Source organism: Vibrio profundi (assembly GCF_005281835.1).
Classification (GTDB): domain Bacteria; phylum Pseudomonadota; class Gammaproteobacteria; order Enterobacterales; family Vibrionaceae; genus Vibrio; species Vibrio profundi.
Map to the genome: position 1 here is coordinate 346,028 of NZ_RZIS01000001.1, position 192,313 is coordinate 538,340.

A 192,313-nucleotide genomic window follows, 5' to 3' on the forward strand; every position below is an offset into this window, starting at 1 on the left:
GGCGTGTAACGCCAAGTGATACATTACTAGACGAATTAAAACAGCTGCTTGGTAATGGCCAAGTAGAACTCGAATTTAACTAAATTTAGCTCCACTTACTTGAGAGCTGAATCAACAAGGATTCATAGATGAGCCTGAACTTTCTAGAATTTGAAAAGCCTATCGCTGAACTTGAAGCAAAAATTGAAGCGTTACGTGACGTTTCTCGTCATGGTGGTGACACTGCGGTAGATCTAGACAAAGAAATTGAACAACTAGAGAAAAAAAGCTTAGAGCTTAAACAAAAAATCTTTAGTGATTTAGGTGCATGGCAGGTAGCTCAACTTGCTCGTCACCCACAGCGTCCATACACAAAAGATTACCTAGCAAACGTATTCACTGAATTTGAAGAGCTAGCCGGTGATCGTGCATACGCTGACGATAAAGCAATCGTTGGTGGTATGGCTCGTTTAAATGGCCGTCCAGTGATGGTTATTGGCCACCAAAAAGGCCGCGAAACTAAAGAAAAAGTGATCCGCAACTTTGGCATGCCAAAGCCTGAAGGTTACCGTAAAGCGCTACGTCTAATGGAGACTGCTGAGCGTTTCAACATGCCTATTATTACTTTCATCGATACTGCGGGTGCCTACCCTGGTGTTGGTGCAGAGGAACGTGGTCAATCTGAAGCGATCGCGAAAAACCTAAAAGTGATGGCTGGCCTAAAAGTACCAGTAATCTGTAACGTTGTTGGTGAAGGTGGTTCAGGCGGTGCACTAGCGATTGGTGTTGGCGACTACGTGAACATGCTTCAGTACTCAACGTACTCAGTAATTTCTCCAGAAGGTTGTGCTTCAATCTTATGGCGTGATTCAGATAAAGCACCTCAAGCGGCTGAAGCTATGGGTCTTGTGGCTCCTCGTCTAAAAGAGCTAGAGCTTATTGATGAGATCATTCCTGAGCCTCTAGGTGGTGCACACCGTGATCCAGTTCAGATGGCTGCGAACATGAAAGAAACACTGGTTAAGCAGCTTGAAGAGCTTGAGCAATTTGATAATGACACGCTTCTTGAGCGTCGTTACCAGCGCCTAATGAGCTACGGTTACTGCTAATCAGTTGATTTTGCTTTCACGCAAATTGATTTGATTGAAAGGGTTGGACGTTGGTCCAGCCCTTTTTTATTATTGGTCTATTCAAATTTACCTTGGAACTCGCATGTCATCTCTTTTTGAGACCTTTACTCAGTCTATTCAACAGTTACCTGAACAGCCTTGCAGGCTCGTTTTGGCGTATAGCGGAGGTGTGGACTCGCGAGTTCTACTCGAACTTATGGCTGAATATCGAAAGCAGCTCCCAGATTTAGAATGCCTTGCCGTTCATGTGCATCATGGTTTAAGTGAAAACGCAGATCAGTGGGTAGAGCATTGCCAACAAACTTGTGAGCAGCTAAATATTCTTGTTCATATTGAAAGAGTGTCTCTGGATTTGACCTGTGGTGAGAGCATAGAAAAACTGGCTCGTGATGCCCGTTATCATGCGCTAAACAAGCACCTTAACCCTGGGGATGTACTGTTAACGGGTCAACATAGTGATGATCAAGTGGAAACCTTTTTGTTAGCACTTAAGCGAGGTAGTGGGCCGAAAGGTTTGTCTTCAATGGCTGCAGTGAAGCAGTTTGGTCATGCTTTGATTTTAAGGCCATTGCTGGATGCTAGCCGTGAGCAGGTGGTGCAATACGCCCAATCAAAATCGCTAGCATGGGTAGAAGATGAAAGTAATACCGATCAACGATTTGAGCGCAACTTTATTCGTCATGAAGTGACTCCGGTACTTTCCGAGCGTTGGCCTAGTTTTCGCCAGTCGGTGCAGCGAAGCGCACAATTATGCGCCGAGCAAGAAACATTACTTGATGAACTGCTTACACTACCCTTAGAGCAAGCCATTCAGAAAGATCAAAGCTTATCGATTGCTGAGCTTAGTCAGCACTCTCCACTCTTGAGAGCGCGCTTGATTCGTATGTGGTTAGAGGTATTAGGTTCCCCCATGCCAAGCCAGAAGCAGTTACAGCTGATCTGGCAGGAAGTCGCGAATGCGCAAAATGATGCGAACCCAGAGCTAAAATTAGCTGGTGGAACCATTCGTCGCTTTGCTAATCGATTGTATTTGGTAGGTACGCAAGCTGATGTATCGGGCTGGTCATGTAAAGTAACTTTAAATCAAGAGCTTGATCTGCCTGATAGTCTAGGCAAGCTGCTTTTTACAAGTGATGACGGGAACGGTCGTATCTCATTACCAACTGATTCCAATGAGCTCTGGGGAAGCTTTAATCCTGAGGGGCTTAGTGCTCATCCAGTTGGCCGAGGCCATAGCCGTAAATTGAAAAAACTCTTTCAAGAATATCAGGTTCCGAGCTGGTTAAGACGACGCACACCGATTCTGATGTACCAAAATCAAGTTGTCGCTGTGGCAGATTTGTTTGTTGATAAATCATTCGAAGGCCAAGATTGTGACCTTATCTGGAGCAAGGGCTAATAATTTATGTCACAATCCTATTTATCTTTACATAAAAATAAATATGGAAATAGCAATGAAAAAAGTCGCTTTAGGATTAGTTCTTGGTTTGGGTTTATTAAGTGGTAATGCATTGGCTGCAGGTGATGTTGCAGCTGGTCAAGCAAAAGCGGCAGTTTGTGCTGCTTGTCACGGTGCTGACGGCATTGCGATGATCCCTGGTTACCCGCACTTAAAAGGCCAAAATGAGCAATACATCATTTCATCTCTGAATGCATATAAGAATAAAGAGCGAAATGGCGGTCTAGCTGCAGTTATGCAAGCTCAAGCTGCAATGCTAAACGATGCTGACATTGCTAACTTAGCGGCTTACTACTCAAGCCTTAAGTAATTTAAGCGATTAGAATTTTTAAAAGCCAGAGCCTATTTGCTCTGGCTTTTTTGATTGAATGTTTAGAATAGCTAACCGATAATGGTGCAATTCGTTGAGTTTAAGGGATGAACATGAAAAAAATAGAAGCCATTATCAAGCCATTTAAGCTTGATGACGTGCGTGAAGCACTAGCAGAAGTGGGTATTACTGGTATGACGGTATCTGAAGTTAAAGGCTTTGGTCGTCAAAAAGGGCACACTGAATTGTACCGTGGTGCAGAATACATGGTTGATTTTCTGCCTAAGGTAAAGCTAGAGATTGTGGTTACTGACGAAGTAGCCGATCAATGTGTCGATACTATTATCGAAACGGCTCAAACCGGTAAGATTGGTGACGGAAAAATATTCATCACTGATGTTGAGCGCGTCGTCCGAATTCGTACGGGCGAAGAAGACGAAGACGCCGTTTAAATTGAATTCAAAAAAGGAGCGATTATCGCTCCTTTTTCATTTAGTGCATTTGTAATTATGTTCAAAAAGCTTTTTCTATTTATCGTGATTTTGTCGATTGGCGCTGTAGCCAGTCATCACCTTATCTTTACGATTCCCAATCAAACTGAGCTAGTGACGGCTTCGAGCCTATCGGAGCAAAAGCAATATACGTGCTATCAGAATACCTTGGCTGAGCCTTTAGACACGAGTGCAGGCTTAGGTGTACTAGTCTGGAACATATACAAACAAAACCGACCTAATTGGGCGCAGTCACTTGAGCGTTTTTCCAAGCACAGCCAAATTGTGCTGCTGCAAGAGGCTAGTATGACTAAAGAGCTCAAAGGATGGATTAAACAAGCGGAGTGGGGAAGTAATCAAGTCAACGCATTTGAAGCGTTTAATACCAGCGCTGGCGTCTTGAGCTTAGCCAAAACATTGCCAACGCAAGCCTGCGGCTTTACGTATACCGAACCTTGGTTACAGTTACCTAAATCAGCACTATGGACGCTCTATTCTTTGGACAATGGTGAAACATTGGCGGTTGTTAATATCCATGCTGTGAACTTCACTCTAGGCACGGAAGACTACCAATCTCAATTGAGTGTATTAACGCAGAAACTGTCGAGCCATCAGGGACCAATGATTTTCGCAGGGGACTTTAATAGTTGGAGCGAAGCTAGGATGGACGTACTGAAAGCGGAATTGACCAATGTTGGGCTAAAAGAGGTAGCGTTTAATCCAGATAATCGCACTCAATTTGTATCTGGCTTACCACTAGATCATGTCTTTTATCGTGATTTAGCGTTAGATACAGCAGAGGCGTCAATCACTGACGCCTCTGATCATAATCCATTATTGGTACGATTTAGATTATTAGAAAATCAGTAAGTAAATCGCCCAAATCAGATAATAGCCAAGCCAAGGTAGTGCAGAAATGACCAACGCTTGGCCTCTTTCGAATTCAGTCCAGGTCAAAACGGCCGCGTAGCCAAGAACAATGTACCAAGGCAGTAGCAGTGGTAAAGAGCTCGCAAATTGTGACCAGTCGCTAGTCAGAGGCAATTTGATCAAACCATTTAAACTGTTTAAATCTGCCGCGTAACTCATCACTTGTCCGTGTTTGAGTAATAGGCTAGCGTAGCTCGCAATATCACCGAGTACAGCAGGGAACATTACAACAGAAGATGCAGCAAACCATTTCCAGTAACCATGTTGGTGTTGGCTAGGTTTAGCGGCTAAATTGAACCAAAAAGCCAACATTAAGATTGCCAAGGTGCGCCCAAAGACATCACTGATGATCTCACTGGCCATTAGAGTATTGCTGTCTAAAAGCTCGAGTTGCTGAGGGTTAGATACCGCGAGCTGCTGCGATAACTCTGCACTTAGCCAATTGAAATCGACATTGGAAAAGTAAGCGCCCCAGAACAAGAATGGACTTAGCATTAGAATGACATATGGCTGCCAACCCCATGCTCCGCGCTGGTAGAGCGCGAGAAAGCAAGCCGTTGGAGAGCGGAATATATCCAATACCATTACGAGTGGGTTTTTCGACGGGGTCATACGCTCACCTTAGTTACGTCTACATACAGTTTTAGCTTTTGACCTGGCTGTAAGTATTTTTTCTTCTGCAGAGTATTCCACTTAACAATATCTGAGCTTTTTACTTTGAACTTACTTGCAATACCGCTGATGGTATCGCCAGAACGTACGCTGTAGAAAACGGTACGAATAATGGCTCCATCACTGCTGTTTTTCCAAATCACGAGCTCTTGACCAACACGTAATGTATCTCGTGGGCCCATGCCATTCCATTTTGCTAGGGACTGATGAGAGACTTTGTTAGCGCGTGCAATGTCCCATAAGCTGTCGCCACTTTTCACTGTATGTGTCAGTTTGTATTGACCGCGAGACTTAGACTGAGTATTGGCTAAGCGGTTATTGGCGCTTAGCGTATATACCGTGTCGTCTTTCGTTGAGGTAGGGATCATCAAGTGCTGGCCAATACGGATATTGTTATTGCTCAGGCCGTTGGCAGAGCGAATGACTTTACTGGTCGTATTGTATTTGTTCGCAAGCACGCTCAAGCTATCGCCTGACTGCACTTTATAGCGAACTAGCTTCATGCCTTTACCGCGGTTTTGCTCTACTTGTTGGTTAAAGCGCTCTACGGACTCGATAGGCAGTAACAATTGGTGAGGGCCATCAGGAGCCGTTGCCCATTGATTGTAAGCCGGGTTGTAGCTTTGAAGTTCTTTTACGCTGATGTTGGCGTAGTTAGCTGCGATGGCAAGATCGAGTTGTTCTTTAGGGTTAACAAGCTCTAAAACTGGCTCATTGGCAATCGCAGGGATGGTCAGCCCATACTTCTCTTGGTTAGCAACAATATCGGCTAACGCAAGCAGTTTTGGCACATAGCTACTGGTCTCTTTCGGCAGATCTAACGAGAAAAAGTCGATAGGTTTACCAAGTTTCTTGTTTTTACGAATTGCGCTGGAGACTCGACCGCCACCACTGTTGTAAGCCGCAATGGCGTGATTCCAGTTACCTTCAAAGCGTTTGTTTAGGTAAGTGAGGTAATCCAGTGCTGCATCGGTAGAAGCGGCCACATCACGGCGTCCGTCGTACCAAAAATCTTGTTTTAGTCCGAACCATTCAGCGGTACCCGGCACAAATTGCCATAGGCCCGCGGCACTACCATGAGAATACGCAAAAGCGTCAAATGAGCTTTCAACCACTGGAAGCAGGGCTAGCTCCATTGGCATGTCGCGTTCTTCAATTTTTTCAGTAATGAGGAAAAGGAAAGGCTCGGCTCGTTTAGACACAGTTCTCAAGTGAGCGGGGTGTTTGAGATACCAGGTACGGTAGTAATCGACTTTTTTATGATCAGGAACCGTCATCTCGAGTTGCATTGCAATGCGTTGCCAAACGTCTTGCTGATTTTGTGGGGTTACGACAGGCGCTTTAACCTTCACCGGTTCTTCTGTTTGAGTCGTTGTGGAAACAACTTCCGAAGCCACCTTATTGTCAGGTGTAGGTTGGTTGGTTGACTCTGACGCTTGGTCTTGATTGTCGGACTGAGTTAATTGGCACCCGGAAAGCAGTAGTGCCAATGCCCAGCTGTACTTAACTCGCATGATACAGCCTTTTAAATAAACGGCTGCTGATAATACTTGTCACCCTATACGAGTGACAAGCAGCAAATCGTTAAAATTCGTTCTTCCACTCACGTAAAGCGGTAAAAATTGACAAAGGATCGGTTTGTTGAGTTCGGTTTGAAACTGACTTAACAACACTTGGTTGCGTATAGCGTAGGAAAGGGTTGATCCACTTTTCTTGGCGTAACGTAGTCGGAATTGTCGGTTTATTTTGCGCACGAAGTCGATTTACTTCATCTCGGTATTGGTGCAATAAATCGTTATCCGGCTCAACGGCTAAAGCAAAAGCAACATTGCTCGCGGTGTATTCATGGGCACAGTAAACTTCTGTTTCTTGAGGTAGGGCTACAATCTTATTTAAAGAATCGAACATCTGCTTCGGAGTTCCTTCAAAAATTCGGCCACAACCCGCTGAGAATAAGACGTCGCCACAGAAGAGTTTGGCATCACCGACATAACCGATATGCCCTTTAGTATGGCCTCCAAGACCTAACACTAAAAAGATCTCGTCAAAGAGTTCAATTTGGTCACCGTCATCTACAGGGTGTGTGAGCGTTGGAATGGGCTCATTTTTTGGTCCGACGACATCGACACTTGGGTATTGCCTAACCAGTTCTGAAACGCCACCAATGTGATCGTGGTGGTGGTGGGTAATTAAGATTGCATCTAAAGTTAGCTCATGTTGCTGCAAATATTTTAATACTGGAGCGGCATCCCCTGGATCGACAACAGCACAACGGCGATCGCTATTTTGTATCAGCCAGATGTAATTGTCGTTAAATGCGGGTATGCTTTTGATATATAACATTATTGGTTCTCCAGTCACCATAAGTGAGACAGATTGTTGATAAAGCCTGCGCGTAGCCGTAAAAAAATCGAACATCCTTACACTTGGTCCCAATTACATAACGGGGATTGGGTATGTGAGTCGATTCAAACTCGTCTTGATGAATGGTGCCCGAAGCTGTTCGGTTACCATATGCTCAAACTTGGCGGGTTAAGCTGTGAGCTAACGAGCTGTACTTGTAACATTCAACATCAAGTAAATTTAGATATCCAGAACCCATTACACAATGTCGCGGCGGATGGTTACAATTTACCCTTTCTTGAAAAAAGCTTTGATGCAGTAGTACTTAGCCATCAATTAGATTATAGCAATGACCCCCATCGCTTATTAAGAGAAGTCGACAGAGTAATGATGGACGACGGCTATCTGATTATCACAGGTTTCAACCCATTTAGCTTTACTGGATTGGCGAGTTTGATGCCTTGGCGCAAGAATAATTTGCCTTGGAGCGGGCGTATGTATAGCCCTAATCGGATTAAAGATTGGTTGGGTGTATTAAATTATCAGGTAGTACATTGCGACACGTATGCATTGTTTCCGATGAAGAAATATCAAACCATGTGGACTTGGCTGGAAAATAGCTTAGGTGATTGGGCATCAGGGGCGGGCAGTCAGTATTTTGTGGTTGCTCGAAAACGTACTTATCCTTTAAAGCCAATCAAGCCTCATTGGCACTTGAAGCGTCGTTGGTCTCCGGTAAGCGCAAGCTTTAATACTAATGTTAGGCGTGAGATTCGTGATTCTTTGAAGCCTAAAAAAGCCGCTTCATCGACTCTGGATAAGTAGCGGCTTTTTAAACATTGCTAGAAAGGATACGTCAGCTTGGTTGGTAACCCGTGTCTTCTTCTGTTGGGTTTTCTGCCGCGTTGCGGGCTAACTCGTCACACATTTCATTCTCTCTGTGCCCAGCATGGCCTTTTACCCAGCGCCAATCTACATCGTGTCTCGCTGTTTCTTTGTCGAGCTCTTGCCATAGGTCTGCATTCTTTACTGGTTTCTTATCAGCTGTTTTCCAGCCGCGTTTCTTCCAGTTATGGATCCACTGAGTGATGCCTTGACGAACGTATTGGCTATCGGTAGTCAGGATTACCGAGCATGGCTCTTTAAGCGTTTTGAGTGCGACCACAGCCGCCAGCATTTCCATACGGTTATTGGTTGTTAAGGTGAAACCTTTAGCGAGTGTTTTTTCTACGTCTTTGTAACGCAACACAATACCGTAGCCACCTGGACCTGGGTTGCCTAAACAGGAACCGTCAGTGAAAATTTCAACTTGTTTCGTCATGATTTGATACTATTACCTCAAGCGCATTATCTGCATAGTCTGACACAGTTATCCTTATGAATACCAGTAACAACTCTGAACACAAACGTATTGTCGTACTCGATACCGAAACAACCGGTATGAACACTGAAAGTGGCCCTCACTATTTAGGCCACCGAATTATTGAAATCGGTGCGGTTGAAATCATCAACCGTAAGCTCACTGGTAGACACTTTCACGTTTATCTTAAACCGGATCGTGCGATTCAAGAAGAAGCGGTGGAAGTACACGGTATTACCGATGAGTTTTTGATTGATAAGCCTCTTTATCAAGACGTTCACGCAGAGTTCTTAGACTTTATTAAAGGCGCTGAGCTGGTGGCGCATAATGCTCCGTTCGATACGGGTTTTATGGACTACGAGTTTGAAAAACTTGACCCTTCTATTGGCAAAACTGACGATTTTTGTCAGGTGACCGATACCTTGGCGATGGCCAAGAAGATCTTCCCTGGTAAACGGAATAACCTTGATATTTTATGTGAACGTTACGGTATTGATAACTCACACCGTACTCTCCACGGGGCTTTGCTCGATGCGGAGATCTTAGCCGACGTTTACTTATTGATGACGGGTGGTCAAACGTCTTTACAGTTCAGTAGCGGCCAGCAAGGCGGGATAGAAGAAATTCGCCGTGTCGAAAGTGGTCGAAAATCGCTAAAGGTTTTAAGGGCTACGGCCGATGAAGTAAGTGCACACCAAGAACGGTTAGATATCGTCGAGAAGAGCGGAAGCTGCCTCTGGCGTCAGTAGGAGATACTATGTTGAGGGTAATCATTACCTGTTGTTTGTTATTGATTAGTTTAAGTTCACACTCTGCGACTGAGTCTACGATGACTTTGTTGGATAACCGATTTCGAATTGATCCAACAATAGAACAGATAACTTTTGTAATTTACCGCGCTGAAAGCTCTCAACCTGTTGTCCTTGTTCGCCCTGATGGTAAGAAATATTACGCTTGGCGCAATGAAGAAAATGTCCGTTGGTATCAAGAGTCGTCAATGGACATCATTTCAATTGAAAACCCTATGCCTGGCCCATGGCAGGCGGTGGGCAAAGTTACCCCGAAGAACAACATCAAGCTTTTGTCTCATTTAGTGCTTACAACGGATACCTTTCCAAATAGGCTTTATCAAAGTGAAAACTTAAAGTTTACAGCTCGTTTAACCTCTGAAAATAAGCCATTAGTGCTGCGAGATTTTTTAGAAAGAGTGAAGCTTAAAGTTACTTTTACTAAATATGTCGAAAATGAGGATACGCTGGTTAAGGAAGCTCGCCCTGTTCCTGTCGTAATGGGTGAATTCGCTGACGATGGACAAGGGCTAGATGAGTTACCCGGTGATGGCGTCTTTACCGTTGATTTACCGATAGATATCGAGCCAGGCAAATACCGAGTACGAATTACTTCTGGCAATGGAGTCTTTTTACGCGCTCAAGAGCAAGAGGTCTTGGTATACCCGTCGCCAGTTTCAACGACTTTTATTCAGTCTCGTAAGGAAGGCAAAGCGCACACCTTTGTGACTTCGGCTGAGCAGGGCATGGTTGCGCCAGGCACTTTAAGTGTTCATTTGGAACACAAAGCGCCCGATGAGTTTATTACATATGCTCAAGGCCAAGCGAAAGATGAAGAGATGAAAGTGCCGCTATCGGTTGATTACAATGGTGATATTGGTATTTATTCTTGGTCAGGCCGAGTATATGCGACTGATGCTTCTAATCAACGAGACTTGATGTTTGCGATTAAAGATCAAACGTACAGTGTGGTTGAAGAAGTAGATTTGGCCGAGTCTAGAAGGCTTCAAGAAGAAATGCTGGCCGAGCAGAGACGTATAGAAGCTGAAAAGATGCTGCTCGAGAAGCGCGAGTCTGACCGAATACGTAGCATGATCATTATTGGCGTTGGTAACGTAGTCGCCATCATTTTAGGTTTGTTGATTTGGTTTGTGATGAAAAAGCTTAGAGCCAAAAAGCAGATGATTCCAGAGATGCAATTGCAGGCACCTAAGTAGTCATAATCGAATAGTCAGGGGGCGAATTACTCAGTAATTCGCCCTTTTTTGTACAGTGGCTTTATGGATATGGGTTCACCATTGTTCGCTAAGCAGTTTGTGGTTCCTAGCTTGATGACAGCCATCACTTCATTAACCGCCAAGGAAAGCGTTCTGACGGAATTCCAATCGATAGTGAAGTGTTGAGCAGGAGGAATGGTTATCGCCCTATTAGTGATGCTGAGACGTGAGGGCGGGAAGGTTATCTCCTCTTATCTCTATGCCCTTAGAGGAATGCGATAGGCGTTTTAGGATACGAATATGTTAGCGGAGGAGAGCGGGCTTTAGAAATAGGTGGCTTCCACAGGCTCAATACTTGTGAAGTTTTAATCTGGTAAGAAAAAGGGCGAATCACTGAGTAATTCGCCCTTTGGTCATGATGTTATTGTGGTTCGTTTCACGCTACGTTATCCATTGTGGAATATTTAGACTTTGCTGCCAGCTCCTCTGGTTCAAAGTCATCAACGTTGATGGTGTACAAACGATGCTCTTCTGCTTCAATAAGTAGATTTGCTTCTTCTTGTGAGATTAAGTTTTTCTCTAGGCCTAGTTCTGCAATTAAATCTAAGCGTAAGAATGGGCGACGCTGGTGCGTCTCTTTACAAACTTTGTCGAACAAAGGTTCAGCTTTAAGGATGATATCAAGCGCTTGCTCGATTTTACCCGCAGCGTTGTGCTCGGTCGGCTGTAAGTATTGGCCGCGACCAATGCGAGAGCGCGTTGCACTTGGTGTCTGGATAATATTCGCTACTTGGCTATCTAGTTTGTCGTTAGGCGCACGGCGAACACGGCCAAATGGCATGATGATAAGACGAAGTAATCGACCAACAACTGGGTTAGGGAAGTTCGCTAGGAACTCATCAATCGCCACTTCTGCTTGTTGTAGGCTATCTTGCATACCCCAATGCACTAACGGTAAATCTTCTACCTGACGACCATCATCTTCAAAGCGCTTAAGCGTTGCTGAACTTAGGTATAACTGGCTTAAAATGTCGCCCAGTCGTGCAGACAAGCGTTCTTTACGTTTTAATGACCCACCTAGAACAGCCATCGAGATATCAGAAAGCAGAGCCATATTCGCGCTGTAACGGTTCAATTGTTGATAGTAACGTTTAGTGACGTCTGTGGTTGGTGAGTTAGAGCCATAACCGTCAGTCAAACCAAACCAAAGGCTGCGTACCAAGTTACTCATAGTAAAGCTAACGTGACCCGCAAGTGCCGCGTCGAATTTATCAACCGCATCTGAACTCTCAGAGTACGCCGCTTCCATTTCCGCTAGCACATATGGATGACAGCGAATTGCCCCTTGACCGTAAATGATCATTGAACGGGTAAGAATGTTAGCGCCTTCCACCGTTACTGCGATTGGAGAGCCTTGGTAGCCACGAGCAAGGAAGTTTGAAGGACCTAAGCAAATCCCTTTACCGCCGACAATGTCCATCGCATCGATAATGCTGCGCTGACCACGGTGAGTACAGTGGTATTTTACAATCGCAGAAATGACGGAAGGCTTTTCACCTAAATCGATACCGGCTACGGTTAAGTTGCTGGCAGCGTCCATCACGTAGGCGTTACCCGCTAGGCGTGCAAGTGGCTCTTCTACCCCTTCCATTTGGCCAATTGGTTGTTTGAACTGGCGACGGATTCGAGCATAAGCGCCTGTTGCTAACGCTGCCGTTTTAATACCACCGGTTGAGTTAGATGGAAGGGTGATACCACGACCGACAGATAAACATTCAACCAACATTCTCCAGCCTTGGCCTGCCATTTTCTGACCACCAATGATGAAATCCATCGGGACAAAAATATCTTTGCCTTGAGTTGGACCATTTTGGAACGGTACGTTTAGTGGGAAGTGGCGATTACCAATTTCAACGCCTTTAAGATCGGTAGGGATAAGCGCACATGTAATACCTAGATCTTGCTTATCACCTAATAAACCTTCCGGATCGCGAAGTTTGAAGGCCAAACCAAGAACAGTCGCAACAGGGGCAAGAGTGATGTAACGCTTATTCCATGTTAAACGCATACCTAGTACTTCTTCGCCATTCCATTGGCCTTTACACACCACGCCAAAATCTGGAATAGAACCTGCGTCAGAACCCGCTTCTGGGCTCGTTAGAGCGAAACAAGGGATCTCTTTACCTGCTGCTAAGCGAGGTAAGTAGTGATCTTTTTGTTCTTCAGTTCCGTAGTGCTGCAATAATTCACCAGGCCCTAATGAGTTAGGTACGCCAACAGTTGACGATAATACGCTAGACACACCGGTTAATCTTTGTAGAACGAGTGATTGTGCGTAAGCTGAAAATTCTAAACCACCGTATTTCTTCTTGATGATCATCGCGAAGAACTTGTGGTCTTTTAAGTATTGCCATACTTCAGGTGGTAAGTCCGCTAATTCGTGGGTAACTTGGTAGTCGTTTACCATAGCGCACACTTCGTTTACAGGACCATCGAGGAAATCTTGTTCTTCTTTTGACAGGGATGGGGCTGAGATTTTGTGTAGTTTATTCCACTGTGGTTTTCCTTTGAATAGCTCGGCTTCCCACCACACTGTTCCCGCATCTAGTGCCTCTTTTTCAGTTTGAGACATCGCAGGCAGCACTTTTTTAAACACTTTCAGCGCTTTTTGGCTAATGAGGGTTTGACGAATACTTGGTACGGCAAGAATGGCCACAGCCAATACATAGCATAACCAACCAGTGGTACCCACGTAGCCGAAAATCGATAGTGCTAGCATCGTTGCTGTTAGCAATAGTAAAGAACGCGTTAAGCTAACACGATGGTATAAGCACAAACCTAAAGCCGTGGTCACGCTAAGTAGAGAGAGCAATATGTCCATATTTGAGTTCCTTTTCAGACATCACTTATAGTTAGTTTAGTATGGTAAGAGGTCGAACCAGTTAATTGTAATCAAAATATTAAATATTTGTAAAACACCTAACTGCACAAAAAGTGATCTTAGTAGAGCTAAAGTTCTAAACTTGAGAGGTCAGTGATGAATTTATGTGCAGAAATTTCACTCTTACTCAATAAAGGTGGCAATCTTTCGGCTTAAGTGTCGACACTATGAAATGTTTGTGGGTAAACTCAGGTAAAAGGGAGAAAGAACCCCGATTCTCAATCTGCAAGCAACAAGCTGCTTGAATAAAAATAAGAGATAAGCCTTATGTACCAAGACCTAATCAAGAGTGAATTGAACGAAGCTGCTGAAGTTCTGAATAAGTTTTTAAGTGATGACCATAACATTGCGCAAATCGAAGCAGCAGCGAAAATGATTGCAGATTCTTTCAAGCAAGAAGGCAAAGTATTGTCATGTGGTAACGGTGGTTCACACTGTGACGCGATGCACTTTGCTGAAGAGCTGACTGGTCGTTACCGTGAAAACCGTCCGGGTTTTGCTGGCATTGCGATTTCAGATCCAAGTCACTTGTCTTGTGTAAGTAATGACTTCGGTTATAACTTCGTATTTTCTCGCTATGTAGAAGCGGTTGGCCGTAAAGGCGATGTACTATTTGGCCTTTCTACATCAGGTAACTCTGAAAATATCTTGAATGCTATTGAAGCGGCTCAAGCGAAAGGAATGAAGACGATCGCATTAACTGGTAAAGATGGCGGTAAAATGGCGGGCTGTGCGGATATCGAAATCCGAGTTCCACATTTTGGTTATGCTGATCGTATTCAAGAGATCCACATTAAAATTATTCACATCATTATCCAGCTTGTTGAGAAAGAGATGGAATAAACTCAGCTAACATTGATAGAAGTTGAAGCCCTTGTCGGCTTCAATAATGGTTTAGAGCAGGGAGTAAATTAGACCATGTGTGAATTGCTCGGTATGAGCGCTAACGTGCCAACTGATATTTGTTTTAGCTTCACTGGCTTAATGCAGCGTGGCGGTAATACTGGCCCACACCGTGATGGTTGGGGTATCACCTTCTATGAAGGTAAAGGTTTTCGTACTTTTAAAGATCCTAACCCGAGTTGTGAATCTAAGATCGCTGAGCTAGTACAAAACTACCCGATCAAAAGCTGCGCTGTGGTGAGTCATATTCGCCAGGCCAATCGTGGTGGTGTGAATCTCGAAAATACTCACCCATTTACTCGTGAGTTGTGGGGGCGCTATTGGACCTTTGCTCACAACGGGCAGTTGTCTGATTATGAAGAACTGTCAGGAGGGCGTTTTCGTCCGGTCGGGCAAACGGATAGTGAGCTATCTTTCTGTTGGCTGATTAAGCAATTGGAAGACCGATATCCAGAGCCTCCTCAGGATCTTGAAGGCATGTTTAACTTTGTCGCTGAGTGCTGTGATAAGTTAAAAGAGAAAGGTGTGTTTAACATGCTGCTCAGTGACGGTGAATATGTCATGACATATTGTACAAACCACCTTTATTGGATCACCCGTCGCGCCCCATTTGGGAAGGCAAGCCTTATTGATGAAGATGTTGAGATTAATTTCCAAGAAGAAACAACACCTAACGATGTGGTGACTGTTGTCGCGACGCAGCCGCTAACTGACAACGAACAATGGTCTAGAATGAAACCTGGAGAGTTTGCTTTGTTCCATTTTGGGGAATTGATTGCGAGCAACCAAGCTGCACTAGCAGATGTTGAGTTTGCACCAAAGAAAGTGGCGAGCCAAGCACCAACAGAACCGCTCTAAATAAAGAATGACGGAATGAAAAGAGGCTGATCAATATCAGCCTCTTTTTTTATTCTTCTGCGTAGCCGTGTAAGCCTAACTCTTTGCCATCGAGTATCGCTTTACCATCTTGCATGCTCAGTCGGCCTTCGATGAACCACTTACTGACTAAAGGATAGATTTGATGTTCTTGAGTGAGAACGCGGCTCGCTAATGACTGCGCATCGTCGTCACTGAATACAGGTACTTTAGCTTGTAAAACGACAGGGCCGCCATCCAGTTCTTCTGTTACAAAGTGTACGCTAGTACCGTGTTCGCTATCTTTGGCATCAATAGCACGCTGGTGGGTGTGTAATCCAGGATACTTTGGAAGTAGAGAAGGATGAATGTTGATCATTTTACCAAGGTAATGGTTAACGAAGTCTGAGCTCAGAATGCGCATGTAACCAGCCAAAATAATAAGGTCAGGCTTGTAGGCGTCGATTTGATTCATTAACTCTTGGTCAAATGCTTCACGCGACTCAAACTCTTTTGGGTTTACAAAGAGAGCATCAACATTGGCTGATTTGGCTCTTTCTAGGCCATAGGCATCGGCTTTATTTGAAAAGACCGCTTTCACTGAAGCTTTGACTAATTGTTTGTCACAAGCGTCTAGAATTGCCTGTAGGTTGCTTCCGCTACCAGAGATTAAAACAACAATATTTTTCATGCAGAGGTTCAAACTCAATTGATTGAAAGTCGAGGTAACCAATGTACCTACATAGATTATGGTTTTCTGCGGGCTAAATAGCAGAATGAGGACCCAAGGGTCCTCATTCTTTAATTAACAGCAGCAAAAGTCGCTTAGTTAATTTCTACTTGTTCTTCGCCTTCAACAGCATTTGCGATTTCGCCGATAACCCAAGCGTTTTCGCCTTCAGCTTTTAGAAGCTCTACTGCTGCATCAGCTTGCTCTTTAGGAAGAGCAACGACAAGGCCTACACCACAGTTGAAAGTGCGGTACATTTCAAATGTTTCCACGTTACCTTTCTCTTGCAGCCAGTTGAAGATTGCAGGCCATTCCCAGCTCTTACCATCGATGACTGCTTTAGTGCCTTCAGGTAGTACGCGAGGAATGTTTTCCCAGAAGCCGCCGCCAGTGATGTGCGAAATAGCATGGATGTCATGCTCAGCAATCATCTTAAGCGCCGACTTGATGTAAATTTTAGTTGGTTCTAAAAGGTGCTCGCCAATAGTGCGGCCCTCAAGCTCTTCATTCTTATCTGCACCAGATACTTCTAGCACTTTACGAATCAGAGAGTAGCCGTTTGAGTGTGGACCACTTGAACCTACAGCGATTAGAGCGTCACCTGCTGCTACTTTAGTGCCGTCGATGATGTCAGCTTTTTCGACTACGCCAACACAAAAGCCTGCAACGTCGTAGTCTTCACCTTCATACATACCTGGCATTTCAGCAGTTTCACCACCGATAAGCGCACAGCCAGATTGAACACAACCTTCAGCGATGCCAGAAACAACATCAGCTGCCGTATCAACGTCTAGTTTGCCTGTTGCGTAGTAATCTAGGAAGAATAGTGGTTCTGCACCTTGAACGATTAAGTCGTTCACACACATCGCTACCAAGTCGATACCAATGGTGTCATGTTTTTTCATATCCAAAGCAAGGCGAAGTTTAGTACCTACACCATCTGTACCAGAAACCAGTACAGGCTCTTTGTATTTAGTTGGAAGTTCACAAAGGGCACCGAAGCCACCAATGCCACCCATAACTTCAGGGCGACGAGTGCGTTTTACAGCACCTTTAATACGATCTACTAGTGCGTTACCTGCATCGATATCAACACCAGCGTCTTTGTAGCTTAGAGAAGAATTATTACCGCTCACGGGATAGTCCTCAGTCTTAAGTTGGATGTGAAAACGGCGCTATTCTAACAGGGGTTAAAACAAAAAGGAAAACGTTTGCGTCAGTTTTTTTATGCAGTGAAACATTCTGAAAAAATGCTCAAAAGTGTGTATAATTGCAAGGTTTGATTAATTTTGCCGGAGTTGGACATGAAAGTTGTTGAAGTGAAACACCCACTAGTAAAACATAAAATTGGCCTGATGCGTGAGGGTGATATCAGCACCAAGCGTTTTCGTGAGCTAGCGACAGAAGTGGGTAGCCTTCTAACATATGAAGCGACAGCTGACTTTGAAACAGAGCGCGTGACTATTGATGGCTGGAATGGCCCAGTAGAAGTAGACCAAATTAAAGGTAAAAAAGTAACGGTTGTTCCAATTCTTCGTGCTGGTCTAGGCATGATGGATGGTGTACTAGAGCACATGCCAAGCGCGCGTATCAGCGTTGTTGGTATTTACCGTGACGAAGAAACGTTAGAGCCAGTACCATACTTTAACAAGCTTGCATCAAATATCGATGAGCGTATTGCATTAGTTGTTGACCCAATGTTAGCAACGGGTGGTTCTATGATCGCAACTATCGATCTGATGAAAGAGCAAGGCTGTAAAGTATTTAAAGTACTAGTACTTGTAGCGGCACCAGAAGGTATCGCAGCACTAGAAAAAGCGCACCCAGACGTTGAACTGTACACTGCAGCGATTGACGAGAAACTTAATGATAAAGGCTACATCGTTCCTGGCTTAGGTGATGCAGGTGACAAGATTTTCGGTACTAAGTAATTAGTCGAAAACAGTGATAAATAAAAGGAGAGCTTAGGCTCTCCTTTTTTGTTGTTGCTAAGTCATTATGATTCGTCGATCTGCGCTTTATCGACCACTTGGTTATCACCTAAATCTTGAGGTAATACTAAGTTAAGAAGAATTGCGACAATACCGCAAAGGCTCACACCCTGCAGGCTGAACTCACCCACGCCAAATGCCATACCACCGATACCAAAGACTAAAGTAACCGCGACAATCACTAAGTTACGAGATTTATGTAAGTCAACATTGTTCTTGATAAGAGTGTTTAGGCCAACAGTCGCGATAGAACCAAACAATAGGATCATGATTCCACCCATGACTGGAACTGGAATCGTTTGTAGCAACGCGCCTAACTTACCTACAAGAGCAAGAACAATTGCAGTGACTGCTGCCCAAGTCATGATCACCGGATTAAATGCTTTCGTCAGCATTACCGCTCCTGTGACTTCACTGTAAGTCGTGTTTGGTGGAGCACCCAACATAGAAGCAGCAATTGTAGCGACACCATCACCGGTAATTGTGCGGTGTAAGCCTGGCTTTTTGAGGTAGTCCCTACCAGTAACGTTTGATATTGCGAGCATATCGCCAACGTGCTCAACCGCTGGCGCAATTGCAACGAATACCATGAAGAAAATCGCATTGATATTAAATTCAGGCGCAACGAAATTCGGTAATGCTAGCCAAGACGCTTGCGCCACAGGAGAAAAATCTACCACGCCATACGCTAAGCTCGTAGCGTAACCCGCAACAATACCGCCGAAAATTGGCAATAGTTTTAGAAAACCCTTCGCAAATACACTGATAGCAATGGTCACCAGTAACGAAATCGAAGAAATCCATAACGCAGCATCGCCATCAATTAACTGAACCGCGCCATCACCAGTCTTGCCTAATGCCATATTGACCGCGACAGGTGCCAGCCCAAGGCCAATTACCATAATCACAGGGCCAACGACTACTGGTGGTAACAGCTTATGGATGAAGCCAACCCCACGTACCTTGATGACAGCGCCCATTAGTACGTACACCACACCAGCGGCCATTAATCCGCCCATCGTGGCGCCGATGCCCCAAGTTTGAACGCCAAACATGATAGGTGCGATAAACGCAAAAGAGGAGGCGAGGAAAATGGGAACAGAACGACGGGTGATGACTTGGAATAGGAGAGTACCGATACCGGCACCAAATAAAGCAACGTTTGGATCAAGACCTGTCAGTAGTGGAACTAACACCAGAGCACCGAATGCAACAAATAACATTTGTGCACCCTGTAAGGCGTTTTTCATAAAGATTCCTTTTGAGGGTTAAATAAAATTCGCAGGATTTTATCATCTCGCAATCGATTGCTATGTTGTATAGATCAAACTTATATCTCTTAATTACCAATAGATTGGCAATTTTTTCATGGAAATAGGGAATTATCCTTAATTGCTGAACGAATGTTCACCGAGACCGCTCTAATTATGACCTATACATTACTTAGTTAACTTGCTCAGCCATTCATAGTTGCTTATCATCCCATTTAACGCTTAATTTTTTAGGATCGATATGCGCTACTTAGCATTGTTATTTATGAGCTTTCTAGCTTTACCTAGTTATGCTTTAACTCAGGTTAATATCTTTACTTCAGAAGTTGCTATTAATGAAGAAGATAAGAACCCCGAAGCCAATGCCAGAAGAGTTGGTATGGAGCAAGTACTAGTACGTGCTACGGGAAACACTGAGGTCGTCAATAATGAGACCGTGCAAAAAGCATTACGTCAAAGCGCTCAATACTTGTCGCAGCTAAGTTATGGGGAAGAAGGTGAGTCAGCAACGTTGAAGATGACGTTTAATGCTGCTCAGGTACGCACTTTACTGACCCAAGCTCAGCTTCCTTACTGGCCTGACACACGTGCAAACATCTTAGTTTGGCTTGTCGAAGAACAAAACTATGATCGTAGTATCGCTTGGGAACATTCCGGAACCGAACTTGCTCAAAGTATTCAGCAAAACGCTCAGCGCCGTGGTTTACCACTGACAATACCCGTTGGTGACTTTGATGATATTACTGGTATCGCAGTATCGGATTTATGGGGCACCTTTGTTGGCCCAATCAGCGCTTCGAGCCAGCGTTATCCTGTAGATGCTGTTTTAGTGATTCGAGCTCAACGTCAAGGTTTACGTTGGACGCTATACGATCAAAAGCCTAACTTCATGGTTGATTCACCAAAAACACCGATTAGCGGCTCGGCATCAGGAAATACAGCAGTTGTGGCGCAGCAATTGATCGATGAAGTAAGTAATTACTACGCGGCTAAAAGTGCAGTGACCGTTGCAAGCGAATCTTCAGAGTCTCAATTAGTTCAGTTTACCAAGGTAAATAATGCCAAAGACTTCTTTGAGCTAGAGAATGCGATCAAGGCGCTAAATTCAGTTGCTAGCTTAGATATTTTGAAGATCCAAAACAATGAAGTGACTTTCCGTATTCACTTGTTATCCTCGCCTGAGGAATTCGCCGTTGAGTTGAACCGTATTCGTCAGCTGTCTCAAGTTGAGTCTGAGCTCATAGAAGAAGAGATCACACCTGAGTTTGTGCAGCAAGAGAATACTGTTTCGGTAGACGCTGAAACGGAAGAAGTAAAAACTACCAATGAAGAATCGGCGTCTCCGTTGATCAATGAAACTTCAACTACAGAAGATAAAGAGCAAAATAACTCAGAAAGTGATATTGCAGAGGAGCCTATGGTAACAGAGGTGATTTCATCGCAATCAGTCATGACTTATGAGTGGAACTAACGCGTAGCACCGAATGCGTTATAGATATTAAAAAGCCGCGCTGTTAAGCGCGGCTTTTTGTATGTATTAATCTAGTCTTTAAACGTGTCTATGCAATGAAGACTAATTGTCGAATTTAGACTTTTCTTGTTTTTCTACTTCAGATAAACGCTTTAGTTTAAGCCCTAACTCTTTACCTCGAGAGCGAGCAAATAAGATATTTCCGGCAAATCCTAAAGAAGTCAAAATAAGCTCTACCAAAGCTAGCATGCGTTCGCCACCATCAATATAAAGGATGGTTAGAGCGTGTAGGAAGTACAGCATTAAAACAAAATTTGCCCATGCATGTGTATATGGCTTCCCTGCTAAAATTCCCGGTAAAGGTAATAACAATGGTATTGCCCAAACCAGAGCAATCGCATAGCTGCTTAAATGTGGGTGAGGGGATAAAGCCAGTTGCCAGATGAGTACCCAAGCCAACAAAGACAAGTTACCAAACAAGGCCAATAGGCGAAATTGCTTGGTAGTCGAAGACATGTCCATTACAGTTTTATTTCCTTTTGATTTAGAGCAATACGAGCTAAACGACGGCCTAATTGCTGCGCTAGTTCGCTTTCTTCTTTGCTTAGTGTTGCGCTATGGCCAGTACTACTCGCACCGTAGGGTGTCCCGCCGGTTTGAGTGTTATGCAATGCTGGTTCTGAATAGGGGATCCCTAAAATCAGCATGCCGTGATGCAATAAAGGCGTCATCATGCTTTGCTGGGTAGTTTCTTGCCCACCATGCAGTGAAGAGGACGAGGTGAATACGCAAGCTGGTTTGTCTATCAAATCGCCATTTAGCCATAAGGCTGTCGTTGAGTCCCAAAAGTGCTTCATTGGCCCTGCCATATTGCCGAACCAAACAGGACTACCTAATGCTAGGCCATCACATTGTTTCAGCTCTTCAAGGCGGACAATCGCTTCTTCGGGTTCTTCAGTGTTTGGAGTGATTTCTTCTACTGTGCGCAGTATAGCTTCACAATGAGGCGTCGCTTCCACGCCTCGGGCGATTTGTCTTGCTAATGCTCTGGTACTACCATGGCGGCTGTAATAGAGCACAAGTATCTTAATGCTCATATTGAGTTATAGAATCTCTAGCACTTGCTCTGGTGGGCGGCCAATTTTGGCTTTGCCGTTTGCGACCACAACAGGACGCTCGAATAACTTTGGATTGTCGGCCATCGCTGCAAATAATTGCTCGTCAGTAACAGACGCGTCGCCTAGGTTTGCCTCTTTGTAATCAGCTTCTTTGGTACGCATCATATCGCGTACGCTGTCAAAGCCTAGCTGGGAGTACAATGTTTTTAACTCATCTACCGTAAGTGGCGTTTCCAGGTATTTTACAACTTCTGGGGTAACACCATTCTCTTCAAGTACTGCGAGAGTTTGGCGGCTTTTTGAACATCTTGGGTTGTGATAAATCACGACTGACATGGCTATTCTCCTAAATGTGAGCGGACTATTTCTTTCGTTATTTTGATTATTATTGTAGAGACATAAATCGATCGCGTTGAATCATCAACTGATCGATTCGAGCATCATACCTTGCTTGCTTTAGACTGCCTAATTCAGCGATTTGGCTGGCTTGGGTATAGTATTGAATCGCTTTATTCCAATTTGCCTGCAGGGCTAAGATCTCGGCACGGGCAGCCAAGTCTTCGTCGCTGTGCGCTAAGCTAATATTAGCTTTAGATAGTAAGTGCCAACCATTGGTATCTTGAGGGTTGTCATGAGTATAGCGCTGCAGTACACGAATACTTTCTTCAAACTGTTCGTCTTCTAATAACGCATTTGCGTAATTGATGGTGAGTACTGTGTTATTTGGCTTTCTCGTTAATGCCGACTTCATTTCTTTTATCGCAATTTCAGGTTGCTTCTGTGCGATATGCAAATCGGAAATCGCATCCAAGTAAAACGTGTTTAATGGATCACTCTGGATGAGTTTATTTAAGATAGGCTCAGCTTTATCGAGTTGTTTTGAATCTAAATATACGAGCGCTCTACCGTACTCAAAAGAAGGGGCTAATGTTGCCGATGCTTTTTTGCTACGACGGTCAAACCAATCCATTGCTGCATCATTCTCGATACCGGCATAACGAGCAACAATTCGTGCTCTTGCTAGGTGATAGTCGAGAGATGGAGCAACACGCAGTGGTGGGTAACTGCGCGCCCTTTGACGTGAGTCGGTGATACGGTCTTCAGGCAAGGGGTGAGTCAGTAGCATTGGTGGTGGTGTGCTCGCATAGCGATATTCGTCAGCCAAACGGCCAAAGAAACGAGGCATGGCATTCACATCGAAACCAGCTTTTGCCAAGGTGTTGATGCCAAAGCGATCCGCTTCTTTCTCATTACTTCGGGTATAGTTGATTTGGCTTTGCATATTACCTGCAGTGGTTGCGGTAATTGCTGCAATGCCAGCTTCTGGAGCGGCGATGGCGAGCAATAGACCGCCAACAAGCGCTGCCATAGTCGCAGGTGAGCGCCTAGCCTGATCTTCCATGCTACGAGCTAAATGACGCTGTGTTACGTGAGCGATTTCGTGAGCAACGACGGAGGCCAACTCACTTTCTGATTGTGCATGCAAAAATAGGCCAGAGTGTAATGCGACGTAGCCACCAAAAAACGCAAAAGCGTTAATGTTTCGGTCTCGAATCATGAAAAATTGAAAAGGCGTTTTTACGTCATTCGCATTCGCAACCAATTTGTGTCCCAAATTGGTGATGTATTCGTTCAGCACAGGATCATTAACGATAGGCTGGCTGCCTCGAAGAATGCGCATGTACGCATCACCGTAGATAAGTTCTTGATCTATTGTAAGAGTGCCGCCGGCAGCCGTGCCAATATCTGGAAGGGCAGGGCTATTTGCGCTAGCTGGTAAAGGGGTACTTAAAGCGGCTGCGATACAAAGGCAAACAATTGAGCGTGTGCGTTTTAACATATTGGTCAGTGGGTACTCCGTTTCTTCTGACTTTAAGACAAGAGCAATGCGAATTGGTTTCTTTTATCTAATTAGAGATTGTTATTGACGCTCATTATCTTGATTGTAAATTTGATAGAAAGGTGTCACGCTTTCAAAAAACAAATTACAATGATTCCTTATAATAAGCATCGAGCTCAAGAATGAAACCAAATATTCTAGATTTACGCCAGGAGCGGTGCCCAATGGCATTATTATTAGCCAAACGTCACACTGCTAAGTTAGAAGCTGGTCAATCATTATCTATTTTCATTTCCGATCAAAGCTCTATGAAAGACACTGTAAATTTCCTATCTCGACACTCATTCAGTGTTGAAAATGAAGTTTATCCTGATTATTACCACATCAAAGTTATGAAGAAGGAAGCGCAGTCAAATGCTTGAAATGGTCAGTCGTTGGTATAAACGACGTTTTTCCGATCCCCACGCTGTCAGTTTGGTTGCCATCATTCTATTCGGCTTTATTACGATTTATTTCTTTGGTCACTTAATCGCACCGCTGTTAGTAGCGATCGTTTTAGCTTACTTGTTGGAATGGCCGGTTGCACAAATGCAGCGGGTAGGAATACCGAGAACACCAGCGGTGATGCTGGTTATCTTAATGTTCTTCAGCTTGATGCTTTTAGCGCTCTTTGGACTTGTGCCGACGATATGGAACCAAGTCGGAAACTTAATCAATGATATTCCGAGCATGTACGTTGGACTGCAGAAGTTCATTGCTACCATTCCAGAGCGCTACCCAGAATTAGCAAACCTACAAATTGTTGAGTCGGTAGTGTCTAATGCGAAGAATAAAGTGGTGGGCATGGGCGAAAGTGTGGTTAAAGGTTCACTTGCGTCTCTTGTCAGTATCGCGACTCTAGCGGTTTACCTCATCCTAGTACCGTTATTAATCTTCTTCTTATTGAAAGACAAAGAAGAAATGATCCGAATGGCGAGTGGTGTGTTACCGCAAAACCGCCGTCTAGCCACGAAAGTATGGGTCGAAATGAACCAACAAATATCGAATTACATTCGAGGAAAAGTGGTTGAGATCCTGATTGTTGGTAGTGTGAGTTACATTACGTTTGCGATTCTAGACCTACGTTACTCAGCATTATTGGCGGTAGCCGTGGGTTTGTCAGTGTTGATTCCGTATATCGGCGCAGCAGCGGTGACAGTACCAGTTGCGATTGTTGGCTTATTCCAGTGGGGGTTAACCCCACCTTTCTACTGGCTGCTACTCGCTTACGGTATTATCCAAGCGTTGGACGGCAATGTGCTGGTTCCAGTTCTCTTTTCTGAAGCGGTAAACTTACACCCAGTGGCGATCATCGTTGCGGTATTGGTGTTTGGTGGTTTGTGGGGTTTTTGGGGAGTCTTCTTCGCGATCCCATTGGCAACGCTAGTGAAAGCGGTTTGGAATGCTTTACCAAGCAATGAAGAATATGAACTGCCCGAAAAATAGCAAAGACTTGGATTCACAATAAAAAGGGCGACCCATAATGCATGGGTCGCCCTTTTTGTATCGAACTCGTTGAATTACTCGGCGTTTTTCTGGTTAAAGTAATCTAAAACCACTTCGTGGTGAGTCTTGGTTTTGAACTTGTTAAATACGTGCTCGATGATGCCTTCTTCGTTGATTAAGAAGCTGATTCTGTGCAGGCCATCGTACACTTTACCCATGAATTTTTTCTCGCCCCACACACCAAATTGTTCAGCAACTTGATGGTCTTCATCAGACAGTAAATCGAAGTTTAATGATTTCTTCTCGATGAAGTTAGGTAGGCGTTTTACTGGATCAATGCTTACGCCTAATACCACAACGTTAAGCGCATCAAGTTCAGCTTTGATGTCACGCAGACCTTCAGCTTGAACAATACAGCCTGGAGTCATGGCTTTAGGGTAAAAGTAAAACAATACCTTTTTGCCTGCAAAATCGGCAAGTGATACGGTTTCACCGTTTTGGTTGAGCAGAGAAAAAGCTGGTGCTGGGGTTCCGGCTGTCAGCGTATTCATGAGATTTCCTTTTATTGACTGTTCTTGATGAAATTTAATGAGCCTTGAACGGCGAGTTCCTGACACAACGAATTGAATTCTTCTTGTAGTTGCATCAGGTTGCAATCTGAATGAACAGAAGCAGTGATTGAAATATGGAACTGGTCGTTATCCAATTGCACTTTTGACTTATTGATCGTTTGTGCGCTTAAAGAAGCTAAGCCTATGTCTCTGTCGGCGAAGAACTGAGTGAATTTCTCTGTGAGTCCTACTTTGTCGTCCGACTCAACAAACACTTCAAGTGTGTACGAGTTGTCTAATTGCGTGTGTGGAGAAGTGCGCTTCATGATAGTAATTAAATCATGAGCTTGGCCCAGCAATGGCAAGGTTGTTTCGACACGGGTAATGCTATTAGCTTTACCAGAAAGCAACATGATGAGGGTGAACTCTTCACCGAATAAAGCAATGCGGCTATCAACGATATTACAGCCTGATTGAGTTACCAATTGGACGACTTCATTGCAGATTCCTGGGCGATCTGTGCCCACTGCTGTGATTACTAGATGTTGAGTCATAAAATCACTTCTTTATTTTTTCCATAATTCCATGCATGGTAGCACAGATATTGTGAACAATAAGTGCATCAAATTGGCTTTTTGTGGTATTCCTATTACCAACAATGTTCAGTTTTTTAAATTACCTAGAATTGACACGATTGTGGCGAGCGCTTTTAAAATAAGGCGTTGGCCAGTCGCTGGTCACATTTTTAATGCCTAGAGGCGTTAGGTCTCTAACATCCGGTAGTATTTCATTCACTTGTACTATGTAAGCCGCTTTATTCTCTTGTGTTTATCAATCGCCTTACAGTACCATGCAAAAAGAATCAATTTAGGGAGATAGACATGTTTTCAGGAAGTATCGTTGCGTTAGTTACGCCATTTAATCCAGACGGTGAAGTGGATTTCGACAGCTTGAAAAAGCTGGTTGATCATCACGTAGCTGCAGGTAGCGATGGCTTGGTTGCAGTGGGTACAACTGGCGAGTCGGCCACATTAACCGTAGAAGAGCATGTCAAGGTCGTCAATAAGATGGTGGAATTCGCGGACGGCCGCATTCCAATTATCGCAGGCACAGGCGCTAATGCGACTCATGAATCAGTAACGTTCAGCCGTTTACTTAACGGTTCTGGCATTGCCGGCTGCCTAAGCGTGACTCCTTATTACAACAAACCGACGCAAGAAGGTTTGTACCAACATTACAAAGCCATTGCTGAAGTCAGCGATGTGCCGCAAATCCTATACAATGTACCGGGCCGTACTGCGGTAGACTTACTGCCAGAAACGGTTGCTCGTTTATCGAAAATTGAAAATATTGTTGCATTAAAAGATGCGACAGGTGATTTAGAAAGAATTGCCATTCACCGTGAACTTTGTGGCGAAGATTTTATCTTACTAAGTGGTGATGACTTAACTGGTCTGGAATTCGTTAAACGTGGCGGTGATGGTGTGATTTCTGTAACGAATAACGTTGCAGCTGCAGATATGGCGACAATGTTCCGTCTTGCGAAAGAAGGGCGCTATGATGAAGCTGAAGAAATTAACCAGAAGTTGATGCCGTTACATAAAAATCTGTTTGTTGAATCTAACCCAATTCCTGTGAAGTGGGCGGTTCATAAGCTTGGACTGATTGCTGACGGTGGTTTGCGTTTACCTTTGACTGAATTGTCGGAGTCTGCACGTCCTACCGTTGCTCAAGCAATGACCGAAGCTTGTATCTACTAATTAGTTTGAAAGTAATGCCGGAGTAACTCTTCGGCATTTAGGAGTATAAATGAAGTATTCTCACCAGCTAGTGATCGGTTCACTGGCTGTTTTTGTTCTTACCGCTTGCTCTGGTAATGCGTCTCAGCGTCGTCAGGCAAAAGATGATTTCGAATACTTAGAAACCCCTGAGTTTTCTCAGTGGCAACTGCCTGAAGATGCGACCCCGCAGTTCTATCCAAATTATAATATCCCAGAAGGTGAGTTTTCTGGCGGCATCGGTAAAGAAGTCGATATCCGCCCACCGCAGCAAGTACTCGAGTTAATCCCTGGTGCGCGTGCTGAACGTCGTGATGGCGAGGTGACTTTGTGGCTACTTCGTGAAGAAGAAGCGAAGAAAGTGTGGCAAACCGCATTAGATATGTTAGCGAATCGCAAGATAGAGATTCGTGAGCAAACGGATCTCGAGGTCGAAACAGGGTGGGTTTCGTGGGAATCTGAAGATGAAGAAGTGACGATCGGTAGTCGCTATTTGATCTCACGCTTTGAAGCGAATAATCGCCATGGTTTTAAAATCAGCCTTATTGACTGGCGCGAAGGCTCTGAAGTGAAGCCTGTTACTGCAACGAATAAAGAGCGATACAACGCCTTTATGACTAACTTAGTAACGGCGAAGTACGACCAAGATTTACGTGAAGAGGCAGCACTTAAAGCTCAAGAGTTGGTTAAGCAAATTCCAATTTCTATGGGTTCAGACCGCAGTGGCTTCCCTGTGATTATTGCTCGTGCACCTTATAACGTGCTGTGGCAACGTCTACCCGATCTATTGCCGACGATGGGCTTCACTCTTGAAGAGCGAAACCAATCACAAGGTACGATAAAGGCTAAATATGCTTCTCCAGATGATGAGTTCTGGGAAACGATTGGTGTTAAACCTATTGACCTAAAGGGTGGCACTTATACCTTCCTATTTGGTGACTTGGGTAACCGAACTTCGATTAACGTTACGGACGCTGCTGGTAAGCCTGTTGAAGAGGAACTGCTGAAGTCTCTTGTACCGGTACTCGCGGCAGTCGTTGATGAAAGCAAAAAATAGAAACTAAAAAGAGGACGTAATGTCCTCTTTTTTATTGCTCTTCGCTGTCTTTTTTCGCTTCTTCTGCTCGTCTTTTTTTATCGAGCTCAGTGAGCTTGTCTAGATCACTTTTGTGCTTATGCTTTTCAACTTGCTTGAACTTCATATTGGCAGTGTATTTGAGCGCGGCAATGTTACCGATCACTACACTGACCAAAATGATGCTGATGACCCACGGGTTCGTTAGAAATTCCATAGCTCCCTCTTAATTGCTTATGTTCGTTACGAAACGTTCATAGATATTTGAAAGGTTCTTCATAATTACATCTTGGCCTAAAATCGAGCTACGAGCCAATTGAGTGCTAAGAAGTTGAACAGAGAGTTCGGAAAGGCACATTTCCGAGACACTTCGATGGCTAATATGCCAAGGTTCAATTGCAACTCCTCCAAGCTCTTCGCTGTATGGGAAATAAAACCCAAAAGACTCTAAATTGTCAGTTAGCCAGCGATAAAACTCAGATTGATGGCCCGATAGGTATTCCCAAGGCTCTAGCTGTAAGCTAACACCACCCGGCACATCGCTTCTGGAATAAACATCGAAGTCACAACCCCAGTGGTGGCGGCTTGCACCTGGCAATGCCGACCAGCGCAGTATTGCAAATAGCTTCTCTTCATCGGTGAGTGAATTTGCATCGAGTGGTTGGCTATCGGAATCAACAATTACTCGCTTTCCTGAAAATTTATTGTTCCAAATCGCTTCTTGTCGAGCAAACCCCCGAAACCCGCTAGCGATTTCAAGTTTGAAGCCAGCGACAAGAGCAGCGTTAACCAGTGCCTGCAAGTCTTCCTCTACTTGAGGATGAACAAGAAAGTGTTTGTTACCTACCAAGGTTTCGATGAGGTGGGTTTCAACTTGGCCAGTGAGCTGCTCTGGAGTCATGGAGTTACTTACCAAATAAGTTTTGAAGCGTTTGCTGATACATTTCGGTCAGCTTCTCAAGGTCGTGTACATTCACACATTCGTTTACTTTATGGATTGTCGCGTTCACCGGGCCAAGCTCAACAACTTGACCGCCCATACGCGCAATGAAACGTCCGTCAGAAGTACCACCTGTGGTTAGAAGTGCAGGCTTAACGTTATTCACACTATCTACAGCATCAACAACAGCATCGAGTAGCGCTCCAGTATCTGTTAGGAACGGGTCGCCATTAAATGTCCATTTAAGGTCGTATTCGAAGTCGTACTTATCAAGCGTAGCGGTCACGCGTTCTACGATCTTGTCGTTACATAGTTCAGTGCTGAATCTTAGGTTAAATTGAACATTAAACTCGCCCGGAATGACATTAGACGCACCAGTACCAGCGCTGACATTCGGGATTTGGAAGCTTGTTGGTGGGAAGTAATCGTTCCCTTGGTCCCATTCTGTGGTGGCCAGTTCGTTGATTGCCAGTAAAGAGCTATGTACCGGGTTGTTAGCTAGGTGCGGGTAAGCAACATGCCCTTGAGTACCTTTGATGGTTAGATCGCCAGTAATAGAGCCTCTGCGACCGTTCTTAACTACATCGCCAACATGTTCAGTGCTTGAAGGTTCGCCAACGATGCACATATCAATATTTTCGCCACGTGCCATCAGTGCTTCTACCACACGGACAGTACCATTGATGAATGGGCCTTCTTCATCTGACGTGATTAAGAATCCGATTGAACCTTCATGATCTGGGTTTTCAGCGACAAACTGTTCAACCGCAACAATCATACTCGCCAGCGAGCCTTTCATATCCGCTGCGCCACGGCCATGCAAATAATCGCCAATCATAGTTGGCTCAAAAGGTGGGGTATCCCATTGTTCTACAGGGCCAGCAGGAACCACATCAGTATGCCCTGCAAACGCAAATAGTGGACCTTGTGTACCACGGCGAGCCCAGAAGTTCGTTGTATCTTCGAACACCATGACTTCGATTTCAAAGCCAATTGCCTTTAATCGTTCAATCATTAAATCTTGGCAGCCTGCGTCTTCTGGTGTTACCGACTGACGACTAATTAAATCTTTTGCCAGAGCCAAAGTTGGGCTATCTGTCATCCTTGAATTCCTTACCTGTATATCTTTAATTATGAGAATATTGCTGAGTATTGGTCTGCTTTGAAGCCGATGTGGTACTGGCCGTCTACTTTAAGTATTGGGCGCTTGATCATAGCTGGTTGCTCAACCAGTAATGTGATCGCAGTTTGTTCGTTGAGAGAATCTTTTTGCTCTTGAGTCAATTGACGGTAGGTTGTCCCACGTTTGTTCAGTACGGTTTCCCAGCCTAGCTCAGAGCAGAAAGTTTTAACTAAGGTTTCGTCGATACCTTGTTTGCGGTAGTCGTGAAAATCAAATTCAACGTTTTCTACTTGAAGCCATTTCTTGGCTTTTTTAATGGTGTCGCAATTTGGGATGCCGAACATAGTGATCGTCATGATGATTCCTTTTGATGATACTTTTCTTTGTTATCGCTAAATCCTAACAGGAAGCCCAATGACAACCAACTTCCATCTATTATTCTTTCCATTTATTAGTCAGATTGGTTTGTTGATATTTACTAACTGATTATTTTTATTGATATAATCCTGTCGATTTAATGATTGTAAAAGTATTTTTCATGAAAAAACGCACAGCGATGATGCTGATTTTGGCCCTACTAATGCTTCGGTTCTTGGGGTACATGGTGACATCCAACCCATTAGGCTTTGAGCTTAGCGATTTGAAAGACTTGGTCATCAAGACTTTTCCTATCTTATTGACTGCAATTGTCGCAGGTTACGGTTATTACTGGACCCAACTTAAGCACGATAGGCGACATGATCGTGAGGTTCGCGAAGAGAGAAGAAATAAGACATTAGATATACAAAGGGATGCATTATTGGAGATGCATGAGTGTTTTTTTGGCTTTCAGTCCGTGTATTGGAAGTTTGTAGAGGATGGTCAATCTCAATTAGATGGTAGTCATTTATCTGAGCTTGTAAGTAAATCGACTAAACTGCAGTCGATTGCTTCACTGCATTTTTATAAAAGCACGCTACAGAATAATGCGCTTTTACTTAATCAAGCAACCATGAAGCTAGAACGGCACTTTATCGTTTTAAGTGAAGACTCAGCTTGCTACGAAGTCGGGGGAAATAGGCTCAGATTTCAGGTAGGGAAGTCGGTAACGAAAGAGCGTCTTCAAGGCGATTTGACAACTATCGATAGAAGGTTGGCGAATGTTGAAACTAGTTTGGTTAAATTTGCACAAACCGACATTATGAAAAGAGATAGCACAGGTTGATTAGTGAGTAGTGTATGCGTGTAGTTAGTTTATCGCTGTGTCGTCATCTATTTATATTTTAGTCAGCGAAATGTCCCTGAATTTTAGATACGTCATGTAATAAAAGCGTAAGAAAATGTCACTTTCGGAGAGTTATTGATCCGCCTCAACATCTTTTGGCCCAAAAAAGAAATAATGATTTGGCACAGATATAGGAGGTGTCAATGGAGTTGAGTCCTGTTTTTGCAAGGCGGCTATATTTAGCTTTGTTAGTGGAAAGCCTTGAACGGCCAAATGTGCCGAAACTCATCGAGAAAACGGGGTGGCCTCGACGTACGATTCAAGATGTACTTAAGGCACTACCGGGGATTGGTATTGAACTCATGTTTGTTCAAGATGGGCGACGTCACAATGATGGTTACTATCAATTATCGGATTGGGGGCCTTTTGACAGCCAATGGGTTATCGAACGAAAAACTGATATAGCAATCAGTCTTGGATTTAGTGCATAAGCCAGCGAAAGCTGGCTTTTTTCATACCATTGTTTAGCGAGAGCACTGATAGGCGACACCAAGTATGGTTACCGATGTAGCAAAGTCTTGAGGAATAGAAAACACTACAGTATCGGCACCTAACGAAAGAGCGTTGTTTTTGAGTTCATTTACCGCTCCTTGTACCAAAGTATCATTCGGGTAAAACAAATAACTGTACCAATGGCCTTCGCTACCGGTGACTTCACCTAAGAATTGGCATTGGTTAATATCCAGAGAACCGTGTAAGTCCAACTCAATATTTTTCGCGTCTTCGCGTATGACTTTAGTTGGGGTCGTACACCCGATTAATAAAACGCTAGTTAGGATAGAGAAAAGAATTTTACCCATTGCGGTGTCCTTACATTAAAGTGATATAAGCGCCAAAGCCTATCCAGCTGACAGCCAGTAAAATCCATGGTAAGTAATGAGGTTGGCTAGTTTCAGCAGAAGTTTGCTCGACGGTTTCTACTTCAGGCTCTGTGGTTTTGATCTTCGCTTTTTGTTGCTTCTTTTTTGCTTTATCTGCTTGTCGGTTTTTTTCTTTTTGCTGCTTTTTGTACAGAGCGATGCCTTTTTCAATACCCTGTGCAATTAACTTGGTTTGTTCTTTGGTTTGGCTTGGTTTTTGTGTCGCTTTGGCTATTTTCATTGCTTCTTGTTGTGACTCGACTGACGGTGTATTGGGTTTGTTTTTCATACTTGTATCGTAAACTAGTGACGGTATGTCTTTAAGATACCGTAAATTTTATCCTAATTTGAATAAATTGCGCTAAAGTGCAGTCTTTATAATATTGAAGTGAAAGTTTTGTGCGTTATTCCATAGAGCAGTATGACAAAAATGGCTTTTTAAAGGCCCCGTTAACGCTTTGGCTAGGTTGGTTGTTTTTAGCTAAGGCATGGGTGGTGTTTATTGTTGCTGGTGCAAGCCGCGATTCTGGAGCAAAAATACTGGAAATCGTTTACCCAGATCACTCTATGCTCTATTTGGGAATCGCGATGGGGTTGCCCAGCATTTTATTAATGTGGCTGATTGGGTTGAGAAATGCCGATCGTAAGTGGATCAATATGGCAGCTGCATACGGAAGAGAAGTCAGCTTATTGGTGACCACGTTGCAGATTGCTCAGACCGTCTATCATGTTTATTTAGATCATGGGCTATTCCGTTGGTCGAATGCCGTCACATTAGTTATCTTATTATGGTTAGCGATATATCTTTATAAGAGCCGAACGGTCAAAGCGTGTTTTGCGATCCCCGAATTTAATAACGAAGAATCTAAAAGTGGATGATCGCTGTCAAAGCACTTAAATTTCAAACAATTACACTGAAATAAAAAAGTAGAGGATTTTGTATGTCACACGCTCAATCTGCGATCTTGCCTGAAGCTGGGCCTTTTGCGCTGTACACTCAACTGAAAGTCTTAAAAAATGAATCAGAAGTACTAGCAAAGTTGCAGTCATTGCCTCAATTAGTCGATGAGTTAAACAGTAATCAGCCAGATGCGGAGCTTACCGTTTCAATCGCGTTTACTAAACGGTTTTGGGACCAATTCTCACAAGATGTCCCATCTGAATTGATTGAGTTTCCAGAACTTGGAGAGGGTGACACTCACGCTCCTAGTACGGAAGTCGATGTATTACTTCACTGTCACTCTAATCGTCATGATCTACATTTTTATGTGCTAAGAAAGTTACTGTCTGATATTGCTGACTCGGTTGATGTTGTGGATGAAACTTATGGGTATCGTTACTTAGACTCAAGAGATATGACCGACTTTGTCGATGGCACAGAAAACCCGAAAGAGGCACAGCGCGAAGAAGTGGCAATCGTCGCTGATGGTGAATTTGCTGGTGGTAGCTATGTTATGGTGCAACGTTTTATTCATAACCTTCCAGCATGGAATCGTTTGAATGTTTCTGCACAAGAAAAGGTCGTTGGCCGAACTAAGCCAGATTCGATTGAACTCGAAAATGTACCAGCTGCGTCTCATGTAGGCCGTGTAGATATCAAAGAAGAAGGCAAAGGGCTGAAGATTGTACGCCATAGTCTACCGTACGGCTCTGCGTCTGGAGAGCATGGCTTATTGTTCATCGCTTACTGTAACAACCGTCATAACTTTGATGCGATGCTAGAAAGTATGTATGGGGTTACGGATGGAAAAACGGACCAATTACTGCGGTTTACTAAAGCGGTGACTGGCGCTTACTTCTTCGCGCCTTCGCAAGCTATGCTGCAAGCTTTGTCGTTTAAGTAGTCAAATTAAACTGAAAAAAGGAGCACTAAGTGCTCCTTTTTTATTCAAGGATTTCAAAGCTTGGCCGATAAAGAATCAACCTTTCCATCTAAGTGGCGCTTTTGAATGGCGATAACGGTAAATACGAACGTTTCTGCATTAGTCGCACAGAGAAATCTGTCGAGTGCGACGGACATGCTTAATCAATCTTTGGAGCGTCTTGCTTCAGGGAGTCGTATTAACAGCGCAAAAGATGATGCTGCAGGATTGCAGATTTCGAATCGACTTGAAGCGCAGATGAGTGGTTTAGATGTCGCAGTCAGAAATGCCAATGATGGGATTTCAATCATGCAAACTGCGGAAGGGGCGATGAATGAAACCACTAATATTATGCAGCGCATGCGTGATCTGGCTTTGCAATCAGCTAATGGCTCCAATAGCCAAGCAGAAAGGACAGCTTTACAAGAAGAAATATCCGCTTTAAATGATGAATTAAACCGAATCGCTGAAACGACCTCTTTTGGTGGTAAAAAGCTGCTAAACGGTGCTTTTGGCAGTACCGCATTTCAAATTGGAGCTTCTTCAGGGGAAGCAGTACAAGTACAGCTAAAGAACATGCGTACTGACAGTTTAGAGATGGGGGGCTTTAGTTATGTCGCCAATGGTATGGCTGATAGCAATTGGTCAGTATCAGCTGGCAACAACGATTTTGCTATGTCATTTGTCGATCGGTTTGGCCAAGAGCAGAATATCGAGATTGAAGCGAAAGCGGGTGATGATATCGAAGAACTTGCCACTTATATCAATGGTCAGACTGATTTGGTTTCAGCATCGGTCAATGATAGTGGGCAACTTCAGATATTCATGGCAGGGGAAAAAACCTCAGGCACTATTTCATTTTCGGGAAGTCTAGCCAGTGAGCTTTCTATGTCCTCGGGGGCTTATGAATCAGTCGATAACCTAGATGTGACCAATGTTGGAGGGGCGCAGCGTGCTGTCTCTATATTGGATACGGCAATGAAATATGTCGATAGTCACCGAGCTGAACTTGGGGCATATCAAAACCGTTTTGGCCACGCCATTAACAACCTTGAGAATGTCCACGAAAACTTGGCGTCTTCCAATAGTCGAATCAAAGATACCGATTACGCGAAAGAAACCACGCAAATGATCAAGCAGCAAATCTTACAGCAAGTGAGTACATCCATTCTGGCGCAAGCCAAGCAAGCCCCTAATTTAGCCCTGACGCTACTCGGCTAGTTTCTGTTAGTCATGCACTTTCGACAGCTAAAAGATAAACTTTAGTATTCATTTAAATTATTTTTCTATTATCTGCCTCTTCTCACACAAATACCTCCAACATTCTATTTTCTTATCTTTTTTAAATAAACCATTAAAGATTTTCGAAATTGCGCCGTTATAAAAAGTAACTTTGAGAGAACTACTTGGTTTTCCGAGACGTCGGAAACCGTAACATCGGAAAATCAATTGGAGAAATCACCATGGCAGTGAATGTAAATACAAACGTATCAGCAATGACAGCGCAACGTTACTTAAACAATGCGAACAATGCTCAGCAAACATCTATGGAACGTCTGTCTTCAGGCTTTAAGATCAACAGCGCAAAGGACGACGCGGCAGGGCTACAAATCTCTAACCGTTTGAACGTTCAAAGTCGTGGTCTTGATGTTGCAGTACGTAACGCAAACGACGGTATCTCAATTGCACAAACCGCAGAAGGTGCAATGAATGAGACAACGAACATCCTGCAACGTATGCGTGACTTGTCACTACAGTCTGCAAACGGTTCTAACTCAAAATCAGAACGTGTTGCGATTCAAGAAGAAGTAACAGCACTGAATGACGAACTAAATCGTATCGCTGAAACAACTTCCTTCGGTGGTAACAAGCTACTGAATGGTACACACGGTACTAAAGCATTCCAAATCGGTGCAGACAACGGGGAAGCGGTAATGCTTTCACTAAAAGATATGCGCTCTGATAACATGCAAATGGGTGGAGTAAGCTATCAAGCGGAAGAAGGCAAAGGCAAAGATTGGAGTGTTCAATCGGGTTCAAATGACCTAACCATTGCCCTTACTGACACTTATGGTAATGAACAAGAGATTCAGGTTAACGCCAAAGCAGGCGATGATATTGAAGAACTTGCGACTTACATTAACGGTCAACAAGATCTTGTGAAAGCGTCGGTAAACGAAGATGGTCAGCTGCAAATGTTCGCAGGCAATAACAAAGTAGAAGGCGAAGTGTCTTTCTCTGGTAGCCTTGCGGGTGAGTTAAGCATGCAGGATGGCAAGCAAGTTACAGTTTCTAATATTGATGTAACGTCGGTCGGCGGTGCTCAAGAATCGGTAGCTATTATCGATACTGCACTTAAGTATGTAGATAGCCATCGTGCAGAACTGGGTGCATTCCAGAACCGTTTCGACCATGCAATCAGCAACTTGGACAACATTAACGAGAACGTAAACGCATCGAAGAGCCGTATCAAAGATACCGACTTCGCGAAAGAAACGACTCAAATGACCAAGTCACAAATCCTGTCTCAAGCGTCAAGCTCAATTCTTGCGCAAGCGAAACAGGCACCAAACTCAGCGCTAAGCCTATTAGGCTAATAGAGCTAAACTAAACGAATAAAGCCAGGTGGTTAAACACCTGGCTTTATTTATATCTGGAAGAGCCCACGCTCACTTAGCGTTTACTTTGTACCTAAGATCTTATCCCTCCAAGTATGTTGGGAGAATAGTTAGACGTCGTGGTGCGATTGGGCAATATCTAATAAGGAGATAGGTATCAAATAGATGGTGTCAATCAAGACAAATGTGCCCGCCACTATTGCTCAAAGGCATATGGGGAATGCACAAACGGAGGTTGTCGACGCCCATAATAAACTTCTTTCAGGCTCTAGAATTGTAACTGCAAGTGATGATGCAGCAGGAATGCAAATTGCTAATAGGTTGCATGTCCAAACGCGTGGAATTGATACCGCACATCGCAACGCGACAAATGCTTATTCGGTGGCGCAAACAGCAGAAGGTGCTTTACATGAAAGTACTAACTTGTTGCAAAAGCTTAGGGAGTTAGCATTACAGTCAGCAAACGGTTCAAATTCCTCATCGGATAGAGATAGCATTAATATCGAAAGTGAAATGTTGAAAGACGAGCTCGATAGAATCGCTCTTACAACGACTTTTGCAGGTGAAGAACTGTTCGATGGGTATTTGGATAAAAAGAGCTTTTATCTAGGCCCAAACGCCAACGCAGTCACACTAAATTTGAAGAGCATGCGGACAAATATCCCAGAGATGGGAGGGAATGTTGTTCGGGCTGCCGACTCTAGTGATGAAGGCTGGATAGTGGACCACGGTAATCACGAACTGAAGTTTACCTACATAGATGAGCTAGGGAAAACACAGGAGACGGATATCGAACTCAAAGTGGGAGACGATATCTTGCAAGCAGCAACCTATATCAACGGACAACAAGATGTATTTAAAGCGTCTGTGACCGATGATTATGAATTGCAGTTTTTTGCATCTTTTAAACAAGCGCCCAAAGGTTTTGAATTATCTGGAAGCTTAGCCGATACCCTAAGTTTAGAGAGCAGTGAACCTGTGACGCTTGATGACCTGGATTTATCGAATGTAGGGAATGCTCAACTAGGTATTGCGATCGTTGATGCATCGCTCAAGTATGTTGATGCCCATCGTGGTGAAATAGGCGGTTTTCAAAACGGTGTTAGTCGAACTATGGATAACTTAACGAGCATGGACAGCAATATAACCTCCGCAAAAGGTCTAATTCAGGATGCTGACTATGCTAGGGAATCAACGCGATTGGTCAAATCTCAAGTGCTCGAACAAGCTACATCGGCACTCTATGCTCAAGCAAACCAGCAAGCAGGCGCTGCGATTGGGTTACTAGGTTAAGTTGGCTCGACACAAATAAAAAAACGCTGCCCTAGAGCAGCGTTTTTAATGTTTGGAAAGAAACTAAATTACTTAGTTACTTTTAGAACTGCAGTTTCACCAACAGTTACAGAACCAGCAAGTTTGTTCAGCTCTTTGATTTCGTCCATGTTAGAAATAACAACTGGAGTTAGAGTTGATTTTGCTTTTTCTTCTAGAAGAGCTAGATCGAAAGTGATGATAGTGTCACCAGCTTTAACAGTTTGACCTTCTTCTGCTACGCGAGTGAAACCTTCACCTTTAAGTTCAACTGTGTCGATACCGAAGTGAACAAAAAGCTCAACGCCGTCGTCAGACTCGATAGAGAATGCGTGGTTAGTCTCGAAGATCTTACCGATAGTACCGTTAACAGGAGCTACCATTTTGTCGCCAGCTGGTTTGATTGCGATACCGTCGCCAACAATTTTCTCTGCGAAAACTACATCTGGCACATCTTCGATGTTTACGATTTCGCCAGATAGAGGTGCGATAATTTCGATTGCACCAGCATCAGCGCTGTCATCAGATACAAGCTTTTTAAGTTTGTCAAACAGACCCATTGTGTCATGCTCCTAACGTTTTGTTTTATTCTGTCGAATATAGTATACCAATCTCACAAAATAGACGACATTTTTTAGCCGTCTATTTAATCAGTTACTGGCTATTATTGAGATTTCTCAGCGATGAATTTGTCTACACAAGCTTGAATTTCTTCAGCTGTTGGTAGAGAAAGTGCTTCATCTGCCATTGCCTTAACTTCAGCGAAGTTAGAGTTGCGGATTACTTTCTTAACTTTAGGGATAGAGATACCGCTCATTGAGAACTCATCTAGACCCATACCTAGAAGAAGTAAAGTAGCACGCTCATCACCCGCTAGCTCACCACACATACCTGTCCATTTACCTTCTTTATGAGAAGCGTCGATCACTTGCTTAATTACAAGCAGTACCGCTGGAGATAGTGGGTTATATAGGTGAGAAATCATTTCGTTACCACGGTCAACTGCAAGCGTGTATTGCGTTAGGTCGTTAGTACCGATTGAGAAGAAAGAAACTTCTTTTGCTAGGTGGTGCGCAATTGCTGCCGCAGCAGGAGTTTCAACCATTACACCAATTTCGATTTCTTCATCGAAAGCAAGGCCTTCAGCACGAAGTTCTGCTTTGTATTCTTCGATCGCTTTTTTCAGCTCACGAATTTCTTCAACAGAAATGATCATTGGGAACATGATACGTAGTTTACCGTGTGCTGAAGCACGTAGGATGCCACGTAGTTGGTCACGTAGGATTTCACGACGATCTAAGCTGATACGAACTGCACGCCAGCCTAGGAACGGGTTCATTTCTTGTGGAAGATCCATGTACGGTAGATCTTTATCACCACCGATATCCATTGTACGGATGATCACTGGCTCGCCGTGCATTGCTTCAGCTACTTCTTTGTAAGCAATGTATTGCTCTTCTTCAGTAGGTAGCGCGTCACGGTCCATAAATAGGAATTCAGTACGGTACAGACCAACGCCTTCACCACCGTTACGGATGATACCGTCACAATCTTTAACAGTACCGATGTTACCGCATACTTCTACTTGATGGTCATCAAGAGTGATAGCTGGTAAGTCTTTTAGTTTTGCTAGTTCAGCCGCTTCTGCTTCGAAATCAGATTTGATTTTCTTCGCTGCTTCTAGTTCAGCTTCAGAAGGGTTGATGATGATCTTGTTGTTCATCGCGTCTAGCACAAGCATGTCGCCGTTTTTAACTTGCTTAGTGATATCGTTAGTACCAACGATAGCAGGAAGCTCAAGTGAACGTGCCATGATTGATGTATGAGATGTACGACCGCCGATATCACATGCGAAACCTAGAACGTAGTCAAGGTTGATTTGTGCAGTTTCTGATGGCGTTAGATCGTAAGCGACTAGGATAACTTCTTCATCGATATCGCTGAGTGAAACGATGTTGATACCTAGTGCGTTTTTAACGAAGCGGTTACCGATATCACGGATATCTGTAGCACGCTCTTTTAGGTACTCATCATCAAGAGATTCAAGTGCTGTCGCTTGCTCTTCGATCACTGTGTAGATCGCGTTGTCTGCGTGCATCTTGTCGTTCTTAATGAGTGCTAAAATCTCTTCTTCTAGCTCTTCATCTTCAAGCAACATGATGTGGCCTTCAAAGATTGCTTCTTTTTCTTCGCCAAAAGTTTCAAGTGCTTTTTGCTTAACAACTTCAAGCTGCTGAGAAGATTTGTTACGAGCGTCAAAGAAACGCTGAACTTCTGCTTCAACTTGGTCGTCTGAGATAGATTGAGTGTTTAGGACAATTTCATCTTCTTGAAGTAGTAGTGCTTTACCGAAAGCAATACCAGGAGATGCTAGGATGCCTGAAATCATAGCCTTACCTTAAGTTGGTCAACTGTAAACGGGAGAATGGTGACTTAGTCGCTGACAAAGTGTCGAGCTTATTCATATCTATTTCGAACAAAGCCACTTTGCGGGGCAAAATGGCTTTGAAAGAAGGAGACCGAATTAGTGTAGCTGATCCATTAGAGCAACTAGGTGGTCTACAGCTTGCTGAGCTTGAGGGCCTTCAGCTGAAATAGTTACGTTAGTACCTTTTACTAGGCCTAAAGTTTGTAGTTTGAATAGGCTCTTTGCGCTAGCGCTTTTGCCGTTAGAAGTCACAGTGATGTCAGCGTCGAAAGATTTTGCTTCTTTAACGAACTGTGCAGCTGGACGAGTGTGAAGACCGTTTTCTGCTGTGATTTCTACTTGCTTCTCGTACATGTTATATACCCCAATTAATTTATTTTTTGTAAGTTTGTAACCAGATTAGCTTAACCGCTTTAACTTGATTCCGCTAGGGCACCAAAGTTTTGTTCGTGTCAGAACTGAAACTGATTTAAATTTTTTCCAATCATGAGGCAATGTTTCATCGCGGCTCACAACCTTCCAGAATTCTGTTTATTGCTTCTTTTATTTTGAAGCTAAAAATAAAACAGGTGTGATATTACCAAAGGTGAGGCAGGGATCAACAAAAAAGCCCCTAAACGGGGCTTTTTTGGACGAAAAATTGATTTGACCACATATTACTGTTGGTTCTCTTTCTCCGTAAAGATGCCTGCAAACAGGGCTGTACTAAGGTAACGTTCACCTGAGCTTGGTAGTACTGTTACGATAGTTTTTCCTTCAAATTCAGGAAGTTCCGCAAGACGGTTAGCTGCTACTACCGCTGCACCAGAAGAGATACCAGCTAGAATGCCTTCTTCTTCCATTAGGCGGCGAGCCATTTCAATCGCTTCATCAGATGTTACAGATTCAACGCGGTCAACAACCTCCAAATCTAGGTTACCTGGGATGAAACCAGCGCCGATACCTTGAATTTTGTGAGGAGCTGGTTGAATTTCTTCACCAGCTAATGCTTGAGCTATGACTGGAGATTCAGCAGGTTCAACGGCAACTGAAGTGATTGCTTTGCCTTTTTCGCCTTTAATATAGCGACTTGTACCTGTGATTGTACCGCCTGTACCTACACCAGCGACGAATACGTCAATTTCACCATCTGTTGCTTCCCAGATTTCAGGGCCCGTTGTTTTCTCGTGAATTTGCGGGTTAGCTGGGTTGTTGAATTGTTGTAGCAATAAGTATTTGTCTGGGTTTGATGCCACGATTTCTTCAGCTTTAGCAATTGCACCTTTCATGCCTTTTGCTGCTTCAGTCAACTCGAGGTTAGCACCTAGGGCTTTAAGTAGCTTACGACGCTCTAAGCTCATCGATTCAGGCATAGTAAGCGTTAGTTTGTAGCCACGAGCCGCAGCAACGAATGCTAACGCGACACCTGTGTTACCACTAGTTGGTTCAACTAGTTCAACGCCTGGCTTAAGAGTGCCTGCTTTTTCTGCTTCCCAAATCATGTTGGAGCCGATACGACATTTCACACTGAAACTTGGGTTACGCGCTTCAACTTTTGCAAGTACTTTACCTTTACTTACCTTATTCAAACGTACTAGCGGCGTATTACCAATTGTTAGTGAATTGTCTTCGTAGATTTTGCTCATTTGATATTCCTTCATTTAATGACGGACTAAACGTAGTATGTCATTCACTATACCGTCTAGTATCTCGTATGTTTTTTGTGAACTTAGTTGAGCTTAAGGTAGATAAAAAAAAGGTAAAAGGATTAAAAAGTTATATCTTATTAGAGTGATGAGGGGCTAACAGGGGGGATTTCCTAGAGCATTGCACTCTAGGAAAGGAAGTAACGTGCTTATTGTTTGTTTTTGAACTCTTCGACCCACATCGCTGTCGCACCGCACACCGCGACAGGCATGATAAACAAATTCAAAAATGGAATGGTGGTGAATAAAGCCACACAAGAACCAAAACCGTAGGCCTTAGTTTGTTTTTGTTTCAAATTGTTTCTCATGTCGCTGAAACTGATTTTGTGGTTATCAAATGCGTAGTCAGAATATTGAATTGCAAACATCCAAGAGGTGAAGGCGAACCATAGGAAAGGCGCCACGGTTTGGCCGAGTGCAGGAATCAGCAGTAATAAAAAGAGGCCAATCGCTTTAGGTAGTAGGTAAACCAGTTTGCGCCATTCTCGAGCAAGAATTCTTGGAGTGTCTTTAAGGACGTCTAGCAAACCATCGTCATTTGGTTTCTGCCCACATAGCGATTCTTCTACTTTTTCGGCAAGTAAGCCATTAAATGGGGCAGCAATGAAATTAGCGAGTGTGCTAAAGAAATACGAAAAGGTCGCTAGGATAGTTAATGCTAGTAGTGGCCAAAGAATATAAGTTAGCCACGAAAGGAAATCTGGCATTTGCCCAAGCCAACTTTCAATCCAGATATTCAGATTTGAAAAGATATAAAAGAGGGCACCGCCAACGAGTAATATATTGGCAAGTAAAGGCAGTAATACAAATTTACGGATAGCCGGAGACATAGCTATCTCTAGTCCGTAAAAAAAATAGCCAAAGCCTGTACGTTTTTTTGATACTAAGTTCATATTCAATTTTATTCGGTTAAATTGCAGACACTTCTATTGTACTGAACTGATTCAAGAAAAAAAGCGTGGCGAAAATCACACCATCTGCGGAAGTTCTTGCATTAAGTTGTTCTAAAACTATATCTAGTTTTGGTAGAGTAGATGGAATAGCCGAATTAACCCACCTTAATCGGCGTGGTTTTCATAGAGAATCACGGTGATTAAGAAGCTGAGAGCGTAGAATGCAGGAATTGCGATTTGTACTCATTATTGTTGGCGCGCTAGCGATCGCCGCATTATTGTTTCATGGTTTATGGACGAGTAAAAAAGAAGGGAAAGCCAAGTTTGGTGATAAGCCTCTCGGTAAGTTAGATACTAGTGAAGCAGATACCGAGGATGACTTACCTCAACGCTCTTTCGCGCCCGAAGATGATTTTGAAATTATTAGAAAAGAGCGAAAAGAGCCTGATTTTTCCATTCAAGCTCCTATTGCTGATCCATTAATTGATGCTGATAGCGTGCAATCAGACAAGCAAGAAGTGAATGTTGAAGTCAACGATATTCCTTCATTCAGTGTTTCAGATGATGAGAATAAATTTGGTCAAGAATCAGAGAAGCTCTTAGAAACAGAACCTAGTTTTGAATCTGAGCCTGAAATTATTGAGGCGCCTGCTGCTACCGAAGAATTGGTTACTGCGTTTGAACCTGAGCCAAAGGTAGAAAAAGCAGAACCAGAGCCTATCGCCGAAGAGGTTGCGGAGCTAGAAGTGATTGTTCTGAATGTCCATTGTGCGGGCGATACTCCGTTTGTAGGTACTCAACTGTTCAGAAGCATGGAAGATAATGGCTTGTCATACGGTGAAATGTCTATTTTCCACTGTTATGCGCAATCGGCGACAACACCAAAAGTTATCTTTAGTGTAGCGAACATGATGCAGCCTGGAACGTTAGAGCATGATGACCCTGCAGACTTTTCAACTAAAGGTATTTCTTTCTTCATGACATTACCGTGTTATGGTGAAGCCGAGCAAAACTTCAATATTATGCTTCAAACAGCTCAAAGAATTGCTGACGACATGGGCGGAAATGTTTTGGACGAAGCTCGAAATTTGATGACCCCAAATCGCTTATCAGATTACCGTAAGCAAATTCGAGATTTTAAAGAAGCTCAAAGCGCCTAATGAGCTATAATGCTGACTATTAACGTAATGCCGAAAGGGCTCCTCAGGGAGCCCTTTTTGATGCTTAGATTTGTACAGAGACAGATATGACAGAATCAATTCGCACAACATTAGAAAAATTAAAGGAAACTCTGCATTACCATGCAGTTAAATACTATGTAGAGGACAATCCAGAAGTTCCCGATGCTGAATATGATCGATTGATGCAGCAGCTGTTAAAGATCGAGCTGGAACATCCAGAGCTAGTTGATATCGATTCCCCTAGTCAAAGGGTGGGCGGCAAGCCATTAGATGGATTTTCCCAAGTCGCTCATGAAATCCCAATGCTATCTCTTGATAATGCATTTAATGATGAAGATTTAGATGCATTTCATAAGCGAATGGCTGACCGTGCTCCAGTGGCTGATCTTTCGACATTCTGTTGTGAGCCTAAGCTAGATGGCTTGGCGGTAAGTCTGCTGTATGAAAATGGTATTTTAGTTCAAGCGGCAACACGCGGTGACGGTACTACCGGTGAAAACATCACTGAAAACGTAAGAACGATCAGCGCTATCCCGCTAAAACTGCAAGGCGAAGGCTGGCCTTACCGTATTGAAGTACGCGGTGAGGTATTTATGCCAAAAGCGGGTTTCGATAAGTTGAATGAACAAGCGTTGAAAAAAGGGGAGAAAGTCTTTGTTAACCCTAGAAACGCGGCTGCAGGAAGCTTGAGGCAGTTAGACTCCCGAATTACTGCGACTAGACCATTGAGCTTCTATGCCTATAGTGTCGGTGTGGTTGAAGGAGCAACTTTGTCGGATAGCCATTACCAGCGATTCTTACAATTAAAGGGTTGGGGGCTACCTATGTGCCCGGAAACACGTCAATTGGACTCACTTTCTGACGTCAAAGCATATTATCAAGACATTATGCAACGCCGAGATCAATTGTCGTATGAGATTGATGGGGTCGTGATTAAGATCGATGATATTGCAGCGCAAGAGGTACTGGGATTTGTCGCTAGAGCTCCAAGATGGGCCATTGCTTATAAGTTCCCAGCGCAAGAAGAGATTACTTTATTAAACGATGTGGAATTCCAAGTAGGACGAACGGGAGCGATTACGCCAGTTGCAAAGCTTGAGCCTGTGTTTGTCGGTGGGGTAACTGTCAGCAATGCAACCTTGCATAATGCAGATGAAATAGATCGGTTAGGAGTGAAAATTGGTGATAGCGTCATAATCCGCCGAGCCGGGGATGTGATTCCTCAAATTGTTTCTGTTATACAGGAGCGACGTCCGGAAAGTGCGCAATCTATTACTTTTCCGGAGAACTGCCCAGTTTGTTCATCTTCGGTTGAACGCGTAGAAGGCGAAGCTGTAGCACGTTGTACTGGTGGATTGGTTTGTCAAGCTCAACGTAAAGAAGCGCTTAAACACTTTGTCTCTCGTAAAGCTTTAGATGTTGATGGGCTTGGTGAGAAAGTCATTGAGCAGCTGGTTGATCGTGAAATGGTCGAAACGCCCGCTGACTTATTTAAACTAAGCGCTGGTGTTATTACCGTTCTAGATCGTATGGGGCCTAAATCAGCTCAAAATGTTGTGAATGCATTAGCAGCATCTAAGGAAACGACTTTGTCTCGTTTCATTTACTCGCTTGGGATCAGGGAAGTAGGTGAAGCAACAGCTATGAACCTCGCTCAGCATTACAAAACACTAGACAATGTTGCCGAAGCTACTCATGAATCTCTACTTGAAGTCTCAGATATCGGTGAAATAGTTGCGAGTCATATCACTTCATTTTTCTCTCAAGAAAAGAACCAGCAAGTTGTAAGTGAACTCATAGAAATGGGGTTACATTGGCCTGAGATCATCGCACCGGCTGAAGATGTAGAGTTACCATTGGAAGGAAAGACGGTAGTACTAACCGGTTCTTTATCTCAGCTAGGTCGTAGTGAAGCGAAGGCTGCTCTTCAAGCCTTAGGGGCGAAGGTGACAGGAAGTGTATCTAAGAAAACAGACATATTATTTGCTGGAGAAGCTGCGGGTTCTAAGTTAGCCAAAGCGCAAGATTTAGGCATTGAAATCAGAACCGAACAAGATTTACTGAATATGCTTTAGGAAAGGATTCTTCTGTTTTATTTAAGCACCCAATAGGGTGCTTTTTTTTGTTTTAAAATGAAAATCATAGCGTTTATTTTTCACCGGGAATTAACTCATATAATAGCTAGGGTATTAGTTACGTGATCAAGTTCAATTATAAGAAATCTATGTAATTTAGTTGAAATAAATGCGACTCACTTCAATGTGTTTTTTGTTTGATTTATATTTATGTGGTTGTTTTCAAGGGTTTTTTGTGTTTAATGGATCCTTGTTCTGTATATTGAGGATCTTGATCACTAACTTGATAAAAATTTGTACCTGCTCATATTTTTTTAGATGGAAATTAAGTTGCTGTTGATATTTTTTCTCGCAAAGTTAGTCTTAATTTCATGGATGCACGAGGTGTATGCAGCAAGAGAATCGAGAATTTAATTAACGAGTAAACAAGTTCTCAAACTAAGAAGAATATTTCTCGCTTCGGCGGCCAACTTAAGACGAGAAATATAAAAACAGCTATATCCATTTTTAGGAGTTTTTCCATGGAAAAAATGATCAAACGCACTCTAATCGGTGCAGCAGTGGCAGCAGCATCAACAGGTGCATTCGCTTCAGGCGCAGAATCTTCTCAAGTAGGTGTTATTTCTGACTTCAACGTTCAAGCTTACGGTGTAGCAGCAATTTCAGCATTCTATCAAGAAGATGGTACGGGTTACGATTACGAGAATGAATCTCGAATTGGTTTCCGCGCTAGCAAAGATATGTTTGATAACGTAAATGTTTTCATGCAGATTGAATCTGGTTATGTAGGTGAAGATGGTACTGGTTCTACTTTAGGTGCACGTGACACTTTCCTTGGTCTTCAAGGTGATTGGGGTAAAGTTCGTTTCGGTCGTATGCTTACTCCTCTATACGAAATTGTCGATTGGCCATACTCTAACCCAGGTCTAGGTCGTGTATTTGACTGGGGTGGTGATGTTAAAGCGCACTACGATCGTAAAGGTGATATCGCTCGTTACGATTCTCCAGCATTTGGTGGCTTCACATACAGTGTTTCAATCGGGCGTGGCGACAAAGGTGTGGATGATTCAAACCATGTTGGCGCAGCGGCACACTACAACTTCTCTGATGTAGTAACTGTACACGGTGGTTATGAAAATAACTCGAGATATGATGGCGGGACCGTTGACACTACAGCTTATGTTGTTGGTTTTGAATTACCACTACCAGCAGGTTTCGGCCTAGCAGGTGCATATAAATACAATGATGGTGAAGCAAAAACTGTTGCTGGCGCAAGTGCAGAGCAGGGGCAGTTCTCTCTTATTGGTCAATACTGGTCTGGCCCATGGGGCTTCAAATTGGGCTACGCGGCTAACCAAGACTCTGAAATTGAAGGCGTTAAGCAAGACGATGCTGATGAAGTGCTTTCAGGTCAGCTAATGTATGTACATAATGGCTTCGTACCTTACGTACGTGTTGGTCAACATGATGCATACAATGCAGCAGATAAGACTATGTTTGTACGTGTAGGTCTAGAATACGGTTTCTAAGCCTAGTACGATAGTAAACTGCCTTCATAGAAACGCTGGCATGCTTTGCCAGCGTTTTTCCGTTTAATATAGATAAGGAAGTTAATATGTATAAAATCGCGATGTTATTTTCTTCAGTGCTTGTTGCATCAGGCTGTACTACTTTAGATTCTTCTAGCCAGTTTGATGATGTAGCAAAGAGTGTTAAGGAGCGCAGCTCATATGTACAAATTGAAGCTAAGTCTTATGCTCCGGAAGCAAAAGCTAGAGTCGGCCAAGATCTAGTTAAATCTTCTTTATCTTTTGTGGGTATTTACCCGAAATCAGAAAAAACAGTTGCTTCTTCTTATATAACAATGGATGCAACATTCTTTAAAAACTACGGAAAATTTGAATCAATTAGTTATAACGGGCAAGAGATCAAACTTGATACTTACCGTCCATTGGCTGAGAGTTGTACTGAGCACTGCACAATCACCCAGTCCTTCAAGTTTCCATTTAGTAATGCTCAGGTTGAACAATTATCAGAAAATCAGGCTGTTTTCGTCTTAACCTCAGATACTAAACGTCAGCAAATTGAATTTGGCGTACCAAAGGCTTATTTTGATGCAGTGAAACATGAAGCGACTCCATTACTTGGTTCTGGCGAGCTAAAAACGGCAAGTACGGTTGTGGTTGCTGAGCCTCAACAACCAGTGGATCGCTCTCAAGCGCAAGACATGGTGAGCTATTGGTTTGAACAGTCTTCTGAAAAAGAGAAGGCTTCGATTACAGATTGGGCATTCCAAAATAGAAAGAACCCGTCTCCTCAATCACTTACGGGATCTAAAGAAATAGAAATGGTTTCTTACTGGTTTGAAAAATTAGACAGTAAAGAGAAGTCAGAAACCATTATATGGTTACTTGAGCAAGAGTAATCTTTAAAGCGTTATATTTTCTAGCCGCAGTGTTGTATAACAACACTGCGGCTTTTTGCACTTTTGAGGGAAACACGTGAATATTGGCGAAGTAGCAAAAGAGACAGGTATTACTGCTAAGTCCATTCGACTCTATGAAGATAAGGGGATTATTAGCCCACCCCTGCGACTCGGAAATGGGTATAGAGACTATTCCGCACATCATATAGAACAACTTCATTTTATTGCGCGTGCGAAGAGCGTTGGTTTTACTTTAGAAGAGTGCAAATCTCTAGTCCAGCTTGCAGAAAATCCTCAGCGAGCAAGTGCTGATGTGAAAAGTAAGGCAAAGTTAAAATTGGCTGAAATAGAAATCAAGCTTTTGGAGTTAGAACAGATGAAGAGCCAATTGGAGAGTTGGGTAAGAGACTGCCCCGGAGATGAAAACAATAATTGTCCAATCATCGAACAGCTATCAGGCCGCAGTTAGTAAAGGCTACGACCTGACAGCGATATTGCTAAAGTACATCCCCGTTGGAGTGTTTACAAATAAGCAGCGGCATTTGTTCTACCACTCCATTATAAGAGCACGTCACAATTGGCCCCATATTTCCGTTTCCTTCAGATTGAGTTTGGGCTGACACGCTGCCAATGAATAAACCTAAAATACATGTAATCGCTAAAGTAAGATTTCTCATAATATCCTCACTCGATAATTTCAAATGATCTTTATATCTCGACAGTATCAGTATGGACAAAAAATAGGCATCATCAACTTTTTGTATAATAAATCAAATTTTCTAATAAACATTAAGTTCATATTGTGGATACGAATGGTGAGCTAAGTCTTTGAATTGATCTAAAGTGAGAGTGAGTTATGGAAATCTAAGAATGTTTAATGGGTTGGATCACTCTTATTTTGGCAGCTAAATTTTCACCAAATATTTATGGCGGGTTATTAACTAGCTGAATTAAATGGTTAAATTCAGCTAGTAATGAAAGGAAGATTGATTATTAAGTGTTAGGTTCGATAAATAGTACAATCCCGTCCACTTTTACTATTTTCACTTCAGTTCCGGACTCCAGTTGTGTGGCACTTCGCGCTGACCAAGTGGTGTCACCAAGCTTAATTCGACAATGTCCCGGACCGACACTTTCGGTTAAGAATAGCGTTTGACCAACTAATTGTTTTTGGCGTTGGTTGAGCTCTCGGGAGTCGTCAGACTGAGAGTCGGAAGCAAGCTGTCTTCTCCACCATAGCCATGTAGTGATGAGTGAAAAACTGCCGAAAGATATCCACTGCATTTGCCATCCGATAGGGACAATCGATAGTACGATTCCGACCAATATCGCTGAAATCCCTAGCCATAAAAAATAGCCAGCGGTTCCTAGTAACTCAGTTGCCAGAAGTAGTAAGCCAAAAGCGAACCAATGCCAAATGTTCACTTGTTCGAGAAGTTCAACCATAGTTAGTCCTTGTTGTTTGAACTTTTAGAAGTATTAAACATTTCAGCAACACCTGCAATGGAGCCCATTAGGCCAGTTGCTTCTAAAGGAAGCATGATGACTTTACCGTTATCGGCTTGGCCAATAGATTTCAGAGCGTCGGTATAGCCCTGAGCGATGAAGTAGTTAACAGCCTGCATGTCACCTTGAGCGATCGCTGTTGATACCATTTCAGTTGCTTTCGCTTCTGCTTCCGCAGCCCGTTCACGAGCTTCAGCTTGTAAAATTGCGGCCTGTTTTTCACCTTCAGCTTTTAGTATCTCGGATTGTTTATGGCCTTCGGCTTTTAGTATTTCAGCCTGTCTTACCCCTTCAGCTTCGAGTATGTCAGCACGCTTATTACGTTCAGCTTTCATTTGAGCATTCATGGCTGCGGTGAGATCAGCGGGCGGCTGAACGTCTTTTATTTCGATACGTGTAACTTTCACACCCCATGGGTTGGTTGCTTCATCCACGATTGTCAGCAGCTTGGTATTGATCATATCGCGCTGGCTAAGCATTTCGTCCAGTTCCATTGAGCCAAGTACAGTACGTATGTTAGTGAGTGTAAGATTACGAATCGCATGTTCTAGGTCATTAACTTCGTACGCTGCTTTCGGAGCATCGATGACTTGTACAAAACACACTGCATCGATCACCACGTTAGCATTATCTTTTGAGATAACTTCTTGGGCCGGTATATCTAATACTCGCTCCATCATACTGATTTTTTGCCCAATCCCATCGATAAACGGAATGATCAGATTGAGTCCTGGTTTTAACGTGAGCGTGTAGCGACCAAAACGTTCTACCGTCCAGTTATGGCCTTGAGGGACCGTTTTAACACCAGCAAAAATAAAAATAACAGCGACGAGAATAAACCCGCCAATTGTAATAAGTACATCAATAGCCATAGAACATCCTTACAGTGGGAAGTGATTGATATGTAATTGATTTTATACTGGCTTATTTGATGTTAATCGGCAAGTTTATAAATGAGATATGTGTTTCGTAATTTGAGTTGGGGACAAAAAAGGCCGAACATTCGGCCTTAAGTGATGGTGAGTTAGTAAAGCAGAGAATACAGTTGGCGTCGGTATTTTGCTGCCACTGGGTTACCTTGGCCTAGAGCACTTAAAATATCCATAAAGGACTTTTTAAGTTCTCCATCGAGTGCGTTTAAGTCTTTAGAGACAAATGACCACAGTAACTCTAGAGCTTCTTCAGAACGGTTAACTTGGTGATATTGAAGACCTAAATCTGCGGCAATCTGTACATCGCTAGGTGCGTTTTTAAATGCTGCCTCTAACGCTTGAATTTCCGGGCTATCGGCTGCTTGTTTATGCAGTTCCAATTTGGCTATTAACGTTTTGTAGTAATTATCTTGGTATTCTAGAGGAATTGTTTGTAACTGATTTTCGGCAAGCTCAAATTGTTGAGTCTCAAGTAAACACTCGGCAATTGCGAGTTTTACTTCGCCTTTTGACGTTAGTACTTCAGGAAGTTGTTGCATTGCGGTTAGCGCTTGTAAGTGCTCGCTAGCTTGCATTTGCTCTAGCGCCTTTTGCAGTGCAAGTTCATCTTGGCTAGGCAGGTGTTTTCCGAGCATTTCGGTGATTGCATCGATGGTTTGTGGTCCACCAAGGCCATCAACAGGCTGACCGTTTACAAACAGTGCTATCGTCGGTAATGCCTGAACACCGAACTGGCTGGCGATGGCTTGTTCTTGCTCGCAGTTTAATAGCGCTAGTGTAAACGTTCCATTATATTGCTGCGCTAAGTTTTGTAGCTCAGGAATTACTTGAGCACTTTCTTGGCTCATGGGTGCCCAGAAATGAATAAGAACGGGTGTTTGCATCGAGCCTTCTAAGACTTGACGGAAATTTTGTTCTGTTAGCTCAACAATGTATGGGGACTGCATTGAAATTCCTTTCTAATTCATTGGATATAGAAGAAATATGGGGGGATTAGGCTATAACTTCAAGCCCTATAAACAAAAACGCTATGAATCAAAAGATGCATAGCGTTGTATTTCGTGGTTTGGTTTACAGTCACTGGAGGAATTCAAAACAGTAGAAACAAAGTTAATACAACACCCACACTGACCCAATTTATTCGATTTAATGTCAATTATCTCACCTTTAGGGCTCAAATTATTCGAAAGAGCAGTATCTATGCTCTGAATAATGACATCTTAATGTTACGAATAAATTACATTGTTGCAGAAAATTTTATGCCGCTTTTCGCAATATTGAATCTAATATTCTACCCGGTAGTAATCTTTTCAATACAGCAAATACTTTGGTTGGCGTGGTTACTCGATAGCGCAACTTAGGCTTAGGCGCTGTCAGTGCGTGAACGAGTGGGCTAATGCAACTTTCAGGGGGGAGGACGAAGCTATTATTCGACGAGTCTTTGCCAAGGCGTTGCATTTGCAGCTCATATTGTTCTTTATGCGGGCTATTAGTGACATTTATCCATTTTTGGAAAGCGGTCAAGGCGTTCGCTCGAAACTGAGTCTCTATTGGACCTGGCTCGATCAGTGAGATGTGAATGTTGGTATTGTGGAGCTCTAGTCGGATTGTGTCTGTCCACCCTTCCAGCGCAAATTTAGATGCGTTGTATGCGCCTCGATATTTCATCGCAGCAAAGCCAAGTACTGAGCTGTTTTGTATGATCCTACCTTCGCCTTGAGCACGAAAGTGCGGCATGACTTGACGAATTAATTGGTGCCATCCAAAAAAATTACTTTCAAATTGTTCTCTCAGTGCGTCGGTTGGTAGATCTTCCAGCGCTCCTGGTTGCCCGTATGCACCGTTATTGAATACCGCTGACAATTTCCCTCCAGCAAGTTGAATGGCTTTTTCAACCCCATTATTGATGCTATCTGTGTCGGTGAGGTCAAGGTGAATGCAGGTTAACCCTTCAGACTCTAAACGCTTCACGTCATCTTGGGAACGGCAAGATGCAATGACTTTGAAACCTTGTTTATTAAGCGCATGAGCGCACGTGTAACCGATGCCTGTGGAACAACCAGTAATAAGAATGGACTGTGTCATATGAGAATTACAATTAAAATTCAGAGGGTGCTACTAGGTTAATCAATTAGTTCTTGTGTTGTAAGAGGTTTTTTAACGCAGGTTCGATTCGGGAATAACTAAAGATGAACCCAAGCTCGGTCAGCTTTTTGGGTTTAGAACGAATGCTATCGAAAATTAAGCAAGAGGCTTCACCCATTAGTAGCTTAATCATCCATTTTGGAGTAAATAATAAATGAGGACGACGAAGTGCCTTCGCCAGTGATTTGCTGAATAGTTTGTTCGGTACGGGATGAGGGGCACACAGATTAAACTCTCCATGAGCGTGAGGTGTTTTTAGTAAGTAGGAAATCGCCCTAACCATGTCAAGTATGTGTATCCAAGGCATATATTGCTTCCCTGAACCTATTGGGCCGCCTAAGCCTAGCTTATAGGGGAGTAACATTTTTTGCATCGCACCACCATGGTTGCCAAGTACGATGCCGGTTCTTAATAAGATGACTCTAGTGCGATCTGATTTGGCTCTATTGGCAATCTGTTCCCAATGAGAACACACTTGGTGTGGGAAGCTCATATGATAAACCTGAAGGCTTTCGTCAAATGGGTGTTCTTGCTGATCGCCGTAATAGCCTACGGCTGAACCACTGATGAACACTTCAGGGGGAATAGTGCTGGCGTGGATAAGTGCCACGAGTTTTTCAGTAATTTTCCAGCGGCTGTGACAAATTTTCTCTTTTTGATGAGTCGACCAACGCTTGTCGGCAATAGGTTCGCCAGCAAGATTAATAACCGCATCAAAGTGATTTAGATCTTTTAGGTCATCGAGCGTTTGGATGTAGTTGATGTTGCCGTGATCAGCGTGCGCGAGTGTTTTTTTTGCTTTGCTAGGGGAACGAGTAAGTAAAGTTACATGCGATGTTTTGAATGTTTTGATTAGCTCTGAACCAATGAAACCAGTGCCACCTGTCAGTAATATCTTCATACTTTCCCCCCAAGTGATTTCATTATAGTCATGGTTAACCGATTGAGGGAATTATAAAAAGTAATTGTCTCAGCTATATGACTCAAAATAGTAATTCTTTGCTGTGAGTCTAGTTTCGTCACACTTTTGCTAAAAGTACACCATATGTTACAAAGTGCTTAGCTTTGGTCACATCACCATCAAAATCTATTTGTCATTATTTGAGTATAGTCACTAACAATATTTTCAGCATAAGGAGCTCAATGACGAATAAGAATGGAGTGTCCGCATTACTTGCATTGTTCAAGGCTATGCTCGGTAGTTTAAGAGACTTATTGCCCATTGTCGCTGTGATCGCTTTTTTCCAATTAGCCGTACTTCAAGAGCCTCTTCCTAATTTATTGTCTATCTTATTTGGCTTAGTGCTGGTGGTGTTAGGCCTAACTTTCTTTATCTTTGGATTAGAAATGGGATTGTTTCCCATTGGTGAGTCCATGGCTCAAGCATTTGCTCGAAAAGGGAGCGTCGTATGGTTGTTGATTTTCTCTTTTTGCTTAGGTTTTGGCACTACCATTGCCGAGCCAGCCCTCACTGCGGTAGCTGCAGAAGCAGCAGAAGTGGCTGCGGAAGGGGGAGTTATCCCGCATAGTATTGCGGAAATGGAAGACTACGCGGATGGTCTAAGGTTAACGGTTGCACTTTCAGTGGGCGTTGCCATTTTGCTAGGTGTTTTGCGAATTTTAAAAGGTTGGCCAATCCAATACATGATAATTGGCGGCTACATCGGTGTCGTGATTTTAACGGGTTTTGCACCAGAGAATATTATAGGTATTGCTTACGATTCGGGCGGTGTCACGACTTCTACGATTACAGTCCCGCTCGTTACCGCGCTTGGCGTTGGCTTAGCGTCTGCCATCAAAGGACGAAATCCTATGGTTGACGGCTTTGGTTTGATTGCGTTCGCTTCTTTACTGCCCATGATGTTTGTAATGGTGTATGGGATGGTGGTGACATGATTAGTCTAAGCCAATTCACTGGTACTTTTCTTAGTACAGTCAGCGATGTTATTCCCATAGCAGCCATTATATTTGGATTCCAAGTGGCTGTGCTTCGCAAACCGGTGACTAACTTGGCGACGGTTTTACTTGGATTTTTCTACGTTATTGTGGGTTTGTCGCTATTTCTGCTTGGATTAGAAATGGCCCTGTTTCCTTTAGGTGAAACGATGGCTGAGCAACTCACTGCTCCGGATTTTTTAAGTGAATTTAAAGTTAGTGAAGGAGTAGCGCTTACACGCATCGATTATTACTGGGTGTATTTGTTCGCATTTTGTATTGGTTTTAGTACCACTATTGCTGAACCTTCATTGATAGCGGTTGCGATCAAAGCGAATCAGGTGTCTGGTGGCAGTATTCGTGTGAATGGATTGCGAATTGCTGTTGCGCTCGGTGTGGCGATAGGTATTTCTTTAGGTAGTTATCGTATTGTCGCTGGAGACCCCATTCATTACTACATTATTGCTGGATATATCGTGGTAGTGATTCAAACCTTCTTTGCACCTAAGCTAATAGTGCCGCTGGCTTATGATTCTGGCGGCGTGACCACATCGACAGTGACAGTACCTCTCGTTACTGCTTTGGGATTAGGGCTGGCTTCAACGGTACCGGGAAGAAACCCTGTCATTGATGGCTTTGGCTTGATTGCCTTTGCGAGCTTATTTCCCATCATTTCTGTCATGGCTTATGCACAAATCACACAGCGATTAAACGACATATGCACCGCTAAGGAGAATAAGGATGCGCTTTAAACTTATCTTGGCATTTGTTGAAGACAGCAAAACAGATGTTGTATTGGATGCCGCTCGAAATGCGGGCGCAACAGGGGCCACCGTGATTAATAATGCTCGCGGTCAAGGCCTAAATAAGAAGCGAACTTTTTTTGGCTTAACGCTTGAAGTTCAAAAAGACGTTCTGCTGTTTGTTGTCGAAGAGCACCTGTCGCGGCACATTTTAGAAACGATCAGTGAGGTTGGCGAATTTGACCAAGAGTCTGGACAAGGTATCGCGGTGCAGATAGACGTTGAAGATGCAGTCGGAGTCGCACATCAAGTGGAAACCTTAACCAAGGTTGTAGAGGATGAGATATGAGCAATCGAGAGAAAGTGAGAGTGCGAGACGTAATGGCCAACAGTTATGTGATGATTGACGGGTTGAAGACGGTACATGAAGGAATCGAGTTGGCCAGGCAACAGCAAGTCAAAGCACTAATAGTGAATAAACGTCATGACGACGATGAGTATGGCATCGTACTCATGAATGATATTGCCAAAAAAGTACTCGCTCAAAACCGTTCATCTAAACGCACCAACATCTATGAGATCATGACAAAGCCAGCCTTGTCCGTTGATCCTGAAATGAACGTTAAATACTGCGCTCGCCTGTTTGAGCGATTTGGGATCAGTCGTGCTCCGGTAATCGAAAGTGGGAAGGTCATTGGTATGGTGAGTTATAACAATATTGTGATAAACGGTATGGCTAAAGAGGAAAGCTGAGTGTTGATGACGAACTAGCAAGGTTTCAGTACAATAGCCATGATAATTTTATGGAGAAGTACGCATTGAAACTATTTTTCGCCTCTGATTTACATGGCTCATTACCAGCAACGGAAACTGTACTGGAGTTGTACAAACAATCTGGAGCTCAGCATTTAATTATATTGGGTGATATTCTCAATCATGGCCCTAGAAACCCGGTTCCGGAAGGTTATAACCCTCCAGCCGTCGCCGAGTTGTTAAATCAGTACGCAGATCAAATTATCGCGGTGCGTGGGAATTGTGATAGTGAAGTCGATCAAATGCTGTTGTCATTCCCAATGATGATGGATTATGCATGGGTATTGCTCGATTCTGGTCGTCGTTTATTTCTTACGCATGGGCACTTATTCAATGCATCCAAAAGACCATCGCTAAAAGTTGGTGACGCCATCGCACATGGGCACACACATATCCCTGTTGCGGAATATCAACAGCAGCAATTTATTTTTAACCCGGGTTCCATTACATTCCCGCGTAATGAACACGCTGCTAGCTACGGGGTGTTTGAAGACGGCACATTTAGTGTTATCAGCTTAGGCGGTGATGTTATTGTATCTGGTGATTTATAACTTTAGTTTCACTCGTCAATGCGACTTGTTGAGTGAGCTATTTGGAATCAACATGGCCTAAATCTTTTTCTGGAGCAATTACATCTCGGACACGTTTTTTGAGTTCTTTTGCTTCAGGGAATCCGCCATCCTTTTTACGTTCCCAAATTTGTACGCCATTGCAGGTAATTTCGAAATGGCCACCTGTATCTGGGTGCAAATTGACGCTTTCAATTTCCTCACTGAAGGTATGAAGAAGTTCTTGGCATAACCAACTCGCCCTTAACATCCAATTGCATTGACGGCAGTAGTAAATTTCGATGGTAGCTTTCATGGTTTCCCTTATTAGATTAATAATTTGATTCCAACCGCAAAGGTTAGTAACTCAAATGCGATCTTGATTACTTTATTACTTGAACGGTTAGCCAGCATAGCCCCCAAACTGCCCCCAATGAAGGAACTGAGTAATAAGATAGGCAACCATAGCCAATGGACTGGCGCGCCTGCTTGAACAATGGCGATACCACCAATACCATTCCAGAATAAGCCAACGCAAATCATGGTCAAGGCTACGGCTTGTTTGTAGCTGTAGCCAAACCATCTAACTAGAAACAAAGTAACTAAAAGGCCTGAACCAGCGGTCAATGAACCGTTAATAATACCGATGATGGCGAGACCTATGCCACCGATAATCCAACCTAATGTAGTTCGATTGATGGGATCTTCTTGTTGCCCTAATTGCTTTTTGAATCGTGAGTAAATGCCGAGCAGTAGGATCATTGCCCCGAGAAGCTTTTGAGCGACTTCATCAGGAATCATTAAAACGATATTTGCACCAATTACAACACCAATGCTTCCGGTGAAAATCAAATATATGCAGGCTTTAACGCTTAACTGGCCTTGCTTTATATGGGTGTACGCAGCGCCCAAGCCGAGTGCAACGCTTGCAACCTTGTGAGTTGCTAATGCTATAGAAAAGGGGAGCCCTAAAAAGATGAGTAAAGGAAACTGAAGTAGACCTGCACCACCGCCTGATAATGAGGCGAGAGTATTGGCGATGAGGGAGCCAATAAATAGGGTTAGCGAATCGATAATATCCATATAATACAACTAGGGGGCGTCATGCCCCCTAAATACCTAACAGAAAGAATTAGTTAGAAAAGAGTACTGTAGAGCCGTGATTTAAGCTAGTCAGAAGTAGCGTCTTAGGGTTAACGATATCAATACGGCGGCTTTGCTCAGCATCCATCTTAATGACTTGTGTGATCAGATTTAGCTGCTCTTGAGTAAAGTCTTTGCTTTGCGTTGATGTTACGTCTTTGAACTCAGTTGGTGAGATCAACAGATAGTTATCGTTAATGTCCCACTGGCCAGTTTCAGAAATGTTGATTATGTTCTGGCTGTTCGCTTCGTTACTGAACAAGCGAACTACTGACATACGAATATAGGTACCATTCGGTAGATATTTAGCATTTACCGTAAGCTCAACTTTACTCAGGGGACCAATCGCTTCTTCTTGACGATGGTTGGTGATGAGAGTCACCATCTTAGATTGCCATTCCTGAGACGTCAGTAATTGCTCAACTTTAGCGTCGCTGCCCCAGTATAGCCATGAGCTAAAAAAGGCAGAAGCAACAAGGATGGCGATTGAAGCTTTAAGTTTCATATTAGTTATCACCCTTACAAATTGAGCTGAGATCCGATTGTTCAGTAAAGATTCGTAGCGTGACATTTTCGCTAGCGTGTTCTTGATTATGAATGTAATTCAATACTACTTGGTTGTTTTGGCCACCAGTAGCGATAACTTGGTCCGGTTTACGCTCGTTCGGGTGATCTTCGTTGTACTGAGCAACACATGTCTCAATAGAATTAAGCCAAGAGTCCAGGCTTGGGTGGCTCACCGGAGAAAGAATCTGCACGCCGTCTACTTCAGATAAGGTTCTGAACTTCGATTCTGCAGGGTTAGTAAATGCAAGCACTAACAGTGGAAGCAGTAACGCTGCCAAGATCACCAGACGTGGCGTCCATTTATTCGTTTTTAGATCTGACGTTTCAGTTTGAGCGGTTACAGAAGGTTTAGTCGCCTCAGGCTCGGTAGATTCAGATTGTGTTACTTCAACCGTTGGCTCTTGCTCTGAAGTTGGCTGAACATCATCGACTGACTCGAAAGGTTCTGACGTTTCTACAGCCACTTGAGTTTGATCATTCGAAGAAAGTGGGGCTGAACGTTCCACACTGGCAATAAATTGGTAACCACGTTTTGGTACGGTTTTGACAAATTCTGGAGACTTAGTCGAATCCTTTAGCATTTTACGTAATGTAGAAACGGCTTGAGTTAGGCTTGAGTCGTCTACTTCAAAGCCTTGATCACGCCAAACGTATTCATGAAGTTCATTTCGGGTGATGACTTCGTTTGGTCTCTCTGAAAGCATTAACAAAATACGACTTTCATTACTCCCAAGGCGAACGATTTCACTGTCATTAGTTTGATCAATCAGTGAATTGCTATTCGGGTCAAAGACAAACCTTTGCGCTAGGATAAACTTGGTGCCTATATTGCTCATTGAATTCTTCTATATTGAAATGGTTCTAATTCGATATACCTGTGAAAATGACGACTAAATTACACTTCACTTAAGGCTGTTTTATGTTCTTTTATAATTTGAAGCCTTAGCATAATCAAAACAAATCAAAAAAACAGTGTTTTTATGATTTTTGACCTTGAATTTACAATTGTCATCCTCATGTTAATGAACATATCAAGACCAACTATTTGTAGGGCTTTCCCTCAAGTGTTTAACAGTATAGATGTTTTGGAGTAAAAATGAGCGAGACAGCAACGCACAATAAAGAAACTCGTGGCTTTCAATCTGAAGTAAAACAACTACTTCATCTGATGATTCATTCACTATATTCAAACAAAGAGATCTTCTTACGTGAGCTGATTTCAAACGCGTCGGATGCGGCAGATAAACTACGTTTCCAAGCGCTATCAAATGCAGACTTATACCAAGGTGATGCAGATTTAGGTGTGAAGTTGTCGTTTAACGCAGAAGCGAACACGCTAACCATTTCCGATAATGGTATCGGTATGAGCCGTGAAGACGTTATTGAACACTTAGGTACGATTGCAAAATCAGGTACAGCTGACTTTTTCTCTAAGCTTTCTGAAGATCAATCTAAAGACTCACAATTGATTGGTCAGTTTGGTGTTGGTTTTTACTCAGCATTCATCGTAGCAGATGCCGTAACTGTACGTACTCGTGCAGCAGGCTCTTCATCTGATCAAGCTGTTCAATGGCATTCTGCGGGTGAAGGTGAGTACACGATTGAAGATATTACGAAAGAATCTCGTGGTACTGATATCGTTCTTCATATGCGTGAAGAAGGTAAAGAGTTCCTTAATGAGTACCGTTTACGTGAAGTGATCGGGAAATACTCTGATCATATCGGCATTCCTGTTTCAATTTTAACTGCTGTTAAAGACGAAGAAGGCAAAGAAACCGATGAGAAAAAGTGGGAGCAAATCAACAAAGCTCAAGCACTTTGGACTCGCAATAAATCGGATATCGAAAAAGAAGAGTACCAAGAGTTCTATAAGCACGTGTCGCATGACTTTGCGGATCCATTAACATGGAGCCACAACAAGGTTGAAGGTAAAAACGATTACACGAGTTTGTTGTACATCCCTGCAAAAGCACCTTGGGATATGATGAACCGCGATCATAAGAGCGGCCTAAAGCTGTACGTGCAGCGCGTATTTATCATGGACGATGCTGAGCAATTCATGCCTTCTTACATGCGTTTTGTTCGTGGCTTAATTGATTCGAACGATCTGCCGCTAAACGTATCGCGTGAAATTCTTCAAGATAACAAAGTGACTCAGTCTTTACGTGGCGCATGTACTAAGCGTGTATTGACTATGCTTGAGCGTTTATCAAAAAATGATGAAGAAAAGTACCAAGCGTTTTGGAACGAGTTTGGCCTTGTAATGAAAGAAGGCCCAGCAGAAGACATGGCAAACAAAGAGAAGATCGCTGGTCTACTTCGTTTTGCATCTACGGAAGTGGACTCTGCTGATCAAACCATCAGCCTAGCGTCTTACGTTGAGCGTATGAAAGAAGGCCAAGATAAGATCTACTACTTAACAGCAGATAGCTACGCTGCTGCGAAGAACAGCCCGCACCTTGAGCAATTCAAAGCAAAAGGTATCGAAGTTGTGCTTATGTACGATCGTATTGATGAGTTCTTGATGAACTACTTGAATGAATTCGACGGTAAGCAATTCCAATCGATCAGTAAAGCAGGCTTAGATTTAAGCAAGTTTGAAGGTGAAGAAGAGAAAGAAAAGCAGAAAGAAACTGAAGAAGAATTTAAGTCAGTGGTAGAGCGCACTCAAGCTTACCTTGGTGACCGAGTAAAAGAAGTGCGTACTACATTCAAACTAGCGACTACGCCAGCGGTTGTGGTAACGGACGACTTCGAAATGGGTACACAGATGGCTAAGCTTCTTGAAGCGGCTGGCCAAGCTGCGCCTGAAGTGAAATACATTTTCGAAATCAATCCTGAGCACGCATTAGTTAAGCAAATGGCAGATGAAGCTGATGAAGAAGCCTTCGGCCGCTGGGTTGAAGTGCTATTAGGCCAAGCGATGCTTGCTGAGAAAGGCTCGATGGAAGATCCTTCGCAATTCTTAGGTGCTATAAATAACCTTTTGACTAAGGGCTAATAGAAAAAATATGTAGATAAAAGCTCGCTTCTGCGAGCTTTTTTGTTGTAAATGACGCGAATGTGCGTCATTTGTAAATAATTAGAAAATGGGATTGTAAGACAGGATATCAATCATATTCTTTAGTCTTAAATTCAGCCATATTGAATATTAATGTGGTAGAATGCCCGACCTAAATACGGCAAAGATTACGCGAACATGCGTAATTGTTTCGCTCAGTATTAATTTTAAACGTTATACCGAAACTTACCGTGTGGTGCATTATGCTGTTTTACAGTCAGTGTGTTAGCGAATAAATGTTAAGTTTTGAGCTAAATAGTGAGCTTCGGTATAAATCATAATTTCAAAAGAGGATTCAACATGCGCATCATTCTTCTAGGTGCTCCAGGCGCGGGTAAAGGCACTCAGGCTAACTTCATCATGGGTAAATTTGGTATCCCTCAAATTTCTACAGGTGACATGCTACGTGCTGCTATCAAAGCTGGTACTGAGCTTGGTAAACAAGCGAAATCAGTTATCGATGCTGGTCAACTAGTTTCTGATGAAATCATTCTTGGCCTAATCAAAGAGCGTATCGCTCAAGATGATTGTGAAAAAGGTTTCTTGCTGGATGGTTTCCCTCGCACAATTCCTCAAGCTGATGGCCTAAAAGAAATGGGTATCGCTGTCGATTACGTTGTTGAATTTGACGTAGCGGATGACGTGATTGTTGAGCGTATGGCTGGTCGTCGTGCTCACCTTCCTTCTGGTCGTACTTACCACGTTGTATTTAACCCGCCTAAAGAAGAAGGCAAAGATGACGTAACTGGTGAAGAACTAGTAGTTCGTGATGACGACAAAGAAGAGACAGTTCGCGCTCGTTTAGGTGTATACCATGAGCAAACTGCGCCGTTAATTTCTTACTACGGTAACGAAGCGGAAGCGGGTAACACTAAGTACCTGAAGTTCGATGGTACTAAGCAAGTTGCTGAAGTTAGTGCAGAACTTGAGAAAGCACTAGCATAATTGGCTAACAGGCCGATTTATAATTTGATATATTGGAAGCGGCCTTAAAGGTCGCTTTTTTTATCTCTGTATTTCTTCAATATTGTCGATAGACGTATTCGCTACTGATTGTTTTAGGTTCGTATGGAAAACAAAAAGAAACAAGGTGTGCTGCTGGTTAACTTAGGCACACCTGATGAAGCAACCGCTCCTGCTGTAAAACGCTTTTTAAGTGAATTCTTACTTGATAAACGTGTGGTGAGCTTAAATCGCTTAATCTGGTATCCGCTTCTAAAAGGCGCAATTTTACCAGTGAGATCACCTAAGGTTGCAAAACTCTATCAATCAGTGTGGATGGACGAAGGTTCACCTTTGCTCGTGTACTCTAAAGCTCAAGTACGTAAACTTAAAACAGCGTTGGATATGCCTGTGGAGCTAGGAATGACTTATGGTAATCCTAGTCTTAAGTCGGGAGTTCAGGCGTTACTAGACCAAGGTGTTGAAGACATCATAGTGTTACCTTTATATCCACAATATTCAGGGACGACGACTGCAGCGGTGTCTGATGGTTTGACTAAAGCGTTCAAAACTATGCCTGTCGTGCCTAGCTATCGATTTATTAATGATTACTATCAGCACCCTTTGTACATTAAAGCATTGGCTGAAAGTGTAAGAGAGCAATGGCAAGAACATGGCAAAGGCGACTACTTGTTATGTTCTTATCATGGTATTCCGAAACGTTTAGCTGATCAGGGAGATATCTACCCGTTACATTGCCAAAAAACGACTGAATTGTTAGCTCAAGAATTAGGGTTATCTAGCAATGAAATAGGGATGACTTATCAATCTCGCTTTGGTCGTGAAGAATGGTTAAAACCTTATACTGATGAGACCTTGGAAGCTTTACCGAGCAAAGGTGTTAAAAAGCTTGATATCATGGCGCCTGCATTTTCGGTAGATTGTTTGGAAACGCTTGAAGAGATATCTGACCAGTGCAAGGAAACATTCATCGACGCTGGTGGTACAGATTTTAGCTATATCATGTGCCTTAACGACAGAGATTCGCACATCGATATGATGGCTCAATTGGTGGCGCATTACCGCTAATGGCGCGAAATTAGACAACTGTCAAAAGGGCTGCTCATTGAGCAGCCCTTTTTGAACTCGTTGTTTTGAGATCAATTGAGTTCGGTGTTAAACAATAGATGTTTCCGCAGTACCGTCTTCTTTTGGGTCAGACTCTAGCGTTAAATTACTTTCTACACCATGCATCCAAGATACAAGCTTACCCGCGCAAAGCAGCAGTAGTATGCCACTGATTGTTGCAGTAATTGCTATACCGCTGAAGATAGCCATAGCACCAAGTTCACCAACGTGTGAGCCCACTAGACCAGCTACGTAGTTTGCAATGGCGTTGAAGCCAAACCATGCCCCCATCATCAAGGATGCTAAACGTAGCGGTGCTAACTTAGTCACTAGCGACAGCCCGATAGGTGACAAGCACAGCTCCCCTAGAGTGTGAAAGAAGAACGCACCAACGAGCCACAGCATAGAAGTTTTAACCGTGAGGTCACCACCTTGCTGCATTACAGCACCCATCATGCATACAAAACCTAGGGCCAAGAAGAACAAAGCCAACGCAAATTTTACTGGCGAGTTTGGCTCGCGCTTACCGAGCTTCACCCAAAATGCAGCGATGAGTGGTGCAAGTGTAATGATGAAGAATGGGTTTAAAGATTGGAACCAAGCAGCAGGAACTTCAAAGTCACCGATCATGCGATCTGTATACTGTTGAGTATAGATATTCATTAGGCCGCCAGCTTGTTCAAAACCAGCCCAGAAAACAATCACGAACAGACCCATGATCAAGATGACTTTTAGTCTGTCGAACTCTTCTTTGGTTAGTGGCGTTTTCTCTTTCGATTTGTTCAGAGCTTTGGCGCGAGTCGCTGCAGGTACAGAACCAATGTTACCTAACCAAGATTGGGCCATTGTTATTTGCATGATCAAGCTAATCACCATACCGATGCCGGCGGCCAGGAAACCAGCTTTCCATCCGTATGAATCAACGGCTGCACCAGAAATTAAGCCACCGAGAAGTGCACCTAAGTTGATACCCATGTAGAAAATAGTAAACGCACCATCACGGCGGTTGTCGCCTTCTTTGTATAGGTCTCCAACCATAGTCGAGATGTTTGGTTTGAACATTCCGTTACCGCTGATAAGCAGCGCTAAACCTAAATATAACGCGCTCACTTGGTCTAAACCTATCGAGCCAGTCGGCAGAGCCAGTGTGAATTGACCTAATGCCATCAATACGCCACCAATTAGGATCGATTTGCGCTGCCCTAGGTAGTTATCGGCAATCCATCCACCGATTAATGGTGTAATGTAGACCAAACCAGTGTAAATACCGTAAAGGTCGAGCGCGTCTTTTGTCGACCAACCAAGCCCACCGTTAATGGTTGTATCTGTCAGGAATAATACGAGAATGGCGCGCATTGCGTAGTAGGAGAAACGCTCCCATAGCTCTGTGCTAAAAAGTAGAAATAGGCCTCTAGGGTGGCCAAAGATGTTGTGTTGGTTTGGCATAAGTTTTACTAATTTTAGTTATTAAAGAATTTTATAGTGGCTTATGTATACCGATTGGTATTAATGACTGCAACTGCATTGTTGGATAGTCGTGATGAATGGTTTGACTTAACGTTTTGAAATTAAATGATTTTTATGAGCTTGTGGTGCGTATTTTCTGTGCTGCAAACTAATTTTCCAAATATGAAGGCTTGGAATTCAATAAGGTTGGTGCCATTTTGTACAGTTAAAATGCTGGTGGTTGATAGTTAAATAGAAAGGAATGATAGTTTTTTTGGTTATGATAAAATGTCGCCAGAATTTTTATAAAAACGTAGCTAGAAAAGTATGAAGCGTTGGTATTTATTATATTGTAAGCGCGGCGAGCAAAATCGCGCGAGACTGCATTTAGAAAATCAAAATATTGAGTGCTTCTACCCACAAATTGAAGTGGAAAAGATAGTTCGAGGAAAGCGCAAAGTTGTAGAAGAGCCTTTGTTTCCTTCTTACATGTTTGTACGCTTTGACTATGAAAATGGGCCAAGTTTCACGACGGTACGCTCGACCCGTGGAGTCGTGGATTTTATTCGATTTGGCGCATTACCTCATGAAATCCAAGGTGATTTAGTCTATGAATTGAAGTTGGTCGAGCAAGAAGTAGTGGAAACAGTAAAAGAGTATTTACCCGAAGAAGGGCAGATGATCCGAGTCAAGTCTGGCCAATTTTCGGGTATCGATGCTATATACATGGAGCAAGATGGCGAAGCTCGGTCAATTATGTTGGTGAAGATGATTAATCAAGTGGTCCCAGTCAGTATTGACAATAAAGACTTAGACTTGCAAATAGTTGAGTGAAATAATAAAAAGGCACCGAACGGTGCCTTTTTTTGAATGTTATTAGTACGAGTCGTTGTGAACCGCCTGCACCGCTCGACCTGATGGGTCGACACAGTTTTGGAAAGACTCATCCCACTCGATTGCTTTCGCTGACGAACAAGCGACAGAAGGGCCCCCAGGAACACATTCAGCAGCAGACTCTAGCGGGAACAGCTCTTCAAAAATCTCACGATACGCATAGCCTTCTTTTGTTGAAGGTGTGTTGTAAGGGAAGCGGAACTTAGCCGTCTCCATTTGTTGATCTGTTACTTTCGCTTCGGCTGTCGCTTTCAGCGTATCAATCCAGTCGTAGCCTACGCCATCTGAGAATTGCTCTTTTTGACGCCATGCGATGGACTCAGGAAGGTAATGCTCGAAACATTCACGTAAGATGTGTTTTTCCATCTTGCCGTTACCGCACATCTTGTCCTCTGGGTTTAAACGCATTGCGACATCGATAAATTCTTTGTCTAAGAAAGGTACACGGCCTTCTACGCCCCACGCTGCTAATGATTTATTAGCGCGAGCACAGTCAAACATGTTCAATGCAAGTAGCTTACGAACCGTTTCTTCGTGGAACTCTTGTGCATTTGGCGCTTTGTGGAAATATAAGTAGCCACCAAAAATTTCGTCAGCACCTTCGCCGGACAGTACCATTTTAATGCCCATTGCCTTGATCTTACGAGCTAACAAGTACATAGGCGTAGACGCACGAATAGTCGTTACATCATAAGTCTCGATGTGGTAAATCACATCACGAATTGCATCAAGGCCTTCTTGAATGGTGTATGTCATTTCGTGGTGAACAGTACCGATTTGATCCGCAACTTCACGAGCAGCTTTCAAATCTGGAGCACCTTCAAGGCCAACAGCAAATGAGTGTAGTTGTGGCCACCAGGCTTCAGATTGCTCGTCATCTTCAATACGCATTGCTGCAAAACGCTTTGCTACTGCTGAAGTAATAGAGGAGTCTAGACCACCAGAAAGTAGCACACCGTATGGTACATCTGTCATTAGCTGGCGCTTTACTGCAGCCTCTAATGCTTCTGTAAGGTCGGCTTTACTGGTTGAGTTGCCTTGTACTGCGGCGTATTCGTTCCAGTCGCGAACATAATAACGTTGCGGCTCCGCGTCTTTTGAACCGTAAAAACACCCCGGTGGGAACTCGCTAACCGTTTTACATACAGGAACCAGCGCTTTCATTTCAGAAGCAACATAGTAGTTACCATGCTCATCGTACCCTTGATAAAGCGGGATGATACCAATGTGATCACGACCCACTAAGTACTGATCTTTTTCTTCATCATACAGAACGAAAGCAAAGATACCGTTGAGCTCTTCGAGCAGATCCTCACCAAGCTCTTGGTATAAAGCTAAGATTACTTCACAATCTGAGTCTGTTTGAAAATCAAACTTATCTTCATAGCGAGCGCGAAGTTCTTTGTGGTTGTATATCTCACCGTTCACTGCCAGGATGTGTTTTTTGTCTTGGCTGTAAAGTGGCTGTGCACCACTGTTTAAGCCAACGATGGCTAAACGTTCATGCGCAAGAATTGCGTTGTCACTTGCGTAAATGCCAGACCAATCAGGGCCACGGTGGCGTAGCTTTTTCGACATTTCTAGGGCAACAGGGCGGAGTGCGGCAGCATCAGTTTTAATATCAAGAATGCCAAATACAGAACACATACAACTTCCTTTTAAATAATTTCCAAATCTTCTGCCTTCAATTTGCCACTTTGGCTAAAAAAAGCAACTGGATATCAATAAAAAAATCACACATGCAGGGTATGATTAGAAATTATCTATTAAAAGATTGTTTTTGGTGAATGAAATCAAGGTTTAGATGGAAAGGTGAGCAATACACCGTTATAGAGCGCTATGAACAGCACTCTATAACGGCTTAACAGGTCTAAGGTTTAATGATCTGCGGTTGAAGCTGATCGCAAACATGGCGAGCAAAGCCGCTACCCGCTTCACTGTAGATATTAAAAGCAGCGTCTACACCACTATCTCGAAGAATATCAAGCTGATCTTGATATTCAGCAATCGCAGCTATTTGACCTTGGTAATTACGAGATTTCAGCTGCTCTAAGGCGGTTTGGTTACCTTGGTGGTGTGGCATAGCGAGCAGAACAAGTTTGACGTTAGCTGTATCCAGTATACGCTCCCAAAAATCTGGGTCAGTTGCGTCTCCACTAATCACATTGCGGCCGTGGTTTCGATGAGTATGTGCCGCTTCTTCACGGACTTCGACCCCTAAACTCACTTTGCCGTAGCGATTGCGTATTTCGTCGTATGCTCCAGTACCAATGCGGCCCATGCCTAAGATCAGTACTTGAGCATGACCTGGATTAATAAGTTGATCGCGTTGGTTGAGTTTTTCTGCAGCATGTTCTTTTAACCATTTGCCCGATTGTTGGTAAAGTTTATGTCCAATACGATTCAATGGTGCAGCGATTAAGAAGGAGAGGGAAACCGCAATAGCTAGCGCAACCAATATATCGCCGGACATCCAGCCCATTTTTAACGCTAAACCACCAACGATCAGGCCGAATTCACTAAAGTTGAAAAGTGAAAGTGAGGTTAATAGCGATGTACGGACTCTAAATTTAAAACGGTTAAGTACCAAGAAGTAGAAAATCCCTTTTACAGGCAGCAACAGTAAGAAGAGAAGTGCAAGAACAAAGCCCTGGATTGTTGGCTGATCGGATAAACCGATGTTTAAGAAGAAGCAAACAAGGAACAGTTCTTTTAAATTAAATAGGGATTTTGAGAGTTCAGACGCTTTTCTGTGTCCAGCGAGTAGCATACCTAAGATTAACGCACCTAAATCTGCTTTAACCCCAACGAGTTCAAACAGTCCTGCGCCTACAACAAGCGCAAAAAATATGCCGAATAAGACTAACATCTCACCATGGCCAACCCAATCGAGCACTTTATAGAAGGCAGGGCGAAGCAAAGGTAAGGCAAAGAGTACAATAGCGTACCATTCCGGTAACTTTCCAGTTGAAGCAGTTAAGAAGATTACGGCGAAGATATCTTGCATGACCAAAATGCCAATCGCTAGCGTTCCGTACGTTGCATTCATTTCCCCTTTCTCTTGGAGGGACTTGACCGCAAATACTGTACTAGAGAAAGATAGAGCAAAGCCGAGAAGTATGATTTGCTCGGTGGACATCGCGGCTAAAGAAGATACGCCAAGAATTTTGAACCCAAATAGTGCCAATCCAAAAAAGACGGTCGACATCAAATTGTGGATAGTTGCACCAGCCCAAATTTCTTTCGAGAGCAGGGTTTTAATATCAAGCTTCAGGCCGATAGTGAATAACAGTAATGTTACGCCTAAGTCAGCTAACGTGACTATGGTGTCGTTGGACTCGAAGCCTGCGGCATAAAGTCCAAAACCGGCGAGAAGGAAGCCGACGAGAGGGGGGAGATTACATTTAAGCGCGATAAATCCAGCGATAAATGCTGTAGATATTAGTATGAGTTCCATAGATTTTTTATTGAATCCCTAGCTGTAAAAAACGGGCCGTGTTCATACAAACACGGCCCGTCACTCGTTCTGAAATTGACGTTAGTCTTCGAGGAGTTTCTGCAGTAATACACCATTAAGCATTGCGCGCTTAATCATTGCAAAAGCACCCATAGTAGGATGTTTGTCGATCTGAGATGCTACAATAGGCAAGCCACTATGAAAAGTTGTTAACGACTGATTTTCAACGTTTCGTCTAATAGCGGGGAATACGATATCTTGAGCGCTTGTGATGTCACCTGCTATAATGACTTTTTGCGGGTTAAACAAGTTGATTGTCATCGCTATCGCTTTGCCAAGTTGGTTACCTACTCGGACTAGGCTTTGTTTCGCTAGTTCGTCACCGTTGATTGCGTGGTCACAAACGTCGTTAATCGTGATTGTGTCTAATTCGGTTAATGACGACTCATAACCTTGTTTAATGAGTTTTTTGACTCGCTCAATAATCGCTGGGTTGGCTGCGACTGTTTCGAGGCAACCAAAATTGCCACACTGGCATTGCTCGCCTAGTGGGTCGATTTGAATATGACCAATCTCACCAACATTACGATTGTGCCCTAAGAACACTTGGCCGTTTACGATTATCCCCGCCCCTGTACCACGGTGAACACTGACAAGAATTGAATCTTGGCAATCTTTGCTTGCGCCGAAGTAGTGTTCAGCCAGAGCCATGCCTCGTACATCGTTGCCAACAAAACAAGCTACATTGAACGTATCACGTATGATGTCGCTAAGTGCCAGGTTATCAATATCGGTATTTGGCATATACTCAACAACGCCAGTCGTTGGGTTAACAAGGCCAGGTAAAGTGATACCGATAGCAATCAGTTGATCGATAGAAGGTTGGTTTTGCTCAACAAACGCTTTGAGGTGGTCAATCAAGCCACGCGTAAGGTCTGATTGATTGGTGTAGAGCAATTCTTTGTGGGCGAACGCAAGTTCTTTGCCGCCTAAATTGTAAAGGCTGAACTGAACGTAGTCTCGCCCTAACCGTACTGCAATAGAGTGAAAAGGCTCGACTTCTGTAGTGAGAGATATTGCACGCCTACCGCCAGTAGACGCTTGTTGCGCGACCTCTTTAATCAGGCCGCGCTCTAGAAGTTGGCGGGTAATTTTTGTAACACTTGCTGGAGCGAGTTGGCTCACATCCGCAACCTGTATTCGAGAAATCGGTCCTTGTTGATCGATCAGTCGATATACAGCTGCACTATTTAGTTGTTTAACTAAATCTACGTTACCTATTTGTCCGCCATTCATTATTAATTTTGCTCGTATTGTCCGTTAACAACAGTCGCTTGAACATTAAAGTCACGATCAAATACAGCGAGGTTTGCAACCATACCTTTCTTAATTCGGCCTAGTTTGTTTTCCACACCAATTGATGTCGCAGGGTAAAGAGTAGCCATGCGTAGAGCTTCGTCCAAAGCGATACCAGCGTGCTCAACAGTGTTTTGTACTGCTTCAATCATAGTTAGTGCTGAGCCGCCAAGTGTGCCATTTTCATCAACACACTTACCATCTCGGTAATATACTTTCTTACCGACAAAAATAAAGTATTCCATGTCAGCACCTGCAGGAGCTGTGGCATCGGTCACTAATACAAGCTTTTCGCCCTTAATTTTGTGAGCGATTCTGATGTTTGCGTAGTCGACGTGGAAGCCGTCGGCGATGATGCCAGCGTATACTTCCGGAGTATCGTAGATAGCGCCAACTACACCTGGTTCGCGGCCAACCATAGGAGTCATTGCGTTGAATAAGTGTGTTGCGAATGTAATACCAGATTCAAACCCTTGGCGTGCTTCAGCGTAAGTTGCGTTGGTATGGCCGATAGAAACCACCACGCCAGCTTTGTGTAAACGTTCGATGTGTTCTGGATCGTTTAGCTCTGGAGCCAATGTTACTTTTGCAACAAGATCGCTGTTCTCACAGATTAGCTCAATCATTTCGCTGTCAGACTTACGAATATGATCGACGCTATGGATGCCTTTCTTCGCAACGTTCAGGTATGGACCTTCAAGGTGTAGTCCCAATGATTGATTTTGGTATTTATTGTGGTATTCGCGAGCAGCAGTGATTACTGCGCGCATATCTTCATCTGATGACGTAATAAGGGTAGGCAAGAAGCTAGTACAGCCTGATTTTAGGTTTGCTTCATGCATGATCTGCATTGTATCTGCTGTGATTTCGTCGTTTAGCATTACGCCACCACAACCGTTAAGTTGTAGGTCAATAAAACCAGGGCTTAGATTAGCGCCATCAAGATCACGAACTTCCAGACCCTCTGGTAGTTCAGCAACAGGGCAAACCTTTTTAATCAGGTCATTTTCGATAATAACAGCGTGTCCTGTTAAAACGTCACTACCAGTGTAGATTTTACAATTACTTAGCGCGTACATAGTCAGCTAATCCTTATTTCGTGAGATCTTTAAATTCATTCAGTTGCCTATTCCGAATACTTACTTTGCGAGCATCATTTAGGCAACGTTTTATCTTTTCAGCAAAGCGCTCAGTTAAATGGGCGTTGTTTTAAGTGTTTGTTTTTATGAGTTTTATTTTAAGTGTTGCGTGCGGGTTTTAAGTGTTGGTAAAGGTTGTGTTTTACAACTGAACCGCGTATTACCTGGCTACAACATGAGACAAATTTTATCTACAAACTCTCATTTTTTTGAATGATAAAATAAGTTTTATGATCTCGCTAGCAAAAACCTTGGGATTTGCCCAAAACTGGTGATTAGGATCACAAATGGTAAGGTTTTAATTTGCGGAGCAAAATTAATGGAATAAACTGATTAGGACTAAATTGAGCGACTAAAATAAGTCTCTCGAACAAAATCTAAAAATCCTATAGGGGGAACTTAAGGTGAATATTCTTGGATATGCACAGAAGCTAGGTAAAGCATTAATGCTACCTATCGCAACGCTTCCGATTGCGGCGCTTCTTTTACGTTTAGGTCAAGGTGACCTTCTTGATATTCCATTCATGGCACAAGCTGGTGGCGCTATTTTCGGCAACCTACCTCTGCTATTTGGTTTAGGTATCGCAATTGGTCTTTCAAAAGATGGCAACGGTGCAGCTGGTCTAGCTGGTGCAGTTGCTTACTTTGTACTGACAGCAACAGCAACAACAATCAATGCAGACGTTAACATGTCTTTCTTCGGCGGTATCTTTGCAGGTATCATCGCGGGTCACTCTTATAACGCTTTCCATGCAACTCGCCTTCCTGAGTGGCTAGCATTCTTCGCTGGTAAACGCTTGGTTCCTATCATGGCCGGTCTGTTTGCACTTGTAGCAGGTGCTGTATCTGGTGTGGTTTGGCCAACAGTACAAGGCGGTCTAGATGCTCTAGCACACGCTGTTTCTACTTCTGGCGCGATTGGTCAATTCGTTTACGGTACTCTTAACCGTGCACTTATCCCTGTAGGTCTACACCACGTATTGAACTCATACTTCTGGTTCGGTATGGGTACTTGTCAAGAGATCATCGTTGCTGGTCAAGGCGCATTCGCTAACATCACTCAACTTTGTGTTGACCCAGCACTTGCTAAAACTCTAGTGGTTGGTCAAGAGCACACATTTACATTTGCTAACTCTGTAACTCCAGAAATCACTACTGTTGTTAAAGAAGTAACTGATACTGTTAAGTCTGGCGATCTACACCGTTTCTTCGGTGGCGATAAAGGCGCTGGCGTATTCATGAACGGTTTCTTCCCAGTAATGATGTTCGGTCTACCAGGTGCTGCACTTGCAATGTACCTAGCAGCTCCTGCTGAAAAACGTAGCCAAGTTGGTGGTGCTCTATTCTCAGTAGCGTTCTGTTCATTCCTAACAGGTATCACAGAGCCACTAGAATTCATGTTCGTATTCCTAGCTCCTGCTCTATACGCGATGCACGCAGTATTCACTGGTCTGTCTTTAGTTGTTGCTAACATGTTTGGCACTCTGCACGGTTTCGGTTTCTCTGCTGGTCTTATCGACTTCGTATTGAACTGGGGTCTAGCAACTAAACCTCTAGTACTTCTAGCAATCGGCCTTGGCTTCGGTGCTCTATACTTCTTCACTTTCTCTTTCGCAATCCGCGCTTTCAACTTGAAATCGCCAGGTCGTGAAGATGATGACGAAGCTGCAGCTCCAGCAGGCGAAGCGCCAAAAGGTGACCTTGCTCGTCAATACCTAAAAGCGCTAGGTGGTCATGAGAACCTTACTGCAATCGATGCATGTATTACTCGTCTACGTTTAACTCTTAAAGACCGCTCTGTTGCAGACGAAGCAGTTCTTAAGAAACTAGGTGCTAAAGGTGTGGTTAAACTAGGTGAAAACAACCTACAAGTTATCCTAGGCCCTCTAGCTGAAATCGTCGCAGGTGAAATGAAAGCTATCGGTGCTGGTGAAGACTTATCTGATGTAAAACTTCCATAGTAAGGAAGTACTTAACTGAGAAGAATTAATACTCTTAAGTAAGTATCAAATTGAAAGCCTCCCTCATGGGAGGCTTTTTAGTACCTACAGTTTAAAGCCAAATAACAGGGTTCGTTCTATTCTTCATCGAATAGCAGAAATAATCGCAATTAACTGATGGTTCTTATTGTGCAAAGGCTAAGAATTGTGGATGATTAGCCACAATGATCTTTCTATCTTGGGCTAATGCTAGAAGCGTTGGTTTCCTGGAGAATGAAAGATAACTTTCTCTGACAATACTAAATACATAGAGGTGCTATAGATGAGTGAAGCTGAGGCTCGTCCATCGAATTTCATTCGCCAAATTATTGATAAAGATTTAGCGGATGGTACACACAGTAGCGTGCATACTCGTTTCCCACCAGAGCCAAATGGCTATCTGCACATCGGTCACGCTAAATCTATTTGCTTGAATTTTGGTATTGCTCAGGACTACCAGGGACAATGTAATCTTCGTTTCGACGATACAAACCCTGAAAAAGAAGACGTTGAATACGTTGAGTCAATTAAGAATGATGTAAGCTGGTTAGGCTTCGAATGGTCTGGTGACATTTGTTACTCATCAAACTACTTCGATACGCTTTATGCTTATGCTGTGGAATTAATTAATAAAGGCTTAGCGTACGTTGACGAGCTAAGTCCTGAGCAGATCCGTGAATACCGTGGCACGCTGAAAGAGCCAGGTAAAGCGAGTCCATACCGCGATCGTAGCCCTGAGGAGAACTTAGCGCTATTTGAAAAAATGCGCGACGGTGGCTTTGAAGAAGGTAAAGCGTGTCTCCGTGCTAAGATCGACATGAGTTCGTCATTCATGGTAATGCGCGATCCTGTTATCTACCGTGTTCGTTTTGCTCATCACCATCAGACAGGTGACAAATGGTGCATTTACCCAATGTACGATTTCACTCATTGTATCTCTGATGCGCTGGAGGGTATTACGCACTCTATCTGTACTCTTGAATTCCAAGACAACCGTCGTTTGTACGACTGGGTTCTAGATAACATTACGATCGATTGTCAACCTCGTCAGTACGAGTTCAGCCGTCTGAATCTTGAATACACAGTGATGTCTAAGCGTAAGTTAAACCAACTTGTGGTTGAAAACCTAGTTCAAGGTTGGGATGACCCACGTATGCCAACTATCTCTGGTTTACGTCGTCGTGGTTTCACTTCTGCGTCTATTCGTGAATTCTGTAAGCGTATCGGTGTGACTAAACAAGAGAACATGATTGAGTTTGGTTCACTTGAGTCTTGTATCCGTGATGACTTGAACGAAAATGCACCACGTGCAATGGCTGTTCTAGATCCGGTTAAGATCGTGATTGAAAACTACGATGCCGACAAAGTAGAAACACTAACGGTTGCTAACCACCCGAACAAACCTGAAATGGGCACTCGTGAAGTACCGTTTACTCGTGAAGTTTGGATAGAGCGTGATGATTTCCGTGAAGAGGCAAACAAGAAGTACAAGCGTTTGGTTCTAGGTAAAGAAGTTCGTCTACGTGGTGCTTACGTAATTAAAGCTGAGCGTATTGAGAAAGATGCAGAAGGTAACATTACTACTATCTTCTGTTCTTACGATGACGAAACACTAGGCAAGAACCCAGCAGATGGCCGTAAAGTGAAGGGTGTTATCCACTGGGTATCAGCTGATAAAGCATTGCCTGCTGAGATTCGCTTGTACGATCGTCTGTTCACTGTAGCGAACCCGGCTGCAGCTGATGATTTCGCTGCAACGATCAACCCTGAGTCACTTGTTACGCTGAACGGTTTTGTTGAGCCAAGCTTAGCGCAAGCGGCTGCAGAGCAAGGTTTCCAATTTGAGCGTACAGGTTATTTCTGTGTCGATTCAAAGGATTCTAAAGCTGATGCGTTGGTATTCAACCGCACGGTTGGCCTGCGTGATACTTGGGGAAAGTCTGAGGGCTAATCGCCTTTTAGTTCCCAATAAAAATGCCAGCTGATTAGCTGGCATTTTTTGTTGAGGCTTTTAGCAATTATTTTGCTTTGTGCGCATTTGGGTTGTCTTTGCAATTCCCTTCAAGGCATTTACCATATAGGTATAAGCTATGGTTGGTAAGTTGCACGTTGTACTTCAACGCCACTTCTTTTTGACGTTCTTCAATAACGTCGTCAGAAAACTCGATTACTTCACCACAATCTAGACAAACTAAATGGTCGTGGTGATGTTGAGTAGACAATTCAAATACTGACTTTCCACCTTCAAAATGGTGGCGAGTAACAATACCGGCATCATCAAATTGGTTTAATACACGGTAAACCGTTGCTAGGCCAATTTCTTCACCAAGATCGATCAGTTTCTTATACAAATCTTCAGCACTAATATGTTGGCAATCTGGTTGTTGTAATACTTCTAGAATTTTTAGCCTTGGAAGGGTCACTTTAAGACCAGCATCTTTTAGCGCTTGATTATTGTCTGACATATACTTTCCTGTTGATGATCTGTAGCAATTAACAGAATTCAATATTCCTATCATTATAGGTCACTAGCTACTAACAATAAACCACGAACTTCAAAGGGTTACTACTTAGTTTTGTAAAATTTTGCTTTTGTAAATTATCGATTGTTCACTTATAGTAGATGTCAGACCAGTTGCTTTACGAAGCGGTTCACACTTTAGTAGACATGGAATGTCATCGATGAATAAACAACTCGCAAAGATATACAAGCCTAATATCGTTAAGTTCGCACTCAACATTTGGCCACCATTTTGGGGAGCCGGTATTAAAATTTCTCATATCAGTGAAGACTTTAGAGAAGTGCATATGAGGCTTAAGCTTAGATGGTGGAATAAGAATGCAAATCGTACCCAGTATGGGGGAAGTATTTTCTCGCTCACTGATCCAGTATATTCATTAATGCTAATGGGGATTTTGGGTGAGCAATATTATGTGTGGGATAAAGAAGCCAGCATTAATTTCATCAAGCCAGGGCAATCAGATTTGTACGCTGATTTTCAAATAACACAAAATCAATTAGAAGATATCTATCGTCAAACCGAGTTGGGTGAAAAGTGCTTTCCTGAGTTCGTCATTCATGTCAAAGACAAACAAGGTAACGTGGTCTCTGAAGTGCAAAGGAAGCTGTATGTAAGGAAAAAGCCCCAGTTTCGAGAGCAAGAAGAGTTAATTGAATCATAAAAAAACCTCCGCATGCGGAGGTTTTTTTCGAACTTAGAAGACAGAATTAGTCTTCTAGTTCTGCTAAACACATTTCTTCGTGGATTTGTTTAACCCAGTTTGAAACACGTTCATCAGTAAGCTCTGGCTGGCGATCTTCGTCGATACATAAGCCAACAAATAGGCTGTCATCGCCTTCAACTAGGCCTTTAGACGCTTCAAACTCGTAACCTTCTGTTGAAGTGTGACCTAAAATTGTACCGCCTTTTGCTTCAACGATGTCACGAATGTTACCCATCGCATCACAGAAGTATTCAGCGTAATCTTCTTGGTCGCCACAGCCAAAAATAGCAACAAGCTTCGTAGAGAAGTCGATAGCTTCAAGTTCAGGGAAGAAATCGTCCCAATCACATTGAGCTTCACCGTAGTACCAAGTAGGGATACCAAGCAATAAAAGATCGAAATTATCGATGTCTTCTTTACTGCTTTTCGCAATGTCTTGAACATGAACGAGCTGTTTGCCCAACTGTTTTTGAATCATCTTAGCAACAGCTTCAGTGTTACCTGTATCGCTACCAAAGAAGAGACCTACACTTGCCATAGAATCATTACCTTTAATTGTGTCTGATGTTGGAGTTCTAGAGTTCTGTGGGATGATCAACCAATCCCGGTACCTTCCCAGCTAAGTTGGATTAATCCTTTTGCGATAAACCCTGCACAGCCTAAGAACAGTACCATCCATACAATTCGACGACCAAATACCGGAACGTTACCTTGTTTTAAAACATCTTTAATAGCCATGCCGATCAAGAAAAAGATAGCGGCAAAAAGAAGATCTAATCCAATAGATTCAAGCAGGTTCATGTAGTCGTAAAGCATGGGATCCCTATATACCAATTTTGCTTGCGCGCACTATAGCATTGTTGATTCACAAAGTTAATGCGAAGTGTTCGCAGAACTCTCATTTATCGAGTGCAAATCAACGAAGAAATTTACGAATAGCTCTTAATACTTCCGCAGGTTTCTCTGCATGTAGCCAATGACCTGTGTTCGCTATGACATGTGCTTTAGCACGACTGAATTGGGATTGAACGGCACTTTGATGTTCTGCGGTTAGGTAATCAGAGTCACCCCCTTTAATGAACAACGTTGGGCCATTGAATGCAGAAATAGGTTTCCACCCGGTGATGTTGTCGTAATTCGCCAAAAGTGATTGCACATTGAAGCGCCATTCCATTATCTCACCGTTCTTAAATAGAGATTTTGTCAAAAATTGGCGTACACCATCAATTTCTATATGTTCGGTCAGGATTTTTAAGGCTGCTGAACGCGAGCTTGGTTTCTCGGTAGCTACTGCTTGTAGTCCTGAAAAAACATTGTCGTGACGGCGTTGCGAATAGGCGACAGGAGCCATGTCTAAAACGATCAGTTGGTTGATATTGATGGCGTCGGACTCGGTTAAGGCCATTGCAACCTTACCACCCATAGAATGGCCGATCACCGTTACTTCATTTAGTTCTAGTTCAAGAAGTAACGCTTCAACATCCTTTGCTAAAAGTTGGTAATTATGTTCATCGGAGTGGAAAGATAAACCGTGATTACGAAGATCAACGCTAAGTACTTGATGATCTTCTCTAAGATCTCTCGCTAAAAGCCCTAGGTTATCTAAATTTCCGAATAATCCATGGATCAAAACAATGGTGTGACCTTCACCTTCAATTTTATAGTTGAGCTGTACTGACATTTTATCTTATTCATGATGGGTTTAACGTAGAGTATCCGCGCGGATCTCGCTATAATCCCTCAGAGTTTAAACATTGAGATTGTGAAAAGCGAATGAAAACAATTGAGGTTGATGAGGACCTATACCGTTATATTGCTGGTCAGACTGAGCATATAGGCGAAAGTGCATCGGATATTTTACGTCGTCTATTGAATGTAGAAGGTCAAAAAGCAGTCCAAGTAAAAGAAGCGAAACAGCCAAAAGGTATCGTAGTAAGTAAAGATGCGGGCATTATCCCGGCTAAGATTGATGGCGTTAAAGAAATGCGCTCTCTACTTATCTCTGACGAATTTGCTTCATTGAAAAAGGCAATAGATCGATTCATGCTAGTTTTGTCGACTTTGCACCATATCGATCCCGAAAGTTTTTCTGAGGCGACTCAAGTAAAAGGCCGTAAGCGTGTTTACTTTGCCGATAACGAAGAGACACTTCTTGCAAACGGCAACACAACAAAACCAAAAGCGATTCCTAGCAGCCCATTTTGGGTAATCACCAATAATAATACTAGCCGTAAGAGGCAGATGGTGGAACAGCTAATGAGTCGAATGAGTTTTCAGGCTGACTTAATTGAAAAAGTAACAGGTTCCATATAAAGAAATCTGCTTTAAACCTCATAATGTCCTGTAAGAAGAAGATATTATGAGGTTTTTTTGTTTTTAAATTTTATATATAAGGATGTCGAAAAATGGCTATGCACCCTCGTGCCGGGCAAAAAGCTCAGCAGGAAGATCTTCATAATATTCCGGCTTTAGTGGCTAACTATTTCTTACAGCAACCGGATGCGACTAACCCAGATCACAAAGTACTGTTCGGTACTTCAGGTCACCGCGGTACTGCAGACAAATCAACATTTAACGAAAACCACATTTTAGCGATTGCACAAGCAGTAGCTGAAGTTCGTGCGGAGCAAGGTACAACAGGCCCGCTTTTCTTAGGTAAAGATACGCACGCGCTATCTGAGCCAGCGTTCTCTACAGTAATTGAAGTGCTTGTAGCGAACGGTGTTGAAGTTGTCATTCAAGAAAACAACGGTTTTACTCCAACACCTGGTATCTCGCACGCAATTCTTACGCACAATCTAGTGAATGACAAAAAAGCTGATGGCATTGTTATCACACCTTCACACAATCCACCTCAAGACGGCGGTATTAAATACAACCCTACACACGGTGGCCCTGCTGAAGCGGAACTAACACAAGCTATTGAAGATCGTGCGAACGTTATTATTTCTGAGCAAATGCAAGGTGTTAAACGCACGCCTATTGCACAGGCTAAACAGTCTGAGTTAGTGAAAGAAGTTGACCTAGTAGCTCCATACGTTGCAGATTTAGTTAACGTGGTTGATATGGAAGCTATTCAGAAAGCGCACATCAAAATTGGTGTTGATCCACTGGGTGGAAGTGGTATCGATTACTGGCGTCAAATTGGTAAAGCGTACAACTTAGATCTTACTTTGGTAAGTGAAGCGGTTGACCCTTCATTCCAATTCATGTCTCTAGATAAAGATGGCGTTGTTCGTATGGACTGTTCTTCGCCATACGCAATGGCAGGCTTGCTTGCGCTTAAAGATGAGTACGCACTAGCGTTTGGTAACGACCCAGACTACGATCGCCATGGCATTGTTACGCCTAAAGGCCTAATGAACCCTAACCACTTCCTAGCGGTTTGTATCGACTACCTATACCGTAATCGTGAAGGTTGGGGGAAAGAAGTGGCAGTTGGTAAAACTCTGGTATCAAGTGCATTGATTGACCGTGTAGTAGCAGACTTAGGTCGCGAACTTTGTGAAGTACCAGTTGGTTTCAAATGGTTCGTTGATGGCCTATACAACGGTCAGTTTGGTTTTGGTGGTGAAGAGAGTGCGGGTGCTTCTTTCTTACGTAAAGACGGTACACCTTGGTCAACCGATAAAGATGGTCTAATTCTTTGCCTATTGGCGGCAGAGATCACTGCGGTGACAGGTAAGAACCCACAAGAGTACTACGAAGAGCTAGCTGCAAAACATGGCGAATCTAAGTACAACCGTATTCAAGCGGTAGCAAATGGTGCACAAAAAGATGTGCTTAAGAAGCTATCTCCAGAGATGGTTTCTGCTGAAACACTTGCTGGTGATGCGATTACTGCTCGTTTGACGCATGCTCCTGGTAATGGTGCTGCAATCGGTGGTCTTAAAGTGACAACTGAGAATGGTTGGTTTGCTGCTCGCCCATCAGGCACGGAAGACATCTACAAAATCTACTGTGAAAGCTTTAAAGGTGAAGAACACCTAAAAGCGATTGAAGCAGAAGCTCAAGAGATTGTTAACCAAGTATTTGCTGCTGCAGGTCTATAATCGAATACGATTCATAGAGTTATAAAGCAAATAATGGAAGGGTTGATGTGAAAGCATCAGCCCTTTTTAGTTGGTCGTATTGTGAATAAGAAAGGGAGGGTAAACGAGAGCGTCTAACCATGTGGCCAACTTTGTGGCATCACAAACCAGAATTGACCAGACTTAGTTTGGCCATGAACGAAGCGGTCACCAAATTCGGTGATAGGTTCTCCGCTGAAATCACCCGTTCCTGCGGCCCATTGCTCTTTGGTTAGAGGGTAGAGTGTTTCGGTGATCTGGTGTGCCTGATTTTGATAGCACCAAAATCCGTTTACTTGGCTTGGGTTAATATCGTAGCCCAAACACTCTGTAGGTACGTTTTGTTCTAGAAATGGATTGGTATAGAGACGACCTTGCATCAACAGATGTTTTGAGTCGACATCGATCTCCGGGTACTGCTCAACAAAGGCGTCTGAAGAGGACATACCAAGCTGGTGGCTGAGCATTCTATCGAGCTTCTTATCTAATTGGTCATGAGAGTTTGGACCAAACCATGTTTGTTCGTGAAGGAGGTAAAACTTAATTGCCACTTCCCAGTGTTCTAATTTTTGGCTACTTGTGTCTTCAAGGATAAAGTCGATTGCGCCGAGTGTTCTTCCCTCAACATTAATCTGAATTTCATCATGCTTGATTGAATAATTATCCGAAGTGGTGATGACTTGTTCACATAGGTGCTGGTAGAGGAAGCCTAACCTAGGGTTACCATTATAAGTGTGGGCGTCATCGATCTTTTGGTGATTTGAGAACACAGTGAGATCAGAAATGGGCGGCTTGATTTCTAGTAGCGGTGGCGAGCTAATCACCCATTGATAAAAGCGTTGCAGTTCGGTCATCAGTTCCTCGTAAACTTCAGTCATCTGTTCTCTAGAAACAGAGTGGAAGGGCTTTCGACATTCTACCCGTAAATTGATATAACGACGTTATTATAAAGGTAAGCTGGAAATAAAAATGAATAACTTACAATTAGAAAAGCTACTTAACGAAAAACTGCAGCCACTGCAGATTAAAGATTACTGCCCAAACGGTCTTCAAGTAGAAGGCACTGCTGAGGTAAAGCGTATTGTTACCGGTGTCACGGCTTCGCAAGCTTTGATTAATAAAGCGGTTGAGCTAAAGGCTGACGCTTTGTTAGTTCACCATGGCTTCTTTTGGAAAGGTGAGCCGGAAGCGATTCGCGGCATGAAAGGTAAGCGTATTCGTACCTTGATTAAAAACGATATCAACCTATTAGGCTACCACCTTCCTCTTGATATTCACCCTGAGCTTGGTAACAACGCAAAATTGGCAGAGTTACTTGAGATCGATGTTGAAGGTGGTTTGGAAGGGCACCCTCAGTCAGTCGCTATGTTCGGTAGATTGAAGACACCAATGACTGGCACTGAGTTTGCAGCAAAAATTGATCAAGTGTTGAATCGTAAGCCGCTACATATTGCACCTGAAAACGCAGATAAAATGATTGAGACAGTAGGTTGGTGTACTGGCGGTGGCCAAGATTACATTGAGCTTGCAGCTTCTCAAGGTATAGATGCATTTATCTCTGGTGAAATTTCTGAGCGCACAACTTACTCGGCTCGCGAGCAAGACATCCATTATTTTGCTGCAGGTCACCACGCAACTGAGCGCTACGGTGTTAAAGCACTAGGTGAATGGTTAGCAAAAGAGCACGGCTTGGATGTCGAGTTTATCGATATCGACAATCCAGTTTAATGCCGTATTTTGATGGTCCAAAAATAAAAAAGGTTGATGCGCTGCATCAACCTTTTTTTATTATCTATTCTCTATTATTCACGTTCGTGTAGAGGTTCGAAATCACGTTGCTCTTGACCAGTGTATAGCTGGCGAGGACGACCGATACGGTTTGTTGGGTCGCTGTGCATTTCGTTCCAGTGCGCAATCCAACCGATAGTACGAGACATCGCGAAGATTACCGTAAACATAGATACAGGAATACCGATAGCTTTCAGAATGATACCTGAGTAGAAGTCTACGTTCGGGTATAGCTTCTTAGAAACAAAGTATTCATCAGAAAGAGCGATACGCTCAAGTTCCATTGCTACGTCAAGTAGTGGATCTTGGATGTTTAGCTCTTTAAGTACTTCGTGACACGCTTCGCGCATTACTGTTGCACGTGGATCGTAGTTCTTGTAAACGCGGTGACCGAAGCCCATCAAACGGAATGGGTCATCTTTGTCTTTTGCTTTTGCAACATATTCTTCGATGTTATCTACGCTACCGATCTCTTCAAGCATACGTAGACATGCTTCGTTTGCACCACCGTGAGCTGGGCCCCAAAGTGACGCGATACCTGCTGCGATACACGCAAACGGGTTAGCACCAGATGAACCAGATAGACGTACTGTAGACGTAGAAGCATTTTGCTCGTGGTCTGCGTGTAGCGTAAAGATCTTGTCCATTGCGCGAGCAACAATAGGGTTAACTTCATATTCTTCACATGGGTTAGCAAACATCATGTGTAGGAAGTTTTCTGCATAGCTTAAATCGTTACGTGGGTAAATGAATGGCTGACCAATCGAGTACTTGTAACACATAGCTGCCAGTGTTGGCATTTTAGAGATTAGACGGTACGCAGCAATTTCACGGTGCGTATCGTTGTTGATATCTAAAGAGTCATGGTAGAAGGCTGCAAGAGCGCCAACTACACCACACATTACGGCCATTGGGTGAGCGTCACGACGGAAGCCGTGGAAGAAGCTTGCAATTTGCTCGTGTACCATAGTGTGACGAGTTACTGTTGTTTTGAACTCTTCGTATTGCGCACGTGATGGGGCTTCGCCATATAGAAGGATGTAACAAACTTCTAGGTAATCAGCGTTATTGGCTAGTTGATCAATTGGGTAACCACGGTGTAGAAGGATGCCCTTTCCACCGTCAATGAAAGTGATTTGAGACTCACAAGATGCAGTGGCAAGAAAACCAGGGTCAAAAGTGAAAAAACCATTAGAACCTAGTGTGCGAACATCGATCACAGGAGTACCTAGTACACCTTCAGTAATCGGCAGTTCGATTGGCGCTTGACCTTCAATATGAAGGGTAGCTTTCTTATCCGCCATAACAATCTCCTTTGTTTATTATTTAATCCGTCCAGGATGTTTATGTGCCATTTTTTTACTGGTCTTAGGTCCGAAAGTCAATTTTTCTGCAGTTTTGTGTGCACTTGTTAGTGTTTTTTGCATTAAATTCGTTAAAAATCTGTTCTGTGTAGCATTATTTGTTACACCAATTGTATTAGAATGTTGCCGGCCGTATAGTGGCGCTGAAAATTTTGGTTAAAACCTTATAAATTCAAGGCTAGAAAGAAATGTGAGGTGTCTTGTCTGGTCTTTTTAGTAACAAAGATTTTACATTTGTCCGGGTCATTATTGCGAAGGCTTGTTAAAGAAATGTTGCATTTTGTAGGTTTCGAGCCAAAATTTGTCCATAACAATATCAAAAGTTATTTAATAACTGTAAATGCTCAATGGAGCTGAGTGAGCAAGCCCGTGAAAGAAAGAAAGACAAGACCTGTTAATTTAGATTTACAGACCATCCACTTTCCTATCACAGCAATTGCATCCATCCTACACCGTGTGTCTGGGGTGATTACGTTTGTTGCGATCGGAATTTTGCTTTGGTTACTATCCATTTCCCTCTCCTCCCCAGTAGGCTTTATGGAAGCGAAAGACATTGTCGATGGCTTCTTTGTTAAGTTTATTCTTTGGGGCATCCTAACCGCGTTGGCTTACCACATTGCTGGTGGTATTCGTCACTTGTTGATGGATCTAGGTCATTTTGAAGAACTAGAGTCTGGTGCGAAGAGTGCTAAAGTAACCTTCGTTGCGACAGCGGTATTATCTGTACTGGCGGGGATTTTAGTATGGTAAACAACGTATCAACTTTTGGTCGCAATGGCGTACACGATTTTCTACTGATTCGTGCTACTGCAATCATCATGACTCTTTACACTATTTACCTAATTAGCTTCTGTGCTTTTTCGGGTGATATCTCTTACGTATCTTGGACACAATTCTTTGGTGGTACATTCACTAAAGCATTCACCATGCTTGCGCTGACTTCTGTACTGATCCACGCGTGGATTGGCTTGTGGCAGGTTCTTACTGACTACATCAAATGCGCAAAACTACGTGGTGGCCTTCAATTAGGTGTCATTGCTGTTCTATTTGGATACTTCTTCTCTGGTCTGTTTATTTTGTGGGGTGCGTAAGTGACTATTCCTGTTCGTGAGTTTGATGCCGTAGTTATTGGCGCTGGTGGTGCAGGTATGCGTGCTGCACTCCAAATTTCAGAGCAAGGCCTATCATGTGCTTTGCTTTCTAAAGTATTTCCTACACGTTCTCATACTGTATCCGCTCAAGGTGGTATTACCGTTGCTCTTGGTAATGCACACGAAGATCACTGGGAACAACATATGTATGACACGGTTAAAGGTTCTGATTACATCGGCGACCAAGACGCGATTGAATACATGTGTAAAAACGGCCCTGAATCAGTAATCGAACTTGAGAAAATGGGCCTACCTTTCTCTCGTTTTGATAACGGTACTATTTACCAACGTCCATTTGGTGGTCAATCAAAGAACTTTGGTGGTGAGCAAGCTGCTCGTACAGCGGCTGCAGCGGACCGTACTGGTCATGCTCTGCTACACACTCTTTATCAGCAAAACATCAAGCACAAGACAACTGTATTTTCAGAGTGGTATGCGCTAGATCTAGTGAAAAATGAAGATGGTGCCATTCTAGGTACCACTGCACTTTGTATGGAAACTGGCGAAGTTTGTTACTTTAAATCAAAAGCAACAATCTTAGCGACAGGCGGTGCTGGTCGTATCTACGCTTCTACAACGAATGCGCACATTAATACTGGTGACGGCGTTGGTATGGCAATCCGTGCTGGCGTGCCGATGCAAGATATTGAAATGTGGCAATTCCACCCAACAGGTATCGCTGGTGCAGGTGTATTAGTAACTGAAGGTTGTCGTGGCGAAGGTGGTTATCTTCTAAATAAAGATGGCGAACGCTTCATGGAGCGTTACGCTCCAAACGCGAAAGACTTGGCTGGTCGTGACGTTGTTGCACGTTCAATGATGATTGAAATCCGTGAAGGTCGTGGTTGCGATGGCCCTTGGGGTCCGCACATTAAACTGAAACTCGATCATCTAGGCAAAGAGACGCTTGAATCTCGTCTACCTGGCGTTTGTGAACTGTCTCGTACATTCGCACACGTTGACCCAGTGAAAGAGCCAATCCCAGTAATTCCAACATGTCACTACATGATGGGCGGTGTACCGACACAAGTTTCTGGTCAAGCGATTAAGCAAGGCGAAGATGGCAGTGACGTTGAAGTTCAAGGCCTATTTGCTTGTGGTGAAATTGCATCAGTATCAGTACACGGTGCTAACCGTCTAGGTGGTAACTCACTTCTTGATTTGGTTGTATTTGGCCGTGCGACTGGCCTGCACCTTGGTGAAACGCTGAAGAAGCAGAAAGATGCGAAACCAGCGACTGAAGCTGACATTGAGCGTTCACTAGAGCGTTACAACCGTTGGGAAAATAGTACTGGCGGTGAAGATCCAGCACAAATCCGTAAAGACCTACAACAATGTATGCAGAACAACTTCTCGGTATTCCGTGAAGGCGATGCAATGGCAAAAGGCCTTGAAGAACTAAAAGTGATTCGTGAGCGTCTGAAAAATGCACACCTTTCTGATAAATCTACAGAGTTCAACACTCAACGTATCGAGTGTTTAGAGCTAGAAAACTTGATGGAAACGGCTTATGCAACAGCAGTTGCAGCTAACTTCCGTACAGAAAGTCGTGGAGCTCACGCTCGCTTTGACTTCCCAGATCGTGATGATGAGCAGTGGCTATGCCACTCTATTTACAACCCTGAGACAGAATCGATGTCTAAGCGTGATGTAAATATGGAACCTGTTCACCGTGAAGCATTTCCACCAAAAGCACGTACGTACTAAGGAGAGGGTAGCAAAATGAAACTGAATTTCTCTGTGTATCGTTACAATCCTGATGTCGATCAGAAACCTTACATGAAGGACTACGTCCTAGAGGCAGATGAAGGCTCGGACATGATGCTTTTGGACGCACTTATTCTTCTTAAAGAACAAGACCCAACGCTAGCGTTCCGTCGTTCTTGTCGTGAAGGTGTATGTGGTTCTGATGGCTTGAACATGAATGGTAAGAATGGTCTGGCTTGTATTACGCCGTTATCTGCGCTGTCTGGCCAAGATAAAATCGTAATTCGTCCTCTACCAGGGTTACCTGTCGTTCGTGACCTTATTGTAGATATGACTCAGTTCTACGATAACTACGAAAAAGTTAAGCCATTCTTAGTATCTGATGGCAATGTGCCACCTGCTCGTGAAAACCTACAAAGCCCTGATGAGCGCGCTCATTTAGATGGATTGTACGAATGTATTATGTGTGCATGTTGTACAACTTCTTGTCCGTCTTTCTGGTGGAATCCAGATAAATTCATCGGACCAGCAGGCCTTCTTGCAGCGTACCGTTGGTTAATTGATAGCCGTGATACAGCGACAGATGAACGCTTGTCAGATCTTGATGACGCATTTAGCGTTTTTCGTTGCCATGGCATCATGAATTGTGTAAGTGTTTGTCCTAAGGGATTAAATCCGACGAAAGCGATTGGCCATATTAAGTCGATGCTAGTAAATCGTTCGGTTTAAAAGAACAAAAATTGCCGCCCTTGAAGTTTTGGGGCGGCCTTTTAATAGCTCGGCATAGACCGCAGCAAACGTGAAACCTACTGGTTAAGGGAAAATATGCACAACGGCGTGATGAAGGCATGGCTCGAGTCTTCACACTTGGCTGGCGCCAATGCAACTTATGTAGAAGAACTCTACGAACTGTATCTAAGTGATCCCGATCTGGTTAGTGAGGAGTGGAAACGTGTATTTGAAGATCTGCCTGTGCAATCTTCAGAAGTGGTTGAACAACCACATTCACGAGTTCGCGAATACTTCAGACGACTCGCCCAAGAGACAAAGCATTACAACGTCCAAGTTAGTGATCCTGATGTCGATGCTAAACAAGTAAAAGTACTGCAACTTATCAATGCTTACCGATTCCGAGGGCATCAAGCTGCAAATCTAGACCCGCTAGGTCTTTGGAAGCGCGATACAGTCTCTGAGCTGGATCCTGCATTCCACAACCTCACCGAAGATGATTTCAACGAAACGTTTAACGTCGGTTCTTTTGCCATTGGCCAAGAAACGATGGTGCTGAAAGATCTATATAAAGCACTTAAACAAACGTACTGTGGTTCTATCGGTGCAGAATACATGCACATGACTAACACTGAACAAAAACGTTGGATTCAACAACGTTTAGAATCGGTGTCTGGTCAACCATCATTCAACCGCGAAGAAAAACAATCATTCCTAGAAGAGCTAACTGCTGCCGAAGGTCTTGAGCGCTATTTAGGCGCTAAATTCCCTGGTGCTAAGCGTTTCTCTCTAGAAGGTGGTGACGCGCTGATCCCAATGACGAAAGAAATCATTCGTCATGCCGGTGGGCAGGGTATGCGTGAAGTTGTAGTGGGCATGGCTCACCGCGGTCGTTTGAACATGCTAGTTAACGTGTTAGGTAAAAAGCCTCAAGACTTATTTGATGAGTTTGCTGGTAAACATGATGACACGTGGGGTACAGGTGACGTTAAGTATCACCAAGGTTTCTCAGCAGATTTTGCGACCCCAGGTGGAGATGTTCACTTAGCGCTAGCATTCAACCCTTCACACTTAGAAATCGTAAACCCAGTTGTAATTGGTTCTGTACGTGCTCGCCAAGATCGCCTAGGCGACAAAGATGGGCGTAGCGTATTACCTATTACGATTCACGGTGATTCAGCAATCGCAGGTCAAGGTGTTGTGCAAGAGACATTCAATATGTCTCAAGCTCGTGGCTTCTGTGTTGGTGGTACGGTTCGTATCGTAGTGAACAACCAAGTTGGTTTTACTACGTCAAACCCTCGTGATACACGTTCTACGATGTACTGTACCGATATCGCTAAGATGGTACAGGCGCCAATTTTCCACGTGAATGCTGATGATCCAGAAGCGGTAGCGTTTGTTGCTCGTTTAGCGTTGGATTACCGTAATACGTTTGGTCGCGATGTTGTAATTGATTTGGTTTGTTACCGTCGTCACGGTCACAACGAAGCTGATGAGCCAAATGCAACTCAGCCTCTGATGTACCAAAAAATCAAAAAGCACCCAACTCCTCGCAAGCTGTACGCGGACGTTCTAATTGACCGTGGTGAATTCGATATCGAAACTGCTACACAATTAGTAAACGAGTATCGTGATGCTCTGGATCACGGTGAAGTTGTGGTTAAAGAATGGCGTCCAATGGCGTTGCATTCTGTTGATTGGGCTCCTTACTTAGGGCACGACTGGAATATCGAATGGGATAACGAAGTTGAACTAGAGCGATTGAAAGATCTAGGTACAAAACTTTGTCAATACCCGGACAGCCACAAGCTGCAAAGCCGAGTGAATAAGCTGTACAACGATCGTATATCGATGATCAATGGTGAGAAGCAAATTGATTGGGGTATGGCTGAAACGTTGGCGTACGCGACATTGGTTGACGATGGTAAACGTATCCGTATCTCAGGCCAAGATTCTGGTCGTGGTACTTTCTTCCACCGTCACTCAGTACTGCATAATCAAACTGATGCAAGCACGTATGTTCCACTAGCGAATATCCATGATAAGCAGGGTCCATTCCAAGTATTTGACTCAGTACTGTCTGAAGAAGCGGTTCTTGCTTTTGAGTACGGTTATGCGACAGCAGAGCCAGGCGGCCTAACGCTTTGGGAAGCTCAGTTCGGTGACTTTGCGAACGGAGCTCAGGTTGTAATTGACCAATTTATTTCTTCTGGTGAGCAGAAATGGGCACGTTTATGTGGTCTTACTATGCTGCTTCCACATGGTTATGAAGGTCAGGGTCCAGAACACTCATCAGCTCGTTTAGAGCGTTACTTGCAGTTATGTGCTGAACAAAACATGCAAGTAGTTGTTCCTTCTACGCCGGCTCAGGTTTATCACATGATTCGTCGCCAGGTTGTGAGACCGATGCGTCGCCCTCTGATTGTGATGTCACCTAAGTCTTTGCTACGCCATCCGCTTTGTACTTCTTCACTTGAAGAATTATCTCAAGGTACGTTCCAGCCAGCGATTGCTGAGATTGACGACCTTAAAGCAGACAAAGTGAAACGTGTCGTATTTTGTTCTGGTAAGGTTTACTTCGACCTTCTAGAGCAGCGTCGTAAGAATGAGCAAGATGATGTTGCGATTGTACGTATTGAGCAGCTCTACCCATTCCCTAAAGAAGATGTAGAAGCCGCTATCGCACAATACACGAACGTTGAAGATTATGTTTGGTGTCAAGAAGAGCCTCAAAACCAAGGTGCTTGGTACAGTAGTCAACACAACTTCCGTGCAGCAATTCCAGCTGGTGCTGATCTTAAGTATGCAGGTCGCCCTGCGTCAGCCTCTCCTGCTGTAGGCTACATGTCAGTACACTTGAAACAACAAAAAGCGTTGATTGAAGACGCTCTGACCCTAATTAAGAACTAGAAGTAAAAGGAAGACACAGATATGACAATTGAAATTCTGGTTCCAGATTTACCTGAATCAGTGGCTGACGCAACAGTTGCAACTTGGCACAAGAAACCTGGTGAAGCCGTTGCTCGTGATGAAGTCATTGTAGATATTGAAACAGATAAAGTAGTTCTAGAAGTACCAGCTCCTGAAGCGGGTGTTTTAGAAGCTATTATCGAAGAAGAAGGTGCGACAGTACTTTCTAAGCAACTTATCGCTAAGCTTAAGCCGGGTGCAGTTGCGGGTGAACCAACGACAGACACAACTGAAGAAACAGAAGCTTCTCCTGATAAGCGTCATAAAGCATCTCTGTCAGAAGAGAGCAATGACGCGTTGAGCCCTGCGGTTCGTCGTCTATTAGCTGAGCACAACCTTGACGCTGGTCAAGTGAAAGGTACGGGTGTTGGTGGTCGTATTACTCGTGAAGACATTGATGCTCATTTAGCTGCTGCTAAATCTGCACCAGTTGCATCTGCAGAGGCGCCGGTTCAAGCACCTGCTGCGGCACGTAGTCAAAAACGTGTTCCAATGACTCGTCTTCGTAAGACTGTTGCAAACCGTCTACTTGAAGCGAAAAATAGCACAGCGATGCTGACTACGTTTAACGAAGTTAATATGAAGCCAATCATGGATCTTCGTAAGCAGTACAAAGATCAATTCGAAGAGCGCCACGGCACTCGTTTAGGTTTCATGTCTTTCTACGTGAAAGCGGTAACAGAAGCGCTAAAACGCTTCCCTGAAGTTAACGCGTCAATCGATGGTACAGACATCGTTTACCACAACTACTTTGACATCAGCATGGCAGTATCGACTCCACGTGGTCTTGTTACTCCTGTACTGAAAGATTGCGATACTCTAGGTTTCGCAGACATCGAAAAAGGCATCAAAGAGCTGGCAATCAAAGGCCGTGACGGCAAGCTAACAGTTGATGAATTAATCGGTGGTAACTTCACTATCACAAATGGTGGTGTATTTGGTTCGTTGATGTCTACGCCTATTATCAACCCACCTCAATCAGCAATTCTTGGTATGCATAAAATCCAAGAGCGCCCGATGGCTGTTGATGGAAAAGTAGAAATTCTACCAATGATGTACCTAGCGTTGTCATACGATCACCGTCTAATTGATGGCCGTGAATCAGTTGGCTTCCTAGTGACAATTAAAGAATTACTAGAAGATCCAGCTCGCTTATTACTAGACGTATAAGTTGAGCGCTATAGGGAGTTCGCATTTGTGGACTCTCTATTTTAGTAAGCTAAATATGCTCACATTTAGTTTAGATTTTATCGAAGAATCGATAAGAGTTTAGAAGCACCCTACGATGTAGACTCAGCAATGCTGATTGTCTAATGGAAATAATAAATCCCTTTAGGGATAAACAAATGGAATAACAAAATGAATTTGCATGAATATCAAGCCAAACAGCTGTTTGCAGAATTCGGTTTGCCTGTACCAGAAGGTTTCGCATGTGATACTGCTCAAGAGGCTTTCGAAGCTGCTGGCCGTATCAGCACTGAAAAGAAAGTAGTTAAGTGTCAAGTGCACGCAGGTGGCCGTGGTAAAGCGGGTGGCGTTGAGCTGCACGACACTAAAGAAGGTGTTAAAGAGTTTGCTCAAAAATGGCTTGGTAAAAACCTAGTTACTTACCAAACAGACGCGAATGGTCAGCCTGTAACTAAGATCCTAGTAGAAGAAGCTTCGAACATTGCTAACGAACTTTACCTAGGCGCAGTTGTAGACCGTGCAACTCGTAAAATTGTATTCATGGCGTCGACTGAAGGCGGTGTGGATATCGAGAAAATCGCTGAAGAAACTCCTGAGTTGATTCACCAATCTGCGATCGATCCTCTAGTAGGTCCTCAAGCTTACCAAGGCCGTGAACTAGCATTCAAATTGGGTCTAGCTGGCGATCAAATCAAACAATTCGTTAAGATCTTCATGGGTCTTGGTGAAATGTTCGCTCAGTACGATTTAGCTTTACTAGAAATCAACCCGCTTGTTATCACTGGCGAAGGTAACCTTCTTTGTCTAGACGGAAAGATCAACATCGACTCAAACGCGATGTACCGTCAGCCTAAACTACGTGAAATGCACGATCCATCTCAAGAAGATGAGCGCGAAGCGCACGCTGCACAGTGGGAACTAAACTACGTAGCACTAGACGGTAACGTTGGCTGTATGGTTAACGGTGCAGGTCTAGCAATGGGGACGATGGATATCGTTAACCTACACGGTGGCAAGCCAGCAAACTTCCTTGATGTAGGCGGCGGCGCGACAAAAGAGCGTGTAGCTGAAGCATTCAAGATCATTCTTTCTGATGACAATGTTAGCGCAGTACTAGTAAACATCTTCGGTGGTATCGTTCGTTGTGACATGATCGCTGAAGGTATTATCGGTGCGGTTAAAGAGGTTGGCGTAACAGTTCCTGTTGTTGTTCGTCTTGAAGGTACTAACGCTGATCTAGGTCGCGAAGTTCTTGCTAATTCTGATGTTGATATCATTGCAGCTGAGTCTCTAACAGACGCTGCTCAAAAAGTTGTTGCTGCTGCGGAGGCTAAATAATGTCTGTACTAATTAATAAAGACACTAAAGTAATCTGTCAGGGTTTCACTGGTGGTCAAGGCACTTTCCACTCAGAGCAAGCAATTGCTTACGGTACTCAAATGGTTGGTGGTGTTTCTCCTGGTAAAGGCGGTCAAACTCACCTAGGTCTTCCTGTATTCAACACAGTACGTGAAGCAGTAGAAGCAACTGGCGCAACAGCTACAGTTATCTACGTGCCAGCACCTTTCTGTAAAGATGCAATTCTGGAAGCGATTGATGCAGGTATCGAGCTAATCGTAACGATCACTGAAGGTATCCCAACTACAGATATGATCGATGTTAAAGTGAAGCTAGAAGAAACTGGCGTTCGCATGATCGGTCCTAACTGTCCAGGTCTTATCACTCCAGATGAGTGTAAGATTGGTATCATGCCTGGGCACATCCACAAGAAAGGTAAAGTAGGTATTGTATCTCGTTCAGGTACTCTTACTTACGAAGCAGTTAAACAAACTACAGACGAAGGCTTTGGTCAGTCGACGTGTGTTGGTATCGGTGGTGACCCAATCCCAGGTTCAAACTTCATTGATATCCTAAAGCTGTTCCAAGAAGACCCGGAAACAGAAGCAATCGTAATGATTGGTGAGATCGGTGGTACTGCGGAAGAAGAAGCTGCAGCGTTCATCAAAGAGAACGTAACTAAGCCAGTTGTTTCTTACATTGCGGGTGTTACTGCTCCTCCAGGTAAACGTATGGGCCACGCTGGTGCGATTATCTCTGGTGGTAAAGGTACTGCTGAAGACAAATTCGCAGCACTAGAAGCTGCAGGCGTTAAGACTGTTAAGTCTCTTGCTGACATCGGTAAAGGTCTACGCGAGATTACTGGTTGGTAATCTGCGTATTATCGCGATAGATAATAAAAAGGCTTGGTATTTACCAAGCTTTTTTGTATCTGATAGTTCACTTAGCTCTTCGTTCTAATGCCTTGGACGAGCATAAACATAAAGGTTGCACTGAGAACAACTGATGGACCTGCTGGAGTATCATAAAACCAAGATAAACTCAGGCCGAGTAGAACCGCTATTGCACCAATTAAGGATGCGAGTAGCGCCATTTGCTCAGGAGTTTTGGAGAACTTACGAGCTGTAGCTGCTGGAATAATGAGAAGTGAAGTCATGATTAAGGCACCAACGAATTTCATGCCTACCGCGATCACGATCCCAACCATTAACATTAAAGCCAAGCGCATTAAATCAATATTAATACCATCTACGGCCGCTAAATCCTCACTGACTGTCGTAGATAGCAGAGAGCGCCAACACAACGCTAAAATATAGCCTACCGCAATGACTCCACCAAAAATAAACCATAAATCAGTCGGTGATACAGCGAGTAGATCACCAAATAGATAGCTCATTAAATCTACACGAACATTATCTAGAAAGCTGACGGCGACAAGGCCTAAAGACAATGAGCTGTGAGCCAGAATACCGAGTAGAGTATCCGTTGCGACGAGTTGCTGTTTTTGTAGTGTGACTAAGACAGTTGCAAGTAACAAGCAGCAAACAAGTAGGGCAAGATATAGGTTAATGTCCAATAAAAAGCCGAGTGCTAGCCCCATGAGAGAAGCATGAGCTAATGTGTCGCCGAAATAAGCCATCTTTCGCCAAACTACAAATGATCCTAGCGGACCTGCGATTGCTGCGATGCCTAGACCTGCAAGAATTGAAGGTAATAGAAACTCAATCATGATGGTGCCCATGTGATTGGTGAGAGCATTGGTGCGCGTCGCCTTTAACTGGCTGGCCTGCTAAGTCATGGTGATGATGACTATGCTCGTGATGATAGAATGCCAAAGTTTCTTGCGGAGCTCCGCCAAATAGCGCGATATACGATGGATGTTGTTTGATATCAGCAGGTGAACCTGAGCAACAAACGTGATGGTGCAAACAAATCACGTCGTCGGTTTTTGCCATGACCAAATGTAAATCGTGCGAAACCATAAATACACCACAACCAAATCGATGCCTCAATGTGTCAATCAACTCGTATAAGTCAATTTGCCCTTGTACATCGACACCTTGCGCGGGTTCATCGAGTACCAAAAGATCGGGTCTACGTAATAGTGCTCGAGCGATTAAAACACGCTGGTTCTCTCCACCCGATAATTTGTGCATATTACTAAGCAGCAAGTGTTCGGCACCCACCAAGCGCAGCGCTTCTAGGATTTCTTGTTTGCTAAATCGACCTGTTAGCTTCAAAAATCGCTGCACATTCAGTGGGAGGGAATCATTAAGTTTGAGCTTTTGGGGAACATAGCCAATCACCAACTTACTGTGATGAGTGAGTGAGCCAGTGTATTTCTTTTGAAGGCCGAGAATGACTTTAACTAAGGTGGATTTACCTGCACCGTTAGGCCCAATTAATGTGGTAATTTTACCTTTCTCTAGCTTAAGAGAGATAGAATCGAGAACTTTTCGTCCGTCGAATTCAACACTGACACCATCGAGTTGGATTAAGCTATCCATGAATAGAACTCATTTGCAATTAACTAATGTTATAATGTAACATTTGTGAACTTCCTAAGCTACTTTTCCTTTATTGAGGCTGTATGTTTCGTTCTTTGCTTTTGGGCGGCTGTGTTTTACTGACGCCAATTGTAGCGCAAGCTACTACCGTATTGACTAGTTTCAAACCAATCCAAATGATTGTTACCGAGTTAACTCTTGATGTAACGCAGCCAGATGTGGTGATGAGTAACAATGCGTCCCCACATGATTATGCACTAAAACCGTCGGATGTTAAAAAGCTGAACAACGCTGATCTTTTTATTTGGTTTGGACCTGAGTTGGAATCATTTCTTACTAAAGTAACAGAAGGCAAAGATAACGTTCTTACGATTAGCGACATACCTAATTTGCCGCTGAGAGAATACGGTGAGCAGCAGCATGAAGAACACGAAGGGCATAATCACGGTAGTGTCGATGCACATTTTTGGTTAGGTACGGAGCAAGTAAAATTGGTTGCCCAAGCTATCAGTCAAAAGCTGATCGAACGTGATCACGAGAATACTGATATTTATAAGCAAAACTTGAAGGCTTTCTTAGTGAATCTGAATACGGCCGAACAAGATATCATCGACACGCTTAATCCAATTAAAGATAAAGGTTATTACGTTTTCCACGACGCATATGGGTATTTTGAAGAGACATACGGACTAAACAACCTTGGCTACTTTACCGTAAGCCCAGATAGAAAGCCTGGAGCCAAGACGTTGATTAGAATTCGAAAAACCTTAGTAAAAGATAATGTTCAATGTGTATTTTCAGAGCCACAGTTTACTCCCGCGGTTATTGAATCCGTAACTAGAGGCAGTAATGTAAGGCAAGGTCAGCTGGACCCTGTTGGTTCTTCTATCGAAGTGAAATCAGGGAGCTACTTCACTTTCATCAAAGGCATTGCAAATAGCTATGAAGAGTGTCTAGCTAATAACTAACCCGTCTAATAAATCTATGGTGTTTCGCGTAATGAAGGAATTCTTACCGCAATTACGTGATCACCTAGTTAATTTTAAAGCCCGCTTTGTAAACTCTCTACTTTAAATACGATTTTCGGCTAGAATGATAGACATAATTATCATCTAAAAAAAACAATAAATACTTATTTTTAAATAACTTAATGCATATTTACATTAAGGTGATTTCTAGTTTTTGCTGCTTTAGGGTCGAAAATTGCGTCGCAACGTATTCAAACTGCTCATTCTATGGGGGCTGTGTTTTAATGCATTTGCATTAAGCTCTTCGCCATCCGTTTTTTATCCATTGCCCATTCAGGCGCAAGGGAAGTTTTTGGCTGCTCAAAATCTATTCATCGGTGATAACGGTGGGGTATGGGTGCATGACGTTCATGGAAAAGTGCTGTTCTATGATGGTAGGACTTTATTACCAAGAAAAGGCAGCCTGTTAGACTTTCCAGCCGAAAAGTTAGGCTTCGTCAACAATACATTTTGGACCTATTTCGATAACGAAGTTTATGAAAATACCCCTGGATTAGGACGAACACTCGCTTTCAGCTTAAGCCCTGGTGCGGAGATCACCAATCTTGGAAGCTCCGGGGATTACATTTGGGTGACCGACGGAACGAATTTTTATACTTTTCACACGAAAACCAAACAGTTCGATACTTATTCTCTGCTTGAGCTTTATCAACATAATAAAAGCAGCCAAATAGACATTAACGACGCTCAGGTTGTGTTGACTAAATGGGTGTTGGCGACAAGCTCAGGAGTATATTTATCCTCTGAAGGCAACTTTTCTCACATTTCTGCTTCAGGGAAACATTACGTAGAAAAACTGTATTTTTCCAAGTCTCGCCGGGAGCTAGTGATAGGTACGCTTAACGGTGCTGTAGTTATTGATATCACTAACCCTAATGGAATTGTAAAACGAATAGGGCGATCGCATGTGTTGGCGCTGGCAGAGACGTCGACCGAATATTGGATTGGAACGGAACATGGTTTATACACCTATAACTTTTTGTCCGGGAATGATGAGAAAATAGCAAAGAACCCCTACGAGGATTTCTCGTTACCGGGAGAAAAAATTTATTCATTAAGAAGTGATGGCGCTGGAGGAATTTGGATAGCAACCAGTAATGGTATTCGTTATTTCTCGTTATTTAGTAAAACCTTTTCTAGAAAACCGATTTACGGACAAGGGATTCACTCAAGTGATGTCGTCATAACTAAAGTCAAAGCACTAGACACCGAAGGATATTGGGCTTCTTCAACATCAGGCCTTTACTACATAAGTCATGGTGACGATAGTCCCCCTAAACAATTGTATGCGGGGGCGGTCTCTGATTTTCTGATTGTCGATGATAAGTTGTGGCTCGCAACAGAGGAGGGGCTCATTTGCATTGACCGATATAGTTCGGAGTCTCGAATATTACCTGTTCCTAGAGAAATTCAAAACCTAGCAATCCAGCATCTCGCCCTTACAGATAGTCACGTTGTGTGGCTTACGTCTGGAGAAACCCTTTATTCATTTGATATAAACAATCACACGGTAAAGAACTACGGGAGCACTTGGCTCGTTGAAAAATATCTACCGACCAAGATAACTGAAATAGAAGCGACGCCTGATAGTGGTGTGTTGATTGGCACCGATCATGGTTATTACTCCTTTGTAGGAGAAAAGATTAGTTTTAACCGCGCTAGCGAAAGGTTTGGGAAAACGGTCGATATCGCAATTGATCAACTTGGCACCCAATGGTTTGCAAGTAGCTATGGTTTATACCGTGTGGCGCAAGGTGGACGTGATGTTCAGGAAGTCCCCTTAATTGAAGACAATATTAGCCCTCAATGTCTGATGCCAAGTGAAGATGGGATGTGGCTCGGTTCTTCCAAAGGATTAAGCTACTACGATATGGCTGGTCAATTAAGAAAGCATTTTGGCGCTCCTTTTGGTTTGATTACCAATGAATTCACTTCTGGTTCTTGTTCGTCTTTGTTTGATTCCGATTTAGGTTCGATTATTTTCTTGGGTTCAAAATATGGTGTGTTAAGTGCAGTGTCAGCTGATTTGCTTGTCGCTAGTACACCTCAAAGTCGAGCGCTATTTAGCCGAGTGACGGTTGACCAAAACACCGTATCTTTAGGCGGCGGTAATCAGGTTTTATCTCCGTTCAAGTATGGGGCATCGGTGACGTTCAAACTGGGTATCGTTCCCGTTGCTTCAACCCAAGAGCTTGAATATAGACTCAATGCCACGGATTCTTGGAGTGTGTTTGAAGGCGGCTTATTAACTTTAGATCACCTATTACCTGGGGATTATGTTTTACAAGTTCGCTCGATGAAATATCCGGACCTTAATTTTATTGGTGCCGAGCAACGATTTAGTGTCGCCAAGCCTTGGTATTTAACCAATTGGGCAGCGGTGACATTTATCTTTGGCACGATTGGCATGATCACGATAATCGTATTGTGGCGTTCTCGGTTTATGGCGTTAGCGAATAGGCAGTTAAAAGCGCAAGTTGCCTTAAAGACTGATCAATTACGACATCAAAGTCGAATATTGCTAACCACGAACCAGCAATTACGTAAGCAGTTGCAAGTAAAAAATGCTTTGGTGGAACACAAATCTGAAGAGTTGGTGGGGGACGTAGCGATGCTTTTGCATACGGTACCTGACTGGCAACAAGGGCAAGCGAGTTCTGCAGTTATCAACCTACAAACTGGTCTCGATCAATTGAAGAATTCGCGAAACGACGGGCAGTTAGGAGAGCATTGCTACGATATCCTGTTTGTCTTGAACTCAGTGTTCACGGTTTGGCGTGAAGAGCTGTCTAAATCAGATATCGAGCTGGATATTAAGGTTTTAACCAATCAGCATTTTGTTAGAGTGTCGTATTTTAATTTGGATGTCGTGTTCAACAGTTTTATCGCTAACGTGTTAAAACGAAGTTTCCGTAGCCAAAAGTTGACTGTGATATTGGAAGAATTTGAAGATGATCTGAGTATCACCTTTCTAGATCATGGCTCTCCACTGCCCAAGCACTTATCTAGTGGTTCGGATCAGGTGCATAATGCTTCAGTCGATTTGAATATCGATAAGTTACCTTTACTGATGCAGCAGAGTGGCGGCGATCTAAAGATATTCATATCCGATACTCAGAATAAAGTGCAACTGACTTGGCCACTTGAACGCCAAATGGAAGTGAAAGCAATAGATGCCGTTGGAGAACGTGTTGAGTCATTAGAAGTACTTGATGTGAAAACATCGCCGATTCAGTTAAGTGCTGAAGAAGAGTGGATGAATAAAGTTCGTTTATTGATCGCTGAGCATTATGCTGATCCAGACTTTGGTACTTCGGTTGCGGCTAAACAGTTGTATGTCTCAGAACGAAGTCTACAGCGAAGATTTAAATCTATGACAAGCAGAACGTTTAAAGACTACTTGAATGAAGTTCGTCTAGAGAAGGCTTGTGAGCGATTGCTTTCAGGCGCTAAGATTTCAGATGTGGCTTTTGATTGTGGATTTAATGATCCTTCTTATTTCAGTCAAAGGTTTAAACATCATTTTGGTGTATCACCATCTAAGTTCGTGGAGACAGCTGAAAGCTAATTGAAATAAGCCATCTAAATAGGCCTCAACGTGACGTTGGGGCTTTTTTTTTACCCGCAGGGTAGGAATCATGCTAGTTAGAGAGTTAGAGAGTTAGAGAGTTAGAGAGTTAGAGAGTTAGAGAGTTAGAGAGTTAGAGAGTTAGAGAGTTAGAGAGTTAGAGAGTTAGAGAGTTAGAGAGTTAGAGAGTTAGAGAGTTAGAGAGTTAGAGAGTTAGAGAGTTAGAGAGTTAGAGAGTTAGAGAGTTAGAGAGTTAGAGAGTTAGAGAGTTAGAGAGTTAGAGAGTTAGAGAGTTAGAGAGTTAGAGAGTTAGAGGGGACAAGAAAAAAAATATCGTGGTATAGCCGGGGGGACTATACCACGGGTGCCAATGACACCTTCGCTTGCTGCCGGAGTGATATGGCGAGCCATATCACCTCTGGAATAACTTTGAAAGGAAGACGTTTCCTTTCGATGGAGTAACTATACGTCTGCCCACTTAATTTCCTTATAAAATTAACGCCAACTTTACCCTAAAAAAACGACATAAACATAACTGATTGATAAATAGGAAATTAAATTTACTTTCTTATCTGTACTAGTTTGGTGGTTCAAGTTTTTGGAAGGAAAATAACAAAATTGACGACAGCGTTTTTAACGGTTTTTACGTCATCATTTATGAAAACATTGATTTCACATAGTAATATTGTGGTTATTTAGCGTTAATATTAGTGGTAATAACAATCCTTCTCATTACCACTTTGCGAATTTAACGAATATGAAGCTATCTGAATTACAGCAAGGCAAGGCTGCCACTATTGTAGAACTCAGTGAGTTAAGTCCTGATGTCCGAAAAAAACTAATGGTGATGGGTATGTTGCCAAAAACCGAGGTGACACTCATCCGTCGAGCGCCAATGGGGGACCCACTACAAGTTGAGGTTCGTGGTGTGTCTATTGCTATTAGAGAAAACATAGCTGCTGCAATTGAGGTGCAATAATGGAGTATAAGGTTCTTACAGTTGGTAATCCCAACAGTGGTAAAACAACGCTATTCAATGGCCTAACAGGTGCTAAGCAACAAGTCGGTAACTGGGCGGGTGTCACCGTAGAGAAAAAGACGGGACACTACAGTCATTCTGGCGATCAGTTTAGCCTAACTGACTTACCGGGTATCTATGCATTAGATAGTGGCAATGATAGTAATAGCATAGATGAATCGATTGCTTCTCGAGCGATTGTTAGCCACCCAGCAGATTTAATAATTAACGTAGTTGACGTAACTTGCTTAGAACGAAGCTTGTATATGACATTGCAGTTGCGAGAATTAGGCCGCCCAATGGTAGTGGTTCTCAATAAAATGGATGCGTTAAAAAGAGAACGCCAAGTCTTAGATGTAAAACTACTTGAGCAACAGTTGGGGTGCCCTGTATTCACTTTGTCTTCGAATGACAAACAGCAAGTTTTGGCGTTTAAAGACAAATTGCACAAAGCACTTGTTCAAGGGATCGCCTTGCAAGATTTTACTCTTGAGTACGGCGATGAATTTGAAAGTGCGATTGAGCAAGTCAGTCGCGTGTTTAGTGCAAACGAAGTGTCATCGAGAGCGTTAGCAATACGTTCATTGGAAAATGATTTGCTGGTGGTAAATGCACTGAGCCAGTCTGAGCGTGAGGGAATTCTAAAAGCTCAGGCCCATATGAATGGCGACATTGATCTACTCGTAGCGAACGTGAAATACAGCTACCTACATGAACTTTGCAAAAAAGTGCGCCGCTCTGAAGGTAAGCTAAGCCACAGTTTCACTGAAAAAGCCGATAACCTGATATTAAACAAATGGGTCGGTGTGCCATTTTTCTTCGTTGTTATGTACCTGATGTTTATGTTCTCTATAAACATTGGTAGTGCGTTCATCGATTTTTTTGATATTGGAGTTGGAGCACTCTTGGTCGATGGTGGGCATTACTTACTCGATGACCACTTACCTGTATGGCTAGTGACCTTGATAGCCGACGGAGTTGGCGGGGGTATTCAAACCGTTGCGACGTTTATTCCTGTGATCGCATGTTTGTATTTGTTTTTGGCGGTTCTGGAAAGTTCTGGTTATATGTCGCGTGCGGCATTTGTGCTAGATAAAGTGATGCAGAAGATTGGTTTACCTGGCAAAGCATTTGTCCCTCTTGTGCTGGGTTTTGGTTGTAATGTTCCGGCTATTATGGCGACGAGAACTTTAGACCAAGAGCGTGAAAGAAAGCTCGCAGCATCAATGGCTCCATTTATGTCGTGTGGTGCTCGCCTCCCTGTTTATGCATTATTTGCAGCCGCATTTTTTCCTGATAGTGGGCAAAACATTGTCTTTGCTTTGTACTTATTAGGTATTTTGGCGGCTGTATTTACTGGCCTTTTCTTAAAACACACTTTATACCCTGGCTCAAGCGACAGCTTGGTGATGGAAATGCCTGATTATGAGCTACCTACGTTACAGAACGTAATGATCAAAACTTGGCAAAAGTTAAAGCGTTTTGTGTTGGGTGCAGGCCGCACAATTGTGATTGTAGTGACCATTCTGAGCTTCCTTAACTCAGTCGGTACTGATGGCTCGTTCGGTAATGAAGACAGTGAAAACTCTGTTCTTTCGAAAGCGGCTCAAGTGGTTACACCTGTATTTGCACCAATCGGCATTAATCAAGATAACTGGCCGGCTACGGTTGGGATCATCACCGGTATTTTCGCTAAGGAAGCGGTAGTAGGAACATTAAACAACCTTTATACCTCAGCTGATGCGGAAGAAAGTGAGTACGATTTGTTGGGCAGTTTAAATGAAGCGGTGATGTCGATTCCTGAAAATTTAACAGGTTTGAGCTTTAGCGATCCACTAGGGATTGAAGTCGGTGATTTAACTGATACTGCCGCAGTAGCGGAAGAGCAAGAAGTTGATACAACAATCTTTGGTAACTTGAAATCACACTTTGTTAGCGGGCATGCAGCTTTTGCGTATCTTGTATTTATCTTGCTTTACACGCCATGTGTTGCAGCTATGGGGGCTTACGTTAAAGAATTCGGCAGTCAATATGCCCGCTTTATCGCTGTGTGGACGATGGGCTTAGCTTATGGTGGTGCGGTACTTTATTATCAAGTTATGCATATTGCTGAACACCCAATGTCGAGCATGCTGTGGATTGTAGGCATTCTGGGTGGTTTTGTTGTGACTTACATGGTTTTTCGAAAAGCCGGTAGTAAGCAGCAAGTGCTAGAGACGCAAATCGCATGATCTTGGATGAGCTGAAAAAGCAGATTGAAAGCTCTGGGATCGTTTCGGGTAAAGAACTAGCGAAGCAGTTCTACCTAACTGAAGATGGTGTAGACGCAATGCTGAATGTATTGATTAAAAAGGGGCAAGTAAGCCGCTTGGTAGATACTAACGCTAAACAACATGTTACTCGTGTTCGTTATAGCCTAACCAAAATTAATGATCTTGCTATTACAGTGACTATGTAAAGCCGAATCTACAAAGTAAAAAGCCGCTTAGATAGCGGCTTTTTTGTGTTTATTTGTCGGTACTTTCGGTATGCCCAAGGCCAAGAAACTTAAGGCCAACGCTGAGTAGTAGTATTGAAGTCGGTAAGACCAAAATATCCCAACCGATGCTGTTGAAGTTTATGAGTACTAACTCTAAGAATTTAACAAACAAAATCACAATGATAACTTCGGCCAAGATATTTTTTAGGTGGCCAATATTCGGTGTTCTTATCCAACTCAACACTTTGATTTTCTTGGTTTTCTCAGCATCTTTATTAGCGATGAAAAGTGTGTAAACACCATGTGCAAAAATGAATAACACCAAAGCGACTAGAAACGTATCTAACGACTTGATTAAGTACGAAATGGCAATATCGGCTTTATCTAGATGCGCTAGACTAGCTGGTGGTAGCTCATTTAATACGAATACCGCGAAAGCAGAATAGGTTTTAGCTGCACCCATTAAAAACAGAAGAAATGAAGCAAGCATTGAACAGACAATGGCGATCCAGCTTACGTGACGAAATAGGTTGAATGTTTGTTTCATTATTATCTCTCGGCTTATTGAACGGCTGAAAGTGTACGATGAAACAGAGTGAGTGATAATACGGTCTTTTAGTTAAAGATTATTACAAATAAGTAATAAAGTGATGTCAATAAAGCTACTGACACCATAGTGATTTTTGTAGTTAGGCTTTCTTAAACAGTGAACTAAGAGAAAGTACATTCTGAATTCGGGTTAACAACTCTTGTTGCTCGTCGTCTGCACGGAAAACACCGTTTGTATTCCCCCAAACAGGCCCAGGCCATGCAACATCATCTTTGAAACGTGCGATATGGTGTATGTGCAGTTGTGGCACCATGTTACCTAATGCGCCTAGGTTTAATTTATCCGGTTGGAACGTAGCTTCGAGGGCTTGACTAACTGCTTGAGATTCCAATAAAAACTGTTGTTGTTCTTTCATCGGTAGGTGGTGTAGTTCTTTTAGATTTGCATGCCTAGGAACCAATATGACCCAAGGTACAGCATTATCTTTATGTAGAAGTGCCATGCACAGTGGGAAGTTGCCAATGACAGTCGTGTCTTTTGCAAGTTGAGGGTGTAGTTCGAAGCTCATAATGATATTTCCAATGATTAAGCGGAATCAATTTGGTTATGAGTGTAGAGCAAGATAGGGGAAGAGAACAATTTTTACGTTGACTATTTGATAGATAAAACAAAAGGTTGGTGAAACACCAACCTTTTTAGTTAATCTTGATATGTAAATTACATACGTTCTAGTGTTTCGATACCTAGAAGAGATAAACCTTGTTTGATCGTTTTAGCAGTAAGAGCTGCAAGTTTCAAACGGCTCTGCTTAGTTGATTCGTCTTCTGCTACAAGAATTGGGCACGCTTCGTAGAAGCTAGAGAATTGACCAGCAAGCTCGAATAGGTAGCTACACATAATGTGTGGTTGACCTTCGCGAGCAACAGATTGTACCGCTTCTTCGAACTGTAGAAGCTTCGCGATAAGCGCTTTTTCTTTCTCTTCAGTGATTTTGATTTCACCTTCAAGAGAATCCATAGAAACGCCTGCTTTAGCAAATACAGAAGCTACACGAGTGTATGCGTACTGCATGTACGGTGCTGTGTTACCTTCGAATGCAAGCATGTTGTCCCAATCGAACACGTAGTCAGTAGTACGGTGCTTAGAAAGGTCTGCGTACTTAACCGCTGCCATTGCAACTGTATTAGCGATTGCTTTCTTCTCGTCTTCTGCTAGTTCTGGGTTTTTAGATTCGATCAGCTGTGCTGCACGAACTTCTGCTTCATCAAGAAGGTCAGCTAGACGAACCGTACCGCCTGCGCGAGTCTTGAATGGTTTACCGTCTTTACCTAACATCATGCCGAATGCGTGGTGTTCAAGAGAAACCGATTCTGGAATAAAGCCAGCTTTACGAACGATAGTCCAAGCTTGCATCAGGTGTTGGTGTTGACGAGAGTCGATGAAGTAAAGTACACGATCAGCGCCAAATTCTTCGTAACGGTATTTTGCACAAGCGATGTCAGTTGTTGTGTAAAGGAAACCGCCGTCGCGCTTCTGGATGATTACACCCATCGGATCGCCATCTTTGTTCTTGTACTCATCTAAGAATACAACTTGTGCGCCGTCATCTTCTTTCGCTAGACCTTGCTCTTTTAGGTCAGCAACGACTTTAGGTAGCATGTCGTTGTACATGCTCTCACCCATCACGTGCTCGCGAGTTAGAGATACATTTAGGCGGTCATAGTTACGTTGGTTTTGAACCATAGTTACATCAACAAGCTTCTTCCACATTTCTGCGCAGTACTCGTCGCCGCTTTGCAGCTTCACTACGTAACCACGTGCCTTAACTGCGAATTCTTCGTCTTCATCGTAAAGCTTTTTAGATTCACGGTAGAAGCCTTCTAGGTCAGCAAGTTCCATTGAAACTTCACCAGACTCAGCTTGAACGCGCTCAAGGTTAGCGATAAGCATACCGAACTGAGTACCCCAGTCACCGATATGGTTAGCACGAATGACTTTATGACCAAGGAACTCTAGAGTACGAACAACCGCATCACCGATGATAGTCGAACGTAGGTGGCCTACGTGCATTTCTTTTGCAACGTTTGGAGCTGAGTAGTCGGCAACGATAGTTTGCGCTTCAGCTTCAGCTACACCTAAACGAGAATCTGCAAGAGCGGCATCAGCTTGTTTTGCTAGAAAAGCTTCGTCAAGAAAGATGTTAAGGAAACCAGGGCCAGCGATTTCAACTTTAGAAGCGATACCGTCTAGGTTTAGTACATCCAACACTTTTTGAGCAAATTCTCGAGGGTTAGTGCCTAGTCGCTTTGCAACGCCCATTACGCCGTTAGCTTGGTAGTCACCAAATTGTGGTTTTGCAGATTGACGAACAGCAGCAGGAGAGCCTGCAGGTGCGCCAGCGGCTTCTAGAGCCTGAGATACTTTGTCATTAATAAGTGCTTGGATATTCACACGCGTTTCCTTCAATTCAAGGATGATAAGAGCGGTTGTTAGACAGTTCGAGTAGTTATGCGATAAAGCAATAGCTGACTATTTTAACAACAGACTCTGTTTGAGTTCACAAAAATGGCGGTAATGATACCAATTTAATCGGCTCGCTTATAGGGCAGAAACTAGGAAATTTATGTCTTTTCTATGTATAAAAGCGTAGACAGGGGCGGATTACTGAATTGATAAATTCAAACAATGTAAATATTGCAACGCGGGCTTGTTCAAGTAATCAAACTTGTTACTATGCAGCCAAAATTATTAGAGGTGAGAGTAATGCAAGAACGATTACAGCAAGCAGGGTTAGAGCCTGCACAAATGATCGCTAGATTAGATGATTTTATGGATAAAATTATCGAACTTGGAGAGCTACTTCATTTGGATTTAAGCTTTGCTCAAGCTGATCACATCGCGTTACGCATTAATGAAACCGAACTCGCTAAGGCCGCTCATGAAAATTGGCTAGAGTATGGAAATACAATCTCACAAGCTCAAATCAATGGTCGCCCTATTATCGTTCTAGAGTTCAATACACCGCTAACCAGTAAAGGTTGGTCAATTGAATGTTTAGAGTTGCCATATCCGGCTGAAGGTAAATTGTACCCTACTCAAGATTGGGAGCATGTCGAATTCGTGATTCCTTCACATACGCAAACCGCAGAAGAATACTTGGCAGATTTAAAGACGACGTATCCAAACTTTGCACAGAATTACGACGGATTACGTAGCTTAGGTGTGAAAGTGAAGCTTTCGAGCCCGAAAGGCGAAGGTGAACGACTCAATAACCCGACAGTTGCCTTTAAATACAATGGCGTGTGCATCAAATTGCATCCTCATTCTTTAAAAAATATTGTGGCTTCAGAGCAGGGGTAATTACTTGCTTGTAAACAAAAAAGGTAGGCGTAATGCCTACCTTTTTCATTGAGGATTAACGAACTAAGGCTAAAGGATAACGGTCTTGTTGCCATAGACAAATACGTGATCGTTAATCACTTTATTTAGGGCTTTGCTAAGCACGTTTTTCTCTACATCTCGGCCTGCTTGCGCCATGTCTTTTGCGCTGAAGTTATGATCGACAGGGATAACGTCTTGCTTGATGATTGGGCCTTCATCTAAGTCATTCGTTACAAAGTGTGCGGTTGCACCGATGATTTTCACCCCACGCTCATAAGCTTGCTGGTACGGTTTTGCACCGATGAAAGCAGGCAAGAAGCTGTGGTGGATATTGATGATCTTGTGGTTGTACTTTTCTACGAAGCCAGGAGTCAGTACACGCATGTATTTAGCCAGAACCAAATAATCGGCTTGATATTGGTCGATCACTTCTAGCATTTTTTCTTCGTGTTCTTCACGGTTTAAACCTTCATGAGAAACACAGTGGTAAGGAATATCAAAACGTTCCGTCAGCGTTTGTAGCGTGTCGTAATTACCCACTACTGCAGCAATTTCTACATCTAAGCTGCCATCGTAATTCTTCATCAGAATATCACCAAGACAATGTGCCTCTTTGGTGACGAGAATAACTACGCGTTTACGAGAAGGGCCAACCAGTTTGCGTTTAGCATTTTCTGGTAATGCTTGGTCTAAATCGGCGAGAAACGTTTCATCGTTAAAGTAACCTTCCAGCTCCGTACGCATGAAGAAGTGGCCGCTTGTGTTGTCTACAAACTCATTGTTGTGGATGATGTTAAGTTGATGCTTGTAACAGATGTTAGTGATCTTAGAGATTAGTCCAGGGGCATCAGTGCAGTGTGTTAGCAGTGTTTTCTTTTCCATTTTCATCCTACTTCCATGAAATGTTTTTTTTATTCTGTGAATTAATTATCGGCTGTCGAACGGTGAACTATGCCGCAATATGAGAGCTATAATTAATCTATTATCGATTTGGTTTCAACAAAATCTACAAAGCATTTACCGACTTAATAAATTTTCGTTGATTACAGCAACACCCAAATTGAGATTTGTTTTACAAAGGTGGCACGTAATGGATAAAGAGTTACTAGCAAAAAAGTTGTACTGTGAAAGAGTAAACTCGTTACTGGGCGATGAGCAAATGGATGAAGATATCCTGACTGAAATGTGGGAATGCAAAGCATCGCCTTCAGATGCGGCCAAAGCAATGCAATGTTCTGACAATGGTTTTGAAGCTGCCCCTTGGCTTTCTCGTTATTTGAATCGTAAATAGTAAAACTCGATAAAAGATCACACCAAATACACCCGGTGCGAATGCAATCTTGATTCGCGCCGGCTCACTAAACCTGCCATAATTCTTCCCCATATTTTCTTCTACTTCGTTGCTTTATGATTTCTAAAACGTTTTCTGCTGACGGCGCTCTCGGCAAAGCGATCCCGGGGTTTCAACCCAGACAAGCTCAACTGGATATGGCGGAAGCAGTATCCAGCGCGATTGAAAAGCAAAGCCAATTGGTGGTTGAAGCGGGAACCGGAACAGGTAAAACATTTGCTTACTTGGTTCCTGCGTTGCTTAGCGGTAAGAAAACAATCATCAGTACCGGTTCGAAGAACTTGCAAGAACAGTTGTTTCATCGTGATTTACCTTTGATGGTTGAAGCGTTAGGTTTTTTTGGCCAGATAGCGTTACTCAAAGGGCGTTCCAATTATCTGTGTTTGGATCGATTAAGCCGTCAAATGGTCGAAAGCCACGGTGTTGAGTCTGATCCCACAATGCTCGCACAATTGGTTAAGGTGCGAAATTGGTCCTCTACTACGCATAGTGGCGACTTAGGCGATTGTGACGATATCGCTGAGGACAGCCCAATCATTCCCACGATTACATCCACCAATGATAATTGCTTGGGTAAAGAATGCCCGAGTTACACTGATTGCTTTGTTCTGAAAGCTCGGAAGAAAGCGATGGACTCCGATGTGGTGGTGGTTAATCACCACTTATTTATGGCGGATTTGGCAATCAAAGAAACTGGGTTTGGCGAACTTATCCCAGATGCCGATGTATTTATTTTCGATGAAGCCCACCAAATCCCAGACATCGCGAGTCAGTATTTTGGACAGTCGGTGTCGAGCCGTCAGATTCAAGAACTCTCAAAAGACATAGAGATAGGCTACCGCACCGAAGCCAAAGATATGCGACAGCTACAGAAAGTTGGTGAGCGTTTGGTTCAGTCTGCGATGGATCTTAGAATTGTACTTGGTGATACAGGCTTTCGTGGTAATTGGCGAGAAGCCTTAAAATCAGAGTCGATTGCTCGCGAGTTGGTTCGCTTACAAGATGCGCTGCAATTAGCGGTAGATGTTTTGAAGCTGGCATTAGGTCGTAGTCAATTGTTAGATACGGCTTTTGAACGTGCCACTCTATTGAAAGGGCGCATTGAGCGGGTGTGTGATGTGTCGATTACTGGTTACTCCTATTGGTATGACACAACGCCAAGGCATTTCGCATTACATATTACGCCGTTATCCGTTGCCGATAAATTCCACGAACAAATCGAGCTTAAGCCCGGAGCATGGGTTTTTACTTCCGCGACACTTGCGGTATCGGATGATTTTGGGCATTTCACTTCACGTTTAGGGCTTAAACCAGCGGCGCAGTTATCTTTACCTAGCCCATTTGACTACCCGAATCAGGCGCGTCTGTGTGTTCCTCGTTATTTACCCGAGCCAAATAGCCCAGGACTTGCTGATAAGCTGGTAAGAATGTTAACCCCGGTTATTGAACAAAACCAAGGTCGATGCTTTTTCTTGTGTACGTCCCACAGCATGATGAAAGAGCTTGGTGAGCGCTTTAGAGAAACCTTATCCGTTCCAGTATTGCTTCAAGGGGAGACCAGTAAGCAGAAAACACTGGCTGAGTTTATGGAACTTGGAAACGCATTGCTGGTGGCGACGGGGGCTTTTTGGGAAGGGATAGACGTTAGGGGCGATGCACTTAGCTGTGTTATCATCGATAAATTACCCTTTACAGCACCCGATGATCCTTTGCTTAAAGCGCGGATTGAGGATTGTAAGCTCAAAGGGGGCGATCCTTTTTCTCAAGTTCAGTTACCAGATGCGGTGATCACGTTAAAACAAGGGGTGGGGCGACTCATTCGAGATAAGCATGACAACGGTGCTTTGATTATTTGTGACAACCGACTAGTGACTCGCGATTATGGCGGCATATTTTTGGCGAGTTTGCCTCCAATACCGCGCACCCGAGATTTAGGCGTCATAAAAGAATTCCTAGCTAAACATTAAGAGAATTAGAAACTGTCTGATTCCCTTGAGCATTAGTCATTATTTTTAGATACAACAAAGTTTATTTGAGGCGTTAATGAGCGCAAAAATTCTTGCATTAGATACCGCGACTGAAAACTGTTCTGTCGCATTAATTGTTGAAAACCAAGTGTTTGCACGCAGTGAAGTGGCACCACGCGATCACACCAAGAAAATTCTTCCTATGGTGGATGAGGTGCTAAAAGAAGCGGGTTTGAAGTTAGCTGATGTGGATGCGATCGCATTCGGGCAAGGGCCTGGTAGCTTTACTGGTGTTCGTATTGGCATTGGTATTGCACAAGGTTTAGCATTCGGTGCAGATCTACCAATGATCGGTATTTCGACGTTAGAAGCAATGGCACAAGGCTGCTATCGAGTTCAAGGCGACGAGCATGTTGCCAGCGCTATTGATGCGAGAATGAGTGAAGTTTATTGGGGGCGTTACAGTCGTCAACAAGATGGAAGTTGGCGAGCAATTGATGCGGAATGCGTTATTGCGCCTAGCGATCTGGTCGCTCAAGTTGAAGCCGATGCTCAAACTTGGTCGAAAGTAGGCACAGGTTGGGAAGCCTACGCTGAGCACTTGGATAACATCAACCTGACTTGTAAAGAAAGTGAGGTGTTATTCCCTGAAGCGCAAGATATTGCGTTGTTAGCTCAGTTTGCCTTTGCTGAAGGTAAAGCGGTTCCCGCTGAAGAATCTGCGCCCGTTTATTTACGTGATAAAGTGGCGTGGAAGAAATTGCCAGGTCGTGAGTAACGTTTAGCTCTCAAGTAAAGCTGATCTTGCAGCAATATTTGGCGCGCAAGTTGTTGATGCGAAAAGGTTGGTTCCTTTTCGTATCATCAAAGTAAACAGTTTGGGTAAGTGAATATGGTTTCGATTAACGGTTTACCACCTTCGATTGGCAATACTCAAAAGACTAATCGAACGAATAAAAAAAATGAGATAAAAAAAGGCGACGCTAAAGGCCCTGTTGGTCAACCAACGAAGGTCGCGAATGCCGTCTCTCATTCGATCCGTCATGTTCAAGAATCCGATATTCACAAAGCGCAAATTCAATATGACTTACCAGAAGGTCGCGGCCGTCGCGCAATGGAAGAGTATATGGATGTGATGAACCAAGCTAAAAAAGAGGAACTTGCTAAGCTTTTGGGAGTCGATATTTATATCTGATTTAACCTTCTCTGTTCCTAACTGAGTGAAATTTCAATGTTTTCTACCAATAAATTCCGCCTATTTTTCTTATCGTTAGCTTTCCTCGTATTAGCAGGTTGTTCTAGTTTACCCACTGAGCTTACTGCAAAGACTGAACCTGTGATCACTGACTACCAATTGTGGTTGGATGCCGATCCAGATACCAAGCCTGATGTGCGTTTAGGTGGGGTTATTGCCTCGGTACAAAATCTTGATGATAAAACTCGTATTGAAGTGGTTAATCTGCCGATTGATAGCAATGGTAAGCCAGACTTGGATGCTGAGCCGAAAGGTCGATTTGTCGCTTATATTTCAGGTTATGCAGAACCGGTGAGTTTTGCTAAAGGTCGTATGCTAACGATTGTGGGAACGACCGCAATGCCAGAAACGGGTTTAGTCGGTGAGTATGAATACACCTTTCCTGTAATGAATGCTTATGGCCAACGCTTGTGGCAAATTAAAGAGCGCATAGTAGTCACGGACACGACTTCCCACTATTATTCTTGCCGTAGTATGTACTGCCGTAGTTTCAACTATGGTCCCAAGCAAGGACGAGTTATTCAGGAAGTGAAATAGCTCGCGAGAACAATGCGAGATATTCGTGACTCCTCATATATTCAGTGAACATACCTATTCGATTTCTTCAGGCAATGTCGCCACGTTAGAGATCGGTGATGCATCAACGGCCGCTTTGACGGTCGTTTTCATTCACGGCTGGTTAGATAATGCCGCTAGTTTTATTTCGGTAATGGAAGCGCTAGCGAAGGCTAACCCTAGCTTGCACCAAATAGCAATCGATTTACCAGGGCACGGGCTTTCTGAGCACAAACCAACCCCTTCTTACTACCCATTTCATGACTATATTGACGATATTTATCAGGTTTTGCATGAAATATCGCCAAACAGACTACTGTTGGTGGGGCATTCACTTGGTGCATTGATAGCAAGTTGTTATAGTGCCGCCTTTCCTGAACAGGTATCAGGATTAGTTCAAATAGAAGGTCATGGACCTCTTTCTGAAGCTCCCCAGAATACGGTTACACGCCTGAGACAAGGGGTGTTAAGTCGACAAAGACAGCGCAGAAAGCCTTCTCGTCCTCTGGCTAGCCTAGAAGATGCTATTTCGCTAAGAGCAAAAGCAAATCATATTGATGGTGTGTTGATTCAACCTATTGTCGAACGAGGTACCGAGCACCGTGATGGCCAATGGCATTGGCGATATGACTCACGATTGAAGTGCGATTCACTTTATCGAATGTCATCAGAACATGCAGAAGCCATTATGTTATCAATAGTTTGCCCGCAATTGATTATTCTAGGTTGTAATGGCTACCGTGATTTGCAGCACAATCGCTACAACTTAGATACTTCTAAGCTGAAGATAGAGACAGTTCACGGCGGACATCATTGCCATTTGCAGGACCCAGAGCGCATTTCTGAGCTAATTCTTGGTGCAGTTAACAAAATTTAAACAAGTGTTTGAGTCTTTTAGTGCTCAAGCACTAAAGCTGTGCTGTAATACTTCGCAAATGACAAATAGCGGCTATGCAGTCAGCTGATAAACGAGGAGTAACATCGTGGATAAACCTTGGCTTTCACGTTTTCCAAGTGACGTACCAGAAACGATCAACCCAGATCAATACCCATCTTTAGTTGAAATGTTTGAGCAATCCGTACAAAAGTATGCGGATCAGCCTGCATTCATGAACATGGGCTCTGTCATGACATTTCGTAAGTTAGAAGAGCGCAGCCGTGCGTTTGCCGCTTATTTACAAAATGATTTGAAACTGAAGAAAGGCGATCGTGTAGCCTTAATGATGCCTAACTTATTGCAATACCCAATTGCACTGTTTGGTGTATTACGTGCTGGTATGATCGCGGTAAATGTGAACCCTCTTTATACTCCACGTGAGCTTGAACATCAGCTAAATGACTCCGGAGCGAAGGCGATTGTAATCGTTTCTAACTTTGCGAGTACGCTTGAAAAAGTCGTCGATAATACGCCTGTTAAGCACGTTGTTCTAACTAGCCTTGGCCAAATGTTACCTCGCGCGAAAGGTACGATTGTCGATTTTGTTGTGAAGTACGTAAAAGGCATGGTGCCAAAGTACAACCTTCCGGGCGCTATTTCTTTCCGTCAAGCGCTCCATAAAGGCCGCCGTTTACAATACGTGAAACCTTTCATGTCGGGTGATGACATTGCATTTCTACAATACACCGGTGGTACCACTGGTGTTGCGAAGGGCGCAATTTTGACTCACCGCAATATGATTGCCAACGTGCTTCAAGCGAAGGGCGCATACGGCCCAGTCTTGAAAGAAGGGCGAGAGTTAGTCGTTACAGCGCTGCCGCTGTATCACGTATTTGCATTAACAGTAAACTGCTTATTGTTTGTAGAAATTGGTGGCCAAAACCTATTAATTACCAATCCTCGTGATATTCCTGGGTTCATTAAAGAGCTGCAAAAATACCCATTCACAGCGATTACGGGTGTAAATACTTTATTTAATGCACTTGTGAACAATGAAGATTTTCATGAGTTAGATTTCAGCAACCTAGGCCTTGCAGTTGGCGGTGGTATGGCGGTTCAACGAGCGGTAGCTGAGCAGTGGAAAAAGACCACTGGCGTGCATTTACTGGAAGGCTATGGCTTAACCGAGTGTTCTCCACTGGTTACGGGTAACCCATACGACCTAAAAGATTACACTGGCGCGATTGGTCTGCCTGTACCATCAACCGATGTTCGTATCATCGATGATGAAGGTAACGTTGTGGGTAACGACCAAACTGGTGAACTTCAGGTTCGAGGTCCGCAGGTGATGCAGGGTTACTGGCAACGTCCGGAAGCAACCAAAGAAGTTATTGACCAAGATGGTTGGTTGTCCACTGGTGACATTGTTAAGTTCGATGATGAAGGCCTATTGCACATTGTTGATCGTAAGAAAGACATGATTCTAGTGTCTGGCTTTAATGTGTATCCAAACGAAATTGAAGATGTCGTTGCTCTTCACGGAAAAGTATTGGAAGTCGCAGCTATCGGCCAGCCAAATGATGTGTCTGGTGAGTTAGTGAAGATTTACGTAGTGAAACGCGATCCAAGCCTAACGAAAGACGACGTTATTGCGCATTGTCGTGAGCATTTGACGGGTTACAAAGTGCCTAAACTCGTAGAGTTTAGAGAAGAGCTACCGAAAACGAACGTAGGTAAGATCCTTCGCCGAGTTCTTCGTGAAGAAAACGATGCTCAGCTAGCACAGGCGAAAAGCGCTTAAGCGGAAGCAGTGCCGAACAAATAATGTTAGAATGCCGACAATTCATGTCGGCATTTTTGTATCCGGCGAACAATAAAACCTGCGAGAGTTTGTGTGAACTATCAAATTATTACCCAATTAAACGATCTTGAACGTGTTTGTCTGCAAGCGCGCGAAGCTGATGTAGTGATGCTCGATACCGAGTTTGTCCGTACCCGAACGTTTTTTCCTCAATTGGGCCTGATTCAGTTATTTGATGGCGAAACTTTGTCTTTGATTGATCCAATTGCGCTTGACGAGATGACTCCGTTTGTCGGGTTACTGAAAGACACATCGGTACTGAAAGTGCTGCATGCATGCGGTGAAGATTTAGAAGTATTCCAAAATGCGTTCGGTTGTACACCATTCCCAATGGTCGACACTCAAGTGATGGCTGCTTTCTTAGGTCATGGTTTGTCGACGGGCTTTGCGGCCTTGGTGAACGAGTTTGTAGGTGTTGAATTGGATAAAAGTGAGTCACGTACTGATTGGCTAGCCCGTCCGCTTTCGCAAAAGCAGCTAGACTATGCAGCTGCAGATGTTCATTACCTATTGCCAATGTACAACAAGCTACTTGAAAAAGTGCAAGCAGCAGGCTGGTGGGATGCCGCGCAGCAAGAATCAGAATTATTAGTGTCTAAACGCATTCGCGAGGCTGAGCCTGAAAAAGCATATTTAGATATCAAAGGGGCTTGGCAGCTAAGACCTCAACAACTAGCGATTTTACGCCCACTGGCAACGTGGCGTTATAAAGAAGCCATGAAGCGAGATTTGGCACTTAACTTTGTATTTAAAGAACAAGACCTATGGGCGGTGGCTCGATTTGGTCTTAAATCGGCAAAACACATGGAGCAAGAAGGCATTGATCCTCGCGCCGTTCGCCGCCATAGCGCAAAAATTAGCTCAATCGTGAAATTGGCTGAGCACACACCAGAAGAAGAGTACCCTGCGAAAATTGATCGTTTGATGGATTACCCAGGTTACAAGCAAGTATTCAAAACATTGAAAGATGAAGTGAAAAAGGCTTCTTCTTCATCTGGTTTGGCGACGGAGTTTTTGGCTTCTAAAAAGCAGCTGAATCAAATGTTGAGCTGGGTATGGAAGTTAGACCGAGATCCAGCGAAGCTGCCGGATGTGATGCAAGGTTGGCGTTTAGATATTTTAGGCGAGAAGCTAAATAAAGCCATTAAATAACTAATTAAGTTGCAGATATTTAGAAAAGGGTAAGGCGTGAATCACGGCTTACCCTTTTTTCTTTTAGATAGGTTCAGCGCTACTTTGGCTTTCTTGCGCTTGGATATCGGCTAGCTGCTGCTCCAGCTGACGGATTCGAATCTCCGCTTCGAGTTCAGCGACACGCTTTTCGGCATCGCTACGATTATCTTGTGAATGTCCATCTGCGAGTATCTGCGTATTATTGGTATGGCGAGAGTCATCTAAGTCTTTCAGTGAGCCTGCAACTCCTCCTGTTACTCCACCTGCAACCGCTCCTTTTACCGCAAGACTAGGCTCGCCTGTTAGAGCGCCGAGAGTCGCCCCCACTAATGCACCGCCAACAGCGCCTCTATTGCGTGCGGCATTTTCGTTTTCTGCATCCAATGCGGGTGAACTACATCCTGTAACAATAAGTGCTGCCGTAATTATGGTCGCTTTTAATTTATTGTTAATCAGTGACATAAATAAACTCTCTATCTGAACTGTGGGTACCAGATAAGAATACAATTTACTTATCATTGTGGGTAATGAATGGTGCTTATATGAATAATAACTTTAGGTTATTAATTAGAAACAGGCATTAGCTATACATAGGAAAAGAAAACGGCCGACATAGAAATATGTCAGCCGTTTATTTTTGGATGCAATCTAAGGTGCTACTTTTCGTCTTCTGGGAGCTTAACGTTGAGCTCTAGCACAGAGATGTCGTCATCTTTATGCTCAAACGATAGATCAACCATTGATGGATCAACTTCAACGTATTTAGCGATCACTTTTAGAATGTCTTCTTTTAGTTGTGGTAAGTAAGACGGTGCAGGATCGTTATGGCTACGGCGCTCAGCAACAATTATTTGTAAGCGCTCTTTCGCTAAATTAGCCGAAGATTTCTTCTGTGGTCTAAAAAACTCAAGTAATGACATAGTTAATTAGCCTCCGAATAGTCGCTTAAAAATGCCTTTCTTCGCTTCGGTCAAGAAGCGGAAATCAATCTGACCACCTAGGAGGCGCTCAACGGTATCGTCGTATGCCATGCCTGCATCTGAAGCGTCGTCAAAGATCACTGGTACACCTTTGTTTGATGCATTTAATACCGCTTGGCTTTCTGGGATAACACCCAATAATGATATGTGTAGGATCTCTTCTACGTCTTCAACACTTAGCATTTCGCCTTGTGTCACACGCGCAGGGTTGTAACGAGTCAGAAGTAGGTGTTGTTTTACAGGTTCTAGACCTTCTTCTGCACGGCGAGACTTCGAATCTAGGATGCCCAAGATACGGTCTGAGTCACGTACTGAAGAAACTTCAGGGTTAGTAGTAACAATGGCTTCATCGGCGAAGTATAGCGCCATCAGCGCGCCTTGCTCGATACCAGCAGGAGAATCACAAATGATGAAATCAAAGCCCATTTCGTCTAGTTCATCAAAGACGCGACGAACACCATCTTTGGTTAGCGCATCTTTGTCACGTGTTTGTGAAGCCGGAAGAATGAATAGATTGTCTGTGCGCTTATCTTTGATCATCGCTTGGTTCAAAGTCGCTTCGCCATTGATAACGTTTACGAAATCGTAAACTACGCGACGCTCACAACCCATAATAAGGTCTAGGTTACGAAGGCCGATATCAAAATCGATAACTGCAGTCTTTTTACCTTTAAGAGCCAGTCCTGAGGCGATAGCCGCACTTGAAGTGGTTTTACCAACCCCACCTTTACCTGACGTTACAACAATAATGCGTGCCATTATTTTTTCCTTTTTATCTTTCTAAATCGCAAGTACATCAAAATGCAGAACATCGTCAGTCATGCTTAACATGATTTTTTTCTGCCAGTACTCACTTTCAATTTGATCGCTGAGCCAGTAATTTCCTGAAATAGAAACCAGCTCAGCTTGTAAATCATTACAAATAATTTTTGCTTCTTTTTGACCACTTGCCCCAGCAATTGCTCGCCCGCGCAATGTGCCATGAATATGAATGCTGCCATCGGCAATCACTTCAGCGCCCGCACTCACATGGTTTAAGATCACCAAATCGCCATCTTTAGCATAGACTTGTTGTCCAGAACGGATAGGAGTTCTAATGATTTTTGTGGGCGCCATCTTAGCTGGAGCTTGAGAAGGGGACTTACTTGCGGTCATTACGGCAAAACCAGCGTCTTTTGCAAGGTTCTGAGTTCGTTTGTCTTGGCAGCCGGTAACACCAACAGGAATCATTCCCGCTTTGGAAATGCCATCTTTGAGCTGCACAAAGTCGATATCGCCATCCACTTTGCTGATGTTGATCACAACTGGAGCAGCAGCAAAAAATGAAGGGGCTTGGGTAACCTTTTCTTGAAGAAACGTCACCGCACTGTCCACTGGGGAGTCAGACAAGTGCAATACAGATAGAGTGAAACTACTACCTTTGAGATCTGGGTTACTAGACATTGATTACTAAAGGACCTTAATAAGAACTGGCTACAATTTCTTTCATCTTTACGATAAAGGACATTGCCTGAAACTAGGCTTATCATGTTATATTCCCAAACCAAGCACAGCAAGCAATCTTGTTGTCAAATGGACGTTTTGTTCCCAATATTTCTAAACTTCAACCAATAATTTCAGAACGTTGACTTTTGTCGTTCTGAACAAGAGAAAAGGCTTGTCATGCTGTGTTCTATTTATAAAAGCTCGAAGAAAGAAGGCACTTACCTATTTATCCCGAAAAAAGACGATTTTTCACAAGTTCCTGACACTTTGATGCAGATGTTCGGCAAACCTAGCTTCGTTATGGTTATCAAGATGGACGGCAGAACGCTGGCCCAAGTTGATATCGAGAAAGTGAAAGAATCGCTAAAGAATGATGGTTTTTTCCTGCAAGTACCACCTCCGACTGTTAATGAGTTAGAGCTATATAAAGAACGAAAAGCTCAACAGAAAAAATCGGAAGGTGAAGAATAAACGGCTCTAATTGTTCAAGGAGGAGCGCTTGAAAAAAGTACGTGCGATTGTGGCTGGGGTTACTACTTTGCTAATGGCTGGTAGCCTGTCCGCTAATGAATTGAGTTTCGAAGAGTATGTTTTAACTTTGAAACAAGAAGGTCGAGAGCTGGGGATTTCTGAATCTATACTTGACCAAGCTTTTGAAGGTGTGACGTTTAAACCTAGAGCGGTAACCGCAGACAAAAACCAACCAGAGAAAAAGCTGACTTTGGATGAATATATTCCGAGGGCAGTCCCTGATTGGAAAGTGAAACAAGCCAAAGCTTTGTACAACAAACATTATTCATCGCTTAAGCGTATTGGTGATGAATATGGAGTACAACCTCGTTTTATAGTCGCGTTGTGGGGCGTTGAAAGTAACTTCGGTAAGTTTACAGGTAATTACAGTGTGATCGATGCCTTGTCTACAATGGCGTATGAAGGGCGTCGTGAGGCTTTTTTCCGTAAAGAAGCGATGGCTGCCCTAAACATACTTGAGCAAGGCCATATTAAACCAGAAGCGATGAAGGGCTCATGGGCGGGCGCAATGGGGCAACCTCAGTTTATGCCAAGTTCATTCCTTGCGTACGCTGCTGATGGCAATGGTGATGGTAAAAAAGACATCTGGAACACCGAAGAAGATGTGTTCGCCTCCGCAGCTAATTATTTAAGCCAATCTGGTTGGGATGATAAGTATACGTGGGGACGTCAGGTTCAAGTGCCTGCTGGTATTTCACCTGAGCTTCAAGGCCGAACAGAAGATAAAGCAAAATACCTTCAAGAATGGTCCAAGTTGGGTATAACTGGATACAGCGGTCAGCCACTTCCTAAGTTAGATGAAGATATCAAGGCTTGGTTAATTATGCCTGATGATGAAGCAGGACGTTCGTACTTGGTTTACAACAATTATAACGTACTGATGAAGTGGAATCGTTCTTATTACTTTGCTTTGGCTGTGAGTCATTTAGCGGATCGCATTAAGTTTTAAGTGCGGCCATTTAAGGCTCATGACCAAAAAGAAAGGCTCCTTTAAGGAGCCTTTCTTATAAGATTTACTGACTATTTCTTCGAGTGGAATTGCTCACAAGCAATCATAGTGTTCTCGATTAAGCTTGCCACTGTCATCGGGCCCACACCACCTGGCACGGGTGTAATGAAACTCGCGTTTTCTTTTGCGACATCGTATTCCACATCGCCAACTAACTTGCCAGACTCTAAGCGGTTAATACCAACATCGACCACAATTGCACCTTCTTTAATCCATGCTCCTGGAATAAAGTTTGGCTTACCAACTGCAACAACTACTACGTCCGCCTGACGCACATGACCTTCAAGGTCTTTAGTAAAGCGGTGACAAGTTGTGGTTGTACAGCCTGCGAGCAAAAGCTCAAGTGTCATCGGACGACCAACGATGTTTGAAGCTCCGACAACTACCGCATGCTTACCGCGTAAATCAATGTTGTAGCGATCAAGTAGAGTGATAATACCTTTTGGCGTGCATGAACGAAGCTTAGGAATACGTTGAGCCAAACGACCTACGTTGTATGGGTGGAAGCCATCAACGTCTTTTTCTGGTGTGATACGCTCTAATACGTGAGTGCTATCGATACCTGCAGGTAAAGGTAACTGCACTAAGATGCCGTCGATCTCAGGATCGTTGTTTAACTGATCCACGAGCTCTAGTAACTGTTGCTCTGTTGCCGTTGCTGGTAAATCGAATGATTTTGATACGAAGCCGACTTCTTCACACGCTTTACGTTTGCTGCCTACATACACTTGTGAGGCTGGGTCTTCACCCACTAAAACTACCGCTAGGCCCGGTGCACGCAATCCAGCTTCAGTACGAGCTTTAACGCGAGCAGCAACTTCAGAACGAACCGTCTGTGAAATGAGCTTTCCATCAATATTTTGAGCAGTCATGAATTTCCTTAGATAATGATATTCAAGTTAGTGGCTGATGTTTTGGCGCATTATTTCAGAAAACGTTTTTGATTTCCATAAAGCAAACGTTTGCATTGGTTTAATTTTCGTCGACTTTAATGTGAGTGAGTTATTTTTACTCACTTAGATCATAATGTTACATAAAGCCGTTGATTTACAGATTCTAACTCGTATAATCCTTTCCCTGTAGCGCGCCCTTAGCTCAGCTGGATAGAGCACGTCCCTTCTAAGGATGTGGTCGAAGGTTCGAATCCTTCAGGGCGTGCCATTATTTAGAAGGCCTGATAACTTATTAAGTTGTCAGGCCTTTGTCGTTTCTGGAACTTTGTAATATTTGCTTTGAGGTGGATTAGGGCTATTCCCTAGTATTCAATGGCCCAATTTACTTTTCTTTAGTTGGATATAGCTCATTGTCGTAAGTGACGCAAAGAAGAGCGGGTCACTCCAACCGAATCCAGTAAATATTCCCGATACTCCAGCATAGGTAGTAATGATTACACCAAGGCCATTGGTCATGGCCAGTGCTAAAAGCAGTTTATAGGCGGTTTTGCTAGGCTCAATGTCTTTTAGCATTAGTGTGATGAATCCGATACCACCCAGAAAAATGCTGGTGTGTTGTGATAAGAAATGTGCGTAGTGATCATTGATTTCAACTCCGTAGAGCGGCCATATCACTTCTGGTAATACAAACAGTGCTAGCGCAAATATTAGGTAAATGCTCCCATGGAGCGTTAAAAAAGTGCGGTTAGTCATTTGATTGTCCTCTTAATGAAAGTGGCCCTTGGTTTATTTCTGAGAGCGGCTGGTTGACGTCAAAGATCATTCCACGCACTTCTTTTATTCCCATCTGTTTTAATCGAGCGCTGTGCATGGCCAAGTAATTTTGAGCCGATGTGCGATCTTCAAATAAGTAAATGCCGCCGCCTAATTGGTCTTTCGAACTCTCTGTCCAGATTTTCCAAATCATCCCTGGTTCGTGGTTGATCGATTGAGCCAGCTCCACGAGGGCTTGCGACATCTCTGCGCCAAATGGGCCATTAAAATCGAAATCTACTTGTAATAATTTCATCTGTTATTCCTTTCTATATTGATTGTTTAGCGACGGTAATTACTGTCTGAGAGCCTATTCTTATCTATAAAAAATCAACAAAAAAGTTCATAATATTGTCAGTAAATGTGGAAAAAACTGACCAATGAGAATTAAAACAACACTTGAACAGTGGCAAACCTTATTTGAAATTGATAAAGCAGGGAGTATTCAGGCTGCTGCATTGGCGATGAATAAAAGCCATACCACTTTGATATACGCTGTAAAAAAGCTAGAAGATCAACTTGGAGTGGCAGTGCTGGAAGTTCGAGGTAGAAGAGCTGTGTTAACGGACGACGGTCAATCTCTGCTTAGACGAGCAAATGCTATGTTAGAGCAAGCCCGTGAACTTGAAGACTTAAGCGAACAACTAGCGAAGGGAGTGGAATCGGAAATTATCGTAGCGGTTGATCACTTATGTGACCTGAGTTGGTTGTATAAGCCCATGAGTGACTATTTAGCAAATAACAGCACCACTTCGATTCAAATCGTAGAAACCTCGCTTTCTAAGACCAATGAAATGGTAGTCAATGAAGTGGCCGATATTGCGATTATCAATCTGCCTGTAACGAATTATCCTGCTGAAGCCTTTGGAATGACCACTATGGTACCTGTTGTTGTCAATAACCATCCATTGGCACAGCTAGAGTCCGTATGTTTGAGTGAACTCTCAACTGTTAGCCAAGTAGTGGTACGCGATTTAGGCAATGACGTTGAAGCGAGTACTAAACAAGATGTAGGTTGGCTGAAGTCGCAGCAAAGGGTAACGGTTGACAACTTTGAACACGCTTTTAAAGCTGTGGTGCAAGGTGTAGGGTATTGCAGGTTACCCGCCCATGTAGTCGATGAAAAAGGGAATGGTAGACTTAAAGTATTGAATGTGGAGCATTCTGGGCAATATCAAGTGCCACTGCATTTGACTTTACCCAAGGGAGCTAAAACCGGTCCTGCTGCTTTGTGCTTCTATGAAATGTTGCTCAGTTCAGCTTCCGGTAGGTTACAAGTATAGAGGGGAAGGAAAGCCAACGAAGTCAGTGTAGTATTCATAGATACGTAGGCTTTCAATAGTCGTTTATGCTGAAGCTGTTTTGGTTGCTCGTTTAGACAGTAAGCCCGTTAGTTTAGAGCCAAATAGCGATATTATGAGCAGAGCAAAAATAAGCAAGGTGATAGGGCGTTCAAGTAAGTAAGACAGCTCTCCACCACTGATTTGATAAGTGTGAAGTAGATTACTTTCAGCCATTCCACCGAGCAAAATTCCGATAACAGCTGCGGGTACCGAGTAATTCAATCGGCTAAAGATCCAGCCTATGATTGAGAATACTAAAACGGTAACAGGGCCTGAAATATTGCCGGTTAAACCAAATGAACCGAATGTGGCCATCGATAGTACCGAGGGAATCAAAATTGTCATGGGTACTTTTACTACATTGGCGAGAATAGGGATAAACATTAACCCTAATCCTATCAGCAGTAATACCTGACCAAAATTAGCAATGATAATAGCGTAGACAATATCCGTTTCTTCTCTAATAAATTGCGGACCACCAGTAATATTGTGCATCGCGAAAGCTGCGAGCATTACGGCTGTTGCACCACCACCAGGGATCCCTAATGCTAAAAGTGTTGCCATTGATCCCGCTTCAGAAGTTGAGTTTGCTGATTCAGCCGCGACCACCCCTTTAGGGTTTCCTTGACCGTAGCTTTCTGGATCTTTGTCGCGACGTTTGGTTTCCACATAAGAGAGTAGATTAGAGACTGAAGAACCTACGCCCGGAACCGCACCAACGAATACACCAATTAGGCTGCCACGCAACATTACTTTTGGATGCTTAAATGCATGTTTTACGCCAGATAGAATTTCTTTGATACTGACTTTTCGAGCGGCTTCATCCGCGACTAAGTAGTTAGTGTTAACGAGTTTAAACAGCTCTGACGCTGCAAACATGCCCATCATTGCCGGAATTACAGGAACACCATCTAGTAGGTATTCATTTCCCATAGTGCCACGTGCCACGCCGACTTCGCTAAAGCCAATTGTGCCAATCAATAAGCCGATAAAACCGGAGAGCAGCCCTTTGAGCATAAAGTCGCCCTTTAAGCTAGCGATTAAGGTCATGCCCCATAAGATCACGAAGAACATCTCTGATGGTCCAAGCTTAAGTACCATGCTAGAAATGGGTTGAATTAACATGAACAAGATCATGTAGCCAAATAGTACACCGAAGCATGAAGCACCAAGTGCAACCCCTAGTGCTTTATTGTGCTCCCCCTTGCGTGACATAGGATAGCCATCAAATGCCGTGGCTATGGCAGAAGAAGTGCCCGGAATATTCATGAGTATGGCGGGAATACCGCTACCGAAAGATCCTCCAGTAAAAATTGCGGTTAAGAAGAGCATCGCTTCAAGGAAGCTCATATAAAGCGTTGCTGGCAGAAAGATAGCCATCGCCATGGAAATTTGCAAGCCAGGGATAGCGCCAAAAACTAAGCCTATAATGATCCCCGGAATGACATATAACCAAGGACCTATTGATGAGAAAAGTAGTTCACTTCCAGCAGAAATTGCAGACAGATCTAACATGTGAGCTCCTAGTATTCGGTTGGAAGTAATGACATTGGCATTGGGTATGGAAGCATCTGAGCAAAGAACGTTGACATCAATAGGCCAAAGGCCACGCTATAGCCAACGACCCACACCAAACGACGTTCTTTCTGTAGCCAAAGAAAGGCACCGACAAATAAGGTAGTCGCAATATCAAAACCAATGGTTTCTAACGACAGAACATAGCCGCTAAATAGTGCAATGATAGGTAGCACCGTGACTACCGAGTCCGGTGAGCTAGGCTCACTGTTTGTGTCTGAATCACTGGCTTTTTGCATGCCTTGGCGAACCATTTCCGCAAGACACATGATTAACGCAATGCTTGCGATAGGGACAATTAGAATTAGGTTCTCGACGGCAGTGGACGCTTGCCAAGCAGCTAATGTGTACCAGCAAACAAATGCAGCTAATAAGATAACGACAGCAAAGTCCGCTGAGCGTTGACTTAACAATCTCATAGAGCCTCCCAAATTTAGGGCAATAGTAGGGTGAGGCTGCTCATAACGAGCAGCCTAAATGTAGAGTTTTAAGGGGGTTAAATGGAACTTAGTCGAGTAGGTATTTGTAAGTTTTGAACGTTTCGTAGTTCTCTATCATCATTTGAGTTGCACGGTCCGGGCCAACCCATACACCACCAATGTCACTCGATTTTAGAAACTTCTGTACGTCTTTACGCGCGAGTGTATTTTCAAACGCGATAGATAATTTTTGGTAACGTTCTGGGTACTTGTTTTTGAACTCGTTGGTCACGGCGAAACCACGCATAGAGCCGGTTAAAACAGGTACTTCAGCGTTTAGCGGTTTAAGTGCATCGTTTACTGCTGGTGCATCCCAGCGATCGCTTTCTTCATCACGTACTACGGCTAGTGGGTGTAAGAATTCGCGGATGCCTTCGCTGCCCTGTGCACTGATGATAATAAAATCGACTTGTCCGCCAGCAACTGCCGAACGGGCTTTACCACCGCTATTGAATGTCACGAGGTTTAGGTTTTCTTGTGGAATACCGCTTTTCTCTAGAAGGAGCTTAGCCATTAAGTGACCACCTGAGCCTTGCACTACTGCTGCTTTTACTGATTTAGGCTTTTCTTTAACAGCGGTTAATAGGCTCGCTAGATCTTTGTATGGCGTATCTTTATTGGCTGCAATTAGTTCGAAATCAAACCATTGAAAGTTCATGTATGAGAAGTCGTTAATGGTATAGCTAGCATTGCCTTTTAAGATGGTGTTAGGTAAGTAAGGGGCAAAAGTCGAAGCAAAAACAGTGTATCCGTCATCGGGACGGTTGAGCACATAGTTCGCCGCAATTTGAGTTCCTGCGCCTTTTTTGTTGATGACTTTTACTGGTTGGCCAAGCTCTTCAGCAACAAAGCTCGACATTGCGCGAGTCATTCGGTCGGCACTGCCTCCTACGCCAAAGCCAACGACAAAATTTACCGGCTTTTTCGGAAAGTTATCAGCAATGGCTGTGGAAGGGAGGATCACAGAGAGTGTTAGTCCAGTCACAGCTGAAAGCTTTCCAATTGCTTTGGTGAACTTTTTCATTTTACTCTTCCTTAGTAATAGTTTTGTTGTTATTAACCTTTTGTTTACATCTGCAACTCTATCTACCTACTCTGTCACCAACCTTGCATAACCTGACAGCATCGCTATTTTTACCGAGAAGTTTGAAGTCGATCATGCGTATATTGATAGTTGAAGATAACCAAGTTATCGCCCAAGGCTTACAACAAATCCTTTCTGAACAAGGCTTTGCAGCCGACGTTATCCACCAAGGTGAAGCCGCTCAATTCGCCTTAAAAAGTCAGCATTTTGATCTGCTTATTCTGGATTTAGGTTTACCTGACTGTGATGGCCTTCAAATATTGAAAACGTTACGTCAGCAAAGCCACTCCATTCCAGTGTTAATCGTATCAGCTAGAGACAAGTTAGATCAGCGAATTTTAGGTTTGAATGAAGGAGCGGACGACTATTTGTGTAAACCATTTGAACTGGATGAAGTGATTGCCCGAGTCCATGCTTTATTACGGCGTTCTGCTTCACGGGTCGTTAATCAGATAGAACATGGAGCACTGATTTTAGATGTGGGTAGTCGCACAGTTACTTTTCATGGCGAGGATGTCGTTCTCAACCGCAGAGAGCTCAATGTGTTGGAGTGCCTGCTTAGCAATGTTGAACGTGTGGTGAGTAAGCAGCAAATTGTTCAGAAAATAGCTTCCTTTGATGACGAGTTGAGTGACAATGCGATCGAAACTTATGTGTCTCGCTTGAGAAAAAAGTTTGTTCCAGATCTACATATCCGCACCGTGCGCGGGCTTGGTTACATGCTTGAGAAATCAAAATAATGATTAACTTTAAGTCTTTATCGCAACGACTTTATTTTGCACTTACAGGTGCATTGATCATTTTCTCATTGTTAATATTTTTGGTTAGCACTCTCGTTCTTGAAGAAAAGACTGAGCGCTTGTATGACAACATGTTGTTGGCGGTGAGCAAAAGCATTAACGACAAACTGTACGTTAAGAAAAGTAAGCTCAAAATCGATATGGATTATTTTTCTATTGATACGTTAAGTGATGTTCGTAATGAGAAAATCTTCTATCGAATCGTAGCGCCAGATGGCAGTTTACTTGCTGGTTTTGAAGGGCTGGCACTGGTAGAAGGGAAAGGAAACAAATCGCATTATTTTTACGATACGGTTTATGCTGGGACAGAGTTAAGGGCCGTTCAATATACTGTACCAACAAAATTAGGCACTGCTAAAATTATTGTAGCCGAGTCAAAACAGGGGCGAGAGTCGACGTTATCAGGGCTGAAAAAGAGTATTATCTTTATCGCGATCTTCGTGTGCCTACTTGCTGCTGTACTAATGGTCTCGATCGTTAAACGCAGCCTCAAGCCGTTAAAAGAGCTACAAAAAGAAATTCGTTTACGTTCCGAAAGCAACTTGTCACCAATTGTTTCAAAGGTTCCTCCAGAAGTAGAGGCTTTAGTGTCTTCATTGAATAACTTGATGTCTCGTTTACATACCAGTATTGAAACCAGCAACAACTTCAACACAGATCTTTCGCACCAACTACGAACACCTTTAGCTGAGATGAAATTGCAGCTTTCTTTCTACCATAAGTCTTCAGATAAAAAACTGTTATCGGACATCGAAAACAACCTGACTTTGATGACACGTATGACTCAGCAAATGCTGCACTACGCTAAAGCTCAAAATAGTGTTGTAACTGATGAGTACTGGAGAGAAATCGACATGGTGGAGCTTTGTCGACGCTTTTGTCTAAATCATGCCCCTATGGTGTTTGAACAAGGGCAGAGTTTGGCTTTTGAGACCAATATTGATCGTGTCAGTTGCAGAGTGGATGAAGTGATGTTGGAAAGCGCATTGCTGAATTTGATCGAAAATGCGACGAAGTACGGTAGGCCAATTAACCGTGAGGAGGAAGGAGAAATCGTACTGAGCGTGGTAGCTACGGGCAAATCGGTTGCGATATCTGTTCGTGATCACGGGCAAGGTGTAGAAGAAGGTAATCTTGCCAGCTTGACTGAGCGTCACTTACGGATAGATCAAACTAAGCAGGGCTCTGGCCTAGGTTTACCGATTGTCCAGCAAATCGCTGAAAGCCACCAAGCTCGTTTGGTTGTGAAATCGATCAAAGGCTCTGGGTTGTGCGCTTCTATAGTGGGGATTCCTATTCGGGACTAGGGATTCACATTGCCCAATAACCGGCTTAGGTAAAGTTGGTGAGTTAGAGCTCCATTGGTGACATCAACGTATTTGGTGGGGGGGAGTACAAAGCTCTCCAATATCTATGTTCTTACTTCACTCGCCGTAATATATAGCGTTGTACTCTTCTCGTGTGCATTGGTACTCCCCCTCGTTATTCTGGCAATAATAGGGTGTTTCCATTGACCCCATATCTGAAACGAATATCCAAAATATTGTGATTTGGTAAATGCCAGCTAAGGCCAGCAGTAGGGTAAATACAGTGAATGCTTTTGTTATTACGCTTCTCATGTAGGTTTAGTTCTTCTTTCACAACGAGTTAGTAGGAAGGGATTTCTGATGGCGGGAGCAATGTTAACTGTCTCGAGCTATCAATATCAAACAATGTTTTTGGTTGTGTATTTTACCCGCTTACCCTTTAAGTGAACGTGTAATTGGCTGATCTTGGGTTCTTGTCGTGAACCTTACTCCATTTTATGAAATGCCTCTCATGGCATTTAGTCGCGTTATTGTTTATCGTGCGAAGGTAACTGAAATTGTTTAAAGGATTTAAACCTTGGTACAAAGACAAACCGGTATTTTGTTTACCATCAATGGAATGACAGCGTTATCTTTTGCGTTCTTGCTTCCCATTATGAGCTTATTCCTCGTAAGTGAATTGAATGCTCAGCCTGCTTTTATCGGGGTTTATACCACGCTAACGGCGATTTCAACGTTATCAGTGAGCCCCAAAATTACCGCCTTGATTGATAAGGGTGTGTCGAGCAAAGCGCTGTTTATCCTTTCGTTGTTTGGGATAGTGATGGCATCGGCTGGTTTCTATATGGCTAGCGAATTTTGGCATGCGCTCATTATTGGTTGTGTGTTGATGCCCCTTGCGTCGTCTTCTGTGCCGTTAATTCTGACGATCATTCGTAATTACGCGGATTCCACTGGTGCCGATAGTACTAAGCTCAACTCGCAGATGCGTTCTTCGGTATCGCTGCTGTGGATCTTTGGACCGCCACTCGCTTTTATGTCGGTAGACAAGCTGGGTTTTCAATCTAACTTTGTATTAGCAGCTGCTATTGCGCTTGTAGTTGTTGTGATTGTGATGCTCTGCTTTGAATCTCCAACAGTAAATCATTCAGAGAAGCAAACCTCTAAAAATAGCCAGTTACCACGCTCAGTATGGGGGCTAGGTGCCGTGGTACTGTTAGCGAATATCGCAAACAGCACGTACATTAATGCAATGCCGATTTACCTCATTCAAGAGTTGGCCTTCTCAAAATCGTCACCCGGCTGGCTGCTCGGTTTAACAGCGCTGGTGGAAATTCCGGTCATGCTTTTGGCGGCTAATTGGGCGGGGCGTATTGGTAAAGTGACTGTGATGAAAATGGGCTTTATGGCGGGTGCGGTTTTCTATGCGGCAATGTATTTGAGCTCATCACTTGAAGCCTTTTTGGTGCTTCAGATTATTAATGGTGTGTTCTTTGGTATTTTTGTGGGGTTAGGCATAACTATCATGCAAGATATTGCACCCAACAACATCGGTAAAGCTTCGGCTTTCTACACCAATGCAATGTTACTTGGCACCATGGTCGGCACCAGTTTAATGGGCATAATCTCTCAGTATTATGGGTTTAGAGCGCCGCTTTTATTGTGTTTTACCGCAATCGTTGCTGCCTTGGTTGGATTAATAATTTTTGATAGAAAGAGCCAGAAAGTAAAAGTAGAAGGTAATGTTGAACAGATTATTTCATGAAACAGATAAGTCAGAGCTGGAGTCTTTTATGCTTCGAGCACTGAGCGTATCACATCAAGCACTACCGGGTTGTCAGCCTAACCCACCAGTAGGTTGCGTGTTGGTAAAGGAGCATAAAATTGTCTCTGAAGGCTATACGCAAGTCATTGGTGGAAATCATGCAGAAGTAGAAGCGCTCAATCAATATTCAGGGACAATGGACGGTGTCACCGCCTTTGTAACCTTGGAGCCCTGTTCATTTGTAGGGCGTACACCAGCTTGTGCCAATACGTTGGTAGAATCAGGTATTAAGCATGTCGTGGTCGCGATGTTAGACCCAGATCCGAGAAATAGCGGAAAGGGCATCGAACACCTAGAGCGTTCAGGTGTTGAGATACAGATTGGGATTGCGGAGCATCAAGTCAGTGAGTTCTTATCACCGTACTTGGGTAAATCCTAAGTTCATTTCTCTAATGCATCATAGAAGACAAAGTTGTTTTTCCCTTGACGTTTGACTTGATACATTGCGGCGTCTGCTTGCTCATAAACGTCATCGAAGCTGATTGTTGAAGGCGTAAACATACAAATACCAATACTGAATCCTACGTTGGCTTCGCCGTTTTCTAGCATTATCGGGGCAGAAACACGCTTAAGTAGCTGCGTGGCGAGTCGGGTTAACTCTTCTTTGGACACATCTGAACATAAAATAACGAACTCATCTCCTCCTAAACGCGCTACGTCTGCACTTGATGGCGAATCTTCTATCAGCCAATGAGATATTTGAATGAGCAGCGTGTCACCAGCTTTATGACCTAAGTGGTCATTCACCGATTTGAAGTTATCTAGGTCGATAAAAATTAAGGCTGTAGATTTGTTCTTTTGAGATCTGCCAATATCGTTGAATTTTTGTTCGAGCGTGTTCCGATTCAGCAGGTTAGTTAAAGGATCTAGACTGGCAAGTTTGGCCAATTCGAGCTCATAGCGCTTTTCTTGAGTGATATCGATGTGAGTCCCCATCATACGAAGGGGCTTACCGTCTAGACTGTATTCTACTATTCGGCCACGATCAGAGCCCCAGTTGTGGCTACCATCTTTGTGCAGCATACGGTGGATAGCTTGATAAGAATCACTTTCCCCTGCGAGATGCGATTCAAAAGCGCCAACGACTTCTTCTCGCTCTTCTGGATGTAGTTTACTTTTCCACGTTTCGACATTGGCTTCTAGCTCGTTAGGTTTGAAGCCGAGCATTTTTCCCCATTCCATATTGAAAATGGTCAAGCTGCCCGTCGGGATATGTTGCTCCCATAGGCATAACCCAGTTCCATCAAGGGCTGCATTAAGCTTCTCTTCTAAACGATCTTTTTGGCGTTTTAATCGTTCGTTTTCACGCTCTAACTCTATAGCTCGAGCTTGGTATTTATGAAGTAGAAGGCGAATACTTTTTTCAGTGGTCTCTTCCATATGAACAATTACTTCCTGTAGTCACTCCTCGAAACAGCTTGTTAATATATCGCATATTAACAATTTATAAATCAACATCATCTATAGCAAATTGTTAGTAATGAGGTGGAGTAAAGTATGAGGGATGCTTGTTCGCAGGTTTTGACGCTCATATTAAGAGGTGTCGCTTTTTATATCATCTGGCTAAAATGATCCGAGGCACTGGCTTGAAAGGTGAACTGGTCGTATAATCCGCGGCTAGAAAATAAATAGGTAATGACATGAAAATTTGTGGTGTTGAGATCAAAGGTAATGATGCGATCATTAGTCTTCTTTCGCTTTCTGATGGTGTATTTAATATTCCTGATTGCCGAGTAGCCAAAGTATCGATCAGTGATGCAAATGATACTCAGCAGATGAGAGACTTTCAGTTTTCTTTTGCTAAGTTAATGGAAGACTATCAAGTTGATAAAATCGTGATTCGCCAGCGCCAAACCAAAGGCAAGTTTGCGGGCGGCGGTTTTGGCTTCAAGTTGGAAGCAGCGATTCAATTGTCTGAAGGCTTAGATGTAAAAGTGGTGACTCCGGCTGAAATTAAAGAAAGCCTGAAGCGAAACCCACTCGCGGTACAGTTCAAAGAAACTGGCTTAAAACAGTACCAAGAGCAAGCGTTTATCACTGCATACGCTTGTTTGATGAGCCGCGGCTAATCCTTTTCTGGCCTGGAAGAATCATTGCTTTCAGGCCTTTGTTTCCCCCTCTTCAACTCGTTCACTTTAGATGCAGTCTTCTCCTAATCGGTGGCATTTTTTAGCCCGGAACAAATTAGCTTTAACGGCCCGCCAAGCATTTCAATAGTTAAGTTTCCTGCTCCATTATTACAATCGAGTGCTAGCGCAAATCCGTGTAAGTAATCGGCCAGTAAATCCAAGCCATTCTTTTGAGTCTCTTCATCAAGCTCAAGTGAAGCTATGATTAAGTTATAACGTTCGGCAAATACCGCAGCAGGGCTTTGTGACTCCATCGAGAGTAATGTGTTAAGCAGCCCCGGGTATTCAGCCAAAAGTGCTAAATAGCTGTGACTAAGTTTCGTCAGTTCTTGCTGCCAATTGCACGTCTCTTGCGGTTGGTAAACATCTTCAATTAAAGACGTAGTAATCGCTTCTAGTAACGCATTTTTATTGCTGAAATAGTGATAGATCGCCATCGCATCGACATTCAGTGAGGCGGCTAACCCTCTTATGCTGGGTATTTTCCCAGTTTGCTTCATCAGGCTTTTTGCTTCTCCTAAGATCTTTTCCCCTGAAAGTTGGTGATCATTTTTCTTGGGTCGACCTCGGCTCTTTTCCTTGACAGACATTGGTAGCACTCGCTATCATTTTATTAATTCTACAGTGTAGAATTAATTGTATACGAGGCTAATGGTTGTGCCAAGCCTTTAGATTGAATTGATGATTGGGAACCTGCTATGACAAACAGTGTGTTTATCGCAACAAGTTTAGACGGATACATTGCCGACAAAAATGACAGCGTTGATTGGCTGCATGCCATTCCAAATCCAGACGGTGATGATATGGAGTTCGCTGAGCACTTTGAGCGCATAGATGCGATGGTCATGGGGCGGAACACACTCGAAATGGTGCTGAGTTTTGGTGTCGATTGGCCATACTCGAAACCAGTTTTTGTGTTGAGTAATACGATGAAAGTCGTACCTGAAGGTTATGAAGATAAGGTTTTCTTAGTTAGCGGTGAACTTAAAACCGTACTTGAAGATATCCATTTTCAAGGTTACAAGAACCTATACATTGACGGCGGCGTAACCATTCAGAATTTTCTTAAAGAAGATCTTATTGATGAGCTGATCATCTCGACAATCCCGGTGCTACTTGGTGGAGGAGCTCAGTTGTTCGGTGACTTGGACAAACCACTTGATTTCAAATGGGTTAAAAGCCAAACCTTTTTAAACCAGATCGTCCAAAATCATTTTATACGAGTGCGCTAACTTGGATTGAAATGCATCGAAGAGATGAGTTAACGGTAACGGTTGATGATCTCTTGATGCAGACTCACACCCTCTTCATTTTTTTTCGATTTGATAATATCGAGCCCTTTTTGCAGCTCTGCGGTGACTTCTGGGCTCACGTTTTTATTAAACGCATAGTACAGTTGCCCTTCCTCAAGAACATATACAGCTTCAAAGGTGTTTGAGTCGATACCAGCTTGGCTGGCCCACCAATATGCGGCTTTTTCTGCATAGGCCAGTAAATCAATTCGGTCTTTTACCAGTTGTTCCGCAAGCATAGTCACAGATGTGGCTTCTTGCATTGAATCTCTCGGGATCCCGAGCTGCAATAAAGATTGCTCGCCAATATCGTCGCGGATCACGCCGATTTTATATTTTCCCATTTCAATTGGATCTGTAATTGTGATGTTGTCTTGCTTGCGCGCGAGTACGACTACTTTGATATCTGTGATGGGACCAACCCAGTTAAACAAGTTTTCTCTATGTTCGGTGCGTGTAGTGGAAAATAATACTGCATCATCGATATTCAGAGCATTTCGGTATGAACGAGGCCAAGGTAATACTGAAATCTGCGACATATGAATATCTTTACCAACGGCTTGGCCTGCTGCGACTAAAATGTCGACGGCGTAGCCAGAGAGCTTACCTTTATCTTCAAAATTCGCGGGCGGGTAGTTTTCAGTGTAAAACGAGAGGCTTTCCAAATCTGCAGATAACGCTGGGAATGACGTTGGCACAAGCAGTGTTAACGCGAGCCAAAAGGGGCGGAAAAAAACATGAAAACCACACATGCCAACCTCCATACATATCTTAGATTACTTATAAAACTAGTCGAGTAATGGAGGGGTGTCTATAAGGATAAGACAGTGATGAGGGGTATCCATCAGCCTTCTTAAAGGCTACTTACAATAAGGTCCTGATAAAACGTAAAAATATTAGGAATGTTCTTAGCGAGTTTCTTAGCAAGGTCTACTATCTATAAACACTCACTGATAAAAGGATTTTCAGTTGCTATTGAGGGAAAGTGCCAGGATAGACATTCTTTTCTATGTAACTTTGATAGTTATCTTAGTTCCTATCTGGATAAATCATGTTCCGCTATCTACTGATTTCCCCCAGCATGTTGCACAACTCTCGGCCTTAAAAGGTCTATTCAATGGCAACGAATTTTATTCAGATGTATATGAAGTAAATTGGTTCACGCCTTATATTATCTCAAACCTATTTCTTGCAAGTTTAGCAATGGTTTTCGACTCGGTTATCGCACTAAAAATAGGTATTTCTATTTACCTAATTACGCTTCCTATTGTTGTAGGGGCGATTGCTTGTCATATAGGGAAGCCCAAAGATGTACGATTTCTTGTTATTCCATTTTTATATAGCTTACCTGTAGATTGGGGTTTTGTTCCATTTTTGGTCGCTTCGTCATTTGGTATGTTATGGATATATTACTTTGTAGTGATTAGCAGTAATCCTTATAAGCCTACTAATATATTATTTTCTTTTTTTCTGATGTATTCACATGCAATTGCTTGGGGAATAACAGTAGCTTCAATTTTCATTGTTTACTTGTCGAGTGCGGGATTTAAGGCTAAAAGTTTTATATATTTCAGTATTCTTCTTCTCCCTTTACTTATGCTGTTTTTTTGGATGGGAGGGATAGCGGATAAAGAGTTGGCCATCATTGAAGGGTGTCGTGTTTGTTATAAGGGGTGGGAATATCGAGTAACCAGTTTTATTGGTTCTAATTTAATGAGCAATGATTACGTATTTGGCGTGGTCAAACTACTTATTTGTCTTTTTGTTATTAGTAAACTAACAGATGCTTTCTCTAAATGTGATATGTTCATACTAGGCTTACTTGTATTGCTGGTGTTGTATTTTATAACCCCCAACATACTATTAGGTACTTCTTTTTTCTCTGAAAGGTTGTTTGTTTTACTTCCTTTGTTTTTATCTTTATCTATTAATGAAGTGAGGAATAGACGTTTTTTTATCGGATTACTTGTTTTTGCTTCTGTAATTACATCTATTTCCAAGTATATACAAGCTGGTAACCTGAATAGAGAGTATGAAATAATTTCAAACTTAGAGAGTAAGATTAAACCTGAGACAAGAGGTGTATACTATACCAGTTACAAACATTCTGGGCATTATCGATACCAGTTAATTTCAAGCCATTCGTACTTATGGTTACCTCAGGTTATAACAAATAATAAAGATGTGGTTGTGGACTTTAACTTTGCTACTTTTTATCCAGAGATGATTAGGTATAAGATAAATTCAAGCAATGAAGACTTAATCAAAAACGCCCACATTAATCGATATAAGTATCCGAGTATCGATTGGAATAAAGCTAGATTATATGACTATATAATTATTAGGGACTGCCAGATGCCTGTTGATAGGAGGGAGACGATTCGATCCAATACGGGGCTGGCACAATTATATAATGAAGGTTGTTGGTGGTTATTTAGTCAAGAAATCCAGGGCAATGATACTGAGATATAGCAAAGTTTTTAGGTATATATAGGTAATTTGATGTTGTTGGACGTGAATTAAATGAGGAGGATGAAATGGCGTTGAATAACATATACATGGTTTTATTTAGCTGTGTCTTTGCTTCAATTGCGCAGTTGTCGTTTAAGCTAGGGGCAAAAGATAGTGTGGTTCTTAGGGACTTCATTAATGTTTGGGTCTTTTCAGGTGCACTACTATATGGCTTAAGTGCAGTTATGTGGATATATGTATTATCTCAAGAGAATTTGTCTAAAGTTTTCCCATTTACATTACTTACATTTGTAATTACGTACTTTATGTCTTTCTATTTGCTAGAGGAACAGGTATCAGTCACGGATTATATTGGCCTCGCTTGTATGTTTGTTGGGTTGTTTCTTATAGTTAAATAGTAGGAGGTTATTATGATGCCATCATTATCCTTAATTGTACCTTGTTATAATGAGGAGGATTGTTTCGAGCATTGTAGAGATAGCCTTATTGAGTTGCTATTAGAGTTAATTGAATTAAATAAAATTTCAGAAACTAGCCATATATTGTTCGTCGATGATGGAAGCATAGACTCTACATGGAGAAAAATAGTTGAATCAAGGGAAGTAAGTAAGCATGTACGAGGCATTAAGTTAGCAAAAAATGTGGGGCATCAAACGGCCCTTATCGCGGGACTTGCCCATTGCGAAAGTGAATTGTCAGTGACGCTCGATGCTGATCTTCAAGACGATATCGATGTTATAAGTTCAATGGTGACTAGATACTTAGATGGATACGACATCGTTTTTGGTGTGAGACAAGAAAGGGCGACAGATACATGTTTTAAAAAACTTTCTGCTTTTGCTTTCTACAAAACTTTGTCTGCTATGAAAGTGCATCACATAGAAAATCATGCAGATTTTAGATTAATGAGTCGTAGAGCGATGGACGCACTTTTAGATCACAATGAATCGAACTTATATCTTAGAGGTTTGATTAAGCAATTAGGTTTTAGAAGTTGTGTAATTAAATACGCACGTAAAGAGCGAAGCATCGGGGTCAGCAAGTATCCAATTCGTAGGATGGTTTCTCTAGCTTTAACGGCAATAACCTCTACTTCTACCAAACCATTACGCCTAATTGCTTACATGGGCTTTGTTATTTCTTTCTTCTCGTTTTTAGGTGGCATGAGTGCACTCTTGGACAAACTAAACGGAAACGCGGTGGATGGTTGGACATCAATCATGTCTGCAATATTCTTCTTAGGTGGCGTTCAGATGCTTTCACTTGGAATTATCGGGGAATATATTGGGCGAATATACATTGAGTCTAAGCATCGCCCTCGATATTTTATTGAGGAAGAAAGCCGTTCTCGGGAGTAGTGTGATAGAAGTAAGTATACAAAGTTGCATATTGTGAATATATAACACATTATGGATGGTCGTATTTTGAACATTTTTAGTGAGTTATGGAGGATTCACAATGAGTTTAGAGACATGGATGTATTACTTTCTGGCGGTGTTAGTGTTAACGGCTTCCCCAGGCCCTAGTTCGTTGCTGTGTATGACGAAGGCAGTGCAATCGGGGTTTAAATTGTCGGTATTTACGGCGTTGGGTAGCCTGACTGCAATTACCGGAATTCTATCGCTTTCTTTCACTGGTTTAGGAGTGATCATCGCGTCGTCGGAATTGGTGTTTAGTGTGATTAAGTGGGTTGGTGCTGCTTACCTAATTTATCTGGGTTGGAAGGCATTGCGTTCAAGCCAAGAAGACTTTAACCAAGATGATATACAAGCGACGACAGCTGATGGAGTAGAAGCACCAGCGAAAAAAGGCTTACGTGTAAATCATTTTGTTAGCGGTTTTATTGTTGGTTCTAGTAACCCTAAAGCGATTCTTTTCTTTACCGCTCTTTTCCCTCAATTTATTGACCCAAGTGCTTCATTATTATCTCAGTATGTGGTGTTTGCAGTCACGTTTGCCGTAATGGAATTATCATGGTTGCTGATGTACGCCTATCTAGGGGCTAAGTCGTCTAACTGGTTGTTTGCCAAAGGGCGAGCCAAGATATTCAATCGAGTTACTGGTGGGGTATTCATTGGTGCCGGAGCTCTGCTTTCGACGACAACACGCGCTTAAATGAAACTTTCATGATGCTGTCATAAAAAGTTAATACTAATGTGCTTCCACATCACTATAGCGATCGCTATATTGTAATGACTAATTAACATTCTCAAGGAGAGAAGAATGCAGCATCAAGAAATGATTCAACACAGCAACTTAGGCGTTATAAGCAGAACTTGGTTATTCTCTATGGGTTCTTTGGTTAGCATTCTTGCATTTATGCAGTTTTAATATTTGGGCTTATAGCCCATTTGATATCCCATCACCTATATTCACAGCCTTAAAAATTTCATCTCATAGTCATTTAGATTTCGCTCCAGTGCGCGTCACTGGAGGCGGAGCATAGTCAGAACTTGTTACTCAATTGTGATACGATTTGGTTACCTTTGATTTAAGTGCCAAGTTTAATGTCTGTTTGGAATTCTGTTTCTTTTAATAATCGTTTTATCACGCTACCAGCGGCTTTTTATAGCCATGTTAATCCTACGCCCCTCGAACAAGTGCGTTGGCTGACGTGGAATCAGCCACTGGCTGAATCACTTGGTTTACCTAGCTCTCCAGAAAACACTCCAGAACTACTCGAAGCTTTTTCAGGTTCGAGCATCCCGCAAGAATTTGATCCTATCGCGATGAAATATGCGGGTCATCAATTCGGTGCTTACAATCCAGACTTAGGTGATGGTCGTGGCCTACTTCTAGGGCAGGTAATTAACAAGCAAAGTCAAACGCTTGACCTGCATTTAAAAGGTGCGGGCAAAACGCCTTATTCGCGCATGGGCGATGGTAGAGCGGTGCTGCGTTCTACCATTCGAGAGTATCTATGCAGTGAAGCGATGGCTGGTTTGAATATTCCAACCACACGCGCACTTGCGATGATGGAAAGCGAAACCCCGGTCTATCGAGAGAAACAAGAAAAAGGCGCTTTACTGGTGCGAGTAACCGAATCTCATATTCGTTTTGGGCACTTCGAACACTTCTTTTATACCAACCAAATGTCTGAGCTGAAGCTGCTAGCAGACAAAGTCATTGAATGGCACTTTCCTGAATGCCAAGACAGTGATAATCCTTACACCACAATGTTTAATTTGATTGTGGACCGCACAGCAGAAATGATTGCTAAGTGGCAAGCGTATGGGTTTGCGCATGGTGTAATGAACACAGATAACATGTCGATATTAGGCCAAACCTTTGATTACGGTCCCTTTGCGTTCTTAGATGACTACAACACCCAGCTGATCTGCAATCACTCAGATTACCAAGGGCGATACGCGTTCAATCAGCAGCCTAGGATTGGTCTATGGAATTTGTCGGCACTTGCGCATTCGTTGTCTCCTTTGATTGATAAAGGCGACTTAGAAGCAGCGCTTGGTCAGTATGAGGCACAGCTGGGGAGCTATTTCAGTCAGTTGATGCGTCAGAAGCTTGGGTTACTTACCAAACAAGCTGGTGACAGCAAATTATTCGATTCGATGTTTGAATTGATGTCGCAAAGCCGTGTCGATTACACTCGATTTTTCAGAGGCTTGTCTGACCTTGATACTCAAGAGTCAGAGACGGTGGTTGATTTGTTTATTGATAGGCCAGCAGCTAGCATGTGGCTGGAATCGTATTTATCCCGGTGCGAATTAGAGCCAGTATCTGCAGCCGAACGTTGCGTAGAGATGCGTAAGGTAAACCCTAAGTACATATTGCGTAATTATTTAGCCCAGCTTGCGATAGACAAAGCTGAAGCGGGGGATGCAAGTGAGCTTAATGTTCTGATTAAACTCCTTGCAGCACCATTTGATGAACATCCAGAATTTGAAGCTTACGCCAACCTTCCTCCCGAGTGGGGTAAGGAAATGGAAATCAGCTGCTCATCATGATTCGATGAGTGCGTCCGCCTTACTCCACTCAGAGATTTTAGAGAGCACTTCTTGTTTGTTGATAGGTTTAGCTAAGTAATCATTCATTCCTGCCTTCAAGCACGCATCTCGGTCGCCAGACATCGCGTTTGCTGTCATCGCAATGATTGGGATCTTAATATTGTTGTCACCCGCAGCGCCTAGGCGAATCTGTTGGGTGGCTTCATACCCATCCATTTCTGGCATCTGGCAATCCATAAGTACCAAGTCAAAGTGTTGTTCATTGAGCGAAGCTAAAGCAATTTTTCCGTGCTCGGCAATGCTTACATCAATGCCCATTTTGCTTAGCACTCCTTCGATAACTATTTGGTTCACTCGGTTATCTTCCACCACTAAAACTTTCAATCCTTCATCGATCTCAATTGGGGCGCGCTCTTGTTCTCTAGGCTCAAGCGTAGATAGGTAGTTGTGCGTGACTAAGTGATCTTTGGTTGAGAAGCCTTTGCTGCCGATAACATTCAATGCATCGAATAGATCGGATGTGGTAGCAGGTTTAGGGAAGTAGCCACTAAAACCGACTTTCTTGAACAAATCTTGATTTGCGACCGAGTCCATCGATGTCATCATAATTAGCTCTGTGACGCGGTAATCTTTCTCAGACTTCATTTTCTTACATAAATCGATGCCATCGGCGTCTGGCATTTGCATGTCTAAGAAAGCGATATCGAACGAACGACCATGTTCAGCGATGTGGGCGGAGCAACATTTGAGTGCTGAGTAGTAGCCGTCGGATTCGGTGACCGTTGCTCCCCAGATTTCAAGCTGAGCACGTAATACTTCTCGGTTCACGGCATTGTCGTCTACTACTAGGATTGATAGTTGGCTGATATCAGTTGTTGGTAATACTTGAGCGGACTCGTTCGATTTCCCGACAAAAATTTCAAAGGTAAAAGTACTGCCTGTGCCTTCTCGGCTTTCCACGTAAACATCCCCGCCCATTAACTGACAGAGCTTCTTAACGATGGCAAGCCCAAGCCCCGTTCCTCCGTATTTACGTGTGGTTGAAGCATCGACTTGGCTAAACTTGTCAAACAGGTGGCTGACTTTATCTTTAGGAATACCAATACCGCTATCAATTACTTGGCCAATGAGTTTCCATTGGTCATCGTTGTGATGTTCTAGTTTCGCTTTGATAATGATTTCGCCATCTTTCGTGAACTTGAGGGCGTTGGAAAGTAAATTGGCGAAAATTTGTCTAATACGGGTCGCATCTCCAAGAATCATGGTCTCGGTAACGCCAATGGTGTCGAGGACTAATTCTAAGTTGTCGTTTTGGATCTGCGTAGCGAGTGATTCCGCGAGATCACCTAGCACTTTTCGTGGGTTGAAGTGTTGATCCTCGAGCTCCAATTTATCCGCTTCGATTTTGGAAAAGTCGAGAATGTCGTTGATCAAATTGAGCAATGAAACCGCACTGTCATGGGCCAAATACGCTTGGTGTGATTGGGATTTATTCAGGTGGTTATCCATCAATAACTCAAGCATCCCGATCACTCCATTCATAGGGGTTCGGATTTCATGGCTCATTACCGCTAAGAATTCACTTTTTGCGATAGCGCCTTGCTCGGCTTCTTCTTTGGCTTGGATTAGGTTACGTTCTGCTTGCTTCGCTTCGGTGATGTCTTTAACTAGACCAGAGAAAATCACACCATTTTCAGTATTCACTCGCGCGATTGAGAGTTGAATCGGGAACACTTCACCGTTTCGACGACGCCCTTCCAATTGACGTCCGAGTTTCCCCTGTTTGTCTCGCACATTGATGATTTTTGAATGCCCCGTATTGAGGTAATTATTCATGTAGCTTTGGTGATGAGCCGAATCTTTATTGTTCATTAGCAGGGTGACGGGTTGCCCGATCATTTCGGATTCTTGATAACCAAATATATTTTGTGCCGCTTGGTTGAACGACAAGATGATGCCATTGATGTCAATGGTGATCATACCATCGGCGGCAGTGTCGAGAATGGCGGTCAGCTTATGGCTAGTTTCTTGAAGCGTGGTCATTAACGCTTCTTTTTCTTTGACCTCTTGGTCTAGGCGGGCGGCCGAGATAGTGGATTGGCTCAACTTATTGGTGAGTTCGTTTACGGAGTTAGCTATTTTGCCAAATTCATCATTATTGTAGACGGTGAGTTGTTTTCCTAAGCTCTCATGACCTAGGTTTTTTATCCCGGTAACCAGTTTAGTAATCGGGTTAATAAGTTGTTGGCGCAGGGCAACGAATAACGTTAAAGCGAGCGCGAGGCTACCGCCAATGATTAAGTAAGCGATGGAGCCTATCATCGAATATAAAGTTTCGTAGGTTTTGGCTCTGTCAAAGTCGAGCTCGAGCTGAATACCACCAAAGCTACTTGGCAGTGATTTAGAGGTTGCGATAACCGGAATTTCTTTTCCTGCTAAACGTGCTTCAACAGGGGGGTATGCTTCGTTCGCAGGGTACACTTGAATCGCGAGGACAGGATAAGAAGCTTTGACCAGTTTATCTAAAGAGCTTGTCATCAGCTCTTTGTAGCTGTGGCTCCAGTGGGTGGAGATAATCACCCAGCCAATCAACTTGTCTCGTCGCTTAATCGGTGAAGAAATCCATTGAGATAAGTCGCTAGCGGAAGAATCGATTCTGAAAGGATCGATTTGAGGCTCGCTTAAAAATGGTTTATCTCTGAGTAAGTTAGAAAACAGCGGATTGGTTTCAAGGTTTTCGGTAAGGATCAATTCCCCAGAAAACTTTTTACCTGAACTTGTGGTCGTCGACGCTGAAAACACACTGCTGTCGTAATCTAAGACGAGTATGTAATTAATGTTCTCATAAGCGACTGCAATATCATTCAGTGTTTGGCTAACCCCTCGGTTAATACCGCGATCAAGCGCTTTACTTAAATTACGGTTTTTAGAGGCGATATCAGCAATCGATACCAACTTTTCATTGTTTTCTTCAAAGATACTTTCTACGAGTTCTAATGTGCCATCGATTTGTTGATCAACGATGCCTTCAATGGATTTTTTGGCAATGCTGTAGGCACCATAACCCACGGCGGTCATAGCTAGAACGGTTAACGTCGATATAAGTATCAGTAGCTTAGGAACAATTTTCATTATTGGGCTTACTCATACCATTGGTAGCTGTCTTGGTTTCCAGTGACTGAAATATTCAGTTGATTGGCGCTCTTTTTATTGATTAAAAAGATAGGTTGAGGCTGTAATGCAGACTCTAAAAATCTAGGCTCGATATCTTCAAGTAGAATCTGTGCAGCGCGTTGACCAGACATTTTTCCTAGCGTGTAGAAATCGGCGACTGGGCCAAAAGTGGAACCTTGCTGAATCCCGAGTTTGTTAGAACTTAAAATCGGGATCGATAATTGGTTAGACACTTCAATTAGGGCTCGCTCACCGCCAGTTTGCAGTAGGGTGTCTGTAGTGGTGATAAACAAATCGACTTTGCCTTTGAGAGCGGTCGCTTGTTTGGTTAAGTCTTCCACACTGGTCGCGGTCACATCGGTTACTTGAATACCTTGGCGCCTCAATAGGCGAATGAGGTTACTCGCTTGAATGTTCGAGTTTGGTTCTCCTTTACGGTGAAAAATAGCCGCCGTTTTAGTGTTAGGGACCAGTTCTTGAATTAACGAAACGTAATGTTCAAGTGGAATGTAATTACTGGTTCCGACTAAGTTGTTTCCCGAATATTCGAAGGACTCGATTAGCCCAGAGTCGGCAGGGTAGGTGACAATTGAAAATACAATTGGCGTGGTATTTGGCAGAGTTTCTTTTACGATGACGGTACCTGGCGTTGTCAGCGAATAGACCAAATCTACGTTCTCACTTTTAAATTGTTCAGCCGCTGCTCGTTGTTTGTCTTTATCGCTTGAAATCTCTCCTTCGACAAAAATGACGTCTTTGTTTATATCGACGCCACCTGCTTTTAATCCATCTTTGAAGCCTTCTAAGCTCGTTGGATATCCCGTCCATAGTGCAAGTCCAATCTTGTAGGGGGATTTGTCACTCGCCACAGTAGAAAATGAGAAAAGAGAAGTCAGGACAAGAATGAGAGATGTGAAAATAGGCTTGATGCGCTCTTGCCAAGAAGCGAACTTGGTAAGCTGAAGATTGATATCCATATGTAACCCTAGCTAAGTAAACGAATAAAAGTATGTATTTCGTAGACATATCAAATTAGTGGCTCATCAATGAGCTCTATATCTAGTGTAGCTAAGTGTTAGTTTTTTGTGATCATTATTTGTCTTGCTATCAAATTTAATAAACTCATCAATAACGGATATGTTCAATTAAGCTTTAGTATGTGAGCAGAAGACGTAATGGGTGAATGGAAGATGCAAGGTAGTACTCACATTTTAGTGGTTGATGATGACCAAGAGATCCGCGAGCTGTTAGAGGAATACCTCAGCAAATCTGGCTTTAAGGTTTCTTCGGTAGAAGACGGTATCGCACTAGAAAAGCATATCGAGACCGATGGTTACCCTGATCTTATTCTATTGGATGTGATGTTACCTGGTGAAGACGGTTTTACCTTGTGTCAAAAGGTGCGCAAGCATTCCAATGTGCCGATTATTATGTTGACCGCAGTATCAGATGAAACCGATCAAATCATCGGCCTAGAAATTGGTGCGGATGACTACATCGCCAAACCTTTTAGCCCGCGTCAGCTAATGGCACGTATTAAGGCCCTGTTAAGGCGAGTGCATGTTGTCGAAGAGAAACCGAGCGATGCGTTACCGAAACATATCTTATTTGGTGATTGGCGTTTAGATACTTTGGCCCACCGCCTAACTCATCAAGAAACTGATCAAGATTTTGATTTATCCGGCAGCGACTTTTCCTTGCTAATGCTATTTCTTAACCGCCCCAATGAAGTGCTAGATAGAGACACGATTTCGTTTGCAACGCGTGGACGAGAAGCCTTGCCGTTCGAGCGCGGTATTGATGTGCAGCTTAGCCGGCTAAGGCAGCGTTTAGGGGATAGCGGTAAATACCCACAGTACATTAAAACCATGCGTGGGAACGGCTATATATTGGCGGTTCCTGTGAGCTATGAACATTAAATGAAACCTTGAGTCAGGTAATAGCATGAACAAAGTATTCAAGTGGCTCAAGCCAAATTCATTGGTCGCTCGTACTCTATTGTTGACGCTACTGGCGGTAGTGATAGCGCAAGGGATCGCAACCGCCATTTGGTATACAGAATCAAAGAACAAGGAGCTGGAAGGTATTCGCTCCGCTTCATCGAGCATGGCAAATATGTTTGCCTCGACCGTGACTTTTTTTCAGTCCTTACCAGTCAAATATCGTCATATTGTTTTAGACCAAATTCGTAATATGGGCGGGACACGCTTTTTTGTGTCGTTCAATAAAGAGCCTTTAATTGTTGAACCCATACCTGATACGCGATTAAAACGTGCTTCGGTCGAAGCGGTGCGGCAGGTGTTGCATGATAAGCTCAATAAAGTGGAATCTATTTCCGTCGATTTCTCTCGACCAGAGCACTTAAGACTGCTCAAAAATGATATCTACTTAAGTGACTTACCTAAATCTTGGGCACACCATACCCTTACGTTAGAGCCAATAAATCCGCCAATATTGGTGGTGCAAATTCAGTTGGCGACCCATGAATGGGTGTACATTGCGGCTTTGTTGCCAGCGCCTTATGTGAAGTTGGATGATACGATTCTTGGTCGTGAGCAAATCCTATTCTTATTCTTTTCAACGTCGATACTGTTATTACTTACTTACTTAATGATTCGCCGCCAAGTCAGGCCGCTAAAAAGTTTAGCGAAAGCCGCCAATGAAATGAGCATGGATATCCAGCAGCCAGCGTTGACCGAAGAAGGGGCCAGTGAGTTGGTCACGGCGACACGGGCATTTAACCGAATGCAGCAACGGATACGTCGGTATGTGTCGGACCGAGAACATCTGTTCTCCGCTATTTCACACGATTTGAAAACACCCATTACCCGTTTAAGGCTACGAGCTGAATTACTAGAAAGCGATACGAAACGTGGCAAATTCAATAAAGATCTCGATGAATTGGAAATGATGGTTAAAGGTGCACTGCAATGTGTTCGCGATACTGACCTTCATGAAAACAATGCCTACATCGATCTTAATGACATGATTTTGTCTGTGATTGAATCCCACAATCAAGCAGAGCATAAAGTTGGCTTTATCCCTGATTTAGGCGATCCGATTATCGCTAAGCCTTTAGCAATTAAGCGAGTCCTTACTAACCTCATTGATAATGCTGTGAAATACGGACACAGCGCCGATGTGACGTTAGTGATGGGGCAAGAATGGGTGGAAGTAAGCATTATTGACCGAGGCGATGGCATTCCAGAAGATAAGTTGGAGTGGGTATTTGAACCTTATTATCGAATTGCCAATGACGACCAAGGCCATGGTTTAGGGCTCGGGATCTGCCGGAATATTCTGCACGGACATGGTGGAGATCTCATTATTCGCAATCTACCGCAAGGTGGTTTAGAAGCGCGAGTCTATATTCCTACTGGGCTTGAAGTGTAATGTAACAAGCGTGTTACATTGTGCTTACCTTTTGTTTCAATCTTATAAATTAGAGTAAGTAGACTCTCTAGTGAACCGGACGAAAAGGTCCGCTAGACATGGAAGATAATAATGAATATTAAGAAAACCCTACTTACCCTATCTCTACTTTCTGCTGCCTCAATTGCTCATGCTGGTGAAGTTGAAGTACTTCACTGGTGGACGGCTGGTGGCGAAGCGAAATCGGCCTCAGTACTGAAAGGTATGTTAGAAGACCAAGGTCACTCTTGGAAAGATTTTGCGGTTGCTGGCGGCGGCGGTGAAAGTGCTATGACAGTACTGAAAACTCGCGCGGTATCAGGTAATCCACCATCAGCTGCTCAGATTAAAGGTCATGATATTCAAGAGTGGGGTGGGCTTGGTTTCTTAACATCATTAGATTCAACAGCGAAAAAAGAAAACTGGGATCAGATCCTGCCATCGGTTGTGACTAAAGTGATGAAGTGGGATGACGAGTACGTAGCGGTTCCGGTCAACGTTCACCGTGTTAACTGGCTATGGGCGAACCCAGAAGTATTGAAAAAATCAGGCGTAACGGTACCAACCACTTTAGACGAATTTTTTGTTGCGGCTGATAAAATTAAAGCAGCAGGCTACGTTCCACTAGCGCACGGTGGTCAACCTTGGCAAGACGCGACTGTATTTGAAGCAGTGGCACTTGATGTACTTGGTAGCGAAGATTACAACAAAGCGTTTGTTGAATTGGACATGAGCGTACTGTCTGGCGACAAGATGGTAGAAGTGTTCACTAAGTTCAAGAAGATGCGTGATTACATCGACAGTAACTCTCCAGGCCGTGACTGGAACGTTGCAACATCTATGGTGATCAACGGCGAAGCTGCCATGCAAATTATGGGTGACTGGGCGAAAGGTGAATTTACCGCAGCTGGCAAAGTGCCGGGTAAAGACTACATCTGTGCACCTGCGCCGGGTACCAATGGACAATTCACATTCAACATCGATAGCTTTGCGTTCTTTGAGCTAAATGGCTCATCGAATCAGAAAGCGCAGCAAGATCTGGCTCAAACCATTTTGACCAAAGACTTCCAAGAAGTATTCAACCTAAATAAAGGTTCTATCCCTGTTCGCTTAGATATGGATATGTCTAAGTTTGACCAGTGTGCCTTAGATTCTATGGCGACGTTCAAAGCAAGTGCTGATACCGGTGATCTCGTCCCGAGCATGGCTCACGGCCTAGCGACGACTAGCTACGCTCAAGGCGCTATCTACGATGTCGTGACCAACTTCTTCAACGAGAAGAATGCGGATCCTCAACAAGCAGCTGCAAAACTAGCGAAAGCGGTAAAAGCAGCAATCTAATCGGGCTCTACGTTCTACCTGCCAGTTAACAAGCCCATTGCTCAAACGATGAGGGTTTGTTAACTGAGCCTTAACCCCCAGGGTGGGTAGGCTCGTGGGGAGCCTATCTGCCCTTTACCTTCTTTATGACGTTTACTTCAGATACCTCGATGGAGCTGAAGTAAAAGGCATATTTAAAAGATGTGAGATGTTCTATTAAATCGCCCTCTGGTTATGGCAAGGAGATTTGATAGAGATGAGATTGCGTTACAAGGACTTGTTATGGAGCATGCTTTAACTCGCTCAAAGGGCAATTCAGCAAACAATAAGGCGGCACCAAAGCCGAGTTTTGCCGATAAGCTACAAAACTGGCTTCCGAAGATCGTATTAGCGCCGACCGCTTTGGTCACCGTGGTGTGTATTTACGGTTATATTTTTTGGACAGCTGCACTTTCAATGACTAACTCCCGTTTTCTGCCAAGTTTCAACTTTGTGGGCTTTGCTCAATATGAAAAGTTGATGGAAAACGACCGCTGGATCACTTCCATCACCAACTTAGGTTTGTTTGGGGTGTTATTCATGGCGATAGCGATTTTGCTTGGAGTAGGGCTGGCCGTTCTGCTTGATCAAAATATTCGTCAAGAAGGAGCGATTCGTACCATTTATCTGTATCCAATGGCGCTGTCGTTCATTGTCACTGGTACGGCGTGGAAGTGGATATTGAACCCTGGGTTAGGCATTGAAAAACTCATGCATGATTGGGGCTTCACGGACTTTAAATTTGATTGGCTAGTCGATTCAGAATTATCGGTCTACACCTTAGTCATCGCTGCGGTATGGCAGTCTTCAGGGTTTGTTATGGCGATGTTCCTTGCTGGCCTGCGTGGCATCGATTCTTCAATCATCAAAGCCGCTCAAATCGATGGAGCAAGCCTGCCGACCATTTATTTTAAAATCATTTTGCCTTGCTTACGTCCGGTCGTATTTAGTGCCGTGATCATTACTTCGCACATTGCGATTAAGAGCTTTGACCTTGTCACCGCAATGACAGCTGGTGGCCCGGGTTATTCGTCTGATTTACCTGCTTTGTTTATGTATGCGCACTCATTTACGCGTGGCCAGATAGGGCTAGGCGCTGCCAGTGCCATGATGATGTTAGCGGGGATCTTAGCGATTTTAGTGCCGTATCTTTACTCTGAACTTAGGGAGAAGAAATCATGATGAATAACGTGAATTTTGCTCGACTATTTATCTATTCAGTTCTGATTTTCTTCTGTCTAGTTTACTTAATGCCATTGTTTGTCATGGCGATCACTTCTTTTAAAACTCTGCCAGATATCAAAGCCGGCAACCTTATGAGTTTGCCAAAGGAGTGGGTATTTGATGCTTGGTACAAAGCGTGGGACAGCGCTTGTACCGGTGTGAAATGTGAAGGTGTGAAAGGTTACTTCTGGAACTCGTTCCAAATGGTGATTCCAGCGGTAGCGATTTCAACATTGCTGGGCGCGTTTAACGGATATGTGGTGACGAAATGGCAATTCCGCGGCTCTAACTTGTTCTTCAGCTTATTGCTATTTGGCTGCTTTATTCCTTTCCAAGTTGTTCTACTGCCGATGGCGACTATGCTTGGAAAAATGGGGTTAGCGAATACTACGCTTGGTTTAATCATTGTTCACGTTATCTACGGCATGGCGTTTACTACGCTGTTCTTCCGTAACTTTTATATCTCAATTCCTGATGAATTGGTTAAGGCTGCGAAGCTAGACGGAGCTGGGTTCTTTACGATCTTCTTCAAGATCTTACTGCCTATTTCTACGCCTATCATCATGGTGACGGTGATCTGGCAGTTCACCGCTATTTGGAATGATTTCTTATTTGGAGTGGTGTATTCGGGCTCTGATACCCAACCAATTACAGTGGCGCTGAATAACCTCGTCAACACCAGTACTGGTGTTAAAGAATACAACGTCGACATGGCAGCCGCGATTATCGCAGCACTGCCGACACTTCTCGTATACGTTTTCGCAGGAAAATACTTTGTTCGTGGCCTAACGGCAGGATCAGTAAAAGGATAATTACCATGGCAACATTAGATTTAAAACAGATCCGTAAAACCTACCGTAACGCGGACAATGAAACCTTGAAAGGCATTGATATCAGTATCGACTCTGGCGAGTTTCTAATTTTGGTTGGCCCTTCAGGCTGCGGTAAATCGACGTTAATGAATACCATCGCTGGCTTGGAAAATATTAGCTCGGGTGAAATTGTGATTGACGGTGTGGATGTGGCTCAGGTTGAGCCTAAAGACCGCGACATCGCGATGGTGTTTCAGTCTTATGCGCTGTATCCGAACATGACAGTACGTGGCAATATCGCTTTTGGTTTGAAGATTCGCAAGATGCCACCACAAGAGATTGACGCTGAAGTGAACCGCGTTGCCGAGATGCTGCAAATTGATCACTTGTTGGATCGTAAACCGTCTCAGCTTTCTGGTGGTCAGAGGCAGCGTGTAGCGATGGGGCGTGCTTTGGCTCGTCGCCCGAAGCTTTACCTATTTGATGAACCACTTTCAAACCTAGATGCGAAGTTACGTGTCGAAATGCGTCATCAGATCAAGCGCTTACATCAACAACTGAACACCACCATAGTGTATGTGACGCACGATCAAATTGAGGCGATGACGTTGGCCGATCGTATTGCGGTTATGAAGGATGGAGAACTGCAACAGCTAGGGACACCGCAAGAGATTTACACTAAACCTAATAACATGTTTGTTGCGGGTTTTATGGGGTCACCGTCGATGAATTTTATTAAAACCATGGTCGATTTGGATGAAGAGCAGAACCCGATCATTAAAGTGACAGGAACGGAAGAACAAGAACACCATATTCGTTTACCAAAAAGTATGCGTGAGCAAGATGGTAAAGAAGTGGTGATTGGCCTAAGGCCGGAACATATCAGTGAGCAACAAAGTGAAGATACTTCGGCATCGACATTGTTGGATCTTAAGCTAGAAGTACTCGAACCGACAGGGCCAGATACCATTGCAATGGTTAAAGTGAACGACCAAGAAGTCGCGTGTCGTTTGTCTCCTGAGTTTGAAGCGACAGTTGGGCAAATGGCACCGCTGCATTTTGACTTATCAAAAGCCGTATTCTTCGACGCGCAGACGGAAGCTAGAATCGACTTTTAACGTTTCAGCTTAGACGAATCAATCGTTTAAGCTGAATCAATAATATAATAAGCCTACGCCTTTATTTACTTAGGGTGTAGGCTTTGTTGTTTTGAAATTGATGAATCGAATTGTCAATTTCCTGTTAAAACTCCTTTTCGCAAGATATGCGTTATCGAGAGTAGCTATACTTAATTCACAGCCTAGGAGTTGCCAAATACATTCCCCAATTAACTGGCAGCTTACTCATACATAGGCTTTGACATACTGAAACAACTGAGTAGGGGAATGATGCATAATCCTCCTTCCTATGTATCATTCTCCTTCTGTTTATCCCCAGTTTGAACATACGTTTATAAAATGAGTGAGATGTTACTCATTCGTTAAATAACTATGTGTCATTTCCCACCCATTATTATTCGCTTTTCTAACGCCACTAAATCAATTTCACATTAAGCTGTTGTTATTTAATGTTTTTATTTGTTTTATAAAGTTGGCTCGCTAGTTGCTCTATAGAAACTACGCAGTTCCCATTGATGGGCTGTTTGTTTACTAAGGAGAATAATAATGTTTAAGCCTCTTACCCTGCTGTCTGTATCTGCTCTGGCACTCACCAGTTTTAACGCTGCTGCTAACTGTGATCCAGGTGAAATCGTGATTAAGTTCAGCCACGTAACCAATACCGATAAGCACCCGAAAGGCATCGCGGCTTCTTTGCTAGAAGAGCGAGTAAACACTGAAATGAATGGTAAAGCTTGTATGCAAGTTTTCCCTAACTCAACCCTTTACGATGACAATAAGGTGCTGGAAGCCCTTTTAAATGGTGATGTTCAAATGGCGGCGCCTTCGCTGTCTAAGTTTGAAAAATTCACTAAGAAATACCGCATTTTTGACCTTCCATTCCTATTTGAAGATGTAGAAGCGGTTGACCGTTTCCAAAACTCAGAGTCTGGCGAAAAGCTGAAAAACGCGATGAAACGTCGTGGACTGAAAGGCCTAGCATTTTGGCACAACGGTATGAAGCAAATGTCGGCAAACAAACCACTACTTAACCCTGAAGATGCGAAAGATCTTAAGTTCCGTGTTCAGGCTTCAGATGTACTAGTGGCTCAGTTTGAGCAGCTTGGCGCAAACCCGCAGAAAATGTCATTCAAAGAAGTATATGGCGGCCTGCAAACTAAGGTTATCGATGGTCAAGAGAACACTTGGTCAAACATCTACGGTAAGAAATTCTTTGAAGTTCAAGACGGTGTGACGGAAACCAACCACGGCATTCTTGATTACCTAGTGGTAACTTCAAATGACTTTTGGAAAAAGCTACCTGACGACGTACGTACTCAGCTAGATACAATCGTGAAAGAAGTATCTGCGACACGTAACGCTGAGTCTTCGAAAGTAAACCTTGCGAATAAAAACAACATCATCGAAGCCGGTGGTGAAGTTCGTACGCTTACACCAGTACAGCGTCAAGCATGGGTAACTGCGCTTCAACCGGTTTGGAAGAAGTTTGAAAAAGACATCGGTTCAGATCTGATTGAAGCAGCCCTAGCTTCAAATAAATAACACCGCTAAAGGAGTGGTGCCTCCTCACCACCACTCCTTGTTCCAATCATTATTTTTAAACCGTTACTCCTAAAACAAGAACAATAAGCGGATCTATTTATGGAAACCCCTCAAATGGAAGAACAGTCTCTATTTTCCAAAGTCGGAAAGTTTACCGATGCGATTGAAGAGTCCTTGATTGCATTTTTTCTAGGCGCAATGACGCTACTGACTTTCGCGAACGTTATTTTTCGTTACGCGTTCAACGACAATATTCTGTGGGCACTTGAGCTGACGGTATTCATGTTTGCATGGATGGTGTTAGTGGGTGCGTCTTACGGTGTGAAAAAACATTTTCATATCGGTGTGGATGTCATCATCAATTTAGCGCCCGAGAAGCTCAGAAAAATCTACGCTTTGATCGCTGTGACCAGTTGCCTCGCATTTTCTATTTTACTTTTGATTGGTTCATGGAATTACTGGTACCCGTTTGCAACAGAGCGAGCATGGTACGAAACCGATGATATCCCAATGCCTGAAATGCTCCAGTTCATGGCGGACTGGCTAAATGAGGGCGAACGTTACGAGAAATTACCTCGCTTTATCCCTTATATGGCGCTGCCAATTGGTATGGCTCTGCTTACTTTCCGTTTTACTCAGATCGCTTATCAGATCGTGACAGGCAAGTTAGATCGAATGATCGCAGGTCATGAAGCCGAAGAAGAGTTAGATGCACTAAAAGCGGACGTATTAGCGGGTTCAGAAGAAGACACCACAGCGGCGCTTGATGAGCATATTTCTCATAAGCCAGATACGAACTCGGCAAGTCGTTCAAAAGGGAAGGAAGACTAAATCATGGCAATGTTATTTCTATTTTTAATGGTGATTGCTTTTATGTTGGTCGGTGTACCAATTGCAATTTCCTTAGGTTTATCGAGCATCATTTTCTTGCTGATGCATTCAGATGCGTCTTTAGCGTCGGTTGCTCAAACGCTCTTTAATGCGTTTGCTGGTCACTACACGTTACTGGCGATCCCGTTCTTTATTTTGGCGTCTAGCTTTATGTCTACCGGCGGTGTCGCAAAGCGTATTATCCGTTTTGCTATCGCAATGGTGGGCTGGTTCCGTGGCGGGCTAGCGATGGCATCGGTTGTCGCTTGTATGATGTTTGCTGCGCTGTCAGGTTCTTCACCGGCTACCGTAGTGGCGATCGGTAGTATCGTTATCGCAGGTATGATCAAAAACGGTTACTCAAAGGAATTTGCGGCAGGGGTTATCTGTAATGCGGGTACTCTGGGTATCTTGATTCCGCCGTCTATCGTAATGGTGGTATACGCAGCAGCGACAGATGTGTCGGTAGGGCGTATGTTCCTAGGCGGTGTTATTCCTGGGTTGTTAGCTGGTGTGATGTTGATGATTGCTATCTACATCGCTGCGCGCATTAAGAAAATTCCAGCTCAGCCGTTTGTTGGTTGGGGTGAAATGTTTGCCGCAGCAAAAGACGCAAGCTGGGGCCTGCTGCTGATTGTCATCATTCTAGGTGGTATTTACGGTGGTATCTTTACTCCAACCGAAGCGGCGGCTGTTGCAGCGGTGTATGCCTTCTTTATCGCTAACTTTATATACAAAGATATGGGGCCTTTTGCGGACAAAGAAAACAAGAAGCCTGTATTGGTCAAAATGATGCAAACCTTTGTTCATAAAGATACCAAAGATACGCTTTATGATGCGGGTAAGCTGACCATCATGCTGTTGTTTATCATTGCTAATGCATTGATTCTAAAACACGTTCTAACAGAAGAACGCATTCCTCAGATGATCACTGAATCTATGCTTTCGGCTGGCCTTGGGCCAATTACCTTCTTAATTGTGGTTAATGTTCTGCTATTGATTGGCGGTCAGTTCATGGAGCCGTCTGGCTTATTGATCATCGTTGCTCCATTAGTATTCCCAATTGCGATTGCGCTAGGTATCGACCCTATTCACCTTGGTATCATGATGGTAGTAAATATGGAGATAGGGATGATCACACCACCAGTCGGGCTCAATCTCTTTGTGACCGCTGGGGTAGCGAAAATGTCGATGATGAATGTGGTTAAAGCAGCGCTACCATGGGTAGGTGTAATGTTCTTGTTCTTATTGATTGTGACATACGTACCATGGGTTTCTACTTGGTTACCGACGACCTTAATGGGGCCAGAGATTATTACTAAGTAGTAGAAAATCGCATTCTGCATAGAACATAAAAAAGCCCCAGCAAACGCAATGTTTGTTGGGGCAAAAAGGCAGAAAGTTGTAACGTTTAAATTCCATATTTGGCTTTGATTGGATCGCATACTTTTGCGTATCGTTGTTGAGCTGCTAGTTCACCTTTAAACTCTACCATTGCTTCTGAATAGCCCATTGCCACTCCAAATTCTTCCATGATTTTAGGATCTTCCATTATCGTGCTTTTACTATCTTTGCTTAGCTCTACCATATAAGAGGCAAAATCAGATTGGGCGTCTATCCCAGCACTCCAACCTAAGCAGTGCGCCACATCTTGCTTGGCAAATTTATCAAACCCTTCAGCCGCATTAACGCTGGCACAGGCGAATGTGGCTAATGTCGCTATAGTAAACAGTGTCTTTTTCATTGGCGTATCCTCAGTGGCTTGTTTGGTCAATGAAACAACATTAAGCCGTGCGGCGTGAATGAAATGTGGAAGGTATTTGAAGGGCTAGAAAGGTTTTGTTTGGAAACAGATTCGCTGTGGGAAAGTCAGTTTGTTCTATAGTTAGCAGTAGAAAGAGTGGGTGATTGGAGAGCAGAACATGGAAATGCATCAACATTCGATTCCGGAGCTATTCAAGCAACTTGGGCTTGGTAGTTCGAAGGGAGAAATAGAAGACTTTGTTAAGCAACATAATGGGATGGCTGCAGGTCAAGCGATTCACGAGGCTGAGTTTTGGTCCCCGGCTCAATCTGCTTTTCTCAAGCAAGCTATTGATGAAGACGCTGATTGGGCTGAAATTGTCGATCAATTGGACGCCATGCTTCACCACTAGATTATTCTAGCGGTGAAAGTGGCGTATTTAGTTTGAATGGATACAGAGTAAAGCACGGTTTAGTCAGCTTTATAGTTGCCTTTGTCTAAACCGTAGCGCTGCATTTTGTCATACAGCGTTTTACGTGCGACTTGAAGTTTATCCATGGTGTTTTTGATACTTCCATTACACTCCACAAGCGCTTGCTCAACAGTGCTTTTCTCAAATTCCGCGACCTGTTCTGACAATGATAACCCTTCCTGCAATATCGGTGAGTCGTCGGAAAGTTGAGCGAGCTTTCCGAGTAAGACGAATCGCTCTGCAGTATTTCGCAGTTCACGAACGTTCCCGGGCCAATCATGGCTTAGTAAAGCGTGCAGTTCGTGGGTGGGTAACGCTGTTGCTGCCTTGCCATAACGCGCCGCGGCAACCAGCAAAAAGTGGTGGAATAGAGCCGGTATGTCCTCTTTTCGGCTACGTAATGGTGGAAGATCTAAAGTCACCACGTTGAGTCGGTAATATAAATCCTGCCTGAATATGCCCTCAGCCGCCGCTTTTTTTAAGTCGACCTTGGTGGCAGCGATCACTCGAATATCTAATGGGAGAAGCTGATTAGATCCCACTCGTTCAATGACTCTTTCTTGCAATACTCTCAGGAGTTTGATCTGGGCTTGCATAGGCATTGATTCAATTTCATCTAAAAATAGCGTCCCGCCTTGGGCGTATTCAAATTTACCAATACGATTACTTTCTGCTCCTGTAAATGCGCCTTTTTCATGGCCGTAGAGTTCACTTTCGATTAGGTTTTCTGGGACTGCGCCGCAATTGACCGCGACAAAGTTCTGTTCACGTCGGCCACTTTGCTCATGCAAAGAGCGAGCGATCAGCTCTTTACCTGTCCCCGTTTCGCCGAACAGTAAAATATCGGCTGATGTGTCCGCTATGTGAGAGATTGTTTCGCGTAGCTCTTGGATACAAGGTGTATCTCCAATAATCCGCGGGCCAAGAGTTTGGCTGGCTTTTAAAGTTCGCTTGAGTTTCTGGTTTTCCAGAGTTAATTGATACTTTTCAGCCGCTCTTTTAGTCGTTTCAATCAATCTTTCCGGCGCAAAGGGCTTTTCGATGAAGTCGTATGCTCCATCGTGCATGGCGCTCACCGCCATTGAAATATCGCCGTGGCCAGTGATCATGATGACTGGAATGTCAGGGAATTTATGTTTAATTGTGCAGAGCAAGTTCTGCCCAGAGAGCCCAGGTAAACAAATATCAGTGATGATGGCGTGTGGCAGGTCATCTTCTTTTAGTGCCAGTAAGGCATCTTCAGCATTTGAGAAAAAACGAGCATCTATTTCTGCGAGTTCAAAACTTTGCTCGATTGCCAAGCTCAAGTCCGTTTCATCGTCTATGAAGAAAACATGGCTCATAAACATTCCTTAATCGTGTTTGGTATCGTCTTTAGAGTTATTGTTATTGATGACAGGCAGAGTAACGCTAAAACGCGCCCCTCCCAGAGGACTCAGTTGTGTTGAGAGTTCTCCATTCATACTGCTCATTATTTGAGATGAAATTGATAGCCCCAAACCCAATCCATCTTTTTTTGTCGTGTAAAAGGGCGCGAATAAATCTTGGGCGTCGCTAGGCGAAATGCCATCTCCATTGTCGTCGATGTGTATCGATACATGCTGATTAGATAGCTCAACGGTTAGCTCTATCGTTTTATCATTGAGTTCGTCCATTGCTTGAATAGCGTTGGTGATAAGGTTAATCAGCACTTGTTCTAACTGTATCGGGTTAACGGACACTTCTACCTTTTCTTCAAGGTTGGTTACTTGGTAATTGACCCGATTGGTTTTGATTTGCGGTGCGATAAGTTCATTCACAGAATGCAAAATAGGCAATAGTGGCACTTGTACTAATTCAGTACTCGACGATTTCTTAGCAAAGGATTTTAGTTGCAGGCTTATTTTTGCCATTCGCTCGGTGAGTGCTGAAATTCGCGTAAAGTTTTCCTGTGCTCGGTCGTATTTTTCTTTGCTGAGGAATAACTTTCCGTTCTCAGAAAAGCTGCGAATTGCCGCCAGTGGATTGTTTAATTCATGACTTATGCTCGCAGACATTTGCCCTAATACTGCTAACTTGGCAGCTTGAATTAAGTCGTCCTGAGTTTTGCGCAGTGTCTCTTCGGTTTTAATTCGTTGATCGATTTCTAAATGCAGTTCAGACGTACGCTCCATGACCAAAAATTCGAGCTTTTGCTTGGCTTCAGATTGTAATTGTTCGATATGTCTATGCTTTTGCCTACGGTGATGTAAAAGCTGACTAAAAAGAAAAATCACGGCGAAGACGAGCGTTAAGATCACAACGTACGAGATTAAATCCCACCATATGAGATGCTTTGGCGAAAGGACTCTGATTGTCAGCGGTAACGTATCGAGCTTTTGAGAAGACATGACGAATCCATCGCTGTCTATCGAGTTACGATGAGTAAGAACCGTTGGAGAAGTATCGAGTGCGCCGGAGAAATTTAAACTTTGAATATCAGTATCAAGATATTGCCGGCTATCGAGAATTTCCTGTTTACGCTCAGTGCTTAAAGGCAACAAGCTTTTGAACAACCAGTTGGGATTACTAGACATGAACACGACATGATCTTGGTCGCTTGCGACAAAATAACTTTGTTTTCCTTGCCAGTTCTTTTCTATCGAAGACAAATCCATTTTGACCACGACTACGCCGATGACTTCTGCGGCAAAGGAGATTGGATAAGAGTAATAATAACCGCGCTGACCAGAGGTAGAACCGAGAGCGAAATATTGGCTTTCAGACCCGATAATCGCTTCCTGAAAGTAAGGGCGGAAAGCGAAGTTTCGGCCCACAAATGAGCGTTCTTTTTTCCAGTTACTAGCTGCGATAGTGGTTCCGTATTGATCAATGAGGTAAGTGTCCGCCGCTTGAATAACGGAATTCACATGCTGCAAATAACGGTTTGTGATCTCAATTTGGGCGCTGTTATTGGCAAATTTTAATGCGTTGATCAGTTCTTTGTCTTGCGAGAGCAGTTCAGGGATATGGGCAAATTTATCCAACTGATTGACGATATGGCCTGAAAATCGGTCTAGCTGTGAGGATTGCTGTCTAGTCAGAGAGTTGAAGCTGTATTCCCACACCCATTTACCACCGCTGACTAATAAAATAAGGTAGCTGATGAGATAAACGAAAGACAAACGTTTGATTGAAGACATCCTAAATTCCATGTCGGATCTTGAGCATACTAAAGCGCAATCTTATTGATTATGTATAGGTTGAAAATCAAGCGTTACGCTAATCAATAGGTTAAGTGTTTGTCATATCAATTGTTGAAAAAATTATCGACAATGAGGACTAAAACAAGAGCAAGATCTCTTTTTCGGCCATTTCGCAAAAAAAGCCCTCGATTCCCTTGAAAAAGCCGCTATTGTCCCCATTTCTGATGTGCTAAGCGATGATTTGATTGTTTTTGTATCACTTAGCTAAAGAATTTAGAGCATTCATCATCAAGCAGAGGTGAACGGCTCGACAGAGATTAAACAGATCGCTAGAATGTCGCGTCTAAAATTTCTGTCCTGAGGCTAATCGGAGATACCTTTCTTGTTGCATACAACAAGCATGGCCTTAAAAAGGCTAAGAAAGAAGATATCGCTGATTAGTCTGGTGTTTGGTTGAACTGATCATTCAAACATCAATGCTCAATTTTAAATTAAGTGTTCGGATAGAGCACTACACAAGGATGCAGCTAACAACGTCAGGTAATGTTTATTCTTTAAACAAACTCTACGTTACGGCTCATATGCTCAGATTCACTGAGCCAGTTTTGAGGTTTATATAATGCAAGTTACTGTTGAAACGCTAGAAGGCCTAGAGCGCCGTCTTAATATTACTGTTCCTGCTGCTAACATCGAAGATGCAGTTACAGCTGAACTACGCAACATCGCGAAAAACCGTCGTTTCGATGGTTTCCGTAAAGGCAAAGTGCCAATGAAGATGGTTGCTAAAATGTACGGCAAAGCAGTACGTCAAGATGTTATGGGTGAGGTTATGCAACGTCACTTCATCGAAGCGATCGTTAAAGAAAAAATCAACCCAGCTGGCGCACCAACTTTCGCACCAGTAGAAACTGAAGAAGGCAAAGATCTAGTATTCAATGCATCTTTCGAAGTTTACCCAGAAGTTGAACTGAAAGGTCTAGAAAACATCACTGTTGAGAAACCAGCAGTTGAAGTTAAAGAAGAAGACGTTGCTGAAATGATCGAAACTCTACGTAAGCAACAAGCTACGTGGACTGAAGTAGACGCAGCAGCTGAAGAAGGTTCTCGCGCAACTATCGATTTCGTTGGTTCTATCGACGGTGAAGAGTTCGAAGGCGGTAAAGCTGAGAACTTCCCACTAGAAATGGGTGCTGGTCGCATGATTCCTGGTTTTGAAGACGGTATCGTTGGTAAAACAGCAGGTATGGAATTCGAAATCGACGTAAACTTCCCAGAAGATTACCACGCTGAGAACCTAAAAGGTAAAGCAGCTAAGTTTGCAATCAAAGTAAACAAAGTTGAAGCTCGTGAGCTACCTGAACTAAACGAAGAATTCGTTGCTAAGTTCGGCGCAACTGACGGCGTTGAAGGTCTTAAAGCTGAAGTTCGTAAGAACATGGAACGTGAGCTTAAGCAAGCTGTTAAGAACCGCATCAAAGAGCAAGCTCTTGACGGTCTAGTTAACGAAAACGACATCGACGTACCAGCTGCACTTATCGATCAAGAGATCGGTGTACTACGTCAGCAAGCTGCTCAACGTTTCGGTGGCAACACTGAAGCTGCTGATCAACTTCCACGTGAGCTGTTCGAAGAGCAAGCTAAGCGTCGCGTAGTTGTTGGCCTACTACTTGGTGAAGTAATCAAGTCTGAAGAGCTAACTGCAGATGACGAGAAAGTTAAAGCTATCATCGCTGAGATGGCAACTGCATACGAAGATCCAACAGAAGTTATTGCTTACTACGAGCAAAACGAGCAAATGATGAACAACATGCGCAACGTTGCTCTAGAAGAGCAAGCTATTGATGCAATCATTGCTAAAGCACAGGTTTCTGATAAAGAAGTTAGCTTCAACGAGCTAATGAATCAGCAACAACCTGCTTAATAAGCAATATCTTGCGTAGAAAAGTTGACTTAGCGTTAACTATTCTGCTAACAATGGTCCGTATGATTTTATCATCCGGGCCATTTATTTTAGGGACATAAGAATATGAGCTACCAAGAAAAAAACACAATGCCATCGATTATGGACGCGCTAGTTCCAATGGTGGTTGAACAAACTTCCCGTGGTGAACGTTCTTACGATATTTATTCTCGTCTATTAAAAGAACGCGTAATTTTCCTAACAGGTCAAGTCGAAGACCACATGGCAAATCTTGTCGTGGCTCAACTACTTTTCCTAGAATCTGAAAATCCAGACAAAGATATTTTCCTATACATCAACTCTCCAGGCGGTAGCGTAACAGCGGGTATGTCTATTTACGACACAATGCAGTTCATTAAGCCAAATGTGAGCACAGTATGTATGGGCCAAGCTTGCTCAATGGGTGCTTTCCTACTAGCTGGTGGTGCTGAAGGTAAACGTTACGTTTTACCTAACTCTCGTGTGATGATTCACCAACCACTTGGCGGTTTCCAAGGCCAGGCTTCTGATATCCAAATCCACGCTCAAGAAATCCTAACGATCAAACAAAAGTTAAACAAACTATTGGCTGAGCACACTGGTCAACCGCTAGAGGTTGTTGAGCAAGATACGGATCGTGATAACTTTATGTCTGCTGAGCAGGCAGTCGAATACGGTTTAGTTGATGCAGTTCTTAATCACCGCGGTGAATAATTGCAGCGAGCAATTGTTTAACGCAAACTGATTAAAATTGATATACACTCAAATCATAGTGAGTAAAGGCTAAGAGGTTAGCGAATGACAGATAAAAGCAAAGAGGGTAGTAGTGGTAAACTGCTTTACTGCTCTTTCTGCGGCAAAAGCCAGCACGAAGTTCGCAAATTAATCGCAGGTCCTTCTGTTTACATTTGTGATGAATGTGTCGATCTTTGTAACGACATTATTCGTGAAGAAATCAAGGATGTTCTACCTAAGAAAGAATCGGAAGCGCTACCAACACCGCGCCAGATCCGTGAACACCTTGATGACTATGTAATTGGCCAAGATTACGCGAAAAAAGTGCTAGCCGTAGCGGTATATAACCACTATAAGCGTTTACGTAATGGTGATACTACGAGCGATGGCGTAGAGCTAGGTAAGAGTAATATTCTACTTATCGGCCCTACAGGTAGTGGTAAAACACTACTAGCAGAAACATTGGCTCGTTTCCTCGATGTACCATTCACAATGGCAGATGCAACTACACTAACCGAAGCGGGTTATGTAGGTGAAGATGTAGAAAACATCATTCAGAAACTGCTACAGAAATGTGATTACGACGTGGCGAAAGCTGAACGTGGTATTGTTTACATCGATGAAATTGATAAGATTTCTCGTAAAGCTGAAAACCCATCAATTACGCGTGACGTATCTGGTGAAGGTGTGCAGCAAGCTTTGCTTAAGTTAGTTGAAGGTACTGTGGCGTCTGTACCACCACAAGGTGGTCGTAAGCACCCACAACAAGAATTCCTTCAAGTTGATACGTCTAAGATTCTATTTATCTGTGGTGGCGCATTTGCTGGCTTAGATAAAGTGATTGAACAGCGCGTAGAAAAAGGTTCGGGTATTGGCTTTGGTGCGGAAGTGCGCTCTAAAGACGAAACTAAAACGATTGGTGAGCTATTCACTCAAGTAGAACCTGAAGATTTAGTGAAGTATGGTTTAATTCCAGAATTCATTGGTCGTCTACCTGTGACAACAACGCTAACTGAGCTTGACGAAGAAGCGCTAATCCAAATTCTTTGTGAACCAAAGAACGCCCTAACTAAGCAGTACGGTGCGTTATTTGATTTAGAAGATACCGAATTAGAGTTCCGTGAAGATGCATTACGTGCAATTGCTAAGAAAGCAATGGAACGTAAAACAGGTGCTCGTGGTCTACGTTCTATTCTTGAAGGCGTGCTACTTGAAACCATGTATGAGCTTCCATCGTCAACAGACGTAAGTAAAGTGGTAATTGATGAGTCGGTAATTAATGGTGAGTCTGAACCACTATTAATTTACAGCAACTCAGACAATCAAGCCGCTGGCGCTGAATAAAACATTCTCAAAATAAAAAGGAGGTAAGTAATTACCTCCTTTTTTTTATTCTTTCATTGAATCCAGTCGTTTAAGCCCCATATACTGCTTTATAAGTTAAAGCGGAAGAGAGAAAAATATGAACTTGGAACGTTCCGAGCGTATCGAGATCCCCGTACTGCCTCTACGTGATGTAGTGGTTTACCCACACATGGTTATTCCATTGTTTGTTGGTCGTGAAAAATCGATTTCTTGTCTAGAAACGGCAATGGAAACCAACAAGCAAGTACTGCTAGTCGCACAAAAAGAAGCGGATACTGATGAGCCTTCTATCGACGACCTATTTGAAGTAGGTACCGTTGCTACCATTCTTCAGTTATTAAAGCTTCCAGATGGTACGGTAAAAGTCCTTGTAGAAGGTCAGCAACGTGCAAAAATTCACCAGTTTAGAGAAAGTGAATTTTTCCTTGCGGATGCCGAATACGTTGTAACCTCAGAACTTGATGAAAAAGAACAAGAAGTGGTTGTTCGCAGTGCGATCAATCAATTCGAAGGCTTTATTAAGCTAAACAAAAAGATCCCACCTGAAGTACTTACTTCTTTGAATGGTATCGATGAAGCGGCGCGCCTTGCGGATACGATCGCTGCTCATATGCCTCTAAAACTTGTTGATAAGCAACATGTACTAGAAATCCTTGACGTAACTGAGCGTCTTGAATTCCTAATGGGCCAAATGGAGTCAGAGATTGACATCCTACAAGTTGAAAAACGCATCCGTGGCCGCGTTAAGAAGCAGATGGAAAAATCTCAGCGCGAGTACTACCTGAATGAGCAAATGAAAGCGATTCAGAAAGAACTCGGTGAGATGGACGATGCACCAGACGAATTTGAAACTCTGAAGCAGAAGATCGAAGAATCGAAAATGCCTCAGGAAGCTCGTGAAAAAACCGAGCAAGAATTGCAAAAACTGAAAATGATGTCACCTATGTCTGCTGAGGCAACAGTAGTACGTAGCTACATCGATTGGATGGTTGGCGTTCCTTGGGCTAAGCGCTCAAAAGTTAAGAAGAATCTAGCGAAAGCGGAAGAGATCTTAAACGAAGATCACTACGGTTTAGAGCGTGTTAAAGAACGTATCCTTGAGTACTTGGCAGTTCAAAACCGTATCAACAAGCTGAAAGGTCCAATCCTTTGTCTTGTTGGTCCTCCAGGTGTAGGTAAAACGTCTCTAGGTCGCTCTATCGCGGCTGCTACAGGCCGTAAGTACACACGCATGGCACTAGGTGGCGTTCGTGATGAAGCTGAGATTCGTGGTCACCGCCGTACCTACATCGGTTCCCTTCCGGGTAAATTAATCCAGAAGATGTCTAAAGTTGGCGTTAAGAATCCACTGTTCCTATTGGATGAGATCGATAAGATGTCTTCTGATATGCGTGGCGACCCATCTTCAGCGCTTCTTGAAGTATTAGACCCAGAGCAAAACAATGCGTTTAACGATCACTACTTAGAAGTCGATTACGACCTTTCCGATGTTATGTTCGTAGCGACGTCTAACTCAATGGATATTCCAGGGCCACTATTAGACCGTATGGAAGTAATCCGTCTATCTGGTTACACAGAAGATGAGAAGCTGAATATCGCTAAGCGTCACCTTGTTGATAAACAAGTTCAGCGCAACGGTCTGAAGCCGCATGAGATTGAAATCGAAGATTCAGCGATTATCGGAATTATCCGTTACTACACTCGTGAAGCGGGCGTACGTAGCTTAGAACGTGAAATCTCGAAGATTTGCCGTAAAGCAGTTAAGAATATCTTGCTTGATAAAGAGCTAAAGTCTGTAACAGTGACTATGGACAACCTAAAAGAGTACTTAGGTGTTCAACGTCATGACTTTGGTAAAGCTGACGAGAGCAATCGTATTGGTCAAGTGACGGGCTTAGCATGGACTCAAGTGGGTGGCGACTTGCTTACTATCGAAACTGAGTCAATGCCGGGTAAAGGTAAACTGACGCAAACTGGTTCTCTTGGCGACGTAATGCAAGAGTCTATTCAGGCGGCAATGACAGTGGTTCGTTCTCGTGCTGAAAAATTGGGTATCAATAGCGACTTCTACGAGAAGCGTGATATCCATGTTCACGTGCCTGAAGGTGCTACACCAAAAGATGGCCCAAGTGCAGGCATCGCGATGTGCACAGCATTAGTGTCTAGCCTAACAGGCAATCCTGTGAAAGCTGAAGTTGCAATGACAGGTGAAATTACCCTTCGTGGCGAAGTACTTCCAATTGGTGGCTTGAAAGAGAAACTACTGGCAGCGCACCGCGGCGGCATCAAAACAGTACTGATTCCTAAAGATAACGAACGTGATCTAGAAGAGATTCCAGATAATGTAATCGCTGATTTGAAGGTGATTCCAGTTCAATGGATTGATGAAGTATTGAAAGTTGCACTTGAACAAGACCCTTCTGGTGTTGAGTTTGTCGCTAAAAAATAGTGATGTGTAGCAAAAATAAGTAAAGAATAACGCTGATAGACCTAAAAAGGCTTGTCAGCGTTTTTTTTGGGCGCTAAGTTAATCCACTAAAGCTTCTAGCCCTTTTGTTACAAGGCTTGAAGCTGTTTTTAAACCAAAATGGAACGAATAGTCGTCTTAAAAAAATAATTACAGATGACACAAAGGGGAAACACAGTGAATAAAACACAATTAGTAGAATCAATCGCAGAAAACGCAGACATTTCTAAAGCTTCAGCTGGCCGCGCTCTTGACGCATTCATCGAAGCTGTAGGCACTACTCTACAATCTGGTGACCAGGTAGCTCTTGTTGGTTTCGGTACATTCAGTGTTCGCACTCGTGCAGCTCGTACAGGTCGTAACCCTAAGACTGGTGAAGAAATCCAAATCGCAGAAGCTAAAGTACCAGGTTTCAAAGCTGGTAAAGCACTGAAAGACGCTTGTAACTAAGACGCTTTCTAAACCGTTTGAAACATTGAGTTTCATTTTCAAGCGGAATATGTGTTAAGCACATCGAACTTTTTTAATTTATGCGCATCCTACTGATGCGCATTTCTTTTTCTGATATTATCGCGTGAATAGATTTTTATTTTGAAGCCTTATGCTTCATTCCCGGAGAGCAGTTAAATTATGATGGAACGGTTACGCGAAGGCGTGAATAGCATCGCGGTAAAAATTATCCTTGGATTGATTATCCTTTCATTTGTTTTCGCGGGCGTTGGTAGTTACATCACTGGTGGTGGTAGCAACGCTGCGGCGAAAGTAGGCAACACTGAAATCGGTCGTGGTGAGTTCGAACAAGCTTACCAAAATGAACGTAATCGTATGCAATCTCAGCTAGGTGATTACTTCTCACAAATGCTTTCAGATCCAGCTTACGTTGAGTCTTTCCGTCGCTCAGTTCTAGACCGTTTGATTAACGATCTACTTCTTGAGCAACATGCAGAGTCTTTAGGCCTTCGTATCAGTGACGCTCAAATCCGCACTATGATTCTTGAGATGCCGCAGTTCCAAAACGACGGCAAGTTTGACCAAGAAATTTACCAAGCAGCACTCCGTCGTGCAGGCTTCAGTGCTGAAAGCTTTGCTGAGTATATGCGTCGTGATTTAGTTCGTAACCAACTAGTAACGGCACTTCAAACAAGTGACTTTGTGCTACAAGGTGAGATCGATGCGCAGAGCAAACTTATTGCTCAGACTCGTGACATTCGTTCTATTACATTGTCGGTAAATGAGCTTGCGAAAGGCATTGAACTGACAGATGAAGAAATTGAGCAGTACTACAAGCAAAATCCTGCAAGCTACACTCGCCCAGAGCAAGTAAAAGTAGCTTACATTGAGCTTTCTGCTGAGCAATTAAGAGCTGATGCTCAAATTTCAGATGAAGCTGTAGAGCAATACTACCAAGAACACTTAGATAAGTACTCTTCTGAAGAACAGCGTAAAGTTAGCCATATTTTAGTGCAAGGCGATGACGAAGCGAAAGCTCAGTCTATTCTTGACGAGCTGAATGCTGGTGCTGATTTCGCAACTCTAGCTGAAGAAAAGTCAGACGACTTTGGAAGCGCAGATCTTGGTGGTGATTTAGGTTGGATTGAGCGTGATGTGATGGATCCTGCATTCGAAGAAGCGGCATTCGCTTTAGAAAAAGCAGGGGATACAACGGGTCTAGTTAAGTCTGAGTTTGGTTACCACATTATTAAGCTTGAAGAATTAAAAGCGTCAGAAGCTCAACCGCTATCTGAAGTCGCTGCAGAGATTAAGCAAGAGCTTGTGGACCAATACGCTGTAGACCAATTCTACGAGCTACAAAATGAGCTAGAAACGGTTGCTTTCGAATTCCCTGATTCACTTGATGATTCAGCGCAAGCAATCAACGCTAAGATTCAAACAACAGATTTCATTTCACAAGTTGATGCACCATCAATTCTGAAAACACCTGCAGTGATTCAAGCAATCTTGAGCCCTGAAGTGAAAGAAGATGGTCTTAATTCTGAAGTTATTGAAGTTGCTCCAGAGCATGTGATCGTTGTTCGTGTTGAAGATGCTCGTGATGAAATGGTACTTCCACTATCAGAAGTGAAAGAGCAAGTTGTGGCGTCTCTATCTCAAGTTAAAGCTGAGCAACAAGCGATTGAGCTTGGTGAATCTTTAGTTGCTTCACTTGAAGAAGGTAACGAACAGATTCTAGCTGATAAGAGCCTAGCGTTTGGCGAATTAGAGACTATTGATCGTAGCTCTCCTTTAGCCGCTACAGTGTTTGCTTTTGCTAAACCTGAAGAAGGTAAAGCGGTTTATGGCCAATCAAAAGATGCGCAAGGCAACATCGTTGTCGTTGAGCTATCGAAAGTTGAAGCTAAGATCGAACCTGCTTATAGTGAGCAAATTGGTGCGCAGCTAGAACGTGTTGGTAACCAACAAGATTTATCTAACGTATTAACTGTTCTGCGTAATAATGCGGATATCGAGTACTACGTTGTGAGTCAGTAAACACACTGCCGCAATTGATATGTAACATTAAACGGGTCACTTAGGTGGCCCGTTTTATTTTGTGCGTAATTCTATGTTGATTGGATAGATCAGTTATTACTCTGTTTTTCTTAACGATAAGGAGAGCATAATGAAATTGACACAAATGTTACTTGGATTCGTATTGAGCATAGGTTGGTTGTTACCCGCGCAAGCGGCAGATAATCCTACGCGAGCTGAAAAATACGAAGGGATCGAAATTACGGTCAACATTAATACCGCACCAGCAGAAGAGCTAGCTATTATGTTGCTCGGTGTTGGTGAAAAGAAAGCGCAGCAAATAGTGCAATATAGAGAAAGTAACGGCAGTTTTTCGGATGCAAACGAATTAGCTAACGTTAAGGGGATTGGAGCAGCGACGGTGGAGAAGAATCGCAAGAGAATTGAACTTTAAATAAACCTGTTACTTGACCTAGATTTTGGTACCTTCTCAATGTTGAAAAGGTACTTCTTTTTAAGACACATGCGCACAAGTAAGACAGTCGTCTGATTATTTAGCATCTGACTTATCGTAAAAATACATTGATAGCGCACCAGTTAGTCCTGCGAATCCGCCCACTAAATGAGCCTCTATCGCGACTCTAGCGGCAATCATAGCGCTAGTACTCTCTGAAGCACCGTAGAACTGCTCCCAGCCCACTTTAAGTATTAATCCTAATACCAGGAGCCAACTAGACTTTCTTCCTCTTAACGCTTCATTTAGAGCGAAGTAGCCAAATAGCCCATGTAAGGTTCCAGATAACCCGACGTAAATTTGGATACTAGACCACAATAGTCCGATACCTACGAGAGCACTAATAGTGATGAGTGTAACTAACAGCTGCTTTTTTGATGGAGTGAATAAGTAGCTAATAACCCACAAACCAGCTAGATTCATCAAAAGATGCCAAATGTTGGTATGGGTGAAATTTCCTGTTAGGATTCGCCACCATTGACCAGAAGCAAGCGCATGAATATCCCATTGCATTATTTGCTGCACTGAGTCGATTTGAAAAATAACGCAGATGACTGTGGTTAGAACTAGAACAAGGTACACGTAAACTCCATGTCTCGATATTGTCCCCAATGTGCGAAAGCGAACAAAGCATGTATTTGTCAGTGGATCACGCCACTGAAATCAGAAGTTGAGCTTATCATTCTTCAGCATCCTTCAGAAGAGCACCGCCCAATGGGAACAGCAAAGATTCTTGCTTTGTCCTTAGCTAATTGTGTCACCTTTGTAGGTGAAGACTTTAGTGAACACTTGGAACTTAATCGTCTGTTAAGTGAGGAGCATGTTGAGCATTTTGTTCTTTATCCGAGTGATAGTTCACAGGGAATTGAAGCTGCGTGTGAGGCCAAAAAGAAAGTGCGTGTGATATTGTTAGATGGTACTTGGAAAAAGGCGTTTAAAATTTGGCAAGTGTCGAGCAATCTGCATCACTTACCTACACTACATTTACCAAAAGATCTTAAAGGTAATTACCGAATTCGAAAGGCACCTTCAGAAAATAGTTTATCGACGGTTGAAGCTGGCTTTCACTTATTGAGCGCATTTGAGCAGGGGGAAGACTACAGCCCATTGATGACGGCATTTGATAAAATGATTCAATTTCAAATCGACCAAATGCCGCCTGGGGTATTCGAGAAAAACTACTTGGCGTAATTTGTCTCTTAAAACCCAGTATGGGCCGAGAATAACTGCTGGTGAAGTCGCTGGGCAAAGTCATCGGTCATTGACGAAATGTAGTCTGCAATGACTCGCATCTTCTTCGCTTCATCTTCTTCTAATAACCAATCTTGCTTTACTTGTGTAGGCAATAACCGCTCCGGATCGGCACTAAGGGCCTCGAACATATCCATGATGATTTGCTGGCCTTTGTACTCAATAATTTGTACTTGCGGGACTTGAATTACATACTGGCTGACAAAGCGTTTGAGTGCGCTAAGCGCTTTTTCCATAGTTGGCTCAAGGTAAGCATTAAATGCCAGAAGTGGGCTTTCAAATGGCGCAGAAACCGTTTTGATTGAAATGCTGGTTAGCAGCGCATTGACTATTCCGCCAATCGCATCTTTACGATGGTAATGCTCACCCGAGAACAACATCTCGCTAATTGAACTCAGATTTTTGTTAAACCAAGGGTCGTTGGCTTGCTGTAATTCAGATTCTGCCGTTTTCCATTGAGCGCGTGTGACCATCCCTAAGACGATCGCATCTTCTAGATCATGGACGCCGTAGGCAATATCGTCCGCTAATTCCATAATTGAGCAATCGATTGACTTAAATTGTGTTTTGTTGTGTTCGGTATCGGCAAGTTGCTGATGACGAAGTTGTCCAAATAGTTCTCTATCTAGTTGGGAAAGGGGTGAGACGACCCAGTCAAATAGTTCTAAATCATGATCATAAATACCTTTGGCCGGCATCCAATCTTTTGCTCGTAACTGGCGTTGGTGTTTTACCGGTTCGGCTTGGATTTTCGCACTGGTGCGGCTAAGCAAAGCGGGGTACTTGATCAAGCCTAATAACGTTCTGCGCGCAAGGTTCATACCGTGGTGCTCAGTATAAGGTTCTAGGCGAGTGAGAATGCGGAAAGTCTGAGCATTACCTTCGAAACCGCCATGGTCGCGCATCATGTAGTTGAGTGCGACTTCCCCACCATGACCATATGGTGGGTGGCCAATATCATGAGCAAGACAGAGGGAATCAATTAGGCTATCTGAGGGAAGCAGCTCACGATACTCGGGCTGTTTTTTCTTAATTTGAGCAACGATGCCTGTGCCTAGTTGGGCTGCTTCTAATGAGTGAGTAAGGCGAGTGCGGTGGAAATCGTTAATACTAGTGCCATGTACTTGGGTTTTTGCTTGCAGTCGACGGAAAGCGGCAGAATGAAGCACGCGCGCTCGATCGCGTTGATATGGGCTACGGTGATCATCACGTCTTATTTTGTGTTCGTCATCATTGCGATGTTCCCATTCTGGGCTTAATGAAAATTCCAAGTGCACACCTATCTTTTTGATTTTATTTATCGTTCAAAGTTTACTGCTTTAGCTGATCTCGTCTAGTGATAATTCAAAGCTCGGAGCAAATGTCGTAAGAAAGTATTCCATTTCCGGTGTTTTACGCTGCTGGAGTGTTTCTTCTAGTCTGCGTTTGGCTTGCTCGTACTCATGGTTACCCGCGCTCAATTCTTCTAAGCATTTTAAATAGGCGCAGATAGAGTCAGCCTGTTTCACAATATTCTGTTCATCTTGATTACAGCGGCCGGAAATTAAGAAAGGTTCAAAATCCTCTTGGAATTCTTCAGGTAACATGGATAACAATCGCTTTTCGGCAGCGGCTTCAATTTTTTTATATTCAGTTGCGATTTCAGCATTGTAGTATTTGACGGGCGTAGGCAGATCGCCTGTGAGGACTTCACTGGTGTCGTGGTACATCCCGAGTAGGGCAATGTGTTCTGGGTTGAGTTGCCCTTCAAACTTTTTGTTTTTGATAAGTGCTAATGCGTGGGCGACAAAAGCGACCTGTAAGCTGTGTTCTGAAATATTCTCGCTTGAGACCGAGCGCATCAGAGGCCAGCGCTGGATGAGTTTCATGCGTGCGAGGTGGGCGAAGAAATGGCTCTGTTTCATAAGTGTCCTTTTTAAACAGTGCTCGACTCGTGCCTTGTGCTTGTCACAAACTGCGCGAGACAGCGGATACAAAAAAGGCTCCTAAACCGGAGCCTTTTAAGCATAGAAGTGAATGAATACAAGTTAAAGCCTTTTAAAACAGCAAATTGTAGCCATATTTCTTTGTGTACATTAACCGTCGACGAGGTCGTCTTGGTTGTAGGTCTGCAAGAAGCGTTCTAGTCGACCAATCGCTACTTCAAGATCTTCAATATGTGGCAAAGTCACAATACGGAAGTGGTCAGGCTTAGGCCAGTTGAAACCAGTACCTTGTACCAGTAGTACTTTTTCTTGTTTTAGGAAATCGAGTACGAACTTCTGATCGTCTTTGATGTTGTACATCTCGGTATCGATCTTCGGGAATAGGTACATCGCGCCCTTTGGCTTCACACAAGAAACACCTGGGATTTTGTTAATCAGTTCCCATGCTCGATCACGTTGCTCAAGCAGTCGTCCGCCAGGAAGAATCAGTTCATTGATACTCTGATAGCCACCTAATGCTGTTTGGATAGCATGCTGCATTGGTACGTTGGCACACAAACGCATAGAGGCCAGCATCTCTAACCCTTCGACATAGCCTTTGGCTAAGTGTTTAGGGCCCGTTAAGAACATCCAACCACCGCGGAAACCACAAACACGGTAAGCCTTAGACAGACCGTTGAATGTTACCATCAGTACGTCTTCAGCCAGCGTTGCGACAGAGGTGTGTACTGCACCGTCGTATAGGACTTTGTCGTAAATCTCATCAGCGAAGATGATCAAACCGTGCTCACGCGCAATCTCAACGACTTGCAATAGGAAGTCGCGGCTGTAAACCGCACCTGTAGGGTTATTCGGGTTGATAAGAACAATGCCGCGAGTCTTCGGTGAGATCTTTGCACGCATGTCATCCAGATCTGGGTACCAGTCTGCATCTTCATCACACATGTAGTGAACTGGAGTACCACCTGAAAGCGCAACAGACGCTGTCCATAGCGGGTAGTCTGGAGCGGGAACTAAGATTTCATCACCATTATCCAGTAGCGCTTGCATAGACATAACGATAAGCTCAGAAGCACCGTTACCAATGTAAACGTCTTCTACGTCAAGATTACGTAGGCCTTTTTTCTGGTAGTGCTGAACAACCGCTTTACGGGCTGAGTAGATGCCTTTTGAGTCGCAGTAACCTTGAGATGTCGGCAGGTTACGGATTACATCAACAAGGATTTCATCAGGGGCGTCAAAACCAAATGGGGCGGGGTTACCAATATTAAGCTTTAGTATTTTATGCCCTTCTTCTTCCATACGCTTAGCATGTTTGAGTACAGGTCCCCTGATTTCATAGCATACGCTGTTGAGTTTTGACGACATCCCGATATTTTGCATTGCCGATTTCCTGAAAATAATTTAAATACTTTATTAAAGTACCCTAAATTGCAGTTTGATAGAATAAAAATCTGTGATTTGTCTAATTAACGGATAAGCTTTGTTCGCTTTAAATCACATGAATGTGCAAAACATTTTATACATTCTTGATCTGAATAAGGTCAGTCCATAGAGTATCCAATTAATATAATAATAAATTTGATGTGGACGAGGTCGATTTGTCACATTTTCAGCAAGCTATTTCTGCGTTAATTGAACGGGTAAAAGCAGCCCAATCTGGCGAAGTTCGTTGTGTCGAAAATTTGGAGAAAGCTCCATCATTCGCGTTGATTGAATGGTTGCATGCACAACCTATGTTTCCTAAGTTTTATTGGCAATCGCGTGATACTCGTGAAGAGGTCGTCGCCATTGGTAAGATCCATACTTTTACTGATCCGGCACCAGCCTACGCGATTTTAGGTGACGACCAAAGGATCTGGGGAGGGCGCTCATTCGATGGTAATACTGATAAGAATAAGCGTTGTATGTCTTCGTTTTTCTTCCTGCCACAAATTGAGTTGATTCGTTTTGACCAGCAATGGTCGATAGCAGTTAATTTGAGTCAAAATAAGCACAACGAAATTGCTGCACTTCGACGTTTAAAGATTGATTCTTCCACACTTGCGCCTTTGTCTGCTCACATCAAGCATATTGAACATGTACCAAAGCGTGATGAGTGGGGTTCGTTAGTCGGAAAAGTCTTAAGTGGGATAGAAGCTGAGGATTTTAAAAAGGTTGTATTGGCCCGTAAAACAACCCTCACTCTTGATACCCCAATTCATGCAGCTCAGTTACTACGTGCAAGTTATCTATCGAATCACAATAGTTTCCATTTTATGTTGGTGCTGGATTCTAAGCATAGCTTTATCGGCTCCACCCCCGAGCGCCTATACAGTCGCCATGGCGTTGAGCTTCACACTGAAGCGCTTGCTGGCACGATTGGTCGAGGTGTAAATGCCACCCAAGATATGGAGCTGGCAAATTGGCTGTCTCAAGATGCAAAAAACCTCAACGAGAACCAGTATGTGGTTGACGATATCATTGAACGTTTAACTCCGCATTCAAACCATGTTGAAGTTGAAGAAGAGGCGCGTTTAGTCCGCTTAAGAAAGGTTCAGCATTTGAAACGCAGCATTCATGCTGAGCTTAAACCGGGAATTAACGGCGTGCAGTTGTTGGCCGCATTGCAACCAACGGCGGCGGTTGCTGGTTTACCACGTAAAGAGTCCATGGGCTTTATTGCTAAGCATGAACCCTTTGCAAGAGGTTGGTATGCCGGGTCGGTTGGCTTTATTAGCCATCAGCGAGCAGAGTTCTGTGTAGCGATTCGTAGTGCCTTGATTGTCAATGATCAAGTACAGCTATTTGCAGGGGCTGGGATCGTTCCAGGATCGGAGGCGGAATTGGAATGGCAAGAGCTGAATAAGAAAATGTCGACTTTATTGAGCCTAATATCTGATCACCCTCCGTTAGGGGTAGCATCATGAGTGTAGAACAAGCGGTTCTAAATCGAATCTGGAGCGAGACGCTATTAGAAGAACTAGTAAGGTTAGGTGTCGAGGATGTGTGTATCGCGCCAGGCTCCCGTTCTACGCCATTAACGTTAGAAGCCGACGCGAACCCTAAACTAAACTTGCATAGTCATTTTGATGAGCGTGGGCTTGGTTTTTACGCGCTTGGGCTTGCCAAAGCGAGCCAAAATCCGGTAGCCGTTATCGTTACTTCCGGTACCGCAGTGGCAAATTTATTACCTGCGATTGTCGAAGCGGGTTTAACTCGCGAAAAGCTGATTGTGTTGACCTCTGATCGGCCCATTGAGCTCATTGGTTGCGGTGCAAACCAAGCTATTCAACAACAGGGGATCTTTTCATCCCATGTCACAGAGTCATTAAACCTTCCAAGCCCTAGCCAATCCGTTCCGCTGAATTGGCTATTAAGCTCCATCGACCACGTTATTCAAAAACAAAGTCGAGCGGGTGGTGTGATACACGTGAATTGTCCGTTTCCAGAACCTTTGTACTCGGATGGCGATAAAGCAACATTTTCCGACTACACGAGTGCGATTAGCAAATGGCGAGACAGTAACAGTATTTATTCGCTGCAGTTGAATGGGGAACCTGAGAAACTCTCTACGCAGCTACCCGCTGAGTATTTGGCTAGGAAAGGAGCTGTCGTTATTGGTTCGCTTGAGCTAGCGGACTCGCAGAAGATATTGGAGTGGTCTAAGCAACTTGGCTGGCCAGTATTCTGTGATCCGCAATCTGGAGCTTCAAGCGCTTGGGCTCATTATGATCTGTGGATGCAGTTAGATGGCGCACAGCTGCAATTAACAGACTGTGATTTTATTATTCAGTTTGGCGAACGCCTTGTATCCAAACGACTTAATCACTGGATTTCAAGGCAGTGTAAGCATACTTCCCCCAGCCAATATGTAGTAGTTTCTTCCGACCATCATCGAATCAACCAGTCTCACTTAAGCCAAACGCATTTAGTGACGTCAATTGAACAGTTTATTTTTCAGCACCCTACGCCAACGCTTTTAGCTCAAAATTATGGTTGGGCAGATCCGTTGATTGAATATGCGAACAGCGTTACAGAATTGGCACAAGCACAATTGACCGCCAACGAATCTTTAACTGAGTTAGCGGTGGCTATGGATTTGTCTGCTAGAGTTAATCAAAAGCATGTATTTATTGGCAATAGCTTGATTGTTCGTTTAGCGGATATGTTTTCAGCGTTGGATGGCAGTCAGGTTTTTAGTAACAGGGGAGCTTCTGGCATCGATGGGTTAGTAGCCACAGCGGCAGGTGTAGTCAGTCATACTCAAACGCCAACATTGATGTTGATTGGTGATACTTCGCTGCTGTATGACCTAAATTCTTTGGCTTTATTCAGTCGCCAAATTACTCCAGTTGTCATCGTCGTTACCAATAACGATGGTGGGGCAATTTTCGACCTATTACCAGTCCCAGAACAACAAAAACAGAGCTTATATCAATTACCTCATGGTTTTGAGTTTAGACATGCTGCAGCTCAATTTGGATTGAAATATTGCCAACCAGAAACTTTGCCTAGTTATCAATCTCAGATAGAACACCACTTTAACCATGGTAGCGGAGCTTTGCTGGTTGAAGTTAAAACGCCCCCCGAACAAGCTTCAACGCAGCTCACTCAGTTCATGAACTTGCTACGCGAAACGCTCAATTAAGGAGTCAGTATGCTTTCAGCAGTCCAACAGCCAGCAACACCTAACGCGCCTACCGATTTACCTCTACTAGTGTTTCTTCATGGTTTGCTCGGCAGTGGGGAAGACTGGAAGGAATGCGCTGAACTATTACCTACATTTCCTAAGTTGATGATCGATCTGCCGGGTCATGGTGAAAGTCGCTTTGTAGATACCGAAGGTTTTGATGAAAGTTGCCAAATGATCGGGCGTACCATTTCTGAACAAATGGATAAAATGAATTTGGCATCGGATCACCCTGTAGTACTTATCGGGTATTCGCTTGGGGGACGGCTTGCGATGTACGCATTAGCGGAGGGGATCCTCGCTCCATTTAATATCGTAAAACTCATAGTGGAAGGTGGTAATTTCGGCTTAGAAACAGATGAGGAAAAAGCATCACGTTTGGTGAATGATACAAAGTGGGCGATTCGCTTTGCACAGCAACCAATTGAAGAAGTTTTATCCGATTGGTATCAACAAAGTGTTTTTTCTTCACTAAACCATGAGCAAAGACAAACTTTGGTATTAAAGCGTAATGGTAACCTTGGTGTATCCGTAGCAAATATGTTGTTATCTACATCGTTAGCAAAACAACCAGATTTGCGTGCTACATTGAACGCTTATCAACATCTGATTCACTACGTCTGTGGAAAAAAAGATCGAAAATTCATAGATCTAGCAACGCAGAGCGGTTTTGAATTTAGCCAAATTGATTTCGCAGGCCATAACGTTCATTTCGAACAACCTGAGCAATTTAGCGATGTGATAAAGCAACAAAGTAACGTTTAGCCATGGTGTGCGCCATGGTTAACCTAAAGAACAATGGGAATCACCATGGCAAAAACAGTTGGCATCACCGAAGAAGAACTATACGCAGCCGTCCATTGGACAGATTGCACTAGCAGTTACGAAGACATTCAATACCATAAGTCTGAAGATGGTATCGCAAAGATCACCATCGCTCGTCCACAAGTTCATAATGCTTTCCGTCCTCAAACCGTAAAAGAAATGATCAGTGCATTGGCTGACGCTCGTTACGATGAGAAGGTTGGTGTGATTATTTTGACAGGCCTAGGTGAGAAGGCATTTTGTTCTGGCGGTGACCAAAGTATTCGTGGTGATTACGGTGGCTATCAGGATGATTCAGGTACGCATCATCTTAACGTGCTGGATTTCCAACGTCAGATCCGCACATGTCCTAAGCCAGTTATCGCTGCGGTATCAGGCTGGGCTGTTGGTGGTGGTCACGTACTCCATATGATGGCTGACTTAACCATCGCTGCCGAAAACGCCCAGTTTGGCCAAACAGGCCCTAAAGTAGGGTCTTTTGATGGTGGATGGGGCGCATCTTACATGGCTCGAATTGTAGGCCAGAAGAAAGCCCGCGAAATTTGGTTCCTCTGCCGTTTTTATGATGCACAAGAAGCACTCGACATGGGCTTAGTGAATACTGTGGTGCCTGTCGATGACCTAGAAAAAGAAACGGTACGTTGGTGTCGTGAAGTACTTCAACACAGCCCTATGGCATTACGTTGTTTGAAAGCGGCACTGAATGCGGACTGTGATGGTCAAGCCGGTTTACAAGAATTGGCTGGTAACGCGACGATGATGTTCTACATGACAGAAGAAGGGCAAGAAGGACGTAACGCATTCAATGAGAAGCGTCGCCCAGATTTCGATAAATTTCCGCGTAACCCTTAATACTTTTCTATGCTTACCTTTTGGAGTTGCTCTGAGCAACTCCTTCTCATTTGTCAGCCACAAGGTTATAACTATGCGCCAAGCCAAACTGTACCGTTACCGACTACCGATGGACAGCGGAGTCATTCTTCGTGAGACCAAGTTAAATGAGCGAGTGGGTTACGTTATAGAGTTAATAGAGGGTAATAGGTCGAGCTTTGGTGAGGTTGCTCCACTACCCGGATTCAGTATAGAAAGTGTGGAAGAAGCCGGTGTGCAACTCCAAGCTGAGTTAGAACTTTGGGTGAACCACAAGCCTTTAACGGAGAATGATGAGCTGTTTCCATCGGTAGCATTTGGCCTGTCTATGGCGCAGCTGGAGCTGAGTAACCAGTTACCAGCGCAAGGCAATTATCAAGCCGCACCACTATGTACTGGCGACCCAGATGACTTGCTCCCTGTGTTGAATGAGATGGCTGGTGAAAAAGTCGCAAAGGTGAAAGTGGGGCTGTATGAAGCGATCCGTGACGGTATGTTAGTGAATCTATTTTTGGAATCGATACCCGACTTGCAATTGCGGTTAGACGCTAACCGAGCTTGGACGCCTGAAAAAGCGAAACAGTTTATTAAATATGTGGCTCCGTCTTTGCGTCAGCGCATTAGTTTTCTTGAAGAGCCTTGCCAACAGCCAGGGGACAGTCTTTCGTTTGCGATTGATACTGGAGTTGCTATCGCATGGGATGAAACGTTGCAGCACGCAGTCAAACACCCAGACTTTTCTTTGGATGATTTAACCGGCGCTAAAGCTATTGTGATTAAGCCTACTTTGATTGGATCGGTAGAGCGCTGTATCGCCTTGATTGAGAAAGCCGAGCAGCTAGGGATCCAAGCAGTAATTAGTTCGAGCATTGAAAGTAGTATTGGCTTAAACCAACTGGCTAGATTAGCTCATTGGAAGTTACCTAATGAAGTACCGGGGCTTGATACGATCGGCTTGTTCAAACAACAGCTGCATGTGCCTTGGCCAGGTAGTTCTTTGCCTGTTGCTAGCTTAGAAGAGCAAGAGCTCATTTGGTCAGCTTAAATTCGCCAACCTATTAGATAACCTACGTAATACTTAAATCAATTCGGTCATATCGATAATGCGCTTACTTTCTGACAATCAACCTCTTTGGCTTGAGTGGGCGCAGCAGTCCTCGCATCAAGCAGCATTTATTACTCCGACTCACACTTATAATTGGCAGCAAGTTTCAGATTTAGTCGAGCTCTACGCGACTTATCTGCGCGAAAGGGGGCTTAGCTCTGGAGATGTGCTGACCATTGTTGGTAAAAATCAGCCCGAAACCGTACCTGTGTATCTCGCTGCGATAACATTGGGAGTGGTTTGTTCATTTACGATGCCCCAACCAGTGTCAAAGCTAGAAGAAAAATTGGAAACGCTCTATCGGTCAGAAGAGCAGGCGTATCTGTGGCTTCCGGATAGTAATGTCGCGGACACTGTTGTTTTCTCGCGTCCAAATGTTTCCATCTTGTCTATTCCCACCCTTGAAGAAGTCTCAATCACAGAGCTTGCGCCGATAGCAAACTCCACCTTAACGCGTGCTTTTTACATTAATGCATTAGCAACGATTGTGTTTACTTCTGGGTCTACGGGGACACCTAAGGCCGTGGCACATACTCTTCGACAGCATCTATCTTCAGCAGATGGCTTGCTGGAAGTTTTTCATTTCAATCAGGGTGATACTTGGCTATTAAGTCTGCCTATGTACCATGTATCCGGCTTAGCAATTTTGCATCGCTGGCTGTTTGCTGGTGGTTGCTTAAAAATTGGCTCAGGTAATCTAGACATTGATATTCAAGGGTGCAGTCATGCTTCGCTAGTGGCTACTCAGCTACATCGATTATTAGAAAATCATCGAGCGCTGGATCTGACTCATGTGCTTCTTGGGGGAAGTCATATACCAGCAGAGCTTACTCAGCAAGCCCAAGCTTTGGGGGTTGAAACTTGGCTAGGTTATGGGATGACGGAAGCCGCCTCAACAGTCACAGCTATGCATGCGGGCTTAGATTTCGATAAGGAGACTGCCGGCCATTTGCTGAAACATCGACAATTAAAAATCGAAAATGAACGTATTTTTATTGGCGGAGAGACTTTAGCGGCTGGCTACTACCATCAAGGTGAACTTAAGCCTCTCGCTGATGCTAAAGGGTGGTTTGATAGCAAAGATATCGGTGCGTGGAGTGGAGAGCAGCTTCGAATCATTGGCCGCGCAGACAACCAGTTTATTTCTGGCGGTGAGAATATTCATTGTGAAGAAATAGAGCGAGCACTTAATAATATTTCGGAAGTGAAACAAGCGTTTGTCATTCCTGTTGAGGATGTAGAGTTTGGTTTTAGGCCTGTTGCAATAGTGGAATGCGATGAGCTTGCAAGCAAGGTCTGGTTTGATAGCCGATTGGACGGTGTTCTTGAACGCTATAAATACCCTATCGAATATCATCAACTGCCGGATCTTGAGTTACAAGGGATAAAGATTTCAAGAGTAGGGTTAGCAGCGTGGCTGAAACAGGAAAGAAGTTAAAAAAGTGAAGCGCAATAAACGGTGACTAGGCGTAATTGCGCTTCAGGGGGTTGTGATGGAGGTGAAGCCATCACAAATTCTTAGCTATTGTTTAGGCGAGCGCTTTTTTCATTTGCTCAGCGACTTTGTCGACTTTACCTAATCCAATGATAACTTGAAGTCCGCCTTTACCAACTGGTACAACACCAGCGGCACCGAGCTTCTTAAGTTGTTCACTGTCAGCGGCACTAGAGTCCTTCACACTCAAACGTAGGCGAGTGATACAGTTATCGACTTCTAGGATGTTATCCGCACCGCCAACTGCTTCGATGTAGTTGTTGGCTAAATTAGTCAATGCTTCAGGCGTCTCAGACTCTTTCTCGCTTTCCATCTCTTCTCCACGTCCTGGTGTACGTAAGTTGAACTTGATAATCGCGAAGCGGAATACCGCGTAGTATAGAGCGAAGAACACAACACCTTGAACAAGTAGCATGTACCAGTTAACAGCAAGTGGATTCTGACTAGATAGTACTAGGTCAACGAAGCCTGCCGAGAAGCCGAAGCCTGCCATCCATTCCATGCTTGCCGCAATGTATAGAGACAAGCCCGTTAGAATCGCGTGCAGTAAGAACAGTAGTGGCGCTAGGAACATAAAGCTAAATTCTAGCGGCTCAGTGATGCCCGTGAAGAAAGAAGCCATTGCCGCCGCAAGCATGATTGCGAAGACTTGGTTCTTATTTTTTGCATCTGAGCAGTGATACATAGCAAGTGCTGCAGCAGGTAGACCAAACATCATGATTGGGAAGAATCCAGCTTGGTACATGCCTGTTTTACCAGGAATACCAGTACCGTTAGCGATAGATTGAGCGCCGCCTAAGAAGTTCGGAATGTCGTTGATTCCCACTACGTCAAACCAGAAAACAGGGTAAAGCGCGTGGTGCATACCCACAGATAAGAATAAGCGGTTAAAGAAACCGAATAGGCCAGCACCAACTGCGCCCATGCTCTCTAGCTTAATACCAAGTTGAATAAGTGCGTCGTACACAGCAGGCCATACGTACAGTAGAGCGAATGACAACGCCATACCTGCAATTGACGTTAGGATAGGGACTAGACGCTTACCGCTGAAGAACGCGAGTGCTTGAGGCAGTTCTACAGTTGAGTAGCGGTTGTAGATTTCAGCAGAAATAATACCGATGATAATACCGATGAATTGGTTGCTGATCTTACCAAATGCAGCAGGTACTTCACTTTGTTCAACACCGATAAGTTGAGCAACAGATCCCGGAGCCAGTAGTGTCGTTACAACAAGGAACATGACAAAGCCAGACAATGCGGCTGAACCATTTTTGTCTCGGCTTAATCCAAATGCGACACCAACCGCAAATAAAACGGCCATATTATCGATGATTGCTGCACCGGATTTAATTAAGAAAGCGGCAAGGATACTTTCAGAACCCCAACCAACTGGATCTAGCCAATAGCCGACACCCATTAGAATTGCTGCCGCAGGCAATGTGGCAACAGGCACCATTAGTGCTTTACCCACCTTCTGCATGTAACCAAGTATATTCATGTATACCCCTAATATTCGATTAATTATTTTAATGTGCTAGTGTCATTCATACTTAGTCATTGATAGAACGCACTAGCAATTTAAGAATCTGTACATATTAGAAACTTATTTATCGGTGCAAACAAACGAAATGGGTAGTACTATGAATTAAAATTTTTAATGGATACCGAGTTATGGCTAATCAGCAATTGTTACTTCGTAATCTGCATACATTTAATGTCGCAGCGAAAACTATGAGCTTTACGCTTGCGGCGCAGGAACTGCATTTAACGCAAGGGGCGGTGAGTCATCGGATTAAAGTTTTGGAAAATGAGCTAGGGTTTAGCCTTTTTGTGAGAGGCACCAGAAAGCTTGAGCTAACCAGTGAGGGATACCGGTTTCACTCGACGCTATCGAAGTCGCTGCATAACATCTTCTCGGAAATCGATGATATTAACGCATCAGAAATGACCGGGGAGATCAATATTGCTGCCTCGACCGGTTTTACTAACGGTTGGCTGTTACCTAGATTGGCGGATTTTAAAGCGAAGTATCCAAATTTTAACGTCAATCTATTTGGTTATATGGAACAGCAAGAGTTTCATCATAATAACATCGACATCGCGGTTTACTTTGGTACCGAACAGCAGACCAATGTTTATCGTCAGCGTTTGTTTGGGGAGCAATACATTCCAATCTGTACACCAAAATACGCCAAGCAATTACGGATTTATGAAGACGGACTGGAGTCATTAAAGCGAGTCAACTTTATTCATGCGTTAGGCTCAGATGCGTGGCAGCGTTGGATGGCGCATATGAACTTGGATGTTAATATATTCAAACACTTCTACTGTGTTAGCCACCGAGAGATGGGCTTTTTGGGGGCGAGCCATGACTTAGGCGTCGCAATGGGTCGCTATCACTTCGTGAAAGATCAGATTGAATCAGGAGAGCTCGTCACGCCGTACCCGAGTATGGAAACTACCTCAGGTTATGATTTGTTATGCCCGCTGGGAACGGAAAATCGTCCGAAAATACGAACCTTCATTAACTGGATTGAAGGGCAGTTAGAGTAGTAGTTAGTTAATTTAGCAATTAAATAGTTCAAAACAGAATTTATAATTATTATAACCATCAATCATAATAAAGCCTGATTATAAGGAAATAGAGAATAACAGGCTTGTCAATGAAAGTGATGCTAGTGCTAGCAGTAGTGATACAAATCGTAGTGGCGATTCAGAGTGAAGGTCTGGCTCGTTCGCTTGCTGAGCTTACTGCATTCTTGTTAGTTGCAGCGCTTGTTGTTCATCACAAACAAGCGGCGAAGCCTATCGCTGAAGCCGCTACCAAGTCGTAATTGGGTCTTAACTTAACGTCAACCATGCTAGCGAGCCTGAAGAAATCAACAGCCACATAGTAGTACCAAATATTAAGGGTTTTGGCCCTGCCTGCTTCAACTTCTCCATCGAAATCCCACACCCAATCAAGAATAAGCACACCACTAAAGCTCGCTTAGACACGCTAAAAATTCCGCTGTATAACGTTTCAAATTGTGGCAGAGCATCACTCACAAATATCGCAAGGCAATAGAATAAGATGAAGTAGGGAATAGAGGTTTTTTTACTTTCACTTTTGAAAATCACTGCACTTAGTAAAGCGATAGGAATAATCCACAAAGCGCGAGCGAGCTTAAGTGTTGTCGCCGTTGTCAGTGCTTCTTCTCCGTAGGCTGAAGCTGCGCCAACTACAGAAGACGTATCGTGGATAGCAATCGCAGCCCAAGTCCCAAAAGTGTGCTGGTCGAGCTCTAAAGCGTGACCGATTACTGGGAACACAAACAGTGCGATGGAATTAAGAACAAAAACGGTGGCCAGTGCCAGGCCGATTTGCTCATCATTGGCTTTTATCGCGGGAGCAACGGCGGCAATCGCACTACCGCCGCAAATTGCGGTTCCTGAAGAGATTAAATAGCCAGTCGTCCGGTCTAGCCCCATTCGTTTGGCGAGAAGCCAACCGAAACATAAGGTTCCAATGATGGTGGTAATAATTAAGCCGATACCATCACTGGTAACCGATAATGCTTGTTGAAACTGAATACCAAAGCCCAAGCCTACAATAGAGTACGCCAAAAGCTTTTTAGTGAGCTTACCAATGGCGAGCTCTTTAGGAACGAGCCCTAAACTTGCTAATAGAAAACCGATCACCAGCGCCGTAGGAGACGTTACCCAAGGGGTTAGGCAAAATAGTGCAGCTAGAGTAAAAGGCGCGGTTTGTTTGATATTCATTATTATTTTAGTTATTTGAAAGATACTTAATAGTGTACAGGCAACGACGTTGCCCGTAAGTCTAAATCACTTGAACATGCGTTCAGAAAAATTTAACGCATGTCGCCACGGAGCGCTTTTACGGATTCCCGCATGAGTTCTGTAGATGCCAAATGTGCAGGCACTGGATCTCCGGCTTCAATTTCTAACTTAGTCCAAAATCGGCTCGGTAAACCTTTACAGGCTTTGCCTTTATGACGGCTGAAATAGCTACCCCATAGACCTTTAAGTGACATAGGGATCACAGGAACAGGCGAGCGGCGAATAATAATATCCATACCACGCATGAATGGGCCAACTTCGCCGTCAGATGTGAGTTTACCTTCAGGGAAAATACAAACGATATGCCCTTCTTCAAGCGCTTGTTCGACGTCGTTGAATGCGCGGCGAATAGACTTTCTATTGGTCGCTGAAATTGGAATCACTCCAGCTCGTTTTAAGAAGCGTCTGAGAGGGGGGAGGTTTGCGTAATCTTCTTCCATAACAAAGCGAATCAAGCGAGGACAAACAGCACTGAGTAATAATGCATCCATGTAGCTCACGTGATTACAAACGATCAGCGCACCGCCTTTTTCGGGTAAATGGTGAAGGTTTTTATGCGTTACTCGGTACATGGTGTGAGTGACAACCCACATTAAAAATCTCACGGCAAAGATCGGAACTTGATAAAACAAGTAAGCGACAACTAGAGCATTAAGTACCGCGAGTAAAAGGAATAGCTGAGGTATCGATAACTCCAACACGGTTAGGCATACAATGCCTAAAATCGCGCTTCCTACCATAAATAGTGAGTTGTAGATATTTAGGGCTGCAATAACCTGAGCGCGCTCATTCACTTTGGCTCTTTGTTGCATTAATGCATAGAGCGGCACGATGAAAACGCCACCAGATGCCCCTAGCAATAGTAAATAGGTGAACAGAGGCCATAGCTCAGAGTAGCTGACAAATTCTTGAAATGATGAGAATTGTGGAAGCGCTTCAGGGATTGATATTGCCATGAGCCCACCAAAGATAGAGATGCCTAAGCTACCAATCGGTACGATACCAATTTCAATTCTATGATTTGATAACTTGTCACACGCTAAAGAGCCCACTGCGATACCAATGGAAAACAATGCGAGTAAGAAAGAAACAGCACCTTCGCTACCGTTTAGGTGCAATTTGGTGAAGTTTGGGAATTGGGTAAGGTAAGCGGCACCTAAGAACCAAAACCAACTTATCGCCATTAATGCTTGGAAAATCGTTCTGTCTTGTTTCGCGATGGCTAGAGTATTGCGAGTTAGCTTAATAGGTTGCCAGCTAACTTTAATATTTGGCGCACATGCTTCGGCCTTTGGGATATGACGGCTAGATAAATAACCTAGCACTGCAAAAATGATCACGCTGCCAGCAGCCACGTATTTTGCATTATCGGCAGAGGCGATAAAGCCAGCTCCTAGTGTACCTAATAGAATCGCGAGGAAAGTGCCCGTTTCGACTAACGCGTTACCAGGAACGAGCTCTTTTTCTTTTAACTGCTGGGGTAACAGGGCGTATTTTACTGGCCCAAAAAAGGCACTTTGCGTCCCCATTAAGAATAACAGAAGCAGTAACACACCATAGCTTTCAAAAATAAACCCAATGGCGCCAAGGCACATGATGGCAATTTCTACTAACTTGACCTTGCGGATAAACCAAGACTTTTCGTATTTATCAGCTAAAACACCAGCGGTCGCCGAAAACAAGAAGAAAGGTAGAATGAATAAACCTGCTGCGAGGTTTATGAATAAGTTGCTAGATATAGGTAACGATTCGACGCTTGCGAAAGCGACGAATAGTAGTAGGACATTTTTGAAAATATTGTCATTAAAGGCGCCAAAAAACTGGGTAATGAAATATGGGAGGAACCTTTTTTGAGTTAACAGCGAGGTTTGGCTGTCGTGCGACATTATTTTTACCTTAGGCAGACCAATTGGTTAAGTAACTTGAGATTAGATTATTGATCAGTTCTTTACCATCAATAGGTTCAGAAGAGAAAAATTTGTCGTCTACGCTCAGTAACGTAATACCGTGTACCCCAGACCATAAGACGCGGCTTGCTTTCAGAACATCTGAATCTGAACGTTCAGGAGCTAACGTTGATAATAAACCTTCTAGCATGCCTGTCATGCCGTCGATACGTTTGGCTTGCCATTCTGGTAGGGTTTCGCCATTCATATTGTGTTCGAAGATTAGCTGCCATCGGTGAGGGTGTTTCAGCGCGAAGTCATGGTAACAATAAGCTAAATTGAAAAGAGCTTCTCTAGGGTTAGAAGATTCGTGCATTACTGCTGCCGCTTCTTCAGAGAGTTCATCGAGAGTTTGTGCTACGGCGTGTAATAGCAGCAAGTTGTAGTTGCCGAATACGTTTACTAAGGTACTAGGTACATAGCCAATCATGTTAGCAACTTTTCGCAAGCTTAATTCATGGTAGGAATGCTCATCTAAGAACGTTTTTACCGTTTCTAAAGTAAGCTGAATTAATTGCTCTCGTGTATGATCGTTTCTGCGTGCCATGAGTAACTCTTATAAATGAACATCGTTCAATATTTTAAGCCTGACGTGTATTAGCGTCAACTACTTAACTTGTTATTGAGTGTTATATCGAATGGGATCAGCAATATTCTGATACATGTGTATGCAATGTGAATATTTCATTGTTCATTGTTAACGAGTATGATTAGACGGTCGCATAGAACAACCTCTACAAAGGATAACAATGAAACGATTTTTCTCGCTAGTCGCAATACTGATGGTATCAGTTGCGGTTACACCAATCGCGGAAGCGAAAAAGTTTGGTGGTGGTAAGTCTTTTGGCAAAAGTTTCAAAACGGCTCCAGCTCCAAAACAACAGAATCAAAATACCAACACAATCAAACAAGACCAAGCTGGTAAAACGGGCGCACAAAGCTCTAGCAAGAAAGGCCTAATGGGTGGCTTACTTGGTGGTCTGCTTGCTGGTGGTCTTTTAGCTGCATTCTTCGGTGGCGCATTTGAAGGTATCCAGTTTATGGATATTCTAATCATGGGTCTGATTGCATTTTTAGCGTTTAAGTTCCTACGTAAAATGCTGGGGGCTAAGCACGGTTCAATGAATCAGCATCAGCAGCAACAACCTGCTTTTGGCGGTATGAACCAGAACAAATTTGAGCAACCTCAACAGCCAAATAATGCGAATGTTCATAACTTTGAGCAATCTGGTAGTGCAGGCGGCTTTGGTGGTTTCGGTGCACAAAGCGATATCCCGCATAACTACCCACCAGGGTTTGATCAAGCTGCGTTCATTAATGGTTCTCGTGAACACTACCGTACACTGCAAGGTGCATGGAACCACAACGAGTTAAATACCATTGAAGAGTATGTTTCTCCAAGCTTGTTTGAAGATCTTAAAGCTGAGCGTGCGAAGCTAGAAGGCGAGCAACACACAGACGTAATGTACGTTGATGCAGAAATTGTACGTGCTGACTACGATGCGAATAAAGCTCAGTTAAGCCTACAGTTTAGTGGTCGTTACCGCGATTCTGCTGAAGGTGTTGAAGAAGATATTGAAGATATCTGGCACCTAGAGCGCGACCTAACAGAGCCTAACGCTCCTTGGTTGATTGTTGGTATTCAAGGTTAATCACCAACTACACTGCTCAATTTAGTCATTGAAATAAAACGCCTATCGAGTATTCGATAGGCGTTTTTGTATTTATAGGATTGTTATTTCTTCAAATAGAATCATGACAAATAATTGGAATGATTAGAAACAAATGTAACCATGGTAATAACGAAAAGTGTCATTAATGGCCTATATTTGTCATTAAGTGATACATAATGATCGGCTTGTTGTGGATGAAGGAAATATACTTTTCTTAACTTAACAACAGGAGCGCAATTATGAAAACACTAGGACCGACGGTTTTACTTTTAGGTTCATGCATCACTTTTTCTACTCAAGCTTTAGAGCTGAATAGTGAAGATATTCAGGAAGGCCACCCGATGGCCAAAACGTTTGAATACTCAGGGTGGGGCTGTGAGGGAGGAAATGTGTCTCCTCAGCTAATGTGGAACGATGCTCCAAAAGGAACAAAAAGTTATGCGATCACTGCTTACGATCCGGATGCCCCAACAGAAAGTGGTTTTTGGCACTGGATAGCCTTTGATATTCCGGTATCCACAGCCTCATTACCGCGAGGTGTCGATATCAAAAAGCTTGGCGGAAAAGAGACTCGCATCGATTATGGATCTACCGGGTTTGGTGGTGCCTGCCCTCCAAAAGGAGACGGCATGCATCGCTATCAATTCACACTGTGGGCTTTACCTACAGATAAACTTGGCTTGGAAGAAAATACGCCAGCAGCAGTCGTTGGTTTTACCTTGAATCAGCTAGCATTGGATAAAGTGACTTTAACCGCGACCTATACACGTTAGCCAATAGAGGGAGAATGATGAACCATCAGTATCAAGTGAATGTTTTTCGAGCAGAACAATTGCAGAAGCTGCGTAATGTGAGGATTCATTCTCCTAGTATTATTCAGATCATTTCGGGCAGTAAACGACTTTATTGGCGAGAGTCGACGATTGACTTTTCATCATCCCAATTATTGCTTTGTGAAGCTTCAGCTTCGTTGACGTTTGAAAACTTGCCGCAAAATGGACGTTTTATGTCGAGGATGTTTAGCTTTCACTATTTTCCATGTGAGTCGATGTTGGAATTAAGTTTGAGCAATGCATCTGATACACGCACTTTGTTGGTAAGCAAGGACGATACAACCGATGAGATACTCAAAGCTTTGCTTTCGTTTAACCTAGATAGTATGAGTAAAGACACTCAAGTTTTCTGGTTAAAAGGGCTCTATCAAAATTTAGCTGAAAGAGGTGTGCTGCATCTTTTGTTTCCAAGTAGCAACATTACTTTTAGCCAAAGGTTGAGTCATTATCTGTCAAAATCACCGAGTGATGATCATCCGTTGGAAGAGACTGCTGGGCAATTTGCGATGAGTCGAGCGACATTGATTCGAAAACTCAAGCAGGAAGGGACTCAATATCGAGAAGTACTTGCGGAAGTTCGGCTGAGTCATGCTTTGTCTCTGATGCAAAGTGGCTGTCATAACGTTGCTGCGCTTGCCAAATCATGTGGTTATCAATCAGAAGGACGCTTTAGTTTGCGCTTTAAAGGGAAGTTTGGAGTTACCCCTAGGCATTACATTCAAACGTTCAGTGGTTAGAAGTGAGAACGCACGATTGCTTTGAACTACTGCGCTTCATGAGTACGTAAGAGGGATAAATTGTTTGAAGCGATAATCGTTGATTTGAAACGAAAAAGCCAACTCAATGAGTTGGCTTTTTGATGATCCCTAAAAGGAGAATATGGTGGAGGGGGACGGATTCGAACCATCGAAGGCGGAGCCGGCAGATTTACAGTCTGCTCCCTTTGGCCACTCGGGAACCCCTCCAGGGGTTTTCCTATCTAAAATAGGCTTGAATGAAGTTTTCCCAACGATTCACTCAAGGTTTCTCATTACTCTATTGAGTAAGAGAGAATATGGTGGAGGGGGACGGATTCGAACCATCGAAGGCGGAGCCGGCAGATTTACAGTCTGCTCCCTTTGGCCACTCGGGAACCCCTCCAGGGTTTTCCTATCTAAAATAGGCTTGAATGAAGTTTTCCCAACGATTCACTCAAGGTTTCTCATTACTCTATTGAGTAAGAGAGAATATGGTGGAGGGGGACGGATTCGAACCATCGAAGGCGGAGCCGGCAGATTTACAGTCTGCTCCCTTTGGCCACTCGGGAACCCCTCCAGGGTTTTTC

188 protein-coding genes and 4 tRNA genes (1 of these 192 only partly in view) are annotated in these 192,313 nt (G+C 43.4%); 111 read left to right on the forward strand and 81 right to left on the reverse strand.

What is annotated here, in order from left to right; translation table 11 throughout:
- The 6 genes from dnaE to ELZ11_RS01590 form a co-directional block, all read left to right on the forward strand.
- Positions 1 to 83, forward strand: the 3' portion of a protein-coding gene (dnaE, locus tag ELZ11_RS01565) for a DNA polymerase III subunit alpha (protein ID WP_137355616.1). The gene continues 3,397 nt to the left of window position 1, outside the view; only the last 83 of its 3,480 coding nucleotides appear in the window; its start codon lies beyond the left edge, outside the window; it ends in the stop codon at positions 81 to 83.
- 45 nt (positions 84 to 128) lie between these two features.
- A complete protein-coding gene (accA, locus tag ELZ11_RS01570) occupies positions 129 to 1,088 on the forward strand; it encodes an acetyl-CoA carboxylase carboxyl transferase subunit alpha (protein WP_137355617.1) in 960 nt (319 codons plus the stop codon).
- Positions 1,089 to 1,191: 103 nt separating this feature from the next.
- Positions 1,192 to 2,508, forward strand: a complete 1,317-nt coding sequence (gene tilS, locus ELZ11_RS01575; RefSeq protein ID WP_137355618.1) for a tRNA lysidine(34) synthetase TilS — start codon at positions 1,192 to 1,194, stop codon at positions 2,506 to 2,508.
- A gap of 55 nt (positions 2,509 to 2,563) precedes the next feature.
- Positions 2,564 to 2,878 (forward strand): c-type cytochrome, encoded by a 315-nt coding sequence (locus tag ELZ11_RS01580; protein WP_137355619.1) that lies wholly within the window; start codon positions 2,564 to 2,566, stop codon positions 2,876 to 2,878.
- 113 nt (positions 2,879 to 2,991) lie between these two features.
- Positions 2,992 to 3,330 carry a nitrogen regulatory protein P-II gene (glnB, locus tag ELZ11_RS01585; protein ID WP_004738609.1) on the forward strand — a complete coding sequence of 113 codons (339 nt, stop codon included), beginning with the start codon at positions 2,992 to 2,994 and terminating at the stop codon, positions 3,328 to 3,330.
- A 57-nt stretch (positions 3,331 to 3,387) separates the two neighbouring features.
- On the forward strand, positions 3,388 to 4,239 hold the full coding sequence (locus ELZ11_RS01590) for an endonuclease/exonuclease/phosphatase family protein (protein ID WP_137355620.1): 852 nt from the start codon (positions 3,388 to 3,390) through the stop codon (positions 4,237 to 4,239).
- On the opposite strand, the gene ELZ11_RS01595 is transcribed toward ELZ11_RS01590, so the two are convergent.
- From ELZ11_RS01595 to gloB, 3 genes are all read right to left on the reverse strand, one after another.
- Positions 4,225 to 4,911: a YIP1 family protein gene (locus ELZ11_RS01595; protein WP_137355621.1), complete on the reverse strand. Its 687-nt coding sequence runs from the start codon at positions 4,909 to 4,911 to the stop codon at positions 4,225 to 4,227. The genes ELZ11_RS01590 and ELZ11_RS01595 overlap by 15 nt on opposite strands.
- Positions 4,908 to 6,485, reverse strand: a complete 1,578-nt coding sequence (locus ELZ11_RS01600) for a LysM peptidoglycan-binding domain-containing protein (protein ID WP_137355622.1) — start codon at positions 6,483 to 6,485, stop codon at positions 4,908 to 4,910. The genes ELZ11_RS01595 and ELZ11_RS01600 overlap by 4 nt, the downstream gene beginning before the upstream one ends.
- A gap of 70 nt (positions 6,486 to 6,555) precedes the next feature.
- Positions 6,556 to 7,314: a hydroxyacylglutathione hydrolase gene (gene gloB, locus ELZ11_RS01605; RefSeq protein WP_137355623.1), complete on the reverse strand. Its 759-nt coding sequence runs from the start codon at positions 7,312 to 7,314 to the stop codon at positions 6,556 to 6,558.
- A gap of 39 nt (positions 7,315 to 7,353) precedes the next feature.
- Here gloB and ELZ11_RS01610 point away from each other — a divergent pair, with 39 nt between their 5' ends.
- The gene (locus ELZ11_RS01610; protein ID WP_137356241.1) at positions 7,354 to 8,139 is read left to right on the forward strand and encodes a class I SAM-dependent methyltransferase; all 786 of its coding nucleotides are present in this window, start codon (positions 7,354 to 7,356) and stop codon (positions 8,137 to 8,139) included.
- Positions 8,140 to 8,170: 31 nt separating this feature from the next.
- Here the strand turns inward: ELZ11_RS01610 and rnhA are convergent, their stop codons facing one another.
- The gene (rnhA, locus tag ELZ11_RS01615; RefSeq protein WP_137355624.1) at positions 8,171 to 8,635 is read right to left on the reverse strand and encodes a ribonuclease HI; all 465 of its coding nucleotides are present in this window, start codon (positions 8,633 to 8,635) and stop codon (positions 8,171 to 8,173) included.
- A 56-nt stretch (positions 8,636 to 8,691) separates the two neighbouring features.
- Between rnhA and dnaQ the strand changes: the two genes are divergently transcribed.
- The 3 genes from dnaQ to ELZ11_RS23995 all read left to right on the forward strand — a co-directional run bounded on the left by dnaQ (position 8,692) and on the right by ELZ11_RS23995 (position 10,865).
- A complete protein-coding gene (dnaQ, locus tag ELZ11_RS01620; RefSeq protein WP_137355625.1) occupies positions 8,692 to 9,423 on the forward strand; it encodes a DNA polymerase III subunit epsilon in 732 nt (243 codons plus the stop codon).
- Positions 9,424 to 9,431: 8 nt separating this feature from the next.
- Positions 9,432 to 10,679 carry a TIGR03503 family protein gene (locus ELZ11_RS01625; RefSeq protein ID WP_137355626.1) on the forward strand — a complete coding sequence of 416 codons (1,248 nt, stop codon included), beginning with the start codon at positions 9,432 to 9,434 and terminating at the stop codon, positions 10,677 to 10,679.
- A gap of 63 nt (positions 10,680 to 10,742) precedes the next feature.
- The gene (locus ELZ11_RS23995) at positions 10,743 to 10,865 is read left to right on the forward strand and encodes a hypothetical protein (RefSeq protein ID WP_257618946.1); all 123 of its coding nucleotides are present in this window, start codon (positions 10,743 to 10,745) and stop codon (positions 10,863 to 10,865) included.
- A gap of 250 nt (positions 10,866 to 11,115) precedes the next feature.
- On the opposite strand, the gene fadE is transcribed toward ELZ11_RS23995, so the two are convergent.
- The gene (fadE, locus tag ELZ11_RS01630) at positions 11,116 to 13,560 is read right to left on the reverse strand and encodes an acyl-CoA dehydrogenase FadE (protein ID WP_137355627.1); all 2,445 of its coding nucleotides are present in this window, start codon (positions 13,558 to 13,560) and stop codon (positions 11,116 to 11,118) included.
- Positions 13,561 to 13,887: 327 nt separating this feature from the next.
- On the opposite strand from fadE, the gene lpcA reads away from it, so the two are divergent.
- On the forward strand, positions 13,888 to 14,463 hold the full coding sequence (lpcA, locus tag ELZ11_RS01635) for a D-sedoheptulose 7-phosphate isomerase (protein WP_137355628.1): 576 nt from the start codon (positions 13,888 to 13,890) through the stop codon (positions 14,461 to 14,463).
- A 75-nt stretch (positions 14,464 to 14,538) separates the two neighbouring features.
- Positions 14,539 to 15,381 (forward strand): class II glutamine amidotransferase, encoded by an 843-nt coding sequence (locus tag ELZ11_RS01640; protein WP_137355629.1) that lies wholly within the window; start codon positions 14,539 to 14,541, stop codon positions 15,379 to 15,381.
- Between the two features lie 49 nt (positions 15,382 to 15,430).
- Here ELZ11_RS01640 and purN read toward each other — a convergent pair whose 3' ends face one another.
- The gene (gene purN / locus ELZ11_RS01645; RefSeq protein ID WP_137355630.1) at positions 15,431 to 16,069 is read right to left on the reverse strand and encodes a phosphoribosylglycinamide formyltransferase; all 639 of its coding nucleotides are present in this window, start codon (positions 16,067 to 16,069) and stop codon (positions 15,431 to 15,433) included.
- Positions 16,070 to 16,203: 134 nt separating this feature from the next.
- Positions 16,204 to 17,244: a phosphoribosylformylglycinamidine cyclo-ligase gene (gene purM, locus ELZ11_RS01650; RefSeq protein ID WP_137355631.1), complete on the reverse strand. Its 1,041-nt coding sequence runs from the start codon at positions 17,242 to 17,244 to the stop codon at positions 16,204 to 16,206.
- A 168-nt stretch (positions 17,245 to 17,412) separates the two neighbouring features.
- Between purM and upp the strand changes: the two genes are divergently transcribed.
- Positions 17,413 to 18,039 (forward strand): uracil phosphoribosyltransferase, encoded by a 627-nt coding sequence (gene upp, locus ELZ11_RS01655; protein ID WP_137355632.1) that lies wholly within the window; start codon positions 17,413 to 17,415, stop codon positions 18,037 to 18,039.
- A 65-nt stretch (positions 18,040 to 18,104) separates the two neighbouring features.
- On the opposite strand, the gene ELZ11_RS01660 is transcribed toward upp, so the two are convergent.
- Positions 18,105 to 19,349 (reverse strand): uracil-xanthine permease family protein, encoded by a 1,245-nt coding sequence (locus tag ELZ11_RS01660; protein ID WP_137355633.1) that lies wholly within the window; start codon positions 19,347 to 19,349, stop codon positions 18,105 to 18,107.
- A 262-nt stretch (positions 19,350 to 19,611) separates the two neighbouring features.
- Here ELZ11_RS01660 and ELZ11_RS01665 point away from each other — a divergent pair, with 262 nt between their 5' ends.
- A complete protein-coding gene (locus ELZ11_RS01665) occupies positions 19,612 to 20,841 on the forward strand; it encodes a DUF2066 domain-containing protein (RefSeq protein ID WP_137355634.1) in 1,230 nt (409 codons plus the stop codon).
- Between the two features lie 102 nt (positions 20,842 to 20,943).
- Here ELZ11_RS01665 and ELZ11_RS01670 read toward each other — a convergent pair whose 3' ends face one another.
- Genes ELZ11_RS01670 through bepA form a run of 4 tightly spaced genes read right to left on the reverse strand, consistent with a single transcriptional unit; the run spans position 20,944 to position 23,799 of the window.
- On the reverse strand, positions 20,944 to 21,363 hold the full coding sequence (locus tag ELZ11_RS01670; RefSeq protein ID WP_137355635.1) for a DUF2069 domain-containing protein: 420 nt from the start codon (positions 21,361 to 21,363) through the stop codon (positions 20,944 to 20,946).
- Positions 21,363 to 21,938 carry an NAD(P)H:quinone oxidoreductase gene (gene wrbA / locus ELZ11_RS01675; protein WP_137355636.1) on the reverse strand — a complete coding sequence of 192 codons (576 nt, stop codon included), beginning with the start codon at positions 21,936 to 21,938 and terminating at the stop codon, positions 21,363 to 21,365. Before wrbA ends, ELZ11_RS01670 begins: the two co-directional genes overlap by 1 nt.
- A gap of 6 nt (positions 21,939 to 21,944) precedes the next feature.
- Positions 21,945 to 22,295: an arsenate reductase (glutaredoxin) gene (arsC, locus tag ELZ11_RS01680; protein ID WP_137355637.1), complete on the reverse strand. Its 351-nt coding sequence runs from the start codon at positions 22,293 to 22,295 to the stop codon at positions 21,945 to 21,947.
- Positions 22,296 to 22,344: 49 nt separating this feature from the next.
- On the reverse strand, positions 22,345 to 23,799 hold the full coding sequence (gene bepA, locus ELZ11_RS01685) for a beta-barrel assembly-enhancing protease (protein ID WP_137355638.1): 1,455 nt from the start codon (positions 23,797 to 23,799) through the stop codon (positions 22,345 to 22,347).
- 182 nt (positions 23,800 to 23,981) lie between these two features.
- Here bepA and ELZ11_RS01690 point away from each other — a divergent pair, with 182 nt between their 5' ends.
- Together ELZ11_RS01690 and ELZ11_RS01695 are read left to right on the forward strand one after the other, a co-directional pair.
- Complete coding sequence (locus ELZ11_RS01690) at positions 23,982 to 24,221, forward strand: sulfurtransferase TusA family protein (RefSeq protein ID WP_137355639.1); 240 nt, start codon at positions 23,982 to 23,984, stop codon at positions 24,219 to 24,221.
- On the forward strand, positions 24,214 to 25,284 hold the full coding sequence (locus tag ELZ11_RS01695; protein ID WP_137355640.1) for an AI-2E family transporter: 1,071 nt from the start codon (positions 24,214 to 24,216) through the stop codon (positions 25,282 to 25,284). Before ELZ11_RS01690 ends, ELZ11_RS01695 begins: the two co-directional genes overlap by 8 nt.
- A 74-nt stretch (positions 25,285 to 25,358) precedes the next feature.
- Here ELZ11_RS01695 and bcp read toward each other — a convergent pair whose 3' ends face one another.
- Together bcp and ELZ11_RS01705 are read right to left on the reverse strand one after the other, a co-directional pair.
- Positions 25,359 to 25,835: a thioredoxin-dependent thiol peroxidase gene (bcp, locus tag ELZ11_RS01700; RefSeq protein ID WP_137355641.1), complete on the reverse strand. Its 477-nt coding sequence runs from the start codon at positions 25,833 to 25,835 to the stop codon at positions 25,359 to 25,361.
- Between the two features lie 11 nt (positions 25,836 to 25,846).
- A complete protein-coding gene (locus tag ELZ11_RS01705) occupies positions 25,847 to 26,389 on the reverse strand; it encodes a glycine cleavage system transcriptional repressor (protein ID WP_137355642.1) in 543 nt (180 codons plus the stop codon).
- 327 nt (positions 26,390 to 26,716) lie between these two features.
- Between ELZ11_RS01705 and dapA the strand changes: the two genes are divergently transcribed.
- Together dapA and bamC are read left to right on the forward strand one after the other, a co-directional pair.
- Positions 26,717 to 27,595, forward strand: coding sequence for a 4-hydroxy-tetrahydrodipicolinate synthase (dapA, locus tag ELZ11_RS01710; protein WP_137355643.1), 879 nt, complete (start codon positions 26,717 to 26,719; stop codon positions 27,593 to 27,595).
- Between the two features lie 49 nt (positions 27,596 to 27,644).
- A complete protein-coding gene (gene bamC / locus ELZ11_RS01715) occupies positions 27,645 to 28,670 on the forward strand; it encodes an outer membrane protein assembly factor BamC (protein WP_137355644.1) in 1,026 nt (341 codons plus the stop codon).
- 31 nt (positions 28,671 to 28,701) lie between these two features.
- On the opposite strand, the gene ELZ11_RS01720 is transcribed toward bamC, so the two are convergent.
- Genes ELZ11_RS01720 through ELZ11_RS01735 form a run of 4 tightly spaced genes read right to left on the reverse strand, consistent with a single transcriptional unit; the run spans position 28,702 to position 31,107 of the window.
- On the reverse strand, positions 28,702 to 28,905 hold the full coding sequence (locus tag ELZ11_RS01720; protein WP_137355645.1) for a DUF2897 family protein: 204 nt from the start codon (positions 28,903 to 28,905) through the stop codon (positions 28,702 to 28,704).
- A gap of 9 nt (positions 28,906 to 28,914) precedes the next feature.
- On the reverse strand, positions 28,915 to 29,589 hold the full coding sequence (locus ELZ11_RS01725) for a M15 family metallopeptidase (RefSeq protein ID WP_137355646.1): 675 nt from the start codon (positions 29,587 to 29,589) through the stop codon (positions 28,915 to 28,917).
- Between the two features lie 4 nt (positions 29,590 to 29,593).
- On the reverse strand, positions 29,594 to 30,730 hold the full coding sequence (dapE, locus tag ELZ11_RS01730; RefSeq protein WP_137355647.1) for a succinyl-diaminopimelate desuccinylase: 1,137 nt from the start codon (positions 30,728 to 30,730) through the stop codon (positions 29,594 to 29,596).
- A gap of 29 nt (positions 30,731 to 30,759) precedes the next feature.
- A complete protein-coding gene (locus ELZ11_RS01735) occupies positions 30,760 to 31,107 on the reverse strand; it encodes an ArsC family reductase (protein ID WP_137355648.1) in 348 nt (115 codons plus the stop codon).
- A 182-nt stretch (positions 31,108 to 31,289) separates the two neighbouring features.
- Here ELZ11_RS01735 and ELZ11_RS01740 point away from each other — a divergent pair, with 182 nt between their 5' ends.
- Both ELZ11_RS01740 and ELZ11_RS01745 read left to right on the forward strand, forming a co-directional pair.
- A complete protein-coding gene (locus ELZ11_RS01740) occupies positions 31,290 to 31,955 on the forward strand; it encodes a hypothetical protein (RefSeq protein ID WP_137355649.1) in 666 nt (221 codons plus the stop codon).
- Between the two features lie 203 nt (positions 31,956 to 32,158).
- Complete coding sequence (locus ELZ11_RS01745; RefSeq protein ID WP_137355650.1) at positions 32,159 to 32,446, forward strand: winged helix-turn-helix domain-containing protein; 288 nt, start codon at positions 32,159 to 32,161, stop codon at positions 32,444 to 32,446.
- A 33-nt stretch (positions 32,447 to 32,479) separates the two neighbouring features.
- Here the strand turns inward: ELZ11_RS01745 and ELZ11_RS01750 are convergent, their stop codons facing one another.
- Positions 32,480 to 32,815, reverse strand: a complete 336-nt coding sequence (locus tag ELZ11_RS01750) for a DUF4156 domain-containing protein (protein ID WP_137355651.1) — start codon at positions 32,813 to 32,815, stop codon at positions 32,480 to 32,482.
- Between the two features lie 10 nt (positions 32,816 to 32,825).
- Positions 32,826 to 33,164, reverse strand: coding sequence for a DUF2956 domain-containing protein (locus ELZ11_RS01755; RefSeq protein ID WP_137355652.1), 339 nt, complete (start codon positions 33,162 to 33,164; stop codon positions 32,826 to 32,828).
- 110 nt (positions 33,165 to 33,274) lie between these two features.
- Here ELZ11_RS01755 and ELZ11_RS01760 point away from each other — a divergent pair, with 110 nt between their 5' ends.
- From ELZ11_RS01760 to ELZ11_RS01785, 5 genes are all read left to right on the forward strand, one after another.
- Positions 33,275 to 33,754 carry a DUF2919 domain-containing protein gene (locus tag ELZ11_RS01760; protein WP_137355653.1) on the forward strand — a complete coding sequence of 160 codons (480 nt, stop codon included), beginning with the start codon at positions 33,275 to 33,277 and terminating at the stop codon, positions 33,752 to 33,754.
- Positions 33,755 to 33,816: 62 nt separating this feature from the next.
- The gene (locus tag ELZ11_RS01765) at positions 33,817 to 34,719 is read left to right on the forward strand and encodes a Dyp-type peroxidase (protein ID WP_137355654.1); all 903 of its coding nucleotides are present in this window, start codon (positions 33,817 to 33,819) and stop codon (positions 34,717 to 34,719) included.
- A gap of 105 nt (positions 34,720 to 34,824) precedes the next feature.
- Positions 34,825 to 35,958 carry a flagellin gene (locus ELZ11_RS01770; RefSeq protein ID WP_137355655.1) on the forward strand — a complete coding sequence of 378 codons (1,134 nt, stop codon included), beginning with the start codon at positions 34,825 to 34,827 and terminating at the stop codon, positions 35,956 to 35,958.
- Positions 35,959 to 36,200: 242 nt separating this feature from the next.
- Positions 36,201 to 37,334, forward strand: coding sequence for a flagellin (locus ELZ11_RS01780; RefSeq protein WP_137355656.1), 1,134 nt, complete (start codon positions 36,201 to 36,203; stop codon positions 37,332 to 37,334).
- Between the two features lie 186 nt (positions 37,335 to 37,520).
- A complete protein-coding gene (locus tag ELZ11_RS01785) occupies positions 37,521 to 38,648 on the forward strand; it encodes a flagellin (protein WP_137355657.1) in 1,128 nt (375 codons plus the stop codon).
- Positions 38,649 to 38,716: 68 nt separating this feature from the next.
- Here the strand turns inward: ELZ11_RS01785 and crr are convergent, their stop codons facing one another.
- From crr to cysZ, 5 genes are all read right to left on the reverse strand, one after another.
- Positions 38,717 to 39,226 carry a PTS glucose transporter subunit IIA gene (gene crr / locus ELZ11_RS01790; RefSeq protein ID WP_137355658.1) on the reverse strand — a complete coding sequence of 170 codons (510 nt, stop codon included), beginning with the start codon at positions 39,224 to 39,226 and terminating at the stop codon, positions 38,717 to 38,719.
- 104 nt (positions 39,227 to 39,330) lie between these two features.
- Positions 39,331 to 41,055 (reverse strand): phosphoenolpyruvate-protein phosphotransferase PtsI, encoded by a 1,725-nt coding sequence (gene ptsI / locus ELZ11_RS01795; RefSeq protein WP_137355659.1) that lies wholly within the window; start codon positions 41,053 to 41,055, stop codon positions 39,331 to 39,333.
- Between the two features lie 135 nt (positions 41,056 to 41,190).
- A complete protein-coding gene (locus ELZ11_RS01800) occupies positions 41,191 to 41,448 on the reverse strand; it encodes an HPr family phosphocarrier protein (protein WP_004734263.1) in 258 nt (85 codons plus the stop codon).
- A gap of 302 nt (positions 41,449 to 41,750) precedes the next feature.
- Positions 41,751 to 42,719, reverse strand: a complete 969-nt coding sequence (gene cysK / locus ELZ11_RS01805) for a cysteine synthase A (RefSeq protein WP_137355660.1) — start codon at positions 42,717 to 42,719, stop codon at positions 41,751 to 41,753.
- 209 nt (positions 42,720 to 42,928) lie between these two features.
- Positions 42,929 to 43,672, reverse strand: a complete 744-nt coding sequence (gene cysZ, locus ELZ11_RS01810) for a sulfate transporter CysZ (RefSeq protein WP_137355661.1) — start codon at positions 43,670 to 43,672, stop codon at positions 42,929 to 42,931.
- Between the two features lie 221 nt (positions 43,673 to 43,893).
- Here cysZ and zipA point away from each other — a divergent pair, with 221 nt between their 5' ends.
- The 5 genes from zipA (at position 43,894) to cueR (ending at position 49,822) form a co-directional block, all read left to right on the forward strand.
- The gene (gene zipA, locus ELZ11_RS01815; RefSeq protein ID WP_137355662.1) at positions 43,894 to 44,832 is read left to right on the forward strand and encodes a cell division protein ZipA; all 939 of its coding nucleotides are present in this window, start codon (positions 43,894 to 43,896) and stop codon (positions 44,830 to 44,832) included.
- 86 nt (positions 44,833 to 44,918) lie between these two features.
- Positions 44,919 to 46,928 (forward strand): NAD-dependent DNA ligase LigA, encoded by a 2,010-nt coding sequence (gene ligA / locus ELZ11_RS01820; RefSeq protein WP_137355663.1) that lies wholly within the window; start codon positions 44,919 to 44,921, stop codon positions 46,926 to 46,928.
- A gap of 521 nt (positions 46,929 to 47,449) precedes the next feature.
- The gene (locus ELZ11_RS01825) at positions 47,450 to 48,457 is read left to right on the forward strand and encodes a porin (protein ID WP_137355664.1); all 1,008 of its coding nucleotides are present in this window, start codon (positions 47,450 to 47,452) and stop codon (positions 48,455 to 48,457) included.
- Between the two features lie 86 nt (positions 48,458 to 48,543).
- Positions 48,544 to 49,353 carry a hypothetical protein gene (locus tag ELZ11_RS01830; RefSeq protein WP_137355665.1) on the forward strand — a complete coding sequence of 270 codons (810 nt, stop codon included), beginning with the start codon at positions 48,544 to 48,546 and terminating at the stop codon, positions 49,351 to 49,353.
- Between the two features lie 76 nt (positions 49,354 to 49,429).
- Entirely contained in the window at positions 49,430 to 49,822 is a 393-nt protein-coding gene (cueR, locus tag ELZ11_RS01835; protein ID WP_137355666.1) for a Cu(I)-responsive transcriptional regulator, read from the forward strand.
- Between the two features lie 28 nt (positions 49,823 to 49,850).
- On the opposite strand, the gene ELZ11_RS01840 is transcribed toward cueR, so the two are convergent.
- From ELZ11_RS01840 to ELZ11_RS01870, 6 genes are all read right to left on the reverse strand, one after another.
- On the reverse strand, positions 49,851 to 50,030 hold the full coding sequence (locus tag ELZ11_RS01840) for a hypothetical protein (protein ID WP_137355667.1): 180 nt from the start codon (positions 50,028 to 50,030) through the stop codon (positions 49,851 to 49,853).
- A gap of 316 nt (positions 50,031 to 50,346) precedes the next feature.
- Positions 50,347 to 50,799 carry an NfeD family protein gene (locus ELZ11_RS01845; protein WP_137355668.1) on the reverse strand — a complete coding sequence of 151 codons (453 nt, stop codon included), beginning with the start codon at positions 50,797 to 50,799 and terminating at the stop codon, positions 50,347 to 50,349.
- A gap of 2 nt (positions 50,800 to 50,801) precedes the next feature.
- Positions 50,802 to 51,731 (reverse strand): SPFH domain-containing protein, encoded by a 930-nt coding sequence (locus ELZ11_RS01850; protein WP_137355669.1) that lies wholly within the window; start codon positions 51,729 to 51,731, stop codon positions 50,802 to 50,804.
- Positions 51,732 to 51,883: 152 nt separating this feature from the next.
- Complete coding sequence (locus tag ELZ11_RS01855; protein WP_137355670.1) at positions 51,884 to 52,738, reverse strand: thioredoxin family protein; 855 nt, start codon at positions 52,736 to 52,738, stop codon at positions 51,884 to 51,886.
- Positions 52,739 to 53,048: 310 nt separating this feature from the next.
- A complete protein-coding gene (locus tag ELZ11_RS01865) occupies positions 53,049 to 53,876 on the reverse strand; it encodes an SDR family oxidoreductase (RefSeq protein WP_137355671.1) in 828 nt (275 codons plus the stop codon).
- Between the two features lie 46 nt (positions 53,877 to 53,922).
- Positions 53,923 to 54,837 carry a TIGR01777 family oxidoreductase gene (locus ELZ11_RS01870; RefSeq protein WP_137355672.1) on the reverse strand — a complete coding sequence of 305 codons (915 nt, stop codon included), beginning with the start codon at positions 54,835 to 54,837 and terminating at the stop codon, positions 53,923 to 53,925.
- A gap of 260 nt (positions 54,838 to 55,097) precedes the next feature.
- On the opposite strand from ELZ11_RS01870, the gene ELZ11_RS01875 reads away from it, so the two are divergent.
- From ELZ11_RS01875 to yfcE, 5 genes are all read left to right on the forward strand, one after another.
- Positions 55,098 to 55,832, forward strand: coding sequence for a DUF1538 domain-containing protein (locus tag ELZ11_RS01875; RefSeq protein ID WP_137356243.1), 735 nt, complete (start codon positions 55,098 to 55,100; stop codon positions 55,830 to 55,832).
- The gene (locus ELZ11_RS01880; protein ID WP_137355673.1) at positions 55,829 to 56,623 is read left to right on the forward strand and encodes a DUF1538 domain-containing protein; all 795 of its coding nucleotides are present in this window, start codon (positions 55,829 to 55,831) and stop codon (positions 56,621 to 56,623) included. Before ELZ11_RS01875 ends, ELZ11_RS01880 begins: the two co-directional genes overlap by 4 nt.
- On the forward strand, positions 56,613 to 56,963 hold the full coding sequence (locus ELZ11_RS01885) for a P-II family nitrogen regulator (RefSeq protein WP_137355674.1): 351 nt from the start codon (positions 56,613 to 56,615) through the stop codon (positions 56,961 to 56,963). The genes ELZ11_RS01880 and ELZ11_RS01885 overlap by 11 nt, the downstream gene beginning before the upstream one ends.
- The gene (locus tag ELZ11_RS01890; protein ID WP_137355675.1) at positions 56,960 to 57,367 is read left to right on the forward strand and encodes a CBS domain-containing protein; all 408 of its coding nucleotides are present in this window, start codon (positions 56,960 to 56,962) and stop codon (positions 57,365 to 57,367) included. Before ELZ11_RS01885 ends, ELZ11_RS01890 begins: the two co-directional genes overlap by 4 nt.
- A gap of 65 nt (positions 57,368 to 57,432) precedes the next feature.
- On the forward strand, positions 57,433 to 57,978 hold the full coding sequence (yfcE, locus tag ELZ11_RS01895) for a phosphodiesterase (RefSeq protein WP_137355676.1): 546 nt from the start codon (positions 57,433 to 57,435) through the stop codon (positions 57,976 to 57,978).
- Positions 57,979 to 58,015: 37 nt separating this feature from the next.
- Here the strand turns inward: yfcE and ELZ11_RS01900 are convergent, their stop codons facing one another.
- Genes ELZ11_RS01900 through ELZ11_RS01915 form a run of 4 tightly spaced genes read right to left on the reverse strand, consistent with a single transcriptional unit; the run spans position 58,016 to position 60,521 of the window.
- Positions 58,016 to 58,291 carry an Rdx family protein gene (locus ELZ11_RS01900; protein WP_137355677.1) on the reverse strand — a complete coding sequence of 92 codons (276 nt, stop codon included), beginning with the start codon at positions 58,289 to 58,291 and terminating at the stop codon, positions 58,016 to 58,018.
- A gap of 11 nt (positions 58,292 to 58,302) precedes the next feature.
- A complete protein-coding gene (locus ELZ11_RS01905) occupies positions 58,303 to 59,058 on the reverse strand; it encodes a sulfite exporter TauE/SafE family protein (protein WP_137355678.1) in 756 nt (251 codons plus the stop codon).
- Between the two features lie 49 nt (positions 59,059 to 59,107).
- Complete coding sequence (locus ELZ11_RS01910) at positions 59,108 to 59,623, reverse strand: regulatory protein ToxS (protein WP_137355679.1); 516 nt, start codon at positions 59,621 to 59,623, stop codon at positions 59,108 to 59,110.
- Position 59,624: 1 nt separating this feature from the next.
- The gene (locus tag ELZ11_RS01915) at positions 59,625 to 60,521 is read right to left on the reverse strand and encodes a winged helix-turn-helix domain-containing protein (RefSeq protein WP_137355680.1); all 897 of its coding nucleotides are present in this window, start codon (positions 60,519 to 60,521) and stop codon (positions 59,625 to 59,627) included.
- Between the two features lie 260 nt (positions 60,522 to 60,781).
- Between ELZ11_RS01915 and htpG the strand changes: the two genes are divergently transcribed.
- The 3 genes from htpG (at position 60,782) to hemH (ending at position 64,777) form a co-directional block, all read left to right on the forward strand.
- Positions 60,782 to 62,686, forward strand: a complete 1,905-nt coding sequence (gene htpG / locus ELZ11_RS01920) for a molecular chaperone HtpG (RefSeq protein ID WP_137355681.1) — start codon at positions 60,782 to 60,784, stop codon at positions 62,684 to 62,686.
- A gap of 360 nt (positions 62,687 to 63,046) precedes the next feature.
- Positions 63,047 to 63,691, forward strand: a complete 645-nt coding sequence (gene adk / locus ELZ11_RS01925; protein ID WP_137355682.1) for an adenylate kinase — start codon at positions 63,047 to 63,049, stop codon at positions 63,689 to 63,691.
- A gap of 123 nt (positions 63,692 to 63,814) precedes the next feature.
- A complete protein-coding gene (gene hemH / locus ELZ11_RS01930) occupies positions 63,815 to 64,777 on the forward strand; it encodes a ferrochelatase (RefSeq protein ID WP_137355683.1) in 963 nt (320 codons plus the stop codon).
- 87 nt (positions 64,778 to 64,864) lie between these two features.
- On the opposite strand, the gene ELZ11_RS01935 is transcribed toward hemH, so the two are convergent.
- Positions 64,865 to 66,262, reverse strand: a complete 1,398-nt coding sequence (locus ELZ11_RS01935; RefSeq protein ID WP_137355684.1) for a peptide MFS transporter — start codon at positions 66,260 to 66,262, stop codon at positions 64,865 to 64,867.
- A gap of 327 nt (positions 66,263 to 66,589) precedes the next feature.
- Here ELZ11_RS01935 and rfaH point away from each other — a divergent pair, with 327 nt between their 5' ends.
- Positions 66,590 to 67,096 (forward strand): transcription/translation regulatory transformer protein RfaH, encoded by a 507-nt coding sequence (rfaH, locus tag ELZ11_RS01940; protein ID WP_137355685.1) that lies wholly within the window; start codon positions 66,590 to 66,592, stop codon positions 67,094 to 67,096.
- A gap of 42 nt (positions 67,097 to 67,138) precedes the next feature.
- Here the strand turns inward: rfaH and asnB are convergent, their stop codons facing one another.
- From asnB to nagA, 4 genes are all read right to left on the reverse strand, one after another.
- Positions 67,139 to 68,803, reverse strand: coding sequence for an asparagine synthase B (gene asnB / locus ELZ11_RS01945; RefSeq protein ID WP_137355686.1), 1,665 nt, complete (start codon positions 68,801 to 68,803; stop codon positions 67,139 to 67,141).
- A gap of 223 nt (positions 68,804 to 69,026) precedes the next feature.
- On the reverse strand, positions 69,027 to 70,613 hold the full coding sequence (locus ELZ11_RS01950; protein ID WP_137355687.1) for a cation:proton antiporter family protein: 1,587 nt from the start codon (positions 70,611 to 70,613) through the stop codon (positions 69,027 to 69,029).
- A gap of 81 nt (positions 70,614 to 70,694) precedes the next feature.
- Positions 70,695 to 71,909: a DNA-binding transcriptional regulator NagC gene (gene nagC / locus ELZ11_RS01955; RefSeq protein ID WP_137355688.1), complete on the reverse strand. Its 1,215-nt coding sequence runs from the start codon at positions 71,907 to 71,909 to the stop codon at positions 70,695 to 70,697.
- Positions 71,910 to 71,911: 2 nt separating this feature from the next.
- A complete protein-coding gene (nagA, locus tag ELZ11_RS01960; RefSeq protein WP_137355689.1) occupies positions 71,912 to 73,048 on the reverse strand; it encodes an N-acetylglucosamine-6-phosphate deacetylase in 1,137 nt (378 codons plus the stop codon).
- Positions 73,049 to 73,512: 464 nt separating this feature from the next.
- Between nagA and nagE (ELZ11_RS01965) the strand changes: the two genes are divergently transcribed.
- The gene (gene nagE / locus ELZ11_RS01965; RefSeq protein WP_137355690.1) at positions 73,513 to 75,069 is read left to right on the forward strand and encodes an N-acetylglucosamine-specific PTS transporter subunit IIBC; all 1,557 of its coding nucleotides are present in this window, start codon (positions 73,513 to 73,515) and stop codon (positions 75,067 to 75,069) included.
- Between the two features lie 301 nt (positions 75,070 to 75,370).
- A complete protein-coding gene (gene glnS / locus ELZ11_RS01970; RefSeq protein WP_137355691.1) occupies positions 75,371 to 77,038 on the forward strand; it encodes a glutamine--tRNA ligase in 1,668 nt (555 codons plus the stop codon).
- A 67-nt stretch (positions 77,039 to 77,105) separates the two neighbouring features.
- On the opposite strand, the gene fcrX is transcribed toward glnS, so the two are convergent.
- Positions 77,106 to 77,552: a ferric iron uptake transcriptional regulator FcrX gene (gene fcrX, locus ELZ11_RS01975; RefSeq protein WP_137355692.1), complete on the reverse strand. Its 447-nt coding sequence runs from the start codon at positions 77,550 to 77,552 to the stop codon at positions 77,106 to 77,108.
- A 217-nt stretch (positions 77,553 to 77,769) separates the two neighbouring features.
- Here fcrX and ELZ11_RS01980 point away from each other — a divergent pair, with 217 nt between their 5' ends.
- Positions 77,770 to 78,270 (forward strand): DUF4442 domain-containing protein, encoded by a 501-nt coding sequence (locus ELZ11_RS01980; RefSeq protein ID WP_137355693.1) that lies wholly within the window; start codon positions 77,770 to 77,772, stop codon positions 78,268 to 78,270.
- A 46-nt stretch (positions 78,271 to 78,316) separates the two neighbouring features.
- Here ELZ11_RS01980 and fldA read toward each other — a convergent pair whose 3' ends face one another.
- The 3 genes from fldA to ELZ11_RS01995 all read right to left on the reverse strand — a co-directional run bounded on the left by fldA (position 78,317) and on the right by ELZ11_RS01995 (position 79,993).
- Positions 78,317 to 78,850: a flavodoxin FldA gene (gene fldA / locus ELZ11_RS01985; protein WP_137355694.1), complete on the reverse strand. Its 534-nt coding sequence runs from the start codon at positions 78,848 to 78,850 to the stop codon at positions 78,317 to 78,319.
- A gap of 56 nt (positions 78,851 to 78,906) precedes the next feature.
- The gene (locus tag ELZ11_RS01990) at positions 78,907 to 79,128 is read right to left on the reverse strand and encodes a DUF2788 domain-containing protein (RefSeq protein WP_137355695.1); all 222 of its coding nucleotides are present in this window, start codon (positions 79,126 to 79,128) and stop codon (positions 78,907 to 78,909) included.
- A gap of 100 nt (positions 79,129 to 79,228) precedes the next feature.
- Positions 79,229 to 79,993: an alpha/beta fold hydrolase gene (locus tag ELZ11_RS01995; RefSeq protein WP_137355696.1), complete on the reverse strand. Its 765-nt coding sequence runs from the start codon at positions 79,991 to 79,993 to the stop codon at positions 79,229 to 79,231.
- 92 nt (positions 79,994 to 80,085) lie between these two features.
- Here ELZ11_RS01995 and seqA point away from each other — a divergent pair, with 92 nt between their 5' ends.
- Together seqA and pgm are read left to right on the forward strand one after the other, a co-directional pair.
- On the forward strand, positions 80,086 to 80,625 hold the full coding sequence (gene seqA / locus ELZ11_RS02000; RefSeq protein WP_137355697.1) for a replication initiation negative regulator SeqA: 540 nt from the start codon (positions 80,086 to 80,088) through the stop codon (positions 80,623 to 80,625).
- A gap of 92 nt (positions 80,626 to 80,717) precedes the next feature.
- The gene (gene pgm / locus ELZ11_RS02005; RefSeq protein ID WP_137355698.1) at positions 80,718 to 82,364 is read left to right on the forward strand and encodes a phosphoglucomutase (alpha-D-glucose-1,6-bisphosphate-dependent); all 1,647 of its coding nucleotides are present in this window, start codon (positions 80,718 to 80,720) and stop codon (positions 82,362 to 82,364) included.
- Positions 82,365 to 82,477: 113 nt separating this feature from the next.
- Here pgm and ELZ11_RS02010 read toward each other — a convergent pair whose 3' ends face one another.
- On the reverse strand, positions 82,478 to 83,236 hold the full coding sequence (locus ELZ11_RS02010) for a DUF1853 family protein (RefSeq protein WP_137356244.1): 759 nt from the start codon (positions 83,234 to 83,236) through the stop codon (positions 82,478 to 82,480).
- A gap of 115 nt (positions 83,237 to 83,351) precedes the next feature.
- Between ELZ11_RS02010 and ELZ11_RS02015 the strand changes: the two genes are divergently transcribed.
- Entirely contained in the window at positions 83,352 to 84,110 is a 759-nt protein-coding gene (locus tag ELZ11_RS02015; RefSeq protein WP_137355699.1) for a Nif3-like dinuclear metal center hexameric protein, read from the forward strand.
- A 74-nt stretch (positions 84,111 to 84,184) separates the two neighbouring features.
- Here the strand turns inward: ELZ11_RS02015 and ELZ11_RS02020 are convergent, their stop codons facing one another.
- Complete coding sequence (locus ELZ11_RS02020; protein WP_137355700.1) at positions 84,185 to 85,474, reverse strand: citrate synthase; 1,290 nt, start codon at positions 85,472 to 85,474, stop codon at positions 84,185 to 84,187.
- 417 nt (positions 85,475 to 85,891) lie between these two features.
- On the opposite strand from ELZ11_RS02020, the gene sdhC reads away from it, so the two are divergent.
- The 8 genes from sdhC to sucD all read left to right on the forward strand — a co-directional run bounded on the left by sdhC (position 85,892) and on the right by sucD (position 95,492).
- Positions 85,892 to 86,284 carry a succinate dehydrogenase cytochrome b556 subunit gene (sdhC, locus tag ELZ11_RS02025; RefSeq protein ID WP_137355701.1) on the forward strand — a complete coding sequence of 131 codons (393 nt, stop codon included), beginning with the start codon at positions 85,892 to 85,894 and terminating at the stop codon, positions 86,282 to 86,284.
- Positions 86,278 to 86,625 (forward strand): succinate dehydrogenase, hydrophobic membrane anchor protein, encoded by a 348-nt coding sequence (gene sdhD / locus ELZ11_RS02030; protein ID WP_137355702.1) that lies wholly within the window; start codon positions 86,278 to 86,280, stop codon positions 86,623 to 86,625. Before sdhC ends, sdhD begins: the two co-directional genes overlap by 7 nt.
- Positions 86,626 to 88,392 carry a succinate dehydrogenase flavoprotein subunit gene (sdhA, locus tag ELZ11_RS02035; RefSeq protein ID WP_137355703.1) on the forward strand — a complete coding sequence of 589 codons (1,767 nt, stop codon included), beginning with the start codon at positions 86,626 to 86,628 and terminating at the stop codon, positions 88,390 to 88,392.
- 15 nt (positions 88,393 to 88,407) lie between these two features.
- Positions 88,408 to 89,121, forward strand: coding sequence for a succinate dehydrogenase iron-sulfur subunit (locus ELZ11_RS02040; RefSeq protein ID WP_137355704.1), 714 nt, complete (start codon positions 88,408 to 88,410; stop codon positions 89,119 to 89,121).
- Between the two features lie 96 nt (positions 89,122 to 89,217).
- A complete protein-coding gene (gene sucA, locus ELZ11_RS02045) occupies positions 89,218 to 92,034 on the forward strand; it encodes a 2-oxoglutarate dehydrogenase E1 component (protein ID WP_137355705.1) in 2,817 nt (938 codons plus the stop codon).
- A gap of 21 nt (positions 92,035 to 92,055) precedes the next feature.
- Complete coding sequence (gene odhB / locus ELZ11_RS02050; RefSeq protein WP_137355706.1) at positions 92,056 to 93,264, forward strand: 2-oxoglutarate dehydrogenase complex dihydrolipoyllysine-residue succinyltransferase; 1,209 nt, start codon at positions 92,056 to 92,058, stop codon at positions 93,262 to 93,264.
- Positions 93,265 to 93,453: 189 nt separating this feature from the next.
- On the forward strand, positions 93,454 to 94,620 hold the full coding sequence (gene sucC / locus ELZ11_RS02055) for an ADP-forming succinate--CoA ligase subunit beta (RefSeq protein ID WP_137355707.1): 1,167 nt from the start codon (positions 93,454 to 93,456) through the stop codon (positions 94,618 to 94,620).
- Positions 94,620 to 95,492: a succinate--CoA ligase subunit alpha gene (sucD, locus tag ELZ11_RS02060; protein ID WP_005476019.1), complete on the forward strand. Its 873-nt coding sequence runs from the start codon at positions 94,620 to 94,622 to the stop codon at positions 95,490 to 95,492. Before sucC ends, sucD begins: the two co-directional genes overlap by 1 nt.
- A 71-nt stretch (positions 95,493 to 95,563) precedes the next feature.
- Here sucD and znuB read toward each other — a convergent pair whose 3' ends face one another.
- Together znuB and znuC are read right to left on the reverse strand one after the other, a co-directional pair.
- Positions 95,564 to 96,349, reverse strand: a complete 786-nt coding sequence (znuB, locus tag ELZ11_RS02065; protein ID WP_137355708.1) for a zinc ABC transporter permease subunit ZnuB — start codon at positions 96,347 to 96,349, stop codon at positions 95,564 to 95,566.
- Positions 96,342 to 97,127, reverse strand: a complete 786-nt coding sequence (znuC, locus tag ELZ11_RS02070) for a zinc ABC transporter ATP-binding protein ZnuC (RefSeq protein ID WP_137355709.1) — start codon at positions 97,125 to 97,127, stop codon at positions 96,342 to 96,344. Before znuC ends, znuB begins: the two co-directional genes overlap by 8 nt.
- An 83-nt stretch (positions 97,128 to 97,210) precedes the next feature.
- Between znuC and znuA the strand changes: the two genes are divergently transcribed.
- From znuA to ELZ11_RS02095, 5 genes are all read left to right on the forward strand, one after another.
- Positions 97,211 to 98,095, forward strand: coding sequence for a zinc ABC transporter substrate-binding protein ZnuA (gene znuA, locus ELZ11_RS02075; RefSeq protein ID WP_137355710.1), 885 nt, complete (start codon positions 97,211 to 97,213; stop codon positions 98,093 to 98,095).
- Between the two features lie 235 nt (positions 98,096 to 98,330).
- Complete coding sequence (locus ELZ11_RS02080) at positions 98,331 to 101,723, forward strand: AraC family transcriptional regulator (protein WP_137355711.1); 3,393 nt, start codon at positions 98,331 to 98,333, stop codon at positions 101,721 to 101,723.
- A 757-nt stretch (positions 101,724 to 102,480) separates the two neighbouring features.
- The gene (locus ELZ11_RS02085; protein WP_137355712.1) at positions 102,481 to 102,702 is read left to right on the forward strand and encodes a FeoA family protein; all 222 of its coding nucleotides are present in this window, start codon (positions 102,481 to 102,483) and stop codon (positions 102,700 to 102,702) included.
- A complete protein-coding gene (gene feoB / locus ELZ11_RS02090) occupies positions 102,702 to 104,972 on the forward strand; it encodes a Fe(2+) transporter permease subunit FeoB (protein WP_137355713.1) in 2,271 nt (756 codons plus the stop codon). The genes ELZ11_RS02085 and feoB overlap by 1 nt, the downstream gene beginning before the upstream one ends.
- Entirely contained in the window at positions 104,969 to 105,199 is a 231-nt protein-coding gene (locus tag ELZ11_RS02095) for a FeoC-like transcriptional regulator (protein WP_137355714.1), read from the forward strand. The genes feoB and ELZ11_RS02095 overlap by 4 nt, the downstream gene beginning before the upstream one ends.
- A gap of 49 nt (positions 105,200 to 105,248) precedes the next feature.
- Here the strand turns inward: ELZ11_RS02095 and ELZ11_RS02100 are convergent, their stop codons facing one another.
- The 3 genes from ELZ11_RS02100 to argS form a co-directional block, all read right to left on the reverse strand.
- Complete coding sequence (locus ELZ11_RS02100; RefSeq protein WP_137355715.1) at positions 105,249 to 105,767, reverse strand: YqhA family protein; 519 nt, start codon at positions 105,765 to 105,767, stop codon at positions 105,249 to 105,251.
- Between the two features lie 142 nt (positions 105,768 to 105,909).
- Positions 105,910 to 106,338 (reverse strand): HIT domain-containing protein, encoded by a 429-nt coding sequence (locus tag ELZ11_RS02105; RefSeq protein ID WP_137355716.1) that lies wholly within the window; start codon positions 106,336 to 106,338, stop codon positions 105,910 to 105,912.
- A 149-nt stretch (positions 106,339 to 106,487) separates the two neighbouring features.
- Positions 106,488 to 108,221, reverse strand: a complete 1,734-nt coding sequence (gene argS, locus ELZ11_RS02110) for an arginine--tRNA ligase (RefSeq protein WP_137355717.1) — start codon at positions 108,219 to 108,221, stop codon at positions 106,488 to 106,490.
- A 312-nt stretch (positions 108,222 to 108,533) separates the two neighbouring features.
- On the opposite strand from argS, the gene ELZ11_RS02115 reads away from it, so the two are divergent.
- Positions 108,534 to 109,130 carry a VOC family protein gene (locus tag ELZ11_RS02115; RefSeq protein ID WP_137355718.1) on the forward strand — a complete coding sequence of 199 codons (597 nt, stop codon included), beginning with the start codon at positions 108,534 to 108,536 and terminating at the stop codon, positions 109,128 to 109,130.
- A gap of 69 nt (positions 109,131 to 109,199) precedes the next feature.
- On the opposite strand, the gene purU is transcribed toward ELZ11_RS02115, so the two are convergent.
- Positions 109,200 to 110,033, reverse strand: a complete 834-nt coding sequence (gene purU, locus ELZ11_RS02120; protein WP_137355719.1) for a formyltetrahydrofolate deformylase — start codon at positions 110,031 to 110,033, stop codon at positions 109,200 to 109,202.
- A gap of 208 nt (positions 110,034 to 110,241) precedes the next feature.
- On the opposite strand from purU, the gene ELZ11_RS02125 reads away from it, so the two are divergent.
- The 8 genes from ELZ11_RS02125 (at position 110,242) to rnd (ending at position 118,169) form a co-directional block, all read left to right on the forward strand.
- Positions 110,242 to 110,442: a hypothetical protein gene (locus ELZ11_RS02125; protein WP_137355720.1), complete on the forward strand. Its 201-nt coding sequence runs from the start codon at positions 110,242 to 110,244 to the stop codon at positions 110,440 to 110,442.
- Between the two features lie 116 nt (positions 110,443 to 110,558).
- Complete coding sequence (gene yoaA / locus ELZ11_RS02130) at positions 110,559 to 112,469, forward strand: DNA repair helicase YoaA (RefSeq protein WP_137355721.1); 1,911 nt, start codon at positions 110,559 to 110,561, stop codon at positions 112,467 to 112,469.
- A 76-nt stretch (positions 112,470 to 112,545) separates the two neighbouring features.
- Entirely contained in the window at positions 112,546 to 113,247 is a 702-nt protein-coding gene (gene tsaB / locus ELZ11_RS02135; RefSeq protein ID WP_137355722.1) for a tRNA (adenosine(37)-N6)-threonylcarbamoyltransferase complex dimerization subunit type 1 TsaB, read from the forward strand.
- A 114-nt stretch (positions 113,248 to 113,361) separates the two neighbouring features.
- Positions 113,362 to 113,664, forward strand: coding sequence for a chromosome partitioning protein ParA (locus ELZ11_RS02140; RefSeq protein WP_137355723.1), 303 nt, complete (start codon positions 113,362 to 113,364; stop codon positions 113,662 to 113,664).
- A gap of 36 nt (positions 113,665 to 113,700) precedes the next feature.
- A complete protein-coding gene (locus ELZ11_RS02145; protein WP_137355724.1) occupies positions 113,701 to 114,261 on the forward strand; it encodes a Slp family lipoprotein in 561 nt (186 codons plus the stop codon).
- Positions 114,262 to 114,286: 25 nt separating this feature from the next.
- On the forward strand, positions 114,287 to 115,156 hold the full coding sequence (locus ELZ11_RS02150; protein WP_244291588.1) for an alpha/beta fold hydrolase: 870 nt from the start codon (positions 114,287 to 114,289) through the stop codon (positions 115,154 to 115,156).
- 106 nt (positions 115,157 to 115,262) lie between these two features.
- Positions 115,263 to 116,957: a long-chain-fatty-acid--CoA ligase FadD gene (gene fadD, locus ELZ11_RS02155; protein WP_137355725.1), complete on the forward strand. Its 1,695-nt coding sequence runs from the start codon at positions 115,263 to 115,265 to the stop codon at positions 116,955 to 116,957.
- Between the two features lie 93 nt (positions 116,958 to 117,050).
- Positions 117,051 to 118,169: a ribonuclease D gene (rnd, locus tag ELZ11_RS02160; RefSeq protein ID WP_137355726.1), complete on the forward strand. Its 1,119-nt coding sequence runs from the start codon at positions 117,051 to 117,053 to the stop codon at positions 118,167 to 118,169.
- Positions 118,170 to 118,232: 63 nt separating this feature from the next.
- Here rnd and ELZ11_RS02165 read toward each other — a convergent pair whose 3' ends face one another.
- From ELZ11_RS02165 to minC, 4 genes are all read right to left on the reverse strand, one after another.
- Positions 118,233 to 118,652, reverse strand: coding sequence for a glycine zipper family protein (locus tag ELZ11_RS02165; RefSeq protein WP_137355727.1), 420 nt, complete (start codon positions 118,650 to 118,652; stop codon positions 118,233 to 118,235).
- A 194-nt stretch (positions 118,653 to 118,846) separates the two neighbouring features.
- Entirely contained in the window at positions 118,847 to 119,110 is a 264-nt protein-coding gene (minE, locus tag ELZ11_RS02170) for a cell division topological specificity factor MinE (RefSeq protein ID WP_137355728.1), read from the reverse strand.
- A 6-nt stretch (positions 119,111 to 119,116) separates the two neighbouring features.
- On the reverse strand, positions 119,117 to 119,929 hold the full coding sequence (gene minD, locus ELZ11_RS02175) for a septum site-determining protein MinD (RefSeq protein ID WP_137355729.1): 813 nt from the start codon (positions 119,927 to 119,929) through the stop codon (positions 119,117 to 119,119).
- A 21-nt stretch (positions 119,930 to 119,950) separates the two neighbouring features.
- Positions 119,951 to 120,613, reverse strand: coding sequence for a septum site-determining protein MinC (gene minC, locus ELZ11_RS02180; RefSeq protein ID WP_137355730.1), 663 nt, complete (start codon positions 120,611 to 120,613; stop codon positions 119,951 to 119,953).
- Positions 120,614 to 120,832: 219 nt separating this feature from the next.
- On the opposite strand from minC, the gene ELZ11_RS02185 reads away from it, so the two are divergent.
- Both ELZ11_RS02185 and ELZ11_RS02190 read left to right on the forward strand, forming a co-directional pair.
- A complete protein-coding gene (locus tag ELZ11_RS02185; RefSeq protein ID WP_137355731.1) occupies positions 120,833 to 121,126 on the forward strand; it encodes a YcgL domain-containing protein in 294 nt (97 codons plus the stop codon).
- Between the two features lie 28 nt (positions 121,127 to 121,154).
- Positions 121,155 to 122,135 carry a lytic murein transglycosylase gene (locus ELZ11_RS02190; RefSeq protein WP_137355732.1) on the forward strand — a complete coding sequence of 327 codons (981 nt, stop codon included), beginning with the start codon at positions 121,155 to 121,157 and terminating at the stop codon, positions 122,133 to 122,135.
- A gap of 71 nt (positions 122,136 to 122,206) precedes the next feature.
- Here the strand turns inward: ELZ11_RS02190 and folD are convergent, their stop codons facing one another.
- Entirely contained in the window at positions 122,207 to 123,067 is an 861-nt protein-coding gene (gene folD, locus ELZ11_RS02195) for a bifunctional methylenetetrahydrofolate dehydrogenase/methenyltetrahydrofolate cyclohydrolase FolD (RefSeq protein ID WP_137355733.1), read from the reverse strand.
- A gap of 212 nt (positions 123,068 to 123,279) precedes the next feature.
- Here folD and ELZ11_RS02200 point away from each other — a divergent pair.
- Positions 123,280 to 123,356: transfer RNA gene (locus ELZ11_RS02200), tRNA-Arg, on the forward strand.
- 101 nt (positions 123,357 to 123,457) lie between these two features.
- Here the strand turns inward: ELZ11_RS02200 and ELZ11_RS02205 are convergent.
- Positions 123,458 to 123,841 (reverse strand): hypothetical protein, encoded by a 384-nt coding sequence (locus ELZ11_RS02205; protein ID WP_137355734.1) that lies wholly within the window; start codon positions 123,839 to 123,841, stop codon positions 123,458 to 123,460.
- Positions 123,834 to 124,157, reverse strand: a complete 324-nt coding sequence (locus ELZ11_RS02210) for a monooxygenase (protein ID WP_137355735.1) — start codon at positions 124,155 to 124,157, stop codon at positions 123,834 to 123,836. Before ELZ11_RS02210 ends, ELZ11_RS02205 begins: the two co-directional genes overlap by 8 nt.
- 124 nt (positions 124,158 to 124,281) lie before the next feature.
- Here ELZ11_RS02210 and ELZ11_RS02215 point away from each other — a divergent pair, with 124 nt between their 5' ends.
- Positions 124,282 to 125,184, forward strand: coding sequence for a LysR family transcriptional regulator (locus tag ELZ11_RS02215; RefSeq protein WP_137355736.1), 903 nt, complete (start codon positions 124,282 to 124,284; stop codon positions 125,182 to 125,184).
- A 63-nt stretch (positions 125,185 to 125,247) separates the two neighbouring features.
- On the opposite strand, the gene ELZ11_RS02220 is transcribed toward ELZ11_RS02215, so the two are convergent.
- The 3 genes from ELZ11_RS02220 to ELZ11_RS02230 all read right to left on the reverse strand — a co-directional run bounded on the left by ELZ11_RS02220 (position 125,248) and on the right by ELZ11_RS02230 (position 128,322).
- Positions 125,248 to 126,759, reverse strand: a complete 1,512-nt coding sequence (locus ELZ11_RS02220) for a tripartite tricarboxylate transporter permease (protein WP_137355737.1) — start codon at positions 126,757 to 126,759, stop codon at positions 125,248 to 125,250.
- Between the two features lie 8 nt (positions 126,760 to 126,767).
- Positions 126,768 to 127,238 carry a tripartite tricarboxylate transporter TctB family protein gene (locus ELZ11_RS02225; protein ID WP_137355738.1) on the reverse strand — a complete coding sequence of 157 codons (471 nt, stop codon included), beginning with the start codon at positions 127,236 to 127,238 and terminating at the stop codon, positions 126,768 to 126,770.
- A gap of 88 nt (positions 127,239 to 127,326) precedes the next feature.
- Positions 127,327 to 128,322: a Bug family tripartite tricarboxylate transporter substrate binding protein gene (locus ELZ11_RS02230; RefSeq protein WP_137355739.1), complete on the reverse strand. Its 996-nt coding sequence runs from the start codon at positions 128,320 to 128,322 to the stop codon at positions 127,327 to 127,329.
- 134 nt (positions 128,323 to 128,456) lie between these two features.
- Here ELZ11_RS02230 and ELZ11_RS02235 point away from each other — a divergent pair, with 134 nt between their 5' ends.
- From ELZ11_RS02235 to ELZ11_RS02250, 4 genes are all read left to right on the forward strand, one after another.
- Positions 128,457 to 129,122, forward strand: coding sequence for a response regulator (locus ELZ11_RS02235; RefSeq protein WP_137355740.1), 666 nt, complete (start codon positions 128,457 to 128,459; stop codon positions 129,120 to 129,122).
- A complete protein-coding gene (locus ELZ11_RS02240) occupies positions 129,122 to 130,489 on the forward strand; it encodes a sensor histidine kinase (protein ID WP_137355741.1) in 1,368 nt (455 codons plus the stop codon). Before ELZ11_RS02235 ends, ELZ11_RS02240 begins: the two co-directional genes overlap by 1 nt.
- A gap of 577 nt (positions 130,490 to 131,066) precedes the next feature.
- Complete coding sequence (locus ELZ11_RS02245; protein ID WP_244291589.1) at positions 131,067 to 132,254, forward strand: sugar efflux transporter; 1,188 nt, start codon at positions 131,067 to 131,069, stop codon at positions 132,252 to 132,254.
- Positions 132,232 to 132,693: a bifunctional diaminohydroxyphosphoribosylaminopyrimidine deaminase/5-amino-6-(5-phosphoribosylamino)uracil reductase RibD gene (locus ELZ11_RS02250; RefSeq protein ID WP_137355742.1), complete on the forward strand. Its 462-nt coding sequence runs from the start codon at positions 132,232 to 132,234 to the stop codon at positions 132,691 to 132,693. The genes ELZ11_RS02245 and ELZ11_RS02250 overlap by 23 nt, the downstream gene beginning before the upstream one ends.
- Before the next feature lie 2 nt (positions 132,694 to 132,695).
- On the opposite strand, the gene ELZ11_RS02255 is transcribed toward ELZ11_RS02250, so the two are convergent.
- Positions 132,696 to 133,694: a sensor domain-containing diguanylate cyclase gene (locus tag ELZ11_RS02255; protein ID WP_137355743.1), complete on the reverse strand. Its 999-nt coding sequence runs from the start codon at positions 133,692 to 133,694 to the stop codon at positions 132,696 to 132,698.
- Positions 133,695 to 133,954: 260 nt separating this feature from the next.
- Between ELZ11_RS02255 and ELZ11_RS02260 the strand changes: the two genes are divergently transcribed.
- The gene (locus ELZ11_RS02260) at positions 133,955 to 134,383 is read left to right on the forward strand and encodes a DUF3010 family protein (protein ID WP_137355744.1); all 429 of its coding nucleotides are present in this window, start codon (positions 133,955 to 133,957) and stop codon (positions 134,381 to 134,383) included.
- Positions 134,384 to 134,466: 83 nt separating this feature from the next.
- Here the strand turns inward: ELZ11_RS02260 and ELZ11_RS02265 are convergent, their stop codons facing one another.
- Positions 134,467 to 135,033, reverse strand: a complete 567-nt coding sequence (locus ELZ11_RS02265) for a TetR/AcrR family transcriptional regulator (RefSeq protein WP_137355745.1) — start codon at positions 135,031 to 135,033, stop codon at positions 134,467 to 134,469.
- A gap of 108 nt (positions 135,034 to 135,141) precedes the next feature.
- Here ELZ11_RS02265 and ELZ11_RS02270 point away from each other — a divergent pair, with 108 nt between their 5' ends.
- Entirely contained in the window at positions 135,142 to 135,675 is a 534-nt protein-coding gene (locus tag ELZ11_RS02270; protein ID WP_137355746.1) for a dihydrofolate reductase family protein, read from the forward strand.
- Between the two features lie 29 nt (positions 135,676 to 135,704).
- Here ELZ11_RS02270 and ELZ11_RS02275 read toward each other — a convergent pair whose 3' ends face one another.
- Complete coding sequence (locus ELZ11_RS02275; protein ID WP_137355747.1) at positions 135,705 to 136,499, reverse strand: substrate-binding periplasmic protein; 795 nt, start codon at positions 136,497 to 136,499, stop codon at positions 135,705 to 135,707.
- Positions 136,500 to 136,704: 205 nt separating this feature from the next.
- On the opposite strand from ELZ11_RS02275, the gene ELZ11_RS02280 reads away from it, so the two are divergent.
- From ELZ11_RS02280 to ELZ11_RS02300, 5 genes are all read left to right on the forward strand, one after another.
- Positions 136,705 to 138,207 (forward strand): hypothetical protein, encoded by a 1,503-nt coding sequence (locus ELZ11_RS02280; RefSeq protein WP_137355748.1) that lies wholly within the window; start codon positions 136,705 to 136,707, stop codon positions 138,205 to 138,207.
- Between the two features lie 86 nt (positions 138,208 to 138,293).
- On the forward strand, positions 138,294 to 138,605 hold the full coding sequence (locus tag ELZ11_RS24065; RefSeq protein ID WP_374939800.1) for an EamA family transporter: 312 nt from the start codon (positions 138,294 to 138,296) through the stop codon (positions 138,603 to 138,605).
- A gap of 12 nt (positions 138,606 to 138,617) precedes the next feature.
- The gene (locus ELZ11_RS02290; RefSeq protein WP_137355750.1) at positions 138,618 to 139,565 is read left to right on the forward strand and encodes a glycosyltransferase family 2 protein; all 948 of its coding nucleotides are present in this window, start codon (positions 138,618 to 138,620) and stop codon (positions 139,563 to 139,565) included.
- 181 nt (positions 139,566 to 139,746) lie between these two features.
- Positions 139,747 to 140,322: a LysE family translocator gene (locus ELZ11_RS02295; RefSeq protein ID WP_374939801.1), complete on the forward strand. Its 576-nt coding sequence runs from the start codon at positions 139,747 to 139,749 to the stop codon at positions 140,320 to 140,322.
- 392 nt (positions 140,323 to 140,714) lie between these two features.
- Positions 140,715 to 142,172 carry a protein adenylyltransferase SelO gene (locus ELZ11_RS02300; protein ID WP_137355752.1) on the forward strand — a complete coding sequence of 486 codons (1,458 nt, stop codon included), beginning with the start codon at positions 140,715 to 140,717 and terminating at the stop codon, positions 142,170 to 142,172.
- Here the strand turns inward: ELZ11_RS02300 and ELZ11_RS02305 are convergent.
- Positions 142,167 to 145,304, reverse strand: coding sequence for a response regulator (locus ELZ11_RS02305; protein ID WP_137355753.1), 3,138 nt, complete (start codon positions 145,302 to 145,304; stop codon positions 142,167 to 142,169). The genes ELZ11_RS02300 and ELZ11_RS02305 overlap by 6 nt on opposite strands.
- Before the next feature lie 8 nt (positions 145,305 to 145,312).
- On the reverse strand, positions 145,313 to 146,323 hold the full coding sequence (locus ELZ11_RS02310; RefSeq protein ID WP_137355754.1) for an ABC transporter substrate-binding protein: 1,011 nt from the start codon (positions 146,321 to 146,323) through the stop codon (positions 145,313 to 145,315).
- A 213-nt stretch (positions 146,324 to 146,536) separates the two neighbouring features.
- Here ELZ11_RS02310 and ELZ11_RS02315 point away from each other — a divergent pair, with 213 nt between their 5' ends.
- From ELZ11_RS02315 to ELZ11_RS02355, 9 genes are all read left to right on the forward strand, one after another.
- Positions 146,537 to 147,265, forward strand: coding sequence for a response regulator (locus ELZ11_RS02315; RefSeq protein ID WP_137356247.1), 729 nt, complete (start codon positions 146,537 to 146,539; stop codon positions 147,263 to 147,265).
- A gap of 25 nt (positions 147,266 to 147,290) precedes the next feature.
- The gene (locus tag ELZ11_RS02320; RefSeq protein ID WP_137355755.1) at positions 147,291 to 148,739 is read left to right on the forward strand and encodes an ATP-binding protein; all 1,449 of its coding nucleotides are present in this window, start codon (positions 147,291 to 147,293) and stop codon (positions 148,737 to 148,739) included.
- Positions 148,740 to 148,850: 111 nt separating this feature from the next.
- A complete protein-coding gene (locus ELZ11_RS02325; RefSeq protein WP_137355756.1) occupies positions 148,851 to 150,098 on the forward strand; it encodes an ABC transporter substrate-binding protein in 1,248 nt (415 codons plus the stop codon).
- A gap of 261 nt (positions 150,099 to 150,359) precedes the next feature.
- The gene (locus tag ELZ11_RS02330) at positions 150,360 to 151,298 is read left to right on the forward strand and encodes a carbohydrate ABC transporter permease (protein WP_137355757.1); all 939 of its coding nucleotides are present in this window, start codon (positions 150,360 to 150,362) and stop codon (positions 151,296 to 151,298) included.
- A complete protein-coding gene (locus tag ELZ11_RS02335) occupies positions 151,295 to 152,152 on the forward strand; it encodes a carbohydrate ABC transporter permease (protein WP_137355758.1) in 858 nt (285 codons plus the stop codon). Before ELZ11_RS02330 ends, ELZ11_RS02335 begins: the two co-directional genes overlap by 4 nt.
- Positions 152,153 to 152,157: 5 nt before the next feature.
- A complete protein-coding gene (locus ELZ11_RS02340; protein ID WP_137355759.1) occupies positions 152,158 to 153,270 on the forward strand; it encodes an ABC transporter ATP-binding protein in 1,113 nt (370 codons plus the stop codon).
- 546 nt (positions 153,271 to 153,816) lie between these two features.
- Positions 153,817 to 154,812, forward strand: coding sequence for a TRAP transporter substrate-binding protein (locus ELZ11_RS02345; protein WP_137355760.1), 996 nt, complete (start codon positions 153,817 to 153,819; stop codon positions 154,810 to 154,812).
- A gap of 99 nt (positions 154,813 to 154,911) precedes the next feature.
- Positions 154,912 to 155,643: a TRAP transporter small permease gene (locus ELZ11_RS02350; protein ID WP_137355761.1), complete on the forward strand. Its 732-nt coding sequence runs from the start codon at positions 154,912 to 154,914 to the stop codon at positions 155,641 to 155,643.
- A gap of 3 nt (positions 155,644 to 155,646) precedes the next feature.
- Positions 155,647 to 157,008 carry a TRAP transporter large permease gene (locus ELZ11_RS02355; protein ID WP_137355762.1) on the forward strand — a complete coding sequence of 454 codons (1,362 nt, stop codon included), beginning with the start codon at positions 155,647 to 155,649 and terminating at the stop codon, positions 157,006 to 157,008.
- Positions 157,009 to 157,093: 85 nt separating this feature from the next.
- Here the strand turns inward: ELZ11_RS02355 and ELZ11_RS02360 are convergent, their stop codons facing one another.
- A complete protein-coding gene (locus tag ELZ11_RS02360) occupies positions 157,094 to 157,426 on the reverse strand; it encodes a hypothetical protein (RefSeq protein ID WP_137355763.1) in 333 nt (110 codons plus the stop codon).
- A gap of 178 nt (positions 157,427 to 157,604) precedes the next feature.
- On the opposite strand from ELZ11_RS02360, the gene ELZ11_RS02365 reads away from it, so the two are divergent.
- Positions 157,605 to 157,838, forward strand: coding sequence for a DUF2789 family protein (locus ELZ11_RS02365; protein WP_137355764.1), 234 nt, complete (start codon positions 157,605 to 157,607; stop codon positions 157,836 to 157,838).
- 59 nt (positions 157,839 to 157,897) lie between these two features.
- On the opposite strand, the gene ELZ11_RS02370 is transcribed toward ELZ11_RS02365, so the two are convergent.
- Both ELZ11_RS02370 and ELZ11_RS02375 read right to left on the reverse strand, forming a co-directional pair.
- A complete protein-coding gene (locus tag ELZ11_RS02370) occupies positions 157,898 to 159,241 on the reverse strand; it encodes a sigma-54-dependent transcriptional regulator (protein WP_137355765.1) in 1,344 nt (447 codons plus the stop codon).
- 9 nt (positions 159,242 to 159,250) lie between these two features.
- Positions 159,251 to 161,059: a sensor histidine kinase gene (locus ELZ11_RS02375; protein ID WP_137355766.1), complete on the reverse strand. Its 1,809-nt coding sequence runs from the start codon at positions 161,057 to 161,059 to the stop codon at positions 159,251 to 159,253.
- 622 nt (positions 161,060 to 161,681) lie between these two features.
- On the opposite strand from ELZ11_RS02375, the gene tig reads away from it, so the two are divergent.
- The 7 genes from tig (at position 161,682) to ELZ11_RS02410 (ending at position 170,491) form a co-directional block, all read left to right on the forward strand.
- Entirely contained in the window at positions 161,682 to 162,983 is a 1,302-nt protein-coding gene (gene tig, locus ELZ11_RS02380; protein ID WP_137355767.1) for a trigger factor, read from the forward strand.
- Positions 162,984 to 163,088: 105 nt separating this feature from the next.
- On the forward strand, positions 163,089 to 163,715 hold the full coding sequence (gene clpP, locus ELZ11_RS02385) for an ATP-dependent Clp endopeptidase proteolytic subunit ClpP (RefSeq protein ID WP_137355768.1): 627 nt from the start codon (positions 163,089 to 163,091) through the stop codon (positions 163,713 to 163,715).
- An 84-nt stretch (positions 163,716 to 163,799) separates the two neighbouring features.
- A complete protein-coding gene (gene clpX, locus ELZ11_RS02390; RefSeq protein WP_137355769.1) occupies positions 163,800 to 165,080 on the forward strand; it encodes an ATP-dependent protease ATP-binding subunit ClpX in 1,281 nt (426 codons plus the stop codon).
- A gap of 118 nt (positions 165,081 to 165,198) precedes the next feature.
- Positions 165,199 to 167,550: an endopeptidase La gene (lon, locus tag ELZ11_RS02395; RefSeq protein WP_137355770.1), complete on the forward strand. Its 2,352-nt coding sequence runs from the start codon at positions 165,199 to 165,201 to the stop codon at positions 167,548 to 167,550.
- Between the two features lie 174 nt (positions 167,551 to 167,724).
- Positions 167,725 to 168,018, forward strand: a complete 294-nt coding sequence (locus tag ELZ11_RS02400) for an HU family DNA-binding protein (RefSeq protein WP_257618954.1) — start codon at positions 167,725 to 167,727, stop codon at positions 168,016 to 168,018.
- Positions 168,019 to 168,198: 180 nt separating this feature from the next.
- A complete protein-coding gene (gene ppiD / locus ELZ11_RS02405; protein WP_137355771.1) occupies positions 168,199 to 170,058 on the forward strand; it encodes a peptidylprolyl isomerase in 1,860 nt (619 codons plus the stop codon).
- Between the two features lie 145 nt (positions 170,059 to 170,203).
- Positions 170,204 to 170,491 carry a ComEA family DNA-binding protein gene (locus ELZ11_RS02410; protein WP_374939802.1) on the forward strand — a complete coding sequence of 96 codons (288 nt, stop codon included), beginning with the start codon at positions 170,204 to 170,206 and terminating at the stop codon, positions 170,489 to 170,491.
- A gap of 96 nt (positions 170,492 to 170,587) precedes the next feature.
- Here the strand turns inward: ELZ11_RS02410 and rrtA are convergent, their stop codons facing one another.
- Positions 170,588 to 171,133, reverse strand: coding sequence for a rhombosortase (rrtA, locus tag ELZ11_RS02415; protein ID WP_137355773.1), 546 nt, complete (start codon positions 171,131 to 171,133; stop codon positions 170,588 to 170,590).
- 9 nt (positions 171,134 to 171,142) lie between these two features.
- Here rrtA and ELZ11_RS02420 point away from each other — a divergent pair, with 9 nt between their 5' ends.
- On the forward strand, positions 171,143 to 171,742 hold the full coding sequence (locus ELZ11_RS02420) for a tRNA-uridine aminocarboxypropyltransferase (protein ID WP_137355774.1): 600 nt from the start codon (positions 171,143 to 171,145) through the stop codon (positions 171,740 to 171,742).
- A gap of 8 nt (positions 171,743 to 171,750) precedes the next feature.
- Here the strand turns inward: ELZ11_RS02420 and ELZ11_RS02425 are convergent, their stop codons facing one another.
- From ELZ11_RS02425 to ELZ11_RS02435, 3 genes are all read right to left on the reverse strand, one after another.
- On the reverse strand, positions 171,751 to 173,073 hold the full coding sequence (locus ELZ11_RS02425) for an anti-phage deoxyguanosine triphosphatase (protein ID WP_137355775.1): 1,323 nt from the start codon (positions 173,071 to 173,073) through the stop codon (positions 171,751 to 171,753).
- Between the two features lie 48 nt (positions 173,074 to 173,121).
- The gene (gene yfbR, locus ELZ11_RS02430) at positions 173,122 to 173,706 is read right to left on the reverse strand and encodes a 5'-deoxynucleotidase (RefSeq protein WP_137355776.1); all 585 of its coding nucleotides are present in this window, start codon (positions 173,704 to 173,706) and stop codon (positions 173,122 to 173,124) included.
- Positions 173,707 to 173,877: 171 nt separating this feature from the next.
- Positions 173,878 to 175,110 carry a pyridoxal phosphate-dependent aminotransferase gene (locus ELZ11_RS02435; RefSeq protein ID WP_137355777.1) on the reverse strand — a complete coding sequence of 411 codons (1,233 nt, stop codon included), beginning with the start codon at positions 175,108 to 175,110 and terminating at the stop codon, positions 173,878 to 173,880.
- A 218-nt stretch (positions 175,111 to 175,328) separates the two neighbouring features.
- Here ELZ11_RS02435 and ELZ11_RS02440 point away from each other — a divergent pair, with 218 nt between their 5' ends.
- The 6 genes from ELZ11_RS02440 to menE all read left to right on the forward strand — a co-directional run bounded on the left by ELZ11_RS02440 (position 175,329) and on the right by menE (position 182,637).
- Complete coding sequence (locus ELZ11_RS02440) at positions 175,329 to 176,636, forward strand: isochorismate synthase (protein WP_137355778.1); 1,308 nt, start codon at positions 175,329 to 175,331, stop codon at positions 176,634 to 176,636.
- A complete protein-coding gene (menD, locus tag ELZ11_RS02445; RefSeq protein ID WP_137355779.1) occupies positions 176,633 to 178,357 on the forward strand; it encodes a 2-succinyl-5-enolpyruvyl-6-hydroxy-3-cyclohexene-1-carboxylic-acid synthase in 1,725 nt (574 codons plus the stop codon). Before ELZ11_RS02440 ends, menD begins: the two co-directional genes overlap by 4 nt.
- A 9-nt stretch (positions 178,358 to 178,366) precedes the next feature.
- Complete coding sequence (gene menH / locus ELZ11_RS02450; protein ID WP_137355780.1) at positions 178,367 to 179,164, forward strand: 2-succinyl-6-hydroxy-2,4-cyclohexadiene-1-carboxylate synthase; 798 nt, start codon at positions 178,367 to 178,369, stop codon at positions 179,162 to 179,164.
- Between the two features lie 45 nt (positions 179,165 to 179,209).
- Positions 179,210 to 180,076, forward strand: a complete 867-nt coding sequence (menB, locus tag ELZ11_RS02455; protein WP_137355781.1) for a 1,4-dihydroxy-2-naphthoyl-CoA synthase — start codon at positions 179,210 to 179,212, stop codon at positions 180,074 to 180,076.
- Between the two features lie 73 nt (positions 180,077 to 180,149).
- On the forward strand, positions 180,150 to 181,139 hold the full coding sequence (gene menC / locus ELZ11_RS02460) for an o-succinylbenzoate synthase (protein ID WP_137355782.1): 990 nt from the start codon (positions 180,150 to 180,152) through the stop codon (positions 181,137 to 181,139).
- 55 nt (positions 181,140 to 181,194) lie between these two features.
- Entirely contained in the window at positions 181,195 to 182,637 is a 1,443-nt protein-coding gene (gene menE, locus ELZ11_RS02465; protein WP_137355783.1) for an o-succinylbenzoate--CoA ligase, read from the forward strand.
- A 91-nt stretch (positions 182,638 to 182,728) separates the two neighbouring features.
- Here the strand turns inward: menE and nagE (ELZ11_RS02470) are convergent, their stop codons facing one another.
- Complete coding sequence (gene nagE, locus ELZ11_RS02470) at positions 182,729 to 184,174, reverse strand: N-acetylglucosamine-specific PTS transporter subunit IIBC (RefSeq protein ID WP_208746685.1); 1,446 nt, start codon at positions 184,172 to 184,174, stop codon at positions 182,729 to 182,731.
- 191 nt (positions 184,175 to 184,365) lie between these two features.
- Here nagE (ELZ11_RS02470) and ELZ11_RS02475 point away from each other — a divergent pair, with 191 nt between their 5' ends.
- Together ELZ11_RS02475 and ELZ11_RS23720 are read left to right on the forward strand one after the other, a co-directional pair.
- On the forward strand, positions 184,366 to 185,247 hold the full coding sequence (locus tag ELZ11_RS02475; RefSeq protein ID WP_137355785.1) for a LysR substrate-binding domain-containing protein: 882 nt from the start codon (positions 184,366 to 184,368) through the stop codon (positions 185,245 to 185,247).
- Positions 185,248 to 185,357: 110 nt separating this feature from the next.
- Complete coding sequence (locus tag ELZ11_RS23720; RefSeq protein ID WP_167494611.1) at positions 185,358 to 185,528, forward strand: hypothetical protein; 171 nt, start codon at positions 185,358 to 185,360, stop codon at positions 185,526 to 185,528.
- 7 nt (positions 185,529 to 185,535) lie between these two features.
- Here ELZ11_RS23720 and ELZ11_RS02480 read toward each other — a convergent pair whose 3' ends face one another.
- The 3 genes from ELZ11_RS02480 to ELZ11_RS02490 all read right to left on the reverse strand — a co-directional run bounded on the left by ELZ11_RS02480 (position 185,536) and on the right by ELZ11_RS02490 (position 189,030).
- On the reverse strand, positions 185,536 to 186,456 hold the full coding sequence (locus ELZ11_RS02480; RefSeq protein WP_137355786.1) for a YeiH family protein: 921 nt from the start codon (positions 186,454 to 186,456) through the stop codon (positions 185,536 to 185,538).
- Positions 186,457 to 186,548: 92 nt separating this feature from the next.
- Positions 186,549 to 188,423, reverse strand: coding sequence for an MFS transporter (locus ELZ11_RS02485; protein WP_137355787.1), 1,875 nt, complete (start codon positions 188,421 to 188,423; stop codon positions 186,549 to 186,551).
- A gap of 10 nt (positions 188,424 to 188,433) precedes the next feature.
- On the reverse strand, positions 188,434 to 189,030 hold the full coding sequence (locus ELZ11_RS02490) for a TetR/AcrR family transcriptional regulator (protein ID WP_137355788.1): 597 nt from the start codon (positions 189,028 to 189,030) through the stop codon (positions 188,434 to 188,436).
- A 202-nt stretch (positions 189,031 to 189,232) separates the two neighbouring features.
- Between ELZ11_RS02490 and ELZ11_RS02495 the strand changes: the two genes are divergently transcribed.
- The 3 genes from ELZ11_RS02495 (at position 189,233) to ELZ11_RS02505 (ending at position 191,726) form a co-directional block, all read left to right on the forward strand.
- Entirely contained in the window at positions 189,233 to 190,135 is a 903-nt protein-coding gene (locus tag ELZ11_RS02495; RefSeq protein ID WP_137355789.1) for a Tim44 domain-containing protein, read from the forward strand.
- A gap of 260 nt (positions 190,136 to 190,395) precedes the next feature.
- Positions 190,396 to 190,929 (forward strand): YbhB/YbcL family Raf kinase inhibitor-like protein, encoded by a 534-nt coding sequence (locus tag ELZ11_RS02500; protein ID WP_137355790.1) that lies wholly within the window; start codon positions 190,396 to 190,398, stop codon positions 190,927 to 190,929.
- 17 nt (positions 190,930 to 190,946) lie between these two features.
- Positions 190,947 to 191,726 (forward strand): helix-turn-helix transcriptional regulator, encoded by a 780-nt coding sequence (locus ELZ11_RS02505; protein ID WP_137356248.1) that lies wholly within the window; start codon positions 190,947 to 190,949, stop codon positions 191,724 to 191,726.
- A gap of 143 nt (positions 191,727 to 191,869) precedes the next feature.
- On the opposite strand, the gene ELZ11_RS02510 is transcribed toward ELZ11_RS02505, so the two are convergent.
- From ELZ11_RS02510 to ELZ11_RS02520, 3 genes are all read right to left on the reverse strand, one after another.
- Positions 191,870 to 191,954: transfer RNA gene (locus ELZ11_RS02510), tRNA-Tyr, on the reverse strand.
- Between the two features lie 90 nt (positions 191,955 to 192,044).
- Positions 192,045 to 192,129, reverse strand: a tRNA-Tyr gene (locus ELZ11_RS02515).
- 89 nt (positions 192,130 to 192,218) lie between these two features.
- Positions 192,219 to 192,303: transfer RNA gene (locus tag ELZ11_RS02520), tRNA-Tyr, on the reverse strand.
- Positions 192,304 to 192,313: the final 10 nt, after the last annotated feature.

Excerpts from the sequence above, each read along its gene's own strand:
- ELZ11_RS02085 (WP_137355712.1), top strand. The coding sequence starts at position 102,481 with ATGAAGCTATCTGAATTACAGCAAGGCAAGGCTGCCACTATTGTAGAA.
- ELZ11_RS01740 (WP_137355649.1), top strand. The coding sequence starts at position 31,290 with ATGAAAAAACGCACAGCGATGATGCTGATTTTGGCCCTACTAATGCTT.
- ELZ11_RS23720 (WP_167494611.1), top strand. The coding sequence starts at position 185,358 with ATGAAAGTGATGCTAGTGCTAGCAGTAGTGATACAAATCGTAGTGGCG.
- ELZ11_RS02490 (WP_137355788.1), bottom strand. The coding sequence starts at position 189,030 with ATGGCACGCAGAAACGATCATACACGAGAGCAATTAATTCAGCTTACT.
- ELZ11_RS02020 (WP_137355700.1), bottom strand. The coding sequence starts at position 85,474 with ATGGCGGATAAGAAAGCTACCCTTCATATTGAAGGTCAAGCGCCAATC.
- sucD (WP_005476019.1), top strand. The coding sequence starts at position 94,620 with ATGTCTGTACTAATTAATAAAGACACTAAAGTAATCTGTCAGGGTTTC.
- ELZ11_RS01765 (WP_137355654.1), top strand. The coding sequence starts at position 33,817 with ATGTCACACGCTCAATCTGCGATCTTGCCTGAAGCTGGGCCTTTTGCG.
- ELZ11_RS01950 (WP_137355687.1), bottom strand. The coding sequence starts at position 70,613 with ATGGAACTCATACTAATATCTACAGCATTTATCGCTGGATTTATCGCG.
- ELZ11_RS01660 (WP_137355633.1), bottom strand. The coding sequence starts at position 19,349 with ATGAAAAACGCCTTACAGGGTGCACAAATGTTATTTGTTGCATTCGGT.
- dapA (WP_137355643.1), top strand. The coding sequence starts at position 26,717 with ATGTTTTCAGGAAGTATCGTTGCGTTAGTTACGCCATTTAATCCAGAC.
- ELZ11_RS02185 (WP_137355731.1), top strand. The coding sequence starts at position 120,833 with ATGCTGTGTTCTATTTATAAAAGCTCGAAGAAAGAAGGCACTTACCTA.
- ELZ11_RS02420 (WP_137355774.1), top strand. The coding sequence starts at position 171,143 with ATGTCTCGATATTGTCCCCAATGTGCGAAAGCGAACAAAGCATGTATT.
- ligA (WP_137355663.1), top strand. The coding sequence starts at position 44,919 with ATGACAGAATCAATTCGCACAACATTAGAAAAATTAAAGGAAACTCTG.
- nagA (WP_137355689.1), bottom strand. The coding sequence starts at position 73,048 with ATGTACGCGCTAAGTAATTGTAAAATCTACACTGGTAGTGACGTTTTA.
- znuB (WP_137355708.1), bottom strand. The coding sequence starts at position 96,349 with ATGATTGAGTTTCTATTACCTTCAATTCTTGCAGGTCTAGGCATCGCA.
- ELZ11_RS01830 (WP_137355665.1), top strand. The coding sequence starts at position 48,544 with ATGTATAAAATCGCGATGTTATTTTCTTCAGTGCTTGTTGCATCAGGC.
- ELZ11_RS02255 (WP_137355743.1), bottom strand. The coding sequence starts at position 133,694 with ATGGAAGAGACCACTGAAAAAAGTATTCGCCTTCTACTTCATAAATAC.
- ELZ11_RS02240 (WP_137355741.1), top strand. The coding sequence starts at position 129,122 with ATGATTAACTTTAAGTCTTTATCGCAACGACTTTATTTTGCACTTACA.
- sucA (WP_137355705.1), top strand. The coding sequence starts at position 89,218 with ATGCACAACGGCGTGATGAAGGCATGGCTCGAGTCTTCACACTTGGCT.
- feoB (WP_137355713.1), top strand. The coding sequence starts at position 102,702 with ATGGAGTATAAGGTTCTTACAGTTGGTAATCCCAACAGTGGTAAAACA.
- gloB (WP_137355623.1), bottom strand. The coding sequence starts at position 7,314 with ATGTTATATATCAAAAGCATACCCGCATTTAACGACAATTACATCTGG.
- ELZ11_RS02010 (WP_137356244.1), bottom strand. The coding sequence starts at position 83,236 with ATGACCGAACTGCAACGCTTTTATCAATGGGTGATTAGCTCGCCACCG.
- ELZ11_RS02295 (WP_374939801.1), top strand. The coding sequence starts at position 139,747 with ATGACGAAGGCAGTGCAATCGGGGTTTAAATTGTCGGTATTTACGGCG.
- ELZ11_RS01665 (WP_137355634.1), top strand. The coding sequence starts at position 19,612 with ATGCGCTACTTAGCATTGTTATTTATGAGCTTTCTAGCTTTACCTAGT.
- ELZ11_RS02370 (WP_137355765.1), bottom strand. The coding sequence starts at position 159,241 with ATGAGCCATGTTTTCTTCATAGACGATGAAACGGACTTGAGCTTGGCA.
- ELZ11_RS01725 (WP_137355646.1), bottom strand. The coding sequence starts at position 29,589 with ATGACTCCAGAGCAGCTCACTGGCCAAGTTGAAACCCACCTCATCGAA.
- ELZ11_RS02330 (WP_137355757.1), top strand. The coding sequence starts at position 150,360 with ATGGAGCATGCTTTAACTCGCTCAAAGGGCAATTCAGCAAACAATAAG.
- ELZ11_RS01840 (WP_137355667.1), bottom strand. The coding sequence starts at position 50,030 with ATGAGAAATCTTACTTTAGCGATTACATGTATTTTAGGTTTATTCATT.
- znuC (WP_137355709.1), bottom strand. The coding sequence starts at position 97,127 with ATGGATAGCTTAATCCAACTCGATGGTGTCAGTGTTGAATTCGACGGA.
- lon (WP_137355770.1), top strand. The coding sequence starts at position 165,199 with ATGAACTTGGAACGTTCCGAGCGTATCGAGATCCCCGTACTGCCTCTA.
- ELZ11_RS01870 (WP_137355672.1), bottom strand. The coding sequence starts at position 54,837 with ATGAAGATATTACTGACAGGTGGCACTGGTTTCATTGGTTCAGAGCTA.
- rnhA (WP_137355624.1), bottom strand. The coding sequence starts at position 8,635 with ATGACGAAACAAGTTGAAATTTTCACTGACGGTTCCTGTTTAGGCAAC.
- ELZ11_RS01905 (WP_137355678.1), bottom strand. The coding sequence starts at position 59,058 with ATGGATATTATCGATTCGCTAACCCTATTTATTGGCTCCCTCATCGCC.
- nagE (WP_208746685.1), bottom strand. The coding sequence starts at position 184,174 with ATGCAGAAGGTGGGTAAAGCACTAATGGTGCCTGTTGCCACATTGCCT.
- ELZ11_RS01825 (WP_137355664.1), top strand. The coding sequence starts at position 47,450 with ATGGAAAAAATGATCAAACGCACTCTAATCGGTGCAGCAGTGGCAGCA.
- sdhD (WP_137355702.1), top strand. The coding sequence starts at position 86,278 with ATGGTAAACAACGTATCAACTTTTGGTCGCAATGGCGTACACGATTTT.
- ELZ11_RS02040 (WP_137355704.1), top strand. The coding sequence starts at position 88,408 with ATGAAACTGAATTTCTCTGTGTATCGTTACAATCCTGATGTCGATCAG.
- ELZ11_RS01695 (WP_137355640.1), top strand. The coding sequence starts at position 24,214 with ATGCTTGAAATGGTCAGTCGTTGGTATAAACGACGTTTTTCCGATCCC.
- ELZ11_RS02335 (WP_137355758.1), top strand. The coding sequence starts at position 151,295 with ATGATGAATAACGTGAATTTTGCTCGACTATTTATCTATTCAGTTCTG.
- tsaB (WP_137355722.1), top strand. The coding sequence starts at position 112,546 with ATGAGCGCAAAAATTCTTGCATTAGATACCGCGACTGAAAACTGTTCT.
- ELZ11_RS01625 (WP_137355626.1), top strand. The coding sequence starts at position 9,432 with ATGTTGAGGGTAATCATTACCTGTTGTTTGTTATTGATTAGTTTAAGT.
- ELZ11_RS02400 (WP_257618954.1), top strand. The coding sequence starts at position 167,725 with ATGACACAAAGGGGAAACACAGTGAATAAAACACAATTAGTAGAATCA.
- adk (WP_137355682.1), top strand. The coding sequence starts at position 63,047 with ATGCGCATCATTCTTCTAGGTGCTCCAGGCGCGGGTAAAGGCACTCAG.
- fldA (WP_137355694.1), bottom strand. The coding sequence starts at position 78,850 with ATGGCAAGTGTAGGTCTCTTCTTTGGTAGCGATACAGGTAACACTGAA.
- ELZ11_RS02250 (WP_137355742.1), top strand. The coding sequence starts at position 132,232 with ATGTTGAACAGATTATTTCATGAAACAGATAAGTCAGAGCTGGAGTCT.
- upp (WP_137355632.1), top strand. The coding sequence starts at position 17,413 with ATGAAAGTTGTTGAAGTGAAACACCCACTAGTAAAACATAAAATTGGC.
- ELZ11_RS01865 (WP_137355671.1), bottom strand. The coding sequence starts at position 53,876 with ATGACACAGTCCATTCTTATTACTGGTTGTTCCACAGGCATCGGTTAC.
- ELZ11_RS01600 (WP_137355622.1), bottom strand. The coding sequence starts at position 6,485 with ATGCGAGTTAAGTACAGCTGGGCATTGGCACTACTGCTTTCCGGGTGC.
- ppiD (WP_137355771.1), top strand. The coding sequence starts at position 168,199 with ATGATGGAACGGTTACGCGAAGGCGTGAATAGCATCGCGGTAAAAATT.
- nagC (WP_137355688.1), bottom strand. The coding sequence starts at position 71,909 with ATGAATGGCGGACAAATAGGTAACGTAGATTTAGTTAAACAACTAAAT.
- ELZ11_RS02500 (WP_137355790.1), top strand. The coding sequence starts at position 190,396 with ATGAAAACACTAGGACCGACGGTTTTACTTTTAGGTTCATGCATCACT.
- ELZ11_RS01735 (WP_137355648.1), bottom strand. The coding sequence starts at position 31,107 with ATGACGATCACTATGTTCGGCATCCCAAATTGCGACACCATTAAAAAA.
- ELZ11_RS02485 (WP_137355787.1), bottom strand. The coding sequence starts at position 188,423 with ATGTCGCACGACAGCCAAACCTCGCTGTTAACTCAAAAAAGGTTCCTC.
- crr (WP_137355658.1), bottom strand. The coding sequence starts at position 39,226 with ATGGGTCTGTTTGACAAACTTAAAAAGCTTGTATCTGATGACAGCGCT.
- ELZ11_RS02115 (WP_137355718.1), top strand. The coding sequence starts at position 108,534 with ATGCAAGAACGATTACAGCAAGCAGGGTTAGAGCCTGCACAAATGATC.
- ELZ11_RS01990 (WP_137355695.1), bottom strand. The coding sequence starts at position 79,128 with ATGCTTTACGACTACATGAACCTGCTTGAATCTATTGGATTAGATCTT.
- ELZ11_RS01885 (WP_137355674.1), top strand. The coding sequence starts at position 56,613 with ATGCGCTTTAAACTTATCTTGGCATTTGTTGAAGACAGCAAAACAGAT.
- cysZ (WP_137355661.1), bottom strand. The coding sequence starts at position 43,672 with ATGAACTTAGTATCAAAAAAACGTACAGGCTTTGGCTATTTTTTTTAC.
- ELZ11_RS01850 (WP_137355669.1), bottom strand. The coding sequence starts at position 51,731 with ATGGCTATTGATGTACTTATTACAATTGGCGGGTTTATTCTCGTCGCT.
- znuA (WP_137355710.1), top strand. The coding sequence starts at position 97,211 with ATGTTTCGTTCTTTGCTTTTGGGCGGCTGTGTTTTACTGACGCCAATT.
- ELZ11_RS01745 (WP_137355650.1), top strand. The coding sequence starts at position 32,159 with ATGGAGTTGAGTCCTGTTTTTGCAAGGCGGCTATATTTAGCTTTGTTA.
- folD (WP_137355733.1), bottom strand. The coding sequence starts at position 123,067 with ATGACTGCTCAAAATATTGATGGAAAGCTCATTTCACAGACGGTTCGT.
- ELZ11_RS01670 (WP_137355635.1), bottom strand. The coding sequence starts at position 21,363 with ATGGACATGTCTTCGACTACCAAGCAATTTCGCCTATTGGCCTTGTTT.
- hemH (WP_137355683.1), top strand. The coding sequence starts at position 63,815 with ATGGAAAACAAAAAGAAACAAGGTGTGCTGCTGGTTAACTTAGGCACA.
- menD (WP_137355779.1), top strand. The coding sequence starts at position 176,633 with ATGAGTGTAGAACAAGCGGTTCTAAATCGAATCTGGAGCGAGACGCTA.
- ELZ11_RS01890 (WP_137355675.1), top strand. The coding sequence starts at position 56,960 with ATGAGCAATCGAGAGAAAGTGAGAGTGCGAGACGTAATGGCCAACAGT.
- ELZ11_RS01855 (WP_137355670.1), bottom strand. The coding sequence starts at position 52,738 with ATGCAGTCCCCATACATTGTTGAGCTAACAGAACAAAATTTCCGTCAA.
- htpG (WP_137355681.1), top strand. The coding sequence starts at position 60,782 with ATGAGCGAGACAGCAACGCACAATAAAGAAACTCGTGGCTTTCAATCT.
- ELZ11_RS02320 (WP_137355755.1), top strand. The coding sequence starts at position 147,291 with ATGAACAAAGTATTCAAGTGGCTCAAGCCAAATTCATTGGTCGCTCGT.
- yfbR (WP_137355776.1), bottom strand. The coding sequence starts at position 173,706 with ATGAAACAGAGCCATTTCTTCGCCCACCTCGCACGCATGAAACTCATC.
- ELZ11_RS01845 (WP_137355668.1), bottom strand. The coding sequence starts at position 50,799 with ATGGTTGAACTTCTCGAACAAGTGAACATTTGGCATTGGTTCGCTTTT.
- bamC (WP_137355644.1), top strand. The coding sequence starts at position 27,645 with ATGAAGTATTCTCACCAGCTAGTGATCGGTTCACTGGCTGTTTTTGTT.
- ELZ11_RS01910 (WP_137355679.1), bottom strand. The coding sequence starts at position 59,623 with ATGAAACTTAAAGCTTCAATCGCCATCCTTGTTGCTTCTGCCTTTTTT.
- lpcA (WP_137355628.1), top strand. The coding sequence starts at position 13,888 with ATGTACCAAGACCTAATCAAGAGTGAATTGAACGAAGCTGCTGAAGTT.
- ELZ11_RS01590 (WP_137355620.1), top strand. The coding sequence starts at position 3,388 with ATGTTCAAAAAGCTTTTTCTATTTATCGTGATTTTGTCGATTGGCGCT.
- menC (WP_137355782.1), top strand. The coding sequence starts at position 180,150 with ATGCGCCAAGCCAAACTGTACCGTTACCGACTACCGATGGACAGCGGA.
- ELZ11_RS02210 (WP_137355735.1), bottom strand. The coding sequence starts at position 124,157 with ATGAAATTATTACAAGTAGATTTCGATTTTAATGGCCCATTTGGCGCA.
- ELZ11_RS02260 (WP_137355744.1), top strand. The coding sequence starts at position 133,955 with ATGAAAATTTGTGGTGTTGAGATCAAAGGTAATGATGCGATCATTAGT.
- ELZ11_RS02235 (WP_137355740.1), top strand. The coding sequence starts at position 128,457 with ATGCGTATATTGATAGTTGAAGATAACCAAGTTATCGCCCAAGGCTTA.
- ELZ11_RS24065 (WP_374939800.1), top strand. The coding sequence starts at position 138,294 with ATGGTTTTATTTAGCTGTGTCTTTGCTTCAATTGCGCAGTTGTCGTTT.
- ELZ11_RS01595 (WP_137355621.1), bottom strand. The coding sequence starts at position 4,911 with ATGACCCCGTCGAAAAACCCACTCGTAATGGTATTGGATATATTCCGC.
- purU (WP_137355719.1), bottom strand. The coding sequence starts at position 110,033 with ATGGAAAAGAAAACACTGCTAACACACTGCACTGATGCCCCTGGACTA.
- ELZ11_RS01995 (WP_137355696.1), bottom strand. The coding sequence starts at position 79,993 with ATGTCAGTACAGCTCAACTATAAAATTGAAGGTGAAGGTCACACCATT.
- bepA (WP_137355638.1), bottom strand. The coding sequence starts at position 23,799 with ATGTTAAAACGCACACGCTCAATTGTTTGCCTTTGTATCGCAGCCGCT.
- ELZ11_RS01900 (WP_137355677.1), bottom strand. The coding sequence starts at position 58,291 with ATGAAAGCTACCATCGAAATTTACTACTGCCGTCAATGCAATTGGATG.
- ELZ11_RS01705 (WP_137355642.1), bottom strand. The coding sequence starts at position 26,389 with ATGACTCAACATCTAGTAATCACAGCAGTGGGCACAGATCGCCCAGGA.
- minC (WP_137355730.1), bottom strand. The coding sequence starts at position 120,613 with ATGTCTAGTAACCCAGATCTCAAAGGTAGTAGTTTCACTCTATCTGTA.
- minE (WP_137355728.1), bottom strand. The coding sequence starts at position 119,110 with ATGTCATTACTTGAGTTTTTTAGACCACAGAAGAAATCTTCGGCTAAT.
- ELZ11_RS02015 (WP_137355699.1), top strand. The coding sequence starts at position 83,352 with ATGAATAACTTACAATTAGAAAAGCTACTTAACGAAAAACTGCAGCCA.
- ELZ11_RS02355 (WP_137355762.1), top strand. The coding sequence starts at position 155,647 with ATGGCAATGTTATTTCTATTTTTAATGGTGATTGCTTTTATGTTGGTC.
- ELZ11_RS02345 (WP_137355760.1), top strand. The coding sequence starts at position 153,817 with ATGTTTAAGCCTCTTACCCTGCTGTCTGTATCTGCTCTGGCACTCACC.
- ELZ11_RS02360 (WP_137355763.1), bottom strand. The coding sequence starts at position 157,426 with ATGAAAAAGACACTGTTTACTATAGCGACATTAGCCACATTCGCCTGT.
- ELZ11_RS02410 (WP_374939802.1), top strand. The coding sequence starts at position 170,204 with ATGTTACTTGGATTCGTATTGAGCATAGGTTGGTTGTTACCCGCGCAA.
- ELZ11_RS01880 (WP_137355673.1), top strand. The coding sequence starts at position 55,829 with ATGATTAGTCTAAGCCAATTCACTGGTACTTTTCTTAGTACAGTCAGC.
- ELZ11_RS02205 (WP_137355734.1), bottom strand. The coding sequence starts at position 123,841 with ATGACTAACCGCACTTTTTTAACGCTCCATGGGAGCATTTACCTAATA.
- ELZ11_RS02125 (WP_137355720.1), top strand. The coding sequence starts at position 110,242 with ATGGATAAAGAGTTACTAGCAAAAAAGTTGTACTGTGAAAGAGTAAAC.
- seqA (WP_137355697.1), top strand. The coding sequence starts at position 80,086 with ATGAAAACAATTGAGGTTGATGAGGACCTATACCGTTATATTGCTGGT.
- ELZ11_RS01785 (WP_137355657.1), top strand. The coding sequence starts at position 37,521 with ATGGTGTCAATCAAGACAAATGTGCCCGCCACTATTGCTCAAAGGCAT.
- ELZ11_RS02105 (WP_137355716.1), bottom strand. The coding sequence starts at position 106,338 with ATGAGCTTCGAACTACACCCTCAACTTGCAAAAGACACGACTGTCATT.
- menB (WP_137355781.1), top strand. The coding sequence starts at position 179,210 with ATGGCAAAAACAGTTGGCATCACCGAAGAAGAACTATACGCAGCCGTC.
- ELZ11_RS02095 (WP_137355714.1), top strand. The coding sequence starts at position 104,969 with ATGATCTTGGATGAGCTGAAAAAGCAGATTGAAAGCTCTGGGATCGTT.
- dnaQ (WP_137355625.1), top strand. The coding sequence starts at position 8,692 with ATGAATACCAGTAACAACTCTGAACACAAACGTATTGTCGTACTCGAT.
- ELZ11_RS01755 (WP_137355652.1), bottom strand. The coding sequence starts at position 33,164 with ATGAAAAACAAACCCAATACACCGTCAGTCGAGTCACAACAAGAAGCA.
- ELZ11_RS23995 (WP_257618946.1), top strand. The coding sequence starts at position 10,743 with ATGGATATGGGTTCACCATTGTTCGCTAAGCAGTTTGTGGTTCCTAGC.
- ELZ11_RS02100 (WP_137355715.1), bottom strand. The coding sequence starts at position 105,767 with ATGAAACAAACATTCAACCTATTTCGTCACGTAAGCTGGATCGCCATT.
- ELZ11_RS02505 (WP_137356248.1), top strand. The coding sequence starts at position 190,947 with ATGAACCATCAGTATCAAGTGAATGTTTTTCGAGCAGAACAATTGCAG.
- clpP (WP_137355768.1), top strand. The coding sequence starts at position 163,089 with ATGAGCTACCAAGAAAAAAACACAATGCCATCGATTATGGACGCGCTA.
- rfaH (WP_137355685.1), top strand. The coding sequence starts at position 66,590 with ATGAAGCGTTGGTATTTATTATATTGTAAGCGCGGCGAGCAAAATCGC.
- ELZ11_RS02495 (WP_137355789.1), top strand. The coding sequence starts at position 189,233 with ATGAAACGATTTTTCTCGCTAGTCGCAATACTGATGGTATCAGTTGCG.
- minD (WP_137355729.1), bottom strand. The coding sequence starts at position 119,929 with ATGGCACGCATTATTGTTGTAACGTCAGGTAAAGGTGGGGTTGGTAAA.
- cysK (WP_137355660.1), bottom strand. The coding sequence starts at position 42,719 with ATGAGCAAAATCTACGAAGACAATTCACTAACAATTGGTAATACGCCG.
- dapE (WP_137355647.1), bottom strand. The coding sequence starts at position 30,730 with ATGACAGATAGCCCAACTTTGGCTCTGGCAAAAGATTTAATTAGTCGT.
- tig (WP_137355767.1), top strand. The coding sequence starts at position 161,682 with ATGCAAGTTACTGTTGAAACGCTAGAAGGCCTAGAGCGCCGTCTTAAT.
- sucC (WP_137355707.1), top strand. The coding sequence starts at position 93,454 with ATGAATTTGCATGAATATCAAGCCAAACAGCTGTTTGCAGAATTCGGT.
- ELZ11_RS02310 (WP_137355754.1), bottom strand. The coding sequence starts at position 146,323 with ATGGATATCAATCTTCAGCTTACCAAGTTCGCTTCTTGGCAAGAGCGC.
- ELZ11_RS02220 (WP_137355737.1), bottom strand. The coding sequence starts at position 126,759 with ATGTTAGATCTGTCTGCAATTTCTGCTGGAAGTGAACTACTTTTCTCA.
- asnB (WP_137355686.1), bottom strand. The coding sequence starts at position 68,803 with ATGTGTTCTGTATTTGGCATTCTTGATATTAAAACTGATGCTGCCGCA.
- glnB (WP_004738609.1), top strand. The coding sequence starts at position 2,992 with ATGAAAAAAATAGAAGCCATTATCAAGCCATTTAAGCTTGATGACGTG.
- ELZ11_RS02230 (WP_137355739.1), bottom strand. The coding sequence starts at position 128,322 with ATGAAAAAGTTCACCAAAGCAATTGGAAAGCTTTCAGCTGTGACTGGA.
- ELZ11_RS01580 (WP_137355619.1), top strand. The coding sequence starts at position 2,564 with ATGAAAAAAGTCGCTTTAGGATTAGTTCTTGGTTTGGGTTTATTAAGT.
- ELZ11_RS02375 (WP_137355766.1), bottom strand. The coding sequence starts at position 161,059 with ATGTCTTCAATCAAACGTTTGTCTTTCGTTTATCTCATCAGCTACCTT.
- ELZ11_RS02340 (WP_137355759.1), top strand. The coding sequence starts at position 152,158 with ATGGCAACATTAGATTTAAAACAGATCCGTAAAACCTACCGTAACGCG.
- ELZ11_RS02480 (WP_137355786.1), bottom strand. The coding sequence starts at position 186,456 with ATGAATATCAAACAAACCGCGCCTTTTACTCTAGCTGCACTATTTTGC.
- ELZ11_RS02270 (WP_137355746.1), top strand. The coding sequence starts at position 135,142 with ATGACAAACAGTGTGTTTATCGCAACAAGTTTAGACGGATACATTGCC.
- ELZ11_RS01640 (WP_137355629.1), top strand. The coding sequence starts at position 14,539 with ATGTGTGAATTGCTCGGTATGAGCGCTAACGTGCCAACTGATATTTGT.
- fcrX (WP_137355692.1), bottom strand. The coding sequence starts at position 77,552 with ATGTCAGACAATAATCAAGCGCTAAAAGATGCTGGTCTTAAAGTGACC.
- ELZ11_RS02365 (WP_137355764.1), top strand. The coding sequence starts at position 157,605 with ATGGAAATGCATCAACATTCGATTCCGGAGCTATTCAAGCAACTTGGG.
- ELZ11_RS02145 (WP_137355724.1), top strand. The coding sequence starts at position 113,701 with ATGTTTTCTACCAATAAATTCCGCCTATTTTTCTTATCGTTAGCTTTC.
- menH (WP_137355780.1), top strand. The coding sequence starts at position 178,367 with ATGCTTTCAGCAGTCCAACAGCCAGCAACACCTAACGCGCCTACCGAT.
- ELZ11_RS02275 (WP_137355747.1), bottom strand. The coding sequence starts at position 136,499 with ATGGAGGTTGGCATGTGTGGTTTTCATGTTTTTTTCCGCCCCTTTTGG.
- ELZ11_RS02300 (WP_137355752.1), top strand. The coding sequence starts at position 140,715 with ATGTCTGTTTGGAATTCTGTTTCTTTTAATAATCGTTTTATCACGCTA.
- ELZ11_RS02305 (WP_137355753.1), bottom strand. The coding sequence starts at position 145,304 with ATGAAAATTGTTCCTAAGCTACTGATACTTATATCGACGTTAACCGTT.
- ELZ11_RS02315 (WP_137356247.1), top strand. The coding sequence starts at position 146,537 with ATGCAAGGTAGTACTCACATTTTAGTGGTTGATGATGACCAAGAGATC.
- pgm (WP_137355698.1), top strand. The coding sequence starts at position 80,718 with ATGGCTATGCACCCTCGTGCCGGGCAAAAAGCTCAGCAGGAAGATCTT.
- clpX (WP_137355769.1), top strand. The coding sequence starts at position 163,800 with ATGACAGATAAAAGCAAAGAGGGTAGTAGTGGTAAACTGCTTTACTGC.
- ELZ11_RS02435 (WP_137355777.1), bottom strand. The coding sequence starts at position 175,110 with ATGCAAAATATCGGGATGTCGTCAAAACTCAACAGCGTATGCTATGAA.
- yoaA (WP_137355721.1), top strand. The coding sequence starts at position 110,559 with ATGATTTCTAAAACGTTTTCTGCTGACGGCGCTCTCGGCAAAGCGATC.
- ELZ11_RS02140 (WP_137355723.1), top strand. The coding sequence starts at position 113,362 with ATGGTTTCGATTAACGGTTTACCACCTTCGATTGGCAATACTCAAAAG.
- accA (WP_137355617.1), top strand. The coding sequence starts at position 129 with ATGAGCCTGAACTTTCTAGAATTTGAAAAGCCTATCGCTGAACTTGAA.
- ELZ11_RS02215 (WP_137355736.1), top strand. The coding sequence starts at position 124,282 with ATGAGAATTAAAACAACACTTGAACAGTGGCAAACCTTATTTGAAATT.
- ELZ11_RS01690 (WP_137355639.1), top strand. The coding sequence starts at position 23,982 with ATGAAACCAAATATTCTAGATTTACGCCAGGAGCGGTGCCCAATGGCA.
- fadE (WP_137355627.1), bottom strand. The coding sequence starts at position 13,560 with ATGGACATATTGCTCTCTCTACTTAGCGTGACCACGGCTTTAGGTTTG.
- ELZ11_RS01935 (WP_137355684.1), bottom strand. The coding sequence starts at position 66,262 with ATGCCAAACCAACACAACATCTTTGGCCACCCTAGAGGCCTATTTCTA.
- ELZ11_RS01750 (WP_137355651.1), bottom strand. The coding sequence starts at position 32,815 with ATGGGTAAAATTCTTTTCTCTATCCTAACTAGCGTTTTATTAATCGGG.
- ELZ11_RS02475 (WP_137355785.1), top strand. The coding sequence starts at position 184,366 with ATGGCTAATCAGCAATTGTTACTTCGTAATCTGCATACATTTAATGTC.
- ELZ11_RS01770 (WP_137355655.1), top strand. The coding sequence starts at position 34,825 with ATGGCGATAACGGTAAATACGAACGTTTCTGCATTAGTCGCACAGAGA.
- bcp (WP_137355641.1), bottom strand. The coding sequence starts at position 25,835 with ATGAATACGCTGACAGCCGGAACCCCAGCACCAGCTTTTTCTCTGCTC.
- ptsI (WP_137355659.1), bottom strand. The coding sequence starts at position 41,055 with ATGATTTCAGGCATCCTAGCATCTCCTGGTATTGCTTTCGGTAAAGCA.
- ELZ11_RS02225 (WP_137355738.1), bottom strand. The coding sequence starts at position 127,238 with ATGAGATTGTTAAGTCAACGCTCAGCGGACTTTGCTGTCGTTATCTTA.
- ELZ11_RS02290 (WP_137355750.1), top strand. The coding sequence starts at position 138,618 with ATGATGCCATCATTATCCTTAATTGTACCTTGTTATAATGAGGAGGAT.
- zipA (WP_137355662.1), top strand. The coding sequence starts at position 43,894 with ATGCAGGAATTGCGATTTGTACTCATTATTGTTGGCGCGCTAGCGATC.
- ELZ11_RS02325 (WP_137355756.1), top strand. The coding sequence starts at position 148,851 with ATGAATATTAAGAAAACCCTACTTACCCTATCTCTACTTTCTGCTGCC.
- ELZ11_RS01800 (WP_004734263.1), bottom strand. The coding sequence starts at position 41,448 with ATGTACGAGAAGCAAGTAGAAATCACAGCAGAAAACGGTCTTCACACT.
- tilS (WP_137355618.1), top strand. The coding sequence starts at position 1,192 with ATGTCATCTCTTTTTGAGACCTTTACTCAGTCTATTCAACAGTTACCT.
- ELZ11_RS02265 (WP_137355745.1), bottom strand. The coding sequence starts at position 135,033 with ATGTCTGTCAAGGAAAAGAGCCGAGGTCGACCCAAGAAAAATGATCAC.
- purN (WP_137355630.1), bottom strand. The coding sequence starts at position 16,069 with ATGAAAAATATTGTTGTTTTAATCTCTGGTAGCGGAAGCAACCTACAG.
- ELZ11_RS01780 (WP_137355656.1), top strand. The coding sequence starts at position 36,201 with ATGGCAGTGAATGTAAATACAAACGTATCAGCAATGACAGCGCAACGT.
- arsC (WP_137355637.1), bottom strand. The coding sequence starts at position 22,295 with ATGTCAGTCGTGATTTATCACAACCCAAGATGTTCAAAAAGCCGCCAA.
- ELZ11_RS01915 (WP_137355680.1), bottom strand. The coding sequence starts at position 60,521 with ATGAGCAATATAGGCACCAAGTTTATCCTAGCGCAAAGGTTTGTCTTT.
- ELZ11_RS02350 (WP_137355761.1), top strand. The coding sequence starts at position 154,912 with ATGGAAACCCCTCAAATGGAAGAACAGTCTCTATTTTCCAAAGTCGGA.
- glnS (WP_137355691.1), top strand. The coding sequence starts at position 75,371 with ATGAGTGAAGCTGAGGCTCGTCCATCGAATTTCATTCGCCAAATTATT.
- ELZ11_RS01720 (WP_137355645.1), bottom strand. The coding sequence starts at position 28,905 with ATGGAATTTCTAACGAACCCGTGGGTCATCAGCATCATTTTGGTCAGT.
- ELZ11_RS02165 (WP_137355727.1), bottom strand. The coding sequence starts at position 118,652 with ATGTCACTGATTAACAATAAATTAAAAGCGACCATAATTACGGCAGCA.
- ELZ11_RS01980 (WP_137355693.1), top strand. The coding sequence starts at position 77,770 with ATGAATAAACAACTCGCAAAGATATACAAGCCTAATATCGTTAAGTTC.
- odhB (WP_137355706.1), top strand. The coding sequence starts at position 92,056 with ATGACAATTGAAATTCTGGTTCCAGATTTACCTGAATCAGTGGCTGAC.
- wrbA (WP_137355636.1), bottom strand. The coding sequence starts at position 21,938 with ATGAGCATTAAGATACTTGTGCTCTATTACAGCCGCCATGGTAGTACC.